161 protein-coding genes, 2 tRNA genes, 1 pseudogene and 3 riboswitches are annotated in these 171,566 nt (G+C 60.5%); of the genes and pseudogenes, 86 read left to right on the forward strand and 78 right to left on the reverse strand.

The window, feature by feature from the left end:
- Both BM160_RS09710 and BM160_RS09715 read left to right on the forward strand, forming a co-directional pair.
- A partial coding sequence (locus tag BM160_RS09710; RefSeq protein ID WP_143093211.1) for a transposase occupies positions 1-347 on the forward strand: 347 nt, incomplete at its 5' end.
- A gap of 241 nt (positions 348-588) precedes the next feature.
- Positions 589-1,233 (forward strand): dihydrofolate reductase family protein, encoded by a 645-nt coding sequence (locus tag BM160_RS09715; protein WP_092004183.1) that lies wholly within the window; start codon positions 589-591, stop codon positions 1,231-1,233.
- 72 nt (positions 1,234-1,305) lie between these two features.
- Here the strand turns inward: BM160_RS09715 and BM160_RS09720 are convergent, their stop codons facing one another.
- Together BM160_RS09720 and BM160_RS09725 are read right to left on the reverse strand one after the other, a co-directional pair.
- Positions 1,306-2,202, reverse strand: a complete 897-nt coding sequence (locus BM160_RS09720; RefSeq protein WP_092004186.1) for a YihY/virulence factor BrkB family protein — start codon at positions 2,200-2,202, stop codon at positions 1,306-1,308.
- 98 nt (positions 2,203-2,300) lie between these two features.
- Positions 2,301-3,947, reverse strand: a complete 1,647-nt coding sequence (locus tag BM160_RS09725) for an acyl-CoA synthetase (RefSeq protein ID WP_092004189.1) — start codon at positions 3,945-3,947, stop codon at positions 2,301-2,303.
- A gap of 89 nt (positions 3,948-4,036) precedes the next feature.
- Between BM160_RS09725 and dnaG the strand changes: the two genes are divergently transcribed.
- The 5 genes from dnaG (at position 4,037) to BM160_RS09750 (ending at position 11,849) form a co-directional block, all read left to right on the forward strand.
- A complete protein-coding gene (gene dnaG, locus BM160_RS09730; protein WP_092004191.1) occupies positions 4,037-6,076 on the forward strand; it encodes a DNA primase in 2,040 nt (679 codons plus the stop codon).
- 344 nt (positions 6,077-6,420) lie between these two features.
- On the forward strand, positions 6,421-8,916 hold the full coding sequence (gene rpoD / locus BM160_RS09735; protein ID WP_092004194.1) for an RNA polymerase sigma factor RpoD: 2,496 nt from the start codon (positions 6,421-6,423) through the stop codon (positions 8,914-8,916).
- Positions 8,917-9,065: 149 nt separating this feature from the next.
- Complete coding sequence (locus BM160_RS09740) at positions 9,066-9,734, forward strand: GntR family transcriptional regulator (RefSeq protein ID WP_092004198.1); 669 nt, start codon at positions 9,066-9,068, stop codon at positions 9,732-9,734.
- Positions 9,735-9,813: 79 nt separating this feature from the next.
- Positions 9,814-10,791 carry a Bug family tripartite tricarboxylate transporter substrate binding protein gene (locus BM160_RS09745; protein WP_092004200.1) on the forward strand — a complete coding sequence of 326 codons (978 nt, stop codon included), beginning with the start codon at positions 9,814-9,816 and terminating at the stop codon, positions 10,789-10,791.
- Positions 10,791-11,849, forward strand: a complete 1,059-nt coding sequence (locus BM160_RS09750) for a threonine aldolase family protein (protein ID WP_092004203.1) — start codon at positions 10,791-10,793, stop codon at positions 11,847-11,849. Before BM160_RS09745 ends, BM160_RS09750 begins: the two co-directional genes overlap by 1 nt.
- Here BM160_RS09750 and BM160_RS09755 read toward each other — a convergent pair.
- The 10 genes from BM160_RS09755 to BM160_RS09800 all read right to left on the reverse strand — a co-directional run bounded on the left by BM160_RS09755 (position 11,830) and on the right by BM160_RS09800 (position 22,119).
- Complete coding sequence (locus BM160_RS09755; protein WP_092004207.1) at positions 11,830-12,936, reverse strand: aldose epimerase family protein; 1,107 nt, start codon at positions 12,934-12,936, stop codon at positions 11,830-11,832. The two genes, BM160_RS09750 and BM160_RS09755, sit on opposite strands and share 20 nt — an antisense overlap.
- Positions 12,937-13,102: 166 nt before the next feature.
- Positions 13,103-14,071, reverse strand: coding sequence for a Bug family tripartite tricarboxylate transporter substrate binding protein (locus tag BM160_RS09760; protein WP_092004210.1), 969 nt, complete (start codon positions 14,069-14,071; stop codon positions 13,103-13,105).
- Positions 14,072-14,120: 49 nt separating this feature from the next.
- A complete protein-coding gene (gene glxR, locus BM160_RS09765; RefSeq protein ID WP_092004213.1) occupies positions 14,121-15,002 on the reverse strand; it encodes a 2-hydroxy-3-oxopropionate reductase in 882 nt (293 codons plus the stop codon).
- Between the two features lie 39 nt (positions 15,003-15,041).
- Positions 15,042-15,824: a 2-dehydro-3-deoxyglucarate aldolase gene (garL, locus tag BM160_RS09770; protein ID WP_092004215.1), complete on the reverse strand. Its 783-nt coding sequence runs from the start codon at positions 15,822-15,824 to the stop codon at positions 15,042-15,044.
- An 85-nt stretch (positions 15,825-15,909) separates the two neighbouring features.
- A complete protein-coding gene (garD, locus tag BM160_RS09775; RefSeq protein ID WP_092004218.1) occupies positions 15,910-17,484 on the reverse strand; it encodes a galactarate dehydratase in 1,575 nt (524 codons plus the stop codon).
- A gap of 31 nt (positions 17,485-17,515) precedes the next feature.
- The gene (locus BM160_RS09780; protein ID WP_092004221.1) at positions 17,516-18,805 is read right to left on the reverse strand and encodes a TRAP transporter large permease; all 1,290 of its coding nucleotides are present in this window, start codon (positions 18,803-18,805) and stop codon (positions 17,516-17,518) included.
- Positions 18,796-19,284 carry a TRAP transporter small permease gene (locus BM160_RS09785; protein ID WP_092004223.1) on the reverse strand — a complete coding sequence of 163 codons (489 nt, stop codon included), beginning with the start codon at positions 19,282-19,284 and terminating at the stop codon, positions 18,796-18,798. The genes BM160_RS09780 and BM160_RS09785 overlap by 10 nt, the downstream gene beginning before the upstream one ends.
- Positions 19,285-19,385: 101 nt before the next feature.
- Positions 19,386-20,357: a TRAP transporter substrate-binding protein gene (locus BM160_RS09790; RefSeq protein WP_092004225.1), complete on the reverse strand. Its 972-nt coding sequence runs from the start codon at positions 20,355-20,357 to the stop codon at positions 19,386-19,388.
- A gap of 41 nt (positions 20,358-20,398) precedes the next feature.
- The gene (locus BM160_RS09795) at positions 20,399-21,304 is read right to left on the reverse strand and encodes an SMP-30/gluconolactonase/LRE family protein (protein WP_369821766.1); all 906 of its coding nucleotides are present in this window, start codon (positions 21,302-21,304) and stop codon (positions 20,399-20,401) included.
- A 5-nt stretch (positions 21,305-21,309) separates the two neighbouring features.
- Positions 21,310-22,119, reverse strand: a complete 810-nt coding sequence (locus tag BM160_RS09800) for an NAD-dependent epimerase/dehydratase family protein (RefSeq protein WP_092004586.1) — start codon at positions 22,117-22,119, stop codon at positions 21,310-21,312.
- Positions 22,120-22,262: 143 nt separating this feature from the next.
- On the opposite strand from BM160_RS09800, the gene BM160_RS09805 reads away from it, so the two are divergent.
- From BM160_RS09805 to BM160_RS09845, 9 genes are all read left to right on the forward strand, one after another.
- Positions 22,263-23,078 (forward strand): FadR/GntR family transcriptional regulator, encoded by an 816-nt coding sequence (locus BM160_RS09805; RefSeq protein WP_255368795.1) that lies wholly within the window; start codon positions 22,263-22,265, stop codon positions 23,076-23,078.
- Positions 23,079-23,368: 290 nt separating this feature from the next.
- Positions 23,369-24,349: a Bug family tripartite tricarboxylate transporter substrate binding protein gene (locus BM160_RS09810; protein WP_092004228.1), complete on the forward strand. Its 981-nt coding sequence runs from the start codon at positions 23,369-23,371 to the stop codon at positions 24,347-24,349.
- A complete protein-coding gene (locus tag BM160_RS09815) occupies positions 24,346-25,413 on the forward strand; it encodes a Gfo/Idh/MocA family protein (protein ID WP_092004232.1) in 1,068 nt (355 codons plus the stop codon). Before BM160_RS09810 ends, BM160_RS09815 begins: the two co-directional genes overlap by 4 nt.
- Before the next feature lie 224 nt (positions 25,414-25,637).
- Positions 25,638-25,961 (forward strand): winged helix-turn-helix transcriptional regulator, encoded by a 324-nt coding sequence (locus BM160_RS09820; protein ID WP_092004235.1) that lies wholly within the window; start codon positions 25,638-25,640, stop codon positions 25,959-25,961.
- Positions 25,962-26,198: 237 nt separating this feature from the next.
- The gene (gene grpE / locus BM160_RS09825; RefSeq protein ID WP_092004237.1) at positions 26,199-26,759 is read left to right on the forward strand and encodes a nucleotide exchange factor GrpE; all 561 of its coding nucleotides are present in this window, start codon (positions 26,199-26,201) and stop codon (positions 26,757-26,759) included.
- 139 nt (positions 26,760-26,898) lie between these two features.
- A complete protein-coding gene (gene dnaK, locus BM160_RS09830) occupies positions 26,899-28,842 on the forward strand; it encodes a molecular chaperone DnaK (RefSeq protein ID WP_092004239.1) in 1,944 nt (647 codons plus the stop codon).
- A gap of 185 nt (positions 28,843-29,027) precedes the next feature.
- On the forward strand, positions 29,028-30,167 hold the full coding sequence (gene dnaJ / locus BM160_RS09835) for a molecular chaperone DnaJ (protein ID WP_092004242.1): 1,140 nt from the start codon (positions 29,028-29,030) through the stop codon (positions 30,165-30,167).
- Between the two features lie 418 nt (positions 30,168-30,585).
- Positions 30,586-31,263 carry a cistern family PEP-CTERM protein gene (locus tag BM160_RS09840; protein WP_092004591.1) on the forward strand — a complete coding sequence of 226 codons (678 nt, stop codon included), beginning with the start codon at positions 30,586-30,588 and terminating at the stop codon, positions 31,261-31,263.
- Between the two features lie 189 nt (positions 31,264-31,452).
- A complete protein-coding gene (locus BM160_RS09845; protein ID WP_092004245.1) occupies positions 31,453-31,845 on the forward strand; it encodes a YkvA family protein in 393 nt (130 codons plus the stop codon).
- Between the two features lie 277 nt (positions 31,846-32,122).
- Here BM160_RS09845 and BM160_RS09850 read toward each other — a convergent pair.
- From BM160_RS09850 to cysS, 6 genes are all read right to left on the reverse strand, one after another.
- Positions 32,123-32,215 (reverse strand) — tRNA-Ser (locus BM160_RS09850).
- Between the two features lie 35 nt (positions 32,216-32,250).
- Positions 32,251-33,519: an aspartate kinase gene (locus BM160_RS09855; protein ID WP_092004248.1), complete on the reverse strand. Its 1,269-nt coding sequence runs from the start codon at positions 33,517-33,519 to the stop codon at positions 32,251-32,253.
- Between the two features lie 132 nt (positions 33,520-33,651).
- A complete protein-coding gene (tilS, locus tag BM160_RS09860) occupies positions 33,652-34,617 on the reverse strand; it encodes a tRNA lysidine(34) synthetase TilS (RefSeq protein WP_369821770.1) in 966 nt (321 codons plus the stop codon).
- Positions 34,618-34,687: 70 nt separating this feature from the next.
- On the reverse strand, positions 34,688-35,668 hold the full coding sequence (locus BM160_RS09865; protein WP_092004254.1) for an acetyl-CoA carboxylase carboxyltransferase subunit alpha: 981 nt from the start codon (positions 35,666-35,668) through the stop codon (positions 34,688-34,690).
- Positions 35,669-35,730: 62 nt separating this feature from the next.
- Positions 35,731-36,435 (reverse strand): DNA-3-methyladenine glycosylase family protein, encoded by a 705-nt coding sequence (locus BM160_RS09870; protein ID WP_092004257.1) that lies wholly within the window; start codon positions 36,433-36,435, stop codon positions 35,731-35,733.
- 52 nt (positions 36,436-36,487) lie between these two features.
- Complete coding sequence (gene cysS, locus BM160_RS09875) at positions 36,488-37,879, reverse strand: cysteine--tRNA ligase (protein WP_092004260.1); 1,392 nt, start codon at positions 37,877-37,879, stop codon at positions 36,488-36,490.
- 284 nt (positions 37,880-38,163) lie between these two features.
- On the opposite strand from cysS, the gene BM160_RS09880 reads away from it, so the two are divergent.
- The 6 genes from BM160_RS09880 (at position 38,164) to mgtA (ending at position 44,791) form a co-directional block, all read left to right on the forward strand.
- Positions 38,164-38,733, forward strand: a complete 570-nt coding sequence (locus BM160_RS09880; protein WP_092004263.1) for a tetratricopeptide repeat protein — start codon at positions 38,164-38,166, stop codon at positions 38,731-38,733.
- Positions 38,734-38,780: 47 nt separating this feature from the next.
- A complete protein-coding gene (locus BM160_RS09885) occupies positions 38,781-39,470 on the forward strand; it encodes a peptidylprolyl isomerase (protein WP_092004265.1) in 690 nt (229 codons plus the stop codon).
- Positions 39,471-39,510: 40 nt separating this feature from the next.
- Positions 39,511-40,020: a peptidylprolyl isomerase gene (locus BM160_RS09890; protein ID WP_092004268.1), complete on the forward strand. Its 510-nt coding sequence runs from the start codon at positions 39,511-39,513 to the stop codon at positions 40,018-40,020.
- Between the two features lie 50 nt (positions 40,021-40,070).
- Positions 40,071-40,889, forward strand: coding sequence for a UDP-2,3-diacylglucosamine diphosphatase (locus tag BM160_RS09895; protein ID WP_092004271.1), 819 nt, complete (start codon positions 40,071-40,073; stop codon positions 40,887-40,889).
- A gap of 13 nt (positions 40,890-40,902) precedes the next feature.
- Positions 40,903-41,685 carry a M90 family metallopeptidase gene (locus BM160_RS09900; protein WP_092004273.1) on the forward strand — a complete coding sequence of 261 codons (783 nt, stop codon included), beginning with the start codon at positions 40,903-40,905 and terminating at the stop codon, positions 41,683-41,685.
- Positions 41,686-42,085: 400 nt separating this feature from the next.
- Complete coding sequence (mgtA, locus tag BM160_RS09905) at positions 42,086-44,791, forward strand: magnesium-translocating P-type ATPase (RefSeq protein ID WP_092004276.1); 2,706 nt, start codon at positions 42,086-42,088, stop codon at positions 44,789-44,791.
- Positions 44,792-44,908: 117 nt separating this feature from the next.
- Here mgtA and BM160_RS09910 read toward each other — a convergent pair whose 3' ends face one another.
- From BM160_RS09910 to BM160_RS09920, 3 genes are all read right to left on the reverse strand, one after another.
- A complete protein-coding gene (locus BM160_RS09910; RefSeq protein WP_255368797.1) occupies positions 44,909-45,604 on the reverse strand; it encodes a PAQR family membrane homeostasis protein TrhA in 696 nt (231 codons plus the stop codon).
- Entirely contained in the window at positions 45,601-48,435 is a 2,835-nt protein-coding gene (locus tag BM160_RS09915) for a DUF349 domain-containing protein (protein WP_092004279.1), read from the reverse strand. Before BM160_RS09915 ends, BM160_RS09910 begins: the two co-directional genes overlap by 4 nt.
- Before the next feature lie 208 nt (positions 48,436-48,643).
- On the reverse strand, positions 48,644-52,570 hold the full coding sequence (locus BM160_RS09920) for a DUF748 domain-containing protein (protein ID WP_255368798.1): 3,927 nt from the start codon (positions 52,568-52,570) through the stop codon (positions 48,644-48,646).
- 736 nt (positions 52,571-53,306) lie between these two features.
- On the opposite strand from BM160_RS09920, the gene BM160_RS09925 reads away from it, so the two are divergent.
- From BM160_RS09925 to BM160_RS10000, 16 genes are all read left to right on the forward strand, one after another.
- Positions 53,307-54,179 (forward strand): lytic transglycosylase domain-containing protein, encoded by an 873-nt coding sequence (locus BM160_RS09925; RefSeq protein WP_177218972.1) that lies wholly within the window; start codon positions 53,307-53,309, stop codon positions 54,177-54,179.
- Positions 54,180-54,228: 49 nt separating this feature from the next.
- Positions 54,229-54,359, forward strand: a riboswitch (ZMP/ZTP riboswitch).
- A gap of 57 nt (positions 54,360-54,416) precedes the next feature.
- Positions 54,417-55,661: a serine hydroxymethyltransferase gene (glyA, locus tag BM160_RS09930; RefSeq protein WP_092004290.1), complete on the forward strand. Its 1,245-nt coding sequence runs from the start codon at positions 54,417-54,419 to the stop codon at positions 55,659-55,661.
- 97 nt (positions 55,662-55,758) lie between these two features.
- On the forward strand, positions 55,759-56,208 hold the full coding sequence (gene nrdR / locus BM160_RS09935) for a transcriptional regulator NrdR (RefSeq protein WP_092004293.1): 450 nt from the start codon (positions 55,759-55,761) through the stop codon (positions 56,206-56,208).
- 255 nt (positions 56,209-56,463) lie between these two features.
- Complete coding sequence (locus BM160_RS22730; protein WP_218156600.1) at positions 56,464-56,733, forward strand: DUF4143 domain-containing protein; 270 nt, start codon at positions 56,464-56,466, stop codon at positions 56,731-56,733.
- A 240-nt stretch (positions 56,734-56,973) separates the two neighbouring features.
- Entirely contained in the window at positions 56,974-57,414 is a 441-nt protein-coding gene (locus BM160_RS09945) for a pilus assembly FimT family protein (RefSeq protein WP_092004296.1), read from the forward strand.
- Between the two features lie 67 nt (positions 57,415-57,481).
- Positions 57,482-57,949 carry a type IV pilin protein gene (locus BM160_RS09950; protein WP_092004299.1) on the forward strand — a complete coding sequence of 156 codons (468 nt, stop codon included), beginning with the start codon at positions 57,482-57,484 and terminating at the stop codon, positions 57,947-57,949.
- Positions 57,949-58,413, forward strand: coding sequence for a prepilin-type N-terminal cleavage/methylation domain-containing protein (locus BM160_RS09955; RefSeq protein ID WP_092004301.1), 465 nt, complete (start codon positions 57,949-57,951; stop codon positions 58,411-58,413). Before BM160_RS09950 ends, BM160_RS09955 begins: the two co-directional genes overlap by 1 nt.
- Positions 58,407-59,162: a PilW family protein gene (locus tag BM160_RS09960; protein WP_143093212.1), complete on the forward strand. Its 756-nt coding sequence runs from the start codon at positions 58,407-58,409 to the stop codon at positions 59,160-59,162. The genes BM160_RS09955 and BM160_RS09960 overlap by 7 nt, the downstream gene beginning before the upstream one ends.
- A gap of 17 nt (positions 59,163-59,179) precedes the next feature.
- The gene (locus tag BM160_RS22210) at positions 59,180-60,523 is read left to right on the forward strand and encodes a pilus assembly PilX family protein (protein WP_143093213.1); all 1,344 of its coding nucleotides are present in this window, start codon (positions 59,180-59,182) and stop codon (positions 60,521-60,523) included.
- A gap of 9 nt (positions 60,524-60,532) precedes the next feature.
- A complete protein-coding gene (locus BM160_RS09970; RefSeq protein ID WP_092004310.1) occupies positions 60,533-61,819 on the forward strand; it encodes a type IV pilus modification PilV family protein in 1,287 nt (428 codons plus the stop codon).
- Positions 61,820-61,972: 153 nt separating this feature from the next.
- Positions 61,973-63,079, forward strand: a complete 1,107-nt coding sequence (gene ribD / locus BM160_RS09975; RefSeq protein WP_092004313.1) for a bifunctional diaminohydroxyphosphoribosylaminopyrimidine deaminase/5-amino-6-(5-phosphoribosylamino)uracil reductase RibD — start codon at positions 61,973-61,975, stop codon at positions 63,077-63,079.
- A gap of 56 nt (positions 63,080-63,135) precedes the next feature.
- Positions 63,136-63,810: a riboflavin synthase gene (locus BM160_RS09980; RefSeq protein ID WP_092004315.1), complete on the forward strand. Its 675-nt coding sequence runs from the start codon at positions 63,136-63,138 to the stop codon at positions 63,808-63,810.
- Positions 63,811-63,917: 107 nt separating this feature from the next.
- Positions 63,918-65,120: a tyrosine-type recombinase/integrase gene (locus BM160_RS09985; protein ID WP_092004318.1), complete on the forward strand. Its 1,203-nt coding sequence runs from the start codon at positions 63,918-63,920 to the stop codon at positions 65,118-65,120.
- Positions 65,117-66,100, forward strand: coding sequence for a hypothetical protein (locus tag BM160_RS22215; RefSeq protein WP_143093214.1), 984 nt, complete (start codon positions 65,117-65,119; stop codon positions 66,098-66,100). The genes BM160_RS09985 and BM160_RS22215 overlap by 4 nt, the downstream gene beginning before the upstream one ends.
- A 76-nt stretch (positions 66,101-66,176) precedes the next feature.
- Entirely contained in the window at positions 66,177-66,527 is a 351-nt protein-coding gene (locus BM160_RS09995) for a helix-turn-helix transcriptional regulator (protein WP_092004322.1), read from the forward strand.
- On the forward strand, positions 66,524-67,618 hold the full coding sequence (locus tag BM160_RS10000) for a helix-turn-helix transcriptional regulator (RefSeq protein ID WP_092004325.1): 1,095 nt from the start codon (positions 66,524-66,526) through the stop codon (positions 67,616-67,618). The genes BM160_RS09995 and BM160_RS10000 overlap by 4 nt, the downstream gene beginning before the upstream one ends.
- Before the next feature lie 416 nt (positions 67,619-68,034).
- On the opposite strand, the gene BM160_RS10010 is transcribed toward BM160_RS10000, so the two are convergent.
- Entirely contained in the window at positions 68,035-68,250 is a 216-nt protein-coding gene (locus BM160_RS10010; protein ID WP_092004330.1) for a hypothetical protein, read from the reverse strand.
- Positions 68,251-68,566: 316 nt separating this feature from the next.
- Between BM160_RS10010 and BM160_RS10015 the strand changes: the two genes are divergently transcribed.
- The 3 genes from BM160_RS10015 to BM160_RS10020 all read left to right on the forward strand — a co-directional run bounded on the left by BM160_RS10015 (position 68,567) and on the right by BM160_RS10020 (position 70,372).
- Positions 68,567-69,646, forward strand: a complete 1,080-nt coding sequence (locus BM160_RS10015) for a phage/plasmid replication protein, II/X family (protein WP_092004333.1) — start codon at positions 68,567-68,569, stop codon at positions 69,644-69,646.
- Positions 69,647-69,753: 107 nt separating this feature from the next.
- Positions 69,754-69,966, forward strand: a complete 213-nt coding sequence (locus tag BM160_RS23150; protein ID WP_369821767.1) for an AbrB/MazE/SpoVT family DNA-binding domain-containing protein — start codon at positions 69,754-69,756, stop codon at positions 69,964-69,966.
- A 25-nt stretch (positions 69,967-69,991) separates the two neighbouring features.
- On the forward strand, positions 69,992-70,372 hold the full coding sequence (locus tag BM160_RS10020; protein ID WP_092004336.1) for a hypothetical protein: 381 nt from the start codon (positions 69,992-69,994) through the stop codon (positions 70,370-70,372).
- Positions 70,373-70,467: 95 nt separating this feature from the next.
- Here BM160_RS10020 and BM160_RS10025 read toward each other — a convergent pair whose 3' ends face one another.
- From BM160_RS10025 to BM160_RS10105, 18 genes are all read right to left on the reverse strand, one after another.
- Entirely contained in the window at positions 70,468-73,569 is a 3,102-nt protein-coding gene (locus tag BM160_RS10025) for an error-prone DNA polymerase (protein WP_092004339.1), read from the reverse strand.
- A 9-nt stretch (positions 73,570-73,578) separates the two neighbouring features.
- A complete protein-coding gene (locus tag BM160_RS10030) occupies positions 73,579-74,901 on the reverse strand; it encodes a Y-family DNA polymerase (protein ID WP_092004342.1) in 1,323 nt (440 codons plus the stop codon).
- Entirely contained in the window at positions 74,843-75,610 is a 768-nt protein-coding gene (imuA, locus tag BM160_RS10035; RefSeq protein WP_255368801.1) for a translesion DNA synthesis-associated protein ImuA, read from the reverse strand. The genes BM160_RS10030 and imuA overlap by 59 nt, the downstream gene beginning before the upstream one ends.
- Before the next feature lie 136 nt (positions 75,611-75,746).
- The gene (locus tag BM160_RS10040) at positions 75,747-76,502 is read right to left on the reverse strand and encodes an SOS response-associated peptidase (protein WP_092004347.1); all 756 of its coding nucleotides are present in this window, start codon (positions 76,500-76,502) and stop codon (positions 75,747-75,749) included.
- Positions 76,503-76,816: 314 nt separating this feature from the next.
- Positions 76,817-77,815, reverse strand: coding sequence for a DUF4238 domain-containing protein (locus BM160_RS10045; protein WP_092004597.1), 999 nt, complete (start codon positions 77,813-77,815; stop codon positions 76,817-76,819).
- Positions 77,816-77,873: 58 nt separating this feature from the next.
- Entirely contained in the window at positions 77,874-78,302 is a 429-nt protein-coding gene (locus BM160_RS10050) for a GNAT family N-acetyltransferase (RefSeq protein ID WP_092004350.1), read from the reverse strand.
- 280 nt (positions 78,303-78,582) lie between these two features.
- Positions 78,583-81,351 carry a DEAD/DEAH box helicase gene (locus tag BM160_RS10055; RefSeq protein WP_092004353.1) on the reverse strand — a complete coding sequence of 923 codons (2,769 nt, stop codon included), beginning with the start codon at positions 81,349-81,351 and terminating at the stop codon, positions 78,583-78,585.
- A complete protein-coding gene (locus tag BM160_RS10060) occupies positions 81,348-84,143 on the reverse strand; it encodes a TrlF family AAA-like ATPase (protein WP_092004356.1) in 2,796 nt (931 codons plus the stop codon). Before BM160_RS10060 ends, BM160_RS10055 begins: the two co-directional genes overlap by 4 nt.
- Positions 84,140-85,786 carry a site-specific DNA-methyltransferase gene (locus tag BM160_RS10065; RefSeq protein WP_092004359.1) on the reverse strand — a complete coding sequence of 549 codons (1,647 nt, stop codon included), beginning with the start codon at positions 85,784-85,786 and terminating at the stop codon, positions 84,140-84,142. Before BM160_RS10065 ends, BM160_RS10060 begins: the two co-directional genes overlap by 4 nt.
- 9 nt (positions 85,787-85,795) lie before the next feature.
- Complete coding sequence (locus tag BM160_RS10070; protein WP_092004362.1) at positions 85,796-87,601, reverse strand: AIPR family protein; 1,806 nt, start codon at positions 87,599-87,601, stop codon at positions 85,796-85,798.
- Complete coding sequence (locus BM160_RS22580) at positions 87,601-87,771, reverse strand: hypothetical protein (protein WP_177218974.1); 171 nt, start codon at positions 87,769-87,771, stop codon at positions 87,601-87,603. Before BM160_RS22580 ends, BM160_RS10070 begins: the two co-directional genes overlap by 1 nt.
- Complete coding sequence (locus BM160_RS10075; protein WP_369821768.1) at positions 87,768-90,767, reverse strand: SNF2-related protein; 3,000 nt, start codon at positions 90,765-90,767, stop codon at positions 87,768-87,770. Before BM160_RS10075 ends, BM160_RS22580 begins: the two co-directional genes overlap by 4 nt.
- Complete coding sequence (locus BM160_RS10080) at positions 90,764-90,976, reverse strand: methylation-associated defense system helix-turn-helix domain-containing protein MAD1 (RefSeq protein ID WP_177218975.1); 213 nt, start codon at positions 90,974-90,976, stop codon at positions 90,764-90,766. Before BM160_RS10080 ends, BM160_RS10075 begins: the two co-directional genes overlap by 4 nt.
- Positions 90,977-91,146: 170 nt before the next feature.
- A complete protein-coding gene (locus tag BM160_RS10085) occupies positions 91,147-91,443 on the reverse strand; it encodes a hypothetical protein (RefSeq protein WP_092004368.1) in 297 nt (98 codons plus the stop codon).
- Between the two features lie 10 nt (positions 91,444-91,453).
- Entirely contained in the window at positions 91,454-92,395 is a 942-nt protein-coding gene (locus tag BM160_RS10090) for a site-specific integrase (RefSeq protein ID WP_092004371.1), read from the reverse strand.
- Between the two features lie 138 nt (positions 92,396-92,533).
- On the reverse strand, positions 92,534-92,869 hold the full coding sequence (locus tag BM160_RS10095) for a hypothetical protein (protein WP_177218976.1): 336 nt from the start codon (positions 92,867-92,869) through the stop codon (positions 92,534-92,536).
- A gap of 13 nt (positions 92,870-92,882) precedes the next feature.
- The gene (locus BM160_RS10100) at positions 92,883-93,233 is read right to left on the reverse strand and encodes a hypothetical protein (RefSeq protein WP_255368802.1); all 351 of its coding nucleotides are present in this window, start codon (positions 93,231-93,233) and stop codon (positions 92,883-92,885) included.
- 242 nt (positions 93,234-93,475) lie between these two features.
- The gene (locus BM160_RS10105; RefSeq protein WP_092004377.1) at positions 93,476-94,513 is read right to left on the reverse strand and encodes a dienelactone hydrolase family protein; all 1,038 of its coding nucleotides are present in this window, start codon (positions 94,511-94,513) and stop codon (positions 93,476-93,478) included.
- 257 nt (positions 94,514-94,770) lie between these two features.
- Between BM160_RS10105 and BM160_RS10110 the strand changes: the two genes are divergently transcribed.
- On the forward strand, positions 94,771-95,088 hold the full coding sequence (locus tag BM160_RS10110; protein ID WP_092004380.1) for a helix-turn-helix domain-containing protein: 318 nt from the start codon (positions 94,771-94,773) through the stop codon (positions 95,086-95,088).
- 62 nt (positions 95,089-95,150) lie between these two features.
- Here the strand turns inward: BM160_RS10110 and BM160_RS10115 are convergent, their stop codons facing one another.
- Complete coding sequence (locus tag BM160_RS10115; RefSeq protein WP_143093217.1) at positions 95,151-95,681, reverse strand: hypothetical protein; 531 nt, start codon at positions 95,679-95,681, stop codon at positions 95,151-95,153.
- Between the two features lie 286 nt (positions 95,682-95,967).
- Between BM160_RS10115 and BM160_RS22585 the strand changes: the two genes are divergently transcribed.
- The 9 genes from BM160_RS22585 to tolA all read left to right on the forward strand — a co-directional run bounded on the left by BM160_RS22585 (position 95,968) and on the right by tolA (position 102,354).
- On the forward strand, positions 95,968-96,156 hold the full coding sequence (locus BM160_RS22585; protein ID WP_177218977.1) for a hypothetical protein: 189 nt from the start codon (positions 95,968-95,970) through the stop codon (positions 96,154-96,156).
- Positions 96,153-97,259: a bifunctional 3,4-dihydroxy-2-butanone-4-phosphate synthase/GTP cyclohydrolase II gene (gene ribBA, locus BM160_RS10120; protein WP_092004386.1), complete on the forward strand. Its 1,107-nt coding sequence runs from the start codon at positions 96,153-96,155 to the stop codon at positions 97,257-97,259. Before BM160_RS22585 ends, ribBA begins: the two co-directional genes overlap by 4 nt.
- 20 nt (positions 97,260-97,279) lie before the next feature.
- Positions 97,280-97,744 (forward strand): 6,7-dimethyl-8-ribityllumazine synthase, encoded by a 465-nt coding sequence (gene ribH / locus BM160_RS10125; protein WP_092004388.1) that lies wholly within the window; start codon positions 97,280-97,282, stop codon positions 97,742-97,744.
- Between the two features lie 38 nt (positions 97,745-97,782).
- Positions 97,783-98,298, forward strand: a complete 516-nt coding sequence (nusB, locus tag BM160_RS10130; protein WP_092004390.1) for a transcription antitermination factor NusB — start codon at positions 97,783-97,785, stop codon at positions 98,296-98,298.
- A 37-nt stretch (positions 98,299-98,335) separates the two neighbouring features.
- The gene (locus BM160_RS10135; RefSeq protein WP_092004393.1) at positions 98,336-99,532 is read left to right on the forward strand and encodes a pyridoxal phosphate-dependent aminotransferase; all 1,197 of its coding nucleotides are present in this window, start codon (positions 98,336-98,338) and stop codon (positions 99,530-99,532) included.
- Positions 99,529-100,101: a tol-pal system-associated acyl-CoA thioesterase gene (locus BM160_RS10140; protein WP_092004396.1), complete on the forward strand. Its 573-nt coding sequence runs from the start codon at positions 99,529-99,531 to the stop codon at positions 100,099-100,101. Before BM160_RS10135 ends, BM160_RS10140 begins: the two co-directional genes overlap by 4 nt.
- Positions 100,102-100,114: 13 nt before the next feature.
- Positions 100,115-100,807, forward strand: a complete 693-nt coding sequence (tolQ, locus tag BM160_RS10145; RefSeq protein WP_092004399.1) for a protein TolQ — start codon at positions 100,115-100,117, stop codon at positions 100,805-100,807.
- A gap of 141 nt (positions 100,808-100,948) precedes the next feature.
- Positions 100,949-101,389: a biopolymer transporter ExbD gene (locus BM160_RS10150; protein ID WP_092004402.1), complete on the forward strand. Its 441-nt coding sequence runs from the start codon at positions 100,949-100,951 to the stop codon at positions 101,387-101,389.
- A gap of 29 nt (positions 101,390-101,418) precedes the next feature.
- Positions 101,419-102,354 carry a cell envelope integrity protein TolA gene (tolA, locus tag BM160_RS10155; RefSeq protein WP_092004404.1) on the forward strand — a complete coding sequence of 312 codons (936 nt, stop codon included), beginning with the start codon at positions 101,419-101,421 and terminating at the stop codon, positions 102,352-102,354.
- Between the two features lie 86 nt (positions 102,355-102,440).
- Here the strand turns inward: tolA and dnaE are convergent, their stop codons facing one another.
- Positions 102,441-105,947 carry a DNA polymerase III subunit alpha gene (gene dnaE / locus BM160_RS10160; protein ID WP_092004406.1) on the reverse strand — a complete coding sequence of 1,169 codons (3,507 nt, stop codon included), beginning with the start codon at positions 105,945-105,947 and terminating at the stop codon, positions 102,441-102,443.
- Between the two features lie 84 nt (positions 105,948-106,031).
- Between dnaE and BM160_RS10165 the strand changes: the two genes are divergently transcribed.
- The gene (locus BM160_RS10165) at positions 106,032-106,790 is read left to right on the forward strand and encodes a sulfurtransferase (protein WP_092004607.1); all 759 of its coding nucleotides are present in this window, start codon (positions 106,032-106,034) and stop codon (positions 106,788-106,790) included.
- A 33-nt stretch (positions 106,791-106,823) separates the two neighbouring features.
- Here the strand turns inward: BM160_RS10165 and BM160_RS10170 are convergent, their stop codons facing one another.
- From BM160_RS10170 to BM160_RS10190, 5 genes are all read right to left on the reverse strand, one after another.
- Entirely contained in the window at positions 106,824-107,699 is an 876-nt protein-coding gene (locus BM160_RS10170) for a pirin family protein (RefSeq protein ID WP_092004409.1), read from the reverse strand.
- Positions 107,696-108,103, reverse strand: a complete 408-nt coding sequence (locus BM160_RS10175) for an OsmC family protein (RefSeq protein ID WP_092004413.1) — start codon at positions 108,101-108,103, stop codon at positions 107,696-107,698. Before BM160_RS10175 ends, BM160_RS10170 begins: the two co-directional genes overlap by 4 nt.
- A 31-nt stretch (positions 108,104-108,134) precedes the next feature.
- Positions 108,135-108,689, reverse strand: coding sequence for a flavodoxin family protein (locus BM160_RS10180; protein ID WP_092004416.1), 555 nt, complete (start codon positions 108,687-108,689; stop codon positions 108,135-108,137).
- 99 nt (positions 108,690-108,788) lie between these two features.
- The gene (locus BM160_RS10185; protein WP_092004420.1) at positions 108,789-109,199 is read right to left on the reverse strand and encodes a DoxX family protein; all 411 of its coding nucleotides are present in this window, start codon (positions 109,197-109,199) and stop codon (positions 108,789-108,791) included.
- 109 nt (positions 109,200-109,308) lie between these two features.
- Positions 109,309-110,010 carry a pirin family protein gene (locus BM160_RS10190; RefSeq protein WP_092004423.1) on the reverse strand — a complete coding sequence of 234 codons (702 nt, stop codon included), beginning with the start codon at positions 110,008-110,010 and terminating at the stop codon, positions 109,309-109,311.
- A 114-nt stretch (positions 110,011-110,124) separates the two neighbouring features.
- On the opposite strand from BM160_RS10190, the gene BM160_RS10195 reads away from it, so the two are divergent.
- The 5 genes from BM160_RS10195 (at position 110,125) to BM160_RS10215 (ending at position 114,915) form a co-directional block, all read left to right on the forward strand.
- A complete protein-coding gene (locus BM160_RS10195) occupies positions 110,125-111,072 on the forward strand; it encodes a LysR family transcriptional regulator (RefSeq protein WP_092004426.1) in 948 nt (315 codons plus the stop codon).
- A 99-nt stretch (positions 111,073-111,171) separates the two neighbouring features.
- Positions 111,172-112,248, forward strand: a complete 1,077-nt coding sequence (locus BM160_RS10200) for an NAD(P)/FAD-dependent oxidoreductase (RefSeq protein WP_143093218.1) — start codon at positions 111,172-111,174, stop codon at positions 112,246-112,248.
- A 27-nt stretch (positions 112,249-112,275) separates the two neighbouring features.
- A complete protein-coding gene (gene gluQRS / locus BM160_RS10205; protein WP_092004429.1) occupies positions 112,276-113,268 on the forward strand; it encodes a tRNA glutamyl-Q(34) synthetase GluQRS in 993 nt (330 codons plus the stop codon).
- Positions 113,261-114,010 (forward strand): tRNA (guanosine(46)-N7)-methyltransferase TrmB, encoded by a 750-nt coding sequence (trmB, locus tag BM160_RS10210; RefSeq protein ID WP_092004432.1) that lies wholly within the window; start codon positions 113,261-113,263, stop codon positions 114,008-114,010. The genes gluQRS and trmB overlap by 8 nt, the downstream gene beginning before the upstream one ends.
- 2 nt (positions 114,011-114,012) lie before the next feature.
- Positions 114,013-114,915 (forward strand): RluA family pseudouridine synthase, encoded by a 903-nt coding sequence (locus tag BM160_RS10215; RefSeq protein ID WP_177218978.1) that lies wholly within the window; start codon positions 114,013-114,015, stop codon positions 114,913-114,915.
- A gap of 37 nt (positions 114,916-114,952) precedes the next feature.
- Here the strand turns inward: BM160_RS10215 and BM160_RS10220 are convergent, their stop codons facing one another.
- Positions 114,953-115,726 (reverse strand): 2-amino-5-chloromuconate deaminase CnbZ, encoded by a 774-nt coding sequence (locus BM160_RS10220; RefSeq protein ID WP_092004437.1) that lies wholly within the window; start codon positions 115,724-115,726, stop codon positions 114,953-114,955.
- A gap of 47 nt (positions 115,727-115,773) precedes the next feature.
- Here BM160_RS10220 and BM160_RS10225 point away from each other — a divergent pair, with 47 nt between their 5' ends.
- Positions 115,774-116,022 (forward strand): LbetaH domain-containing protein, encoded by a 249-nt coding sequence (locus tag BM160_RS10225; protein WP_092004440.1) that lies wholly within the window; start codon positions 115,774-115,776, stop codon positions 116,020-116,022.
- 6 nt (positions 116,023-116,028) lie between these two features.
- On the opposite strand, the gene BM160_RS10230 is transcribed toward BM160_RS10225, so the two are convergent.
- A complete protein-coding gene (locus tag BM160_RS10230; protein WP_092004443.1) occupies positions 116,029-117,138 on the reverse strand; it encodes a transglutaminase-like domain-containing protein in 1,110 nt (369 codons plus the stop codon).
- Between the two features lie 148 nt (positions 117,139-117,286).
- Positions 117,287-117,835 (reverse strand): TlpA family protein disulfide reductase, encoded by a 549-nt coding sequence (locus BM160_RS10235; protein WP_092004446.1) that lies wholly within the window; start codon positions 117,833-117,835, stop codon positions 117,287-117,289.
- 194 nt (positions 117,836-118,029) lie between these two features.
- Between BM160_RS10235 and egtD the strand changes: the two genes are divergently transcribed.
- On the forward strand, positions 118,030-119,049 hold the full coding sequence (gene egtD / locus BM160_RS10240) for an L-histidine N(alpha)-methyltransferase (protein WP_092004613.1): 1,020 nt from the start codon (positions 118,030-118,032) through the stop codon (positions 119,047-119,049).
- 98 nt (positions 119,050-119,147) lie between these two features.
- Here the strand turns inward: egtD and alaS are convergent, their stop codons facing one another.
- Complete coding sequence (alaS, locus tag BM160_RS10245; protein WP_092004448.1) at positions 119,148-121,772, reverse strand: alanine--tRNA ligase; 2,625 nt, start codon at positions 121,770-121,772, stop codon at positions 119,148-119,150.
- Between the two features lie 390 nt (positions 121,773-122,162).
- Between alaS and BM160_RS10250 the strand changes: the two genes are divergently transcribed.
- The 9 genes from BM160_RS10250 to BM160_RS10290 all read left to right on the forward strand — a co-directional run bounded on the left by BM160_RS10250 (position 122,163) and on the right by BM160_RS10290 (position 131,123).
- Entirely contained in the window at positions 122,163-123,254 is a 1,092-nt protein-coding gene (locus tag BM160_RS10250; RefSeq protein WP_092004451.1) for a serine hydrolase domain-containing protein, read from the forward strand.
- 121 nt (positions 123,255-123,375) lie between these two features.
- Complete coding sequence (locus BM160_RS10255) at positions 123,376-124,521, forward strand: cache domain-containing protein (protein ID WP_177218979.1); 1,146 nt, start codon at positions 123,376-123,378, stop codon at positions 124,519-124,521.
- Positions 124,518-125,633, forward strand: a complete 1,116-nt coding sequence (locus BM160_RS10260) for a ligand-gated ion channel (RefSeq protein ID WP_092004457.1) — start codon at positions 124,518-124,520, stop codon at positions 125,631-125,633. Before BM160_RS10255 ends, BM160_RS10260 begins: the two co-directional genes overlap by 4 nt.
- Before the next feature lie 199 nt (positions 125,634-125,832).
- Positions 125,833-126,519 (forward strand): response regulator, encoded by a 687-nt coding sequence (locus BM160_RS10265; RefSeq protein ID WP_092004460.1) that lies wholly within the window; start codon positions 125,833-125,835, stop codon positions 126,517-126,519.
- Entirely contained in the window at positions 126,500-128,059 is a 1,560-nt protein-coding gene (locus tag BM160_RS10270) for a sensor histidine kinase (protein WP_092004462.1), read from the forward strand. Before BM160_RS10265 ends, BM160_RS10270 begins: the two co-directional genes overlap by 20 nt.
- A 353-nt stretch (positions 128,060-128,412) precedes the next feature.
- Positions 128,413-128,835, forward strand: coding sequence for a tripartite tricarboxylate transporter TctB family protein (locus BM160_RS10275; protein WP_092004465.1), 423 nt, complete (start codon positions 128,413-128,415; stop codon positions 128,833-128,835).
- Position 128,836: 1 nt separating this feature from the next.
- Positions 128,837-130,399 carry a tripartite tricarboxylate transporter permease gene (locus BM160_RS10280; protein WP_255368806.1) on the forward strand — a complete coding sequence of 521 codons (1,563 nt, stop codon included), beginning with the start codon at positions 128,837-128,839 and terminating at the stop codon, positions 130,397-130,399.
- Positions 130,400-130,675: 276 nt separating this feature from the next.
- A complete protein-coding gene (locus BM160_RS10285) occupies positions 130,676-130,996 on the forward strand; it encodes a DsrE family protein (protein ID WP_255368808.1) in 321 nt (106 codons plus the stop codon).
- 53 nt (positions 130,997-131,049) lie between these two features.
- Positions 131,050-131,123, forward strand: a tRNA-Gly gene (locus tag BM160_RS10290).
- A 55-nt stretch (positions 131,124-131,178) separates the two neighbouring features.
- On the opposite strand, the gene BM160_RS10295 is transcribed toward BM160_RS10290, so the two are convergent.
- Together BM160_RS10295 and BM160_RS10300 are read right to left on the reverse strand one after the other, a co-directional pair.
- Complete coding sequence (locus BM160_RS10295; protein ID WP_092004470.1) at positions 131,179-131,814, reverse strand: 3-oxoacid CoA-transferase subunit B; 636 nt, start codon at positions 131,812-131,814, stop codon at positions 131,179-131,181.
- Entirely contained in the window at positions 131,814-132,518 is a 705-nt protein-coding gene (locus BM160_RS10300; protein WP_092004473.1) for a CoA transferase subunit A, read from the reverse strand. Before BM160_RS10300 ends, BM160_RS10295 begins: the two co-directional genes overlap by 1 nt.
- Positions 132,519-132,626: 108 nt before the next feature.
- Here BM160_RS10300 and BM160_RS10305 point away from each other — a divergent pair, with 108 nt between their 5' ends.
- Entirely contained in the window at positions 132,627-133,181 is a 555-nt protein-coding gene (locus BM160_RS10305; protein WP_092004476.1) for a LuxR C-terminal-related transcriptional regulator, read from the forward strand.
- A 101-nt stretch (positions 133,182-133,282) separates the two neighbouring features.
- Here BM160_RS10305 and BM160_RS10310 read toward each other — a convergent pair whose 3' ends face one another.
- The gene (locus BM160_RS10310; RefSeq protein ID WP_092004479.1) at positions 133,283-133,660 is read right to left on the reverse strand and encodes a carboxymuconolactone decarboxylase family protein; all 378 of its coding nucleotides are present in this window, start codon (positions 133,658-133,660) and stop codon (positions 133,283-133,285) included.
- A 167-nt stretch (positions 133,661-133,827) separates the two neighbouring features.
- Here BM160_RS10310 and BM160_RS10315 point away from each other — a divergent pair, with 167 nt between their 5' ends.
- The 3 genes from BM160_RS10315 to BM160_RS10325 all read left to right on the forward strand — a co-directional run bounded on the left by BM160_RS10315 (position 133,828) and on the right by BM160_RS10325 (position 136,658).
- Positions 133,828-135,258, forward strand: coding sequence for a catalase (locus tag BM160_RS10315; protein ID WP_092004482.1), 1,431 nt, complete (start codon positions 133,828-133,830; stop codon positions 135,256-135,258).
- 303 nt (positions 135,259-135,561) lie between these two features.
- Positions 135,562-135,879 carry a hypothetical protein gene (locus BM160_RS10320; protein WP_092004485.1) on the forward strand — a complete coding sequence of 106 codons (318 nt, stop codon included), beginning with the start codon at positions 135,562-135,564 and terminating at the stop codon, positions 135,877-135,879.
- Positions 135,880-136,046: 167 nt separating this feature from the next.
- Positions 136,047-136,658, forward strand: coding sequence for a peroxidase-related enzyme (locus BM160_RS10325; RefSeq protein ID WP_092004487.1), 612 nt, complete (start codon positions 136,047-136,049; stop codon positions 136,656-136,658).
- 69 nt (positions 136,659-136,727) lie between these two features.
- On the opposite strand, the gene BM160_RS10330 is transcribed toward BM160_RS10325, so the two are convergent.
- The 4 genes from BM160_RS10330 to BM160_RS10345 all read right to left on the reverse strand — a co-directional run bounded on the left by BM160_RS10330 (position 136,728) and on the right by BM160_RS10345 (position 139,578).
- Complete coding sequence (locus tag BM160_RS10330) at positions 136,728-137,150, reverse strand: acyl-CoA thioesterase (RefSeq protein WP_092004490.1); 423 nt, start codon at positions 137,148-137,150, stop codon at positions 136,728-136,730.
- Between the two features lie 12 nt (positions 137,151-137,162).
- The gene (locus BM160_RS10335; protein ID WP_092004493.1) at positions 137,163-138,074 is read right to left on the reverse strand and encodes a DMT family transporter; all 912 of its coding nucleotides are present in this window, start codon (positions 138,072-138,074) and stop codon (positions 137,163-137,165) included.
- 3 nt (positions 138,075-138,077) lie between these two features.
- Entirely contained in the window at positions 138,078-138,728 is a 651-nt protein-coding gene (locus BM160_RS10340; protein ID WP_092004616.1) for a LysE family translocator, read from the reverse strand.
- A 67-nt stretch (positions 138,729-138,795) separates the two neighbouring features.
- Entirely contained in the window at positions 138,796-139,578 is a 783-nt protein-coding gene (locus tag BM160_RS10345; protein WP_092004496.1) for an SDR family oxidoreductase, read from the reverse strand.
- Between the two features lie 116 nt (positions 139,579-139,694).
- Between BM160_RS10345 and BM160_RS10350 the strand changes: the two genes are divergently transcribed.
- From BM160_RS10350 to BM160_RS10390, 9 genes are all read left to right on the forward strand, one after another.
- The gene (locus BM160_RS10350) at positions 139,695-141,380 is read left to right on the forward strand and encodes an electron transfer flavoprotein-ubiquinone oxidoreductase (RefSeq protein WP_092004499.1); all 1,686 of its coding nucleotides are present in this window, start codon (positions 139,695-139,697) and stop codon (positions 141,378-141,380) included.
- 282 nt (positions 141,381-141,662) lie between these two features.
- Positions 141,663-142,634, forward strand: coding sequence for a TRAP transporter substrate-binding protein (locus BM160_RS10355; RefSeq protein WP_092004502.1), 972 nt, complete (start codon positions 141,663-141,665; stop codon positions 142,632-142,634).
- Between the two features lie 90 nt (positions 142,635-142,724).
- Complete coding sequence (locus tag BM160_RS10360) at positions 142,725-143,219, forward strand: TRAP transporter small permease (RefSeq protein ID WP_092004505.1); 495 nt, start codon at positions 142,725-142,727, stop codon at positions 143,217-143,219.
- Entirely contained in the window at positions 143,216-144,493 is a 1,278-nt protein-coding gene (locus BM160_RS10365; protein ID WP_092004508.1) for a TRAP transporter large permease, read from the forward strand. Before BM160_RS10360 ends, BM160_RS10365 begins: the two co-directional genes overlap by 4 nt.
- A gap of 72 nt (positions 144,494-144,565) precedes the next feature.
- Positions 144,566-144,669: riboswitch (glycine riboswitch) on the forward strand.
- A gap of 18 nt (positions 144,670-144,687) precedes the next feature.
- A riboswitch (glycine riboswitch) is annotated at positions 144,688-144,789 on the forward strand.
- 15 nt (positions 144,790-144,804) lie between these two features.
- Positions 144,805-145,992, forward strand: a complete 1,188-nt coding sequence (gene gcvT / locus BM160_RS10370) for a glycine cleavage system aminomethyltransferase GcvT (RefSeq protein ID WP_092004510.1) — start codon at positions 144,805-144,807, stop codon at positions 145,990-145,992.
- Positions 145,993-146,056: 64 nt separating this feature from the next.
- Positions 146,057-146,428, forward strand: coding sequence for a glycine cleavage system protein GcvH (gene gcvH, locus BM160_RS10375; RefSeq protein WP_092004620.1), 372 nt, complete (start codon positions 146,057-146,059; stop codon positions 146,426-146,428).
- Positions 146,429-146,509: 81 nt separating this feature from the next.
- On the forward strand, positions 146,510-149,410 hold the full coding sequence (gene gcvP / locus BM160_RS10380) for an aminomethyl-transferring glycine dehydrogenase (protein ID WP_092004513.1): 2,901 nt from the start codon (positions 146,510-146,512) through the stop codon (positions 149,408-149,410).
- Positions 149,411-149,457: 47 nt separating this feature from the next.
- Positions 149,458-150,213 carry a sulfite exporter TauE/SafE family protein gene (locus tag BM160_RS10385; RefSeq protein ID WP_092004516.1) on the forward strand — a complete coding sequence of 252 codons (756 nt, stop codon included), beginning with the start codon at positions 149,458-149,460 and terminating at the stop codon, positions 150,211-150,213.
- A gap of 93 nt (positions 150,214-150,306) precedes the next feature.
- Positions 150,307-150,708, forward strand: a complete 402-nt coding sequence (locus BM160_RS10390) for an FKBP-type peptidyl-prolyl cis-trans isomerase (RefSeq protein WP_092004623.1) — start codon at positions 150,307-150,309, stop codon at positions 150,706-150,708.
- A gap of 45 nt (positions 150,709-150,753) precedes the next feature.
- On the opposite strand, the gene BM160_RS10395 is transcribed toward BM160_RS10390, so the two are convergent.
- The 3 genes from BM160_RS10395 to BM160_RS10405 all read right to left on the reverse strand — a co-directional run bounded on the left by BM160_RS10395 (position 150,754) and on the right by BM160_RS10405 (position 153,303).
- A complete protein-coding gene (locus BM160_RS10395; protein ID WP_092004519.1) occupies positions 150,754-151,629 on the reverse strand; it encodes an alpha/beta fold hydrolase in 876 nt (291 codons plus the stop codon).
- A gap of 156 nt (positions 151,630-151,785) precedes the next feature.
- Positions 151,786-152,448, reverse strand: coding sequence for an alpha/beta hydrolase (locus BM160_RS10400; RefSeq protein ID WP_092004522.1), 663 nt, complete (start codon positions 152,446-152,448; stop codon positions 151,786-151,788).
- Between the two features lie 54 nt (positions 152,449-152,502).
- On the reverse strand, positions 152,503-153,303 hold the full coding sequence (locus BM160_RS10405) for a dioxygenase family protein (protein ID WP_092004525.1): 801 nt from the start codon (positions 153,301-153,303) through the stop codon (positions 152,503-152,505).
- Positions 153,304-153,418: 115 nt separating this feature from the next.
- Here BM160_RS10405 and BM160_RS10410 point away from each other — a divergent pair, with 115 nt between their 5' ends.
- Positions 153,419-154,324: a LysR family transcriptional regulator gene (locus BM160_RS10410; protein WP_092004528.1), complete on the forward strand. Its 906-nt coding sequence runs from the start codon at positions 153,419-153,421 to the stop codon at positions 154,322-154,324.
- A gap of 24 nt (positions 154,325-154,348) precedes the next feature.
- Here BM160_RS10410 and arfB read toward each other — a convergent pair whose 3' ends face one another.
- From arfB to BM160_RS10445, 7 genes are all read right to left on the reverse strand, one after another.
- Positions 154,349-154,753 (reverse strand): alternative ribosome rescue aminoacyl-tRNA hydrolase ArfB, encoded by a 405-nt coding sequence (arfB, locus tag BM160_RS10415; RefSeq protein ID WP_092004531.1) that lies wholly within the window; start codon positions 154,751-154,753, stop codon positions 154,349-154,351.
- Between the two features lie 37 nt (positions 154,754-154,790).
- Positions 154,791-155,240 carry a type II 3-dehydroquinate dehydratase gene (gene aroQ / locus BM160_RS10420; protein WP_092004534.1) on the reverse strand — a complete coding sequence of 150 codons (450 nt, stop codon included), beginning with the start codon at positions 155,238-155,240 and terminating at the stop codon, positions 154,791-154,793.
- 257 nt (positions 155,241-155,497) lie between these two features.
- Positions 155,498-156,331 (reverse strand): shikimate dehydrogenase family protein, encoded by an 834-nt coding sequence (locus tag BM160_RS10425; RefSeq protein WP_092004537.1) that lies wholly within the window; start codon positions 156,329-156,331, stop codon positions 155,498-155,500.
- 145 nt (positions 156,332-156,476) lie between these two features.
- On the reverse strand, positions 156,477-157,484 hold the full coding sequence (locus BM160_RS10430; RefSeq protein WP_092004539.1) for a TRAP transporter substrate-binding protein: 1,008 nt from the start codon (positions 157,482-157,484) through the stop codon (positions 156,477-156,479).
- A 92-nt stretch (positions 157,485-157,576) separates the two neighbouring features.
- The gene (locus BM160_RS10435; RefSeq protein ID WP_092004542.1) at positions 157,577-158,854 is read right to left on the reverse strand and encodes a TRAP transporter large permease subunit; all 1,278 of its coding nucleotides are present in this window, start codon (positions 158,852-158,854) and stop codon (positions 157,577-157,579) included.
- Between the two features lie 27 nt (positions 158,855-158,881).
- Complete coding sequence (locus BM160_RS10440) at positions 158,882-159,421, reverse strand: TRAP transporter small permease (RefSeq protein ID WP_092004545.1); 540 nt, start codon at positions 159,419-159,421, stop codon at positions 158,882-158,884.
- Between the two features lie 97 nt (positions 159,422-159,518).
- Positions 159,519-160,109, reverse strand: coding sequence for a TetR/AcrR family transcriptional regulator (locus BM160_RS10445; RefSeq protein ID WP_369821769.1), 591 nt, complete (start codon positions 160,107-160,109; stop codon positions 159,519-159,521).
- A 287-nt stretch (positions 160,110-160,396) separates the two neighbouring features.
- On the opposite strand from BM160_RS10445, the gene BM160_RS10450 reads away from it, so the two are divergent.
- A complete protein-coding gene (locus BM160_RS10450) occupies positions 160,397-161,281 on the forward strand; it encodes a DMT family transporter (RefSeq protein WP_092004626.1) in 885 nt (294 codons plus the stop codon).
- Between the two features lie 49 nt (positions 161,282-161,330).
- Here BM160_RS10450 and aroC read toward each other — a convergent pair whose 3' ends face one another.
- Both aroC and BM160_RS10460 read right to left on the reverse strand, forming a co-directional pair.
- Entirely contained in the window at positions 161,331-162,428 is a 1,098-nt protein-coding gene (gene aroC / locus BM160_RS10455) for a chorismate synthase (protein ID WP_092004551.1), read from the reverse strand.
- 217 nt (positions 162,429-162,645) lie between these two features.
- The gene (locus BM160_RS10460; RefSeq protein WP_092004554.1) at positions 162,646-163,101 is read right to left on the reverse strand and encodes a CBS domain-containing protein; all 456 of its coding nucleotides are present in this window, start codon (positions 163,099-163,101) and stop codon (positions 162,646-162,648) included.
- 145 nt (positions 163,102-163,246) lie between these two features.
- On the opposite strand from BM160_RS10460, the gene BM160_RS10465 reads away from it, so the two are divergent.
- Both BM160_RS10465 and BM160_RS10470 read left to right on the forward strand, forming a co-directional pair.
- On the forward strand, positions 163,247-164,545 hold the full coding sequence (locus tag BM160_RS10465; protein ID WP_092004557.1) for an O-acetylhomoserine aminocarboxypropyltransferase: 1,299 nt from the start codon (positions 163,247-163,249) through the stop codon (positions 164,543-164,545).
- Between the two features lie 90 nt (positions 164,546-164,635).
- Positions 164,636-165,445, forward strand: coding sequence for an alpha/beta fold hydrolase (locus BM160_RS10470; protein WP_092004560.1), 810 nt, complete (start codon positions 164,636-164,638; stop codon positions 165,443-165,445).
- 131 nt (positions 165,446-165,576) lie between these two features.
- Here the strand turns inward: BM160_RS10470 and BM160_RS10475 are convergent, their stop codons facing one another.
- From BM160_RS10475 to BM160_RS10510, 8 genes are all read right to left on the reverse strand, one after another.
- Positions 165,577-166,317: an oxygen-binding di-iron domain-containing protein gene (locus BM160_RS10475; RefSeq protein ID WP_092004562.1), complete on the reverse strand. Its 741-nt coding sequence runs from the start codon at positions 166,315-166,317 to the stop codon at positions 165,577-165,579.
- A gap of 52 nt (positions 166,318-166,369) precedes the next feature.
- Positions 166,370-167,443, reverse strand: coding sequence for a methyltransferase (locus tag BM160_RS10480; protein ID WP_218156601.1), 1,074 nt, complete (start codon positions 167,441-167,443; stop codon positions 166,370-166,372).
- Between the two features lie 72 nt (positions 167,444-167,515).
- Positions 167,516-167,890 carry a cupin domain-containing protein gene (locus BM160_RS10485; protein ID WP_092004565.1) on the reverse strand — a complete coding sequence of 125 codons (375 nt, stop codon included), beginning with the start codon at positions 167,888-167,890 and terminating at the stop codon, positions 167,516-167,518.
- Positions 167,891-167,951: 61 nt separating this feature from the next.
- Positions 167,952-168,221, reverse strand: coding sequence for a hypothetical protein (locus BM160_RS10490; RefSeq protein ID WP_092004568.1), 270 nt, complete (start codon positions 168,219-168,221; stop codon positions 167,952-167,954).
- Between the two features lie 13 nt (positions 168,222-168,234).
- A complete protein-coding gene (locus BM160_RS10495; protein WP_092004571.1) occupies positions 168,235-168,528 on the reverse strand; it encodes a GYD domain-containing protein in 294 nt (97 codons plus the stop codon).
- Positions 168,529-168,640: 112 nt separating this feature from the next.
- The gene (locus BM160_RS10500) at positions 168,641-169,450 is read right to left on the reverse strand and encodes a class I SAM-dependent methyltransferase (RefSeq protein ID WP_092004574.1); all 810 of its coding nucleotides are present in this window, start codon (positions 169,448-169,450) and stop codon (positions 168,641-168,643) included.
- Positions 169,451-169,723: 273 nt separating this feature from the next.
- Entirely contained in the window at positions 169,724-170,575 is an 852-nt protein-coding gene (locus BM160_RS10505; protein WP_092004577.1) for an SIR2 family NAD-dependent protein deacylase, read from the reverse strand.
- Positions 170,576-170,703: 128 nt separating this feature from the next.
- On the reverse strand, positions 170,704-171,036 hold the full coding sequence (locus tag BM160_RS10510; protein ID WP_092004580.1) for a helix-turn-helix domain-containing protein: 333 nt from the start codon (positions 171,034-171,036) through the stop codon (positions 170,704-170,706).
- 195 nt (positions 171,037-171,231) lie between these two features.
- Between BM160_RS10510 and BM160_RS10515 the strand changes: the two are divergent.
- Positions 171,232-171,474, forward strand: a pseudogene (locus BM160_RS10515) (transposase); the annotation flags it as partial.
- Positions 171,475-171,566: the final 92 nt, after the last annotated feature.

Genomic DNA, 171,566 nt, shown 5'->3' on the forward strand with positions numbered 1-171,566 from the left:
TGGCGCCCACGGCCCATGTGGTCTCCGATGGCCTGCAGGCCTTTGCTCAAGTCTTGCAGGTAGGCGCCACGCATGAGCGTCATGTGACGGGTGGCGGACGACAGGCAGCCAGGACACCCCAGCTGCGCTGGGTCAACACGATGCTGGGCAACCTCAAGACCGCCCAGGCCGGCACTTACCATTCCTTTGACCATGCCAGATACGCCGCGCGCTACCTGGCTGAGTTTGCCTACCGCTTCAATCGCCGCTTTGACTTGGTGGCCATGCTGCCCAGGCTGCTGCGCGCGGCCGCTACGACAAAGCCCCAGCCTCTGACCATACTGCGCATGTCTGAGGCAAGTCGCTAATCAGGTAAAACTGGCCTCCAGCCCTTGATGGACGAGCGCCAGAAGCTATTGAAAAGTGAGCATTCATGCATGGCATGCGTGCTCTTTTTCTTGCCGCCGCCATGCTGAGCCCCTACGATGAACACTTCGCTTCAGCGTCCTTGGCTAGCCCTGCCAGCGGGAGCTCGTTCCTGCGGAATCCCCAACTTCTCCGCAATCGGCCAGGCGCGGTGACTGGCCTCATTTATCAGGAGATCAAGCCATGTCCAGATTGCGCTTCAAAATTTCCATGTCACTCGACGGCTATGTTGCCGGCCCCAGCCAGAGCGTGGAAAACCCGCTCGGCCTGGGCGGCACACGGCTGCACGAATGGGCCTTTCGGCTCAAGGAATTCCGCACCCTGCTGGGCCTGGAGGGCGGGGAGCGCAATGAAAGCAGCCCGGTGGTGGAAGAATCGCTCGCCAACATTGGCGCCACCATCATGGGGCGCCATATGTTTGGCGGCCACCCCGGGCCCTGGGACGCCGACAAGCCCTGGACGGGCTGGTGGGGCGCCAATCCGCCCTTTCATCATCCGGTGTTCGTGCTCACGCACCACGCCCGCGCGCCGCTCGAGATGCAAGGCGGGACACGCTTCATCTTCGTCACCAGCGGCATTCAAAGCGCACTGGAGCAGGCCTGGCATGCCGCCGCCGGCAAGGACGTCTGCCTGGCCGGCGGTGCGCATGCCGCGCAGCAGTATCTGGCCGCCGGCCTGGTGGACGAGATGGAAATCAATCTGGTGCCAACGCTGCTGGGCAGCGGCGAACGGCTGTTCGATGGCGTGGGCGACAGTCTGTACGGCCTTCATCTGGTACGCACCGTGGCCGCGCCCGGGGTCACTCACCTCAAGTTCGCCAGGCCCTGAGAAGGAATCGTTGAAGCCACCGAGTTTTTCTGCAGTTCGCGAACACCGCCGTGAGCGGCACCTTGAAGGCTGCTAACCGGTTTGCATGGGCTTGGGCGGCGCGTCTTGCCCGGCTGTACCGATGCGTTCGTATTCGGAAATGACCTGCGCCCCCAGCAGCAGCAGCGTGGCGGCAATTTCCAGACTCAACAACACGACGATGGACTTAGTCAGCGAGCCATACACCACACCGACCTGCGACAGCGTGGCAAAGTACCAGACCAGCACATGGCGCGTCAGCTCCCAGAGCAGCGCCGCCGCCACGCCGCCAATCAGCGCGCGGCGCAGCGACAACTTGCCCACCGGCATCACCATATACACCGAAGTCAGCATGAAGATCTCGCCAGCCAGACCCAGCAGGTAAAGCAGGACGCCCGAAAATCCGCTGAGTGACCAGCGCCAGCCCAAAAATTCGACACTTTTGTCGCCCAGGGCCTGAAAGCTTCCAGCCACCAGCGTCACCAGCAGAAAACCCAGGCCCAAGCAAAAAATGTAACAGTAGGGCAGCACGGCAGAGACCAGAAAATGGCGCCGGCGAATCGCCACGCGGTGCAGGAAAATGACCGACATTGCGTTTTCCAGCACCGTAAAAGCCAGGGAACTGAAAAACAGCATGGTGCCCAGCAATACCCAGCCCATGACTTCCCGATGCGCCAGAAAATTGGTCAGCTCACTGACAATAAAGTCAGACTCTCCCGGTGCCAGCCAGCCGATGTAACGCCCCAATGACGCGAGCAGCGCCGACTGATCAATCACATGCGACAGCGCAATCGCAACCAGGATGAGCAGCGGAACAATCGACAGCAAGGCATAGTAGGCCACGGCACCAGCCAGCAGCAGGCCCTGGTTGGCGCGAAAGCCCTTCAGTACCCGCAGCGCAAAGGCGCCGGGATGGCTAAGTACATATGCTGCCGGCGTTCCAATCATCATCTTCGTGTCGGAATTGGGAAAATTCGTGAGGAAAATTGCTTAACTTCTTGTCGGACGGGAGAAAAAAGCTATCTTTTCAATAGCAAATCAGCGCCGCCTCAGACGTCAATCGCCGCCGCCGAGCCCGCCAGCTTGCGCAGCTCGAACTTCTGGATCTTGCCGGTCGAGGTCTTGGGCAGTTCGCCAAACACCACGGCGCGCGGCACCTTGAAGCCGGCCAGGTGTTTTTTGCAGTGCGCCACGATGTCCTGCTCGGTGCACCTGGCGCCGGCCTTCAGCTCGACAAAGGCGCAAGGCGTTTCGCCCCACTTGGCGTCGGCCTTGGCCACCACGGCCGCCGCCAGCACGTCGGGGTGGCGATAGAGCACGTCCTCGACCTCGATGGAAGAGATGTTCTCGCCGCCGGAGATGATGATGTCCTTGCTGCGGTCCTTGATCTTGATGTAGCCGTCGGGATACATCACGGCCAGGTCGCCCGAGTGGAACCAGCCCCCGGCAAAGGCCTCGGCGGTGGCCTTGGGGTTCTTGAGATAGCCCTTCATGGCGATATTGCCCTTGAACATGATCTCGCCCATGGTTTCGCCGTCCTGCGGCACCGGCCTCATGCTCAGCGGATCGAGCACGCGCACATCGCTCTCCAGGTGGTAGCGCACACCCTGGCGGGCATTGAGGCGGGCGCGCTCGCCAACGTCCAGCGCCTCCCAGCCGGCCTGCGTCGCGCACACGGTGGCTGGGCCATAGACCTCGGTCAGGCCATAAACATGGGTCAGCTCAAAACCCAGCGCCTCCATGCCCTCGATCATGGACGCAGGCGGCGCCGCGCCGGCCACCATGGCCTTGATACCTTTGGGCAGGCCGTGCTTCATGCTTTCGGGCGCGTTGACCAGCAGGCCATGCACGATAGGTGCGCCGCAATAATGGGTGACGCCGTGCTGGCGCATGGCATCAAAAATCGCCTGCGGATCGACCCGGCGCAGGCAGACATTGACGCCGGCACGCGCCGCCACCGTCCACGGAAAGCACCAACCATTGCAATGAAACATGGGCAGCGTCCACAGGTAGACGGCGTGCTTGGGCATGTCCCATTCCAGAATGTTGGAAACGGCATTGAGCGCCGCGCCGCGGTGGTGGTAGACCACGCCCTTGGGGTTGCCGGTGGTGCCGCTGGTGTAGTTCAGCGCAATCGCATCCCATTCGTTGGCCGGCAGCTGCCAGGCAAAGCCGGCGTCGCCGCTGGCCAGAAACTCTTCATAAGTGATGCTGCCCAGGCGCTGCAGCGGGCCGGTGTAGAGCGCATCTTCTACGTCAATCACCAACAGCGGCGCTGTGGACTGGCGCAGCGCCAGCGCTTTTTGCAGGATGCCGGCGAATTCCGGATCGACGATCACGACCTTGGCCTCGCCATGGTCCAGCATGAAGGCGATGGTTTCGGGGTCCAGCCGTGTATTGAGCGCATTGAGCACCGCGCCCGTGACCGGGATGCCGAAATGCGCCTCCACCATGGGCGGGGTGTTGGGCAGCATCACGGCCACGGTGTCGCCCTTGCCTATGCCGCGTTGTTGCAGCGCGCTGGCCAGCCGGCGGCAACGCGTGAACACTTCGGCCCAGTTGCGGCGCAAGTCGCCATAGACCACGGCAAGCCGGCCCGGATAGACCTCGGCCGTGCGTTCAATGAAAGACAGCGGCGACAGGGCCGCGTAATTCGCCTCGGTAGGCGCCAGATCCTGGTCAAAAATGCTGGACATGCTGCGTATCTCCGGGTTTCAGTGGCAATGACACCCATCCTAGCCCCTCTATTGACGAGGCCTTTGCAAGCGGCGGGCACAATACAGCCATGGCTATTCCCTCATCATTCATTCAGGAGTTGTTGGCGCGCACCGACATCGTGGATGTGGTTGGCCGCCATGTGCAACTCAAAAAAGGCGGCGCCAATTTCATGGGCCTGTGCCCATTTCACGGCGAAAAATCACCCTCTTTCAGCGTCAGCCCCGCCAAGCAGTTCTATCACTGCTTTGGCTGCGGCGCCAGCGGCGATGCGATCAAATTCCTGACCGAACACGCCGGCATGACCTTTATCGAGGCGGTGAAAGACCTGTCACAGCAATACGGCCTGCAAGTGCCCGAAGACGACGTGTCGCCGCAAGACCGCGCCAAGGCCGCGCAAATGCGCGAGCAGCAGGCTACGCTGACCAGCGTGCTGGAAAAAGCCGGCCTGGCCTACATACGCAACCTGCGCAACTCCGAGCGCGCCATTGACTATTTCAAGCGCCGCGGCGTCTCCGGCGAAGTCGCCAAGACCTTTGGCCTGGGCTACGCGCCCGAGGGCTGGCGCAGCCTGGCCAGCGTCTTTCCCGACTACAACGACCCGCTGCTGGTGGAAAGCGGCCTGGTCATCACCGGCGAGGCCGGCGAAGAAAACGCCGCCGGCGAGGCCAAGCGCTATGACCGCTTTCGCGACCGGGTCATGTTCCCCATACGCAACGTCAAGGGCGAATGCATAGGCTTTGGCGGCCGCGTGCTGGGTGACGAAAAGCCCAAATACCTCAACTCGCCCGAAACCCCGGTCTTCAGCAAGGGCCGCGAGCTCTACGGCCTGTTTGAAGCCCGCACCGCCCTGCGCGAGCACGGCTACGCGCTGGTCACCGAAGGCTATATGGACGTGGTGGCGCTGGCCCAGCTGGGCTTTGCCAACGCCGTCGCCACGCTGGGCACGGCCTGCACCGCCGAGCATGTGCAAAAGCTGTTCCGTTTCACCGATTCGGTGGTCTTCAGCTTTGACGGCGACAACGCCGGCCGCCGCGCCGCCCGCAAGGCACTGGACGCCGCCCTGCCCTTTGCCAGCGACGTGCGCACCGTCAAATTTTTGTTTTTGCCGGCCGAGCACGACCCGGACAGCTACATCCGCGAACACGGCAAGGAGGGCTTTGCCGCTTATGTCAGCAAGGCCGTGCCCTTGAGCAAATTCATGCTGGAAGCCGCGGCCGAGGGTTGCGATCTGGACACCGCCGAGGGCCGCGCCCACATGGCCAGCAACGCCCGCCCGCTGTGGAGCCTGCTGCCCGAAGGCGCGCTCAAGCCGCAGCTGCTGGCCGAGATTGCCGACCAGGTCATGATTGACAGCCGCGAGCTGCTGCAGCTGTGGCAGCCCAGCGCCCAGGGCCGCAAGTCAAACTATAAAAACAGTAGCAACTCTCGCCCATCAGACAAGGGCTACAGGCCAAATACGCCTAAAGATTCGGGATCTCACCAGGAGCTTCCTGAATTTCCCGATTACCACCCTGCCAATTTGCGCGAAGACCCCAATTACGCCTCGTCCGAGCCTGCCGAGTTCTACTTCGCGCCGCCGGCCGCCGAACCGACGCGCAAATTCGGCAAGTTCGGCAAGTTCGGCGGCAAGTTTGACAACAGCAAAAGCGGCGCCAGCCGTGCCCCGCGCCGCGTGACCGGCCGCATCCTGCCGGCCAGCCGTGAAGACCGTGTGCTCAGGCTGCTGCTGACCGAGCCGCAAAGCTGGGACCGGCTCAGCACCGAAGAGCACCACCTGCTGCTGGAGCTGCCCGCACCGCACGGTTCGCTGTTCACCTGGCTGGAAAGCCAGTTGCACGAACACGGCCCACAGCCCTGGGCGGCCCTGCGGGAAGCCCTGCGCGGCCATGCCCACGAGCATTACGCCGTGGCCCAGCTGGCGCAAATGCTGGAGGGCGTGGTGTCCGACTGGGGCGAGATCCACGGCATCCTGACCCAGCTCAGGCGCATGAAGCGCGACAGTGAAATCTCCGAACTGGCCGCCAGAGCGCCCACCGAGCCGGCCGTGCTGGAACGTTTGCGTGAATTGATGGCGCAATCCCGGGCCGAAAATAGCACCCAAAAGTAGCTCTTGATCCGGGTATAAACGACCCCAAAATGGTATAATCCAAATCTTTCACGGCAAGCGCGACAGCAGCACCTCCGGCACCGGCCCCCTGACACCTCAGGGCACTCACACAAGAGACGGCCAAACTCCCGCAAGGACTGCATCCCAAATGTTCGCCCACACAGCTTGCCCGAAAGACAAATCAGCGCGTGCCCCGGCACGGTCTGGCTTGTTTTTTCAAACCCCTTTCGTTTTGAGCTTTGAATCTTTGTCATCTGCGCCCTGACCGGCGTCAGGCGCAAGGCACATTTTTGTTTACTGGTTGCTGATCGATATTTCATTTTTTCCCGCCACCTGGAGGATTCATGCCGATTGCCAAGTCCAACAAGCCCAAGCAAGCGAAAACCGCCCCAGCGCCCAAAGCGCTGTTACGGCCAGCAGTCAAGCCTCCAGTGAAGACCCCGGTAAAACCGGCGGCAAAAACTTCCAAAGACAGCCATCCTCAGGCGGCGCTTGAAAAGTCCGGAAAAACCGTCATATCCGTTAAACCCAGCGCCCAAAATGCTGCGTCGAGCAAAGTGCCTCCGAAATCCGCTACGCCCTTGAAGAAAGTTCCTGCCGTGTCGCTCCCAATCAGTACCAAAGCCCAGCTAAAAGCCGCCGCAGACGCGCTGCTCGCCGCGCCTGCCAAACCCTCGACCAAAGCCCAGCTTCTGGCTGCCGCAGACGCACTGCTCGCCACGCCCGCCAAAAAGAAACCTGGCCGCCCGCCGAAGAACCCGGCAGCGGCTGTTGAAGGCGGCGCACCGGCCACCACCGGCGCCAAGCGCGGCCGCAAGCCGAAAAGTGCTGTCAAGGCCGATGGCGACGAGGACATGTCGGACATCGAAGCCGAATTTGCCGAAGAACCCACAGCCGTAGAAGCGACGACCGAAAAGGTCAAACCGCTGCGCATGAAGATCAGCAAGGCCAAGGAACGCGCCTTGATGAAGGAATTTGGCCTGGACGAGACCGTCCTGTCCGAAGAAGACATCCTCAAGCGCCGCGTGCGCCTGAAAACCCTGATCAAGCTGGGCAAGACCCGCGGCTACCTGACGCACGGCGAAATTTCCGATCACCTGCCCGACAAGCTGGTCGACGCCGAGACGCTGGAAGTCGTCATCAACATGCTCAACGACATGGGCGTGGCGGTGTACGAGCAGGCGCCTGACGCCGAAACCCTGTTGCTGAACAACACCGGCGCCACCGTTGCCACCGAAGAGGAAGCCGAAGAAGAAGCCGAAGCCGCGCTGTCCACCGTGGACAGCGAGTTCGGCCGCACCACCGACCCGGTCCGCATGTACATGCGTGAAATGGGCACGGTCGAGCTGCTGACCCGCGAAGGCGAAATCGAGATCGCCAAGCGCATCGAGGGCGGCCTCATGAAGATGATGGAAGCGATCTCGGAAAGCCCCGCGACGATTGCCGAAATCATGCGTCTGGCCGAGGACATTCGCGAAGGCAAGGTCGTGATCTCGACCATTGTTGACGGCTTTTCCAACCCCAACGAAGCCGATGACTATGTGGCCGAAGAAGACTTCGACGAGTTCGACGAAGACGACGACGACGACGGCAAGGGCGGCTCCAAGGCCCTGACCAAGAAACTCGAAGAGCTGAAGAAAGAAGCGCTGAGCCGCTTCGACAAGGTCGCCGTCCTGTTCGAAAAGGTTCACAAAACCTACGACAAGGAAGGCTACGGCACGCCGACTTACGCCAAGACGCAAAAAGCCCTCAGTGACGAGCTGATGACGGTGCGCTTTACCGCCAAGACGATTGAAAAGCTGTGCGACCTGCTGCGCGGCCAGGTGCTGGACGTGCGCAAGAAAGAGCGTGAACTGCGCAAAATCATTGTCGAAAAATGCCGCATGCCGCAGGAAATCTTCATCAAGGATTTCCCGCCCAATCTGCTGAACCTGAAATGGGTGGAAAAGCAAGTTGCCGCCGGCAAGCCCTGGTCGGCCGTGATGGCGCGCAACATTCCGCCCATCCAGGAACTGCAAACCAAGCTGGGCGAACTGCAGGCGCGCGTCGTTGTGCCTTTGGGTCACCTCAAGGACATCAACAAGCGCATGAACGAAGGCGAGTCCAACTCGCGCGACGCCAAGAAGGAAATGATCGAGGCCAACTTGCGCCTGGTGATTTCCATCGCCAAGAAGTACACCAACCGCGGCCTGCAATTCCTGGATCTGATCCAGGAAGGCAACATCGGCCTGATGAAAGCCGTGGACAAGTTTGAGTACCGCCGCGGCTACAAATTCTCGACCTACGCCACCTGGTGGATTCGCCAGGCCATCACGCGTTCCATCGCTGACCAGGCCCGCACCATCCGTATCCCGGTGCACATGATCGAAACCATCAACAAGATGAACCGTCTGTCGCGCCAGCACCTGCAGGAGTTCGGCTTCGAGCCCGACGCCAGCATCCTGGCCGAGAAGATGGAGATTCCAGAGGACAAGATCCGCAAGATCATGAAGATCGCCAAGGAGCCTATCTCCATGGAGACGCCTATCGGCGACGACGAGGACTCCCACCTCGGCGACTTCATCGAAGACGGCGCCAACACGGCACCGCTGGAAGCCGCCATGCAGGCCGGCCTGCGCGATGTGGTGAAAGACATTCTGGACAGCCTGACGCCGCGCGAAGCCAAGGTGCTGCGCATGCGTTTCGGTATCGAGATGAGCACCGACCACACGCTGGAAGAAGTCGGCAAGCAGTTCGACGTGACACGTGAACGCATTCGCCAGATCGAAGCCAAGGCACTGCGCAAGCTCAAGCACCCCAGCCGCAGCGACAAACTGCGCAGCTTTATCGATACCCTGTAAAGAGCGGCGGCCTGGAGCCGCCAGCCTTCACCCGCAAAACCCTGCCCTCTTAGGAGCGCAGGGTTTTCTTTTTGGTGCCACCAGCCGGCGCCGCTTGCGTGACCCATGGCCTGGCCGTAGAATCGTGGCATACAACTGGTATACCACTCATGAGCCACGACGATACGACGATAGATGCCCCCATGGAACGGGACCTTGCCTATGACAGGGTGCGCCAGAGCATCCTGTCGCGCCAGCTGGCGGCCGGCTCGGCCGTGTCCGAACGCGGCCTGTCCGAGGCGCTTGGCCTGGGCCGTACGCCGGTGCGCGAAGCCATCAAGACGCTGGCCCAGGAAGGCTTTCTGGAGATCGTTCCCATGCGCGGCACCTTTGTGCGCCAGCTCACGCTGCAGGACTTGCGTGAAATCCATGAGGTCAGGCTGGGACTGGAAGGCATAGCCAGCGTGCTGGCGGCCCAGCGCGGCCCCAGCGAAGAGCTGCGCCAGTGCGCCCAGCAACTCTGGGCAATGCAAGCGTCTACAGTGCCGCTCAACACCGATGCCGCCCAGAAGTTGGGCTGGCATTTCCATGAAGCCATCTTCCGCGCTGCGGGCAACCAGCGGCTGTTGGCGCTGTACCGCAACCTGCGCGCCCAAAGCGGCTTGGCACTGCAGCACAACGAGCACTACGACCGGCTGCGCGTACCCGAGGCCATTGGCGAGCATTTGCACATTTATGCGGCGATAGAGGCGCAAGATGCCGACGCCGCCCAGCGCCGCACCTGGGATCACCTGACCGGCGCGCTGCAGACCAAGCTGCGTCTGCTCACCGCGCCCTGAACAAGCCGCTTACGCAACGTGTTCTCCACCCTGCAGCGGCAGCAAAAACTGCGCTGCGCTCAACCTGAAAGCTTATGCCATGCCTCTGTTTTCTCGCCGCCCCTTGCTGCGCGCCAGTCTGCTTGCCACTGCCGCACTCGTCGCGCCCGTTATGGTTCTAGCCGCCTGGCCGGCGCAGCCGATACGCATCGTCGTGCCCTACTCGCCGGGCGGCAGTTCCGACCTCATCGCGCGGGCGCTGGCGACAGAGTTGTCGCGTGAGCTGGCACAGTCCGTCATCGTCGACAACAAACCCGGAGCCTCGGCCATGCTGGGCGCGGAACTGGTCGCGCGCGCCGCGCCGGATGGCTATACCCTGCTGCTGGCCGACATGCCGCATGTCATCAACGGCAGCCTCTACAAGACCCGCTACGACCCGATCAAGGACTTCAGCGCGCTGGGCTTGGTCGGCACCACCCCGCTGGTGCTGGTGACCAACCCCAACCTGCCGGCCAAAACGCTGAAGGAATACATCGCGCTGGCCAAGGCCAAGCCCGGCAAGCTCAATCTGGCCTCGGGCGGCAATGGCACGACCACCCACCTGATGGGCGAGCTGATGAAGCAGCGCCTGGGCCTTTACATCACGCACATTCCCTACAAGGGCTCCGGCCAGGCCATGGGCGATGTGGTGTCCGGCCAGATTGAAGCCACCTTCGCCACCGCACCGGGCGCGATTCCGCATGTGCGCTCAGGCACGCTGCGGGCGCTGGCGGTGAGCAGTCCCAGCCCCCTGTCCACCCTGCCCGGCGTGCCGACCTTTGAGCAAAGCGGCGTGCAAGGCCTGACCGTGACGCACTGGTTCGGCCTGCTGGGCCCGGCCAAGCTGTCACCCGAGATCAATGCGGCCCTGCAAAAAGCCCTCAGCAACTCATTGGCCGCTCCGGCCCTGCAGCAGCGCTTTGCCGCCATGGCCGTGGACATCACGCCCGCCACACCGGCCCAGTTCACCCAGCGCATGGAAGCGGACAGCGTGCGCTGGGCCCGCGTGATCCAGGACGCCAAGATCAAGGCCGACTGATGAGCCTGGCCAAAACACCGCCTGTGCTGGTGGACCTGCGCAGCGACACCGTCACCCTGCCGACGCCGGCCATGCGCGAGCGCATGGCCAGTGCGCCGCTGGGCGACGATGGACTGGAGGGCGACCCGACGGTGCGCGCGCTGGAAGAAAGCACCGCCAGCCTGCTGGGCAAGCCGGCGGCGCTATTCGTTGCCAGCGGCACCATGGGCAACCTGGTGGCGGTGCTGGCGCATGCGCGCGGGCCGGGCGAGGTGCTGGCCGGCGCCGCCAGCCACCTGCTCAACTCGGAACGGGGCGGCGCTGCCCTGGCCGGCCTGCATTACCGCGGCCTGCCGGAACACGCCGGGCGTCTCGACGCCGCGGCGCTGGACGAAGCCATCGATGTACGGTCATCGGCGCGCTGCCCCACGGCCTTGGTGGTGATGGAAAACAGCCACAATGCCGCCGGTGGCACGGTGTCTACAGCGCAGGAGATGGCCGCCATTCATGCCATAGCCAATCGCCACGGCGTACCCGTGCACACCGACGGCGCCCGGCTGTTCAACGCCGCAGTGGCGCTGGGCGTGCCGGCTGCAGCGCTGGCCGCGGCGACGGATTCGCTGACCTTTTGCCTCAGCAAGGGACTGTCGGCCCCGGTCGGCTCTATGCTGGTCGGACCCACCGCCTTCATCGAACGCGCGCGCGGCATACGCCGCATGCTGGGCGGCACCCTGCGCCAGGCGGGTGTCATCGCCGCCGCCGGCTTGGTGGCGCTGGAAGGCATGACCGAGAGGTTGGTCGAGGATCATCGCCGTGCCCAGGCGCTGCACGCCGGTTTGCGCGCGCTGGATGCCTCCTGGTGCGGGCCCGAGCTGCCGCAGACCAACATCGTGCGGGTGCGCGTCGGCAGCAGCTCGGACGAGGGCCGGCGCTGGGAAGCGGCGCTGGCCGCGCAGGGCGTGTTGGTGCGCGCCGGCAGCGGCGGCTGGTTGCGGCTGGTGACGCACAGGCACATCGATGACAGCGCCATCGCCACGGCACTGGCCGCCTTTGCGCAGCTCAGCCGGGCAGCACGCTGAAGCGGTAAACCGTGCTGCCGGCCCGGCTGTGTCCGGGCTGAATCAGCGCAGTGGGAAAGGCCGGGCAATTGGGTGCATTCGGATAGCCTTGGGGCTCAAAGCACAGGCCTTGCTGCTGGAAATAAACCTGCCCACTCTTGCCTGGGCCGCCCGGCAGGCTCATTTGCGGCTGCAGGCCGGTATAGAACTGCATGACGGGCTCGGTCGACCAGACTTCCATCACGCGCCCGCTTTGCGGCGCGCTGACGTGAGCGCACAGCGCCAGGCCGGCGGGTGACTCGCGTCGGATCAGGTAAGCGCTGTCATAGCCATCCAGGGTTTGAGCGCCTGCCCCAGCAGCAGCCTCACCGACCCGGGTCTTCAAGACCGTAGGCTGGCGAAAATCGAACAGCGTTTTTTCTACCGGCAGCAGCTCGCCGCTAGCCACCAGCTCGGCATCCATCGCCAGGTAGTGGTCTGCGGCAATCATCAACTCGTGGTCCAGGGCGCTGCCGCTGGATTCGCCGTTGAGATTGAAAAAAGCGTGGCTGGTGAAGCTGGCCACCCCGGGCTTGTCCTGGGCCGTCGCCTCATAGTCAAGCACCAGTTCATTGCTGTCGAGCACACGGTAGACCAGGCTTAGCGCCAGCGTCCCGGGGAAGCCCTCTTCGCCATCGGCAAACACATAGCGCATTTCCACGCTGGACTCATCGCGCTGAACCGCATCAAAGACCCGCATGCGCGAACCCCTGAAGCCGCCGTGCAGGCAGTGCTGGCCGTTGTTGGCTCCCAGCAGGTACTCGCTGTCCCCCAGCGTAAAACGGGCATGGCCCAGGCGCCCCGCATAACGTCCGATGAAGGCGCCCATGGAAGGCGATCCGCCTATCGCGCCCTCCAGGTTGTCATAACCCAGGACCACGTCGTCCAGACGCCCGGCCCGGTCGGGCACCAGAATCTGTTCTATCTTGGCGCCGTAATTGGTGATGGCGACGACCATGCCGCTGGCATTGCGCAGGGTAAACAGACGCACCGGTTTGCCATCGAGTTCGCGCTCAAAGCGCGCAGGATCCAGCGGGGCGACGGAAGAAGTCAAAGCATTAGCGGTCATGGGAAGTCAAGTTTGTTGTGATCCACGTGCGGCCTGCCAGGGCGGGCCAGGGTTCACGCAGAGCCTACACCGTGCCGCAGCGCACGATGCACGGTATTAGTGGCAAAACAAGCCTCTAGCCCATAGCAGACGAGCGCTACCAGCTATCAAATCAGGAGTATTTTTGTCAATCCAGCTTGATACCGGCCTGCGCCACGACCTTGGCCCAGCGGCTGCGTTCGCGGTTAAAGAATTCGTCCTGCTGGACTGAACTCATGGTCACCACCTCGGCGCCCTGGCCCGCCAGCTTGGCTCGGATGTCAGGGTGGCGTATCACCTTGATGAGCTCGGCGTTGAGGCGGTTGACGATGGCCGCCGGCGTGCCGCTGGCCACCAGAATGCCCTGCCAGGTTCCCGACTCAAAGCCCGCCAGACCTTGTTCGGCCAGTGTCGGCACGTCGCCAATCAGGGGCATGCGAGTGCTCTTGGAAACGCCCAGTATCTTGAGCTTGCCGCTTTGCACAAAAGGCAGCGTCGCCAGCATGCCGTTCATCAAGACCTGGGTCTGGCCGGCAATCGTGTCTGTCACCGCCTGCGAGCCGCCCTTGTAGGGAATGAACTGCCATTTGGCACCGCTGGCGCGCTCCACCGCCACACCGGCCAGATGGGGTGCACTGCCCATGGCGGTGACGGCAAAATTCAGCTCGCTGCGTTTGGACAAGGCCACCAATTCCTTCAGGTTGTTGGCCTGAACAGAGGGATGGACCACCAGCAAATGCGGCGAATAAGCCAGCATGGTGATGCCGCGCAAATCCTTGCTGGGATCAAACGCCAGCTTGGTGTAGACCGAAGGACTGATGGCCAGCGCGCCGGTATCGCAAAGCAGCAGCGTGTAGCCGTCTGGCGCTGACTTGGCAACGATATCCGCGCCCAGATTGCCATTGGCCCCGGCCTTGTTGTCGACGATGACAGGCTGCTTGAGCGCCTCAGACAAAGGCTGGGCAATGGCCCGCGCAATGATGTCCGAAGAGCCGCCCGGTGGATAGGGCACCACCAGCCGGATCGGCTTGGCCGGCCAGCTCTGTGACTGCGCACTGGCAGCGCCCATACCCAGGGCCAGCGAAGCGCCCAGAAGATCACGTCGATTGATGGCCATGCTTGTCTCCGTCTCGTTGTTAATACACCGGCCGCCCGACGGCAGCCTCTCAGGCCACGTTGTGGTTGGCCATCAGCTCCAGCGCACGCACCAGCGCGGAATGGTCCAGATCCTGCATGCCTTGGGCAGCGCAGACCTGCATCAGCTGCGCCGCTCCGGCGGTTTGCGGCAAGGCCACGCCCAGGCTGCGCGCGCCGCTCAGGGCCAGGCTCAAATCCTTCTGGTGCAGCCCGATGCGAAAGCCCGGATTGAAGGTGCGCTTGATCATGCGCTCGCCATGCACTTCCAGGATGCGCGAGGCGGCAAAGCCGCCCATCAGCGCCTGGCGCACCTTGGCGGGGTCGGCCCCGGCCTTGCTGGCAAACAGCAAGGCCTCGCCCACGGCGGCAATATTCAGCGCCACGATGATCTGGTTGGCGACCTTGCAGGTCTGGCCGTCGCCATTGCCGCCAACCAGCGTGATATTTTTACCCATCAGCTCAAACAGCGGCTTGACGCGCTCAAAGGCCGCATCGGGCCCGCCCACCATGATGGTCAGGCTGGCGGCCTTGGCGCCCACTTCGCCGCCGGACACCGGGGCGTCCAGGTAGTCGCAGCCCAGCTCATTGATGGTCTGGGCGAACTCCTTGGTCTCCATGGGCGAGATGGAGCTCATGTCCACCACGGTTTTCCCCTGGCTCAAACCCGAGCTCACGCCGTTCTCGCCAAACAACACCTTGGCCACGTCCGGGGTATCGGGCAGCATCATGAAAATGATGTCGGCCTGCTCGGCCACCTCGCGGGCGGAGCCGCAGGCCTTGGCATGACCCGTCAACAGGTCAGCCGGCACTTTGCTGCGGGTGCTCAGGAAAACCTCGTGTCCGGCCTTGATCAGTTGTGCCGCCATAGGCGCGCCCATGATGCCCAGGCCAATAAAACCCAATTTGCTCATCGAAAAACTCCAGTCAAAAATTTCAAAACCAGCTGCACATCAGGCGCAGTAGCGGTCACGCAAGGCTTGCGTTGCCGCGCGGAATACCCCTAAATCGCTGCCCACGGCCACAAAGGTGGCGCCCATCTCCATGTAGCGCCTGGCGTCGGCCTCTGCCGGTGCCAGAATGCCGCTCGCCTTGCCGCAGGCCTTGGCGTCGGCAAAGACGTTGGCAATGGCTTTTTGCACTTCGGGATGGCCGGCATTGCCCAGGTGGCCCATGCCGGCTGCGAGATCGGACGGACCGACAAAAATGCAGTCCACGCCTTCGGTTTCGGCAATGGCGCGGGCCGCTGCCACGCCGGCGTTGCTTTCAATTTGCACCGCCATGCAGATCTGTTCGTTGATGCCCTTGAAGTAGTCGGGCACCGTGCCATAGCGGTTGCTGCGCTGAGACACCGACACGCCGCGAATGCCTTGCGGCGGATAGCGTGTGGCGGCGACGGCGCGCTGGGCTTCGTCGGCGTTCTCGACAAAGGGAATCAGGAAGTTGTAAAACCCGGCATCGAGCAGGCGTTTGATCTCGACGGCGTTGTTGCTGGTTGGACGCACAAAGGGCGCGCTGGGGCTGTCCTTGAGCGCCATCAGTTGAGGGATGAAGGTGCCCACATCATTGGGCGAGTGTTCGCCGTCCAGCAAGATCCAGTCAAAGCCGGCCACGCCCAGCACTTCGGTGGTGATGGCGTTGGCCAGCGAGGACCAGCAGCCGATCAGTTTTTTGCCGGCGAGCAGGTCGCGCTTGAAACTATTGGGGAAACTCTGATAAGGGCTTGCTTGTGTCATGAATGATCTCTCTTGAGTGTTGAGGGAAAGGTATCGCTTGTGCTTGTCTGTGGCGAGCCGCTTTGGGGTGATAACCAAGCGAGCTTCAGGTAATGGGTGCCGGATTGAACAGCACCAAGGCGTTGTGCAGCTTCCAGTGCTCGGCCCAGGTTTTCTTGCGACCGCTGGCAATTTCCAGCATGAGGTGAAAGAGCTCCCAGCCCACGTCTTCTATGCTGGCCTCGCCGTCGGCAATCCGGCCGGCGTTGATGTCCATCAGGTCGTGCCAGCGCCTTGCCAGGTCGCTGCGCGTGGCCACCTTGATCACCGGCACTTCGGCCAGGCCGTACGGCGTGCCGCGGCCCGTGGTGAACACATGCAGGTTCATGCCGGCCGCCAGCTGCAGCGTGCCGCAAATGAAATCGCTGGCCGGCGTGGCGGCATAGGTCAGGCCTTTTTGCCTGAGCTTTTCGCCCGGCGCCAACACGCCGCTGATGGGCGCTGTGCCCGACTTGACGATGGAGCCCATGGCTTTTTCGACAATGTTGGACAGGCCGCCCTTTTTGTTGCCCGGCGTGGTGTTGGCGCTGCGGTCCACCAGGCCTTTTTGCAAATAGGCGTCATACCAGGCCATCTCGCGAATCATGGCCTCGGCCACTTCCGGCGTGCTGGCCCGCGAGGTCAGCTGGTCTATGCCGTCGCGCACCTCGGTGGTTTCGGAAAACATCACGCTGGCGCCGGCGCGCACCAGCAAGTCGGTGCAAAACCCGACCGCCGGATTGGCGGTGACGCCAGAAAAAGCATCGCTGCCGCCGCACTGCACACCCACCACCAGCTCGCTGGCCGGCACGGTTTCACGGCGGCGTGCATCAAGCTTTTCCAGGTGCAGAACCGCCGCCTGCATGATGGAGTCGATCATGGACATGAAACCGATATGGTGTTCCGACTGCAGGCACACCACGTCCAGTGCGGCATCGGCACTGATGCCCACATCGGCCACACTGCGTTCATCCACGATCTGGATCGTTCCTGGCGGCAGCAGGCGCTCGGGCTGCAACTTTTCGCAGCCCAGGCTGACCACCATCACTTCACCACCAAAATTGGGGTTGAGCGTGATGTTGCGCAAGGTTCGAATCGGAATGATGGCGTCGGGCGCGTCTATGGCCACGCCACAGCCGTAGCTGTGCTCCAGGCCCACCACGTCATCCACGTTGGGAAAACGCGGCAGCAGCTCTTCCTTGATCCGTTTGACGGCAAATTCCACCACGCCGGCCACACACTGCACCGTGGTGGTGATGGCCAGGATGTTACGGCTGCCGACCGAGCCGTCGGCATTGCGATAGCCCTCGAAGGTGTAGCCCTCCAGCGGCGGCAAGCGCTCGGCCCGCAGCGTCGAGATAGGTAAACCCTCCAACCCGCGTGCGGCCGGCATCTCCAGCAGGCGTTCATGCACCCAGCTGCCAGCCGGGATGTCTTTGAGCGCGTAACCGATAGGCACGTTGTAGCGCAGCACCGCACTGCCCATGGGCAGATCGACCAGCGCCACCTTGTGCCCCTGGGGCACACGGTCACACAAGGTCAGGCCGTCGGCAAACCTGGCGCCAGGCGCCAAGCCCCCGTCGTTAGCGACGATGGCCACGTTGTCGGCCGGGTGCATGCGGATGTAGAGGGGATCGGTCATGGCTCAGTTCTCTTAATGCGATATCGCAGGCTCACTTGTACAGAGACGGCAACCAGAGCGAGAACGCCGGCACGTAAGTCACGAGCAACAGGCAAACACCCAGTGCGCTGTAAAACGGCAAGATTGAGCGCATCACCTGGCCCACAGATATCTCCCCAATCGCACAGCCCACGAACTGCACCGATCCGACCGGCGGCGTGTTCAGGCCCAGTGCGCAGTTGATCAGCATCACGATGCCGAACTGCACCGGGTCCATGCCGAATTGCATCGCAATCGGCATGAAGATGGGCGTGCAGATCAGTATGGTTGCCGCCATGTCGAGGAAGGTGCCGAGGATGAACAACAGCACGTTGATCATCAGGAAGATGACCCAGGGCTCGCTGCTCACCGACTTCATCAGCTCGCCGGTCAGCTGCGGCACCTCGTACAGCGCCATGAAGTAGCCGAAGGCGGACGAGATGCCGATCAACAGCAACACCACCCCGGTGGTCTTGCAGGCCTTGGCGCAAGCCTTGAGGAAGTTCTCCCACGTCAGCGTCTTGTAGACGAACACCGTGATCGCCAGCGCCCAGGCCACGGCAATCGACGCCGACTCGGTGGCTGTGAACGCCCCCGACAAGATGCCGACCAGGATGATCACCACCACCAGCAGACCCGGCAATGCGGCGCCGAAGGCGCGCAACACTTCCCGCCAGCCGGGAAACGAGCCATGGGTCGGATAACCGCGTTTGACCGCCACGTAGTAAGCCGCACCGAGGTTGCACAAGGTCAGAATGATCGCCGGCACCAGACCCGCAAGAATCAGGCTCAGCACGCTGACCGAGGCAATGCCCGAGGTGGCCAGCGTGAAGATGATCATGTTGTGCGAGGTCGGCATGATCGCCCCAACCAGTGCGGCGTGGGTGGTGACGTTGACCGCGTAGTCGGCGTCGTAGCCCTCTTTCTTCATCAGCGGGATCATCACCGAGCCCATGGCCGACACGTCAGCCAGCGGGGAACCGGCGACGCCACCGAACAGCGTGCAGCCGATCACGTTGCTCATGCCCAGGCCGCCACGCACGTGGCCGACCAGGCTGTTGGCAAAACGCACGATGCGCTCGGCAATGCCGCCGTAGAGCATCAACTCGCCAGCAAAAACGAAAAACGGGATGGCCAGGAAGGAGAACACCTGCATGCCGCCGACCATCTTCTGGAACACCACGGCGACCGGCAGACCGGCGGCGACGATAGTGGCCACCGACGACAGGCCAATCGCAAACGCAACCGGCACGCCAATGATCAGCAAGAGCGTGAAGCTCAGGGCGAGTACGGTCAGTTCCATGCGGGCTCCACTGTTTGGCCGCGCAGCAGCGCGATGATATGTTCAATCGAAAACAGCACGATCAGCACGCCGGCAATCACCAGCGGCAGGTAATCGATGCCGTCGGGGACGGGCATCATGGGTTTTTTTTCGTCCCACTTGGCGACCATCCACAACCAGCCGCCCTGCACCATCAGTACGCCGAAGAGGCCCACCAGCACATGGATCAGGATTTCAATGCGGTGCTGCCATTTTTCGGGCAGCAGTACGACCAGGGACTCCAGGCCGATGTGGCCGGCGTCGCGCACACCGACCGCCAGGCCGAAAGCCGTGACGAACAGCACCAGCAGCAGCGCCAGATTTTCGGCCCAGGTCGGCGTGTCGTTCAAAACGTAGCGCCCAATGACTTGCCATTGAACGCACAGGACGATCGCAATCAGTCCGATCACGGCCAGGAACAGGCTGAGCTTGGACAGCATCGCGCAAAATTTTGTATACATATTATTTCTCTGCTTGCCTTGCCGCAACGCTCGCGCCAGCGGGTGAAGCGCCTCTCACCCCCGGCCCTTTCAGGCGAGGGTGAGGGCTTTCCAGCTAATGCTTACTTGGTATCCTGAATGGTCTTGACCAGGCGTTTCAGATCGGGCGTGCTCATGAACTTGTCATAGACCGGACCCATCACCGACTGGAATGAAGCCTTGTCAACCTCAACGATCTGGGCACCGCCAGCCTTGACCACGGCCAGCGACTTGCCTTCCTGCTCATCCCACTTCTTGCGCTGGACTGCAACTGACTCCTTGGCCGCGCTGCGGATCATCTCTTGGTCAGCCTTGGGCAGCTTGTCCCATACCACCTTGGACATCAGCAGCATTTCAGGCGCCATCGAGTGTTCGGTCTTGGAATAGAACTTCACGGCCTCATAGTGCTTGGACGTATCGAACGAGGGGATGTTGTTCTCGGCGGCGTCGATCAGACCGGTCTTCAGGCCCGTATAAACCTCGCCGTAGGGCATGGGCGTTGCGTTGCCGCCCATAGCGGCAATCAGGGCCACCCACAGGTCTGACTGCTGGACGCGAATCTTCATGCCCTTCACGTCGGCCACGGTCTTGATCGGCTTCTTGGCGTAGATTGAGCGCGCGCCGCTGTCGTAAAAAGCCAGGCCGATGAAGCCGGCAGACTCGCAGCTCTTCAGTATCTCCTCGCCGGCCGGGCCGTCCAGCGACTTGCGCATGTGCTCAACCGAGTGGAACAGGAAGGGCATGGTCGGGACCTGCGTCTTCTGGCAGATCGCGTTCATCGGGCTGATGTTCACACGCGTGAAATCCAGCGCACCTATCTTCACCTGGTCGATCGTTTCCTTCTCGGTGCCGAGCGCGCCCTTGTTAAAGACCTTGATCTTGTATTTGCCGCCGCTCTTTTTGTCCATCACCTCGCTCATGTATTTGACGGCGACCACGGTCGGATAGTCGTCGGCGTTGTGGATGTCGGCGGAACGGAAGTCGGCGGCGAAACCGGCCAATGGCGCCATTGCCAGGGCGGCAGTGACGGCGAGCAGTGTTTTTTGAATCTTCATGTCATCCTCTAAGTGGTGGTGGAATTACTAATGAACTCTTTTTATGTCAGGCACGCCGCCTCAGGCAGCCCACGCACGCCGGGGCGCAGCGCAAACACACCGCCGGCCAGCGGCTGGTCAGATAAGTCGACCCCGTCCGGGCGAATCGACGTCACGAACAGGGTGTCCAGGCCGGCGCCGCCAAAGGCACACATGGCCGGCTTCTTCACCGGCACGCTCAGCGAGCGGTCCAGCTTGCCGTCAGGCGTGAAGCGATGCACCAGACCGGCGTCATTGCCGCAAATCCAGTAGCAACCGTCGGCGTCCACGGCCGCGCCATCAGGGCGACCAGGTAGCGGATTCATATCTATGAAGAGCCGGCGATTGGACGGCGTTCCGGTTTCAATGTCGTAGTCAAAGGCCCAGACCGACTGCACCGAAGGGTGCGAGTCCGAGAGGTACATGGTGCGGCCATCCGGGCTGAAAGCCATGCCGTTGGGGGTGATAAAGCCGTCCAGCAGCTGGCGCAACTCACTACCGTTTTGATAGCTATAGACGCAACCCACACGGGCACCAGCGGCCATATTCATTAACATGGTGCCGGCCAGGAAGCGGCCCTGGCGGTCGCAGCGGCCATCGTTGAAACGCATGCCCGCCATGGCGTGGCTGACGCCAGCCAGGCGCTTGAAGCCCAACTGGCCGTCGCTTTGCGGTGTCAACTGGAACACACCGCTTTCGGTGCCGGCGACCCAGTCCTGCGTAGCGCCCAGCGGCGCGACGCAGGCCAGCATTTCAGAGGCCAGCCAGCTGCTGTGCTGCCCCGTGGCCGGGCTCCAGCGACACAGCTGGCGCGCCGGAATATCCACCCAATACAGCGCTTGCTCCGCGCCATGCCAGACCGGGCTTTCACCGGTGGCATTGCGGGCATCCAGAACCAGTTCGACCTGAATTTCGCTCATGATGCTCATGATGCTCATTCAGCAAAAGGGCCGGCGACAACAAAACCACCGCCCTGGTACTGGGCCACCGGGTCGGTCAAATCGGGCGGCGGCGTGCGTGCATACACCGCTTCACGGAAGATGTCCGAGCTGTCCTGCGGCCGATAGCCCACATGACGGGCGCGGCTGTTGTCCCACCAGGTGACGGCGTTGTCGGACATGCCGAAGATGATGCTGTGACCCAGCACCGGCGTGGTCAGGCAGGCCGTGATCAGGCGATGCAAGTCGTCAAAGCTCAGCCAGGTGGCGAGCATGCGCCTGTCCTTGGGCGCGGCAAACGAAGAGCCTATGCGCACGCAGGCGGTTTCTATGCCGTAGCGGTCAAAGTAAAAGCGCGACAGGTCTTCGCCAAAGGCTTTGCTCAGGCCATAAAGGCCGTCGGGCCGCGCCGGGTGATCGGCGGTGATGGTTTCACCCTGGCGGTAAAAGCCGGTCACATGGTTGGAGCTGGCGAACACCACGCGCTTCACGCCATGCTTGCGCGCCGCCTCATAGAGGTTGTAGGCGCCAATGATGTTGGCCTGCAAGATGGGGCCGAACGGCCCTTCCACCGACATGCCGCCCAGGTGAACGATGGCGTTCACGCCCGCCACCATCTGGTTGACGGCCGCGGCATCCGCCAGGTCGGCCAGCACCACCTCTTCCCCGGCCGCAGCCTCGCCAAAGGCTTGCACATCGGACAAGCGCAGCACCGTGCAGTTGGCCTTCAGGCGCTCGCGCAGAGCCTTGCCCAAACCGCCCGCAGCACCCGTCAACAGGAGTTTTTCATGAACTTTGATCGTCATTTTTTGTTTCTCGGTCCGTGCCATGGCAAACACTGGACTTTTTTTTGTGGTTTGTTAAAGTCAAGCCACCAACACATCAGTCATAAGTTGTCTGATGACGAAGAATTCTCAAGTCCACCCTTTTACTTGTCAATGAATTTTTAATGGACCCAAGGAAAACCCCTAGCCCCGCCGACGCCGGTGAGTTCACCTCGCCCCAGACGGTACCCCTGCGCGCGCGCCGACCCCGCGGACTGGTCAGTGAAATCGTCGAAGGTCTGGCCAGCAGCATTCGTGAAGGCCAGTTGCAGCCCGGCGACAAGCTGCCCACCGAGTCAGAAATCATGGCCAGGTTTGAGGTCAGCCGCACCGTGGTGCGTGAGTCGCTGTCCCGGCTCCAGGCCTCCGGCCTGGTGGAAACCCGCCACGGCATTGGCACTTTCGTATTGCCGCCGCAAGAGTCCGGCAACTTCAAGATCAGCGCCGAAGACTTCGCCACCGTGGCCGATGTCATCTCGGTGCTGGAGTTGCGCATCAGCCTGGAAACCGAGGCCGCCGGTCTGGCCGCCCAGAGGAGAACGCCGGAAAACCTGCAGGCCATGGAGAGCGCACTGCGCGCCTTTCACGACTCCATCAACCTGGATTCCGACGCGGTGCCACCCGACTTTCAGTTCCACATGGAAGTCGCCCGCGCCACCGGCAATCGGCACTTTGCCGACCTTATGACCTACCTGGGCACCATGATCATTCCGCGCACCCGCGTGAACACGGCGGTGAGCGCGCCAGAAGGCCGGCTCAATTACCTGCAGCGCGTCAATGGCGAGCACGAGAGCATTTACAGCGCCATCCGCAACCAGGATGCCGAGGCTGCGCGCGCAGCCATGCGCACCCACTTGTCCAACAGCCGCGAGCGCCTGCGCCGAGGCAACAATGCGCACACCATGCAGCCACCGGAAAACGCAAAAAACAGTCCCGCCTGATGGGAAACCCCGTTGCCTATTCGCCGGTACAAGTTATACGATAACTGATAAATAAATCACCAACCGCCTGTACAACTTGCTAGTCTGCCTTCCACGCTTCCGGCCCGCGCCCACCCAAAGCCCCATCACCCAGGTCAGGGTGATTCCCGCGGCCGGACAGGGCCGCATACGACTCAAGCTGAGCGGCGGCCATCGAGCAAAACGGATACCAGGCTGGAAATTCAACAACAAGATGCCCTGCAGGGTGCGCTGAGCTTGATCCACACGCACATATAACAACTGGAGACAACATGCAACGCCGTACCCTTGTTCGCTCGACCGTCGCCTCTGCCATTGCCGGCGCGCTAGCCCTTCCAGGCTGGGCACAGGATAAATGGCCCAGCAAGCCCTTGACCTACATCGTCCCCTTCCCGGCCGGCGGCACCACCGACATCCTGGGACGGCTGATCGGCCAAAAGCTGGGCCCGGTGCTGGGCACCACCATCCTGGTCGACAACCGGGGCGGCGCCGGTGGCAGCATTGGCTCAGAACTCGCCTCACGCGCGCCCGCTGATGGCTACACCCTGCTGGGCGGCACCGTCAGTTCGCACGCCATCAATATCAGCCTCTACCCCAAGATTGGCTATGACCCGATCAAGTCCTTCACCCCGGTAGCGCTGATAGGCACCAACCCGGTGGTGCTGATCGTCGGCCAAAACAGCCCCTACAAAACCTTGCAGGACGTGCTGGCGGCCGCCAAGGCCAAGCCCAAAACCATTTCATCGGCATCGGCCGGCAGCGGCACCTCGCAGCACCTGGCGCTGGAACTGCTGGGCTTCAAGTCGGGCACGCAGTTCATCCATGTGCCCTACAAGGGCAGCGGCCCGGCGATTCAGGACGTGATAGGCGGCCAGGTCGACATGATGTTTGACACCACTGTGGTGGCCGGCCCCCACATTCAGAGCGGCAAGGTGCGCGCCCTGGCCGTCACCTCCGCCAAACGGCTGGAGTCGCTGCCCAACGTGCCCACGGTGGCCGAGTCTGGCGTGCCCGGTTTTGAAGTCCTGTCGTGGCAGGCCATTTTTGCGCCCGCCGGCACCCCCAAGCCCCTGGTTGACAGGCTGCACACCGAGATCGTGAAAATCTTGCAGCAGTCCGAGATGCAGGAGCGCTTGATAACGCTGGGCATGCAGCCATCCACCATGGCCATGGACCAGTTCGCGGCCTTCCAGAAAGCCGAAGTCGAAAAATGGGCCCAAGTCATCAAGGCCGCCAACGTCAAGCTCGAATGAACATGCCATCCACCCCTCCCCCACGGCTGCGCCTGGCCGTGATTGGCGCCGGCCTCGGCTCGGCGCCGCATCTCCAGAGCCTGGAAGATCTTGCCGGCGAAGCCGAGCTGGTCTGGGTCTATGGCCGACATGCCGAACGCCTGGCCGGTGTGCGCGTGCCCATGGGCGCCCACAAAACCACACGCCTGGAAGACATTCTGGAAGATGCCAGCGTGCAGGCCGTGCTGGTGCTGACACCGGCTAACACCCACCTGGACATCGTGCAACGCGCGGCCCGTGCCGGCAAACATGTGCTGGTGGAAAAACCGCTGGAAATTGACCTGAACCGTGCCAATGCGCTGGTCGAGGTCTGCGAGGAAATGGGCGTCACCCTGGCTGTCATGCTGCAACACCGCTTGCGCGAGGCGGCACTGGGCCTAAAAGCCTTGCTGGGCAGCGGCGAGTTGGGCCAGTTGGTCAGCGCCTCGGCCTCGGTGCGCTGGTGGCGACCGCAAAGCTATTACGACGAGCCCGGACGCGGCACCTTGGCCCGGGACGGCGGCGGCGTGCTGATCACGCAAGCCATACACACCCTGGATTTGCTGCTTAGTCTCACCGGCATGCCCGAGCGTGTGACCGCGCTGGCCAGCACCAGCCCCGTACACCGCATGGAAGGCGAGGACACGGCGGCGGCACTGCTGCACTACGCCAACGGTGCCGTGGCGGTAGTGCAGGCCACGACCGCGGCCTACCCCGGTTTCCCCGAGCGCATCGAGCTCAATGGCACTGCAGGCACGGCAACACTGGAAGCTGGCGAACTGCGGGCCACATTGGCCTCGGGCAAGAGCGTGACACTGGGAGCCCCTCAAGCCTCGGGTGGCGGCGCCAATCCCATGGGTTTTGACCACGGCGCCCACCGGGCCGTGCTGCAGGACTTCATACGTGCCCTGCAAAACGGTACGCCGCCTGCCATTACCGGGCGCTCGGCACTTGGCGTGCAGCAGCTGATAGAAGCCATCATGGCCTCCTCGGCCACCTGCAGCACCATTTCCTTGCACCCCGCAGCGCTGATTCCGGTGATGTAAAGCAGGCCGGAGCGAGCGCATCGACCGCCTTCCTTGCGACTCTTTTTGAAGCCGCCTGCATTTCGTTTTCTCAAGGCTTTTAACCCGCTGATCCAAACAGTGCGGGCACTATTAGCTATAAAACTCGTAGCAAAATGGATTTTGCGTTATATTTGGGACAAGCTTTTTGTCAACTGGCAAACAGCGAACCCCATGTGACCCGATTGACCAGAGGAGATGACCCAATGAGTGCCAAAGAAAATGCAGCCGTAAGCCAGTTGCTCGAACTGCTGGAATCACGCTACGCACTGCGCGTGCTGTGGGCATTGAAAGACGGCCACCCCCAGACTTTTCGCCTCCTGCAAGACAGCATTGGCAGCATCACCCCCAATACCCTGAACACGCGTATCAAGGAATTGCGCGCCGCTGACCTGCTCAACCACGGCAGCAATGGTTACATCTTGACCCCGTTGGGTGAAGACCTGCTCAAGCGCCTGAACGACCTGCAAGCCTTTGCCGGAAAATGGGCCGTCAGCCAAGCCAAAGCCAGCGTGGTCACTCCAAAGTAACTTTAGGCGCCCCAGCCCATCAACAGGCCTAGTGCCTGTTTTTTTGAGCCCCGACAAAGCTGCAGCCCGCTCGCCGGGCACCAGCACTTTTCGGCCATGATGGCTGCCGCGCTGTTTCACCACCCTTGGTCCAGCAGTCCGCCAGCTAAATTCCCCAGAGCTCGAATCCCTTGTCTTGAAAAGGGATTTGCCATCCCCAGCTACTGAACTTAGTCGTTTAAATTATCCACTTTTAGCATGTCTGAAAACAAACAAACTGAGCAAAATCAACCACTTAGCGGAGCACCTAGCCCCGAGGAGCTGGAAGCTGCCCAGGCGGCCAACGAGTTTGACGCATTGACCGTGGCACAAGCCGAAATCGCTACGCTGCAAGCCAAAAATACCGATTTGGCCGACAGCTATCTGCGCGCCAAGGCTGAGGCCGAAAATGCCCGTCGCCGCGCCGAGGACGAAATCGCCAAGGCGCGCAAGTTCGCCGTGGAAGGCTTTGCCGACAGCCTGCTGCCCGTGCTGGACAGCCTGGAAGCCGGGCTGGCCATCAAGGACGCCACCCTGGAACATATCCGTGAAGGCTCGGAAGCCACGCTCAAGCAGCTCAAAAGCGCCTTGGAGCGCAACAAAGTGGTCGAAATCAACCCTATAGACGCCGCCAGGTTTGACCCGCACCTGCATCAGGCCATCAGCATGGTGCCGTCTGAGCAAGAGGCCAACACCGTCGTCAACGTGCTGCAAAAAGGCTATTTGATCGCGGATCGCGTGCTGCGCCCCGCACTGGTCACCGTTGCAGCGCCTAAATAAATGTAAAAAAACCGAGCTTGTGGTACTTGAAGTCACGTAACTTATCCACAAGTCATCAACAGATGGATCGATAGACGGCCAAGTTATCAGCCAGCCTTATCGTCCAGCCATTAACGAATCAAAAAATCAGGAGTAAATCATGGGAAGAATCATCGGCATCGACTTGGGTACGACCAACAGCTGCGTCTCCATCATGGAAGGCAACACGCCCCGCGTCATTGAAAACTCGGAAGGCGCGCGCACCACGCCGTCCATCGTCGCCTATCAGGAAGACGGTGAAGTGCTGGTCGGCGCCTCGGCCAAGCGCCAGGCGGTGACCAACCCCAGGAACACGCTCTACGCCGTCAAACGCCTGATCGGCCGCAAGTTTGCCGAAAAAGAAGTGCAAAAAGACATCGGCCTGATGCCCTATTCCATCGTGGCGGCCGACAACGGCGACGCCTGGATCGAAGTGCGCGGCAAGAAACTGTCGGCCCAGCAGATCAGTGCCGACATTTTGCGCAAAATGAAGAAGACCGCCGAAGACTATCTCGGCGAGGCGGTCACCGAAGCCGTGATCACCGTGCCTGCGTATTTCAATGACGCCCAGCGCCAAGCCACCAAAGACGCCGGCCGCATTGCCGGCCTGGATGTCAAGCGCATCATCAACGAGCCCACGGCCGCGGCTCTGGCCTTCGGTATGGACAAGCAGGAAAAGGGCGACCGCAAGATTGCCGTCTATGACTTGGGCGGCGGCACCTTCGACATCTCCATCATCGAGATTGCCGACGTTGACGGCGAAAAACAGTTCGAGGTGCTGTCGACCAACGGCGACACCTTCCTGGGCGGCGAAGACTTCGACCAGCGCGTCATCGACTACATCATCGAAGAGTTCAAGAAAGAATCCGGCGTCAACCTCAAGAACGACGTACTGGCTCTGCAGCGCCTGAAAGAAGCCGCTGAAAAAGCCAAGATCGAACTCTCCAACAGCGCGCAGACCGACATCAATCTGCCCTACATCACGGCAGATGCTTCGGGCCCCAAGCACCTGAACATCAAGCTGACCCGCGCCAAGCTCGAATCACTGGTGGACGAGCTGCTCGAGCGCACCATTGCCCCTTGCCGCGTCGCCATCAAGGACGCCGGCATCAGCGTGGGCGACATCCACGACGTGATCCTGGTCGGCGGCCAGACGCGTATGCCCAAGGTGCAGGAAATGGTCAAGGCCTTCTTCGGCAAGGAGCCGCGCAAGGATGTGAACCCTGACGAAGCCGTGGCCGTGGGCGCTGCGATTCAAGGCCAGGTTCTGTCCGGCGACCGCACCGACGTGCTGCTGCTCGACGTCACCCCGCTGTCCCTGGGTATCGAAACCATGGGCGGCGTGATGACCAAGATGATCAAGAAGAACACGACCATCCCGACCAAGTTCGCGCAGACCTTCTCGACCGCTGAAGACAATCAGCCGGCCGTGACGATCAAGGTGTTCCAGGGCGAGCGTGAAATTGCCGCCGGCAACAAGGGCCTGGGCGAGTTCAACCTCGAGGGGATTCCACCAGCAGCACGCGGCACGCCGCAGATCGAAGTGTCTTTCGACATCGATGCGAACGGCATCCTGCACGTTGGCGCCAAGGACAAGGGCACCGGCAAGGAAAACAAGATCACCATCAAGGCCAACTCGGGTTTGAGCGAAGCCGAGATCCAGCAAATGGTGAAAGACGCCGAGCTGAACGCCGAAGACGACAAGAAAAAGGTCGAGTTCGTGACCGCGAAAAACAATGCTGAAGCCATGGTGCACAGCGTGAAGAAATCGCTGGGAGAGTACGGCGACAAGCTCGATGCCGGCGAGAAGGAAAAAATCGAAGCGGCCATCAAGGACATGGAAGAAGCGCTCAAGGGCGAGGACAAAGCCGCAATTGACGAGAAAAACACGGCCCTGATGGAAGCCAGCCAGAAGCTGGGCGAAAAAATGTACGCCGACATGCAGGCTTCACAGGCGGCTGCCGGCGGTGACGCCGCAGGTGCTGCCGGTGCAGAGCAGGCCCAGGCCAAACCCGCTGACGACAACGTGGTGGACGCCGAAGTCAAGGAAGTCAAAAAGGGCTGAAGGGCCAAGGGGCAAACAGGACTTGAAGTCAGCTAGCCCCGAATTGGCGCGATAACTAGCTTGCAAAGGCGGAAACCAGGAGCAATCCCGGCTTTCCGCTTTTGTATTTTCCGCGCAGCAACCGACACTCATCCTTTGCCCCGTTTCCTGATCGCAGAAACCTTAACGAAGACCGCTGACCTGACATGGCCAAAAAAGACTATTACGACACACTGGGCGTCCCCAAAAACGCCAGCGATGAAGACATCAAGAAAGCCTATCGCAAACTGGCGATGAAGCACCACCCTGACCGCCACCAGGGTGATACGGCGAAGCAGGCCGAAGAAAAATTCAAGGAAGCCAAAGAGGCTTACGAGATGCTTTCCGACGGCCAAAAGCGTGCCGCCTACGATCAGTACGGCCATGCCGGCGTGGACCCCAATATGCGAGGCGGTCCGGGCGCAGAAGGCTTTGGCGGATTTGCCGAAGCCTTTGGCGACATCTTTGGCGATGTGTTCGGCGGCCAGCGTGGCGGTCAGCAGCGCGGCGGCCGTCAGGTCTTTCGTGGCGGCGACCTGAGCTATGCCATGGAGATCACCCTGGAAGAAGCCGCCAACGGCAAAGAGGCGCAAATCCGCATCCCCAACTGGGATGACTGCGGCATCTGCCAGGGCAGCGGCGCCAAGCCGGGTAGCAAGGTCGTCACCTGCACGACCTGCCACGGCCACGGCGTGGTGCAAATGCGTCAGGGCTTTTTCAGCGTGCAGCAGAACTGCCCCCAATGCAAGGGCACCGGCAAGCTGATCCCCACACCTTGCGTCGCCTGCCACGGCGTGGGCAAGACCAAGAACAACAAGACGCTGGAAGTCAAGATTCCCGCCGGCATTGACGATGGCATGCGAATCCGCTCCACCGGCAACGGCGAGCCAGGCACCAACGGCGGCCCGCCAGGCGACCTGTACATTGAGATCCGGATCAAGAAGCACGAGATTTTCGAGCGCGATGGCGACGACCTTCACTGCGCCATGCCGATCAGCTTTACCACGGCCGCCTTGGGCGGTGAAATTGAAGTGCCTACGCTGGCCGGCAAAGCCGCCATAGACATCCCCGAAGGCACACAGGCCGGCAAGCAGTTCCGGCTGCGCGGCAAGGGCATCAAAGGCGTGCGTTCCAGCTACCCCGGCGACCTTTACTGCCACATCACGGTGGAGACCCCCGTGAAGCTGACGGAACACCAGCGCAAGCTGCTCAAGGAGTTGGACGAGTCGCTGAAAAAAGGTGGTCCCAAGCATTCGCCCAGCGAAGAGGGTTGGACCGACAAGCTGAAGAGTTTTTTCAGCGCCTGAAACCCTCATCCCTAAGCCGGCGGCGATGCCTCTGGCCTATCCAATCAAAAGCCGGACTTGTTCCGGCATTTTTTTGCGCCAAGCGACATGGCTGGGCGCAATTCAAGCCGGGCAACCGACGTATACCGACGCAAAGAAAACCCTGTAGTACTACGAAGACTCGCGGCTTTCAGGGTGCTTAGGCTGGCGCAGCCCTGCATCCTGGAATCAGGTCTTACAACTTGCAGCCCAAGCGCTGCCACCCCTGGCCCACGCTCGACACGAGCACAGCTGTATCTGTCGGAATTTTTTACATCTCATTAACACTTTCATCTAAATTAGTTCATAAAGTCTTGATTTGCATAATATTTTTACAAATGGCATGGATCGTGCATGTTAGCAAGCGTAAGCCACCATGTATCCATTCAAGGAGTTCTTCATGAGCCTCAAAAAAATCATTCAAGCCGCAGCCATTTGTGCAGGATTGATTGGACTCGGAGGGGGAGCCAGCGCGTCGGTGATCACTTTCCATAACGTCAACGATACGGGCTCCATCCTGTATTCGACCACCCAGGATGGAGCCACGCTTTCCGCGACCATGCAGTTCACGCTCAGCGCCATATCGAACAATAGCGCCACGTTTGCGCTGACGGTATCGAATAACTCCAGTGGCCCGGGCGCCAATCAGTTGATGTCCTTTGGCGTTGACACGGTCAGCCCCACATTGACAGGGGCCTCAGCCACAGGGAGCTGGGAGGCCGGCATCAACAAAACACTCCCGACATTCCAGACCGTTGACCTGTGTATTTGGCGCAGCAATGGCTGCCCTGGCGGAGCTGTCGGTGATGGCCTTGCCGAAGGATTATCCGATATGTTTTCGCTGGTTTTGACAACTGCCGGCAACTTCCTCCAGCCGGATGGCATTTCATTCACCAGCCCCTATGGTGTGAAATTCCAGAATGTCGGAACAGCGGGTAGCGCAGCGGAGTTCGCTGGCTGCATTGCCGGCACCGCTGGTTGCGGCCCCACGACCCGCCAACTCCCGGAACCAGCTTCAATCGCACTGGTAGGCTTGGGCTTGCTGGGCGTCGCACTTGGGCGCCGCCGCCGCGCATGAGCGTGCAGCGCCTGCCTAGAGAGGCGAGGGGCTGGAACCCCTCCCCTATTCCCCACATTTGACGACAGACTCCATAGCCTGCTACCACCATTTGGGCCTCGGCAGAATACGGCCTTGCAATCCGACACAGGATCTGGCCACACCTCCTAAAATCTGCATGAGAGACGCTCAAAATACAGCGTAAATCCCATGCACGTTAGCGACAATTTGAAGGCCTGGGCCAAGCAAATCAAATATGACGGTGTGACGCTTTGGTTTGCAGGCAAAAATCCCCGAACTCCTTGGCATGCAAAGGCCCTGGGTATGTTTGTGGTGGCCTATGCGCTGAGTCCCATTGACCTGATTCCAGACTTCATCCCCGTGCTGGGCTATCTCGATGATGTTCTGCTGCTTCCCGGCCTGATCTGGTTAGCCATCCGACTTTTACCGCCTGAAGTCCTGGCAGAATGCCGTGCGCAAGCAAACGAATGGATGCAGGCAAAGGGCTCAAAGCCAAGAAGCTGGGTCGGTGCGGCCCTCATCATGATGCTGTGGCTGAGCATAGGCGTCGCTGCGTGGTTTTGGCTCAACTCGCGTCCATAGGCATTTAGATAAACAGCAAGCAGATCTTCAACGAAGCCAACACTCAGCGGGCGACATCAGCGAAGTGGTCAGCTTTCACCGCAATGATGGCCACCATATGCATTCAAGCCATGGATGAGACCTTAATGCGCTCAAAGCATCACTTGAGGCCCACATCACACCCCAAAAGAAGCAAGGCGGAGGATTTTTTAAAAAGGCACTTGCAAGTGTTACTTGCAAAATCTCAAAGACCAGAAACCAAAAAGCCCTGTAAATCAAAGATTTACAGGGCTTGAATTGGCGGAAACGGAGGGATTCGAACCCTCGATGAGGCTCTACACCCCATACTCCCTTAGCAGGGGAGCACCTTCGGCCACTCGGTCACGTTTCCAATCCTATGATTATCGCACGAGTTTTGGCTGAATTTCAGGCTGTGGGCTGATCAAGATCAAAAGCTTTGTGCAAGGCACGCACGGCCAGCTCCATATACTTTTCATCGATCACCACCGAGGTCTTGATTTCGCTGGTGGAAATCATCTGGATGTTGATGCCCTCTTCAGCCAAGACGCGGAACATCTTGCTGGCAATCCCCACATGGCTACGCATGCCAATGCCGACAATGCTGACCTTGCAGATTTTGGCGTCGCCCGTCACTTCCTGCGCGCCCAGCGCAGGCAATACCTTGGCCTTGAGCAACTCCATGGTCTTGGCGAAGTCGTTGCTGTGCACGGTAAAGCTGAAGTCAGTCTTGCCTTCCTTGCTGATGTTCTGGATGATCACATCGACTTCGATGTTGGCGTCGGCCACGGCGCCCAGAATCTGGTAGGCAATACCCGGGGTGTCTGGCACGCCGAGCACGGAGATTTTGGCTTCATCGCGATTGAATGCGATGCCCGATACGATGGCTTTTTCCATGTTTTCGTCTTCCTCAAAACTGATCAAAGTGCCTGATTTGGCTTCTTCGTTAATGTCTATATTCCAGTCGGTGAAGCTGGACAGCACGCGCAGCGGCATCTTGTACTTGCCGGCAAACTCAACCGAGCGTATTTGCAACACCTTGGAGCCCATAGAGGCCATCTCCAGCATTTCCTCGAAGCTCACGGTATGCAAGCGCCGCGCCTCAGGAACGACACGCGGGTCGGTGGTATACACGCCATCGACATCGGTGTAGATCAGGCATTCATGGGCCTTGAGCGCGGCGGCAACCGCCACGGCCGAGGTGTCCGAGCCACCGCGGCCCAGGGTGGTGATGTTGCCGTCATCGTCCACGCCCTGAAAGCCGGTGATGATCACGACCTTGCCGGAGTCCAGATCGGCGCGCACCCGCTCGTCATCAATCGACTCAATGCGGGCCTTGTTGTAGGCGTTGTTGGTCTTGATGCTGACCTGCCAGCCGGCATAACTAACCGACGGCTGCCCGAGGGATTGCAAGGCAATGGCCAGCAGCGCACTGGAGGCTTGCTCACCGGTGGCGGCCAGCGCGTCAAGCTCACGCTTGTAGCTCTCATCGGTATGAGACGGCGCCAGTTCCTTGGCCAGGGCTAGCAGGCGGTTGGTTTCGCCACTCATTGCGCTGGGAACAACGACCATCTGGTGGCCGGCCCGCGCCCACTTGGCGACGCGGCGGGCGACATTAAGGATGCGCTCGGTCGAGCCCATCGATGTGCCGCCGTATTTATGAACGATCAAAGCCATTGCAGGATGTCAATCTGGAGTTTGTTGCGAACTTAATTTGTTTTTTTTGCCAGGCGACCACGCTGAAATCGCCCCTTGGCATGCCATTGGCTGCCAGCAAAACCTTTGATTATACCGAGGGCTAGTAGCCGCTTAGCCGGCCTTTTTCGCAGCGGCGCTGTAATGCAAGACGGCCCCCACTCTCGTCACGTGACCGCTCGCCACCTTGAGGTGAATTCTGTGGCCGCGCGTGGTGCAGGCCGCAATTTGCCGCAGCAACTGATCCAGCTGCGCCGCACTGGGCGTGGCCTGCTGCTGCAGCAGCCAGTGGCGCAGCACATTGGCCTGGCGCGGCGATGACAGGGCTTGCAAGGCCTGTATCGCTGGCGGCGTGCCGATAGCGGCCAAATCCTGCAGCGCCACATCCAACAGCACCAGCTGCGCCTGCGCGGCATGCTGGGCGCTGCGCGCAAAAGTGGCGCGAAACTGCGGAAAAGCCTCGGCAAGCGCCGGCAGCAGGCGCGCCCGAATGCGGTTGCGGGTATAGCGCTCGTCGGTATTGGTCGGGTCATCGACAAAAGGCTGTTGTTGACGCAGCAGCCACTCGCGCAAACTGACTGCCGTGGTTTGCAGCAGCGGACGGTAAAACAGCACCCCAGCGCGCTCAAACTGCGCGGCCATGGCCGACAAGCCAGGCAAACCGGCGCCACGGCTAAGCGCCAGCAGCAAGGTCTCCACCTGGTCGTCGGCATGCTGGCCCAGCAGCACGCCGCCCAGGCCTTGCTGCTTGGCCGCAGCCGCCAGCGCCGCATAGCGCGCGCGCCGCGCCGCATCTTCCGGGCTTTCACCAGGCGCATGTGCGGCATCGACATGCACCACCTGCAGCGGCACCTTGGCGCTGGCACAGACCGTTTCGCAAACACGCACGAAATCATCGGCCGCCGCTTGCAGTCCATGGTGGATGTGCAGGGCCTGAACCTGGCCGGGCCAGCGGTGCGCAGCGGCCAGCAGCAAGGCGGTGGAATCGGCGCCGCCGCTATAGGCCACGCCTATTGGCAACTGTGGCAACTGCGGCGACGAAGTGAAAAGGGCTGTCAGGCCGGCCAGCGCCGGATTAATATCTTGGGCCTGAGTACTAGGCGCGCTTGGCGCCTCGATGCGACTGGCGGCAGCGCCTGCCGCCAGCGGCTTATTTGCCGCCGTCGGCTTTGGTGTCGGTGAAGCGGCCATAGCTTTGCAGGCGGTCATAGCGACGGTCCAGCAACTCCTTGACCTTCAAATCACTGACCTGGCGGAAGGCGTCATTGAGTGCGCGCTTCAGGAAGGCCGCCATTTGCTTGTGGTCGCGATGCGCGCCGCCCACCGGCTCGTTGACGATCTTGTCGATCACGCCCAGGGCCTTGAGCCGGTGCGCGGTGATGCCCAGCGCTTCGGCCGCCTCCTCCGCCTTGGCGGAGGTTTTCCAGAGAATGGAGGCGCAGCCTTCGGGGCTGATGACGGAGTAAATCGAGTACTGCAGCATCACCACCTGGTCGGCCACGGAGATCGCCAGCGCGCCGCCGGAGCCGCCCTCGCCGATGATGGTGGTGATGATGGGCACCTCAAGCTGTGCCATTTCGAAAATATTGCGGCCGATGGCCTCGGACTGGCCGCGCTCCTCGGCATCTATGCCGGGGTAGGCGCCTGGCGTGTCAACAAAGGTGAACACCGGCAGGCCGAACTTCTCTGCGGTCTTCATGAGGCGCAGCGCCTTGCGATAGCCCTCAGGCTTGCTCATGCCGAAATTGCGCAAGCCGCGTTCCTTGGTATCGCGCCCCTTCTGGTGACCCAGCACCATGCAGGCGTGGCCGTTAAAACGGGCCAGGCCGCCAACAATGCTCAGGTCGTCGGAAAAATGCCGGTCGCCATGCAGCTCGACGAAGTCGGTGAAGATTTCATTGACATAGTCCAGGGTGTAAGGCCGCTCGGCATGGCGGGCAATCTTGGTGATCTGCCATGGCGTCAGAACGCTATAGATGTCCTTGGTGAGTTGCTGGCTCTTTTTCGCCAGTTGGTCAATCTCTTCTGAAATGTCAACCGCCGACTCGGTTTGCACGTAACGCAATTCTTCAATTTTTCCTTCGAGTTCGGCAATCGGCTGCTCGAAGTCGAGAAAGGTCTTTTTTGCCATGTGTAATCCTCAGGCTTTTTAAACTTAAATCTATCTGTCAGTGTGCGGCTACTCGCCGGCCACTAGGCCGCCAGCACCGGCAAGGGATCCAGAGAGCGCCAAATATACCAAGTCGCCACACTGCAGTATGGCGCCCACGCGGCGGCCACTTCGCGGGCATCGCTGCGGCTGACCGACTCGCCGGAAAAGTAGTTCTGGCTGATGCCACTGATCAGGCCGACATCGTCCAGCGGCAAGACATTGGGCCGGGTCAGGTAAAAAATCAGAAACATCTCGGCGGTCCAGCGGCCAATACCGCGTATCGCCACCAGCTCGGCAATGATGGCTTCATCGTCCATCGCCTGCCAGTCCTTCACGTGAACCGCACCGGTATCAAAATGGATCGACAGATCGACCAGATACTCCACCTTGCGCGCGCTCAGGCCGGCGGCCCGCATGTCGTCGACCTTGAGCTTGAGCACATGGCCGGGGGTCATTTTTTTCGGCAGAGCGGCAAAGCGGTGCCAGACGGTTTGCGCCGCCTTGACAGAAATCTGCTGGCCCACAATGCTGCGCGCCAGGGTGCTGAAGGCGTCGTCACCGGCCTGCAGGCTGGTGCCTTCAAACTGCGGGATCAGCCGCTTCATGACCCGGTCTTTCTTGACCAGGTGCTTGCAGGCGTCGGTCCAATAGGCCGGCACCGTGCTCGCCGTTTCCACGGCCTCGGCACTTTCGTTCAACTCGATCAGCTCGGTACTGCCCGGGCCGCTCTTCACTATCTTTTTCATAGCTTCTTGCGCCCGTCTTGCTGGGTCTGAGGGCCAATATGACTCATAAAACTCACGACAACACCTCCCAGCTCGTGCCGCTGGACGAATCTTTCAGCACAATGCCCTTGGCCAGCAGTTCCTGGCGGATACGGTCGGCCGCGGCAAAGTCCTTGGCCTGCTTGGCGGCGGCACGTTCGGCAATCTGCCCCTGTATGCTGGCCTCGTCCAGGCCGGCGCCGGCCTGCAAATAACGGCCAGGCGCGCCTTGCAGCAGACCCAGGCAGCCGCCCAGTGCTTTGAGCAAACCGGCCAGCTCGGCGGAGCGGGTTTTATTGACCTCGCCGGCCAGCTCGAACAACACGGCTATGGCTTCGGGCGTGCCAAAGTCTTCGTCCATGGCCGCCTTGAAACGGGCGGCAAAGGGATTCGTCCAGTCGATCGTCACCGCAGCCGGCTCAACCAGACTCAGTGCGGTGTACAGGCGCTTGAGCGAATTGCGCGCGTCGTCCAGATGCGCATCGCTGTAATTGAGCGCGCTGCGGTAATGCGCGCGGACGATGAAAAAGCGCACCGTTTCGGCGTCGTACTGGGCCAGCACTTCGCGGATGGTGAAAAAGTTGCCCAGCGATTTGGACATCTTCTCGTTGTCCACCCGCACAAAGCCGTTGTGCACCCAGAAACGGGCCAGCGGCTTGCCGTTGGCGCCTTCGCTCTGGGCAATCTCGTTTTCGTGATGCGGGAACTGCAGGTCGGCGCCGCCGCCATGAATATCAAAGGTCTCGCCCAGCGTCTGGCAGCTCATGGCCGAGCACTCGATATGCCAGCCCGGCCGGCCCAGGCCGTAGTCATGGCCCAGCGCCGCGCTGTCCCACTTGGCGTCCTCGGGCTCGCTCTCCTTGGCCGATTTCCATAGCACGAAGTCCAGCGGATCCTGCTTGCCGTCCAGCACCGCCACCCGTTCGCCAGCGCGCAACTCGTCCAGCGACTTGCCCGACAGCTTGCCGTAACCCGGAAACTTACGCACCGCGTAATTCATGTCACCCGTGGATCCGCGATAAGCCAGGCCTTTTTCTTCCAGCGTACTGATCAGGCTGAGCATTTGCGGCACGTACTCGGTGGCACGTGGCTCCAGGGACGGGGGTTCAATGCCCAGCGCGCCTATGTCCTGGTGCATGGCGACAATCATTTCGTCGGTCAGCGCGCGAATGCTGATGCCGCGCTCTACCGCCCGTTTGATGATCTTGTCGTCAATATCGGTGATGTTGCGCACATAAGTCACCTGCAAGCCACTGGCCTTGAGCCAGCGCTGCACCACATCAAAGGCCATCATCATGCGCGCATGGCCGATATGGCAGAGGTCGTAAATCGTCATGCCGCACACATACATGCGGACATGGCCGGGGACCAGCGGCGAAAAATCTTCTACGTCACGCGACAGCGTGTTGTAAATGCGAAGGCTCATGAATAATCTGGGTGTGTGCTCTGACGTCGATTCGTCAGAAGGGGAAAAGAAGCTTTATCTCACGGGCACCGCCGACAGGCAAGGCCCCTAAAGCGCAAGCGAAAAACAGCAAGCAGCAAAACCGAAAGGGTTGTGACTATACCCCCTCGGCTAGAATCACCCAGTATATCCAGCCGCCGCAAGCGCGTGTGAATGCCAGTGCAACACCCGACCGGGCCGGTTTGTTTTTTCTCACTTTCCGCCCTGTGGCGGCCCCATGCCCAAGAGCCATAGCGAGAGTTTTTATGCCCACGCCAGCATTTTTTTTACGCCACCCCTGGTTTGCCGCCTTGTGCCTGACGGCCGCCTTGACGGTGACGGCTGCGCATGCTGACGACTACAGCGATGTCAACCGCCTGGTGCGCGCCGGCCAGCTGACCGAAGCCATGGCCAAGGCCGAGAAATACCTCGCCGGCAAACCGCGCGACCCGCAAATGCGCTTTCTCAAGGGCGTGATCCTGAGCGAATCGGGCAAGACTGCCGACGCCATTGCCACCTTCACCCAGATCACCGAAGACTACCCCGAGCTGCCCGAGCCCTATAACAACCTGGCCGTCCTTTACGCCGGATTAAGCCAGTTTGACAAGGCCAGGGCGGCGCTTGAAATGGCGGTCAAAACCAATCCCAGCTACGCCACCGCGCACGAAAACCTGGGCGACATCTACGCCCGGCTGGCCAGCCAGTCCTATAGCAAGGCGCTACAGCTGGACAGCGGCAATGCCAGCCTGCCGCCCAAACTGGCGCTGATACGCCAGTTGCTGACACCTGCGCCAACGCCGGCGGCCAAGAGCGTCAAGCCGACGCCGACATCCTGAAACCATTTGTCCTATTTTTCACAAGGAGTGAGAGGGTGACAACATCCATGACAAGTCATACGCGCCGCGCCGCGACCACCTTGCTGCTGGCCCTGGGCCTGGCGGCTGGCGGCTTTGCCGCGGCACAAGCTGCACCAGTTGCCCCCAAGGTGAAATTCGTCACCAGCGAAGGCAGTTTTGTGGTCGAGGTCTACCCCGACAAGGCCCCCAAGACGGTGGCCAACTTCCTGCAATACGTCAAGGACAAGCATTACGACGGCACGATTTTTCACCGCGTGATCAACAACTTCATGGTGCAGGGCGGCGGCTATGACGCCAGCTACGCCGAGAAAAAAACCCGTGACCCCGTGGTGCACGAGGGCCGTGAGGCCCTGGCCAAGGGCGGGCAGAAAAATGTCGTCGGCACGCTGGCCATGGCCCGCACCAACGACCCGAACTCGGCCACCGCGCAGTTCTTCATCAACGTCAAAGACAACGACTTCCTGAACCCGACGCTGATTCCCCCCGGCGATCCGGTGCCGGAATTCGAGTACCAGAGCCAGGTCTACAAGAACACGCCGCGCGACCAGTTGCTGAGTGCGCCCCAGCTTTATGGCTACACGGTATTTGGCAAGGTACTCAGCGGCATGGACGTCGTCAACAAGATCAAGGCCGTGCCCACGGGCGCGGGCGGCCCCTTCCAGACGGACGTGCCGAAAACGCCCATACTGATCAAATCCGCCACCCTGGTGAACTGATTCACTCTCTTAAACCACCACTAACCGATAGAGGCCCTTCATGAGCAACCCTAAAGTAGAACTCCACATTGCCAACTACGGCGTCATCACGCTGGAACTGGACGCCGCCAAGGCGCCCAAGACCGTCGCCAACTTCCTGAGCTACGTCAGCAAGGGCCATTACGACAACACCGTGTTTCACCGCGTCATCCCCGGCTTCATGGTGCAGGGCGGCGGCTTTGAAGTCGGCATGAAACAAAAGCCCACCGACGGCGAGATCGAGAACGAGGCCACCAACGGCCTGAAGAACGACAACTACACCGTCGCCATGGCCCGCACCAATGCGCCGCACTCGGCCAGCTCGCAGTTTTTCATCAACGTGGCCGACAACGGCTTCCTGAACCACACCGGCCAGAACGCATCGGGCTGGGGCTATGCCGTGTTCGGCAAAGTCGTGGCCGGCAGCGAGGTGGTGGACAAGATCAAGGCCGTCAAAACCGGCCGCAAAGGCTTTCATGACGACGTGCCGCTGGAAGACGTGATCATCGAAAAAGCCGTCGCGCTGGCCTGAGTCACCGCTCGGACCGACTGACTGTCCAGGTCCAGACCGTGACCACCCCCATGACCGTGCCCCAGATGGCGGAGCTTCAAGCCCCGTCATCTTGGCGCATGGTCGATTTCATTTCCGACCTGCATTTAAGCGACCAGGCGCCGGCCACCTTCGCGGCCTGGCAGCACTACCTGGAAAACACGCCGGCCGACGCGGTCTTCATGCTGGGCGACCTGTTTGAAGTCTGGGTCGGCGATGACGCCGCCAGCGCACCTCAGCCGCCAGGCGCAGCCCCGAAAAGCAGCTTTGAGCTGCGCTGCGCCCATCTGCTGCAACAAGCCTCGCAGCGCCTGGCGCTGTTTTTCATGCCCGGCAATCGCGACTTTCTGGTCGGCCAGCGCTTCATGGATTTGTGCGGCTGCCGTTTGCTGACCGACCCGACCGTGCTGGTGTTTCCCGGCGCCAGGGAGCAGCGCTGGCTGCTCTCGCATGGCGACGCGCTTTGCCTGGATGATGTGAATTACATGCAGTTTCGCCAGCAGGTGCGCAGCCCCGGCTGGCAGCAGGCCTTTCTGGCCAAGCCATTGGCCGAACGCCAGGCGATGGCGCGCGGCATACGCCAGCAAAGCCAGCAACAGCAGCAAGACCGCAAGCGCGCCGGGGCCGGCTATGTCGACCTGGACAGCGACGCCGCCCGCCAGTGGCTGCAAGCCGCCCAGGCACGCACCCTGATTCACGGCCACACCCATCAGCCGGCCGAACACCCACTGGGCGACGGGCTGTCGCGCGTGGTGCTCAGCGACTGGGATGCCCAGGCCAAGCCGCCGCGCGCCGATGCGCTGCGCCTGACGGCCAGTGGCCTGCAGCGCATCGCCCTGCTTCCAAGCTGATGGCGGCCGCCGCATGCTGAGCTGGTTGCGCGCCCTGCTGCGCCCAAGCGCCCGCCCCGATGCCATTCCCGAGGCGCTGTGGCAGACCACGCTGGCGCACTACCCGTTTCTGGCCAACCGACCGGCGGCCGACTTGCTGCGCCTGCGCAGCCTGAGCAGCGAGTTTCTGGCGCACAAGGAGTTCTCCGGCGCCCACGGCCTGGTCGTCAGCGATGCCATGGCCGTGGCGATTGCGGCGCAGGCCTGCCTGCCGATACTGCAGCTTGGCCTGCGCTGGTACGACGACTTCAAGGGCATTGTGGTGCACCCCGGCGCCATGCTGGCGCGCCGCAAAAGCACCGATCATGCCGGCGTGGTGCACCACTACAACGAGGCGCTGCTGGGCGAAGCCATGCAGGGCGGGCCGGTCACGCTGAGCTGGCAGGACGTGGCGGCGGCCGGCGACACGGCAGCGCGCGGCCACAACGTGGTGATTCACGAATTCATCCACAAGATAGACATGCGCGACGGCGCCGCCGATGGCTGCCCGCCCCTGCCCTCGCGCGCCGCCCACGCCGCCTGGCGCGCCGTGATGCTGCCGGCCTACGAGGCCTTTTGCGAACAGGTCGCCATGGCCGAGCGCTTTGGCGGCGAAGCGCCCTGGCTGGATGCCTACGGCGCCACGGCACCGGCCGAATTTTTTGCCGTAGCCTGCGAAGCCTATTTCGTCAATCGCGAACGCTTTCACCAGGACTTTGCAGACGTCACCGCCTTGTTTGACCAATTTTTCAAGCAAATAAAGTCTGTAGCGCAATAAAGACGGGCGCTACCAGCTATCTTTTAAATAGGAAATAACAAGCTGCAGCGGATCGCCGGGTAAAGAGGCTTGACACTGCTGCACTGCAGCATTAAAGTTCGCCGGTTTTCAACTTCGGAGTTTCTTGTGGGTAATGGTTCCAGTGACAGTCGTCGATCAAGCATCGGCACCACTGCCTGACAGGCCCCGCGGAAACTCTTCTCCGCCGTGCCTTTCAAGCACGGTGTCCAGGCGCCCACCGGGTGCCCAGGCCGCAAATTCTTGCCGGCATTTTCTTCAAAGACGACGCTTCATCACCACTCGAATGGGGTTAGGCTGAGCTAGGGCCGCCCCGTCCATTCAGGCCTAGCCTGACCTAAGCCGGGGCATTGCCTGCGGCCTGCCATGAAGAGAGCGTCTCATGAATATCTTTAGCCAGTTTTTCGGTTTTTTCCTCAAATCGCGCCACACCAGCCACCTGTTTCGCCGCCGGGTGATTTTCGAGTCGCTGCCCAAAGAGGGGCGTACGGCTGCCGTGCCTGACGCCTTGTCGCGGCAATTGCGGCGGCAAGCCCATGACGATCTGGCCAGCCTCCTGCTTGAGCTCAACACCCGCAAGGAGGGGCTGAGCCAGGAGGAAGCCGAGGCCGTGCGCGAGCGGGTCGGCCCCAATGAGGTCGAGCACGAAAAGCCCATGTCCTGGTGGCAGCACCTGTGGCTCAGCTACAAAAACCCCTTCAACCTGCTGCTGACGCTGCTGGCCGTGGTGTCGTATTTCACCGAGGACATCAAGGCGGCGATCGTGATTGGCAGCATGGTGCTGCTCTCCACCCTGATCCGCTTCGTTCAGGAGCGGCGCTCCAACCAGGCCGCCCAGGCCCTGAAGGAGCTGGTCAGCAACAAGGCCAGCGTGCTCAGGTGCGACAGCGCAGGCCATACGGTTCAGCTCGAAATTCCTATCAAGCAGCTGGTGCCCGGCGATATCGTGCTGCTGTCGGCCGGCGACATGATCCCGGCCGACTGCCGGGTGATGGTGGCCAAGGACCTGTTTGTCAGCCAGTCGGCCATGACCGGCGAATCGCTGCCGGTGGAAAAATTTCCCCTGGCCAACGGCGCTGCCGACAGCGCGCTGGAGATGGCCAACCTAGTATTCATGGGCACCAACGTGGTGTCGGGCGCCGCCACCGTGGTGGTGCTGGCCACCGGCAACAACACCTACTTCGGCACCCTGGCCACACGCGTCACCGCCAGCAGCCGCGAGGTCAACGCCTTCCAGGTCGGCGTCAACAAGGTCAGCTGGCTGCTGATCCGCTTTGCCTTTGTCATGGTGCCGATTGTTTTCCTGATCAACGGCTATACCAAGGGCGACTGGCCCCAGGCCTTTCTGTTCGCACTCTCGGTGGCCGTCGGGCTGACGCCAGAAATGCTGCCCATGATAGTTACCTCCACCCTGGCCAAGGGCGCGGTCATGCTGTCGCGCAAGAAAGTCATCGTCAAGCGCCTGGATGCGATCCAGAACTTTGGCGCCATGAATGTGCTGTGCACCGACAAGACCGGCACGCTGACGCAGGACAAGATCGCGCTGGCGCGCCACACCGACGTGTTCGGCCACGAGTCCGAGGAAGTGCTGGGCTTTGCCTACCTCAACAGCTTCTACCAGACCGGCCTGAAAAACCTGCTGGACCGCGCCGTGCTGGAGCACTTCGAGGTCGCCAAGGAACTACAGCTGTCGAAAAACTACAAAAAGATCGACGAAATCCCCTTCGACTTCCAGCGCCGCCGCATGTCGGTGGTGGTCTCGGAGCGCGACGATCACCACGAGCTGATCTGCAAGGGCGCGGTCGAGGAAATCCTTGCCGCCTGCACCCGCGTGCGCGACGGCGAGCACACCGTGGCGCTGGACGCCGCCATGCTGGCCCGCGTGCAGGACGTCACGCGCGAGCTGAACGAGGAAGGCCTGCGCGTGGTGGCCGTGGCGATGAAGGAAATCCCGCCCAGCCAGATCACTTACTCGGTGGCCGACGAGTCCGATCTGACGCTGATCGGCTATATCGCCTTTCTCGATCCACCGAAAGAATCGACCGCCCCGGCGCTCAAGGCGCTGGCCGAAAACGGCATCACGGTAAAGGTGCTGACCGGCGACAACGAACTGGTGACGGCCGAGGTCTGCCGCCAGGTCGGACTGGTGGTGCAAGGCATGGTGCTGGGCCCGCAGATTGAGCGCATGGATGATACGGCGCTGGCCCTGGCGGTCGAGCAGCACACCATTTTTGCCAAGCTCTCGCCGCTAGACAAGGAGCGCATCGTGCGCAGCCTGCGCGGCAACGGCCATGTGGTCGGCTTCATGGGCGACGGCATCAACGACGCGCCGGCGCTGCGCGCCGCCGACATAGGCATTTCGGTGGACAGCGCGGTCGACATCGCCAAGGAAGCTGCCGACATCATCCTGCTGGAGCGCAGCCTGATGGTGCTGGAGGAAGGCGTGATCGAAGGCCGCAAGACCTTTAGCAACATGCTGAAATACATACGCATGACCGCCAGCTCCAACTTCGGCAATGTTTTTTCGGTGCTGATCGCCAGCGTGTTCCTGCCCTTTTTGCCCATGCTGCCACTACAGCTGCTGGTGCAAAACCTGCTCTATGACGTCTCGCAGATCGCCATCCCGTTTGACAACGTCGACGCCGCGCTGGTGGCGCAGCCGCTGAAATGGAATCCCGACGACATACGCCGCTTCATGATCTTCTTCGGGCCCATCAGCTCGATTTTTGACATCACCACCTTTTTGGTGATGTGGTATGTGTTCAAGGCCAATTCCGAGGCCCAGCAGACGCTGTTCCAGTCAGGCTGGTTTGTCGTCGGCCTGCTGACGCAAACGTTGATCGTGCACATGATTCGCACGCCCAAGATTCCCTTCATCGAAAGCCGCGCCGCCGTGCCCTTGCTGGCCATGACGCTGCTCATCATGGCGCTGGGCATTTTCCTGCCCATGGGGCCGCTGGCCGACTACTTCAAGCTGCAGGCGCTGCCGCTGCAGTACTTCGCCTGGCTGCTGGCCATCTTGCTGAGCTATGCGCTGCTGACGACGCTGATGAAGCGCTTTTACATACGGCGCTATGGCTGGCAGTAGCGCGCACAAGGTGAGACATGACGGACTTCGTCAGTTCGAACAAAAAGAGGCTCAAGACGAATAGACATGGGCGCAACAAGCTATAAATAAAATAGCAACGCGCCCTATTCAAAGGCTTTAGTAGGCGTATTCAAGCACCGCGATAAAGTGGCAGACCGTGCCGGCCGCCACAAACAGGTGCCAGACGAAATGCCCATAGCGCAGCCGCCCATCGGTGGCAAAAAAGGCCACGCCCACGGTGTAGCAGGCGCCACCGGCCAGCAGCCAGAACAAACCCCAGTTGGGCATCAACTGCAGCATCGGCTTGATGGCGATCAAGGCCACCCAGCCCATGGCCACGTAGAGCACGGTGGAAAGCCGCGGATAGCGTATGCCGAACATGGCTTTCACCACAACGCCGGCCAGCGCCATCGACCAGACCAGGCCAAACAAGGTCCAGCCCCAAGGCCCGCGCAGCACGCCCAGCGTGAAAGGCGTGTAAGTGCCGGCGATCAGCAGGTAGATCGCACCGTGGTCAAAAATCTGGAACAGCTGCTTGGCACGCATCGCCCGCCCGGCGGGCAAGGCGTGATAGAGCATGGAGGTGAAGTAAAGCAGCACCATGGTGGCGGCAAAAACGCTGGCCCCGACGATGTTGGCAGCTTCGCCGCGCTGGGCCGCCGTCAGCACCAAAACCGGAGCGGCCAGCATGGCCGCCAGCAAGGCGACACCATGGCTGGCGCTGTTGGCGATTTCCTCGCCCAAGGACTGCGGCCGCTCTCTAGCCGGGGCCGCCGCCGCCATCACGGTGGTGTTGGCGCCCGTGAGTCTCATCGTTTGAGCAAGACCTTCAGCACGTTTTGCACGCGGCGGGCGTTGCCGGCGTCAAAGTCGCTGGCCAGCACCTTGGCGGCATCTTCGCCCCAGGTCTCTGCCGGCGTAGGCGCATTGCGCTTGGTCAGCAATTGCAGTTGCAGCATGCGGCGGGCACTGATGTGCTCGGCCGGCGTTGGCAGCTCGGCGGCCATTTCCAGGCGCAACAGGGCTTCCGACGCGTCCTTGGCGGCAGGTGCGCTGACGGCCTGAACCCAGCTGCTCCGCACGGCGGGCGAGACCAGCTTGCCCAGTTCCTGTGCGGCCGGCAGTTGTGCCGGATCGCGCTTTTCCCAGGCCGTGAGCAGATTCGTCAGCACTTCGCCGTGGGCCTGCATGGCCAGCTTTTTCAGAGCCTGGTTGGCGGCTTCGAAAGCATCGCGCTGAGCGCGGAAAGCGGCATCGCCCAGACGCGGGCCGCGCTCTTCAAACGCCGGACGTGCGCTGGAACGCTCGCCGCGCTCTGGGCGCTCGGCGCGGTAAGGCTCAAACTTGTTGTCGGTGCTGGCACGTGCGCCGCCTGGTTTGCTGCCCGGACGCGCATCCTTGCGGTCGCCAAATTTGCCACCACGGCCTGCGGCGGCCGGCTCGGCCTTGCGCATGCCGGGACGGTCGTCGCCGCGCATGGCGATGACGGGTTTGGCTGCGGGCTTGGGGGCCGGTGCTGGCGCCACTTCGGCGGCGGCCATCTCAACCTCGGCCGGGGCCTGCTCCGCTACGGTTTCTGTAGCATCCTGCGCAGGCTCCTGCTGGGCTGCAGCTTGATTTTCTTCAGCAACCGGAGCGGATTCGGTGCTGGCGGCGGCCTGGGCCACCTCGGCCGACTGCGTTGCTTCAGCCGCAGCCGCTGCGGCGGCGGCTGCCACCGGAATTTGTCCGCGAATAGCCGCTTCCAGCGCCTTGGCGGCGGCATGGATTTTCTGCGCGTCGCCGCTGGCGGTTGCCGCTTCCACGGCTTTGGCGGCTTCCAGCACATAGCGGTCATGCGCGCCCAGTGCTTCGGCGGCTTTTTCGCGCTCGACGGTCTTGCGCTGGAAGGCGTCATCAATCGGCTTGCGGAAAGCGTCCCACATTTTTTGTTCTTGCTTGCGCTCGATAGGCACGCCCTGCGCCTCGTGCTGCCAGCGCTGCTGCAGCGACTTGACGGCATCTATGCGCAACTGCGGCTCGGCGCCCAGCGTCTGCGCTTCCTCGATCATGGCCTTGCGGCGCGCCAGGCTTTCAGTGCGAGCGGCAGTCAGCGGTGCATCGGCCACATCCATGGCGGCCTTCCAGACCGGCTGGATTTCGGCAAAGGCTTTTTCGCCCAGGTGGCCGGCTTCGCGCCATTTTTCGACAAAACCGTTGAGGCTGCGAATATGCTGCTTCCAGTCGGTGTTGCCCTTGTTGGTTTCGGCCCAAGCCAGCACTTCATCAATCAGAGCCTGGCGCTGGGCCTTGTTGACCTCGGCCTGCTCCTTGACTTTTTCCAGCCAGGCCTCGACCACCTTGTGGGCTTCGTTGCAGGCGTCGTCAAAACGTTTCCACAGCGCGTGGTTGGGCGTGCCGCCCTGGTCGCTGGTCTTCCATTGCTCGCGCATGATGCGCAGGGCATCTTGCTGCTTGCGTCCGCCCAGGGGCTTGGCCAGCAGGGCCTCGGCCTTGACGACCAATTCTTCGCGGATCTGGTCGGCGCGCCAGCGCTGCCAGCCTTCGAGTTCGCCGGCGGCGGTCAGCGCGGCGTGCGCGGCGGCTTCGAGCTTGCTGTCGATGTTGCGGATGTGCTCTTTCAGCACATGGCGCAAATCGGCGGCCACCTTGGGCGTGGCCTTGCCGTGGCCTTCGGTGACTTCATGCTCCAGCTTGGCCAGGGCTTCTTGCACGATGGCGGAGGACTTCTCACGCATGTCCTTCAATACCGTCGGGTCGATCTTGGCCTTGGGTGCGCGGGCAGCTTGCTCGCCGGCATGCTCGGCTTTTTGCGTTGGCAGGCCGCGCGCAACGCGCAACTCGTCGGCCCACACGGGCACGGCGGGCAGCGGCGCGGCGCTGTCTTCGGCAGCCTTGACCGCCACCGCCAGGGCGCCCTGGAAGGCTTCCCAGACGGCCAGCAACTGGCCGCGTGAAGCGTCGAGCAGCGGTGGGAATTTGGCATCCACGCTGATCCAGTTGGTATCTTGCGTGAGCTCGCCGGCTTGCGTTTGCCAGTGCGCCACGTCGGCGCTCAGGGTTTCCAGAGCGCTTTGCGCATCGCGCCAGGGCTTGATGGACAGCACTTCAATGCGCTGGGAAATCAGCACAGCGGCTTCGCGCTGCACCTGGGTGCGGTGCTGCAGGTCTTCAATGGTTTTAACGCGCTCGGCCAGTTGCACCTTCAGGCCGGCCAGCGGCTCCTTGGACAGCGGCGCGCCAGCCTTGGCGGCATCACGCTGCCACGCCAGGGCATCGGCCAGGTTGAGCTTGGGCAGGGCCAGCAGGCTCTGGGCTTTTTCCGCCCATTCGGCGGCGGCGGCTTCCTGGCCCTTGCTGCGCTTGATTTCGTCGAGTTTTTCCTTCAATGGCTTGGCCGCACCCTTGTCGCGGTTGGCCAGGTCTTTGTAAACCTCGGCCATCTGTTCGGCGGTGGGCTCGCTGGCCAGCCACTGGCGGATGCGCGCGGCGCGCTCGCCCGAGGTGGGCGCGGAAAAAGCGCCGCCCGTCAGGCCGTCCAGCGGATGGGCGTCAGCGCTTTTGGCCGCGCTGGTTTTCACGGCGGAAGCGCCTGCCGGGGTGGTTTCGGCTTTGGAGGATTTGGACAAGGGAAAGCGCAGCATAGGAATTTATAACCATCAGTTCGAAAAAAAGCAGCCAAGGACAGCACCGGCACCAAGCTCCATCATTGGCCGGTCTGCTCTGGCGGCAGCGGCAATCAAGAGAGCGATGAGCAGGCGGGCTGTCAGCGAAGGGACATTCGGGTCATGGCTCACATGGCCCGATACCCTCGGCTTTAAAAATAAAGCAATCCGGGTATTTTCGCTGTTTTTAAGGCATCGCCAAATTAAGTTCGGCGCGGGGTGTCCATTTGGCCTCGACCGGCCCGGCTTTGACGGCGCCCAGGAACAGCCTGTCGGACGGCAAATCACGCGAAGCCAGGTAGTCTTTGACCGCCATGCCGCGCTGCAGCGCCAGCTCGCGCATGGTGTCGTCACTGACCTTGATATCGGCCAGCAGCAGCTTTTCCATCTCATCCACGGGGATATCCTTGGTCAGGCCAATCAGATTGCGTGGCTTGGGGAAATCGGCCCGCTTATAGACTTCCTTGAGCAAGCCAGGGTATTCGGCCGGGCTGACACTCAGCTCCTGCGCCTTCTCCCCTTCTTTCCCACCCTCTTTGGCCATCTGGCGGCGCTTCTCGGCACGCACCAGTTGATCCAGCCGCTGACGCTTGTAGCCCTCGCGCTCGGTTTCCAGGCTGCTGCTGCCCACCACCGTGAGCCTGAGCGCAGGGCGCTCGGTCAGCGCCTTGGCCACCTTGTCCAGGCCGGACTTGGCCTCGGCGGAGAGCTGGGCGCTGCCGGCCGGAAAAGCGACCATGCTCAGCTCTTCCCCGCCGCCGCCCAGCGCATGGGCCAGCAGGCTGAAGGGCGCGGTAATGGCCTTGACGATGACATTGACAATCACCTTGACGATGATGGGCCCGAGGCTGAACTGCGGGTCATTGAGCGAGCCGCTGATGGGCAGATCCAGGTCAATCACGCCATTGCGGTCGGCCAGCAAGGCCACCGCCAGCTTGACCGGCAGGCTGGCGGTGGCACCCTCCACCTTCTCGCCAAAGCTGAGCTGATTGAGCACCAGCTTGTTGCTCGCCGTGAGTTGCCCATTGGGCAGCACCACGTAATTCACATCCAGGCTGAGCTTGCCGCGTTCAATGCCATAGCCCGAATACTTGGCGGCATAGGGCGAGAGCGGCGGCAGCTCCAGATCGCGCACCTTGCCGGTGATGTCCAGGGCCAGTGGCTTGGCCAGGGGGTTGAGCTTGCCCAGGATTTCCAGCGATGCCGTGCCCTCGGCCTTGCCGCGCAATTCCAGATCGGCCATGGCTGGCGGGGCTGGCGTGCCATTGCCGGTGCTTGGCGCCACTGAGGAAAACGCGCTGAGCTTGCCACTCAACTCGCTCAGGTCGGCCGAGTAATTGGGTTTGACGAAACGATCCGAGAACAGCACCTTGCCGTTGATCAGGCTGGTGGGCCCCATGTTCACGATGGCCGCTGGACCGGCTGGCGCCGCGCTGGCGGCAGCTGCCCCGACTTTTGAATCATTTAGGCCGCTAGCGCCCGACTGACGAGCGCTACCAGCTACTGAATTTATAGCAACACCGGAGGACACGGGCGCTGCGGCTGCCGTCGCAGCGGGCGCGGCCGGCTTGAGCAGATCCTGCAAATTGATGCGCCCCTCGGGCGTGACGATGACGCGTGCAAAGAAGTCGCTCAACACCGTCTCCCGCACATCCACGCGGGTGGCCTTGCCCGGCTCCAGCGCCAACTTCAGGCCGCGCACATTCAGCGCCTTCCAGACCAGCAAGTCCTCGCTGGGCGCCAGGGTGTTGGCCCTGAACGACTCCAGGGCGACATCGCCGCTGACTTGCGCCTGCGGCCCGGCGGCGCTCTGGCGATAAGCCACCTGGCCCTTGAAGCTGGTGTCAGCGCGCAGCAGTTCTATATTGAGGGCACCACCAAAGTAAGGCTCGAAGGCCTGCAAGGGCAGCCGGCTCGCCTCCAGTTGGCCCAGGGCCTGCAGCGGCGTCAGGCCCAGATTGCCCTTGAAGTCCAGCTTGCCGGGCTGAAAGCGGCCGCTCGCCAGACGCAGCGAGGCGCTCAGCGGCATCAGTTGCGCCCTGGCTTTGGCCGCCGCCGGTCTGTCGTCCAGCAGCAGCCCGCCCAGTTGGGCCTTGGCATCGGTGATCTCAAAAGCCACCGGCTTGGCGCCGGCCTTGTCGGAGAACGACAGGGCGCCGCCGTCCAGCAGCACATCCTGGATGGCCACGGCCCAGCTGGGCGCTGCGGCTGGAGCTTTGGCCTCTGACTTGATGACGGCATTTTTGCTGCTGCCCGCCTGGCCCTGCCCCACCAGCCAGCGCTCATACATCCAGCGCTTTTCGGCATCGCGCTCCACCTTGGCCTTGGGTTGGCTCAGTTGCACCTTGGCCGCCTTGAAGGATTGGCCCGTCACATCAATCGCCACCTCGGTCAGCGCCACGCGCTTGACCGACACCAGCGAAGTCTTGCCTTGCGCCAGTTGCACCTCGGTCACGACCAGTTGTGGCGCCGTGACTTGCAAGTTCTGTGGCTTGTCGGCCGTGGCGGCCTGCCAGTTCACGCCCAGTTGGGCATCGAGCTGGCCATTGAGCGCCGGCAGCAAAAACTGGCCCAGGTATTTGGCCGCCATATCCAGCGGCCAGGCGGCGACCGTGGCCGTCAGCTGGGCCGCCTGGTCGGTGGCGCTGCCGCTGAAACTCAGGCGCGTCGGGCTGGCTACAGGCTCAGATGTGGCGGTTTTCACCAAGGCTTTGGCCCCCGTCGTCACGCTTGAGGCCAGTCCCAGCGAGCCCTTGAATTGCAGCGGCGCGCTGGCCTGGAACGGCATGGCAATCGCCGAGGCCTCAAGCGCCAGGTCGGTCAGCCCTATCTCGGCCGGCGCGGCCAGGGTTTCGTCGCGCCAATGGACACGCCCTTCTTGTACCGCCACCTTGGCTACGCGCACGATCCAGGGGGTAGCTGACGCGACCTTGCCCTGTATTTTTGCATCATTTTGGCCTGCAGCGCTTGCTGGATGGGCGCTAGAAGCTACTTTTTTGGTAGCAACCGAAGAAGCTGGCGGCAGCAGATTCAGCCGACCTTCCCGGTCGCGCGTGACTGCAAGCGTGGGCTTGGTGAGCACCACGGAGGACAGGCTGACGAACTGCTCCAGCGGACGCACATCATCCAGCGTGAGCTGCAGGCGCTCAAACGCCAGCAACTCGTTGCCGGCCTTGGCTGCTGACTTGGAGGCGCCGTCCAGCAGGCTGACCTGATCGGCCGTCACGGTGCCGGAAATCCGCACCACCGTCTCGCTCGTCTGCTCGAAAGCAACCTTGGCATCGGCATGCAGCACGGCGCTTTGCAGCCTGAACGGCAGGCTGGCCGGCCAGTAGGCCAGATAGGGTTTCAAGTCAAAGTCGCGCAGGGAAATGGTGGCGTCGGTCTTGTGGGTCTGGGCAAAGGGCGTGCCCTCGGCCGCCGTGTCAAAGCCGCTGCCGTTGAGTTTGAAGGCCAGATGCGGCGTGGTCTTGATCTCGCGCTTGGAGCGCAGATTGCTCAGAAAGGGCACGGCCAGACGCAGCTCGCGCAGCGCATGGGTCTGGTTCACTGCCTGATCCACAAAATCCATCTTCCCGCCGCTGAGCACCAGGTTGTAAAGGGCAAATTGCAGGGGCGCACCGGCCGGCTTGTCGTCCTGGCTTTTGAAGCGCTCAAGGATGTCGTCGATGTCATAGCGCCCTTCCCCCAAGTGGGTCAGGGACAGCGCCGGTTCGTCCACCTGAATGGCGTCGGCCACTGGCGCCAGCCGCAGCAGGGACTCCAGCTCTGCATCTATATAGATACGCTTGATGCTGAGCTGGGGAGAAGCTGCGGAATTGGGCTGGGCTTTGGCGATCGCCAGGTCATGGATGGTCAGCTCCAGCGACCAGGGCTTGAAGTCCACCGCGCCCACGCTGAGCTGCCGGCCCAGCTTTTCAGTGGCGATTTTTTCGAGTTGCGACTTCAGGATGAGCGGCACCGCCCCATAGGCCAGAGCCCACAGCAGCAGCCAGGCGCCGACCGCCCAGGCCGCGCGACGCTGCCACTTGGCCGAGCGGAGCACGGCGTTGGCGCCAGTCAAAAAAGTTTTTCCCCGAATTTGCCACTTGTTGTTCATTGCATTGCTTGACATAGGCGACGAGTTTTTAACGCCCGGGCCCAAAGGTCAATGATTAAATTGAATATTTCAGCCCTCCAACATGAAAAAACCCCGGTCAGCGACACTGACCGGGGTTGACGGCGAGCGTGATGCTCATGCCGTCGGGCTTCGCAGGGGAGAGAGTACTCGTCTCACAGTGCGGTGGAAGCAAGTGATTGCTTCCAGTTATACCGGGATTGGTTACCCGGTTGGCGTCCAAATAAATCGGACAACTGCAGATTAAACCCCCATCGGGGCCCAGGCAAGCCCAATTTTTCAATCAAAAAACCAGAGGCGATTGCCATTTTCTTGGCTTTCACCCGGCCCCATCACCCCCTGAAAAAAAGTCGCCCAACGTCATATTTTCGTCAAGAAAATCGGCTAAAGAAAACGTAACCGGGCCGTATCGAGATGTAAAAGCCGCTAAGCACCCCGCGAAGCGCACGCTTCAACAAAAAGCCGCCAGCACCCGATTTTAGGCAGTTTAGAGCCAAAAGAGCGATTTTTATGACTTACAAGGAATAAAGAATCAAATCGTTATTCTTGACAGGTTATTTAAGCCCCCACTAGAATCCCGCCAGTTCCAAGAAACCTAGGGACAACCCTCATCCGCTGCCGACCCCCGGCAACATCAAAAGGGTCTAGACCCACCAAGCATGACTTGGTTTGATGACGACCCAATCAAAGTTTGCATAGTCTTCCAAGACTCGCAAGCATAGAAAGGAGTGCTATGACAGCGCTAGGAAACCCCGGCCTTCCCTCAGGCCTGAAAGCGCACATGAAAAGTGTGCGCAGCAGCCTCTCAACGATTGCTGACGATATCGCCCAAGGTCTTTTCGATATCACCCACAACAGCTTTGCCCTGCTGGGTTTGCTTGTGGTGTTTGCGGTGATTACCCTGACCGCTCGGCCCGATCTGCGCGATGCCGGCGAACTCAAGCTCATGAGCTGGCTGCAAGAGCGCCAGGAAGCAGTGATCGGCTTTACCGAGCCCACCGCCATTGACCGCGCCACGGCCTCCAACCCCAAAGACCTGCCCTCCCAGCAGGCAGCGGTGGCTTACTGGCTGAGCAAGAAATATGCGGTGGCACCCGAGCCCCTGAGCGTTCTGGTGGCGGCGGCCTTTGAAATTGGCCAAAAGGCCAAGCTCGACCCGACGCTGATTCTGGCCATCATGGCGATAGAGTCCGGCTTCAACCCGTTTGCGCAAAGCCCGGTGGGCGCCCAGGGCCTGATGCAGGTGATGACCAAGGTGCATCACGACAAGTACGAAAACTTTGGTGGCAAACTGGCCGCTTTCGACCCGGTCACCAATCTTCGCGTCGGCGTCAAGGTGCTGCAAGAATGCATTGCCCGCGCTGGCTCGATTGAAGGCGGATTGAAATACTACGTCGGCGCGGCCAATCTGGTCGATGACGGTGGCTACACCAGCAAGGTCATGGCGGAGCACGCCCGCCTGCTGGCCGTGGTGGGAAGCAAGCAGCAGCCTGCTCCGCGCCTGGTTGCCTCGCCAGAGCCTTCGCGCACCATGCCTGCAAACGCTTCCCCCAGGGATTTGGGTGATAAAACGGCAGAAAAAGTGGCCTTGCTGGGCCAGTCCTGAGCCTCTCGCTGCCTCACTGCCCGAGCAGTCGGGCGGCCTCAGTTACACTAAGACGGTGCGCGACTGGCGATAGGCTTCAAGGTTTTACCGACTCTGGATGCTGACGTGGGACACCACTGGGAAGCGCACCGCTTGAGTCCGTTTGGCACAAGCGTTCAGCCGTTCGCCTGGGCAGCCCTTGCTTCCATTGCTCGCATCGAGTCAAAGGACAAGGAACCAAAGTCTTGAAGGACTGCCATGTACCACCGCAATATTCTGATCGAACAGACTGACCCCGAAATTTTTGCCGCCATCCAGGCCGAAAATGCCAGGCAAGAGCATCACATCGAGCTGATCGCCAGCGAGAACTACGCCTCACCCGCCGTGATGGCCGCGCAAGGCTCGCAGCTGACCAACAAATACGCCGAAGGCTACCCCGGTCGCCGTTACTACGGTGGTTGCGAGCATGTGGACGTGGCCGAGCAGCTGGCGATTGACCGCATCAAGCAAATCTTCGGCGCCGAAGCCGCCAACGTCCAGCCGCATTGCGGCGCCTCGGCCAACGAAGCCGTGTTCCTGGCCTTTTTGAAGCCCGGCGACACCATCATGGGCATGAGCCTGGCCGAAGGTGGCCACCTGACCCACGGCATGGCGCTCAATATGAGCGGCAAGTGGTTCAACGTTGTTTCCTACGGCCTCAACGAAAAAGAAGAGATCGACTACGAGGCGATGGAGCGCAAAGCCCACGAAACCAAGCCCAAGCTGATCATCGCCGGCGCTTCGGCCTATGCGCTGCGCATCGACTTCGAGCGTTTTGCCAAAGTGGCCAAAGACGTAGGCGCCATTTTCATGGTCGACATCGCCCATTACGCCGGTTTGGTGGCAGCGGGCGTCTACCCCAACCCCGTGCCGCATGCCGATATCGTGACCTCGACCACGCACAAAAGCCTGCGCGGCCCGCGCGGCGGCATCATCCTGATGAAGGCCCAGCACGAAAAGGCCATCAACAGCGCCATCTTCCCCGGCCTGCAAGGCGGACCGCTGATGCACGTGATTGCAGCCAAGGCCGTGGCCTTCAAGGAAGCCATGTCGCCCGAGTTCAAGACCTACCAGCAACAGGTCGTGAAAAACGCACAAGTCGTTGCCGACACGCTGACCCAGCGCGGCCTGCGCATCGTCAGTGGCCGCACCGAAAGCCACGTGATGCTGGTTGACCTGCGCGCCAAGGGCATCACCGGCAAGGAAGCCGAAGCCGTGCTGGGCAGCGCCCACATGACCATCAACAAAAATGCCATCCCCAACGACCCGGAAAAGCCAATGGTCACCAGCGGCGTGCGCATCGGCACCCCCGCCATGACCACGCGCGGCTTCAAGGACGAGGAAGCCCGCATCACGGCCAATCTGATCGCCGACGTGCTGGACAACCCGCGTGATGCGGCCAACATCGAAGCGGTGCGCGCCAAAGTCAATGCGCTGACCAGCCGCTTTCCGGTCTACCGTTAAGCCATGCACAGCGCAGGCGCTACATTTTCAATAGCTGCCTGCGCTTGCTCCATCAGGGCTGGAGGCCAGTTTTGCCTTTAAATTCAGGTCACACACCATGAAATGCCCTTTCTGCGGCCACCTTGAGACCCAAGTCGTCGAAACACGGGTGTCGGAAGACGCAGACTTCATACGCCGCCGCCGCCAGTGCGGCGCGTGTGAAAAGCGTTTCACCACCTACGAACGGCCCGATGTCAACTTTCCGGCCATCGTCAAAAAAGACGGCCGCCGCATCGAGTACAAGCGCAGCAAAATCCTGGATTCCATGAAGCTGGCGCTACGCAAACGCCCGGTCAGCACCGAGCAAGTGGACTCGGCGATTGAGCGTATCGAGGAAAAACTCCTTAATCTGGGCCTGCGGGAAGTACCTTCCACCCGACTGGGTGAACTCGTCATGCGCGAGCTCAAGAAGCTCGACAAGGTCGCCTATGTGCGCTTTGCCAGCGTGTACCGGAGTTTTGAGGACATTGACGAGTTCAAGACGCTGGTGGATGAGGTGAGGCGCTAGGCTTGGGATCTGCGGGACCATAAGGTGCATCTTTTCTGGCTCTCAATTTCCCAATCTAACATCCCTTTATTCCCAATTGCACGACTTTAAATTCCCTGATTTACGTTGATGGATTCCCGATTGCGCGGCACTATCATGCAACCATACCTGTTCAAGCGAGTCGCGTTTTGGGCTAAGAACCGTTCAACCGGATCGTAAAAACCCCTAAGGTGCAGTTCATCGATTCAGGCCTGCTGTCCTGATCTAACGCCCGCCATGGTGGTGCAGGATCGCAGCCGATTTGGCCATGTGCTGGAGACCTTCGTGTATGGGGAACTGCTCAAGCACGCAACAAGCGCCAACGGCGACTACCAATTACGCTACTACCGCGATGACGATCAGTTCGAAGTCAATGTGGTCGTCGAAAACGCAGCAGGCCAATTAATCTGGGGGGAAATTAAGGCGACTGCGACCGTCAGGCAAGCCGATTTGCGCGGCCTCAAACGGCTGGCGAACATTGCTGGAGAGCAGTTCAAGCTGGAGTGACTCTCTACGATGGCACATTGACACTGCCACTTGGGGAGCGCCTCTGGGCTGCGCCGATTTCAACCTTATGGGGGCAATAACACGTCCAATGCTGACCGTATTGACTTGCTATTTCTCCCAAGTGATGGGGTCAAAAAGACGGCAGACGCACCGACTGTAGAAAAACAAGGAAATTTATTTCCTCCCCCATCCAAAGCCTCCTCATGCAACATCTAATTACAAACAAAGAGGGGCAACACGATGATGGCCCGCAAAGGAAGCGTCGCCATGCGGCTCGACCATGCGCCAAACGGCATCACCCTCATTGAAACCATGGTGGTTATCACCCTACTGGCCATCTTGGCGGCTATAGCGGCTCCATCTTTCAGAGAAATGATGATCAATCGCCGGCTGGAAGGTAAGGCGCGCGAATACGTCACTCATATGAACTGGGCCAAATCATTGGCGGTCAGCAGCAATCAGGCCGTCAAGCTTCACATAGCAACAGGCGAAAGCGCTTCGTGCTATGTAGTTTTTCAGGGTCCAGTCAACGATTGCAGCTGCAATGCCAATGGCGCCGTCTGCACCATCCCTGACAACAAGCACGTGGTCGTAGTACTTCCCCATCACAACGGTGTCAGGGTGAGCGCCAGAGGAAACAAGTTTTGGATTCCGCATTTGCTGACGGCCGCTGAAAGGTGAGGTTGGACAGACAAGCGGTAGCCGTACGCGTGTGCAAACGTTACTAAATAAACGAAAATACACACAAATGAAAAAAAAACCGCTGTTCAATCGACCGGCTCAAAGCAAGAATGCGCATGGATTCACCCTGATCGAAGTGATGGTCGTCGTGGCCATTGTCGGGATACTGGCATCGGTGGCTTACCCAAGTTACATGAGTCAGGTTCGGAAGTCGAAGCGCGCAGATGCGGTTGCCGCAATATCCAGAATTCAGCAGGCCCAGGAACGCTGGCGTGCAAACAACACAACTTACGCGAGCAACGCTCAGGTGACCGCGCTCACCACGGCCACACCACCAGGACTTGGCCTATCAGCAACAAGCGATGGCGGTTATTACACCCTGGCCGTTTCGAGCAACACGGGAACCGGCTACACACTGACGGCAACCGCCGTTTCTGGGAGGAGTCAGGCGAGCGACACCGGTTGCACAACGCTAACGGTAGCCGTGACCAACGGAAATGGAACAAAGACGCCTGATATCTGCTGGAGCAAGTGATGCGCAGAAATAGTGGCTTCACCATGATCGAGCTAATGGTCATCATCGCCATTGTCGGAATACTGATTGCCATCGCAGTCCCCGCCCTCACCGAATCCATGGCTCGCAGGCGTTTGGAAGGCACGGCCAACGAGTTGAGTGCCGACTTCCAATACACAAAATCACAAGCAGCCAGCATCAACGCCGCTGCCTCGATAGTTACGTCAGCGCATGGATATACCGTAAGCAGTGCATCAGCCACCTTTAAAACCATCGCACTGGATTCAAAAATTACCCTGACCTCGCCGCTGACTGTCAGCTTTGACCCTTATCGTGACTTTTCAAGCGCCCCTATCGACACCCCTATCGTCATCACGCTCTCGCACACGCAAACCTCTGCGCAATTACAACTCAAAGTTGACGCGGTGGGCCGCATCCAGATGTGCTCGCCCAACGGAAGTTTTGGGGGATATGTGCCATGTTGAAAGATTCCATGCATATCAGAACCCGTGGCAACGCCCGGTTCAAGTCCAGGCGCTTATCGCTTGGCATGTCGATTATTGAATTGCTGATAGGCCTTGCCATTGGTCTATTCATTCTGGCGGGTGCAAGCGCCATGTTTGTCGGCAATGTCACCAACTCGCGACGGCTTTTGCTTGAATCCCGTATCAATCAGGACTTGCGTGCCACCATGGACCTGGTAATCCGGGATTTGCGCAGAGGCGGATATTGGGGCAACTCACTGGACGGCACCCTGGCTACCGGTAGCCTCAGCACCACCGTACAGAATCCATATTCGGCCGTCACACGGACGGGATCAACTCAGATTGAATACGCATACACCCGAGATGGAACCGAAAACAATGCGCTAGACGCTGGCACTGAGCAGTTCGGGTTCAAATTGAACACAACGAATCACGCCATCCAGATGAACATTGGTGGAGAGTGGCAAACACTCACCAACACCGACATTTTGATGATTCCCAACGATGGTTTCACGGTCACACCGACCGAAACCGCCATTGACATTCGCGCTGCGTGTGCAAAAACTTGCACTGATACGGTCTTACCGCCATCAGTACCAACTTCAACCCAAAATTGTCCAAGGATACAGCTCCGAACTTACAACATCGTGCTGACTGGTACATCGAAAACGGACGCGGCAGTGAGCCGCACCCTGCGTTCGCAAATTCGCGTTCGCAACGATGCCCTCTCGGGTTCGTGCCCCGCCTAACCTCGCAAAGCGAACTCATGCCTAACATCACCTTCCCTATGCACGAACGCCAACGCGGAGCCGCAACTTTGCTGGTGACGATGGTCTTGCTGTTCAGCACCTCCATCGTCATGCTGTACCTGAATCGCAGCATCTTGTTTGAGCAAAAGACGTCTGCCAATCAAATGCGTTCGACCATGGCACTGGAGATGGCCGAGGCGGGCATGGAATGGGCGACCGGAATGCTCAACACCGCTTACGACATCAATGCCAATTGTGCATTTCTCACCACCACCAATATTTCGTTCCGACGTAAATATGTCCAGACCAGATGGAACGCTGCCACAAATCCCACTTCGGATGTGGTGCCGGCAACGACCACCTATCCTGGTTGCAAGGTGAATGGCAATACCACGACGTGCAATTGTCCTGCCGTGCCCACCAGTGGCAGCGCCACGGCTGCTCTTGGTACAGAAGTGCTACCCGGTTTTACAGCGGCCTTTTCGGCGACCAGCGATCCAGAGGCCGTCCGCATCATCGTGACAGGTTGCACAGCACAGGTCGGCACCTGTACGCCAGCAAGCGCAGGAAATTCGGATGCAACGGCCACTATCTCCACCATTTTGAAGCTGCGTCCACTGTTGCGCGCAGCGCCGGCTGCGCCGCTTACCTGTGGTACTTCATGTATGGTCGGCGGGTCATATAACATAGTGAACCAGGACGTAGCCACGAGCGGCATTCTGGTTAACGCCGGGACCGCTATTACGTCAGGCCCTGGAACCTCATATACAAGCATTCCTGGACAGCCTGGTGCAAATGCATTGGTCGGCAACGACGCCTCCCTGTCCGCAATTTCAAGTGCCGACCCCACCTGTAGCAATTCGTCCATGTTCAGCGCCTATTTCGGCTCAACGATCGCGCAGTACGCGGCTTCACCCATGACCAAAACCATAGCAGGTTGCAGTTCTGCAAGTTCGTGCGGGGGTTTGGTTGACACGGCCTACAACGATGGCTGGCGTTCCTTTTATTTCCCTGACGGATTCGCACGCAACAACAGCAGCGGTAGCCTGGGCAGCGTCAGCGATCCGGTCACCCTGGTGTCTGCAGCAGGATTTGATGTGAACGGCAATATTGACATTTATGGAATGATTTTTTCCAACGACGCTAACGTCAACGACCTGGGAACCGGCACAGCAAACATTCATGGTGCATTGGTGACCTGTGCAGGCTATAAGAACAACGGCAATGGCACCCTTGAATACAACGCCGATGTCTTGAACGGTGTGCGTCGCTCAACAGGGTCTCTGGTGCGTGTGCCTGGTAGCTGGACTGATCGCTGCACCGCCAGCAGTGCGAATCCCCCTCTAATTACCTGCAATTAAGGCAACTTTATGAACACGATGAATGCCGGCAGGCGTGGACAGCTTGGTTTTACGATCATCGAAGCCCTCATAGCGCTGGTCATCATGGGGTTCGGGATACTCTCGCTGGCTGGTATGCAGGCCGCCTTGTCGCGCAATGCAGATGACGCCAAGCAACGCACCGAAGCCGTCCGTCTCGCGCAGGAAAAGATTGAATCGTTCAGGTCATACTCAGGAATCGCCTCCACCGTGGTCGGTCAAGCAACCACCAGCACTACTGCGCTGAACTGGAACGCGTTAGCAGCAAGTGGCACTGACCCCAGCATTACGACCAATGCCGTGTATGGGCGAACCTGGACCATGAACGGTAGTTCTGCCGACCCCATGCGGGGACTGACGGTGAATGTGGCCTGGACCAATCGTGCGGGAGAGCCTCAGACAGTTTCCCTTTCGTCCGTGCTATCCAAGACCGACCCAGCGGACTCAGGTTTTCTGGGCTTTCCGCTGCCGCTCAACACCAATCTCAAACGCCCTAAGAACCGCAACCTGGATATTCCGATTCCCGCCATCGACTTAGGTAACGGCAAGAGCGCTGTGAAGTTTGGCACGACTGGGCAGTATGTCGTGTTTGGCAATATAAGCGGCGATGTCGTCAAGATTTGCACGCCAACTTTAAATGGGGCGACAGCCAACATAGACATTATTGCGGCGCTAACAGATTCGGGTACCAGCAATTGCACCGACATTACTGGCTTCATAGTTGCTGGATATGTAGGACGGGACAGTTCGATTTCCTATGTCGATTGGAATGCTATTGAAAGTGGTTTGGGCATTGATTTTTCAGGCATTACCCGCAATGCTGCGGGCCCCACCGGGGTAACTTGCCAATTTGGCAATGCCACCAATCAAAACACTGGCGCAACCATTCCTGACTCCAAATATTACCTCTGTGTGGTACCCCTTGCGGCCCCATCGCCCGCCCCAAGCACCAATGGGCCCTACAACTGGTCTGGCGCGATTCGCATCGCCGGGCCCTCGGCATGGCACACCAGCGCCAACAAATATTATGTTTGCCGCTATCAATATGCAACGACCAATAGCCTGACTGACGTCAATCAAAGGAATGTGCAGCCCTATGTGGCAGTGAACAAGTCAATCGACCAGCAAAATTACTTGATAGCCGTCACAGCCAACGCCACCAGCGCACCTTCGCCTACCTGTCCGTCTTCAATGACCGTGGCTAACGTGTCTTCCGGGGTTTTGCATCAGGATTGCCGATCAGCGTCCAATCCCAACTATGCAACGGCGTGTCCATGACTTAAACTTCGACACCCCAGTGTGTCAATGCGTTGATCAACGCCAGCATCGCCCGAGTCCTAGTGGCACAGTAAGACCCAACTCCACTGGCGGCAGGCACACTCGTTACCGAGTGCTAGGGCAAATTACACTTGCAGTACCATCCATAGCGCAATGACAACAACTGCGCTCTTCATGAACCAAGCGCTTGGACTCGCCGCCCAAGCACTTTTTCTTTCCAGCCCCAACCCTCGCGTTGGCTGTGTCATTACTAATGCTGACGGTGATGTCCTCGGCCAGGGCCAAACCCAGCGAGCAGGCGGCCCCCATGCCGAAATCATGGCCCTGCGCGATGCGGCAGCACAAGGCCATTCCGTGGTTGGCGCCACCGTCTACGCCACCCTGGAGCCCTGCTCCCACCATGGCCGCACCGGCCCTTGCTGCGATGCGTTGATCGCCGCCGACATCAAAAAAGTGGTGGCCTCCATCGCCGACCCCAATCCGCTGGTCTCTGGCCAGGGCTTTGCACGTTTGCGTGCGGCAGGCATTGAAGTCGAAGTCGGTCCCGGCGCCGAAGAGTCACGGGAGCTCAACATCGGCTTTTTCAGCCGCATGATCCGCAAGACACCCTGGGTGCGAATGAAGGTGGCGGCCTCGCTGGATGGCAAGACCTCGCTGGACAATGGTGTGAGCCAGTGGATCACCTCCGATACAGCACGCGCAGACGGTCATGCCTGGCGCGCACGCGCCTGCGCCGTGCTGACCGGCATAGGCACCGTACTGGAAGACAACCCGCGCCTTGACGTGCGCTTGCTTGACACGCCGCGCCAGCCCCATCTGGTGGTGGTAGACAGCCGCCTGGAAACACCGCTGGACGCTCATCTTTTTATAGCTGGTCGCGCAGCCTATATCTATGCTGCAGTGCAAAATGATGCCAAAAAAGCGGCCCTGGAAGCGCGTGGCGCCACCGTCATCTACCTGCCCGGTGCGGGCGGCAAGGTTGACCTGGCGGCCATGCTGCGCGACCTGGCCAGGCGCGAAATCAATGAATTACATGTCGAAGCCGGGCACAAGCTCAATGGTTCCCTGATTCGCGAAGGCCTGGTGGACGAGTTTGTCGTTTACCTGGCGCCCAAATTGATTGGCCAGGGTGCAGGCATCGCCAGCTTTGGCCCGATCACCGAGCTTTCGCAGGCGGTAGATCTCGAATTTCTATCCACCGACAGCCTCGGGCCCGACCTGCGTATCGTAGCAAGGGTGACGGGGCGAGATCAGTTCTAGACCAGGGTTTAGCGGCCATTCCCGTAAGCAGGGCCAATCTCTGCGAAAATAGCCGAATGTTTACCGGAATCATCACCGGCTTGGGGCGCATCGTCGCCGTCCATAGCCTGGGCAGCTCTTCAGACCATGGCAAGCGCCTCATCATTGAAACGCCTGCGGGTTATCTTGATGACGTGGGCCTGGGCGACAGCATTGCCCTCAATGGCGCTTGTATGACGGCCACGACGCTGGAGCCGGCCAACAACCGCTTCTCCATCGACATTTCTGCCGAATCACTGGCCAAGACCTGTGGCCTGGCTGAGCCAGGCATCATCAATCTGGAAAAAGCCCTGCGCGCCCATGACCGCCTGGGCGGCCATATCGTTGCCGGCCATGTGGACGGGATAGGCAGTGTTTCGCATTTTGCCCAGGTGGGTGAAAGCTGGGAACTGCGCATACGCTCGCCTCGGGAGCTGAGCAAATACCTGGCCTACAAGGGCTCCATCACCGTCAATGGCGTAAGCTTGACGGTCAACAGGGTCGTCGATCTGGTAGAGGCAGGCGCGGATTCAGGCAGCGAGATCAGCATCAACCTGATTCCCCACACCGTAGAAAACACAGCGCTGGGCCAACTGGCACAGGGCTCGCCGGTCAACCTCGAAATCGACCTGATCGCGCGCTACGTTGAACGCATGCTTTCCACGGATCCTGACGGCTCAAGACTACGGGCCCATCCAAACAATATCCTTTAATATCAACATGTTAATGGATTTCAACGACGCCCAGCCGCTCTGAGCATCGGCTAGTTATTGTCGGTATATTTGTCGGTACACTGTACTTAGCAAACAAAAATACCGACATGACTCTAACCATTGCAAAGATCAACTCGATCAAACTAGGCGACAAAGGTCAGAAGTACGCAGACGGAAGCGGGCTCTATCTTTTCGCACCGGCAAAGAATTCTTCCGAATCGTCGCCCTCGAAACCCAAGAAGATGTCTTGGCGATTCGACTACCGATTCGCAAGCAAGCGGTACACGCTCAGCTTGGGCCTATATCCTCTCGTTGGATTGGCGGACGCCAGAAATCGACTTCAGGACGCACGACGACTATTGGAGTCCAATACAAACCCAGCTCAATGCAAGCGGGAAGCGAAATTGCTCCGCCAATCAATAAATGCTGACTCATTCGAGTCGCTTGCCGATTCTTGGTACAAAAGCAAAGAAGAACGTCGCTCCAAAGCATGGAAAGAGTCAAACACGCTCTATCTCAAGCGAGATTTGAAGCCAAAGATTGGCTCAATGCCGATCACGCAGGTATCCAAGGCACTCCTAGCAGAGGTGCTTGAGTCCACCAAGCGTGAAAGGGGGGTAAAAACCGCGGACCGAGTTCGACAAACTGCGGTCCAAGTTTTTGACTACGCAATTAGAAAATCGAAGGCTGAAATCAATCCTGGCCGACTCTTAATGGGATGGGAAGAAATTCCGCCAAAAGTTAGCCACTTACCTTTGAGCCCTGAGCTAATCCCGCAGTTCCTGGATCGCGTTGATGCCTATCCGGGTCAGTTGGCAACCAAACTAGCGATAAAGCTGCTGCTTCTTACATTCGTCCGAAAAACTGAGCTGATCGAGGCGGAGTGGGACGAAATAGACCTGCCGAATGCGAAATGGTTGATCCCTGCCGCCAGGATGAAGATGCAAGAACCCCACCTAGTACCTCTAAGCACTCAAAGCGTTGACGCACTCCTGACGTTGCAGAAAACCACTGAGAAAAAGAAATACCTTTTCCCAGGGCAAGTCAGTGACGAAAAACCCATGTCCCATAGCACCCTGAACGTCGCCTTCCGGAAAATGGGATATGGAAGCGAGTTTAGCCCGCATGGCGTTAGGTCCACAGCCTCCACTTGGCTCAATGAGCGAGGATTCCGAGCAGACGTAATCGAACGGCAACTTGCACATGCAGAGCGAAATCGCATACGTGCTGTCTATAACAAAGCTGACTATATTCCTGAGCGAACTGAAATGATGCAGGTTTGGGCGGATTTTGTGGATGGTCGCCCATGAAGACAGCAGTTGAACGGTTCTTAGAGGCCCCATCCCCGTCCAAGCTACGTAAGCAAGACTTTCTTCTATCTCTAGAATCGCAAATGCTATTTCCCGAGCTCAAAAATGAGCATGTAGCGTTGGAGTATGAAACCTTTCTGACGATGAAAGCGAACCCCGCGAAAATGCCGACCAATCCAGCTCCGACCGGCAATCCTGAGCCAGAGCCAGAGCCAAAGCCAAGGGGCGCTATGGCGTCCTACTCTTCAAGGTTAAAACCTGAAGCCGTAGCCTCGGAATCTGACGGCGAGTTCGATGCCCACCACCCACCCGTGTCATGGGCCGAGCCCGGCGACACGATACGCCGCTTAGCCCCACCCCCTCCCCCGCTCCCACCACCTCCACCTGAACTGATAAAACTGGACCTCGAAGAGCTTAGGAAATTAGTGCCGTATCGCAAAGCTTTGAATTTGGCGAATGCCTTTAGTAAGGCGTCGAATGTCCGAGCAATCATCGACGAGCGCACTATTGACGGGCAAGTCGCGGGCGTCTGCCTTGACATCCTTCGACTTCTTGCGAATACCGACCTTAAAACTTCAAAAGGTAGGTTAGCTACGCAGTCGATCAATATAGCGGCGTATGTTTGCGCAGAACACAATCTTGGGCGACCTCGCCGAACGCGAGGTCGCCCGCCCCTTGGCGAGTACCGTTATCCAGATCTTGATGAACAGCGAGTGAAAAAAATTTGGCGCAATTTTCGAGACTCTTCAGTTTTATGGTCCGCCTACAAAACATTGACGAAAAATAGATTCCACCCAATGGTAGGCAACAGCCTTCTTAGCGGCCTAGGTATCCACGAATTCACCAAGCTGACAGGTGCCCTCAACTCATCCAACGCTCGATTTTCCGACTTGGGAACGGCGGGGGCAATGAAGGAAGCGCTGGACAGCGAACTTCTCCAAGCCTTGCTTGAACATGTGCCCAGGTACTCCGCCAACTAGATAAAAAGAATTCCCCCCATCGCGCGAGTCGAGCCGACCGACCAGAATCCCCCTACCAAACTACTAAGGGGAAAAGATGGCATCGATCGATGTGCGTGATCTGATTGAGGATGACCTCATAGACCTCTCGGAGGTCGAAAAAATAACGTCTCTCAGCGGGAAGCATATTTATGCCCTGGAGCGGGCAGGACGTTTTCCGAAACGGGTGAAACTCGGGCGGCGCAGTGCTTGGGTAAAGCGCGAAGTCTATGCATGGGTGAGAGACAAGGTCTTGTCGCGCCCAGTGGTAGCAACGTATCCACCGCTTATACGGCCGCGCCGTCACAACACAAGCAGTGGCACCACGGGGGAAGCAAAAACCAGTCGGCTGCACGAAGGCAGAGGCCAACCGCGCCCGAACATTCAACGCGACGAGGTGACCCTATGAGCACCTACGAGCACGACTATTCCGGCCTTCCACGCCGCTTCAAGTCTCGCACGCCATCTGAGGTGCTTGCCGCAAGACCAAAGGCAAACCCATTTCTTGTGCACCTCCTCGATGGCGGCCAGACTTTGCGCTGCCTAGTAGAGGATGGCGTACAGCACCAATACTTTTTCATGATCCTTGCGGCATCATTAGCATGCGGGATCGACTTTGGGATCTACCGCAGTACAGGCCCGCGGAAGGTTTTCTTGATGCTGGGCTCAACGTACTTTGCCCACGACGTGCACCGTCTTGATGCAGTGAAGCGTATGCCGATTTTTGCAGAGGCGTCCGCCCTTCTGGAGCGAAATCTCTCCATATATGCGTGGGACCATGAAAAGGACCCCCGAGTGGATTTGGGCCACTCCATCACTCAGGAGGCCATGCGCAACTCCATGCCTAGTGACATCGAAGTTGTGATGGCGGATTGGGTTCCATCCTTCATCCGGCCCAAGATGGCCAAGTTAAAGCCGATCTCGCCTTATCCATGGTTTCACGAACTCAACGCCGACGGTATCGCCGTTGTTGCGGGCGACATCCTGCTACCTGCCGATAGGAGGTCGGCGTCGGAGGCTATTTCCGCTTCTACCGCGTACCTCACTGTAGACCCCAACGCGCCCAGCCAGTTTGGCGGAGGGCTGCAAATCGAGCGCTGGCGGGTTGGTGATGCGGACTATGCACCGCGCAGGAGCTCTTTTTGGCACACGGAGATCGGGGCCGAGTTGGACTATGGGTTTGCGCTGGACGACCCCGACGACACGGACAAGCCTAGCCTGATTCGCAAAACCGAACGCGAAATCAAGGTCGAAGTGATGTTGGCACAGGGGATGCCCCAGAAGGACATCGCCAAGATACTTGGCGTCCATAAGTCAACGATCACCAGGATGAAGCAGCACCTGGACGAGGAGGCGGCTAAAGCTGAAAAAGCTGAGGCGCGCGATCCAAATGCTTCCCGGAATCGCTGGGACAACGTCGTCCAACTCGGCAAGCACCTAATGAACGGCAGCAAAGAAAGTGAGGGCGAAGAAGGCGAGGAAAAGCCGGTTCCTGTGTAGTTGCAATTGCAACCAGTGCAACCGCGCAACCGCGCAACTAGCCGAGCCACCGTCAAAGCAACAACCTATTACCCCATCGGATTCACCATCATGCGCAAAGAGAAATACCGTATCCAACGTTCTAAAGTATCCCCAGTTAGCGAGATCCAATTGAAGTGGATGAGAGATCCGGAAGGCGAAACCGCCCGACTTTACCCTACCGTATACGAGGTTCTCATGGCCTTGCATGAGGCCGGAATAAGGATTTCCGAGTTTCGTCGAATTGACTATGGACACCAGATAGGCATCGCTGGTGGAGCGATCCTAGACATATTCACGAAGTCTGGAACGATTGTCGTAAAGGGCGACGTCTACAAAAATGGGGCGACTGGAAAACCACTTAAGAAAGCATTGCCCAAACACTCAGTCTGGATGCGCTAGTTTTGCGGCTTGGCCCCGATGTCTGAGGGCACTATGTTTTCGATGACTTCTACCGCCAAGCGGTTACGCAGTGGAACCAGTAAGGCCGGCAAAAAGGACTCAAGCACCAGCACTGCTCGGACATTGCGTTCTCTGGGCTCGCTGACGACCACAGCCTCCATGACGGCTTTGTATTTGATGCACTGAAATAGTCCACGCGTGATGTCGGCCATTCCAGAGATGGCTGATTTCACTTCGACCGCGATCCAATCACGGCCGTTGTCGAACGAAACGTCAAGCCAATACCGCCATCACTCCCGCCCTATGAACCCTCAGTGGGCCGAGCGCTCTCTTGCACAGTACAGATCGCCTTGGCAGCGGTCGAGATACCGAAAAAAGGGCTCGGTTTTCCTCTAAACGCCCCCTGTTGGCTTAGCAACGATTGATGACTACCAGAGGCTGTAAATAGCTAATGGCTATACAAGTCAACATTTGTTCGCAATTTAAACAAGCCACAACGGCAGGCCATCAACCAACCCTCTTTTCACCATGCTCAGCACATCCACAACCAACACACCACAGCATCAGGCCGGCCACATTCATTGTGATCGACTAGACGTATCCGGCCCACTTGAACACAAGCCGCTGGGAGAACTGTTCTACAAGCGGCTTGACGACCGGGCCGTAGCTGTTGGAGCCAGTCCCATTACGCCCAAGCAGAAGCGCAACCCTCAACCCGATGACATCTACATCAGGTCGAAGGAGGTTCAGTCGAATGAAATGGCCTATCGCCTTGAGCTGGACTGCTGCCCTCCCCAACTGCTGCAGAACCACAACCTTTTCGGCCACGCCAACTTGCAGGACTACACCTATGCCATGTTCGACCAGCAGACCACTAAGTTTGGGCTTCACGTTGATCCAGAGCAGCGGGAACAGTGGCGAACGGGCCAAGTAGGAGTTATGCAGGCTCACCTCACCGGGAATTTCATGACTCCGCATGGGGCCAAGATGCCCATATTTGATGCGATTGATCTGGCCAACCGAGAGGGCAAATCGCGCCCTATAAAGACCAGCATCACTTTAGGTATGAAAGAGAAGGGTCGTTCGGTCTATCACACGGCGACGATCTACGACAAGTATCTGCAGCTTTCGTCCATGTGGCCCAACCCTGGCCCAATCCAAAAGAAACTGCTGGAACTGGCTCGCGGCGTCCTGCGTGTTGAAATCAAGCTCTTCAGCCAAGAATTGCGGAGACGCGAGCTGCAATATGTGATGCGTTGGAAGGATGTCGACGTTGACGCCCTTTTCTTCGAGATTCTGGCCAGCTACAACCTCCGCAACGCCGTCCAAACGCTGCTCACAGAAGACGAAGAGGACGTGCTCACCAAAGCGCAGCGCCGGGTGTACCGCCAGTGGCTCAGCGGTGCGAATCTCGATGATCTCTATAGCCGGACCACGGTTTGGAAGTACAAAAAGGAGGTTTACGACGCAGTAGCTATCGACATGAATGGCGGCCGGCCTCAGAAGCTACCGTCCGTCGACCTGTCAGAGATTTTGACGCCTGGGAATCTGATGGCTATTCCGGACTGGGCGCATGGAACCCAGTACTTTCACTCTCCATCGGCATAAAACAGTCGTTTAGGCGGCTTGGCCGCGTCAAACCAATGACCGCCAAGCCGCCCCTCCGCTCAATTTCGCTGAGTCGCAATGAATAGCCATACCGAAAGGAATCTCATATGCAGAAGCTCACGCGCTGGGGGAATTCGACTGGCCTGCGCATTCCCTCGCATGTTCTGGATGCCGCCGGTCTCAAGGCAGGGGCATACGTTCATGTCCGACTTCTGGACAGTGGCGATATCAGGGTGCGACCGGCTAAGAACACGCAGCCAGCAGACGCCGAAGGGGCCGTGACACATGAGCCACCACCACCGCCTCCGCTAGCTTGGTAGAAAACAGTCACCCAAAGGAATATCCATGAGCAACCCATTCCGAAGCGCACAAGACATCTTGTATGCCAGCGGCCGTACACACATATACGCCATTGCAATCGAGGCCAGCAGCCGTATTTTTGAAGAAGATCGCTGCCCGGCCCCAATTCAAAACTGGATAGAAGCCCATTGCCCCACAGGAACGGAAATCGAGCGAATCTCGGAGCTGAAAGATTGGATTCCCGTCAGCGCTTTAGCAGCTATGCCAAAAACCGCGTTCTATGTCGATCTCAACGACTCGCAAGCCGAGCACTTTCTTCAAGCGTTTTCGGCACCGCCACTCGACAGCCTATGCGCGCCCAATGACATTTATCTGATCACCCTCGAAACATCCAATCGCGGTCTTGAGGACGGGATTGCCAATTGATGACCATAGAGCCGTGGATTTCGTTGACCTCACGCAGCAATATAGAAGTGGGCCCGTTCGGTTGAGCAGCCCCCGAAGATTGGCGTCAAGTTGCGCTATCGAAAATCCCTGCTTTGCGTGCCCAGTCGTCCGAGTAGCGGTGTGAAATCGAACAAGGTTTCAGCGATCAAGTTCCGAGCTTCTCCTTCGGCCTGCCAGGTTCCATGGACACCAAGCAGCCGGGATTTCAGTAATTCCTGGCGCTGCTTTTCGCGGACACGCTTCCACACAATCACTTGGACCGTCCCTGTTTCGTCCTCAAGCGAAACGAAGATCGTCCCATTGGCAGTTTCAGGCTGTTGCCTCAATGTCACGATGCCACAAGCCTGAACGGACTCGCCGTCTGGCACGTCCCTCAACTCAGCGGACGACAGGAAGTTCTTGGCCGCAAGGCGCGCACGAAGCAGGGCAAGCGGATGACGTCGCAAGGTCAAGCCGGTTGATGCGTAGTCCCACACAATCTCCTCACCTTCCGGTGCCTCCGGCAGTTCGAGAATTTCTTCTTCAACCGGTGCGTCACGGAGCAGCTCAGGTGCGCAGCGTAGCGCGGCCGCATCCCATACTTGCTGCCTTCGATGCCCCGACAAGCTCGTCAAGGCATCTGCAGCGGCCAGCATCTTCATCTCATGCAGCTCAAGGCCAGCCCGTCGCGCCAGGTCGTCTGCGCAGGTAAAGGGAAAAGCAGTTCTCGCGGCGACAATTCGATCAGCGGAGGCCTGCTTCAACCCACCGATGACGCGAAGCCCCAGCCGCACTGCGGGTTCATGCTCGATGTCTTCTAACGTGCAGTCAACATCACTGGAGAGCACGTCAGCCGCCCGCACATCCACGCCATGCCGTTTCGCATCCTGCACAAGCTGGCTGTTCGAGTAGAACCCCAATGGCTGGGAGTTCAACATCGCGGCCAGGAACGCCGCCGGCTCATGGCATTTGATCCAGGCGCTGGCGTACACCAATAGTGCGAATGACGCAGCATGCGACTCCGGGAAACCATATTCCGAAAACCCCTTGATCTGCTCGAAGATCGACTCGGCGAACGCCTGCTCATAACCGCGTGAGGTCATTCCATCGACGATCCTTGAGTAGTATTTTTCCAGGCCGCCTTTGCGTTTCCATGCGGCCATCGCCCGGCGCAGACCATCGGCCTCCCCGGCAGTAAAGCCAGCAGCCAGGATCGAAATCTGCATGACCTGTTCCTGGAACACGGGAACGCCCAAGGTACGGCCAAGTGCTTCCTCTAATGCGGCGCTTGGGTAGATCACCGGTTCGAGACCTTGGCGTCGGCGAAGGTAAGGATGAACCATGCCGCCCTGAATTGGGCCGGGGCGGACCAAGGCGACCTCCACCACGAGGTCATAGAAGCAGCGCGGTTTGAGCCTAGGCAACATGCCTTGCTGCGCCCTGCTTTCAATCTGGAACACGCCGATCGTGTCCGCCTTGCACACCATGTCGTAGGTCACACTGTCTTCCGACGGTATATCCTGCATTTCAAACTCGTACCCTTTACGCTGGCTGATGAATGCCAGGCTCTTACGCAGAGCGGTCAGCATGCCCAGCGCCAACACGTCCACTTTGAGCAGGCCCATGGCATCGAGGTCGTCCTTGTCCCATTCAATGACCGTGCGATCAACCATGCTGGCGTTCTCGATGGGCACGATGCGTGACAGCGGACCTTTGGTCAGAACGAAGCCGCCCGTGTGCTGCGAAAGGTGCCTGGGAAATCCCATGATCTGGCCGCTCAGCTTGATCAATTGACGGATACGCAACTCTTCCTCAGATCCAAGACCAAGCTCTGCCAGACTTTCCGGCCTAACCTTGCTGCCGTCCCACCACTGCTGCCCTTTGGCGAGTGCCTCGACCGTCTCCAAATCAAAGCCAAGAGCCTTGCCAACGTCCCGTAACGCACTGCGCGGCCGGTAGGAGATGACGGTTGCAGTCAGTGCCGCCCGGTCCCGGCCGTACTTACGGTAAAGGTACTGGATAACCTCCTCGCGGCGTTCATGCTCAAAATCCACATCGATGTCGGGCGGCTCATTACGCTCCCGACTGATGAAACGCTCGAATAAAACCGACATCCTCGCCGGATCGACCTCCGTGACGCCCAAGCAGTAACAGACCACCGAGTTCGCCGCGCTACCGCGGCCCTGGCAAAGAATGTGCTGGCTTCGGGCGAATGCCACGATGTCCGCCACAGTCAGGAAGTAATGCTCGTAATGAAGTTCGCAAATGAGTTCGAGCTCGTATTCGATCTGCGTCTGCACTTTCGCTGGCATGCCGTCTGGCCATCGCCTGCCAGCCCCCTCATAGGTCAAGCGCCGTAGATGCGATGCTGGCGTCGTGCCTGAAGGCACGACCTCGGCTGGATATTCGTAACGTAGTTCTTCGAGGCTGAAATGGCATCGGTCGGCGATAGCCACGGTCTGCAGCAGCATATCTTCTGGATAGAGGTGACCCAGCCGTAACCTGGAGCGCAAATGGCGCTCTGCACTGGCTTGAAGGTCAAGGCCGCATTCCATCAAAGGCCTGCCGACACGGATAGCAGTCAAAACATCCTGCAGCGGTTTGCGGGACCGAATGTGCATATGCACGTCGCCCGCTGCTACCAACGGTATCGCCGTGGCCTGTGATAGCGCTCGCAGCTTGTGCAGCCAAACGGCATCCGCGATATGGTGCAGCAGTTCCACCGCGAACCAGCATCGTCCGCTGAACTGGCGCAGCGTCCACCGCCCCAAGCGTAGAAGCTCGTCTTCGCTTGCGGTCCTTGTTGGCAGCACCAGCACAAGACAATCTTTCAACTCGCCAGCATCAATCTCGCCTTGACTCAGCTGGTAATTACCCTTCTCCGACGAGCGCCGAAGCCGGGTGATGAACTGCGAGAGGTTGCCATACCCCTCTCGGTTCGTGGCCAGCACCACGATCTTGAAGGGCAGTTCCGCTTCCACCTGAAACTCACTGCCAATAATCAGTTTGAAACCGTTCGCCTTGGCTGCCACATGTGCGCGCACCACCCCTGCAAGCGAACACTCGTCCGTCAGTGCCAGTGCGCTGTAGCCCAGTTCAAAGGCCCGGTCGACAAGCTCTGCGCCGTGCGAAGCCCCGCGCAGAAACGAGAAATTCGAGAGGCAGTGCAGCTCTGCGTATGCAGGTAAGGTTGACATGCTGCCTCGTCACGCGAAAACGCCGTGCAGATACCAACTGATCTGGTCATGCGCGAGACGCTCCTGAAAAACCCAGAGAATCCCGGCATGCTGGCTCAAGGCCACCCAATAATCTCGCTGGACGTTTCGCGTCTCTTGTTGACCAGCAGCGTTCTCTTCTCGATGCCACCAACCGCCTTCCACGCGATGCGGACCAACGACCAGCTGCAACGGCCCCTGATACAGAGGCCTGTCGCGGGCTACTGCAAGCTTTAGCGGCTTTGGTAACACCCAGCTCGGCTGCGGAATATCTACGGTGCGCGGTAGCTTGGGCGCTCGCGTTTTTGGTGTCCCCACCGCTGGCCGCCAGGTCTGCATCCATTCCAGCCGATGGTCTTCGGTCAGGTTGGGTCTAAGCACACACTCAGGCCCAAGTCGGGCTGCCAAGCGCTCAAGCACGAGGGCGAGTTCTTCCCCTGCGCGCAGGGTGTCAGGTATCAAGGTCTTGTTGTCATCGACCAATGAGTGAACCTCAAGGGCGGCAATCTCAATATCGCCCACGGGCGCGAGCAATTCCACTTTCGCAAGATGTTCCGCAAGCAGCCGCCCGAGGTGCCGCACGTCGCGGCTTGGGTCGGCGGTGCGTATGACCAGCTCTCCGCCCTCCCCGGCCGTCTTGGAGCGCAATGTATCGTGAAACCATCGCATCTCGAACGCCGTCGTTCCTGAGTTGCGTGCGGCCAGCCAACCGCACATCTGAAGCAGCAGGCGGTGCGCGCCAAACATCAAGGACGCCGCAGTATCCACCCGCCCCGGCAGTTCAAGCTTCACCGAGAAGTTTTCGGGCAAGCTGACCCATTCGTGTGCGGCCGGGCGCAAGCCGTAGGCTTGGTCAAGCGCCGTCAAAACATGCTGATCGAACCGGCGGCTGATACCGCCGCGCGGCAAGCGCCTGACGTCGCCAAGGGTTTTGCAACCTAGGCGTGCCAGCACCGGCTGGTGCGCGGCGATGGCTGCCACAGCCTCAAAGGGAATGCGATCCAGCAGTTGGGCGAGTGGCCCAGCAAATCCATCGGTTACACCGCTTCGGGCAAAAGCCAAAGCGGCAAGGCTTGTCGGCGCCCAGCTCACAATGCCGACGCCCTGCTGAACGGCTTCATCGGTGATGCGGGCTCGCAGCAAGTCTGCGCCACCAAAAAGCCGCATGCACGCCTCGACCTCCATCAGCACCGCTTCATCCAAATGCGCTACGCGCGGAGTGAACTGCAAAGCCCAAACCGCGAGGCCATGAGAATCAATGGGCGTATTGGTGTTCGGCGACGGTGTGAGTAGAGCTGCCCAGTGTTCCGACACGGGGGTTCTCCAAGGCGACTGGAAACTGGCTAGGTTGCCGCTGGCGCGGAGTCAACACGTCGGCCAGGCTGTCCGGGATTGAGAAAAACGCCAGTGAATGCTCATGCGACGGCCCGCGCCGCTTGAACACCTTCACAGCCAGCTGCCAGTCAGGTCCAAGATCGACGAGCAGCCGTAGGGGCGCGGGCGACGCGTCAAACTGCGCCGCCGCTGGCCTGAAAAGAAAGACCGGTGAATCGCAGGTTTGCGCGTGGACTTGAAGGCGGCGTAACTGTTCCTGGCGGGCTTGGGGCAGCCAGGACAGGATGGCTCCAGCCGGGTTCGACTTGATGAGTTGCTCAGTGGTCCAAAGGCGTTCGGCAGGCGTTTTGGCATCCAACCAGACGATCTGGTTTGGGTGAAGGCCGTGCTGCATCAATCCAGGCAAGTGAGGATGCTTGGGCGGGCTCACCAGAATGATTTGCCCTCCGTCCGCCACGATGCGCTTCAGGCTGGCACCGAGCAAGCGCCATTCACACAGAGCGGGTTGAGGCTGGAGAATCTCGGTCAACGACCGGCAAGGCCAGCCGCCACCGGGCAGTTCCGCATCCAGTGCATCAAAGCCGGTAGCCACCACATCCCGTTGGGCGGAGGATCCCAGTTCATTGCCGCGCCACATCGCTTTGCCAGCCAGTTCGGGCAGCTGCAGCACGTCATCATCGACAGGCACGCTCGCCTCCACAAGCGCGTTCTGCGAAGGTGATAGGAGATGGGCGGGTAACATGGCTGCTCTATCAATACTGTATGAACATCCAGTATAATAAGCACCTCCACGATCCGTCTATTTTTTTATTTTTTGTTCGTGCTTAGAACAGTTCGCCGCTCTTCGGCGTTGCTGGCGGGGGCGGCCGGACGGCTTTCGGTTTGGCAGCCTTCGGAGGTTGCGACGTTTTAACGCTGGTGCTCTTAGGCGCGCGAGGAGGCAATGGAGCGGCATGCGCCTCCAGCGGACCAGACCACTGCCTAAAGTACTTCGAGGCCTGGTCTACCGGGCACGACAGCCAATCGCTGTACTCGGACGGATCAAGGATCACGACCATGCGCTTTTCGTGTCCTGGCTCGTGAAACTGCTTCATAACCTCGTGGTCGTCGGCGTTGACCGTGAGCATGGACATTGCGAAAACATCTCGCCCGTCGGGTGTCTTACAAGTACGGTAAATACCAGCGATTCCCATTGGCACACCGCCCGGTAGATTTATTCCCCACCGAACGGCCTTCCCGGACTCATAGTTCGGTTCGTAAATCCCCTCGGCCGGGATGATGCAGCGTTGCCCGGCCCGCCATGCAGGACCGTAGGTTGCCTTGGTGGCGACGGTTTCGCTTCGGGCGTTGTAGGTCTTCCGCGCCCATTCGACCTTCGCGATGAAGTCAGGCACAAACCGGAAGATGGCATCGTCCGCTATGAACTGGGGCGACGTAGTTCCGTCATTGGGTGCCAAACGAATCATCGGCGCCAAGCCCGAAGGAAAAACATCCGCAGTGGGCTCGTCGCGTTCGCGTTCCACACCGAAGAAGACAAGTAACCTGTCGGCTCGTGTCACTGGGACGTAATTTGCGCACATAAGGCCATTTTGCTACGCCCTGCTGGCTTGCGCACCATGGCTGCCGACCATGGCACCATATGAAAAATTTGGGCTGGCTCCCGTCAATCGATAGTGTCACCAGCCAGCAATCGTTGATGGCGGCAATGACCTACCCCATGCATATGCCAACGGACTTACCGAGCCTTGCGTGCCGAGTGGGAAGACCGGTTGAATCCGCCGCTCAAGGCAGACCATCAAGCTGTCTGCACAAGTATGGGGTGGGTGCCCTGAAAGCCAGCGCCCGGAACCACTGCATCGAGTGACAGACAGTAAAGACCGTTCGGCTTGGTCAGTCAGACCATGACACGGCCAGCAGGAGCTTTCTGGTAGCGCCGCCCGATGTACTTTTTGAAGGGTCGAATGGCGTTCTCGGTATCACCGACGATGTGTACCATGGCTTGCGCTGCCACTTTGGTATTGAGTTCCGCGACGGTGGTCTCATCAACCTCATTCTTGCCCGGCGTGAACCGTTCGGAATCGCAGATGATGTAGGCGACCCGCGGCGAGATCGGGTAATAGAAGTCGGCATGCTTAGGCGCGGAGAATTCTGTCTCTGAAACACACGAGTGCACATTGACGACAGGTTGGTCGGACGTGATGAAAGGCACCCTGGTGTCATTTACCAATAATGCATGCCTAGCGTTGTGGCGATCTATGTACAAGCTGAACCCGAGATTCATCCCGTACATGTAGCTCAGGAACCACCATGCATGCGCCATTGCGTCGGCCACTTCAATCTCCATAGCGTTGCGCCGGGATAAAACCCGGATCACACCATCTCGAAAAGTCTTCGTGCGGGAGATCTGGTGACCGAAGAACGCCATGAACTCGATCATGTGCTGCTGATCCAGCAGTACTTCGAGTTGCTTATCAGCCAGCGCGGCCAACACTGGCAGCGCCATTTTTTCGTGGGCTGCGTGGAGATTTTCCAGTAGATTGCACTTCATGGCATGGAGATGCAGTTCGACTTCCTGATTCCGAATGTCAGACTCACGGTAGATGGTCTCAGCCTGCTGCATCCTCAGGAAGTCATTAAGGTACGACATGTGCTGCTGGTGGAGACGGTCGGGGCTTTGTCGGGAGAAGCCTTTAATCACCTCGACATGCTTGCTGGTAAGCGGGGTGATCTTGTAGAAATAGTCGTCAACAACAATGGCGCGCACGCTGTCGTTGGCAAACTTCCCAGTCTTCGTGGTGTAGAAAACATTCGCTGTACCGCTACCCCATCGGGCCAGGTAGTTCGCCCAGACGTAATGGTGGCGCTTCTTGGCTTCGAGGTCTTTGCGCGACATAGGCTTCATTCAGTTGAGTGTTAGCTCGCAGGGTCTGATCCTACATGCCTACCGCCAGTCAACCGAGTTGGCCGCCTATTGTGAATTCGCTGGCGAGATTCTTCTGCATCCCACCGGGGTCGCTGGCATCTCGAATAAAACCTTTGCGGCCGTACCAAGACATCAGGCTCTCGTCGTCGATGAATTCTCGGTCGAGAGAGCGCGCCGTGAGACGGAGCGTCTTGCACCCAGAATCAAGAGCTATAGTTTCTGCCCGCGACAAAAGCAGGTTTCCAACGCCCATGGCTCTGAATTTCTCTAGCACGTAGATCTCGTACACGAATCCCAAAGAATTGTTGGGGAAATGCTCGAAGATTAAGAGCCCCGCCTCCACACCGTCGATCAAGGCAACAAACTCCCTGGTTCCAGGTCGCTTACCTTTTTCCACTCGGTCGCGAAGGAACGGATGGTTTACCGCGTGCGTCTCTTCAACTTCGACGGAATTCATATCTGAGCTCCACGGGTCGGGTTTGCACTAGAGAGAGCAATTGCAAAACGCCTTGAAAGATTCTGAAGTTGGGGGAATGTCCGCTCGTTGCCGCATTATGCCGGCACGGTGAGCGACCGGTTCTGACCGCAAACCATCATTTGCTGACTATCGACAATATTCAATTATCGATAGTTAGCAGCAAAATGGCACGAGTAAACCAACATAAGGTCTTCAAAGGCGTTTTAGGTCTTACTGAGTGTCTCCGGGAAACTGGGGGAAGCCCATGACCTAAAAATTCTTAGCGAATGTAGGTGAAACGAGATCGAAGTGACGTGAGCGTCATGTTTGGAGCCACCGCATCATGCGGGATCAGCAAATAGGCCCACGGCTTGCCGCCGACATTAGCAGCGTAGTCCGAAGCGTTCTTGCACCAAATAACCGCCTGATCGGCTTTCGCCTTCACTTCGGTCTCAGACTCTTGCGCCTCGGCAACCTCCTTGGCCTTCTTCGTCTCGATCATCAGAGTGATGTCGTCCAGCGCCACCACGAAGTCCGGGATGTACTCGGGCTGGTTTACGCCAGACCGATAGTAGATGTTGAACTGACCGGACACCGGGCGGAACCAGCGGCGCGCTTCGCGCTCCAGCACTGTAGCCAAGATACGCTCAGTGTCTGAATGGAACTTTTGGAAGGCAAAAGCACAACGCTGAAAGCCGCCATAGACGTACTGACCGATGGTGCGCTTATCGTCCGGTGTCCAATGCAAGGGCTTCAAGTCGTCCTTGGCCGTGAAGGCGCAGGGCTTCAGGGGCATGAAGCCTTGGCTGACGATGACCTCGGAACCAGTCGGATCTTCCTCATAGTGCTTTGCCATCTGCAGATGAATGTTCTCCGCGATAACTCGACCGTGGTTGCCCAAAATGTTGTGAACCGCCGCGTCATCAGGCTGATTGCTGCGGAAGTGTGCCACCGCCTGCCCCGCGAGTTCATAGATCAGATCGGCGTGATCATCATAAGACACGTCGTCGTAGTTGATGAGTTCACGGACGATGTAGTCTTCCAGTCGGGACTCTTCGATCACGGCGGCCTCGCCATAGGTCAGTTGGCGGCCCGATTGCAAGCCTTGCGACAGAAGTTGTTGATCAGTCGCCTGATAGTTCATGCGTGACACATCGAGAGTGAAGCTGCTATAGCCGCCCTTCACCGGGCCAATCGGGACAACGGTGATGCGCGGAATGTCGATGGTCTGGTCGATGAAGACCTCAACCGACTTTTTCACAACCTCGGCCACAGCTTCGGCATTGGAAGCCATGGTGTCCAGCAACTCGCCTTGCTGCGGCACAAGTCGTTCCATCACCAGTTGGGTCAACTTCTCCTGGACGCTGGCCGTACCCAATGCCGTGCTGGTGGGGACAAGAATTCGGTCTTTACCCAACTCTGCTACCGCATCCATGGTCACCAAGGCAATTCTGCGTTCCTCGCCAGTGAAAACTACCGATGTCAAATGAGCGGAACCACCAGTGCCTTGCCCATAACCTGCGGAAACAACTGCGGCGCCATCGGCACCGGAACCCTTCACGCCAGAAATACCTAGCATCACCGACGTGTTAGACGGCACCGAAATACTGGTGAACCGACTTCCATTGCTATCAGTGGGTTCCAGTTTCAATTCTTTCAGACGAATCGGCGAGTCGCCCTTGCCTGCCTCGTCGATAACTTCCTTGAACCTGTCGTGCGCGATGATGTTCAGACGATCCACCACCTCAACGCCGGTCTTGCGACCATACGGCAGGCGCAGGCCGCGTCCGATGGACTGCTCGATCAAGGTCCGCGCATTGGCTGCCCGCAATGGCACGATGGTGTAGAGGTTCGTCACGTCCCAGCCTTCTTTCAGCATGTTGACGTGGATGACCACCTCGGTCGGCTCGGTGTAGCTCTCCACCAGCAGCAGGCGACGGATCATTTCTTCCTCTTCCGCGCCAGACTTGCTGCTATCGACCTGAATCACTTTTCCCTTGTATTGCCCATCAAACAGGCCCTCTATCGTTCCCAGCAGCGCGGCGGCATGGGTGGTGTCGCGAGCGATCACCAGCATAAACGGCTTCACGGGTTTCTGGCCTGTTTGCTCGGAATAGGTCAGCAAGTGAACCTTGGTTTCTTCATGAACGCGGATGCCGTCCATGAGCTTGATGCGCTCCAACTGCTCCGCGCTATGATCGGCTGGGTTGAAGTTCTGTTGAGTCACCACTGCAGGCTCTTTGACGAAGCCGTCTTCGATGGCGCGAGCCAATGTGTAGTCCATTACGACGTTCTTGAACGGCACTGGGCCTTTCGTCCCCTCAGTGAAGGGCGTTGCAGTCAGTTCAAGACCCAGCAACGGCTTCAATTCGTTCAGCGCCCGGATACCCGCACCGGCTCTGTAACGATGCGACTCATCCATGATGAGCACGAGGTCTGGTAGACCAGCCAAATACTCGAAATAACTTTGACCGAGGTACTCGGAAAGCCGCTTGATCTTCGGAGCCTTGCCGCCACGAACTTCCGAATTGATCTTCGAGATGTTAAAGATGTTGATCTGGACGGGCGCATCAATCGCCTGTGAAACCAGATCACCTTTTTGGTCGTAGGTCTCGCCTGTAATCACCTCAGGAGCTTCAACGGCAAAGTCTGCGATGCCCTTGAAAACGTACTTCGGCCCGGTCGTATCGCTGAAATCTCGAATCAGCTTGTCGTAGATCGTGAGGTTCGGAGCCAGAACGAAAAAATGCTTGTAGCCGTAGGCTGCGTGCAAGTAGCTGATGAACGCACCCATTAGGCGTGTTTTACCGACCCCTGTGGCCAAAGCAAAGCATAAGGACGGAAAGTCGCGCTCGAAGTCCGTCAACTTCGGAAACTCAGCCTTCAGAGCTTCCTGCATGGCCTTCAGTTCTTCGACCGAACGTGCTTTCGAGTCACGCAACGCAGGCACAGACTCCAGCGCGAAGTGCAAGCGCTCCAGGCTAACGGTTTGCGGCTCGCGCAGACTCAAGCGACCAGCCACCGTGCGCACGATTTTTTCTTTACTCATGCCGTGCGCTCCATGTCTTTCAGAATTCGCTTGTAGCGTTGCTCGAAGGCCTTTTCCCCGCCCTCCATAATTTCGCAGACCTTCTTTCTCACAGACCTCTCCTGTAGCCCACCCGCTGTGTTGTTCACGATCTGGCCACCCACGAATTCCATGGGCATGACCAACTCGGCATCGCCGTTCACGACGATGTTGGCGTTATGGGTAATGACAATCAGTTGGCGGCGACTCTTGTTTTTCCTGAGTTGGGTCACCACCAATTGCGAGACCAACGCGTTATCCAAGTCGTCTTCGGGCTGATCCATCAGCAGAGGCTCGCTACCGTGTGCCAGCAGGAACGACAAGATAGCAGCGGTCTTCTGGCCAGCAGATGCCTGCTGAAGACTCAGGAATGAACTTGATTCGTCACGCTTGTACTGGAGGTCAACGGCGTCTTCGGGAAACCATGCCGCCAACTCGTCGAAGACCACCGAAGTGACCTCCGGCTTCATCTCCTTCAACTTCTTGACGAACTTGCCGTGCAGCTTGGTATTCAGCACTTGCTCGTTCATCTCTTCAAGCGACTGCTTGATCTCCTGCAACCGCTCGGGCACGGACGACGCCAAGGCCGGATTCACCAAGTCCCAGACCATGCCGCACGGCTTGGGCGGATCGTCATCGGTCTCACCATAGATTTCCTTGACAAAAGTGCCCTCCGTTTCAAGGCGAAGAATCTCCCGCAGACTGACGGCACCAGCTTCCGCGTCCGCCATGGTGTTCAGCGTGATCCTCAAAGCAGGCACATTCACCAACACTTGATTGAGGAAGTCCTGCCGCAGCGCGGTCAACCCTTGGCGCTCCTGGTGCAACGCCGCTTGCGCATCCACAACGGCTTTCCGTGCTTGCTCAAGATCCGTATTGATGGCCTTGAACAGATCCAACTGCTTCTTCAGTTTCTCCTCAAGCGCCACCGCCTGAGAGGCATCTTCGGCGTTGGTGATGCCTTGGGATTTGAGTTCCGCCACGATGCGTGCGTACTCATCCAGATGTACTATGTTTTCTTGATGCCATGCGCTCGTGCCACTGGCTACCTTCGCTGCATCAAGGTCTAACTGCATGCTGGCAACCAGGGCCGTGATCTGATCAAAGTTACCAGCCAGCTTTTGCGTCAGTGCTTCCGTCGCCAACTTCTCTGCTTGCTCAGCAGGAGTCGTGGCCTCGAAGTCGGTGAGCACTAGGTTCTTCAGATTAACGGCTTCTGCAGCACTGGTTTGCAGCGCCTGAACATCCTCGCCAAGCTCCTTGAAGAATCCATCTACCGCTCGTTGCTGTTTGCCCGCACGCTGGTACGCCTTGAGGGCATCACCAAAGTTTGAGGATGCAAAGACCTTGGCCTTGCGCGATGCCTCCTTGTACTGAAGCTCGACGGCAGGCTTCTGTGCAATCTCAACTTCCAGTGTGCGAACACGCTTTCTGGCAGTGTTCAAGGTCTCGCGCTTGGCAGCAAAGCTTTGTGCCCAAGCCTCTTTGCGACCGCCAAGCACATCGTCAATGTACTGAATCAGATGCTGCGGGTTGTCGGCCAACGCGAGGATCTGCTTCTGGCTGAATATTTTCACAGGAAAGTTACTGCGGGCCTGTTCGTCGGTCAATTGTGTTGACTGCCATGCATCGCTGTCCCAGCGCCTTACCGACACCGCAAACTTGGCATCGGCCCTTTTGGTCCACAGGTACTCAAACCGTTCTTCCAGATCGCCTTGCCCTTTGGATACTTCGACTGTGATGCGAGAATCGTGGAGCATCATGCCCGGCTGATTGCGGCCTATTTTTTCTTTCCTAAAGTTCTCGAACGATTGCTTCAACGCACCGTCGGATCGCCCCGTAAGCAGTTCGTTTTCTCGTGCCAGCCCCAGACGCAGGCATTCCAGTATGGTGGACTTGCCGCTACCCCGGCCACCGATCAAGGCGTTGTAGCTGGGGTTGAAACGAATCGTCAATGGGTCTTTCTGGCGCAGACGCAACTTCTCAACCGTGATGCTCTTGATCTTCGGATGATTCAATTGCTGCGGGTAGTTGGCACATTCGTCACTCCTGCGGACAGCCGATTCAGGATCAAGCAGCGCCAGTTTCAAACCCTCGATGGAAGGGGCTGACATCTTCACCCACGTATAGCCTAGTCCAATGCTTTCGGGTTGGTGACTATCCGACCCAAGCACGAAAGCCATTTCGGCAAAGGCTACTGCGTGCGCGTTCAGGCAAGTGGCTGAGGGATCAATCACCTCAACAGCATCCAACAGCTTAAGGATCGGCTGCAAGGTGTTGTGATCGGTCACTGCGACCAAAAGTCCTTTGGGTTTATCAACATGTGCGGCGCAAGCGACGCCACCCGCCGACTGGATTACACGAATAACCTGTTCGACGCTGTGACTGGTAACGCCGTTACTGTCTCCAGGAGTGCCGGAATACCCAACACTCCCGCGAATGGCGTCAATGTCTGACGTGCCCTTGGCCGGGTCAAGGATCACCTTCAGATGTACGCCGCCGTTGCACGACAACTCCATGCCTGGAAAAAGTGTCACTTCACCCCACATTGCAGCGTCTTCTTGCTTCAATGTCTGCAGTTCCATCTTCAACTTGTCAATCCAGTCACCAGTGTTATGGTCGGTGACGACGATGCACTGAATGCCTTTGTCCAGATAGTCTTGCAACCACTGGCGTGGCGTGATGGCTTTGTCGCCCCTATAGTCCAACGAAGCAGGCGTATGGTTGTGAAAGTCAAACTTCCACCAGCGCGAGCCGGGGTAGTTGTGGATCATGCTTGCACCTCCCCGTTTCCGAACAAACCGCCCTGCCTCGGCGGCTCAACTTTTGGCTTCTGCTGCATCGGCAGGTTTTCAACATTTAGGCTGTAGTCGTCGTGACCCCATTCGCACTTGCTCAGAACCATCTTTGGAATTTTCTTGAGAGTGAGATTGACGAAGCGATCTACAGAGCCGCGATAGGCCGCGCAGCAAACCAGCAAGCTGCGCCCTTCGCCTACCTCGTCGCTCAAAACCTGTAGCTGATCAGCATTGAGCGTTTGCGTCGTAACATAGATAAAGTCCGTCTCGGTGCTGTAGCCGTGCTGCCAGTAGTGGGCGTCGTTAGGTGCGTAAGTAAAACCCTCCAGTTTGCAGATCGCAGCCGCAAGCATCTCGGCGTTATATTCCCCGTTAATGACCCAATTGCCCCAGCGATCCTGCTGCAAGAGACTTGGCGCCAACTGGTAATAGCGGAAACCTCCACCGCCATGCCAGCCAGTCGAATCGGTAACACCGCCTTTGTCCTGACCATCAACAACTTGTTTCAGCCGCGGAATGATGTGTGTATGGCAATGGTCTGCCAATTCAATCATGATCCATCGGCGACGCATCTTGTGCGCGACGGCCCCAGTAGTCCCCGAACCTGCAAACGAATCAAGCACCAAGTCACCAGGTTTCGTAGCAATTTCGATTATCTTCGCCATGAGCTTTTCGGGCTTTGGTGTTGCGAAAATATCAGCGCCATTTAACGCCATCATCTCTCGCTTAGCGTCTTGATTGTCACCAGAATCTTCGCGAAGCCACAAGGTATCTGGAACAAGGCCAGTACCAACTTTATTTAAGAACGACTTCAGCCGTGGTTTGTCTTTTTCCTGGTCGGGTCCCCACCATACCAATCCATCTCGGACATGCTCCTTATGCTTTTTCTGGTCATACGCCCAAACTCGGCTTTCACTGGGAAATATGACTTCGCCTGTTTTTGGATGCTCTATGCCATAGTAAAGATTAGGACGCTCCGCTCTCGTCTTTGCGCACGTGTAGACCACGGACTGCCAAAGACCACGCGCATCGTTATCCACATTTTTGTAGCCCTTTAGTTGCTCGTCACTTCTCTCCACCGCATTTGGCTTCCACAAGTCTTTCGATTTTGCATAGACTAATATGTGATCATGGCTGATGCTCAGCCACTTGGCGTCGTTCTGCTTAGAGTATTTTTTTTGCCAAACCACGTTTGCGACAAAATTTGAACGTCCAAATATCTCATCGCAAACAACCTTCAGATAATGAGCCTCGTTGTCGTCAATCGTGATCCACAACGAACCGTCCTCCGAAAGTAGTCGCCGAATTACTTCCAACCGATCTCGCATCAGACCCAACCAGATTGAGTGCTCTAAGCCATCGTCATAGTGCTGAAATGCATTCCCTGTGTTGTACGGCGGGTCAATAAATACGCATCGAACCTTTCCAGAAAACTCCTGCTCCAACGCTTTGAGCGCTAGCAAGTTGTCGCCAAATATCAAGCTGTTGTCAAAAATATCAGCGTCTGATACCCGATTTTTAGCGTGGTGACTCAGATTAGGATCGGCCAAAAGGATTCGTGGCTCTAGCTTAGGGCGCACTTCTTTGCCAATCCACGTTAATTCAAGTTTTTTTCTCATCCTAATTCCTCAAATCTGCGGTGCTTGGGTTGTCAGATAACGAAATACTCTTTCCTGTGGAAAGGCTTCTCTTCGATCTGCTATCTGCTTCACCGCTTGGTATGCCGTTGCCTGTTCAAGCCCATATATGGAAGACATGCAGTTATCCATCAAACCCACCGTTCGGCCCTGATTCTGGAAATATGACAATACGCTGCGCCCTTGCCCAATCTGCGGCCTAGCCTTGTCCCAGCAGGCCTGTCGGCATTCATCGAGAGGCACGCTCAGCAGCTGATTAATCTGGGTCTGTTTCAACACGTCCGGCTCATTGACCCGGGTGCGACAACGCTTCGCAAGAACAGCGGCCACCACAAAGATGCCATGCCTGTAGAAGAGTCCTTCTGCCCCTCCTGTCGCAGCCGCATTGGAAGCTAGCACGCCTCGAACAAACCGGAGGAATTTCACCTTGTTGACGAGTTGCGCCCCAGTCAGCGCTGGCGTAAATAACGATTGGTACTCGCTGGACTCCGCGTTCTGGAACCGGGAAATTTCATTCTTGAGCCAAAACGGGTAACGCGAATCAACCTCGAACAAGGCCAATGCCTTCATGGCTTGCTCGATGGTGATGATGTTGGCTGAAACCTCCGCGTTGCGAGGCGTTGCTTCTGGCCTGTAGTGGTAACTGTAGCCAAGATAGGCCAGCTCGCGTCGCAGCTCTTCCTGCCGAGGATCAAGGGAAGCAAAGTTGCCGGTTGAGACGGGGTTCTGATGGTTGCGCGCCCGCGTCACGGAACGACCGAACCGACCTTCAGAATCGGCCTTGATGATTGTCACTAAGACTTTGGCATTGGAAATGTCGCAAAGCGGGTTCTGCGCGACGAACTCTGCTGCGGATGAAATCGTCTGCGCGCCATTGATAACCGAAAGGCCGCGCAGTCGCAAACGTTTGTTGGTCTTGGTACCTTGTGGTGCCTCGACTAGATCAGCCAAGGCGGTGACGCCGTTGTTCAGATAGAAAAACTCGTCTGGTGCTGTGCGCAAAGTTTCCTGAATCGACTTATTGACATCCGACTCACGCGATCCAAGGAAGTACCGGATATTGCGCTCGTACAGCGCCTTCTTATGCTTCTTGTGCAAGGCCACCAGATCAGAGACCAGCACCACGCCGATATGGGTATCGCGGTGCCCGCCGAGGTGTTGCCACTTGCTCAGAACTAGGCTGTCATTCACCACCCCGACACTCTGTTCGGCCAGCAGGTCGGCCTGAACCTTGTCCGGACCGTACTCCTCGATGTCCGCTTGCAGGCGTGCGGCTTCGTGATGCTCTTCGTCCTCCGTTAAGTCAGTGAGCACATTTCGTGCATGCACAGAAAAACCGGAACCAACATAGGCAACAACGAGCTTGATCTTTTCAGCTTCGTCAAAGGCATCGTCGAGTTCATCTTTTCGCCTCTGTACGTTGACATTAAATCGCCTGTATTGCTGACCCAGCAGGTACTCGGTGCCGTTGCGAAAGCGAATAGCTTCAGGTTCGTCGAACTGCTTGGTCGCCTCGAGTTTTGTTTGTATGAGGTAGAGGGTCTTGCTGGCGGTCTCGTAATAAATGGCATCTAGACCGTTGTCATCAAAGTCATCGACCACGGACTGCGCCGCGTCGGCAATGCCCACGTTCAACATCTTGTGCAGGACGAAACCACTGAAGGCACGGGAAAGCTGCTTCTTGTCCTGGTCGGCTTTCGGTCGCTTTTTATCGATCAATTCAGGCAGATGCGGCACGAAATCCTTCTCAAGTTTGGCTTTGAGAATGTTCAGAAAGTTTGTGGGCAGCGCGGGCATCAGGCACGCCCCTTGCTGGTCTTGTGCCCGCTCAGTCGCTTGATCTCACCGATGTCTACCGGCGAACGCATTTGCGTGATGGCTATAGCATCCAGCAAGATGTGCTCCTGCTCGTGACGTATGGCAATGGTGACTTCAGCCCCTTTGACGTTGATAATGCGATTCTTCATGACACCTCCCATTCCGCGGCGAAGAGCCGCGTAGCAGTCACATGCTGCTTCAGTTGTTTTTCCAATTCGTCGATGAGGCCATCGCGCTTGGCTTGAATTTCGTCCTGACGATCAAAGAGTTCGCGCCGCCTGCGGTCACGCAAGGCTTCAAGATCACGCTGACTTTTTTGTGCCGCCAGCTTCTCGGCTAAGGTGGCCGCCCCTTTGCTCAAGGTGCGCGTTTCCTTGATGCGGCGGTCGAGCTCCTTGATTTCGCGTTCAAGACCGACCTTTAAGTCATCGGCCCATGTGTCTAGCTTGTCCGTTTCCTGTGTGAATGCAGCCAGGTTGCGCATCTCAAGCCCAGAGAGGATGACGGTCTTCTGCCGATTGATTTCCTGCTCAAGCGCAGGCGACAGCGGCACGTGAACAGCATTGAAATCTTGGCCCGGTTGGTCCATGCTCGTAGGCGCATAGGCTCCTGGGTTGACTTCATTGCTAGTCAGAGGCAAGACACCAGCAACGGCGGGGATGGAAAGCAGCTTTTCAACAGTTTCCGCGTCATGTACGGCCCCCGTGTCGTCCTGCGCGGCCAACAGTAAGTGGTCTTCTTTCGTGCCCAAGGACTCGACCGTTAGCAGGTTCACCGCCACGGTGCCGGACCGGCCCACCAGTTGTTTGACCACGGCGACATGAGCACCATAGCTGTTGTAGTGCATGCACAGCTTTGCAGGTGCAAGCGGCAGCCCCTTGGCGTAGTCGATCAGCGTTTGCGCCAACACGTGTTGCAGCCGGTAGATGTGGGCCTCGTCGGTTCGACGCGGCAGCTCGTACCGGCCAAGCGGAATTGCTTGCCTTGCAATGCCATCAACAAAGGACGGTATGCGATCGAGTTGGAAGCCTGCCCCGTCTTCATCGAAGCGGGCATTCGCGGCCAGTGCTGCCTGCGTAAAGCGCATCAGCAGGCGTTCGAGCTTGCCCAACGACGCGCGGGCGGCCTGATCGCGGAGGCGCAGCCGTTCCTGCACGTCTACGTCAAAGTTTTCAAGCAGTGCCTTGCGGGCGTTCAGCATGGCATCGCTGATCTCGCCCGCAAGGTCGTCTTGCAGTTTCTGGAAAGCCGATTGAATTTGATCCGGGTGGCGGCAGGTTTGGTAAATTTCGGCAATGCGGCGCTCGAAATCGACACCCGACTCGACGGCCCCTAAAACCTCATCGCTGGCCCCAAACACGCCATCGAACAGTTTGAACTTTAGCGCCAGAAGTTCATACACGCGCCGGTCGGCCTCGTTCTCCCTGTTGAGGAAGTTCACCACCACCACATCATGCTTCTGGCCGTAGCGATGGCAACGGCCGATGCGCTGCTCCACACGCTGCGGGTTCCATGGCAGATCGTAGTTAATGACCATGGAGCAGAACTGAAGGTTGATGCCCTCCGCACCTGCCTCCGTGGCAATCATGATGCTGCCTTGCTCCTTGAAGTACTCCACCAGCGCCGCGCGGGTATCGGCGGAGCGCGAACCGCTAATGCGGTCTGTGCCCGCATTTTTTTTCATCCACTCTGCGTACACCTCTTTGGAGCGAGCATCACTGTTCGAGCCGTTGAACAGAATTACGCCCGGTCCGTAGGAAGTCTTCGCCAGCAATGACAGGAGGTAGTCTTGAGTGCGGCGAGACTCGGTAAAAATGATAGCCTTTTGGGCCGCGCCAAGCTCCTGCAACTTCTCGAAAGCCACCTTGAGGGCCTGCAGCAAGGCCAAGCCTTTGGAGTTTTCGGTGATGGAAACGGCAAGATCTCGGAACGACTCCAGTTCGATGATTTCAGCCATTATGGACAGAATCTCTTGCTCGGTCTTTGTCTTCTTGCTCGCCTGAGCATCTTGCTCTTCGAGACGGTCGATTTCTTCGACCAACTCGTCCAATCCTTCAAAGTCCTGGTCAAGTTCCTCCGCCAAGTCAAGACTGGCCGACTTTTCGTTCAATGTTTGCCGCAAGCGCTTAGCGAGTGATTCCAACGCTCCGGCAATAGCAAACGTGCTGGAAGCCAGCAGCTTGCGCAGTACCAGTGTAATCAGCTGCCGCTGGCTATTGGGCAATGCAAACAGAGAATCACGCTGGAGGTAATCCGAAACAAGGTTGTAAAGGTCGACTTCATCGGCTCCCGGCACGAACTCTTGCAGTAGCGGAATACGCTTGGTGTACTTGACATAGGCCTCGACCTGCCGCCGCAGGGTGCGCTTGCAGACTGGCTCGATACGACGCTTGAGGGCATCGAAGCTGGCTGCATCCTTAAGCGAGCCGAATTGGCTGCGGAAACTGTCAAGATCACCAAAAACCTTTTCATCGACAAAGCTCACAAGGCCGTACAACTCCAGCAGAGAGTTTTGCAGTGGTGTGGCGGTCAGCAGCACCTTGGGGGCGGAGATCAATGCGTCCTTTAGCGTGCGGGCTATCTTGTTGTCGGGCTTGTAGACGTTTCGTAGTCGGTGCGCTTCGTCGATAACCACCAAGTCCCATGGCACGGCCTGAACCTCCTTGGCCTTGCCGCTGGCGAACTGGTAGGACGTAATGAGCACGTAAGGTGCCTCAAAGGGCTTGCTGGCACCGTCCTTGATGGCCTGCTTATAAGACTTAGCTTCCAGAACTCCCGCCGAGATCCCGAACTTATCAGCCAACTCTTGATGCCACTGCTTACGAAGATTGGCCGGCGCAATCACGAGGATGCGGCGCTTGCGTTCTGCCCAGCGTTGGGCAATAAGTAACCCTGCCTCAATGGTCTTACCAAGGCCAACCTCATCGGCAAGGATCGAACCTTTCGACAGCGGGTTACTCGTGGCGAAGAGTGCCGCATCAATCTGGTGTGGGTTCAAGTCTACTTGCGCATCCAGTAAGGCACCGGCCATGCGATCCATGGAATCCGAAGCGGCGCGGCGGGTAAGTTGGTGCGCGAAGTAGGCTAGCTGGTGAGAGCTGTACGCTGACGCGATATTCTGATCTGGCTGAATCGGCGTCGTCAAACCTCATCTCCCGTTTTGTTGTCATTGGCACCGCCAGCCTTCACCCAAGCATCGACCTCAGCCCTCTGAAATTTCCAAGGACGGCCAACCCGGTGAGCAGGCATCCGCTTTTTGGCGATCCAAGCGTAGATGGTGTCCTTACTGACGCCAAGATAGCTAGCTATTTCTTCCACCGATAACCAACGATCCAGCGTCACACGCGTTTCCATCGATATTTCATTCCTGCAAGGTCACCCAAATATCACAAATGGCAGCAATTACCGTTTAGTGCCGATTTGGGCCGAATAGAGATGAGTATGCCCGATCAAGGACTGCGCGTTTCGCAAAGACAAAAAAAAGCTTGGCGCAGACCAAGCCCTTTCTGTAGACCCTATAACCATCAATACTCGTGTGGAAATATCAAAGTTGTTGCATTGCGGTCTGCCTCGGTAATTACCCAAATGCGCTGTCCTGCGACTTCGTAGCTGGAAAAGATGCGCAAAGGCTGCTCCAAAGCAAACTCGTTTTCGCGCGCATCTTCTAAAGGCAGGTCACCCCAATCGCCAGCAACATGTCGAGACAATACGTCGCTAGCGTCATGTCGGTATAGCTCTAGATGTTCGCGCACGGCTTGCGTAAAAACAATCACGCCCAACTGGAACAGTGGCGATCTTTTTCTTTTAAAAGGTTTACTCATTCTTAGGGTCTCAAAGTAAGCTGGGTATCTGTCGCTTATGAACAGGCCGGACATACCTGAGGACCATTTCAAGTGATTTGTGTGAGGTCTGGCCCATGATTAGGCTGGTCGGCATGCCGACCATTGCCGCTTCAGTGACGAAGCCCGCGCGCAGCGAGTGCCCTGACACTGCTTTGGATGCCTCTAGCCCCTTAGCTCGCTTCACAGCAGCCTTAATCACCAATGCAACGGACTGAGGCGTCAGCGGCTTAGGAGACGCTAGCCTGTCGTGGCGGTCAACTCGCCTGAAAATTGGTCCCTCCCGGATTCCCGTTAGTTCCAGCCAGTGTTGCAAGGCACATACCGGACAGCGCTCCTCTGACTTTGCCAGCGGTATAAATACCGTCCGCCCCTCGCCCTCTTGGTCAGTTTTCGATCGAACAATACGCAATTCAAGACCGTGCGAATGTGGGGTGATGTCCTCAACGGTTAATGCAACCAGTTCAGAACGCCGGAATGCTCCGGCAAAGCCGATAGACAAAATGGCTTTGTCCCGGGCCGCTTTCAGCGGTTTCTGCTTGGCAACCAGCACCAGTAGCTCAAGAAGGTCATCCTTGACCAACGCCCTCGCTCTTTTTTGCGCTACTCCGAAAGTGCGACGTATGCCTTGCATCGTGCGCTTGACCAACCGGTCCTTGACGGGACTGTCCAGCCCTCGATCTGTATGTGCCCGGTGGATCGCAATCAGCCGGTGCGCCAGGGTCGCCACCGCCAGCACACCGGCAAACGTAGCTAAGTACTCCGCTATCGTTTCAGGAGCACACGGAATCTTTCCGCCATTGGCCTTGAAATGCCGTACGTCCTGCGCATAGCTGCGCTTGGTAGAGGCCGCCTGGGCTGCTTGGGTGTAGCTGGTAACGAGTCTCGAAGGCTTGGGCTTCGGGCTCTTGGTATTGTTGGTTTGAGCGTTCATGCCTCGTCCATGGGTAACTGCGCGGCGCGCTTGGCTGCGTTGTGCGCGTTTGAGGTAGGTCTGTGGCGGCGCTTGTGCGGCCGACGTGAAGTCGCATCGCCTGGCCCGTTTTGATAGCGGCCTGCGCCGTTGGGCGGCTTACGATGGGTTGTAGTCGGCGGTTTCGCGGCGGCAATGTGCGGCCAGCGCCATACAGCCTGCGGCCATATCGCCCAGCTCGGACATGATGAATCCGAGTGCCTCCAGGCAATCGGCGCTGATGGTGCCGTCCTCCACCATGACGGCGGAGTGAGCCAGCAACTGCCCCATGGCGCCGACGCCGTTGTGCATTGCGCTCATCAGCATTTCCGCATCGTCCGCGATGGCTACGAGCAGCGCGGGGTCCGCAGCGGCAAAGTCAACCTCCTGCTCGCCGGTAAGCGGGAGTTTGGGCAAGCGGGCCATCAAGTCCCGCATGGGCCGAATCGCTGTCATCCGGCTGGCCATGTCAGTACTCGCTTGGGAGCAGCAAACAGGTGCTGGCGCGCGCCCGGTTGTCGCCACCGGTTTCTGCTTCCGTGATCACCCAGATGCGCGTGCCCTCCACGTCGTAGGCGCTCAGAATCCTTCCACCGTTGCGAGTCGCCTCGTCGTTGCACTTGGCATCATGGGCATCCACCACGCCCCAGTCGCCGTGGCAATGCTGGTTGAGCAGCACCGAGGGGTAGACACCATGTTTGTCGAGGTGGGCCAGCACAGTCGGGGTCGCAACCACCTGGCCCATGTCGAACAAGGGTCGCCCGCTGGTTTTGACGGTTTCGATGTGTTGGTCTGGCACAGGAACGCGATCAGTACTCATGATGGAGCCTTCTAACTTTTAAGTGGATTCGGAAATGCAAAAGCACGCCGCCCGCGCCTGGGTGGGCGCGAGTTGCGTGCTTAGAGGAACCGGCGTTAGCCGGAGTGGGGCAGCCCGGGTGTTCCGCCCGGTCTGGATCTACTGCTGAACCTTGAGACGATTCATGTCAGCGCGGTGTCGAATTGATGCGGCGGCCAGAAACGCGGAAAGGCTGCGTGAGCGCTTCACGGACCTTGGAATGGCTACTTTGCGCTTCCGATAAGCAGCTTGCCGGACAGGTATTGGGTCCACACGTCGAAGCCTGCCTTCTGGTTGCCGCGATTGCCCATCAGGAAGCCGACGGTGCGGCAGTCGTTCCGCATGTCACGGAAACCTTCCGGCGTGCCGGGGTACTCTTTGCCGTTCGATTCCAAGACGAACACGTTACCCTTGCGGGTGTTGGAGCATTTGCTGGTGTTCTCATAGTTCACGTGTTTTCGGTACGTAGGGGCATCCCAATCGTGGTTCTCACCGGGAAGGACTTTCAGCGTCACGTCACCGCCGCGTGCGTTCATCCACTTCGTTTGGGTTTCGCAGGTCGCTGGCGGGGTAATGTCGTCTTTCTCGCCGGACACCAGCAGCAAGGGCACCTTCTTGAAACTCTCAATTTCAGAGCGGTCGATGCAGGCGGGGTAGAGGCCAACGGAGGCGTCAAAGTTGACAGTCTGCAACTTCATCTGATCCTTCACGATAGCCTCAATGTAGGGGCGCGTGACATTAACGGCAGCCGCGCCGCCCATGCTTTCGCCAAGATAGCCGACTTTGGCATCTTTCCACTCAGGCGTCTGCTTGAGCTGGGCCAGGATGGACACAGCATCAAGTGCCCAGTTCACCCCGTCACCGCCCTTGGCGCGTGCCACCTGGTAGTCGCCGCCAGAGGACACCATGCCGCGCGCCTGCCAGTGGCCCATGACCATTGCGTTGATGCCGTTCTCGGCAAGGTGTTTGGCATATTCACTGTGGCGCTTGTCCACCGGTCCGGCACCGTGGCTGATAAGCACGAGAGCGGAGCGATCACCGCCCTTTGCACGGGCGAGGTACACAGGGATCTGAATCGGCACGCACTTGAAACTAGGAGTTTTCCAGAACCCGGTGCAGGCGAACGACGGCATCATGGTCTTCTCCAGCTTGCTTGCATCGAAGTCCGTGTCGGAACTTGTGGAGAATTGGGCCGAGACTGGTCCGGCAAACATCGTGGCGGCCACCACCAGAAGTGCGGAAAGCGTGTGTGTGATTTTCATGGTTACTCTTGCATCGTGGATAGGTTGATTGGTACAGGGAGGCGTCCTGTTACTCGAACTCGCTGAGCATCTTTAACTTGCGCCCCGTGGTCACCATTGCGATCACTGAATAGATGATGGAGTCGTCCTGTTTTTTCTGTCTTGTTGCCATTTATCCTCCCGTTAAAACACTTTACGTTTGGTTGCAAGCTGAGTTTGCCACAGACCAAACTCATAGGTTGTGTACTCTTAGTGTGCTTTTTTGAACACTGCAGGGCATGCCGCGTGCCCCAGTTCCCACCCCTCAACCGCTAGACGCCGCCGCCAAACGCGAGCAAGCGCGCCTGTTGGAGGCCTTTGGCACGGCTTTGCGGGAAGTGCGGCACGAACGGCTTTTGACCATTGAAGCGGTGGCGGAAGCCGCTGGCCTGCATCCGAACTACCTGGGCTCGGTGGAGCGCGGGGAGCGCAATGTGTCGCTTTTCAATATTTGGCGCATTGCGGCCGCCCTGGGTGTGTCTTCCGCGGCCCTGCTGGATGCACTGCCCAAGCGCAAGGTCAAAGCGGCGGTGCCGAATCGGGTGGCGCCCTCCTAGCCAGCCTGCGGCACTCCGTCTGGATTGCTTCGCTCTGCAGGGCCAGCCGCGACCTCCGGTGCCTACTTGCCCTTACCCCTTGGGCTAGGTTTGGGCGAGACCTCGATGTAGTAGATGGGATGCTTGGGCGTGATCAGCACCTTGAAATCGTTGGTGACGTGATGCCTGGGATCGATCCAATAAGCCGGGTCGACGACATAGTGAAAGCTCGGGGAGTCACCTTCGCCCCTGACGTGATGCCATAGCACCCAGCGACCGAACTCGGTATCGGGGTTGTAGTGGGCGGTGATCAGTGCGACGTCCGGCAGTGCGTCGATGCTCGGCACTTCCTTGTCTTCACTGGCAACCAGATCAAATTGATAAAGCAGCCTGCCCAGCAAGTCCGAATACACCCATGCCGGGCCGTGCTCTGTCAACCCGAGTTGGTAGGCGAGCTTTTTAATTTTGTCCAAAGGCTGGTTGACCAGCATTGCCACGCAGCACAGGCCGTCGTCGATTCGAGCATTCGGCTCCATCTCTACGCGGGTGAACGGTGAGACGAAGCCTTCGGGGAGTGGGCCTGCTGTTGCGGATACTGGTTTTGTGGTTGCCATGGTTTCTTACTCCTGGTTGAGGTTGAAGGAAACAAGCGCCCATGCGGCAGCCACACCGGGAATCGGCGGAATCCTAAAGAGAAGAATGCAAAAGGGGATTCAGGTCTGCGAGACGTGAGGACTGGGCCTCAGTTCGCTTCTGGCTGCACGAACGTGTGCTTGATCGTCTCTGGTTGTTCGGCTCGCGACTACCAAAGCGACCAAGTAATTTTATCATGTGAAATTTCAAGATCAATTGCCGTAAAACTTTATGTAGGCTCACTTTTGTGACCTAAAACGCTACGCAGTGCAAGCGTGCGAAAATCGTTCAAATGAATCGGGCGAAGCGGTTTTTTTGATTGACGGTATTTATGACGGTATTTTTGTGATTTATTCTCCAAGCAGCCACTTTTCACCAATGAAAGCTCTTCAGCTCGATGCAATCGCGCGCTACGTCGAACGCATGCTCAAAGACCGCACCACAACAACTCCATGACAACACTCATCTCCCCTGTCGAAGACATCGTGGCCGACATGCGCGCCGGCCGCATGGTGATTCTGGTCGATGAAGAAGACCGCGAAAACGAAGGCGATCTGGTGCTGGCAGCCGACCATGTCACGCCCGAAGCGATCAATTTCATGGCCCGCTTCGGCCGTGGCCTGATCTGCCTGACCTTGACACGGGAGCGCTGCGAATTGCTGCAGTTGCCACCCATGGCCGCCCGCAATGGCGCCCAGTACTCCACGGCCTTCACGGTGTCTATCGAAGCCGCCGAAGGCGTGACCACCGGCATTTCTGCCGCCGACCGCGCCCGAACCGTGCAGGCTGCCGTGGCCAAAAACGCCAAGGTCAGCGACCTGGTGCAACCGGGCCACATCTTTCCGCTGCAGGCGGTCGATGGTGGCGTGCTGATGCGTGCCGGTCATACCGAAGCGGGTTGCGACCTGGCCGGCATGGCGGGCTGCTCGCCGGCCGCCGTGATTTGCGAAATCATGAACGACGACGGCACCATGGCCCGGCTGCCCGATCTACGGCTGTTTGCGGCCGAGCACGGGCTCAAGGTAGGCACGATTGCCGATCTGATCGAGCACCGTAGCCGCAACGAATCACTGCTGGAAAAAATGGGCAGCCGAACGCTCCAGACCGCCTTTGGCGAGTTCACGGCCCACGCCTTCAAAGACAAGACCAGCCATGATCTGCACCTGGCGCTGGTCAAGGGGCAATGGAGCGCCGCCGACACCGTGGCCGTGCGCGTGCACGAACCCTTGTCGGTGCTGGATCTGCTGGAAACCGGCCGCTCCATGCACTCCTGGAGCCTGGATCAAAGCCTCAAGCACATCGAGGAAGAAGGCCGTGGCGTGGTGGTGCTGCTCAACTGCGGCGAAAGCGCGGCACAGCTGCTGGCCCAGTTTGAGGGCACGGCACGCGCCGCCCAGGCGCCCGAGCGCGGCCGCATGGACTTGCGCACCTACGGCGTAGGCGCGCAGATCCTGCGCGAATGCGGCGTGCAAAAAATGCAGCTCATGGGCAACCCGCGCCGCATGCCCAGCATGACCGGCTATGGCCTAGAAATCGTCGGCTACATCGACAAAGACTAAACAATCAAAGGGAATTCATCGTGTTTGGTGCAGAAAAAGGCTCAGCCGGCCAGCTTGACGGCAAAAAACTATCCATTGGCGTGGTGCAGGCGCGCTTCAACGAAAGCGTGACCAACGCCCTGGCCCAGGCCTGTAAGCAGGAGCTGGCGACGCTGGGAGTGCAAGCCGAGAACATCACCCATGTGCTGGTGCCCGGCGCGCTGGAAGTGCCCTGTGCCCTGCAAGCTCTGGCAGAGACCGAAAAATTCGATGCCCTGATCGCTCTGGGCTGCATCATTCGCGGCGAAACCTATCACTTTGAACTGGTCGCCAATGAAAGCGGCTCGGCCGTGACACGATTGGCACTGGACTACCAACTGCCCATCGCCAATGCCATCCTGACCACCGAAAACCTGGCGCAAGCGCAAGCTCGCCAGGAAGAAAAAGGACGCGACGCCGCGCGCGTTGCGGTCGAAATGGCCTTACTGCTGAACGACATTTCCTAAAGCCCCTGACCCCAACCCACTTACTTCACAGGCGCTTCATGGCTGAACCCACTATCAAATCCAAACGACCCCCGCAAACCCGTACCGGCCTGACCGACACCGGCGTGAAAAAAGCAGCCGACAAGTCGGCTCGCACCCGCGCACGGGAATTTGCCCTGCAAGCCCTGTACCAGCACCTGGTGGGCCGCAATGAAGCCGATTCGATTGATGCCTTCACGCGCGACCTGGTGGGCTTTCACAAGGCCGACTCGGCCCATTACGATGCACTGCTGCACGGCTGCATCCGCGACGCCCTCACGCTGGACGCCGGCATCCTGCCCTTGCTGGACCGGAAAATGGCCGAAATCTCCCCGGTCGAGCATGCCGTGCTGTGGATAGGCGCCTACGAATTCAGCCATTGCCTGGACGTGCCCTACCGTGTCGTGATCAACGAATGCATTGAGCTGGCCAAGGCCTTTGGCGGCACCGACGGTCACAAGTACGTCAACGGTGTTTTGCACAAGATGGCACCCTCGCTGCGCGCCGCGGAAGTTGCCGCCGATCAAGCCAGATAAAACCGGTCAACCAGACCGGAATCCTGAAAGTTTTGCCGTGAGAATTGCCCAGCGCGCGCAGCGGATTGAGCCCTTTTACGTCATGGAGGTTGCCAAGGCAGCAGCCACCCTGGCGCAAGAAGTGGCCCACACCAGCCAGCCCATGATCTTTTTGAACATCGGCGAGCCCGATTTCACGGCCCCGCCACTGGTGCAAGAGGCGGCCAGCCGCGCTATTGCCCAGGGCAACACGCAATACACCCAGGCCACCGGCCTGCCGGCCTTGCGCGAGCGCATCAGCGACTGGTATGCCTCACGCTTTGGCGCCCAGGTGGCGCCCAGCCGCATCATCATCACGGCAGGCGCTTCGGCCGCTCTGCAACTCGCCTGCCTGGCCCTGATAGAGGCCGGCGACGAAATCTTGATGCCCGATCCGAGCTATCCCTGCAACCGGCACTTTGTCGGTGCCGCCGAAGGCAGCTCGGTATTGATTCCGACCACGGCCGAGGAACGCTTTCAGCTGACCCGCGAGAAAGTCGAATCTGCCTGGACCGACAAGACACGCGGCGTCTTGCTGGCCTCACCCTCCAACCCCACCGGCACCTCCATTGCGCCTGAAGAGTTGCAGCGGATTCACGAATTTGTGCACAGCCGGGGCGGCATCACCCTGATTGACGAGATTTATCTCGGCCTCAGCTATGAAGAACACTTCGGCCACTCGGCCCTGGCTATGCCGGGCGAGTTGGGCCAAAGCGTCATCAGCATCAACAGCTTCAGCAAATACTTCAACATGACCGGCTGGCGGCTGGGTTGGCTGGTCGTCCCCGAAGCCCTGGCACCGGTGATAGAACGGATTGCGCAAAACCTCTTCATCTGCGCCAGCAGCGTGGCACAGCACGCCGCCCTGGCCTGTTTCGAGCCGGATAGCCTGCAGGAATACGAGCGCCGCCGCGCCGAGTTCAAGGCCAGGCGCGACTACTTCATTCCCGAACTCAAACGCCTGGGTATGCATGTGCCCGTGATGCCTGACGGCGCCTTCTACGCTTATGCCGATTGCACCGACGCTGCGGCCCGCCTGGGCGTCAGCGGCAGTTGGGACTTTGCCTTTGAGTTGATGCAGCGCGCTCATCTGGCGGTTACGCCGGGCCGCGATTTTGGCCAGGCCGCGCCAGATCGCTTTGTACGGTTTTCCACGGCCAATTCGATGGCCCAGTTACGCGAAGCCGTGGCACGGCTGGAGGCTGTTCTGGCATGAGTGCGACCGTGAGCCCCGAGCCTATAGACCAACTCAATCAGACTCAGCCCGAACGGATTTTCCAGTGGCCCATCCGTATTTACTGGGAAGACACCGACGCCGGCGGCATCGTTTTTTACGCCAACTACCTTAAATTTTTTGAACGCGCGCGCACCGAATGGCTCAGATCCCTGGGGCTGGAGCAGCAGCAACTCAAGAACAGCAGCGGCGGCATGTTTGTCGTCAGCGAAACCAGCATCCGCTACCATCGCCCTGCCCGCCTCGACGACCAACTCACCGTGACCGCAAGCCTGATGGAAATTGGCCGGGCGTCCATGATAATCAAGCAGCAGGCGCTATTAAAAACAGAGCAAAGCAAACTATCCGACAGAGCCTTGGGTAAGGGGCCATTTCCCGCCGAGCCGCCCCAAGAAACATTAGCCCCCTCGGGGGCCAGCGCATTACGCGAAGCGAACAGCGTGGGGGCTACATTACTCTGCGAAGGCACGATACGGATTGGCTGGGTCAATGCAGCCAGTCTGCAGCCCATGCGCATTCCCGCCGCCATTCTTGACTGCTTCAAAACTTGATCAAAGCTTCAACATGAACCAAGACCTCTCGATTGCCAGTCTCCTTCTCCATGCCAGCTGGGTTGTCCAGCTGGTGGTCGCCTTGCTGGTGGGCATTTCCATTGCCAGCTGGGCCGCGATCTTCCGCAAAATCGTGGCGCTGAAAAAAGTCCAAAAGCTCAACGACGACTTCGACCGCGAGTTCTGGTCAGGCACCAGCCTGAACGACTTATTCGCCGGAGCAGCTCAAAACGCCAAGCACTCGGGCGCCATGGAACGCATTTTTGCCAGCGGCATGCGTGAATACCAGAAACTGCGCGAACGCCACATCAACGATGCCGGCACTCTGCTGGACGGCGCACGCCGTGCCATGCGCGCCAGCTATCAGCGCGAGATGGATGCCATCGAGGCCAACCTGTCGTTTCTCGCCACCGTCGGCTCGGTCTCGCCTTATGTCGGCTTGTTCGGCACGGTCTGGGGCATCATGCACGCCTTCACCGGGCTCGCCGCCATGGAACAGGTCACGCTGGCCACCGTGGCGCCCGGCATTGCCGAGGCCCTGGTCGCCACGGCCATCGCCTTGTTCGCCGCCATTCCGGCCGTGGTTGCCTACAACCGTTTTGCCCACGACATAGACCGCATCGCCAATCGCCTGGAAACCTTTATTGAAGAGTTTTCCAACATCCTGCAGCGCAACCTGGGTGCGCAATCGCCCTCGGGTCACTAGAGGATGATGACCCCCACGCTTTTCACTTCGTGTAATGCGCTGCCCCCCGAGGGGGCTGGCCATGCTTGGGGCGGCCCGGCGCAGCGGCCGCACGCTCTATCGCTCAAGATCAGGTCGCTTGCGACCTAGGAATAACACACCATGCCAGCAGTTTCCTCACGCGGCCGGGGTCGCCGCACCATCAGTGAAATCAACATGGTGCCGTTTATCGACGTCATGCTGGTGCTGCTCATCATCTTCATGGTGACGGCGCCGCTGATCACGCCCAGCATGATTGCCGTACCCAAGGTCGGCAAGGCCTCCAAGCAGCCGCTAAATCCGGTGCAGGTCCTGATCAACAAGGACGAAAGCATTCAAATCAAGATCAAGGCCGATACCCTGAGCAGCACGCTGAGCCATGTCGCGGCCGACATCGTGAAACAGGAGCCGGCCGTGCAAGCCGCGGGCGAGCAGGCGGTGCCGGTCGTGATCAGTGCCGACAAGTCCATCAAGTACGAAACCGTGGTCCAGGTCATGAGTGCCTTGCAAAAGGCCAATGTGTCACGGGTTGGCCTGTCGGTGCAAACCTCAGGCAGCAAGTAATAGATAGCCACAGGCCGCCACAATCCACCATGCCCAGCGCAGCAGAACGTCTTGAATTCGCCCCACCCCGGGACACAGGAAACCTGCGCGCCTTCGGGCTGGCCTTGCTCGCCCATGTGCTGCTGATCGCCGCACTGACCTGGGGCGTCAACTGGAAACGCAGCGACCAGACGGTCTCTTTTGACGCCGAGTTGTGGTCCAGCCTGCCGCAGCAGGCCGCGCCGAAACTGATAGAAACACCGCCGCCGCCACCGCCACCTCCGGTCGAGGCGCCAACTCCCACCCCGAGGCCAGCGCCCACCAAGGTGGCGCCTCCCGAGCCAGCGTTGCCCGATGCGGACATCGCCCTGCAACAGGAAAAGAAACGCAAGCAGCTGCAAAAAGAAGCGGAGGCCAAGGCCGAGGAAAAAGCCCGCAAGCTGCAAGAGCAGCTGAAGGCCGAGCAGCGGGCCAAAATAGAAAAAGCAAAAGAAAAAGAGCAAAAAGCCAAGGAAGAGTTGGCCAAGCGCAAGGCTGCTGACGAAGCCAAAAAAGCCCAAGCCCAAAAACACGATGCCGAGCAGCAGGCACAGCAAAAGCTGACCGAGGCGGCTGCGAAGAAGCAGCGCCAGGATGCGATGAACCGCATGATGGGCCTGGCTGGCGCCACCGGCGGCGCCGATGCCAAGGGCAGCGCCCAGAAATCCAGCGGCCCGTCGGCCAGCTACGGCGGCAAAGTCAGGGCGGCCGTCAAACCCAATGTGGTATTCACCGAAGACATTGCCGGCAACCCCAAGGCCGAGGTTGAGGTACGCACGACCGCCGACGGCACCATCATGAGCCAAAAGCTGATCAAGTCCAGCGGCAACCCCGCCTGGGACGATGCGGTGATCAAGGCCATCATCCGCACCGGCACGCTGCCACGCGATGTGGATGGCCGCGTGCCCACGCCCATGATTCTTGAATTTCGCCCCAAAGACTACTAGGGACTAGGCAGCCAGCGTGAGTGCGGGCGAATAGCTATCAATAATATAGCTACTCTCGCCCGTCCTGATTGCCCTAGAGGTCTTTTTCACTCATAAACAATCTTCGCCAGCCCTCTGTCGGCCTGCGTCTTCCAGCTGATCAGCGCCGCGTCGGTCGGGAAAAACTTGGCCGCCTCGCCCAGCTGCAGCTCGGCCGTGGCGCCCTCGCGCCGCAGGCTCAAGCGCACCGACAAGCCACGGTTTAACTCGCCCTGATCCGTCATCTCAGGGCGCGGCGGAAAGTCTTTGACCATGCGGGCAATGTCTGGCGCCCGGCCATTGACGGCGACGCGCAAGTACTTGCCGAATCTGCAGCGTGCCGACTCCAGATCCCAGACCTGCGTCACCTTGAAGCGCCGGCCAAAGCGCTCGGACGCACCCTGCAGCGTGCCCTGCACAATCACCAGCTCGTCGTCTTTGAGCAAGTTGCGATAGGTGTTGAAGGTGGCCTCATCCACCGAGGCTTCCAGCACGTCGGTCTTGTCGTCCAGCTTGAAGATGATCAGCTTGCCGCGACTGCCGTTGATCACGCGCAGATCACCGACGATGGCGGCCAGCATTTGCGGATCGCGCGAGTCGCTCATGTCCTCAATCTTGCGCCTGGCAAACTGCCGCACCTCGGCCTCGACCTCGTCGAACAAATGGCCGGAAAGGTAAAAACCGATCGCCGTCTTTTCCAACACCAGCCGCGCCTTGACGCCAAAAACATCGGCCTCGACCAGTGGCGGCTCCTGAGTGCTGGAGCCATGCGAGTCGGCCATGTCGAACAGCCCGCCCTGGTTGGCGTTGGCCTGGGTCGCGGCGGCAAACTCGAAGGCCCGTTCCACCGAAGCCAGCAGCGCGGCGCGGTTCAGCTCTATGGTGTCAAAGGCGCCGCCCTTGATCAGCGCTTCCACCGTGCGCTTGTTCATCCGGCTGCGATCAACCCGCACGCAGAAATCGTAGAGCGAAGCGAAGGGACCGCCCTCCTCGCGGGCGGTAACAATCGCCTCGATGGCCTGCCTGCCCGTGCCCTTGATGGCCCCCAGGCCATAGCGGATCACCTTGTTGGTGATGGGCTCAAAGCGGTAGGTGCCGGTGTTGACATTGGGCGGCTCGAAAGTGATGTTGAACTTGTTGGCATCCTCGTACAACACCTTGAGCTTGTCGGTGTCGTCCATTTCCTGAGTCATATTGGCGCAGAAGAACTCCGCCGTGTAATGCACCTTGAGCCAGGCGGTGTGATAGGCCAGCAGCGAGTAAGCGGCGGCGTGCGACTTGTTGAAGCCATAGCCGGCAAACTTCTCCATCAGGTCGAACACCTCGTCGGCCTGTTGCTCGCCAATGCCTTTTTCGGCGGCGCCCTTGCGGAAGATTTGCCGGTGCTCGGCCATCTCCTCGGCCTTTTTCTTGCCCATGGCGCGGCGCAGCATGTCGGCGCCGCCCAAGCTGTAACCGCCCAGCACCTGGGCCGTCTGCATCACCTGCTCCTGGTAGACCATGATGCCGTAGGTTTCGGCCAGCACCGGCTCGACCAGCGGGTGCGGGTACTCGACCACCTCGCGGCCGTGCTTGCGCGCCACGAAACTGGGAATCAGGTCCATGGGGCCGGGACGATAAAGCGCATTGAGCGCAATCAGGTCTTCCAGCCGGGTCGGCCTGGCGTCCTTGAGCATGCGCTGCATGCCGATACTTTCAAACTGGAACACCGCCTCGGTCTTGCCTTCCTGAAACAGGCCGTAGGTCGCGCGGTCGTCCAGCGCGATGGTCTCGAAAGCAAAGTTTTCCTGCCCCGGATGGCGACCGACAATGAACTCACGCGCCAGCTCCAGGATGGTCAGTGTGGCCAGCCCCAAAAAGTCGAACTTGACCAGGCCAATCGCCTCGACATCGTCCTTGTCGTACTGGCTCACCGCGGAGCCGCTGCCTGGCTGCTGGTAGAGCGGGCAAAAGTCGGTCAGCTTGCCCGGCGCGATCAGCACACCGCCGGCATGCATGCCGACGTTGCGCGTCAGGCCTTCGAGCTTGCGCGCCAGCTCCAGCAGCGTGTGAACATCCTCTTCGTTGGCCTCACGCTCGGCCAGCACCGGCTCGGCCTCCATGGCATAAACCAGTTTGCCGCTGCCGCCGCCGGGCGGCGGTAGCTGCAGCGTCACCGCCTGGCCGGGCTTGTTGGGAATCAGCTTGGAGATGCCATCGCAAAAGCCGTAGGGAAAATCCAGCACTCGGCCGACGTCGCGGATCACCGCTCGCGCCGCCATGGTGCCGAAGGTGACGATCTGGCTGACCGCCGCATGGCCGTATTTGTCTTTCACGTAGTCAATCACGCGATCGCGATTGCCCTGGCAAAAGTCAATATCAAAGTCGGGCATGGACACCCGCTCGGGGTTCAGAAAGCGCTCAAACAGCAAGTTGTACTGCAGGGGGTCCAGGTCGGTAATCTTCAGCGCATAAGCCACCAGCGAGCCGGCACCGGAACCCCGGCCCGGTCCGACCGGACAGCCATTGTTCTTGGCCCACTTGATGAAGTCACTCACGATCAGAAAATAGCCCGGGAAACCCATGTTCAAAATGGTTTTGATCTCGAACTCCAGCCGCGCCACATATTCCGCCCGCTTGGCATCGCGCAGCGCAGTATCCGGATAAAGCTGCAGCAGACGCTCCTCCAGCCCTTCAAACGAGGCATGCCGGAAATAGTCTTCAGGCGACATGCGCACGCCATTGACCTCGGGCGTCGGGTAGTCGGGCAGCTGCGGCTTGCCCAGCTCCAGCGTCAGATTGCAGCGTTTGGCGATTTCCAGCGTATTGGCCAGTGCCGAAGGCAGGTCGGCAAACAGCGCCTCCATCTGAGCCGCCGACTTGAAATATTGCTCGCGGGTGAACTTGCGCACGCGGCGCGCATTGCCCAGGATTTCGCCCTCGGAAATGCAGACGCGCGCCTCGTGGGCCTCGTAGTCCTCATAGGTGAGAAACTGCACCGGGTGGGTCGCCACCACCGGCAGCCTGAGCTGGGCCGCCAGTTGCACGGCAGCCACCACATGACGTTCGTCATCCGCACGCTGGGCGCGCTGCAGCTCCAGGTAAAAGCGATTCGGGAAAAGGCCGCTCAGATAGCGGGCGCACTCCGTCGCCCGTGCGCTGTCGCCTTGCAGCAGCGCCTGTCCGACAGCGCCGCCCTGCGCGCCAGACAGGGCAATCAAGCCCTCATTGAGCTCCTCAAGCCACTCCAAGGTGATGACGGCCTGATCGCGCACCACATTTTTCGTCCAGGCCCGGGTGATCAGTTCTGAGAGGTTTAGATAACCCTGGCGGTTTTGCACCAGCAGCAGCAGCCGGACCGCCGGCGCAGCAGCGTCTTTCCCCGGCACTTGCACCCAGACATCGGCACCAATCAAGGGTTTGACACCGGCGCCACGCGCCTCCTTGTACAACTTGACCGTGCCAAACAGATTGCATAGATCGGTAATGGCCAGCGCCGGTTGCAGGTCGGCAGCGGCGGCGGCAACGATTTCATCAATGCGGTTGGTGCCGTCAACGACTGAAAACTCGGTGTGGATTCTTAAATGGACAAACATGCGCTTCATTTTAGGTCTGGGGCCGGCTGGCCAGTGGGCCAATGCCCTGCTGTGCGGCAGGTCGGCTTGCCTACAATTGGGCACATCATGCAAATTCTGAACATTGCAGCGTACAAATTTGTTGCGCTGGACCACCTGCCCGAGTTGCAGGCAGCCGTGCAGGGCCAGCTGCAGCCCCTCAACATCCAGGGCACGGTACTACTCGCCGAGGAAGGCATCAACCTGTTTCTGGCCGCCAGCCCCGGCGACATTCATGCTTTTTTGGCATGGCTGCGGGCCGATACCCGTTTTAATGACCTGGAGATCAAGGAAAGCTGGTCGGCAGCCCAGCCCTTTCGCAAGCTGCTGGTAAAAATCAAGCCCGAAATCATTCGCATGAACCACCCGGCCATCAGGCCCTCAGCGGGTCGCGCTCCGGCGGTTGACGCCGCCACACTCAAGCGCTGGCTGGATGCCGGGCATGACGATGGCGGTCGGCCCGTGGTCACGCTGGACACGAGGAACGACTTTGAGGTTGACGTCGGGACCTTTAAAAACGCGATCGACTGGCGCATCACCAAGTTCACCGAGTTTCCGCAAGCCGTGCAGGAGCACCGTGAGGCGCTGCAGGGCAAGACCGTGGTGAGTTTTTGCACCGGCGGCATTCGCTGCGAGAAAGCCGCTATCTACATGCAGGAAGCCGGCATCAGCCATGTTTACCAGCTCGATGGCGGCATTCTGAAATACTTTGAGGACATCGGTCACGCCCATTACGACGGTGACTGCTTTGTGTTTGATCAGCGCCGGGCCGTGGATGCGGCGCTCCAGCCAAGCATTGATGCGGCCGCGGCATCTGACGTTTGATGGCGGCGGCCTGAGCTGCCGCTGAGATTTAGATCAGGCCTTGCGTTCAGGCAGAGGGATGAACTCGTCATCCCCGGCCACCCGCCCCATCTTCTGCGCCACCCAGTCATCCCCAGCCTGAACGATGCGCTCCTTGCGGCTGGAGACAAAGTTCCACCAGATGAAGCGGCGCGCCTCCAGGGCGTCGCCCCCTATCACCACTAGCCGCACCGGGGTGCTGGCACTGATCTGCGCGGCCACCCCGGGCGCCAGAACGGCCAGGGTGTGCGCCGCGACGGGCTCGCCGTCCACCATCAAGTCGGCATCGACGGAGTACAGCGCCAACTCGGCGGCCAGCGCCGGCAATTCCAGGCTGGCGCCTGCGGCAAGCGCAATATCCAGGTAAATGGTTTTGGAAAAGGTCTTGACCGGCGATGTCTGGCCAAAAGCCTCGCCTATCAGCACCCGCACCTGTGCCCCACCCATGGACAGCACGGGAATCGCCGCAGCCGGCGTGTGCACAAAGTCAGGCGCCACCTCTTCATAAGCCTCAGGTAAGGCCGCCCACAGCTGCAAGCCGTGGTTGAGGTAAGCCTGGCCGCGCAAGTCCTCGGGACCGCGCTCTGAGTGCACAATGCCCCGCCCGGCCGTCATCCAGTTGATGGCGCCTGGCTCTATGCGCTGCTCCGAGCCCAGGCTGTCGCGGTGCATGATGGCACCCTCAAACAGATAGCTCACCGTGGCCAGTCCGATGTGCGGGTGTGGCCGCACGTCATGGTTGGTGCCGGGCTGCACGCTGACCGGGCCGAAATGGTCAAAAAAGAGAAATGGGCCCACCGACTGGCGCTGGGCGGCAGGCAACAGGCGGCGCACCAGAAAACCGCCCCCCAGGTCTTTGTCGTGCCCGCGCAATGTGAGTTGAACGCTCATGACAGACGCTCCACATGGGTGGTGATTTCGGTGCTAACCACTGTCATCAGCTTGTGCACAGGGCATTTGTGCGCCACCGCCTGCAACTCCTGCAACTGGGCGTCCGTCAAATCACCCTGTATTTTGAGTTTGGCCGCGAGGCGGTACACGCCGGCGCGCTCGGCCGAATCGTCGCGCTCCACCACGGTATGGATGTCGTCGACGGGAATCCCTTTTTTTCGGGCGTACCACATCACCGTCAAGGCCTTGCAGGCGCCCAGCGCGGCGTCATACAGATCATGCGGACTGGGGCCGGCATCGGCACCACCTTCTGCCTCACTTCCATCGACCAGCAGCGCGTGGCTGCGAATGGTGAGATGCTGGGCCATTGCCGCCGAGCGGTCGCGTTTCAGTTCGATTGTCATGATGGCTTCCTATGGGTTTGTGCATCTGGTTTTAACGCTGAAATTTGCCCGCCACGCCGGCCACCCGTTTGCCAAAATTCCGGGCCGTCTCCAGGTCGCCTGGAAGCATCTCACCGGCACCCGCGTCGGAAGGCGTCTGGGCCATGGCGCCGCTGTAGGCCCCCAGGTAGTTGGCATCGTTGCGCTGCGCCGCCTTGCTGTTGCTGGGCAACACACCCAGGCTGACCCAGATGCCACCATGCTGCATGGCCAGGGTAAAAAGGTAATTCAACGTTGACAGCTTGTCGCCATCCATGGCGGCACTGTTGGTGAAGCCGGCAAACAGCTTGTCCTTCCAGGCTTGGTTTTGCCAGATCCGGGAAGAGGCATCGGCAAAGCGCTTGAATTGCCAGCTGACATTGCCCATGTAAGTGGGCGAACCCATGATGATGGCGTCGGCGGCCAGCAGCGTATCCCAGCCGCCTTCGGGCAGCTGGCCGTCGGCATCAATGACCAGCAGTTCCGCGCCAGCCCCCTCAGCCACCGCTTGCGCCATGCGCTGGGTATGGCCGTATCCGGAGTGGTAAACCACCACCACTTCTGCCATTTTCATGCTCCTGAGCCAAGGGTATTAAAGATGTTCGCAAAAAAAAATCGCTCAACAACGCCCGGGCGCTATTGAGCGACATTATCAGAAGAAAGTGATTTAGTTGCCGCGCTTGGCGTCAACGCTCCAGTCGCCTGCACCCCAGGCAGCGATGCTCAACAAGCCACCAACGATGGCCATATTCTTCATGAACAGCAGCGAAGGAATCATCTGCTGGTCGGCGGGCAGCGCCCAATAGGCGTGGAAAAAGAAGCTGGCCACGAGCGTGAAAAAGGCAAGAGCCAGCGCGGCCCAGCGGGTGCCAAAGCCCAGGATCAATGCCAGTCCACCGACGACTTCAACCACCAATGCCACGGCCGTGCCGACCTGGGGCATGGGCAGGCCCACCGAAGCCGAATAAGCCACCATACCGGCAAAGCCGGTGATCTTGGCGATGCCTGCGGGCAGAAAAAACCAGGCCATGAGCAGACGGCCAACCAGCGCCAGTGGGTTTTTGAAAGATTCGAGCATGAAAAGTCCTTTGTTAAAAAAAGTAAATGGGAAAATGATGGGTTAAAAAATGAGGATAGGCAAGCCTTATGAAGCAACGCCCACTCCCTACACGGAAGCTGACGGCACCTCAGGGCGCCAGATCAAAGACCAGTACTTCTGCCGATTGACCATGGGCCAGTTGCAAGCGGCTTTCGGCTTGCAGGGCGGCGGCATCGCCAGCTTGCAGCTGTTGCCCGTTGACTTCGAGCTGGCCACGAACCAGATGCACATAGGTTTTGCGCGCGGGGTCCAGCGCCAGCGTGATGGCCTCGTCACCGTCCAGCAGGCCCGCATACATTCTGGCGTCGGCATGAATCGTCACCGAGCCCTGCGCGCCATCGGGTGAGGCCACCAGCCGCAGCGTGCCGCGCTTGTCAGCATCGGCAAAGGTTTTCTGCTCGTAGCTGGGGGCAATGCCGCTCACATTGGGTTCTATCCAGATTTGCAGGAAATGCGTGGTCTGGCCCTCGGCGTGGTTGAACTCGCTGTGCTGCACGCCAGTGCCCGCGCTCATGCGCTGCACATCACCGGGCGGTATGCCCTTGATGTTGCCCATGCTATCCTTGTGCGCCAGCTCACCGCTCAGCACATAGCTGATGATTTCCATGTCCTTGTGCCCATGGGTGCCAAAACCCCGGCCCGCCGCAATGCGGTCTTCGTTGATGACGCGCAAGTTGCCAAAGCCCATGTGCGCCGAATCGTAGTAGCCGGCAAAGGAAAAAGAATGGAAAGACTTGAGCCAGCCATGGTCGGCGTAGCCGCGTTCGCTGGAAGTTCTTAAAGTCATCATGACGCGTTCCCTTCAAGTGGTGTCTGCAATAGCTCTACTGTAGGACTCGGCAGTGGCCGGGTGATTGCGTAAGTTTGATGGCATCATTCAAATTATTTGAATGATCATCGTTTTATGGCCAATCACCAGATCCGCAATTCGCTGACGCCCGAAATCATTGCCCTGATAGGCGCCGTGGACCGTACCGGCAGCATGGCGGCAGCCGCGCGCGAGCTCGGCGTGGTGCCCAGCGCCCTCACCTATCGCATTCGCCAGCTGGAAGACGTTCTCGATGTGCTGCTGTTTGACCGCTCCTCGCGCCAGGCCAGGCTGACCGTGGCCGGCCAGGAGCTGCTGCGCGAAGGCAACCGCCTGCTGGCGGAACTCGACGCCATCGCCAACCGAGTCAAGCGCGTGGCGACCGGCTGGGAGCCGCAGCTAACCCTGGCCGTTGACAGCGTGATCTCGCGCACCACCGTGATGGAGTTGTGCGAAGCTTTTTTTGCACTCAACCCGCCCACCCGCCTGAAGATCCGCGAAGAGTCGCTGTCTGGCACGTTTGAGGCTCTGAGCTCGGGCCAGGCCGACCTGGCCATAGGCGTGGCGATTGAACCTTCGGCAAGCAAGTCGATACAAAGCAAGCCATTGGGCGCCCTGCACTTCGTCTACGCGGTGGCACCGCACCACCCGTTGGCCCAGGCCGCCGAGCCCGTCACCGACGCCATGCTGATGCCGCACCGCGCGGTGGCCGTGGCCGATTCGGTGCAGCGTGGCAGCGGCGTGACGGTGGGACTGCTGGGCGGCCAGGACATATTCACCGTGCCCGGCATGCAGGAAAAACTCTATGCCCAGCTGCGCGGCCTGGGCGGTGGTTTTTTGCCGGAGCACCTGGCGCGCCCGCATATCGCCAGCGGCCGGCTGGTGGAGAAAAGGATGCAGCGGGCGCCCCGCCTGATCCCACTCAGCTATGCCTGGCGCCGCAGCGACGACGGCATTGAGGGGCGCGCTCTGCAGTGGTGGCTTGAGCAACTGAGTCATCCCAACACCCGCCAAGCGCTGCTGGAGCGCGAGCAGTCCCTGTAAATCACCGCTTTCTCGCCAGACGGGTCGCGGCTGCGTGTAGAGTGTGCTCATGGTTTTCGTTCACGGCCCTTTTTATCCACTCAGAAAAAGTACAGAGACATGACCAAAAAATCCCGCCCCCGCGCTTCTGAAAACTCCGCATCGCGCCATATCGCCGTGATCGGTTCCGGCATCGCCGGCATCGCTTGCGCGCGCACGCTGGTGCAAGCCGGCCACCGCGTGTCCGTCTTCGAGAAAAACCAGGGAACGGGCGGGCGCATGGCGACCCGTGACACCGGGTTTGGCGGTTTTGACCATGGCACGCAATACTTCACCGTGCGTGATGCGCGTTTTGAGAAGGCGCTGAGCACGGCCAACGGGCTGGTGCGACCCTGGAGCACCAACACCGTTCGCATTCTTGACGAGTTCGGGCGCGTGGTGGCCTCGGCACTGCCGCCCAAGGAAGCCCACTGGGTCGCCTCCCCCGGCATGAATGCCCTGGTCAAACACTGGGCCGAGCCCCTGAAGACCAGCGGCTCGCTGCTACTGGAAACTGAAGTCATAAGCATTGAGGCCGACAAGCTGGAGCCACAGCGCTGGCAATTGCAAACCGAAGGCGTCGGCAACGGCAGCCGCGTGCACTCGGGCTTTGACGACGTGGTGCTGGCGATACCGGCGGCCCAGGCGCAGGCCTTGCTGCAAAGCTCGCGGCAGGGCAAAGCGATGGTGAAGGCGCTGGGCAAGGTCAGCGTGGCGCCATGCTGGACCCTGATGCTGGCCTTTCCACACGCGCCCCACCCTCATCTGGCCCACATCGGGCCGCAATGGAACGCGGCGCGCAGCACCCATCACCGCATTGCCTGGCTGGCCAGAGAATCTTCCAAGCCCGGGCGCGGCCCGGTTGAACGCTGGACCGTGCAGGCCAACCCCGAGTGGTCGCAGCGCCACCTGGAAGACGACGACGCGCGCGTCAAGGCCAAGCTGCTCAAGGCCTTCTCGGAGGTCACCGGTATACGCGCAGAGCCGTCGCATGCCGAGGTGCATCGCTGGCGCCATGCCCAAACCATGGAGCCGCTGGGCAAAAGCCACGCCTGGGATGACAAATCGCGTATCGGCGTCTGCGGTGACTGGTGCCTGGGCCACCGGGTGGAAGACGGTTTTGTGTCCGGCCTGGAAATGGCTTTGGCCATTCTTTGATTTTTAATTCTTGAATTGCACGAGGCGGTGACGGTGGGGTTTGGGTTTTATAGAGGCAGATTCGCACCCTCACCGACCGGCCCGCTGCACGCCGGCTCACTGGTCGCAGCACTGGCCAGCTGGCTGGATGCGCGGGCGCACCACGGCCAGTGGCTGATTCGGATTGAGGACGTGGACACGCCGCGCTGCGTGCCCGGAGCGGCACAAACCATTCTTGAGCAGTTGGCGGCCTGCGGCCTGCTGCCAGACGAAGCACCGGTTTACCAGTCGCAGCGCTCTGCCCTCTACCAGCAAGCCTTGAATCAACTCCTTGGCCAGGGCCAGGCCTATCCCTGCGCCTGCACGCGCCAGGACATCGCCCAGGCGCTGGCCGCTGCCGGGCAGTCGCGGCAACGCCATGGCGAACTGGTCTACCCCGGCACCTGCCGCCTGGGCCTGCAAGGCCGGGCGGCGCGGGCCTGGCGCTTTCACACCGAAAAATTTAAGCAAAATACGCCTCCAGCCCAATCAGCACAAGCGCAAGAAGCTACAAAAACAGTAGCAATCAGCATTCAAACAACGACCTCGTCGACGTCTCAGGTGCAGTGGCAAGACCGGCTGCTGGGCGCGCAAACGCAGAATGTCGACCGCGAGGTCGGCGACTTCGTGCTCAAGCGGGCCGATGGTTTCTGGGCCTACCAGCTGGCCGTGGTGGTGGACGACGCCGAGCAAGGGATCACCAACATCGTGCGCGGTCAGGATCTGGCCGACAACACGGCGCGGCAAATCTTGCTGCAGCGCGCCCTAGGCCTGCCCACGCCGCGCTACCTGCACACGCCGCTGGTGCTGGGAGCGAACGGCGAAAAGCTGTCCAAGCAAAACGGCGCCCAGGCGCTGGACACCCGCCAGCCGCTGCAACTGTTGCAGCAAGCTGGCCTGGCGCTGGGCCTGCCAGGCGGCATACAAGCCGACACACCGGCCGACTGGTTAGAGCAAGCCGTGCCGCTGTGGGCAAGCCGACTAAAATTGGCGGGTGATTGATACTTCCTCCTCCAACCCGCCCATCCCGCCTGCCGTGCCTGAAGGCGCTCCCGGTGACCCAAGCCACCACCGCACCATACGCAGCTTCGTGCGGCGCACCGGCCGCACCACGCTAGGCCAGGCCAAGGCCTTTGCCGATGTCGGTCCCAAATTCCTGCTGAGCTACAGCGGGCAGGCCATGGACTACGCGGCCGTCTACCAGCGCAGCGCGCCCACCATTCTGGAAATCGGCTTTGGCATGGGCGAAGCCACCGCCCACATCGCCGCCCTGATGCCGGAAAAAAACTTCCTCTGCTGCGAAGTGCACACGCCCGGCGTGGGCGCACTGCTCAAGCGCATTGATGAGCAGGCGCTCGGCAACATCCGCATCCTGCAGCACGATGCCGTGGAAGTGATTGACAACATGCTGCCGCTGGCCAGCCTGGACGGCGCGCACATTTTTTTCCCCGACCCATGGCACAAGAAAAAACACAACAAGCGCCGGCTGATCCAGGCCCCGCTGATTGCCAAGCTGGCGGCCCGCCTCAAACCCGGCGGCTACCTGCACTGCGCCACCGACTGGCAGCCCTATGCCGAACAGATTCTCGAAGTCCTGAGCGCCGAAGCCTTGCTGCAAAACACGGCCGACACTGCTAATGGCGGCTACGCGCCCAAGCCAGACTATCGGCCGCTGACCAAGTTTGAAAACCGCGGCATCAAACTGGGCCACGGCGTCTGGGACGTGGTGTTCACGCGGGTGTGAGCATGCTCGCTGCCCACGGCGGCCTGCCCACGCGGCACGGCGTCAGCCCGAGCTGCGTCGGCCTGCCGGCAGGTGACTGGCCGACCTTCACCGAGTTCCTGGTGCAGCGTTTTCCTGCCATCACGCGGGCCACCTGGCTGCAGCGCATGCGAGACGGCGAGGTGGTCGATGAATTTGGCGCCGCCGTCACGGCCGAGCGGCCCTACCGTGGCCACATGCGCCTGTACTACTACCGCGCCCTGCCCAGCGAGGCCCGCATTCCCTTCGAGGCCACGGTGCTGTTTCAGGACGCGCATCTGGTGGTGGCCGACAAGCCGCATTTCCTGCCGGTCACGCCTTCCGGCCACTACCTGCAGGAAACGCTGCTGGTGCGGCTGAAAAACCTGTTGGGCATTGACACGCTGATACCGCTGCATCGGATAGACCGCGAAACCGCTGGCCTGGTGCTGTTTTGCATCCAGCCCGCCGAGCGTGACGCCTACCAGGCTTTATTTCGGCAACGCGACATCAGCAAGCATTACGAAGCCATCGCCCCGTGGCGAGCCGGCCAGACCTTTCCGCTGCTGCGCAAAACCCGTATCGAAGAAGATGAGCCATTTTTCCGGCAGCGCGAAGTGCCGGGCGAGCCGAATAGCGAAACCTTGATTGAGCTGCTGGAAATCAAAGGCGAGAGGGCTCGCTATGCGCTAAGCCCCGTTACCGGAAAAAAGCACCAGTTGCGCGTTCACATGAACGCGCTGGGCCTGCCGATTCAGAATGACAGCATGTACCCGCCACGTGAAGTGACGCCCGACGACGACTACAGCCAGCCGCTACAACTGCTGGCCAAGTCGATCGCCTTTACCGACCCCTTGACCGGTCAGGCCAGGCGGTTTCAGAGCGGGCTCAGTTTGTCGTTTGCCTGAACCGGACTCACACCGCGCACGGTTTTCGAGTACGGACTTAGGAAGTCGCCAAGACCAGATCCTGCCGAATGGCGCGTGCTTCGAGCTCCACTTCCCCGCCCGCGATCGGCGGGCGCGCCCGATAGGTGAGCACTCCCCGACGGATCGGCTCACCCATCGCACCGAGAAGCGCGGGGCCCCAGAGATCGGGAATGTCGTGGACGTGAAACAGCGCGACCCGTGTGGTGTCCGCCCATGAGAACCCCAGCTTTTGCAGTGTCTCGCCAACCGTGTCGATCGTGAAACGAGTCCGCTTTTGCATGGCTTGGGGTCCCACCTCACCTTCGGCAATGACTTTGTTGTTCGGTCCGATATCTGCCTGTCCCGAGAGCAGGAAGGTGAGCCCCTTCGAAGTCGCGGGCACGGTGTAGCTGAAGGCGTACATCGACGTGGCGGCGGGCGGATAAAGGTCCAGCGCAATGTTCGACCGGCAAACCAGACTGTAGTCGCCGGACAGCAGGCGCCACTTGCGCAGCTGCTTGAGGTACGGAACGTTGAAGGAAGACCACTTGTCGAAGGTCAGAGGTTCCGGGACGCGCAGTTCGATTCCGCAGAACGCCTGAACCGGGCGCCCGATGCTTTTGAGATGGGTTTCGATGAAGGCATACGCTTGCTCGAGCGGAAGCCAGCGCGGCAACTCCACGCGGACCACCTCGAAGCCCGGGTCGGGAACGATCCCGGAGCAATAGGCAGCACCGCTCGGAAGAATCTTGTAGTTGCCTGCGCTGTTGTCGATCAAAGCGCCTGGCCGGCTGGGAGATTGGTTTGACACGAAGAGCTCCTTGAAGATTTGTGCAAAGAGGAGAGAAGTGGCTCCGCTTGTTTGAACAACAAGCCCCGATTTTCCTGATCGGCCAGGTCAAACTGGCCGAGCGCAGCAGCGTCTGGTTTGGCATCGTCATTCGGGGTGACAACGAACCCATTATTAGTGGGGCCAACCATGTGCAGAAGGATGCCCCCGACGATTGGGAAACGGGTCGCGGTGGTGCACCAAGTCATGTTGCATGGCTGCACCGTCCCAGGCCCCAAAGACTCCTGGCCGCGGCGTTGCACGCAACACCACGCTAGTCAGCCTCAAGCCTTGATTTCTTTGGCCGTGATCTGGTATTTGAAATCATCGGGCGCGTAGGAGTCAAAACGGCCGGCCGCGTTCTCGGCGATGGGGTACATGAAAAAGCCCAGCGCTTCGCCCTTGGCATGGGGCAAGGCCAGGTCATGCGCGGTGTTGTAGGCCATCCAGTTGCCTTCCCAGCCACCGAACAGCGCCTGGTTAACAGGGGCCACCACCGGGTTGGAGGTGTTCTTGATCCAATCGGCGGTTTCCAGGCGCATCACCTTGGCCACGTCGGCCGGATCCATCGCGACCCAACCGTAGCCCTTGAGGTAGGCCTCGGAGCGGCAATGCTGCGCGCCCTTCAGGCTGCTCGGGTTGCCCGACAGCTCCTTGTAGCCAAAGGCCGAGGGCACCAGACGGATGCCGTAGACATCGCGCGCCGGAATGCCCACGGAGCGGCACAGGCCGACGAACAGCGCGTTCAGGTCGGCGCATTTGCCGCCCAGATTGCCGGTTTCCAGCATGGTCTTGATGTCGCCTTCGCCGCAGCCGCGCACCTTGGGCTCGCGGTAGGTGTTGGCCACGATCCAGTCATAGAGCTTTTGCGCTTTTTCAACATCGGTTTTGGCGCCCTGCGTGGCGGCCAGCGCGGTCTTGCGCACGATGCCATCGGTAGGGATCAGCGCCGTGGGACGGGTGAAGTAGCGCAGCGTATCGGCGTCTTCGGCCTTGGCGGTTTTTTGCGACCAATCCATGGCGCGGCCTTGGGTCTGCACGCGGCTGGTCAGCTCGACAAAGGGCTTGGCTTCGCTGGCGGCGAATTCAACATAGAGCATCTTGGCGCCATCCTGGCCGTCCTGCATGAACTTGCCCGTGCCATTGCTGGAAAAGCTGCTTTCCAGCGAGCGCTGGTAGTCGCTGTTGACCGAGGGAATCGGCAGCCACACGCGGGTCGCGCCTTCGGGCTTGGGAATGTCCACCCGGGTCGTCACCTCGAAGGTGCGCCATGCGCCACTTTGGGGGGCGAAATGGCCACGGGCCGGCGCCTGGGCGAAATTGAGGGAGGGCAAGGCAGCAGCAACAGCGGCGACGGCAGTGCTCTTGAGAAAGGTACGGCGTACGGTGGTCATGAGAAGCTCTCCGAAAAGGAGTGAGAAATGAGAGGGTCACATGCACGGGGGCAGGTAAAGGTGCGCCCGGATGTGTTGCCACCAAGTGGCGCTGCAATTATCGCTGCTGCCAGCAGCAGCTGGCCTGGTCGCTGATTTCTACACCGGCTCAGGGTTTGAGCAGGCCGGCAATCAGCTTGTCGGCGGCGCTGTCGGTCCAGTCCACCTCACCCTGCACGCGGTGGCGCGGCTGCCCCTTGTGGTCCAGCGTCAGGGTGGTGGGAAACACCTTCACGCCCCACTGGCGCGCCTGCTGGCCCTTGAGATCAAGCAGCACCGGCAGACTCACACCGGTGCTTTTGGCAAACTGAAGCGCGCGCGCGGCCGGCTCCTTGAAGTTGATGGCCAGCACCAGCAGCTTGTCGGGGCCATAAAGGTCGGCCACCTGCTGCAAGGTGGGCATCTCGGCCCGGCAGGGCTCGCACCAGCTGGCCCAGAAATTCAGCAACACGGCGCGGCCGCGCAGATCGGCCAGGCGCCAGGTCTTGCCGGTGGTGTCCAGCAGCTCAAACGCCGACACCGGACCTGACCATTTGGAGACCTCATAGGCCGGGCCGGTGAGGCCCTGGGCCTGGGTCGCAGGCACAAGGGCTGCGCCGCTGGCGGTCACCAGCGTCGTTTGCAGAAAAGCGCGGCGGGAAAAGCTGGTTGTGGGCATGGGCAGGCTGGATCGCGAAAGATAGGGCAACAAGGGTAATGATTTTTGCGAGAAAGCACACGCAAGGAAAACCAAGGCCCCAAGGGTAGCAAAGCCTGGCCGACGCTTGCCTTCCAGGCGATTAAGTCCTACAAACGCCATTGCCAAACGGTTTTTTTTACATCTACTTTGACACCCATGCAACTAGGCCCATCTTGAAACTTCCCCTCAACATCCCCGACCTGTCGCTGGCGCCGGCTTCCCCGCGCTTCATTGATTATCAAAGCGAAGGGCAGCCGGGGCCGGGCCTTAGCATGGCGCAGGAACTGACGGCCGGGCTGTGTGCCGAGTCGGCCAGCGTCGCGCCCAAATTCTTTTACAACGCGCTGGGCTCCAAACTGTTTGAAGCCATCACCGAGCTTGCCGAGTACTACCCGACCCGCACCGAAGCCGCTATTTTTGAGGCCTCCCAGCGGCTGATGGCCAGTGCGCTTGTCCGCAGCGGCATCAGCCAAGCCTGCCTGATAGATCTGGGCGCCGGCAACTGCGCCAAGGCCATGGCGCTGATTCCGCATCTGGCGCCGCGCCAGTATGTGCCGGTGGATATTTCGGTGGATTTTTTGCGGGTTGCGGCCGAACGGGTGCAGAGCGCTTTTCCGGCGCTGGACATCATCGGTCTGGGCCTGGACTTCTCGGCCAGGCTGGTCTTGCCTGACGCGGTGCAACCCCACGACCGGGTGTTTTTCTACCCCGGCTCCAGCCTGGGCAACTTCTCGCCCGAGGCGGCTTTGCAGTTCTTGCAGCACCTTGCCGACCCGGCGCAAGGCAGGGCGCGTGGCCTGCTGCTGGGCATTGATCTGGTCAAGGATAGAGCCACGCTGGAGGCCGCTTACGACGATGGGCTGGGCGTGACGGCAGCCTTCAACAAAAACCTGCTGCTCAACGTCAACGATCTGCTGCAGTCGGATTTTGATGTTCGCCAATGGCGCCATGTGGCGCTGTACAACGCGGCCCAGTCGCGCATTGAAATGCACCTGGAGGCGATGTGCAACCTGAGCGTGCGCTGGCCCAGCCATGAGCGCCGGTTCCAGGCCGGTGAGCGCATACACACCGAAAACTCCTACAAGTACACGCTGGAGGGCATGACAGCCCTGATGCACAGTGCCGGGTTCGAGCACGTCGAGTACTGGATAGACCCCAAGCACTGGTTTGCCGTGTTCTGGGCGGCAGTATAGGCCACAGGCACAATTTATGAATAAAAAGTGCCTCCAGCCCAATCACCGCAAGCGCAAGCAGCTATTAATTAAATAGCTAACCGGCCCCACCCGCCAACTCAGGCGCGTTCGTTCACCCAGGCCTGCACCGATTGCAGTGCGCTATCCAGGTTGGACGCATCGGTGCCACCGGCCATGGCCATGTCGGCCTTGCCGCCGCCCTTGCCGCCGACTTGCTGGGCGACAAAGTTGACCAGCTCGCCGGCCTTGACCTTGCCCACGCTGTCGTTGGTGACGCCGGCGGCGATTTGCACCTTGGCGCCATCCACCGTGGCCAGCACGATGACGGCGGTCTTGAGCTTGTCCTTGAGCTTGTCCATGGTGTCGCGCAGGGTCTTGGCGTCGGCGCCTTCAAGGCGCGCAGCCAGCACCTTCAAGCCCTTGACATCCACCGCCTGCAGCATCAGCTCGTCGCCCTGCGAGGAAGCCAGCTTGCCCTTGAGCGCGGACACCTCTTTTTCCAGCGCCTTGACCTGGTCCAGCACCTGGCCGATGCGGTTTTGCAACTCGCTGGGGCTGGCCTTGAGCGAGCCGGCAGCGGACTGCACGGTGGACTCCAGCGACTGCAAATACGCCAGCGCGTTTTCGCCCGTCACCGCTTCGACACGACGCACGCCGGCGGCCACGCCGCTTTCACCGACGATCTTGAACAGGCCGATGTCGCCGGTGCGGCCGACATGGGTGCCACCGCACAACTCCTTGCTGGAGCCAATGCTGAGCACGCGCACGGTCTCGCCGTACTTCTCGCCGAACAACATCATGGCGCCCGTCTTCTGGGCCGCTTCCATGTCCATCACGCTGGCGTCGGTCGCCACGTTGGAGAGAATTTCCGCATTGACGCGGGCCTCGATCTCGCGGATCTGAGCGTCGGTGACAGGCGCGTTGTGCGCAAAGTCAAAACGCGTGCGCTCGGCATTGACCAGCGAACCCTTTTGCTGCACGTGATCGCCCAGCACTTCGCGCAAGGCCTTGTGCATCAAATGCGTGGCGCTGTGGTTGCGCACGGTGGCGGCGCGCACTGCCGTGTTGACTTGTGCCGTCACGGCATCGCCGACTTTCAAGCTGCCCTGCTCCAGGGTGCCGTGGTGGCCAAACACATCGGCCTTGATCTTCAGCGTGTCTTCCACTGCGAAGCTGGTGGCGCCCGCCGTCAAACGGCCCTGGTCGCCGACCTGGCCGCCGCTTTCGGCGTAGAAAGGCGTGGTATTGAGCACCACGACGCCGCTTTGTCCGGCGTTCAGGGCCGGCACGGCCACGCCATCGGCGTACAGGGCGACGACTTGGGCCGGCTCTTCCAGCAGCTCGTAGCCGCTGAAGTTGTTGCCCGCACCGCTGTACTCCAGCGCGCGGTCCATCTTGAACTTGCCGGCGGCCCTGGCCTGGGCTTTTTGCTTGTCCATGGCCACGGCAAAACCGGCCTCATCGACGCTCAGGCCGCGTTCGCGGCAAACGTCGGCGGACAGGTCCAGCGGAAAACCGTAGGTGTCGTGCAGCTTGAAGGCTACGTCGCCCGGCAGCACCTTGACGCCGTCGGCCAAAGCACCGTCCAGAATCTGCATGCCGATTTCCAGCGTTTCGAAAAAGCGCTCTTCCTCCACCCGCAGCACTTCGGTGATGCGTTTTTCATCGCTCTTGAGCCGTGGATAGGCATCGCCCATCAAGCCGGCCAGATCGGCCACCAGCTTGTGAAAGAACGGCGTTTTCTTGCCCAGCTTGTAGCCATGGCGAATGGCACGGCGGATGATGCGGCGCTGCACATAGCCGCGGCCCTCGTTGGACGGATTGACGCCATCGCTCACTAGGAAGGCGGTGGCGCGGATGTGGTCGGCAATCACGCGCAGCGATTTGTTGTCCAGATCCTGCTCGCCGGTTTCGCGGGAAGCGGCCTTGATCAGCGCGGCAAAAATATCAATCTCGTAGTTGCTGTGCACATGCTGCAAGATGGCAGCCAGGCGCTCCAGGCCCATGCCGGTATCCACGCAGGGCGCGGGCAGCTTGGTCACGCTGCCGTCGGCCGCCATGTCGAACTGCATGAACACGTTGTTCCAGATCTCGATGAAGCGGTCGCCGTCTTCATCGGGACTGCCGGGTGGGCCGCCGGGGATGTGGTCGCCGTGGTCATAGAAGATTTCCGAGCACGGGCCGCAGGGGCCGGTATCGGCCATCATCCAGAAGTTGTCGGACTTGTAGCGCCCGCCCTTGTTGTCGCCGATGCGGATCACGCGCTCGGGCGGCAGGCCGATTTCCTTGGTCCAGATGTCGTAGGCCTCGTCGTCTTCTTCGTAGACGGTCGCCAGCAGGCGATCGGCCGGCAGCTTGTAGACCTCGGTCAGCAGCTCCCAGGCCCATTTCAGCGACTCGCGCTTGAAGTAGTCACCAAAGCTCCAGTTGCCCAGCATTTCAAAGAAAGTGTGGTGGCGCGCGGTGTAGCCGACGTTTTCCAGGTCGTTGTGTTTGCCGCCGGCGCGCAAGCAGGCCTGCACCGAGGCCGCACGTACGTAGGGACGCTTGTCGCTGCCCAGGAACACGTCCTTGAACTGGACCATGCCCGAGTTGGTAAACATCAGGGTCGGGTCGTTGCCCGGCACCAGCGAGCTGGACGGCACCACGGTGTGGCCTTTGGAGGCAAAGAAGTCGAGGAACGTCTTGCGGATGTCGGCAACGGTAAAGGCGGGTGTGCTCATGGTGTGGATTAACTCTGATGAAATGGCAGGAACGCTACTAGGCAACTGCAAAATGCAGGCAAGCTGCTGATTTTAGGCGGCTTTGAGGGTGGCCAGAAAACACAACGGCGTCCCGTCGTCGGCCCAGCCCACACTCAATGATGACCTGTCTGATTCACGCCGCGACAGCCAAGCCGTCGGCCTCTGGCATCCCAGGCAAATGCGTATTGCAGACTCAGACGAAGTTCCGACAATCTGAGCCAAGGACAAGCCAACCGGGCGTTCGGGCCATGCCGCTCCCATCCGTCAGCCCCGCCCTGTTACCTGTCATTTTTAATAACTTCACTGGCCAATCATGACAAGCTCCCCTCTCGCCTTACTGAAATACCTGTACCTAGGCAACAGGCTCAAATGACGCGCCCGCAAGTGCTGGGCCTGGCCTTGGCCGCTCTGATGGCGGCTGTTGTGCCGGCGCGCATCCTGGCGGCGCCGCTCCAGCCTTTTCTCGATCGTCTGGTGAAACAGGAAAAACTGCCGGGCGCCGTCTTGCTGGTGTCTGGCCCGCAGGGGCGCGAAGTGGTGGCCGCCGGCTTTGCCGATTTGAAAACCCGCGAGCGCATGACGCCGCAAACCCGCTTTTACATCGCCTCCAGCGGCAAGCTGGTCACCGCGGCGGCCACGCTGCAAATGGTGCAGGAGCAGCGCTTCAAACTGGCCGACCCGGTGTTTCCCTGGGTGAAAAGCGTGCCCGGCATCGCCAAGCTGCGCAACATCCAGACCGTCACGGTAGAGCAGTTGCTGCAGCACCGCTCCGGCCTGGCCGAGTACTTCACCGACGACTTCGAAAGCGAAGCGGCCGAGCAGCCCGAGAAGCGCTGGAGCGCCGAAGAATCGCTGGCCTTTGCCTTTGGCGAAAAAGCCCAGGCACGCCCAGGCCGCGAACACATCTACACCAACACCAACTATGTCTTGCTGGGCCAGCTGATCAGCCAGGCCGACCGACTCAGCTACGCCCAGGCTGTGCAAAAGCGGATTTTTGAGCGCGTCGGCATGCCCTCCACCACCATAGCTACGCGCCAGGAAGCCAGCGGGCTGGCCCATGGCTACAGCGTCAATGAACAGGGCAAACGGCAAAACGTCAGTTATTCCGGCTGGAGCGCCATCACCGGCGACGGCGCAGTGGTCACGACAGCCGCCGACTACGAGGCCTTTTTGCTCGCCCTGTTTCGCGACGGCAAGCTGCTGCCGCGCAAAACCGTGGCGCAGATGTGCAGCGCGCAGGAGGAAGACAGGGGCAGCGGTTACGGCCTGGGCTGCACGGTCCAGGAAACGCCCTGGGGCGAGGCCTGGGGGCACAACGGCTCGATCTCGGGCTTTAACGCCGACACCTGGTACATCCCCAAGCTCGGCGTGAGCGTGGTGTTCCTGACCAATGGCGACTTTCAGTCCGACGAACCCGACCTCGTGGTGCGCGCGGTAAAGGCCTACTTAAAACAACAGTAATCATGCATTTTTTGCATGATTTTGTTACATAAAGCTACAATCGTAACGTCTGGAAAGTAGCTCTATGAAGACCCTCTCCCGGCATCCCGCAGCGGTTTTGCTGTGCGCCTACGAGGGACTCATGAAATTTCAACGGAATGCGTTAGCCACGCTGCTCGGCTTTTTGGTGGTCGTTATCTTGCTCACCACCTTCCTGACCAACCGCCTGTTCGTCAGCACCACGGAACAAACCGAAAACAGCCAGTACGCGCTGATGAAGTCCATCGTCGACTTCAACCTTCAGGGCGCCGCCGGCCGCTCGCTGGCACGCGCAGAACTGGTCGCCAACATGCCCCGGGTCCAGGAACTGTTTGCCGCCGGCAACCGCGAGGCGCTGGTGAACGAACTCAAACCGATGTTCGACATCCAGAAGGACAAGCACAACACCGACCAGGCGCAGTTCCACTCGCCCCAGAGCATCTCCTTTCTGCGCCTGAATGATCCGGCCAAATTCGGCGACGACCTGAAATCGTCGCGCCCCATCGTGGTCGCCGTGCAAAAAGATCAGGTGGCGCGCAAAGGGTTGTCAATCTCCCGCGCCGGCCCCGGCATCTTCGGCGTGACCCCGGTCACCGACCGCGCCGGCAAATACATAGGTACTTTTGAGTTCGGCCAAAACTTCGGCGGCGTGCTGGATCAGGTCAAGACCGCTTACGGCCTGGAAACCGTGCTCTTCATCGACGAAGAGCGGCTCAAAAAGAGCTCGCCCGGACTGGGCGGCGACATTTTCTCCGAGAAGAACCGCGTCGGCCGCTACATCAAGTTCCAATCGACCAACTGGGAACTGATGAGCAAGCTGGTGAGCGACACCGAACTGTCCCAGCCTGGCATCGAAAACCAGCCTTATGCCCGCGAAGCGCAGGACACGCCCTACGGCGTGGTGATCATTCCCCTGCGCAATCCCGCCGGCGAACAGCTGGGCATGATCGCGGTGGCCAAGGACTTCAGCCCTTCGCGCAGCGCCATGGGTCAGTCCATGATCTGGCTGGCGATGTACTCGCTGTTTGCGCTGGTGATTTTGGCCGGTGTGATCCTGATGGTGATTCGCGGCGCCATCGTGCGTCCGCTGGCCGAGCTCAACCCGCGTTTTGCCGCCCTGGCCGACGGCCAACCGGCCGAGCCCCTGTCCAACCCCGAGGCCTATTACAGCGAAATCGGCGTCTTGGCGCAGACCTATGAACGCCTGCGCCTGCAACAAGAAGCCGCACAGTCGGCGGGCAAGCCATGAGGCGCTGGCTGATTGCGGCCGCGCTGGCCGCACTGGCCCTGGGCAGCGCCCAGGCCAAGGACACCCCCGCAGCCGCAGCCGCCGCAACCGAGCCGGGCAAAAGCCTGACCTCGCTGCCGCAAGGCCGCGGCCTGCCCGTGGTAGTGCGCGCCGGCTTGAGCTTCATTGAGCTCAAGGGCATCAACGAGAACGAGGAAACTTTCACCGCCACGGTGGACACCCGCCTGCGTTGGCAGGATCTGCGCCTGGCTTATCCGGCCGAGCAGGCGCCGGCCGGCTATCTGGAGTTCCTGGACGGTGAGGTGGAGAAAAAACTCGCGCAGATCTGGCATCCCAACGTGGAGTTTTCCAATCTCAAGGCGACACCGGCTTTCCAGAAGCGCAACCTGCGCATCTCGCCGGACGGCCGGGTCGAGCTAATGCAGCGCACCACGGCGGCCTTTGAAACCGGCTACTCGCTGGAAAACTTCCCGTTTGACCGCCAGAAGCTGGGCGTGGAAATGATCTCGCGCAGCGAACCGCTGGAACGGCTGGTGCTGGACTACCGCCAGGACGAGCTCGAGTTCAGCAACACGCAGCACAACGCAACGCTGGACGGCTGGTCCGTCGGCCTGGTCGAGTTGTCCAAGGACTCGGTTGGCGCCTGGCGCGGTGAGGCCAACACCCGCGTGAAAGCCGCTCTGGTGGTCAAGCGCGAGCAAAAAAGCCTGCTGGCCACGATCTTCGTGCCGCTGTTCGCCTCGCTGCTGATTCCGCTGCTGGTGCTGTGGCTGAACCGGATCGACGAAGACGGTGAGTTTGCGGTCGATGCCTTCGAGCTGACCAACATCAGCATAGGCGGCCTGTTTGCCGTGGTGGCGCTCAACTTCACCGTCAACTCCAGCTTCGTCAAGCTGGCCACGGGCGACAACCCGGTGATGCGCCTGTTCGGGCTGAACTACTTTTTGCTGGCCGTCAGTTTTGCCGTGGGCATACTGCTGTACCGCTACAGCGGGGTCAAGCGCCTGTTCGGCACCCATGTGCAGCAGGAGTTTTATGCCTTCATCAACTGGGCCATCCCGGTACTGGTGTTCGGCACCGCGACGGCGATGGTTCTGATGGCGGTGTTCTAAGCGCTTAGACCCAAACACCTTGCCGGTGGTCCCGGCAAGGTGCTTTGCTCCGCTAGGTATGGCGTCAGACACGAACAGCAAGCCCTTGAATGCGGCAGGCAAAAGAGCCCTAGAATGAAATCTCTGTATAGGGGCGACATCCTCAAGTAAGCCCTGCCCTACTTGCCCGCTCAGCACGCTACCTGCAACCCTCCTACTCATGCGCATTCTTCTGGTAGAAGACGAACTCGATATGGCGTCGTGGCTGGTGCGCGCGCTCAAGCAAAGTGGCTTCGTGCCTGACCACGCCAGCGACGCAGGCACGGCTGAGGCCTTCCTCGCCGCTACGGAATACGACGCCGTGGTGCTGGACCTGCGCCTGCCCGACCGACACGGCCTGTCCCTGCTTGCCGACATGCGCAAGTCCGGCAACCGCACGCCGGTGCTGGTACTGACAGCGCAAGGTTCCCTGCAGGACCGGGTACGCGGCCTGAACCTCGGCGCCGATGATTTCCTGACCAAGCCCTTCGAACTTGAAGAACTGGAAGCGCGCCTGGCCGCACTAGTGCGGCGCAGCCGCGGCCGTCCGCATGTGCCGCTCCACTGCGCCTCGCTGTCTTGCGACCACGAAAGCCGGGCATTCACACTCGCCGGATCGCTGCTGCCGCTGACGCCCCGTGAGCACGCGGCCCTGACGGCGCTGCTGGTACGCAGCGGCACACCGGTGGACAAGTCACAACTCTCCAGCAAGGTCTTCCCGCACAACAGCAGCGCCGGGCCCGACGCGATCGAGTTGGTGCTGCACCGGCTGCGCCGCAAGCTCGCAGGCAGCGACGTGCGCATCGTCACGGTCCGCGGCCTGGGCTACATGCTGGAAAGCATCGCCCATGCACCCGCCCAAACCTGAGCGCGGCCGCTTCGGCATCCGGGCGCGGCTGCTGACCCTGCTGCTGCCCGGCGTTCTGGCCTTGCTCGCTCTTGACAGCTGGAATGACTACCGCGCCCTGCGCGCCCTGGTGCAGGACGCCTACGATCAATCCATGCTGGAGCCGGTGAGCGCACTGAGCAACAGCATCGGACTGGCCGCCGACGGCTCCATCCGCGTGAATACACCTTTCTCGGTGCAAGCCATGTTCGAAGCGACCCGGCCGCAGTACAAGCACCTGTACGTCGGATTGACGCCTTTGCCTGATGGCCAGTCCGACAGCAACCGGTCCGCCAGTGAGGTCACGCTGCTCGGCGAGTCCGATCTGCCGCGACCACCCGTGCCCCCTGACAACAACGGCCAATCCGTCTGGTACGACGCTGTCTATCGTGGCTACCCGGTACGCGTGGTGGCCGTGCATCGCACCGCGCTTGACGGGCACGCCAGGCCCTTCCGCATCCTGATCCAGGCTGCCGAAGGGGCGGGCCCGCGCTTGCAGGCGCAGGCCGATTCGCTGCGCCAGGAGCTCCTGCGCGATGCCCGCATGGTGCTGGTGATGATTCTGCTGGTCTGGCTGGGCGTGAGCTGGTCTTTGCGACCACTGGAGCGGCTGCGCAAGTCCGTGCTGCAAAGCAAGGGAAGTGACCTGAAGCCGCTGGACACCAGCGATGTTCCGCATGAAGTGGCACCGCTGGTCGATGCCGTCAACCAGTACATTGCCAGCTACCGGGACTTGCTGGACCAGCAGTCGCAATTTCTGGCCGATGCATCGCACCAGTTGCGCACGCCGCTGGCCATCATGCTGACCCAGGCAGGTTTCGCGTTGCGCGAAAAAGACCCGGAACAGCTTCACGAGACCTTGCGTGCCATCGTCACCCAGATTTCGCGCAGCAGGCGCCTGTGTGAGCAACTGCTGTCGCTGGCCCACGCGAGTGAAAAAACCCTGACCGCCGACGCGCCGGACCTCGTGGATCTCAATGCGGTTGCCAGAGATGTCGTGCTGCAGTACCTGACGCTGGCGCACGAGAAAAATCAGGATCTGGGCTGGACGGATGCCCGGGAAGAACGGCCGGCCGAAGACGTCAAGGACGACGCGCCCTCCCCATCCGGGCTAGCCGCAGCGCCGGTGGTTCCAGTGCTGGCCAGAGGCCCCGAGCTGCACGAGGCGCTTGCCAACCTGGTGCACAACGCCATTGTGTACACGCCATCAGGCGGACGCATTACCGTGATGGCGAGCATCCGGGACGGCATGGCGCTGGCCGAAGTTCACGACAGCGGCCCTGGCATAGACAAGGCGCGGCGGGCGGCAGTTTTCGAACGATTCCACCATGGTGGAAGCAGCCCCGGCAAGGGTCCGCATGGGGCCGGACTGGGCCTGGCCATCGCACGCGCTTACGCCAGGCGTAACGGCGGCGATATCGAGCTGGCGGACCTCGCTGCTCCTGACGCGGGCGCGGCCTCAAGCACCAGCGGCTTGCGTGCCATCCTGCGCCTGCCTCTGGCACCCGGCCACCAAGGCTGAGCGCACACGACTCAAGCGCTGAAGCCTCCTAATTGGGTGCAGCCCGGAGCCTCAAGGTCGCTGTGCGCAGCAACCCCAAACCAGCTTGCCAAGCCACGGCAAGCGGCGCGATGCGCGCTCGCGCCACAGTCATATTACGTGTTAGTGATAACACGTATTTTGAGGCTGAGCGTGCAAAACGAAAGCCGATTGGAAGCCTCGCTCCATAACATCCCTCCAACCCGAACGCCTCGCCAGTTGCGCTTTGCATGATCTGAGGGCACGGGGCAGAACCACAAGGAGACCCGGATGAACCAAGCCTCAATGTATGACAACGCCGCACCGGCGCAGCCCCGGAGGCGCTTGTCATGAACATGAACAACCGAAATTTCGTCAGAGGCCTGTGCCTCATAGCGATCGCCCTGCTGTTTGGCTCGGTGGCGCTGAAATACTCGATAGGCGAATTAAGCCGCTCCGGGCCCGGAATGTTTCCCCTGATCGTGAGCGCTTTGCTTTTGGTGGTTGGCTTGCTCTCGGTGGTGCGTTCGCACTTCGTCGACCCCGTACCCCTGGACTACAGCGTCAAAAACATCGCCCTCATTTTGCTGAGCCTGGTCGGGTTTGCGCTGATTTCCGAGCACATCAACATGATCCTGGGCATCATATTTTTGGTGTTCTGCTCGACGTTTGCCGGCACTTCGTATTCCGTGGTGCGCAACATCAAGATCTCCATTGGCCTGATCGCCGTGGCCTTTGCCTTCAAACACTTACTCGGCCTTAGCCTGCCCTTGTACTGATATGGACATCCTACACAACCTCGCGTTTGGTTTCGAACACGCGCTGACCTGGCAGAACCTCCTTTACTGCGCCCTTGGCTGCACGGTGGGCACGCTCATCGGGCTGCTACCTGGACTGGGCCCCTTGTCCACCATCAGCTTGCTGCTACCCCTGACCTACTCCATTCCCACTGGCGGCGCGCTCATCATGCTGGCCGGGATTTACTACGGGGCGCAATACGGCGACAGCGTGAGCGCCATCACCATGAAGATTCCGCACGCCAGCAGCATCGTCGCCTGTATCGATGGCTATCAGATGACGCTCAAAGGAAAAACCGGCCTGGCCTTATTCACCGCGGGTATTTCCAGCTTCATTGGCGGCACCGTGGCCATTGTGGTGCTTTCGACCTTGGCACAACCATTGGGCGAGGTCGGGTTCCTGTTCGGGCCGGCCGATTACTGCGCCCTCATGCTGCTTGGGTTTTTCTGCGTCAGCTTTGTCAGCAGCGGCAGCTTGCTCAACGGCCTGGCCATGGCCATGGTCGGCGTTCTGCTCGGCATGGTCGGTACCGATGTGAACAGCGGCGTGGCGCGCTACACCATGGACCTGGCCTTTCTGACCGACGGGATTGGCCTGATCAGCATCGCCCTGGGCTGCTTCGGCATTGCCGAGGTGGTGAAAAACCTCGACAACAAAAACGTACACACGCCTTTCAACGGCACGATCAAGCTGATGCCGACCTGGCCCGAGTTCAAGCGCATCATTCCCAGTGCCTTGCGCGGCAGCGTGATTGGCTCCGTCCTCGGCATCCTGCCCGGCGGCGGCCCCACGATCGCCCAGTTCGCCGCCTATGCGGCTGACAAGAAGTTCAGCAAATACAAGCACGAGATCGGCACCGGATGCATCGAAGGGGTGGCCGGACAGGCGGCTGCCGACGAGGCGGCGGCACGCACCAGCTTCATCCCGCTGATGGCCATTGGCATTCCCGAAAACGCAGTCATGGCCCTGATGATGGCCGCCTTCGTCGTCAAGGGCATCCAACCCGGCCCCAACATGATCGCCAGCCACCCCGATTTGTTCTGGGGTCTGGTAGCCAGCATGTGGGTGGGCAATTGCTTCCTGGTCATCCTCAACGTGCCCCTGGTGCGCTACTGGTTGTCGGTCTTCAAGATCCCCTACACCGTGCTGTTTCCGGCGATCCTCTTTTTCTGCTGCATCGGTACGTTCAGCATCAACAACAGCCTGGATGACATCTTCATCACAGCCGTTTTTGGCCTGATTGGCTATTTGTTTCTGCGCCTGGATATGGAGGCTGCGCCACTCCTGCTGGGCTTCATTCTGGGCCCCATGCTGGAGGAAAATTTCCGCCGCGCCATGCTTCTGAGCCGGGGTAGCTTCAGCGTGTTCGTCAACCGCCCCATCAGTGCCACCTTGCTCGCCGTGATCGGAACCCTGGTCGTGTGGCAGGTGGTGACATTTGCCCGGAAGTTGATAAAAGCACCGGATCACAAGATTCATAGCGGGCCAAGTGCGCCAAGTGCGCCTGTCATAGTCGGCAGCGCGCCAGCTGTCACGGCCAAATAAGGCCACCTTGGCGCAACGACCATGATGCCCGCACGCATAAAAGACTGCGCCCCATTTCGATTCGCAGCGCCAGCGCTGATGGATAGGACGGGCTGCAGGGGCGGTAATTGTGTTGAAATAAGTCCTTCCTTCAGGAGACATTCAGCCATGAACCGCAGATCTTTTATCCAGGCGGGCGCTTTCGCCTCGCTGGTCGCAACCACTCCATTTTTGATAGCTGCTCACGCACAATTGACGGGGGCTACAGGCCAAAAACGTCATCAAATCGTGATCCAAATGAGTGACAACGATCCGGCCAAGTGGAACCTGGCGCTCAACAACGCCAGAAACCTGCAAGAAGACGTGGGCGCCGCCAACGTCGATATCGAGATCGTCGCCTACGGACCCGGCATTGGCATGCTCAAACTCGAATCCCCGGTCGGCGCCCGCATCGCCGATGCGATGAAGGCCAACATCAAGGTCATGGCCTGCGAAAACACCATGCGCGGCCAGAAGCTGGGCAAGGACGATATGCTCAACGGCATCAGCTACGTGCCCGCCGGCGTGACCGAGATCATGAAGAAGCAAGGCGAAGGCTGGGCTTATTTGCGGCCTTGATGGCGGGTAAGCAGCACAGGCTGCGCCAGACCTGCTCCTATAATCAAAATCACGCGGGTGTAGTTCAATGGTAGAACGGCAGCTTCCCAAGCTTCATACGAGGGTTCGATTCCCTTCACCCGCTCCAGATAAAACAAAAGGCCCCTAGGGGCCTTTTTACTGGGCGAATGAAAACCCGTCTATCAGATCAGCTTGACGCCGGTCTTGGCTTGCAAGGCCTCCAAGCTCACGCCTGGCGCCAGCTCAATCACTTTCAAACCTGCGGGTGTCACGTCCATCACGGCCAGATCGGTGATGATGCGGTTGACCACGCCCACGCCGGTCAGCGGCAAGGTGCATTGGGGCAGGATTTTCAGGTCTTCCGTGCCGTCTTTCTTCTTGGCGACATGCTCCATGAGGACGATCACGCGCTTGACACCGGCGACCAGATCCATGGCGCCGCCCATGCCCTTGACCATCTTGCCCGGAATCATCCAGTTGGCCAGGTCGCCCTTCTCGCTGACCTGCATGGCACCCAGGATGGACAGGTTGATCTTGCCGCCGCGAATCATGGCAAAGCTGTCGTGGCTGCCGAAGATTGAGGAGCCCTTGATGGTGGTGACGGTCTGCTTGCCGGCGTTGATCAGGTCGGCATCGACTTCTTCTTCGGTCGGGAATGGGCCTATGCCCAGCATGCCGTTTTCCGACTGCAGCCAGACTTCCTTGTCACCGGTGAAGTTGGCCACCAATGTTGGAATGCCTATGCCGAGGTTGACATAGAAACCATCTTCGAGTTCCTGGGCGGCACGCGCCGCCATCTGGTCTTGAGTCCAGGCCATTATTTCGCTCCTTCGGATACGGTGCGCTTTTCAATGCGTTTTTCGGGATTCGGATTATGCACGATGCGGTGCACATAAATGCCTGGCAGGTGAACCGAATCGGGAGCCATGTCACCGGTTTCCACCACCTCCTCCACTTCCACGATGCAGACTTTTCCGGCCATGGCAACGGCCGGGTTGAAGTTGCGGGCCGTGAGGCGGAACTGCAGATTGCCCGACTTGTCGGCGCGGTGCGCCTTCACCAGCGCCACGTCAGGCACCAGGGCGCGCTCCATCACATAGGTTTCACCGTCAAAGTCGCGCAACTCCTTGCCTTCGGCCACCAACGTGCCCACTCCGGTCTTGGTGAAAAAGGCCGGAATGCCGGCGCCACCGGCACGCAGCTTTTCGGCCAGCGTGCCTTGCGGCGTGAATTCCAGCTCCAGCTCGCCGGCCAGGTACTGGCGTTCGAACTCCTTGTTCTCGCCGACATAGCTGGAGATCATTTTCTTGATCTGACGCGTTTCCAGCAGCTTGCCGAGGCCGAAACCATCGACGCCCGCGTTGTTGGAGATCACGCTCAGATTTTTGACCCCGGAATCGCGCAAAGCGTCAATCAAGGCCTCCGGAATGCCGCACAATCCAAAGCCACCTACGGCCAATAACTGGTCGTCCTTGACGACACCCTTGAGTGCCGCTTCCGCGGAAGGATAAAGTTTGTTCACAAATGTCTCCTGGTAAACATCAGTTGCTCCTGCAAACGGCCCACAAGGCCGGGATATCGCTACGATACTACGTATCTGCATACGTAGTTTTTCGTAAAGGTTAGCCCCATGGAAGTGAATTACCAGCTCGCTTTCGACCTGGCGCCGGTGGGATTGGTGTTGTCGCGCAACCGTTCCATTGTGGACTGCAATCAGCATGTCTGCGAGATGTTCGGCGCTGCCCGCGAACAGCTGATCGGGCAGTCTTTCCTGATTCTCTATCCCAGCGTGGACGAGTACGAGCGCATAGGCGCGCGCATGCTGCCCATACTCAATGCCACCGGCATGTATTCCGACAACCGCATCATGAGGCGCTTCGATGGACGCCTTAAAGGCGAGACCTTCTGGTGCCATGTCACCGGGCGCGCACTGAATCGCAGCGTTCCGCATGAGGCCGGTATCTGGACCTTTGAGGACCTGAGCGCCAACCGGCCCGTGACCGCCGAGTTGACGGCACGCGAGCGAGAAGTGGCCGCCCACCTGATGCGTGGACTGACCTCCAAGGAGATAGGTCGCGCCCTCAGCATCAGCCACCGAACGGTGGAGATTTACCGCGCCCGCCTGATGCGCAAGTACAAGGCCTCGACCACCGGCGACCTGATACAAAAAATGATGGCCGGCTAAGCCGACAGGCACAGCGAGCCGCGAGGCATATTGATCGCTATTGTTTTTATAGCTTCTAGTGCATACAGAACAAGGGCTAGAGGCCGAAATGACTCAAAATTTCAGGCCTTTTTTGGCGCATCCACCACCTCGGCCGCACTGCGAAAGGCTTCCACGGCCGTCGGCACGCCGCAGTAGATGCTGGCGTGCAGCAACACCTCTTGCAGCTCTTCGGGCGTCACACCGTTGTTAAGCGCGCCGCGCACATGACCCTTGAGCTCATGCTGCTTGCCCAGCGCCGTCAGCATGGCCACCGTGATCAGGCTGCGCGTTTTCAAGTCCAGGCCAGGCCGCTGCCAGACGTCGCCCCAGGCGTTGCGCGTGATGTAGTGCTGCATGGGCAGCGTGAAGTCGGTGGCACTGCCGAAGGCCTTGGCTACAAAGTCCTCGCCCATCACCTGCTTGCGGGTGGCCAGGCCTTGGTCGAATTGAGAATCCATAAAGCGTGTACTCCAAAAAATCGACAGCATAGCCTTGCGCTACGCGATGGCGCGACTGGCTATCGGCGCATTGAAGAATTACTATGGGCAAGCTATTGCCTGCCCGATAGCCAGCAAACACAATCAAGTTGTCATCAATAGCAAACCCCTATTAAAGGAACACACCCATGACCAAATTGACCACTGCCGCCGGCGCACCGGTAGTTGACAACCAGAACACCCAAACCGCAGGACCGCGCGGCCCGGTGCTGCTGCAGGATGTCTGGCACCTGGAAAAGCTGGCGCACTTTGCCCGCGAGGTGATTCCCGAGCGCCGCATGCATGCCAAGGGCTCGGCCGCCTACGGCAGCTTCACCGTCACGCACGACATCACCAAGTACACCAAGGCCAAACTGTTCTCGCAAATCGGCAAGAAGACCGATCTGGTGCTGCGTTTCTCCACCGTCGCCGGCGAGCGCGGCGCGGCCGATGCCGAACGCGACATACGCGGCTTTGCCGTCAAGTTCTACACCGAAGAAGGCAACTGGGACCTGGTCGGCAACAACACGCCGGTGTTCTTTCTGCGCGACCCGCTGAAGTTTCCCGACCTGAACCGCGCCGTCAAACGCGACCCGCGCACCAATCTGCGCAGCGCCGAAAACAACTGGGACTTCTGGACCCTGCTGCCCGAGGCGCTGCACCAGGTCACCATCGTCATGAGCGACCGCGGCTTGCCCAAGTCCTACCGCCACATGCACGGGTTCGGCAGCCACACCTTCAGTTTTCTGAATGCCAAGAACGAACGCTTCTGGGTCAAGTTCCACTTCATCTCGCAGCAAGGCATTGAGAACCTGAGCGATGCCGAGGCGGCGGCGCTGGTCGGCCATGATCGCGAAAGCCATCAGGCCGACTTGCTCAACGCCATAGATAACAAGGACTTCCCGCGCTGGAATCTGAAGATCCAGGTCATGCCCGAAAAAGACGCCGCCACCTACCACCTGAACCCGTTTGACCTGACCAAGGTCTGGCCGCATGGCGATTACCCGCTGATCGACGTCGGCGTGCTGGAGCTCAATCGCAACCCCGAAAACTACTTCGCCGAAGTCGAGCAACTGGCCTTCTCGCCCGCCAGCGTGGTGCCCGGCATCAGCTTTTCACCCGACAAGATGCTGCAGTCGCGCCTGTTCTCTTATGGCGATGCGCAGCGCTACCGCCTGGGCGTGAACCACTACCAGATTCCGGTGAATGCACCCAAGTGCCCCTTCCATACCTCGCACCGCGACGGAGCCATGCGGGTGGATGGCAACAATGGCTCAGAAATTGGCTACGAGCCCAATAGCAAAGGCGCGCTGCAGGAGCAGCCCGATTTTGCCGAGCCGCCGCTGTCGATTGAAGGCGCAGCCGACCACTGGAACCACCGCGTGGACGAGGACTATTACTCGCAGCCCGGCAATCTGTTCCGCCTGATGACGCAGGAAAAGCAGCAACTGCTGTTTGACAACACGGCACGCGCGGTCGGCGGCGCATCCAAGGCCATCCAGGAACGCCACATCGCCAACTGCAGCAAGGCCGATCCGGCTTACGGCGCCGGGGTGGCTAAGGCTTTGGCAAAGGGATGAGCAAGCCTTCACCTAAGCTGGTGTTTTAGGTTCAGGCAAAGCACACCTGTGGGGGCGGCTAACCCCTCCCCCCGTTTCCTGTTCTTTCGCCCCGCTCTTTCGCCCCGTTGTGGCTAAACCTGTTCAAGCCAGTTGCGCTTGCGGCGCGGGCGCGGCCGCAAAAAGATTTTTTCCGCACGCACTTTCATCCCTGGGTCCTGGCCATTTAGGCCCTACACTGCGCTGTCGGATTTGTTTCATATCGTTTCAATGGTTACAAGCAGTTCCGATATCCTTTGAAATAACCAACCAGGTCCCTGCTTCATGAACAAACTGCTCCTCGCCCTTGCCTCCGCATGTCTGATTTTTTCCGTCACCTCGGCCCGCGCCGCTGACGACTACAACAAGCCGCCTGCTGGCGACAAGGTGTACGCGCAATGCCTCAAGACTTCCAACAGCAAGTGGGAAGGCGGCAATGACAAGAGCGCCGTCAAGGGCCAGACCAATGCTCAAGCGTTCTGCACCTGCATGTGGAACGAAACCCCCGATGATTTCAAGGGCAACCTGGCCACCTTCTCGGAAAGCGCCAAGGGCAAGTCCGTCAACAAGATGTGCGAAAAGCACTCCGGCTGGGGCGAATAAGGCGCGGCGCGCAAACGCTGACGCTTCAAGCGCATGAATACGCCGCCAGGGCAACCCGGCGGCGTTTTTTTTCGCCCTGCAAAGGCCTAGCGCCAAGCGCCTGCCTTCCGTCAGGGAACGTATCATTCTCCAAAGATCGACAGCCCCACCAGAAAGAGAGACAAGCCATGACCGTTCGCTACCCCGCCCCCGACATCAACGACTTGCCCGATGACATCAAGGCCAAGGTGCTGGAAGTCCAGGAAAAAGCCGGTTTTGTGCCCACGGTCTTCCTGGCGCTGGCGCGTCGCCCGGCCGAGTGGCGCGCCTTCTTTGCCTACCACGATGCGCTCATGCTCAAGGAAGAAGGCTCCAACCCCGCCGGCTCGCTGAGCAAGGGTGAGCGCGAGATGATAGTCACCACCACCAGCGCCGCCAACCATTGCCTGTATTGCGTGGTGGCGCACGGCGCGATCCTGCGCATCTACGAAAAGAAGCCGCTGGTCGCCGACCAGGTGGCGGTCAACTACCGCAAGGCCGACATCTCGCCGCGTCAGCGCGCCATGCTGGATTTTGCGATGAAGGTTTGCCAGCAGTCCGACCAGATTGAAGACGCCGATTTTGCTGCCCTGTACCCGCACGGCTTCAACGACGAAGACGCCTGGGACATTGCCGCCATCACCGCTTTCTTTGGCTTGTCCAATCGCATGGCCAGCTTCAGCGGCATGCAGCCCAACCCCGAGTTCTACCTGATGGGGCGCGTGCCCAAAGCGGCCAAACCGGCTCCGCCGGTTCAGTGATTTTTTGCTATTTATTTAATAGCTGCTTGCGCATATGGCTAGTGCGCTGCAGCCCTATTTCTCTTAAATTCAGGGCATCACCTGCTGGCGCATCCAGTCCGGCATCGTTTTAGCCTTTTGTGCCGGGAAATCCACCCAGATGGTGGTGGCGCCGCCGGCGGCGCAGATCACGCCGGGCTGGTCTACCCGCTCCATGGTGACCCAGCTTTCAAACGTGGTGCGCCCCGGATCGCTGGCATACATCTTGATCAGCACATCGCCCGGGTATTCCAGCTGCTTGTAGAAATTGCAAAAGGCATTGACGATCACCGGGCCTTCGCCCAGCGGGTCGGGCTTGCAGTCAATCGAATACAGCCAGTCGATGCGTATGGTTTCCATGTAGCGAAAGTAGCTGCCGTTGTTCAGGTGGCCCATCGCATCCATGTCGCCCCAGCGAATTGGAATGCGCATCTCGTAGACCAGCTTCTTTATCTCGGGAATTTCAATTTTCATGGTGGACAGTGATTAACGGTGAGCCCGTATGGAAGCCAAAATGCCCAGCGTGAACAGCACGCAGGCGCCGAATTGCGCCAGGCTGGGCCAATGGCCGTCCCAGGCAAAAGAGTACAGCAGCGCAAAAATGGTTTCGCTGACGATGAGCTGGCCGCACAGGCTGGCGCTCAGGCGCTGGCTCGCCATATTCCACAAAATGGTGGCCAGCCAGGTCGAGCCAAAACCGGCCATCAGGCACAGCAGCGCAAACGTGGCGCGGTCGTCGCGGGCGGCCAGCACATTCATATCGGAACCGGCGACGAGCCACATCAGCAGCGCCCCCAAACCGGTGGCCAGGCCCAACCAGTTGGCCCAGTCGGTCGCATTGACTTCCGGATGGCGCTTGAGCCAGGCCGAATTGAGGATGGCAAAGGTCGTCCAGCACACCAGCGACATCAGCGCAAAGGCGATGCCGCGCCAGAAATGCGTGGCAACGCCAGCGCTCGCCCCGTGCGTAGCGCCCATCATGAGCAGCAGGCCGGCGAAGGTCAGCGCCAGCCCCGGCAGCAGCGCGGCCCAACGCAAGCCCTGCGGCTTGCCCAACAGCATGATCCATAGGGGAATGGTGCCTATGATGAGGGTAGGCACTTCGGTGCCGGCATCGCGTATGGCCAGCACCAGCAGCAGGTAGTAGCCGCTAAAGCCCAGCAAGCTCATGCCCAGCGCGGCCCAGGCCTGGCGCAGCGTAGGCAGGCGGCGCCGGCGAAATCCCGGCAGGCCCAGCAGCATCACCGCCGCGGCCACCAGGCCATACACCGCAAAACGTCCGGCCGTCAGGTCTACCGAGGCATAGCCTCCCTCACCCATGGTGAGCATGCGCGGCGCCACAAACACCAGCCCCCACAGCGCGCCCGCCGCGAGCCCGGCCACAATGCCCGTCAGCACGCGCTAAACCGCGTTCGCCGTGGCAACCAGACGCAGGCCTAGCAAGGCCATGACCCCGGCCGCCGTGCGGTCCACCAGGGTCTTGCTGCGCAGGTAAAGCGCACGCGGTGCCGCCGCTGACAGCAGCACGGCAACCACGGCATACCAGGCGGTCTCCATCAGCAGCACGCCGGCCAGCAACAGCAGACCGGCCGCCAGGGGAAACTGCGCCGGCAGCAAGGCGGCAAACACGCTACCGTAGACCACGGCACATTTGGGATTGCTCAGCTGCGTCAGTAGCCCGAGACGAAACGACTGCCCCACCGTGTGACGGGCGACAGAATCATGGGCGGCGCTGATCGCCAGCGGCTGGGAAGCGTCGCGCCAGATGTTCAAAGCCATCCACATCAGGTACAGCCCACCCAGCAACTTCAGCGCGACATACAGGGCCGGTACGGCCGTCAGCACGGCATGCAGGCCAGCCAGCGCGAGCGTGGCAAAGACCAGCGCACCCAAGCCCATGCCCACAGCGGCGGCCAGTCCATCGGCACGCGAGCGCGCCACGGCGATGCGCGCCACCTGCACAAAGCTGGGGCCTGGGCTCACCACGCCGGCCAGCAAAGCCAAAAGAATCAGGCCCACCGGGCCAAGATAAGGGAGCAGGGATTGAGTCATCATGGGGTCGCGCGTGCGCGCAGGTGTGCGGGTTTCTCTTCTAAGGCCGGAAATTGTAAGGGCCGACTCAAACACCGAAACCGTCGTCGGCCGCAATGATGGCGCCGTTGACGAAATGACTTTCACCGCTGGCCAGCATGACCAGCAAGGCATCCAGGTCTTGCGGCTTGCCGATGCGCTTGCGCGGCAGCATCTGCACCAGTTTTTTGCCCTGCTCGGTTTCCCAGTGGTGGTGGTTGATCTCGGTGTCTATGTAGCCGGGGCAAATGGCATTGACGTTGATGCCGAACTTGCCCCATTCCAGCGCCATGGCCTTGGTCATTTGCACCACGGCCGCCTTGCTCATGCAGTACACGCCAATCTGCGGCAACACACGCAGGCCGGCCATCGAGGCGATGTTGATGATGCGCGCGCCAACAAAGCTGCCGGGCGCAGCGCCCTTGGCCCGGGCCAGCATGCGCTTGCCAACTTCCTGCGCGACAAAGAAGGCGCCCTTCACATTGGTGTTGAAAATGAAATCGTAGTCGTCTTCCGCGACATCCTGCAGGCGTTGCGTCGTGCTCACGCCGGAGTTGTTGACCAAAATATCTATGGGCCCGACCTCGGTTTCGGCATGCGCCACACCGGCCTTGATGCTGAGACAGTCCGTCACATCGAGCGACACCACATGGGCGGCACCGCCTTCGGCCTCGATCTGGGCGCGCAACTCCTTGAGCTTGTCCACCCGGCGGCTGGCCAGCACCACGGCGGCGCCGGCGCGACTCAGGGTTCTGGCAAACTGCGCGCCCAGCCCACCGGATGCGCCCGTCACCAGGGCAACGCGCCCCGAAAGATCCAAACTGTAAGTCATTAGAGATGCCTCCCGATGAACAAAGTGAACCAGCATCCGGGCCGTCTGCATTCGCACCCTAAAATCAACGGCGAGACAGAAAAACCAATCCTGAAATCATTATCAGCGAGTCCCCGATGAACACCCAAGAAATTCTGGCCCAGTTCGGTCCCCGTGAAGCTATGGAATATGACGTCGTCGTTGTCGGCGGCGGCCCCGGTGGCCTGGCCACGGCGATTCGCCTGAAACAGCTGGCAGCCGAAAAAGGCACAGAGCTGTCCGTCGTCGTGCTGGAAAAAGGCTCTGAGCCCGGTGCCCACATTCTCTCGGGCGCGGTGATGGACCCCAAGGCCTTGAGCGAACTGATCCCAGACTGGAAAGCACTGGGTGCGCCGCTGAACCAGCCGGTCACGGCCGATGAAGTGCTGTTCCTCACCGAAACCGGTGCGACCAAGACGCCAGCCTTCTTTGTGCCCGACTGCTTTCACAACGAAGGCAACTACGTCATCAGCCTGGGCAACGTGACGCGCTGGTTGGCGCAGCAGGCCGAAAACCTGGGTGTTGAAATTTTCCCCGGCTTTGCCGCCGCCGAAGTGCTCTACAACGACGACGGCTCGGTCAAGGGCGTGGCCACCGGCAACCTCGGCATTGGCAAGGATGGCGAGCCCACCGAAAACTTCCAGCTGGGCATGGAGCTGCATGGCAAGTACACCGTGTTTGCCGAAGGCGCACGCGGCCACCTGGGCCGCCAGCTGATTGCCAAGTTCAAGCTCGATGAAGGCAAGGACCCGCAGGCTTATGCCCTGGGCATCAAAGAGCTGTGGGAAATCGACCCGACCAAACACAAGCCAGGCCTGGTCGTGCACACCGCCGGCTGGCCCATGGACAGCAAGACTTATGGCGGCGGTTTTCTCTACCACCTGGAAGACAACAAGGTCACCTTGGGCTTTGTCACCGGACTGGACTACAGCAACCCCTACCTCAGCCCGTTCGAGGAAATGCAGCGCTGGAAAACGCACCCCAGCATCAAGGCCTATCTGGAAGGCGGCAAACGCATCAGCTACGGCGCACGCGCCCTCACGGCCGGCGGCGCCTCCAGCCTGCCCAAAACCGTGTTCCCCGGCGGCGCACTGATAGGCTGCGACGCCGGCTACCTCAATGCGGCCCGCATCAAGGGCAGCCATGCCGCCATCAAGTCCGGCATGCTGGCAGCCGATGCCGCCTACGCCGCCGTGACCGCCGGCCGTCAGCACGATGAATTGAGCGCCTACCCCGAGGCCTACGCCAAGAGCTGGCTGGCCCAGGAGCTGAACCAGTCGCGCAACTTCAAGGCCTGGTTCAAAAAAGGCCTGTACATAGGCTCCTTCATGACCGGCATAGAGCACTGGCTGCTGCCCAAGCTGGGCATCAAGAGCCCGCCCTGGACCTTGCACCGCACCACGCCCGACTACGCCATGCTCAAGCCGGCGGCCGAGTGCACGCCCATCGTCTATCCCAAGCCCGACAACAAGATCACCTTTGACCGTCTGAGCTCGGTGTTTGTCTCCAACACCAACCACGAAGAGCAGCAGCCGGCGCATCTGACGCTGAAAGACGCGAGCGTGCCGGTTCGCATCAATCTGGCGAAATACGCCGGTCCCGAAAGCCGCTACTGCCCGGCCGGGGTCTACGAGTTTGTGAAGAACGAAGACAACAGCGATCGCCTGCAGATCAACGCCCAGAACTGCGTGCATTGCAAGACCTGCGACATCAAGGACCCGACACAAAACATCGTCTGGGTGACACCAGAAGGCGGCGGCGGCCCCAATTACAGCGGCATGTAAACCAGCCGCCAAACGCCCGGGCTGGCCCGGCGCCACCGCATCCCAAAGCCCGGAATTCCGGGCTTTTTTCATGGCCGCTCTGCGCCTGGACCGACCGGCCCGGTGATGCCACATGGAACGGCGATTGCTCCAAGCCTGCGGTAAAAACACCAAGCCTTTTTATCCCCCGCTTAAGCGAAAACCCGCGCACGCTCTGCCCTGCGCTGCCGCAATAATGAGAGGGCTTGCGGCACCTCTGCGCATTCAAAAAATTCCTGAATCGACATCTATTTTGGAGACAGCATGAAGTTTTCTAAACTGCTTATCGGCCTGAGCCTGGGTCTGGGATTTATCGCTGCGGCGAGCGCGCAGACCACCATGAAAATCAGCATCTCCACGGCGCAAAACTCCCACCAGGGCGTGGCCATAGACACCTTCGCCAGGGAAGTTGAAAAGCGCACCGGCGGCCGCTACAAGGTGCAAACCTTTTACAACGGCGCGCTGGGCGGCGAACGCGAGTCGATTGAAGCAGTGCAACTGGGCACGCAAGAGCTGGCCTTCAGCTCCACCGGCCCCATCCCCAACTTCGTGCCCGAGACCAAGATCCTCGACGTGCCTTTTCTGTTCCGCGACAAGGCGCACGCACGCGCCGTGCTCGACGGCCCGATCGGCCAGGAGATGCTGGGCAAATTCGACGCCAAGGGCTTCAAGGCCCTGGCCTGGGCCGAAAACGGCTTTCGCCACATGACCAACAGCAAGCGCGACGTGAAGGACCCGACCGACCTGAAGGGCCTGAAGATGCGCACCATGGAGAACCCGGTGCACATCGCCGCCTACAAGGGCTTTGGCATCATCACCACGCCCATGGCTTTCCCCGAAGTCTTCACCGCCTTGCAACAGGGCACGGTCGACGGCCAGGAGAACCCGCTGCCGGTGATCATTTCGGCCAAGTTCGACCAGGTGCAAAAACACCTGACGCTGACCGGCCACGTCTACTCGCCCTGCATCTTCGTGATGAACAAGGCCAGTTTTGACAAGCTCAGCGCTGCCGACAAGCAGGCCTTTCTGGACGCCGCCAAGGAAGGCACGAAAGTCAACCGCGCGCGCGTCGACGAAGACGATGCCAAGGGCGTGGCCGACTTGCGCGCCAAGGGCATGACGGTGATCGACAACGTCGACAAGGCCAAGTTCGTGGCCGCGCTGGCACCGGTCAACGCCGAGTTCGAAAAGCAGTTCGGCAAGGCCAACCTGGACAAGATCCGCAACTACAAATAAGGCGCGCGCTTCGCTACTTATTTTGTAGCTGGATACGCCCGCAGTCATTGGACTTGCGGGCGTTTTCTTTGTCAAACTAGTGTATTTCCCATGAAACAAGCCTTTCTCAAATTTGAACGCTGGACCACGGGATTTTCCATGCTGGTGGCCTGCCTGATGCTGGTCATCGCCTCCACGCTGGGCATGTTCCAGATCATCACGCGCTTCGTGCTGGAGCAACCCGCCGAGTGGAGCGAAATCCTGATCCGCCTGAGCCTGATCTGGATGGTCTTCATGGGCATACCCATGGCCTTTCGCCAGGGCGCCATGGTCAGCGTCGATGTGCTTTACCGCTGGAGTCCGCCGCGCATCCGGCGCGTGCTCGACTGGGTGGTTTGTCTGGCCGCCTTGGCCTTGATCGCCGTCATCATCTGGTGGGGCTGGGATTACTCGCTGCGCGGGCGCGTGCAGTCCATGGCCGGCCTGGAGTCCATCTCCATGTTCTGGGGTTATGTGGCCATGCCGGTAGGCGGCATGTTTTGCGTCATCGGCCTCATAGGCAACCTGATAGATCCCCAACGCAACGAACTGGAGACGGCTCAATGACCGCAGTGATGATTTCAACCATGGTGCTGTGCTTCGCACTCACCGTGTCCGTGGCCGTGTCGATTGGCCTGGCCTCCATCCTCGGCATCCAGGCGTCGAATGCCAACATGCTGATCTCGGTCAAGGAAATGTTCTCGGCCATCAACAAGTTCCCGCTGGCCGCCATTCCCTTTTTCATTCTGGCCGGCAACCTGATGGAAACCGGCGGCATCTCGCGCCGCCTGGTCGAGTTCGCCAAAAGCATAGTGGGCGGCATACAGGGCGGCCTGCCCATGACCTGCGTGCTGACCTGCATGATTTTTGCCGCGGTCTCGGGCTCCTCGGTGGCGACCACCTTTGCCATAGGCGCCATCTTGATTCCGGCGCTGATCAAGCACGGCTACCCGACCGCCTATGCGGCGGCACTGCAGGCCACCAGCGCCGAGCTGGGCGTGATCATCCCGCCCTCGATTCCCATGATTCTGTACGGCGTCAGCGCCGAAGTCTCGATTGGCGAGCTCTTCATCGCCGGCTTCGGCCCCGGCCTGCTGATCGGCTGCGCGCTGATGCTGTTTGTGCACCTGTACTGCCGCTGGAAGGGCTGGGGCAAGCACGACGGCGACGGCCGCCTGCCCTTTGGCAAGGCCGCTCTGCAGGCCGGCTGGGCGCTCCTGATGCCGGTGATCATTCTGGGCGGCATTTACGGCGGCATATTCACACCCACCGAAGCCTCGGCGGTGGCGGTGTTTTATGCGCTGGTCGTCGGCATCGTGGTCTACCGCGAGATCAAGCTGCCCGACCTCTACAACATCCTGCGCAAATCGGTGCTGTCCAGCGCCGTCATCATGTTCATCATTGCCAACGCCGGCCTGTTCGCCTTCCTGATCACCCGCGCCGGCGTGCCCGACGCCATAGGCCACTGGCTGCAAGCCGTGCTGCAGTCGCCAGCGATGTTTTTACTGGGGGTCAATGCGGCGCTGTTCATCATCGGCATGTTTATTGAAACCAGCGCCGCCATCATCGTGCTGGCGCCCATACTGGCGCCGGTGGCCATGCATTTCGGCATCGACCCGGTGCATTTCGGGCTCATCATGGTGGTCAATCTGGCGCTGGGCATGATCACCCCGCCCTTTGGCGTGAACCTGTTCGCCGCCTGCACCGTGGCCAAAATATCGCTGGACCGCATCGTCACCCACCTCATCCCCTTTGTGCTGGTGATTCTGGCCTGCCTGATGGTGGTGACCTATGTGCCGCAACTGTCGCTGGCCCTGCGCGACCTGGTGTATGTAAAGTAAGCCTTAATACCTCAATCAAACGCCCGTCGGCAGCGCCCGTAACGGCCGGTTTCGGGCCCGGCTTCCGCTACACTTGCGGGGTCAGGAGAGAGTTTTCATCGCGAAAACCGCCGAAGGCGCATGTCACACCCTTTATGGTGGACTGAACGCTCAGGCAAAAGGACTGGCAACCGCCCCAGGCGCATCGCGCCGGGGCGTTCCCTACTGGAGAGAGGCCGCTTTCAAAGCGGTCCACCGAAGGAGCAAGCCTGCATCGCCAGGTGAATCTCTCAGGTAAAGTGGACAGCAGGGGCAGCCCATGACCCCTGGTCATGGATTCATGTTTGCCCCCATTGGAGAATGCCTTGTCCGACACCACTTCCGCGTCCCCCGCTTCGCTTTTCAAGACGCCGCTGCACGATTTGCATGTCGAACTCGGCGCCCGCATGGTGCCCTTTGCCGGCTATTCCATGCCGGTGCAATACCCGGCCGGCCTGATGGCCGAACACCTGCATACGCGCAGCGCCGCCGGCCTGTTTGACGTTTCCCACATGGGCCAGCTGCGCCTGGTTGGCCCTGACGCGGCCGCCGCGCTGGAGAGCCTGATTCCCGTCGATGTGATCGACCTGGCGCCGGGCAAGCAGCGCTACGGCCTGCTGCTCAATGAAGACGGCGGCATCATCGATGACTTGATGTTTTTCAACCGTGACTACGCCAATGGTGGCGATATTTTTGTCATCGTCAACGGCGCCTGCAAGGTCGGCGACATCGCCCACATCCAGGCAAAAATCGGCACTCGCTGCGAAGTCATCCCCATGCCGGACATGGCGTTGCTGGCGCTGCAGGGGCCGCAGGCCGTGACGGCGCTGCAGCGTCTGGCGCCAGGCGTGGAAAAACTGGTATTCATGAGCGGCGGCCGCTTCACGGTGGCCGGCTGCGACTGTTTCCTCACGCGCAGCGGCTACACCGGCGAAGACGGTTTCGAGATTTCCGTGCCGGCCTCACAGGCCGACACCCTGGCCAGAGCCCTGCTGGCCCAGCCCGAAGTGAAACCCATAGGCCTGGGCGCGCGCAACTCGCTGCGCCTGGAAGCCGGCCTGTGCCTTTACGGCAATGACATAGACACCAGCACCACGCCAATAGAAGCTGGCCTCAACTGGGCCATCCAGAAGGTGCGCCGCACTGGCGGCGCGCGCGCCGGCGGTTTTCCTGGTGCAGACAAAATCCTGACCCAGCTGAGCGACCCGGCCCAGCTGAGCCGCAAACGCGTGGGCCTGATAGCGCTTGAGCGGGTTCCGGTGCGCGAGCACACAGAATTGCAAAGCCTGGACGGCACCGTCATCGGCGAAGTCAGCAGCGGCCTGTTGGGCCCCAGCATCAACCAGCCGGTGGCCATGGGCTATGTCAGCCCCGAGTTCGCCGCCATAGGCACTCGCGTCAATGCCATGGTGCGCGGCAAGGCCGTGACCATGGAAGTCGCTGCCATGCCTTTCGTGCCCACCCGCTACTACCGTGGTTGAACACCGCGGCTGATTTTTTTCCTGCTACTTGAAGCAACGCTTTACCAAAACTCTGGAGATTTTCATGACGATCAAATACACCGAAGACCACGAATGGCTCAAGATTGAAGGTGACATCGCCACCGTAGGCATCACCGTGCATGCGCAAGACGCGCTGGGCGATGTAGTGTTTGTCGACCTGCCCGCCGTCGGCGCCCTGTTCGCGCAAAAAGAAGTGGCCGGCGTGGTGGAGTCCGTCAAGGCTGCGGCCGACGTCTACATGCCGGTCGGCGGCGAAGTCATCGAAGTCAACGACGCCCTGCGCGACGACCCCTCTTTGGCCAATAGCGACCCCTTGGGCGCCGGCTGGTTCTTCAAGGTCAAGCTGTCGGATCCGTCGCAGCTCGATGCGCTGATGGACGAAACCAGCTACACCAAGTTCTCCGCCGCCGCTTAAAAAGAATGCCCCTGCTTGGGGCGGCTCGGTGCTACGCGCGCCGGCCAGTGAACACCTATTCCTTCCTTCTTTAGGACTCGTATGTTGATGCAATCCGCCAAGCCGCTGGGCGAGCTTGAAAACCCTTCCGAATTCATTGCCCGCCACATCGGCATTGACGAGACAGACGAAGTCCACATGCTGGAAGTCGTCGGTTCGGCCTCGCGCCGCGAACTGATAGACGGCATCGTCCCGCGCTCGATTGCCCGCAAAAACGCCATGGTCCTCCCGGCACCAGTGACCGAAGCGGCGGCGCTGCACCAGCTCAAGGCGATTGCCGCCAAAAACCAGGTCTTCAAGAGCTTTATCGGCCAGGGCTATTACGGCACCCTCACACCTGGCGTGATCCTGCGCAACGTGCTGGAAAACCCCGCCTGGTACACCGCCTACACGCCTTACCAAGCCGAGATTTCGCAGGGCCGCATGGAGGCGCTGATCAACTTCCAGACCATGGTTTGCGACCTGACCGGCATGGCCGTCGCCAATGCCTCCATGCTGGACGAGGCCACCGCCGCCGCCGAAGCCATGACCCTGGCCAAGCGCAGCGTGAAAAGCAAAAGCAATGTCTTCCTGGTGGCCGGCGACTGCCATCCGCAAACCATTGAAGTGATGCAGACCCGCGCCAAACCGCTGGGCATAGAGATCAAGGTCAGCACCGCTGGCGCGACCCTGCCGCAGCTGATGGCCGAGGGCGATTACTTCGGCGTGCTGGCCCAGTACCCGGCCACCACCGGCAGCATTCACGACCTGCGGCCGCTGGCCGGCCAGGCCCATGTCGATGGCGCCGCCCTGTGCGTGGCCGCCGACCTGCTGGCGCTGACCCTGCTGGCCCCGCCCGGCGAATGGGATGCCGACATCGTGCTGGGCAGCACCCAGCGCTTTGGCATGCCCATGGGCAATGGCGGCCCGCATGCCGCCTACCTGGCCTGCCGCGAGGAGTTCAAGCGCTCCCTGCCCGGCCGCCTGGTCGGCGTCAGCGTTGACAGCCACGGCAACCCAACCTACCGGCTGGCGCTGCAAACGCGCGAGCAGCACATCCGCCGCGAAAAAGCCACCTCCAACATCTGCACGGCCCAGGTCCTGCCCGCCGTGATGGCCAGCATGTATGCGGTCTACCACGGCCCGCAAGGCCTCAAGCGCATCGCCGAGCGCGTCGCCACCTACACCGCCATCTTTGTGCGCGGCCTGCAGGAGCTGGGCTACGAAATCACCAACACCGGGGCCTTTGACTCGGTCACGGTGAAAACCGGAGACGCTACCAATTCGATAGCTGAGCGCGCCCGTCAGTCAAGGGCAAACCTGCGTTTTCGCTTGAATAATCACCTGGGCGTGTCGCTGGACGAAACCACCAGCCGCAAAGACATCGAAATGCTCTGGTCCTTCTTTGCCAAGCCGGGCCAGACGCTGCCAGTGGTCAGCGCCTTTGAAAAAGGCCTGGAGTCCCTGATTCCGGCCGACCTGCGCCGCACCAGTGCCTTCCTGACGCACCCGGTCTTCAACACCCACCACAGCGAAACCGGCATGCTGCGCTACATCCGCATGCTCAGCGACAAAGACCTGGCGCTGGACCGCAGCATGATTCCGCTGGGCAGCTGCACCATGAAGCTCAACGCCACCAGCGAGATGATTCCCATCACCTGGCCGGAGTTCGCCAACATCCACCCCTTCGCACCGCAAGACCAGCTGCAGGGCTATGCCGAACTCGACAAGCAACTGCGCGACTGGCTCTGCCAGGCCACCGGTTACGCCGGCATCAGCCTGCAGCCCAATGCCGGCTCGCAGGGCGAATACGCCGGCCTGCTGGCCATCAAGGCCTATCACGATGCCCAGGGCGGCAGCCACCGCCACATCTGCCTGATTCCGGCCAGCGCCCACGGCACCAACCCGGCCAGCGCCCAGATGGCCGGCATGCAGGTGGTGGTGACGGCCTGCGACGCCAATGGCAATGTGGACATGGCCGACCTGGAAGCCAAGTGCAAGCAGTACAGCGCGCACCTGGCCTGCGTGATGATCACCTACCCCAGCACCCACGGCGTGTTCGAGACCCAGGTGAAAGAGCTGTGCCAGCTGGTGCATTCGCATGGCGGCCGCGTCTACGTCGACGGCGCCAACATGAACGCCATGGTCGGCGTGGCGGCGCCCGGCGAGTTTGGCGGTGACGTCAGCCACCTCAATCTGCACAAGACCTTTTGCATTCCGCACGGCGGCGGCGGCCCGGGTGTCGGCCCGGTCTGCGTGGTGGCCGACCTGGTGCCCTACCTGCCCGGCCATGCCACGGCCGGCCTGCCGGTCAACGGCGTGGGCGCGATTTCTGCCGCACCGCTGGGCAATGCGGCCGTGCTGCCTATCAGCTGGATGTACTGCCGCATGATGGGCCCGGATGGCCTGAAGCAGGCGACCGAAGTGGCGATTCTGAGCGCCAACTACATCAGCGCCCGCCTCAAAGACCATTACCCCACGCTTTACGCCAGCGAAAACGGCCATGTGGCGCACGAGTGCATTCTGGACCTGCGCCCGCTCAAGGACACCAGCGGCGTGACCGCCGAAGACGTCGCCAAGCGCCTGATGGATTACGGCTTTCATGCGCCCACGCTGAGCTTCCCGGTGGCCGGCACCCTGATGGTGGAGCCGACCGAAAGCGAAACCCTGGCCGAGCTGGACCGCTTCATCAACGCCATGATCGCCATCCGCGATGAAATTCGCCACATCGAAGCCGGACATTGGCCGCAGGACAACAACCCGCTCAAGCATGCGCCGCACACCGCCGCCAGCCTGATGGGCGCCGACTGGGACCGCCCTTACAGCCGCGAAACCGGCGCCTTCCCGCTGGCCAACCTGAAGCAGGTGAAATACTGGCCGCCGGTGGGCCGGGTCGATAACGTTTATGGCGACCGCAACCTGTTTTGCAGCTGCGTGCCTGTGAGCGACTACCAGAACGCGTAAGCGCCCTGCCCCGTTCGGGGCAACGCTGACGCAGCCTACTGGCGCGCATGGACTCGCAAACCGTCCTGATTCTGGCCGGCGCCATCGTGGCCGGTTTCGTACAGGGGCTGTCTGGCTTTGGCTTTGGTCTGGTGGCCATGTCCTTCTGGGCCTGGACGCTGGCGCCCCAGCTGGCCGCCGCCATGGTGGTGACGGGCGCGCTGTGCGGCCAGCTGGTGGCGGCCGTGGCCGTGCGGCGCCGCTTTGAGCTGCGCGACCTGGCGCCTTTCCTGGCCGGCGGCCTGCTCGGCATTCCCATAGGCCTGCTGATCCTGCCCCTGCTGGACGTGCAGCTGTTCAAGGCCGGTCTGGGCCTGCTTTTGCTGTTCTGGTGCCCGGCCATGCTGATGAGCCAGCGCCTGCCCCGCATCACGGCGGGTGGCCGGCTTGGCGACGGCCTGGCCGGCGGACTGGGCGGCGTGATGGGCGCCATGGGCGGTTTTTCGGGCGTGCTGCCCACGCTCTGGTGCTCCTTGCGGGGCTATAAAAAAGACACCCAGCGCGCCATCATCCAGAACTTCAACCTGGCCATTCTCAGCGTCACCTGGCTGAGCTACGTCGCCACCGGCGTGGTGAGCTTCGCCACGCTGCCCATGCTTGCCCTGGTCATTCCGGCCATGCTGATTCCCACGCTGATCGGTGCCCGGGTCTACATAGGCATCAGCGAAGCCACCTTCCGCCAGATCACGCTGGGCCTGCTGACGGCCTCCGGCCTGGCCATGCTGCTGTCGGCGCTGCGCCATGGTCTGGCTGGCGCCGGCTGAGACCATGCCCGCCGTGGATAATTCCGCTGTACCGCCGCCTGTGCGCGTCGCCGGTGCCTATCAATCACTTTGCAACTCTTCCGAATGGATGCCATGAAAGCCTTTCTTGCCCTGACCGCCGCCCTGACCCTGGCCGGCCATGCCTACGCCGCCGCTCCGGCCGAAACCCTGCCCTCGGGCGTGAAGATTGTCCACACCGTTGACGGCAGCGGCGCGCAGCCCAAGGCCTCAGACACGGTGAAGGTGCACTACCGCGGCACCCTGGCCGACGGCAAGGAATTTGACAGTTCCTACAAGCGCGGCACGCCCGCCAGCTTTCCGCTGAATCGCGTGGTGCCTTGCTGGACCGAAGGCATGCAGAAAATCAAGGTGGGCGGCAAGGCCACGCTGACCTGCCCACCGGCCACCGCCTACGGTGACCGCGGCGCCGGCGGCGTGGTGCCGCCCAATGCCACGCTGACCTTCGAGGTCGAACTGCTGGCCATCGAAAAATAAGCTGCGCCCAATGAACCGGGCAGGCCGGGCCAGCGCACTGCCCGGCTAGCGCGGCCGGTCCAGCACGGCCAGCAGCGCCTCATTAAAGGCCTGGGCCTGCTCAAACTGCACCCAGTGCCCGGCCTCCTCGATAAACGCCAGGCCCCGGAAATCTCCGGCTTGCCGCAGGGCCGTTTCCAGCGCGGCCAATTTCCCCAGGTAAAGCGCATCTTCCCTGCCGTAAATCGCGTGCATCGGACAGCGCAGCTGCGCCAGCGAACGCAGCAGCGCATCGGTGCGCGACAGGCGCCGCCCCGTCATGCGGTCGCGCACCACATTGGCCACATGCAGGCGCAAGGTGGCCTCGCTAATGGCCTCGGACCGGTACAGCATCAGCGCCGCCAGATTGCCACGGTGCACCGCATCGCGCTCAGCAGCATCGGGCAGATGGCGCCAGGCGCGCAGACTGATCACCGGCTGCGGCGTGATGCCCAGCCCGGGTGCGCCAACCAGCATCAGGCGGGCGACCCGGGCCGGGAAACGCTCGGCCAGAAAGCCGGCCACCATGCCGCCAAAGGAAAAGCCGACCAGCTCGCAGGCGCTATCACCCAGCAGGATTTGCAGCCCCTGCTCCAGCGGCTCGGGCAAGGCATCGGCGTCGCCGCCCCGGGGTGGCATCGCCGAGTCACCGGAGCCCGGCAGATCGGGCACCAGCACCCGGCGCCCCGAGGCCAGCAGCGCAGCGATATTGCGCAGCCAGTGCGTCCAGCTGCCGCTGCCGCCGTGCAGCAGCACCACAGGCATAGTGCCGGACGGGCTGCTTTCGGGCCCCCAGAGATGCCAGACCAGCGAGCCCTCACCGCTGGGGGTTTCTCGGCGGGTGGCGCTTTGCAAAAGAAGCCTTGCCTCATCGGGCAGGGCAGGGTTTTCTGAAAATGTCATGCGACGTTTATACCTTCCCGTATTCCCGCCTGCCCCCTTCAGGACTGCGAAGGCCTGAAGACTACTATTTTAATAGCTGTACCCGCCCGTCAATCAAGGGCTGGAGGCCGATTTCATTGAGGACATTCGAGCAAAAAGCCCGCCAGGCGCAGCCAGTCAATCCTGCGGCTGGCTCAGCGCCTGCAGCCACTGCATGGCCTGCGCCAGCTCGTCGCGGGTGATTTCGTGGGCGTTGTGAAACTCGCTGTAGCGCAGCGTGATAGGCAGCTCCTGCACGGCACTGCGAATGGCGTGCGCATGGGCCAGCGGAATCACCGCGTCCACCGTGCCATGGCTGACCCACAAGTGCTTGCCCTGCAGCGCGGCGGCGGGCGCAATCAGTGGCAGCACCTGCTCCAGCAGGCGGCTGTGCATGACCATGGTGGCCTGCAGCAGCGCCGGCTGGGTCAGCAGCAAGGAAAGCGACATGATGCCGCCCTGGCTGAAGCCGCCGACCACCACGCGCTCGGCCGGAACGCCCAGTTGCTGCGCCGCCGCCGCGACCACCTGGGCGACCTGCGTGCGGCTGGCGACCTCCTGCGCCTCGTTGATGACGCGCCCGGCCGCCGTGACGGAGAACTGGAACCAGGCGTAAGCGCCTGGCCCCATGACATTGGGCGCGCGCAGGCTGAGCACGTGAAAATGCGCCGGCACATGGGCTGCTAGGCCAAACAAGTCCTGCTCGTTGCTGCCCACGCCGTGCATCAGCACCAGCAGCCAGGGTTGGGTGACGGCGGGGTCGGCCGGGCGGTGCAGATGGCTCAGGGAAAGATTCAGCATGGTGGTTTCTCGCGGTCTGGAAATGAAGTCAGGGAAGGAATCTAGTGGCCGGCTTCAGGCAGCCGCCGACAAGGCAAAGGTGTCCATGGACAAAATGCCGTACATCACCTCACGGCTAAGGTAGTCCGGCCTGGCCTGCTCGTCGGCCGCGCCCAAGGCAAAAAACAGCGGCAGGAAATGGTCCTCGCTAGGGTGGGCACGGCTGGCGGATGGCGCCAGCGCCCGGTAGTTGAACAAGGCCTGCATATCGCCGCGCGTCACGGCGTCCTCCACCCAGCGGCTGAAGGCCAGCACATAGGGTGCGGGCTCGCGCGCACCGCCGAAAAACTCCGATAGGTTGTGCGTCATGCTGCCCGAACCTATCAGCAACACGCCGCTGTCGCGCAGGCTGCGCAAGGCCCGGCCCAGGGCAAAGACCTCGGCCGGCCCCCAGCGCAGCGGCAGCGCCACTTGCACCACCGGCACGTCGGCCTGGGGGAAGAGATGCATCAGCGGCACCCAGGCGCCATGGTCAAAGGGCCGGCCGGCGTCGGCTTGGGCCTCTACGCCGACGCTGGCCAGCAGGCCAATCACTTCCTGCGCCAGCGCGGGATGGCCGGCGGCCGGGTATTGCAGTTCGTACAGCGGCTGCGGAAAGCCGCCGAAATCGTGCCAGGTCTGCGGTGCCGCTGTGCTCATGACGGCGGGCGCGCGCGCCATCCAGTGCGGCGACATGATGACCACGCCGCGCAGCGTATTGGCCTGGGTCAGTTGCTGGCCCCAGCGCGTCAGCGCCGGGCCGGTGTCACCGGGCTCCAGGGCAAACAGCGGTGCACCGTGGGAAATGAAGAGGGAGGGAAGTCGCTTGGCAGTCATGAGAAGTCATCCTTTCCTCAAACTATAGTTATCTATGAATCAGAGATAAATAACGAAACTATTGATTTATTGTTTTTAAATTATTGACAATCAAACTTTGCCGTCAGGATTCGCCATGGACCAACTCCGCCAGATCCAAGCCTTTACCGCCGTGGTGCAGAGCGGCAGCTTCGTCAAGGCGGCCGACCGCCTGGGCACGTCCAAGGCGGTGGTATCGCGCCTGCTGCAGGAGCTGGAAACCCAACTCGGCACGCGGCTGCTGAACCGCACCACGCGGCGGCTGTCGCTGACGGACTCTGGCCGCGACTACTTCGAGCGCTGCCGGCAAATCCTGGACGACCTGGCCGAGGCCAATGCGGCGGCCAGCGCCACCAGCACCCAGCCGGCGGGGCGGCTGAAGATCAACGCGCCGCTGACCTTTGGCAATCTGCACCTGGCGCCGCTGTGGGGCGAGTTTCTCAAGGTCTACCCGCTGGTCGAGCTGGACCTGACGCTGTCGGACCGGGTGGTCGATCTGGTCGAGGAAGGCTTTGATCTGGCCATACGCATCAGCGCCGCCGCCAGCCTGCCCAGCTCCAGCCTGGTGGCCAGGCCGCTAAGCAGCGACCGGGCCATTCTATGCGCCTCACCGGCCTACCTGCAGCGCGCCCGGCCGATTGAACGGCTGGCAGATCTGGCCGAGCACAGCGTGATGGCCTATACCTATTGGTCGGGCGGCGATGTCTGGAGCTTCGACGGCCCGCAGGGCCGGGAATCCGTCACCACCCACCCGCGCCTGCGCGCCAACAGCGGCGATACCTGCCGGGCGGCGGCGCTGGCCGACCAGGGCATCGTGCTGCAGCCGGGTTTTCTGGTCGGGCCCGACCTGAAGGCCGGCCGGCTGCAGGAAATCCTGCCGCTGCACCGCGGGCCGGCACTGACGATTCAGGCCGTCTACCCGAGTCGCAAGCACCTGTCGGGCAAGGTCAGGGTCATGGTCGATTTTCTGGCCCAGGCCTTCAAACAGCCCGGCTGGCTGTAAGCGCCGGCGCCGGACGCCGGCCATTCACTCCACCTTGCCGCGCAAAGCCTTGGTTTGCGAGCGCTGGCTCTTGCTTTGCAGGCGGCGCTGCTTGGAGCCATAGGTCGGCTTGGTGGCGCGCCGCGCTTTGGGCGGATTGGACACGCTGTCCACCACCTCCTGCAGCCGCGCCAAGGCATCAGCGCGGTTCATTTCCTGGGTGCGGTGCTGCTGCGCCTTCAGCACCAGCACGCCTTCCTGGGTGATGCGGCTGTCATTGAGCGCCAGCAACCGTTCCTTGATGGCCTCGGGCAGCGAAGAGGCCGGTATGTCAAAGCGCAAATGCACGGCGCTGGACACCTTGTTGACATTTTGCCCGCCCGCGCCCTGCGCCCGGATAGCGCTCAATTCCACCTCGCCCTCATCCACCAAAAACTTCAGGTCTGCCATAGCTCAGGGCCGCAAAGCGTGCATCAGGCCGCCCCGCCTATTCGGCCAGCGCGAGCAGGCCGGCGATCGCCAGGGCATAACCCTTGACGCCAAAACCGGCCATCACCGCCTTGGCGACGGGTGAGATATAGGAGTGATGACGAAACACCTCGCGCGCATGCACGTTGCTGATGTGCAGCTCGATCAGCGTCACGCCCGCGCCCTTGATGGCGTCATGCAAAGCCACGCTAGTATGGGTGTAGGCGCCGGCGTTGAGCACCACGCCGACCAAGCTACCCGCAGCCTGGGCGCGCCCGGCTTCCTGGATCGCGTCTATCAGCACGCCCTCATGGTTGCTCTGGCGAAAGTCGAGTTTGACGCCCTGCGCGGCGCAAGCCTGGGCGCACAGCACCTCCACATCGGCCAGCGTCTGCGAGCCGTACACGGCGGGTTCGCGCGTGCCCAGCAAGTTGAGGTTGGGGCCATTGAGGACCAGCACTGTTTTCATGAAAACTCTTTCTGTGATGAAACTGTAGGTATGAGTGTTGCGGCTTTTGCAGGCCCCGGTTCAAATTCCGGCGCAGCGCACGCCGTCTCTGCAAGGCATCAGCGCTGCTGATTATCGGCGCTGCAGTGCCGGTGGTGAAGTCGCGGTGTTCCAAGGCACGGCGCGGCTGGGCCGCGAGGGGTTCACGCTCCGCAAACTGCGTGTATTTCAAGGAGGTCGAGCCATCTCTCCTGTGCCGTCAGGAGGCCGCGTCCCTGTCAATAACTGAGGCGGGCCACGGCGCGCAAGGCCTCCGGTGTCGCCGTGCCAAAACCGAAAAATTCCAGGTAGGCCGGAATCTGCTCGAACAGCATGTCCGAGCCCACTTGCAGCTCACAGCCACGCGCCCGGGCTGCGCGCAAAAAGGCCGTCATCTCATTTTTCATCACCACCTCACCGGCAAAGGTCGACGGCGCCATGCGCGCGACATCTACCGGCAGCGGGTCGTCGTCATGCATACCCAGTGGCGTGGCATTCACCACTAGGTCATAGCCGGCCGGATCCTTGCTACCGGTGCTGACCTGCAGCGAAGGATAGTGCTTGCCCAGGCGGACGGCCAGGGCGTCGGCAGAAGCCGGATGAAGGTCGTACAAACCCATCGCGTTCACGCCGGCCGCCGCCAGCGAGGCGGCGATCGCCGAGCCCACGCCGCCGCTGCCCACCACCAGCGCGCGGGCACCGGCCAGTTGCCGGCCCTTGCGCAACACGCCGCGCACAAAGCCGGCGCCATCGAACATGTCGCCCAGCAGGCTGCCGTCGGGGCGGCGCAGGATGGCGTTGCAGGCGCCGGCGATTTCCACGGCCGGGGTGCATTCATCGAGCAGCGCGAGCGTCGTCACCTTGTGCGGCATGGTGATCAGCGCACCGCGGATGTTGGTGAGCTTGAACAGGTTCTTCAGCACCTGGGCATAGTCCTCGGGCTTGACTCCCATGGGCATCACCACGGCATCGATGCCGGCCTGCTCGAACCAGGGGTTGTAAATCATGGGCGCCTTGAAAGCCTCGGTCGGGTAACCGAGATGGGCAATCAAGGTGGTAGTGCCACGGATCATGGCCGCCGCCCCCACACGGCCGCGTACAAGGCATGGCTGCCAGCGATGGAAAACAGGATGCGATTCATGCGACTCGGAAAAGTGAAGCCACGGATAAAAGCATGTCACCCGGGGGGCTTGGTCAGCCCTCCCGAGTGGGGCGGTGTTACTTGCGCAGCTTGAGCAGTTCGGCCGTCAGTTCATTGACGGTGGATTCGCCCACACCGGCGGAGTACTTGGCAATCACAGGCTTCATCTTCTCGCGTAGCTTGGCCATTTCTGCGGGCGGCAATTCGGTGACCTGCATGCCGGCCTTCTTCAGTGCATCAAGCGTCGTTCCGGCGGCATCGCGGGCCATCTGACGCTGGTATTTGCCGGCTTCGACGGCGGCGTCGGACAGCAACTTTTTCTCGTCACCGCTCAAGGTGTCCCAGAATTTCTTGCTGATGATGACCGACTGCGGGTTGTAGACGTGGTTGGTCAGGGTCAGGTATTTCTGCACCTCGGAAAACTTGTTGGCCAAAATGGTATTGAGCGGATTTTCCTGCCCGTCCAGTGCTTTGGACTCCAGCGCGGCATAGACCTCGGGAAAGGCCATGGGGGTGGGGTTGGCGTCGAGCGCCTTGACCCAGTCCAGGTTGATGGGGTTGGGAATCACGCGGATTTTCAGGCCGGCCAGGTCTTCCACCTTGTTGATGGCGCGTTTGCTGTTGGTCATGTTGCGAAAACCCAGCTCCCAGTAGGCCAGGCCCACCATGCTTTTGTCCTGCAGTTTGTCGTGCAGTTTTTTGCCGAAGGGCCCGTCCACCACAGCATCGGCCTCCTTCGAATTGGCAAACAGAAAGGGAAAATCGTAAATGGCGAATTCCTTGACCTGACTGGCCAGAATGCCGGAGTTCAGCACCACCATTTCAATGGTGCCGCCCTGCAAACCCGACACATTGGGCGCATCGCCACCCAGCACACCACCGGGAAACAGGTTGACCTTGATCTTGCCGCCGGATTTGGCCGTGACGATCTCGGCGAATTTCTCCATCCCCATGACGATGGGATGACCCTTGGGGTTCTGGTGGGCGAACTTGATCGTGCGCTCCTTGATGTCCTGTGCCGAAGCCAGGCCAAAGGTCGCCAGGGCGACCGCAGCCACCAGAGTCTTGATCATCAAACGTTTCATGCTTGTCCCCTTGGAATAATTCGAAGTACGCAAACCTTGAATGTGCAGGGCGCGGCGTACCGGAAGCGCCCTGCAGCCGGAAAAACATCGTGTCAGTAAAACCACCTGGCAGGCACCATGACCATCTGGGGAAACAGCACCATCAGGAACATGACCCCAAACTGCGCCACCATGAAAGGCCATACGCCGCGGGTGACCTCGTCCATGCTGACCTTGCCAACGCCGGCGACGGTGTTGAGAACCGTACCCACCGGCGGCGTGATCAGGCCAATGGCGTTGTTGATGATGAACAGCACGCCGAAATAAACCGGATCAATGCCTGCCGCCTTGACGATGGGCATCAGCACGGGCGTCAGGATCAGTATGGTCGGCGTCATGTCCATCGCCGTGCCCACCACCATCACCAAAATCATCATCGCCAGCATCAGCAGTTTGGGGCTGTCCAGCAGCGGCTGCAGCAAGCTCACCACCTGCGCCGGCAATTGCGCCACCGTGATCAGCCAGGCGGACACCATGGCCGCCGCCACCAGAAACATGATCACGGCAGTGGTCTTGGCCGCCTGCAGAAAAAGGCCGTACAACTGACTGAGCTTGAGTTCCTTGTAGACCAGAATCGAGACCATCAGCGCATACACCGCAGCCACCACCGCCGCCTCGGTCGGCGTGAACACACCGAACTTCAGGCCAACCACCACGATCACCGGCAGCACCAAGGCGAAGGTGGCATCCCTGAAGGCCTGCATGACCTCGACACGAGACTTGCGCGGCGGCACGGCCACGCTCTCCTTGCGTGCGACATGCCACCAGGTCAACCACAGCGCGGCAGCCAACATAATGCCGGGCGCAATCCCGGCCATGAACAGCTTGGAGATCGATACATTGGCCGCCACACCGAAGATCACGAAGCCTATGCTGGGCGGAATGATGGGCGCAATGATGCTGGCCGATGCCAGCAGACCGGCGGAGCGCGCCTTGTCGTGGCCAGCTGCCACCATCATGGGCAGCATCAAGGCCGACAGCGCCGCCGCATCGGCCACGGCCGAGCCGGACAGCGCGGCCATGATCACCGCAGCCACGATGGCCACATAACCCAGGCCACCCTTGATGTGGCCCACCAGCGTCAAGGCAAAGTTGACGATGCGGCGCGACAGGCCGCCCGCATTCATCACCTCGCCGGCCAGCATGAAAAACGGCACGGCCAGCAGCGGGAAACTGTCAGCGCCATTGATCACGTTTTGCGCCAGGATCTGGGCATCGAACATGTTCAGGTGCCACATCAGCGCGGCACCGCACAACAGCAGGGAAAAAGCGATGGGAATGCCCAGCGCCATGGCGGCGAGCAGTGAGCCCAGGAAAATGGCGATAGTCATACGGCCTGACTTAGCGAACTCATCGAACTAGCGCGTTGGTGTGGAGCAGGCATGCGGCAGGTCTTCCGATTCGCGAACGCCCACCAGTTCGCTGTCGGGCATTTGCCCCGTGAGAAGCCGCCAGAAATCGTTGAGCAAGATGGCCGCGCCCGAGATGGCAAAGACCAGGCCGCAGCCATAGAACAGGGCCATGGAAACTTCCATCGCCGCGCTGTTGGAATCCCAATTGATCTTCACCTGATCCAGCGTGCCCTTGAAAACCAGCCAGCAGATGAAAAGCATCAACAGATAGCCCAGGCCCAGGCAGATTTTTTGACCCAGCACCGGCAGGCGGACCACCAGCATGTCGGTTCCCAGGTGAGCGCGCTCCTTGAGCGCCACGATGGCTCCAAGAAAAGTCAGCCAGACAAAGAGCCAGCGCGACAGCTCGTCGGACACCGCAATGCCGGAGTTGAAGGCATAGCGCAAGACCACATTGCCAAACACCAGCACCACCATCACGGCCAAGCTGCCAGCCATCAGCCAGGACAAAAGCTGGCAATAGCTGTCAATGAGTTTGCGGACCATGGCTGCCTCCTGTGGACGCTGCAAATGCCGCCCTCAAGCAATAATGTACGAACTAGTTAGTTTCCACGAATCGGGAATTACCCGAACGCCATGCCTCTCAGGCACGCACGAAGCGCACCAGCATCTCGATGATGCTGTCGCGGCGGGCCGCCAGCGCCTGGGCAGAGTGGGCATCGCGCTTGAAGATCAGGCCAAAGGTATGTTGGTTCGAGACGTTGAAAAAAGTCAGTGCCGAGATGGAGGCGTGAATATCTATAGCGTCCAGGCCAGGCCGGAATAGCTTGGCGGTCACGCCGCGGTCGTAGAGTTTGCGAATCGCCTCGATGGCCGGCACGTTGAGCGCCTGAATGCTCTTGCTCTGCGCCAGGTGTGCGCCGCGCTCCATGTTCTCGGTCATCACCAGCCGGATGTAGTCCTGGTTGTCATAGTGATGGTCGAAGGTAAAACCCACGAGGCGGCGCAAGGCATCCTCCGGCGGCAGGTCTTCCAGGTGCAGTTCGGACTCAATGGCGCGCATGCGGCGATAGGCCTCCTCCAGCACCGCGATGTACAGGCCATCCTTGCTGCCGAAGTAGTAATAAATCATGCGCTTGCTGGTGCGCGTGGCGGCCGCAATCTCGTCAATGCGAGCGCCACTCAGCCCCTTGTTGGCAAACTCCGTGGTCGCCACCTCAAGAATTCCAGCCATGGTCCGCGCCGGGTCGTTGGTCCGCGTACTCTCCCTTGGTACGGCCTTGCCCTTCGGCTTGGCCGTTTGCGCAAAATGTACTGACTGGTTCATTCCTAAAGTATAGGCGTGACGAGGACGGCGGCGGCAAGCCGCGACGAGCGACGCAGACTTGCCAAGCCCCTCGAAACCGCTCCCGTTTCAATAGCGCACTGCGCCCGACCCACCTGTCCTGCAGGCTTGTTTTCTTAAATTTTTCTCTACTTCAGAGAAAAACGCCAGCGAATCACGCAAACTCTGTGCAGCTCATGCAAACCCGTCACTTCCTCCAGCTTCTTGCCATGTCCGCCCTCTGGGGCGCCTCCTTTCCCCTGCTGCGCATTGCCAGCCCCGCCCTGGGGCCCTGGGTCGTGGCCGGCGGGCGCTGCATCCTGGCCGCCGTGGTGCTGACGCTGCTGATGCACACGCTGCGCGAACGCTGGCCGCCGCGCCAGGCCTGGCCACGGCTGGCGCTGCTCAGCGTGCTGACCGTGGTCGTGCCTTTTGTCATGTTCAACTGGGCCGCACTGGTGATTCCCTCCGGCTACTCCGCCGTCCTCAATGCCACGGTGCCGCTGTTCGGCGTGCTCGGCGCCGCCATGGCCGGCGAGGAAAGACTCAACGCACGGCGCCTGCTGGGCTGTGCCGTGGGTTTTGCCGGCGTCGCCCTGCTGGTGCAGCTGGGGCCGGTGGCGGTCACCCCCAAAGTGATGCTGGCCGCACTGGCCTGCACCATCGCGTCAGCAACTTATGGTTTTGGCGCCCTCTTGATGAAGCGCGCCACCATGGCCTACTCCCCCTTGCCGGCATCGGCCGCGGTGCATGTGGCGGCCGCCCTGATGCTGGTCGTGCCGGCCGGCGTGGCCGCGCCGTCGGCGCACTACAGCACAGGCCCGCTGATCGCCGTGACGGTTCTGGGCACTATTACCTCGGGCTTGATGTACTGGATCAGCATGCGGCTGATGCGCGAAATCCCGGCCAGCGCGGCCACCTCGGCGGCCTTCATGATTCCACTTTTTGGCGTGAGCTGGGGCGGTTTGTTTCTGGGCGAACCGGTTACCGCCAGCATGCTGCCAGGCTGCGTACTGGTGCTGGCCGCCACGGCGCTGGTGACCGGCTTCAACCCTTTGCGGCGCGCGCCACGCCAACCCTGAGAGGGTGCGGTGTAGTGCCATCGTCGCGGGCCCGGGCCGCGCAGCAGATTTATTCGCGGCTTCGCGCGATGTCCGGCGTGCCGACCTTGACATCGGCATTCTGGGCGCGCTGGCGCAAGGCATGCTCCATCACCACCAGCGCCAGCATGGCCTCGGCGATAGGCGTGGCGCGTATGCCCACGCAGGGGTCGTGCCTGCCCTTGGTCACCACCTCGGCAGGGTTGCCGGCCGTGTCAATCGACTGGCGCGGCGAGATGATGGAACTGGTCGGCTTGATGGCCATGGACACTTCCAGGTCCTGCCCGGTGCTGATGCCGCCCAGCACGCCACCGGCGTTGTTGGACAAAAAGCCCTCGGGCGACAGCGCATCGCCATGCGTGGTGCCGCGCTGCGTGACGCTGGCAAAGCCGGCCCCGATTTCCACGCCCTTGACGGCGTTGATGCCCATCATGGCAAAAGCGATGTCGGCGTCCAGCTTGTCAAACAACGGATCGCCCAGGCCCACGGGCACGCCCGAGGCCGTGACGCGTATGCGCGCGCCGCAGGAGTCGCCGGCCTTGCGCAGCGCGTCCATATAGACTTCCAGCGACGACACATCGGCCGCCGGGGCAAAAAACGGGTTGTTGGGCACATGTTCCCAGGACTCGAAAGGAATCGCCATATCGCCGATCTGCGTCATGCAGCCGCGAAAGGTGGTGCCGTATTTCTCAAACAGCCACTTCTTGGCCACGGCCCCGGCCGCCACCATGGGTGCCGTCAGGCGGGCCGAGGAACGGCCGCCGCCGCGCGGGTCGCGCAGGCCGTATTTGTGCAGATAGGTGTAGTCGGCATGACCGGGGCGGAAGGTCTCCAGGATGTTGCCGTAGTCCTTGCTGCGCTGGTCGGTGTTTTTGATCAGGAGGCAAATCGGCGTGCCGGTGGTCTTGCCCTGGTAGACGCCGGAGAGGATTTCCACCGCATCGGGCTCGTTGCGCTGCGTGACGTGCCGGCTGGTGCCGGGACGGCGCCGGTCCAGGTCGCCCTGGATGTCAGCCTCGCTCAGCAGCATGCCGGGCGGGCAGCCGTCAATCACGCAGCCAATGGCCGGGCCGTGGGATTCACCAAAGTTGGTGACTGCGAATAGGGTTCCGAAGGTGTTGCCGCTCATGGGCTGATTATCCCAGAGAGCTTTGGCTTGGGTTTTGCCCGGACGACGAGCCAAGCCTCGAAGCCGCTTCGCCGCAACGGAAAAACACGGTATTACAGAAAGACCTGGCCGCCTTCAAAAAACATTTTGATAGCGCCCTGCGCCCGTCCTGATTGGGCTAGAGGAATTTTTCGTTCAAAAAACACCCTCCAGCCGTCATTCACCCGTGTTGGTGGCTTCAGCCCTGCTCGGCGTTGTCTTCGCCCGGCCAGTCGCGGATATAGGCCTTGAGCATCTTGTTCTCGAAGTTCTGGCTGTCCACCACGGCTTTGGCCACGTCGTAGAAGCTGATCACGCCCATCAGCATTTTCTGGTTCATCACCGGCATGTAGCGTGCATGGCGATCCAGCATCATGCGGCGCACTTCGTCGAGCTCGGTTTCCGAGGTGCAGGTCAACGGATGGTCGTCCATCGCCGTGCGCACCAGCGTGCCGCCAATCTCGCCGCCATTCTTGACGATGCGGACAATCACCTCGCGAAAGGTCAGCATGCCGACCAGGTCGCCATGCTCCATGACGACCAGCGAGCCAATGTCTTTTTCGGCCATGATCTGCGTCGCCTTGGCCAGGGGTTCGTCAGGCTGAACGGTGTAAAGCGTGTTGCCTTTCACGCGCAGTATGTCAAGAACCTTCATCGCTTTCTCCTCGGTAGTTTGATCATTCTCCCACCGCCCCCTGGCGCCGGGAATTTCAGTTTGAATATAGCCCACAATAAACGGCTTGACCGGCGGGCCGTCATCTCAGCGTCTGCTGCCCCTTACAACGATTGGAGACCTCCTCATGCCTGGTTATTCAGACCCCGGCTTTGACACCCTGGCGCTGCATGCGGGCGCCGCCCCGGATCCGGCCACGGGCGCGCGGGCCGTGCCGATTCACCTCACCACCTCCTTCGTTTTCGAGTCCAGCGACCACGCCGCCAGCCTCTTCAACCTGGAGCGCCCCGGCCATGTTTATTCGCGCATCAGCAACCCGACCAATGCGGTGCTGGAGCAGCGCGTGGCGGCGCTGGAAGGCGGCATAGGCGCGATCGCCACGGCCAGCGGCCAGGCCGCGCTACACCTGGCCATTGCCACGCTGATGGGCGCCGGCTCGCACATCGTGGCCTCCACCGCGCTCTACGGCGGCAGCCAGAACCTGTTGCACTACACGCTGCGCCGCTTCGGCATAGACACCACCTTCGTCAAACCCGGCGACATCGACGGCTGGCGCGCCGCGGTGCGGCCCAATACCAAGCTCTTCTTTGGCGAAACCGTCGGCAACCCCGGCCTGGAAGTGCTGGACATTCCCACCGTGTCCGCCATCGCCCATGAGGCCAAAGTGCCGCTGCTGGTGGACTCGACCCTGACCTCGCCCTGGCTGATCAAGCCCTTCGAGCACGGCGCCGACCTGGTCTATCACTCGGCCACCAAGTTCCTGAGCGGCCACGGCACGGTCATAGGCGGTGTCGTCGTGGATGGCGGCAGCTTCGACTGGGAGGCCTCGGGCAAATTCGCCGAGCTGAGCCAGGCCTATGACGGATTTCACAACATGGTGTTCACCGAAGAATCCAGCGTCGGCGCCTTCTTGCTGCGCGCGCGCCGCGAGGGCCTGCGCGACTTCGGCGCCTGCATGAGCCCGCACACCGCCTGGCTGATTTTGCAGGGCATAGAAACCCTGCCGCTGCGCATGGAGCGCCACATGAGCAACACCGAAAAAGTGGTGGCCTTTCTGGCCAGCCACCCGCTGGTGGCGCGTGTCGGCCACCCCATGCTGGCATCGCACCCCAGCCATGCGCTGGCCCAAAAACTGCTGCCGCGCGGCGCCGGCTCGGTGTTCAGTTTCGACATCAAAGGCAGCCGCGAACAGGGCAAGGCCTTTGTTGAAAGCCTCAAGGTCTTCAGCCACCTGGCCAATGTGGGCGACTGCCGCAGCCTGGTGATTCACCCGGCCAGCACCACCCATTTCCGCATGAGCGACGAGGCGCTGGCCGGCGCCGGCATCAGCCAGGGCACGATTCGCCTGTCGATTGGCCTGGAAGATGCCGACGACCTGATTGATGACTTGAAGCGCGCCCTCAAGGCCGCAGAAAAGGCCGGCTGAACATGCACCCCCACGCTCATCACTTCGTGTATTCGCTGCCCCCCGAGGGGGCGCAGGCCTCCCTTGGGGCGGCCCGGCGGGAGTCCTGATATGCAAATCCAAGTCAATGGCCACAAGAGCTACTGCTACACCGGCGGCAAGGCCTTCGATGCCGCCAAGCCCAGCGTGGTGTTCATCCATGGCGTGCTCAATGACCACAGCGTCTGGGCCCTGCAAAGCCGCTACCTGGCCAACCACGGCTGGAACGTGCTGGCGGTCGACCTGCCCGGCCATTGCCGCAGCGCCGGCGATGCGCCCGCCAGCGTGGAGCAGGCGGCGCAATTCATCGTGGCGCTGCTCGACGCCGTGGGAGTGCAGCGCGCCGCCCTGGTGGGCCACAGCTGGGGCTCGCTGATCGCCCTGGAAGCCGCCGCCCGCCTGAAGGAGCGCGTCAGCCACCTGGTGCTGGTAGGCACGGCCTACCCCATGAAAGTATCGCCAGCCCTCATAGAGTCGTCGCTGAACGAGCCCGAAAAAGCGCTGCGCCTGGTCAATGTGTTCTCGCGCAGCACGCTGGCCCCGCCTTCGGGCGCGGGTTTCTGGGTCTTCGGCGCGGGCATGGCGCTGGGCCGCAAGGTGTTGCGCAGCAACCCGCTGGTCAATGTCTTCCACCGTGGCTTTGTGGCCTGCGACAGCTACGCCAACGGCGAGAACGCGATGGCGCAGATCACTTGCCCGGTGCTGTTTGTGCTGGGCGCGCAAGACCAGATGACCAGCCCCAAAGCCGCACAGGGATTGATAGGTGTGGCACGCCAGGCCGGCAAGGCGGTACAACTCAGCCAGCTGGCGGTGGGCCACCAGCAGATGAGCGAAGCCCCCGATGAAACACTGTTTGCGATTCGCGACTTCCTGAAACAGTAATTAGCCAGCGCTCGCCTGACCGGCCTGATCAACTATCAATTCAGTAGCTACTTGTGACCGTAGCTATTGGGCCAAAGGCATTTTTTCCTTTAAACAGGCGGCATCCAGGCCCTTCAGTCCTGACCCGCCTCTCAAGCCTCCGCTTTGGGCGCCAGGCTATCGGCCAGCGCGCGCAAGAGCTTGGCGCCGTCGCCATGCCAGGCGCTGCCGTGCATGCAGGCCAGCGTGGTGGGCTGGGCGGCGGCCAGCCGCTCAATCATGGGCCGCGCTTTGCTGGTGTGGGAGTAGTAGTCCATGGTCAGACGAAAGGCCTCGCTGGGGCCCAGAATGTCCGCCTCGGTGAGCGCCGGATGCGCGCTGCCGGGCTGCGTCAGCAGATCGCCGCACAGCAGCGTGCGGGTGCTGTCATCCATCAGGAAACCGCATTCCCAGGCGTGCGGCAGATGCGGCGTGTCGAACCAGCGCAGCGCATGTTGGCCGAGCGAAAGCGTCTCGCCGTCGGCCAGCGCCCGTGGCGCGCGGTCGGCCATGTCACTGATGGACACCATGGCCGCGACCGTGCCGCACAGCGGCGAGGACTGGGGCGCTGCCGCCAGCCAGTCATTGAGCGAGCCGCACTCGTCCGCCTCGACATGCGAAAAGGCCACATGACGCAGCCGCGCCACCGGCAACAAGCTGGCCACCGCCTCTTGAACCAGCGCAAACAGCTTGCGTGGCCCGGTGTGAAACAGCAGTGGCTCATCATCGACGATGAGGTATTGGTTGAATGAAAAGCCAAAGCCGCCCTCCAGCAACACCGGCGTGTTGATGCGGTAAATCCCGTCGGCCACTTCATGGACATTGGTCCCGGATTGCGTGTTGGTGACTGGCATCTCCACTCTCCCTTGCATCAGTTAAAAAATGCACACCAAGGCGCATTGCCGCTCACACCGGCTGGGCCTCCACCACGCTCACGGCCGAGGCCGTCGGGACTATGCGCGTCAGCCTGAAGCCGGCCTTGGCCAGCAAGCCGGCATATTCCTCACCCGAGCGCTCCTGCCCCCCGGGCACGGTCAGCATCACCAGATCCAGAATCTTGCCCATATGCGGCTCATCCCCGGGCGGCAGCACACATTCAACGATCAGGAGGCGGCTATCCTGCGCCATCGCCTGGCGGCAGTGGCGCAGGATGGTCAGGCATTTCTCCTCGTCCCAGTCATGAATGACGTGGGACATGACATAGGCGTCGCCACCGGCCGGAACCGAGTCAAAAAAACTGCCCGTCAGCAGCTGGCATCGGTCCACTACGCCGCAGGCCGTCAGATGGGCGCGCGCCTCGGGTGCGACATGCGGCAGTTCATACAACACACCCTGCAGATGGGGATGCTCTTGCAAAATCGCCGCCAGCAAGCCGCCGGTGCCGCCGCCCACATCAATGACGGTTTGCTGCGCCGAAAAATCATAGGCCGCCGCCACCGCGGCCGCTTCGCCGCCGTGCACACCCATCATGGCCTCGCCGAAAAACCTGGCCTCGTCGGAATGCTGCGCGAGGTAGTCGAACAGCGGCATGCCCCAGGCCTTGTTGAAGGCAGTTTTGCCGGTCTGCACGCTGTAGGCAAACTCGCTCCACGCGCCCCACATCCACGGGCCGGCGAGCGCCATCACGGTCGATCGGGCGGAACCCGGCGCGCCGGTTTGCAGCGTCGCGCCATGCTCCGTGAGGGCAAAGCGCTGCCCGCCGCTTTCGGTGAACAGGCCCAGGCTCGCCAGGGCACGCAGCAGGCGATAGAGCGAAGGGCCATGCGTCTGCGTGGCATCGGCGAGCGCCTGAACGCTCTTGGGCCCGTCCGCCAGCAAATCGGCAATGCCCAAACGGGCGGCCACGTAAACCGCGCGGGAAACCCAGAAGGCCGTGGCCATCTGGATCACCTGGACGTGGGCCGGCGGCTCGGCGCTGACGGCCGCGTCCGGCGGAGCGCCGAACATGGAGGCGCTATCGGGGGTGTTGACTGCTTGCATGTTGTGCCAACCTTTCTATGTCTTGTAGGTCCGAAAGCTCGGGCGCCATCCTTTGCTTGCGCGTGACAAGCGCTACAACTGCACCGCCGCAAGGACGGCCGCGACTTCGCCCAGCACCCGGCTGCGGTGCCCCGTGCCAACGGTGTCTTCGAGCAGCAGGGCGAAGCCCGGAGCGATGCGCTGGCGCTCACCGTCCCCGGCCTCGAACTCCATGTCGCCGGCCAGCACGAAGATCCACATGCGCTGCGGCGACGGATGAAGATCGCCGCTCCAGCCACTCGGCAAATGCAAAAAGCCGTAGCGCGCTGCCGGCGCGAATGCCGACACGCTGAAAGCCGGCGCCGGCGGGGCAAAGGCCTGCGGCGTGAGCGCCACAGACCACGGAGCGAAATGCGACAGCCCCGCCTCATCGGCGTAAAGCCTCAGGTAAGTCAGCGCTCTTGACATGGCTGCAACTCCTCCCCGCCCCAAGCTTGGCGCTGGGGCGGCAATTCGGAAAAAACCGCCCTCAGCCTGTGAGAAAGTGAATATCCGGTTTATCCACCACACCCACTTTCTGCATGGTTTCCCGCAGATCAGCGGATTCGACAAAGGCCTTGGCCCGGCTGCTGTCCTCGGCCTCAAAAAAGAGGACGACTTGGTTAGGGTCGCCGGCACCCTGAAGAAGATACTTCTCCGTGAGACCGGCCTCCAGGCGTTTTGGCAGGTGTGCGTCGTAGCCCCGTTTCCATTCCGGGAAGTCCCTGACCTTGTGCCTGATGAGCAAATAATTGGCCATGCGTGTTCTCCTGCTAGGCCATCTTGGCCAGAATCCCGCTCATCTCATCCCTGGAGAAGGCGCGCAGTGTCTGCATGCGAACATTGCCCGCCGAGGCGATGGCCAGGGCAAAGGCGGTGGCCGACTCGTCATTCGTTGCCTCAATGATCACCACCAGATCGTATTTACCCAGGGTCCAGTAGATCTGGCTCATGTTGGCGCCAAACTTTTTGGCCGCCTCCTTCACGGCATCGGCGCGTTTGACGGTGTCCTTGACGCTGCGTATGCCCTGATCGGTAAAACTCGATAGCGCGATATAGGTCCCCATGATGTTTCTCCTTGTTGTAGGCAAACGGGACCTCAGACATGGAACCGGCCAGCGGCGGTCCCTGGATGCTGGCCGGGCGTGGCGATGCAACGCCAACGCCACGAACAAAAAACTATTTGCGCACGCCTATGCTCACCAGATAGTCGCGCGGCATGGCCACGCCCAGCTCGGACTTGAAGCCTTCATGGAAGGCGATGAGATCGCGCTTCAAACTGTCGCGGCGCTCCGGCTCCAGGCTGGCGGCCAAGGCCTTGGTCGGGCCATAGCCCGCCGAAAACAGCTCCCAGACGGCCAGGCCGCTGGGCGCACGCAAAACGGTGGTGCCGGTTTCAAAGCGCAGCTCAAAGGCATCGCCCAGCAGCTGCTTGACGCGCTGCGGGCTGCCCCATTCAAAGGGTGAAGGCGGCGGGACGGCAGGCACCTGCATATAGGGCTTCATGACCTTGAACAGGCCGGCAATCGTTCCATCGGCCGGCCAGGTGGTCAGGCCTATGCGCCCGCCTTTTTTGCAGACCCGGGCCAGCTCGGCGGCGGCGCGCTCGGGCTGGCTGACAAACATCACGCCGCAAGTTGAAATGACGGCATCGAAACTCTGGTCCTCAAAGGCCAGCGCCTCGGCATCGCCAACGTAAAAATCGATCTTCAGGCCGGCCTCGGCGGCACAAGCCTTGGCGGCCGCAATCAGCTCGGCGCCCAGGTCGATGCCGACGACGCTGGCGCCACGGGCGGCCACGCGGCGTGCGGTCCAGCCGGTCCCGGTGGCCACATCAAGAATGTGCTCGCCGGGCTGGGGCGCCAGGCGTATGACGCAATGCTCTATCGAATCAGCGATGCTCTGGCTGATCTTGTCGTAATTGAGTCCGCCGGCCCCCCAGGTGGCAGCGGCCTTGAGGTTGTGCTGCTGGATTGCGCTTGAGTCCATCTCATTCTCCTTGCGTCTATTGAGTCTGGCGAAAGCGGGTTTCGCCGATGGCGCCAAGGTGCTCTGAAGGACTTGGCTGGTGGGTTGCCGCCGGCTTGCGCGCCAGCGGCCTGTGCCTGTCTTGCCGCAGGCGCAATACCAGAGCGCGGGCGAGCAGATCGCCGCCCCAGGCCATGCAGCATCTGCTTTTTTAGCACTGACCTAGGCGACTAACAAGGGCTGCGAGCCGCTCCCGGGGGAAGGCATTACCAAGACTTACACCGCTCACCAGCGTCAAGCGCAGCCGCCCGCCAGCAGGCCATCAATCTCAGCCAGCGCCTGAGCCGCTCCCGCCGCCAGTCCGATATCCAGGCGCGTGGGCACGCCGGGCTCACGCGGATTGATGCGCACCAGCCGCCCGCCAAAGGCATGGATAACACGCTCGCTGAAATGGCGCACCGAGGGAATCACGCTGCCCGCGCCCAGTTCCACCACCACAGGCCGGCTGATGCCGGCCAGCCAGCGCTCCAGCCGCGTGGCCTGCTGACGGGCGCGCTGCTCGCACCAGTCCGCATCGTTGAACATCAGGATATTCGGCCGCGCCAGGCCGCCGCAGTGCGGACACAGGGGCGGCGCATTGAGCAGCAGACATTGCTGGGCGTCGACCTCGGGCAGGAAATCATCGGCCGGCCAGATCGCCGGGCTGCAGGGCGTGAGGCATTGCAGATGGGCGATGGAGCCGTGGCACTCGTACAGCGTGTCGGACTCGAAGCCGGCCTGCGGGAACTGCCCATCGACATTGCTGGTGAACACCGCATAACCCAGTGGTTTGGCCTGGCCCCAGCGCTTCAACAAGGCAAAGCCGGGATGCGGCCGGGTGGCGCGGTAGAGCTGCAGCCGATGTCCATAAAAGCCCCAGGCCTGCTGCGGATCGCTGTGAAAGGCGTCGGGGCAGGCAATGCTGTAGAAATCCACGCCCGCACGCGCCAAGGCCGGATAGGCCTGCCAAAAACCATCCTTGCCGCGGAAATCGGGCAGGCCGGAATCGACGCCCATGCCGGCCCCGGCCGCGACGATCAGGGCATCGGCCTGCGAAATCAGCTCAGCGGCATGGGCCAGGCTGTGCGTATCAAGGGTGGGAGGCATTGCTGTCACATTTCATTCAAGCGAGAGGTGTGAATTTCCAGCGCCTCTGAGGTTTGAGCAGAAAACTATCAAAAGTAGAGCATGCCACGCTTGCAGCACAAGGGCTACAGGCCTACTTCCTCGCAGATTCAAGTACAAAGTGCAACAAAAGGCAGTGTAATCGGGTGCATCTTCAAGGCGTCAAAGACCTCGTGCGGCGTGCGGTAGCCCAAGCACTTGCGGGGCCTGTGGTTGAGCAGGTACACCGCCTCATTGATCTGATGCTGTAATTGGCGCGATCGGGCCTGACCGTGAGCCTGTGCGGGCTTGTAGCCTGCAGAGCCGGCATTGGGCAGGAACTCGCGGCTGATAGTTGACCGACTGCGCCCCAGTTCAGCCGCGATGCACCCAAGACTGATGCCTTGGCGCCTGAGCGTATGAGTTTGGTATCGTTCTTCTCGGATCAAGTGTTTGTAGGTCATGGTGCTTCGTTGAGACTGGCTGGTCACAAAGAGCCCATCCTATTGACTCTTGGCCCACCTCGTTTCTGAACGTTGCACTTCGTACTTGAATCCGCCCATGCCTAATTACGGCCAGGCCGGCGCGGCTTGACCCGGGGCCCAAGAGCCTGTTAAAAATCTTTTTCCCATGCAGACTTGCCGCTAAGCTGCTGCCCCATGAGAGCCAAATACCCCAGCGACATCAGCCCCTTGCTAGAGAGCGCCCGCAAAACTACCCACCCGCGCAGCGTTAACTTGTATGAGGTGTTTTGCGCTGTGCTTTACTTGCTGCGCAGCGGCTGCCAGTGGCGAGCACTGCCCAGTGACTTCCCCAAATGGCGCACGGTACATGCGTACTTTTCCATCTGGGGTGAGCCGCGCGAAGGCGCCAGCCTGCTGGAGCGGGCCTTAAAAAATCTACAGGGACTTCCCATGCAGTCAAGCACTGCTGACTAGAGATTCTTTCTGGGTTACGGTATTCCTTGTGGCTGACGCAAACCGGTGAGCTCGAA

The organism is Polaromonas sp. OV174 (genome assembly GCF_900112285.1).
In the GTDB taxonomy this organism is placed as follows: Bacteria; Pseudomonadota; Gammaproteobacteria; order Burkholderiales; family Burkholderiaceae_C; genus Polaromonas.

What these genes read in the sequence shown, in the direction of transcription:
- BM160_RS09715 (WP_092004183.1), top strand. Translation starts at nt 589, where the DNA reads ATGTCCAGATTGCGCTTCAAAATTTCCATGTCACTCGACGGCTATGTT.
- BM160_RS09720 (WP_092004186.1), bottom strand. Translation starts at nt 2,202, where the DNA reads ATGATGATTGGAACGCCGGCAGCATATGTACTTAGCCATCCCGGCGCC.
- BM160_RS09725 (WP_092004189.1), bottom strand. Translation starts at nt 3,947, where the DNA reads ATGTCCAGCATTTTTGACCAGGATCTGGCGCCTACCGAGGCGAATTAC.
- dnaG (WP_092004191.1), top strand. Translation starts at nt 4,037, where the DNA reads ATGGCTATTCCCTCATCATTCATTCAGGAGTTGTTGGCGCGCACCGAC.
- rpoD (WP_092004194.1), top strand. Translation starts at nt 6,421, where the DNA reads ATGCCGATTGCCAAGTCCAACAAGCCCAAGCAAGCGAAAACCGCCCCA.
- BM160_RS09740 (WP_092004198.1), top strand. Translation starts at nt 9,066, where the DNA reads ATGAGCCACGACGATACGACGATAGATGCCCCCATGGAACGGGACCTT.
- BM160_RS09745 (WP_092004200.1), top strand. Translation starts at nt 9,814, where the DNA reads ATGCCTCTGTTTTCTCGCCGCCCCTTGCTGCGCGCCAGTCTGCTTGCC.
- BM160_RS09750 (WP_092004203.1), top strand. Translation starts at nt 10,791, where the DNA reads ATGAGCCTGGCCAAAACACCGCCTGTGCTGGTGGACCTGCGCAGCGAC.
- BM160_RS09755 (WP_092004207.1), bottom strand. Translation starts at nt 12,936, where the DNA reads ATGACCGCTAATGCTTTGACTTCTTCCGTCGCCCCGCTGGATCCTGCG.
- BM160_RS09760 (WP_092004210.1), bottom strand. Translation starts at nt 14,071, where the DNA reads ATGGCCATCAATCGACGTGATCTTCTGGGCGCTTCGCTGGCCCTGGGT.
- glxR (WP_092004213.1), bottom strand. Translation starts at nt 15,002, where the DNA reads ATGAGCAAATTGGGTTTTATTGGCCTGGGCATCATGGGCGCGCCTATG.
- garL (WP_092004215.1), bottom strand. Translation starts at nt 15,824, where the DNA reads ATGACACAAGCAAGCCCTTATCAGAGTTTCCCCAATAGTTTCAAGCGC.
- garD (WP_092004218.1), bottom strand. Translation starts at nt 17,484, where the DNA reads ATGACCGATCCCCTCTACATCCGCATGCACCCGGCCGACAACGTGGCC.
- BM160_RS09780 (WP_092004221.1), bottom strand. Translation starts at nt 18,805, where the DNA reads ATGGAACTGACCGTACTCGCCCTGAGCTTCACGCTCTTGCTGATCATT.
- BM160_RS09785 (WP_092004223.1), bottom strand. Translation starts at nt 19,284, where the DNA reads ATGTATACAAAATTTTGCGCGATGCTGTCCAAGCTCAGCCTGTTCCTG.
- BM160_RS09790 (WP_092004225.1), bottom strand. Translation starts at nt 20,357, where the DNA reads ATGAAGATTCAAAAAACACTGCTCGCCGTCACTGCCGCCCTGGCAATG.
- BM160_RS09795 (WP_369821766.1), bottom strand. Translation starts at nt 21,304, where the DNA reads ATGAGCATCATGAGCGAAATTCAGGTCGAACTGGTTCTGGATGCCCGC.
- BM160_RS09800 (WP_092004586.1), bottom strand. Translation starts at nt 22,119, where the DNA reads ATGACGATCAAAGTTCATGAAAAACTCCTGTTGACGGGTGCTGCGGGC.
- BM160_RS09805 (WP_255368795.1), top strand. Translation starts at nt 22,263, where the DNA reads ATGGACCCAAGGAAAACCCCTAGCCCCGCCGACGCCGGTGAGTTCACC.
- BM160_RS09810 (WP_092004228.1), top strand. Translation starts at nt 23,369, where the DNA reads ATGCAACGCCGTACCCTTGTTCGCTCGACCGTCGCCTCTGCCATTGCC.
- BM160_RS09815 (WP_092004232.1), top strand. Translation starts at nt 24,346, where the DNA reads ATGAACATGCCATCCACCCCTCCCCCACGGCTGCGCCTGGCCGTGATT.
- BM160_RS09820 (WP_092004235.1), top strand. Translation starts at nt 25,638, where the DNA reads ATGAGTGCCAAAGAAAATGCAGCCGTAAGCCAGTTGCTCGAACTGCTG.
- grpE (WP_092004237.1), top strand. Translation starts at nt 26,199, where the DNA reads ATGTCTGAAAACAAACAAACTGAGCAAAATCAACCACTTAGCGGAGCA.
- dnaK (WP_092004239.1), top strand. Translation starts at nt 26,899, where the DNA reads ATGGGAAGAATCATCGGCATCGACTTGGGTACGACCAACAGCTGCGTC.
- dnaJ (WP_092004242.1), top strand. Translation starts at nt 29,028, where the DNA reads ATGGCCAAAAAAGACTATTACGACACACTGGGCGTCCCCAAAAACGCC.
- BM160_RS09840 (WP_092004591.1), top strand. Translation starts at nt 30,586, where the DNA reads ATGAGCCTCAAAAAAATCATTCAAGCCGCAGCCATTTGTGCAGGATTG.
- BM160_RS09845 (WP_092004245.1), top strand. Translation starts at nt 31,453, where the DNA reads ATGCACGTTAGCGACAATTTGAAGGCCTGGGCCAAGCAAATCAAATAT.
- BM160_RS09855 (WP_092004248.1), bottom strand. Translation starts at nt 33,519, where the DNA reads ATGGCTTTGATCGTTCATAAATACGGCGGCACATCGATGGGCTCGACC.
- BM160_RS09865 (WP_092004254.1), bottom strand. Translation starts at nt 35,668, where the DNA reads ATGGCAAAAAAGACCTTTCTCGACTTCGAGCAGCCGATTGCCGAACTC.
- BM160_RS09870 (WP_092004257.1), bottom strand. Translation starts at nt 36,435, where the DNA reads ATGAAAAAGATAGTGAAGAGCGGCCCGGGCAGTACCGAGCTGATCGAG.
- cysS (WP_092004260.1), bottom strand. Translation starts at nt 37,879, where the DNA reads ATGAGCCTTCGCATTTACAACACGCTGTCGCGTGACGTAGAAGATTTT.
- BM160_RS09880 (WP_092004263.1), top strand. Translation starts at nt 38,164, where the DNA reads ATGCCCACGCCAGCATTTTTTTTACGCCACCCCTGGTTTGCCGCCTTG.
- BM160_RS09885 (WP_092004265.1), top strand. Translation starts at nt 38,781, where the DNA reads ATGACAAGTCATACGCGCCGCGCCGCGACCACCTTGCTGCTGGCCCTG.
- BM160_RS09890 (WP_092004268.1), top strand. Translation starts at nt 39,511, where the DNA reads ATGAGCAACCCTAAAGTAGAACTCCACATTGCCAACTACGGCGTCATC.
- BM160_RS09895 (WP_092004271.1), top strand. Translation starts at nt 40,071, where the DNA reads ATGACCGTGCCCCAGATGGCGGAGCTTCAAGCCCCGTCATCTTGGCGC.
- BM160_RS09900 (WP_092004273.1), top strand. Translation starts at nt 40,903, where the DNA reads ATGCTGAGCTGGTTGCGCGCCCTGCTGCGCCCAAGCGCCCGCCCCGAT.
- mgtA (WP_092004276.1), top strand. Translation starts at nt 42,086, where the DNA reads ATGAATATCTTTAGCCAGTTTTTCGGTTTTTTCCTCAAATCGCGCCAC.
- BM160_RS09910 (WP_255368797.1), bottom strand. Translation starts at nt 45,604, where the DNA reads ATGAGACTCACGGGCGCCAACACCACCGTGATGGCGGCGGCGGCCCCG.
- BM160_RS09915 (WP_092004279.1), bottom strand. Translation starts at nt 48,435, where the DNA reads ATGCTGCGCTTTCCCTTGTCCAAATCCTCCAAAGCCGAAACCACCCCG.
- BM160_RS09920 (WP_255368798.1), bottom strand. Translation starts at nt 52,570, where the DNA reads ATGTCAAGCAATGCAATGAACAACAAGTGGCAAATTCGGGGAAAAACT.
- BM160_RS09925 (WP_177218972.1), top strand. Translation starts at nt 53,307, where the DNA reads ATGACAGCGCTAGGAAACCCCGGCCTTCCCTCAGGCCTGAAAGCGCAC.
- glyA (WP_092004290.1), top strand. Translation starts at nt 54,417, where the DNA reads ATGTACCACCGCAATATTCTGATCGAACAGACTGACCCCGAAATTTTT.
- nrdR (WP_092004293.1), top strand. Translation starts at nt 55,759, where the DNA reads ATGAAATGCCCTTTCTGCGGCCACCTTGAGACCCAAGTCGTCGAAACA.
- BM160_RS22730 (WP_218156600.1), top strand. Translation starts at nt 56,464, where the DNA reads ATGGTGGTGCAGGATCGCAGCCGATTTGGCCATGTGCTGGAGACCTTC.
- BM160_RS09945 (WP_092004296.1), top strand. Translation starts at nt 56,974, where the DNA reads ATGATGGCCCGCAAAGGAAGCGTCGCCATGCGGCTCGACCATGCGCCA.
- BM160_RS09950 (WP_092004299.1), top strand. Translation starts at nt 57,482, where the DNA reads ATGAAAAAAAAACCGCTGTTCAATCGACCGGCTCAAAGCAAGAATGCG.
- BM160_RS09955 (WP_092004301.1), top strand. Translation starts at nt 57,949, where the DNA reads ATGCGCAGAAATAGTGGCTTCACCATGATCGAGCTAATGGTCATCATC.
- BM160_RS09960 (WP_143093212.1), top strand. Translation starts at nt 58,407, where the DNA reads ATGTTGAAAGATTCCATGCATATCAGAACCCGTGGCAACGCCCGGTTC.
- BM160_RS22210 (WP_143093213.1), top strand. Translation starts at nt 59,180, where the DNA reads ATGCCTAACATCACCTTCCCTATGCACGAACGCCAACGCGGAGCCGCA.
- BM160_RS09970 (WP_092004310.1), top strand. Translation starts at nt 60,533, where the DNA reads ATGAACACGATGAATGCCGGCAGGCGTGGACAGCTTGGTTTTACGATC.
- ribD (WP_092004313.1), top strand. Translation starts at nt 61,973, where the DNA reads ATGACAACAACTGCGCTCTTCATGAACCAAGCGCTTGGACTCGCCGCC.
- BM160_RS09980 (WP_092004315.1), top strand. Translation starts at nt 63,136, where the DNA reads ATGTTTACCGGAATCATCACCGGCTTGGGGCGCATCGTCGCCGTCCAT.
- BM160_RS09985 (WP_092004318.1), top strand. Translation starts at nt 63,918, where the DNA reads ATGACTCTAACCATTGCAAAGATCAACTCGATCAAACTAGGCGACAAA.
- BM160_RS22215 (WP_143093214.1), top strand. Translation starts at nt 65,117, where the DNA reads ATGAAGACAGCAGTTGAACGGTTCTTAGAGGCCCCATCCCCGTCCAAG.
- BM160_RS09995 (WP_092004322.1), top strand. Translation starts at nt 66,177, where the DNA reads ATGGCATCGATCGATGTGCGTGATCTGATTGAGGATGACCTCATAGAC.
- BM160_RS10000 (WP_092004325.1), top strand. Translation starts at nt 66,524, where the DNA reads ATGAGCACCTACGAGCACGACTATTCCGGCCTTCCACGCCGCTTCAAG.
- BM160_RS10010 (WP_092004330.1), bottom strand. Translation starts at nt 68,250, where the DNA reads ATGGCCGACATCACGCGTGGACTATTTCAGTGCATCAAATACAAAGCC.
- BM160_RS10015 (WP_092004333.1), top strand. Translation starts at nt 68,567, where the DNA reads ATGCTCAGCACATCCACAACCAACACACCACAGCATCAGGCCGGCCAC.
- BM160_RS23150 (WP_369821767.1), top strand. Translation starts at nt 69,754, where the DNA reads ATGCAGAAGCTCACGCGCTGGGGGAATTCGACTGGCCTGCGCATTCCC.
- BM160_RS10020 (WP_092004336.1), top strand. Translation starts at nt 69,992, where the DNA reads ATGAGCAACCCATTCCGAAGCGCACAAGACATCTTGTATGCCAGCGGC.
- BM160_RS10025 (WP_092004339.1), bottom strand. Translation starts at nt 73,569, where the DNA reads ATGTCAACCTTACCTGCATACGCAGAGCTGCACTGCCTCTCGAATTTC.
- BM160_RS10040 (WP_092004347.1), bottom strand. Translation starts at nt 76,502, where the DNA reads ATGTGCGCAAATTACGTCCCAGTGACACGAGCCGACAGGTTACTTGTC.
- BM160_RS10045 (WP_092004597.1), bottom strand. Translation starts at nt 77,815, where the DNA reads ATGTCGCGCAAAGACCTCGAAGCCAAGAAGCGCCACCATTACGTCTGG.
- BM160_RS10050 (WP_092004350.1), bottom strand. Translation starts at nt 78,302, where the DNA reads ATGAATTCCGTCGAAGTTGAAGAGACGCACGCGGTAAACCATCCGTTC.
- BM160_RS10055 (WP_092004353.1), bottom strand. Translation starts at nt 81,351, where the DNA reads ATGAGTAAAGAAAAAATCGTGCGCACGGTGGCTGGTCGCTTGAGTCTG.
- BM160_RS10060 (WP_092004356.1), bottom strand. Translation starts at nt 84,143, where the DNA reads ATGATCCACAACTACCCCGGCTCGCGCTGGTGGAAGTTTGACTTTCAC.
- BM160_RS10065 (WP_092004359.1), bottom strand. Translation starts at nt 85,786, where the DNA reads ATGAGAAAAAAACTTGAATTAACGTGGATTGGCAAAGAAGTGCGCCCT.
- BM160_RS10070 (WP_092004362.1), bottom strand. Translation starts at nt 87,601, where the DNA reads ATGCCCGCGCTGCCCACAAACTTTCTGAACATTCTCAAAGCCAAACTT.
- BM160_RS22580 (WP_177218974.1), bottom strand. Translation starts at nt 87,771, where the DNA reads ATGAAGAATCGCATTATCAACGTCAAAGGGGCTGAAGTCACCATTGCC.
- BM160_RS10080 (WP_177218975.1), bottom strand. Translation starts at nt 90,976, where the DNA reads ATGGAAACGCGTGTGACGCTGGATCGTTGGTTATCGGTGGAAGAAATA.
- BM160_RS10085 (WP_092004368.1), bottom strand. Translation starts at nt 91,443, where the DNA reads ATGAGTAAACCTTTTAAAAGAAAAAGATCGCCACTGTTCCAGTTGGGC.
- BM160_RS10090 (WP_092004371.1), bottom strand. Translation starts at nt 92,395, where the DNA reads ATGAACGCTCAAACCAACAATACCAAGAGCCCGAAGCCCAAGCCTTCG.
- BM160_RS10095 (WP_177218976.1), bottom strand. Translation starts at nt 92,869, where the DNA reads ATGACAGCGATTCGGCCCATGCGGGACTTGATGGCCCGCTTGCCCAAA.
- BM160_RS10100 (WP_255368802.1), bottom strand. Translation starts at nt 93,233, where the DNA reads ATGAGTACTGATCGCGTTCCTGTGCCAGACCAACACATCGAAACCGTC.
- BM160_RS10105 (WP_092004377.1), bottom strand. Translation starts at nt 94,513, where the DNA reads ATGAAAATCACACACACGCTTTCCGCACTTCTGGTGGTGGCCGCCACG.
- BM160_RS10110 (WP_092004380.1), top strand. Translation starts at nt 94,771, where the DNA reads ATGCCGCGTGCCCCAGTTCCCACCCCTCAACCGCTAGACGCCGCCGCC.
- BM160_RS10115 (WP_143093217.1), bottom strand. Translation starts at nt 95,681, where the DNA reads ATGGCAACCACAAAACCAGTATCCGCAACAGCAGGCCCACTCCCCGAA.
- ribBA (WP_092004386.1), top strand. Translation starts at nt 96,153, where the DNA reads ATGACAACACTCATCTCCCCTGTCGAAGACATCGTGGCCGACATGCGC.
- nusB (WP_092004390.1), top strand. Translation starts at nt 97,783, where the DNA reads ATGGCTGAACCCACTATCAAATCCAAACGACCCCCGCAAACCCGTACC.
- BM160_RS10140 (WP_092004396.1), top strand. Translation starts at nt 99,529, where the DNA reads ATGAGTGCGACCGTGAGCCCCGAGCCTATAGACCAACTCAATCAGACT.
- tolQ (WP_092004399.1), top strand. Translation starts at nt 100,115, where the DNA reads ATGAACCAAGACCTCTCGATTGCCAGTCTCCTTCTCCATGCCAGCTGG.
- BM160_RS10150 (WP_092004402.1), top strand. Translation starts at nt 100,949, where the DNA reads ATGCCAGCAGTTTCCTCACGCGGCCGGGGTCGCCGCACCATCAGTGAA.
- tolA (WP_092004404.1), top strand. Translation starts at nt 101,419, where the DNA reads ATGCCCAGCGCAGCAGAACGTCTTGAATTCGCCCCACCCCGGGACACA.
- dnaE (WP_092004406.1), bottom strand. Translation starts at nt 105,947, where the DNA reads ATGTTTGTCCATTTAAGAATCCACACCGAGTTTTCAGTCGTTGACGGC.
- BM160_RS10170 (WP_092004409.1), bottom strand. Translation starts at nt 107,699, where the DNA reads ATGAGCGTTCAACTCACATTGCGCGGGCACGACAAAGACCTGGGGGGC.
- BM160_RS10175 (WP_092004413.1), bottom strand. Translation starts at nt 108,103, where the DNA reads ATGACAATCGAACTGAAACGCGACCGCTCGGCGGCAATGGCCCAGCAT.
- BM160_RS10180 (WP_092004416.1), bottom strand. Translation starts at nt 108,689, where the DNA reads ATGGCAGAAGTGGTGGTGGTTTACCACTCCGGATACGGCCATACCCAG.
- BM160_RS10185 (WP_092004420.1), bottom strand. Translation starts at nt 109,199, where the DNA reads ATGCTCGAATCTTTCAAAAACCCACTGGCGCTGGTTGGCCGTCTGCTC.
- BM160_RS10190 (WP_092004423.1), bottom strand. Translation starts at nt 110,010, where the DNA reads ATGATGACTTTAAGAACTTCCAGCGAACGCGGCTACGCCGACCATGGC.
- BM160_RS10195 (WP_092004426.1), top strand. Translation starts at nt 110,125, where the DNA reads ATGGCCAATCACCAGATCCGCAATTCGCTGACGCCCGAAATCATTGCC.
- BM160_RS10200 (WP_143093218.1), top strand. Translation starts at nt 111,172, where the DNA reads ATGACCAAAAAATCCCGCCCCCGCGCTTCTGAAAACTCCGCATCGCGC.
- BM160_RS10215 (WP_177218978.1), top strand. Translation starts at nt 114,013, where the DNA reads ATGCTCGCTGCCCACGGCGGCCTGCCCACGCGGCACGGCGTCAGCCCG.
- BM160_RS10230 (WP_092004443.1), bottom strand. Translation starts at nt 117,138, where the DNA reads ATGACCACCGTACGCCGTACCTTTCTCAAGAGCACTGCCGTCGCCGCT.
- BM160_RS10235 (WP_092004446.1), bottom strand. Translation starts at nt 117,835, where the DNA reads ATGCCCACAACCAGCTTTTCCCGCCGCGCTTTTCTGCAAACGACGCTG.
- alaS (WP_092004448.1), bottom strand. Translation starts at nt 121,772, where the DNA reads ATGAGCACACCCGCCTTTACCGTTGCCGACATCCGCAAGACGTTCCTC.
- BM160_RS10250 (WP_092004451.1), top strand. Translation starts at nt 122,163, where the DNA reads ATGACGCGCCCGCAAGTGCTGGGCCTGGCCTTGGCCGCTCTGATGGCG.
- BM160_RS10255 (WP_177218979.1), top strand. Translation starts at nt 123,376, where the DNA reads ATGAAATTTCAACGGAATGCGTTAGCCACGCTGCTCGGCTTTTTGGTG.
- BM160_RS10260 (WP_092004457.1), top strand. Translation starts at nt 124,518, where the DNA reads ATGAGGCGCTGGCTGATTGCGGCCGCGCTGGCCGCACTGGCCCTGGGC.
- BM160_RS10265 (WP_092004460.1), top strand. Translation starts at nt 125,833, where the DNA reads ATGCGCATTCTTCTGGTAGAAGACGAACTCGATATGGCGTCGTGGCTG.
- BM160_RS10270 (WP_092004462.1), top strand. Translation starts at nt 126,500, where the DNA reads ATGCACCCGCCCAAACCTGAGCGCGGCCGCTTCGGCATCCGGGCGCGG.
- BM160_RS10275 (WP_092004465.1), top strand. Translation starts at nt 128,413, where the DNA reads ATGAACAACCGAAATTTCGTCAGAGGCCTGTGCCTCATAGCGATCGCC.
- BM160_RS10280 (WP_255368806.1), top strand. Translation starts at nt 128,837, where the DNA reads ATGGACATCCTACACAACCTCGCGTTTGGTTTCGAACACGCGCTGACC.
- BM160_RS10285 (WP_255368808.1), top strand. Translation starts at nt 130,676, where the DNA reads ATGAGTGACAACGATCCGGCCAAGTGGAACCTGGCGCTCAACAACGCC.
- BM160_RS10295 (WP_092004470.1), bottom strand. Translation starts at nt 131,814, where the DNA reads ATGGCCTGGACTCAAGACCAGATGGCGGCGCGTGCCGCCCAGGAACTC.
- BM160_RS10305 (WP_092004476.1), top strand. Translation starts at nt 132,627, where the DNA reads ATGGAAGTGAATTACCAGCTCGCTTTCGACCTGGCGCCGGTGGGATTG.
- BM160_RS10310 (WP_092004479.1), bottom strand. Translation starts at nt 133,660, where the DNA reads ATGGATTCTCAATTCGACCAAGGCCTGGCCACCCGCAAGCAGGTGATG.
- BM160_RS10315 (WP_092004482.1), top strand. Translation starts at nt 133,828, where the DNA reads ATGACCAAATTGACCACTGCCGCCGGCGCACCGGTAGTTGACAACCAG.
- BM160_RS10320 (WP_092004485.1), top strand. Translation starts at nt 135,562, where the DNA reads ATGAACAAACTGCTCCTCGCCCTTGCCTCCGCATGTCTGATTTTTTCC.
- BM160_RS10325 (WP_092004487.1), top strand. Translation starts at nt 136,047, where the DNA reads ATGACCGTTCGCTACCCCGCCCCCGACATCAACGACTTGCCCGATGAC.
- BM160_RS10330 (WP_092004490.1), bottom strand. Translation starts at nt 137,150, where the DNA reads ATGAAAATTGAAATTCCCGAGATAAAGAAGCTGGTCTACGAGATGCGC.
- BM160_RS10340 (WP_092004616.1), bottom strand. Translation starts at nt 138,728, where the DNA reads ATGACTCAATCCCTGCTCCCTTATCTTGGCCCGGTGGGCCTGATTCTT.
- BM160_RS10345 (WP_092004496.1), bottom strand. Translation starts at nt 139,578, where the DNA reads ATGACTTACAGTTTGGATCTTTCGGGGCGCGTTGCCCTGGTGACGGGC.
- BM160_RS10350 (WP_092004499.1), top strand. Translation starts at nt 139,695, where the DNA reads ATGAACACCCAAGAAATTCTGGCCCAGTTCGGTCCCCGTGAAGCTATG.
- BM160_RS10355 (WP_092004502.1), top strand. Translation starts at nt 141,663, where the DNA reads ATGAAGTTTTCTAAACTGCTTATCGGCCTGAGCCTGGGTCTGGGATTT.
- BM160_RS10360 (WP_092004505.1), top strand. Translation starts at nt 142,725, where the DNA reads ATGAAACAAGCCTTTCTCAAATTTGAACGCTGGACCACGGGATTTTCC.
- BM160_RS10365 (WP_092004508.1), top strand. Translation starts at nt 143,216, where the DNA reads ATGACCGCAGTGATGATTTCAACCATGGTGCTGTGCTTCGCACTCACC.
- gcvT (WP_092004510.1), top strand. Translation starts at nt 144,805, where the DNA reads ATGGATTCATGTTTGCCCCCATTGGAGAATGCCTTGTCCGACACCACT.
- gcvH (WP_092004620.1), top strand. Translation starts at nt 146,057, where the DNA reads ATGACGATCAAATACACCGAAGACCACGAATGGCTCAAGATTGAAGGT.
- gcvP (WP_092004513.1), top strand. Translation starts at nt 146,510, where the DNA reads ATGTTGATGCAATCCGCCAAGCCGCTGGGCGAGCTTGAAAACCCTTCC.
- BM160_RS10385 (WP_092004516.1), top strand. Translation starts at nt 149,458, where the DNA reads ATGGACTCGCAAACCGTCCTGATTCTGGCCGGCGCCATCGTGGCCGGT.
- BM160_RS10390 (WP_092004623.1), top strand. Translation starts at nt 150,307, where the DNA reads ATGAAAGCCTTTCTTGCCCTGACCGCCGCCCTGACCCTGGCCGGCCAT.
- BM160_RS10395 (WP_092004519.1), bottom strand. Translation starts at nt 151,629, where the DNA reads ATGACATTTTCAGAAAACCCTGCCCTGCCCGATGAGGCAAGGCTTCTT.
- BM160_RS10400 (WP_092004522.1), bottom strand. Translation starts at nt 152,448, where the DNA reads ATGCTGAATCTTTCCCTGAGCCATCTGCACCGCCCGGCCGACCCCGCC.
- BM160_RS10405 (WP_092004525.1), bottom strand. Translation starts at nt 153,303, where the DNA reads ATGACTGCCAAGCGACTTCCCTCCCTCTTCATTTCCCACGGTGCACCG.
- BM160_RS10410 (WP_092004528.1), top strand. Translation starts at nt 153,419, where the DNA reads ATGGACCAACTCCGCCAGATCCAAGCCTTTACCGCCGTGGTGCAGAGC.
- arfB (WP_092004531.1), bottom strand. Translation starts at nt 154,753, where the DNA reads ATGGCAGACCTGAAGTTTTTGGTGGATGAGGGCGAGGTGGAATTGAGC.
- aroQ (WP_092004534.1), bottom strand. Translation starts at nt 155,240, where the DNA reads ATGAAAACAGTGCTGGTCCTCAATGGCCCCAACCTCAACTTGCTGGGC.
- BM160_RS10425 (WP_092004537.1), bottom strand. Translation starts at nt 156,331, where the DNA reads ATGATCCGTGGCACTACCACCTTGATTGCCCATCTCGGTTACCCGACC.
- BM160_RS10430 (WP_092004539.1), bottom strand. Translation starts at nt 157,484, where the DNA reads ATGAAACGTTTGATGATCAAGACTCTGGTGGCTGCGGTCGCCCTGGCG.
- BM160_RS10435 (WP_092004542.1), bottom strand. Translation starts at nt 158,854, where the DNA reads ATGACTATCGCCATTTTCCTGGGCTCACTGCTCGCCGCCATGGCGCTG.
- BM160_RS10440 (WP_092004545.1), bottom strand. Translation starts at nt 159,421, where the DNA reads ATGGTCCGCAAACTCATTGACAGCTATTGCCAGCTTTTGTCCTGGCTG.
- BM160_RS10445 (WP_369821769.1), bottom strand. Translation starts at nt 160,109, where the DNA reads ATGGCTGGAATTCTTGAGGTGGCGACCACGGAGTTTGCCAACAAGGGG.
- BM160_RS10450 (WP_092004626.1), top strand. Translation starts at nt 160,397, where the DNA reads ATGCAAACCCGTCACTTCCTCCAGCTTCTTGCCATGTCCGCCCTCTGG.
- aroC (WP_092004551.1), bottom strand. Translation starts at nt 162,428, where the DNA reads ATGAGCGGCAACACCTTCGGAACCCTATTCGCAGTCACCAACTTTGGT.
- BM160_RS10460 (WP_092004554.1), bottom strand. Translation starts at nt 163,101, where the DNA reads ATGAAGGTTCTTGACATACTGCGCGTGAAAGGCAACACGCTTTACACC.
- BM160_RS10465 (WP_092004557.1), top strand. Translation starts at nt 163,247, where the DNA reads ATGCCTGGTTATTCAGACCCCGGCTTTGACACCCTGGCGCTGCATGCG.
- BM160_RS10470 (WP_092004560.1), top strand. Translation starts at nt 164,636, where the DNA reads ATGCAAATCCAAGTCAATGGCCACAAGAGCTACTGCTACACCGGCGGC.
- BM160_RS10475 (WP_092004562.1), bottom strand. Translation starts at nt 166,317, where the DNA reads ATGCCAGTCACCAACACGCAATCCGGGACCAATGTCCATGAAGTGGCC.
- BM160_RS10480 (WP_218156601.1), bottom strand. Translation starts at nt 167,443, where the DNA reads ATGCAAGCAGTCAACACCCCCGATAGCGCCTCCATGTTCGGCGCTCCG.
- BM160_RS10485 (WP_092004565.1), bottom strand. Translation starts at nt 167,890, where the DNA reads ATGTCAAGAGCGCTGACTTACCTGAGGCTTTACGCCGATGAGGCGGGG.
- BM160_RS10490 (WP_092004568.1), bottom strand. Translation starts at nt 168,221, where the DNA reads ATGGCCAATTATTTGCTCATCAGGCACAAGGTCAGGGACTTCCCGGAA.
- BM160_RS10495 (WP_092004571.1), bottom strand. Translation starts at nt 168,528, where the DNA reads ATGGGGACCTATATCGCGCTATCGAGTTTTACCGATCAGGGCATACGC.
- BM160_RS10500 (WP_092004574.1), bottom strand. Translation starts at nt 169,450, where the DNA reads ATGGACTCAAGCGCAATCCAGCAGCACAACCTCAAGGCCGCTGCCACC.
- BM160_RS10505 (WP_092004577.1), bottom strand. Translation starts at nt 170,575, where the DNA reads ATGCCTCCCACCCTTGATACGCACAGCCTGGCCCATGCCGCTGAGCTG.
- BM160_RS10510 (WP_092004580.1), bottom strand. Translation starts at nt 171,036, where the DNA reads ATGACCTACAAACACTTGATCCGAGAAGAACGATACCAAACTCATACG.